Here is a 219,485-nt window from a genome sequence, read left to right as displayed (position 1 = left end):
ACCTCGGCAACTTCGGCTTCCAGGAGCCGTGCAAGGAGTGCCGCGGCCGGGGCCTCGTCGTCGACGACCCGTGTCCGACCTGCCACGGCAGCGGACGGGCGACCGGCACCCGCACGATCCAGGCCCGCATCCCGGCGGGCGTCGCCGACGGCCAGAAGATCCGGCTGAAGGGCAAGGGCGCGCCCGGCGAGAACGGCGGCCCCGCCGGCGACCTGTACGTGAACATCAAGGTGAACCCGCACAAGGTCTTCGGCCGCAACGGCGACAACCTGACGCTGACCGTCCCGGTGACGTTCCCGGAGGCGGCGCTCGGCGGCGAGATCAGGGTCCCGACGTTCCAGGGCCAGCCCGTCACGCTGAAGCTGCCGGAGGGCACCCCGAACGGCCGCAAGTTCCGCGTGAAGGGCCGCGGCGCCGCGCGGCGCGACGGGACGAAGGGCGACCTGCTCGTCACCGTCGACGTGCACGTCCCGCAGAAGCTCGACGAACAGTCGCGCGAGGCCCTGGTCCGGCTGCGCACCGCCGGCGCCGGCGACGACCTGCGCGCCGACCTCCTCCAGCAGGCCAGACAGGAGTGATGGTCATGGATCCCTTCGGCGATGACACTCCGGTCTACGTGATCTCCGTGGCGGCGCAGCTGTCCGGGCTGCACCCGCAGACGCTGCGCACGTATGACCGGATGGGCCTGGTGTCCCCCGGCCGCACGGCCGGACGGGGCCGCCGCTACTCGATGCGCGACATCGTGATGCTCCGCGAGATCCAGCGGCTCTCGCAGGAGGAGGGCATCAACCTGTCCGGCATCAAGCACATCCTGGAGCTCCAGCGCGACAACGTGCGGCTCCGCGACGAGCTCGGCAAGGCGCACGCGGCGCTTGAGGATCTCGCTAACGAACTCGAATCGACCCGTTCCGTCGCGGCGCGGCTGGCGCAGCAGCGGCGGCACGGGGAACCGGGCGGCACTCCCGGCGCCGACCTCGTGCCCATCAGGCATACGAGCGTCGTGGTCTGGCACGAGCGCAACTCGGACTGATCTTCTCTCACGGGGACGGTATGGACTACAAGCTGACGCAGAAGAGCCAGGAGGCGGTGTCGGTCGCGGTCCGCAGGGCGGCGGCCGAGGGACATCCCGAGGTCGAGCCGCAGCACCTGCTGGTGACCCTGATCGGGCTGCCCGAGGGGACGGCGGTGCCGCTGCTGGAGGCGATCGGCGCCGACTGGCAGGTGGTCAGGCGGCGGGCCGAGGAGCAGCTCGCCGCGATGCCGAAGGCGCAGGGCTCCACAGTGGCGACGCCGCGGATCTCCGGGCAGTTGCAGCGGTCGATCAACACGGCCGCGAACCGGGCGCAGCAGCTGGAGGACGAGTACGTCTCGACCGAGCATCTGCTGGTCGGCCTGGCCGCGGACGGCGGCCCGGCGGCGAGCCTGCTGAAGGAGTTCGGCGCGACGCCGCAGGCGCTGCTGGACGCGTTCGAGAAGGTGCGCGGCCACGCCCGCGTCACCAGCGAGAACCCCGAGGGCACCTACCAGGCGCTGGAGAAGTACGGCGTCGACCTGACGGCACTGGCCCGGTCGAACCGGCTCGACCCCGTCATCGGCCGCGACTCGGAGATCCGGCGCGTCGTGCAGGTGCTGTCGCGCCGCACGAAGAACAACCCGGTCCTCATCGGCGAGCCGGGCGTGGGCAAGACGGCGATCGTGGAGGGGCTGGCCCGGCGGATCGTCGCCGGGGACGTGCCCGAGTCGCTGAAGAACAAGCGCGTGATCTCGCTGGACCTCGGCTCGATGGTGGCGGGCGCCAAGTACCGGGGCGAGTTCGAGGAGCGGCTCAAGTCCGTCCTGAACGAGATCAAGGAGAGCGACGGCCAGATCGTCACGTTCATCGACGAGCTGCACACGGTGGTCGGCGCGGGCGCGGCCGAGGGCGCGATGGACGCGGGCAACATGCTCAAGCCGATGCTGGCGCGCGGCGAGCTGCGCATGATCGGTGCGACCACGCTGGACGAGTACCGGGAGCGGATCGAGAAGGACCCGGCGCTGGAGCGCCGGTTCCAGCAGGTCTTCGTCGGCGAGCCGTCGGTCGAGGACACGATCGGCATCCTGCGCGGCCTGAAGGGCCGGTACGAGGCGCACCACGGGGTGCAGATCACCGACGCGGCGCTGGTCGCGGCCGCGACGCTGTCCGACCGCTACATCACCGGCCGGTTCATGCCGGACAAGGCGATCGACCTGGTGGACGAGGCGGCGGCCCGGCTCAACATGGAGATCGACTCCCAGCCCGTCGAGATCGACGAGCTGCAGCGCCGGGTGGAGCGGCTCAAGCTGGACGCGCGCGGCATCGCCGGCGACCGGACCCAGCAGGAGCGGTACGCCGAGCTGGAGCGGACGATCGCCGACCGCGAGGAGCGGCTCCGCGAGCTGCAGGGCCGGTGGACGCGCGAGAAGGACAGCCTCAAGGCGATCGGGCGCCTGAAGAAGGAGCTCGACGAGGCCCGCGGCCGGGCCGAGCAGGCCGAACGCGACCGGCACATGGACGACGCGGCCGGACTCCGGATCCAGGAGATCCCGCGGCTGGAGCGGGCACTGGAGGACGAGCAGCTCAAACTGCAGTCGCTGGCCATCCAGGAGCTGCGGGGCGTGGTGGAGCACCTGCGCGGCGAGGAGAGCGAGCTCGCCGCCTCCGGAGCCGACCCGGACCGGCTCGCGGCATTGACCGTCGAGATCGAGGCCAAGGCCGCCGAGCTCGCCGCGCTGGAGGAACGGCAGCAGCGGGCCCAGGAGCGCCGTGAGCGCATCCGCGAGCTGACGCAGAAGATCGACTCCGCGAACGCCCGTGCCGAGGAACTGCAGATCGACGCGGCCATGCCCGGGATCACCGGGCCGGAACGCGACCAGAAGTACGAGCAGCTGGCCACGGTGCGGACCCAGATCCTGCAGTGGCAGAAGGAGCTGGCCCCGCTGCGGGACGAGGCCGACGCCGACGCGGGCCACGAGCAGACCATGGTCAAGCCCGAGGTCAGCGCGGACGACATCGCCGAGGTCGTGTCGAGCTGGACCGGCGTCCCGGTGGGACGGCTGCTGGAGAGCGAGACGGGCAAGCTGCTCCGGATGGAGGACGAGCTCGGGCACCGGCTGATCGGCCAGGCCGCGGCCGTCAAGACCGTGTCGGACGCGGTGCGCCGCGCCCGCGCGGGCATCTCGGACCCGGACCGTCCGACCGGCTCGTTCCTGTTCCTCGGCCCGACCGGCGTCGGCAAGACCGAGCTGGCGAAGGCGCTCGCGGAGTTCCTGTTCGACGACGAGCGGGCGATGACCCGCATCGACATGAGCGAGTACTCCGAGAAGCACTCGGTCGCCCGCCTGGTCGGCGCGCCGCCCGGATACGTCGGCTACGAGGAGGGCGGGCAGCTCACCGAGGCCGTCCGGCGCCGCCCGTACTCGGCGGTGCTGCTGGACGAGGTGGAGAAGGCGCACCCGGAGGTCTTCGACATCCTCCTGCAGGTCCTGGACGACGGCCGGCTGACCGACGGCCAGGGGCGCACGGTCGACTTCCGCAACACGATCCTGATCCTCACGTCCAACATCGGGTCGCAGTTCCTCGTCGACCCGAAGCTGGAGAACGGGATGAAGCGGGAGGCGGTCTGGAACGCCGTCCGGAACTCGTTCAAGCCGGAGTTCCTCAACCGGCTCGACGACGTGATCCTGTTCGACGCGCTGTCGACCGACGAGCTGACCCGCATCGTCGACCTGCAGATCGACAGGCTGGCCGAGCGCCTCGCTGGCCGGCAGCTCACGCTCCAGGTCACCCCGGCCGCCCGCGAGTGGCTGGCGCTGACCGGCTACGACCCGCTGTACGGGGCGCGGCCACTGCGCCGCCTGGTGCAGACGGCGATCGGCGACCAGCTGGCCCGCGAGCTGCTGTCCGGCGACGTCCGCGACGGCGACGCGGTGATCGTCGACCTGGACGAGGCCGCCGACCGGCTCACCGTGGAGCCGTCCCGCGGCCTGACCCTGACCAAGTGAGGGACGCGGACCTGGCCCGCCATATCGACGGGCCAGTCCGCGGCGTCCCTTGTGTACCAAGATCTGTGGTTCGGGTCGCTTCGGGGAGTGCTTGCGCTATGGTGCGCGGGTAACCACTTGATCATCTGGAGTAGGCACCCCCATGCCGGAAGTCGAGCAGCTTCGTCCCGAGGATCCGACCGAGGTGGGGACCTACCGGCTGGTCGGAAGGCTCGGCATGGGCGGCCAGGGGGTCGTCTACCTCGGCGCCTCCAAGGACGGCGGGCCGCACGTCGCGGTGAAGCTGCTGCGCGAGGAGTTCGCCGCCGACCCGCGGGTCAGGGACCGGTTCGTCAAGGAGATCGCCGCCGCGCGGCGGGTCGATCCGTTCTGCATCGCCCAGGTCCTGGACGCCTCCGTCGAGGGGTCCCGGCCGTACGTGGTGACCGAGTACGTCGAGGGGCCCTCCCTGCAGCAGGCGGGGCCGCGGGACGGCTGGGCGGCCCTCCAGCGGCTCGCCGTCGCCACCGCCACGGCCCTCGCCGCCATCCATGACGCGGGCATCGTCCACCGCGACTTCAAGCCGTCCAACGTGCTGCTCGGCCCGGACGGGCCGCGGGTCATCGACTTCGGGATCGCCCGGGACACGGCGGGCCCGCTCACCCTCACCAGCAGCATCATCGGCACCCCGGCGTACATGGCCCCCGAGCAGTTCGAGGGGCAGGTCGTCGGCGCGCCGGGCGACGTGTTCGCCTGGGGTTCGGTCATGGCGTTCGCGGCGACGGGACGTCCGCCGTTCGGCGCGGACACCTTCCCCGCGATCATGAACCGGGTCATCCGCGGCGAGCCCGACCTCGGCGACCTGCCCGAGCCGCTGCGTTCGATCGTGGTGTCCTGCCTGGCCAAGGACCCCGCGCAGCGGCCCCTCATGCGGGACGTCATGCTGCGCCTGGTCAGCGGACGCTCGTCGGCGACCGACGCGCAGTCGCCCGTCGCCGTCCCGCCGGTGCCCTCCGGCCCGCTCCCGGCCGCGACCTCGCCCCAGCCTCCCATGGGCCCGCCTCATCCGGCCGCGGCCCCGCTCCAGACGACCGCGGACTCCCCGCAACCACCGACGGGCCCGATTCCGCCGGGTGCGGGACCGGTTCTGCCGACCGAAGGCGCCCAGGGGGCGCGGCGGCCGGATCCCAAGCGGCGCCGGCTCCTGCTGGTGGCCGGGGCCGGTGGGGTCGCGGCGGTGACGGCGGTCATCGTCGCTGCGGCCATCCTCTGGCCGGGCGCCGCGGACGCCGGCGACTCCGCCAAGGGCTCCGGCAACGGATCGAAGGGGTCCGGTCTCGGCTCCCCCCAGGAGTCGATCGACCCGAACACGGCGGGGAAACGTGCGCTCGGCAGCAACGGGCGGTCACCGGCCCCCTCCTCGTCACCGGACCCGGCCAAGTCGGGCCCCGGTTCGCGGCCCTCGTCCAGGACGAGTCCCGGATCACCCGGCGGCGACGCGCCGCGGCAGAGCCCGACCTCGCCCGGCGCAGGCAACGGCGACGGCGGGGACAACGGCGACGGAGGCGGCGCCTCCGACAAACCGCCGCTGGTGATCAACATAGTCGGCACCAAGAAGGGGAGCTGCTACACCAAGGGCGGCTACCTGTGGGAGATCAACTCTGTCGTCACCAAGCATTGGATCTACGTCGACGGCAGCGAGGTCGACGCGGGCAGCGAGCGCTCGGGCGGCACGGGTCCGCAGACCTTCTGGGGAAGCGGATCGCACACGGTGAAGATCTACCTGGAACAGCCCAACATCGTGCGGTCCGCCTCGTGGACCATGTGCTGACGGCGAGCGGGTGAACGGCGCCGCCCGATCGGTGCGGCGGTTTTTCTCCGGCCGTTGATCTGTTTCAGGCACGGCTGCGTATCTCATTCCCGGGCGGGGGTCTGCCGACCTGGCGTCACCGTCAGGTCTCGGGAAGGAGAGTGGCCGCATGCGGCATGTTCAACGTTGGAGACCGAGTCCGAAGGTGTGGGCCGCGGCGGGGGCGGTCACCGCCGGGCTCGCCGTCACCGGGGCGCTGGTGGCTCAGGGGGCGGGGCAGGGGACGGAGCAGGGCCGCTCGGTCACCCTGTCGTCGGGCAACGGAGCCGGCGTGAAGGCGAGCAGCGCCCAGATCGTCTGCCCGGACGTGGCGAGCCGGCTGCCGGCCGTGCCCGCGTCGGCCAAGGCCGAAGTCGACCGCAACCTCGCCCTGCTCCAGACCCAGATCAACGAAGCCAACCGCCGCCTGGCCACCAGCGCAGGACAAGGCGGACCCAACTTCGTCCAGAACGCCATCCTCGGCCCCCTCACCGGCAAACGCACCGCAGCCATCGACCGCATCAGCATCTCCATCGGACGCACCGCCGCCCGACCCACCGGACTCGAATCACTGGCCACCTGCCAACTCGGCAACTCGGCGGGCGGAGGAGGAGGCGCTGCGGGAGGCGGCGGCGCAGCAGGCGGAGGCGGCGCAGCAGGCGGAGGCGGCGCAGCGGGCGGCGCGACGGGAGGTGGCGCGGCGGGAGGGGCTTCCGCGTCGCCCGCCCCGCAGGCGAGCACACCGCAAGGAGGCGGAGCGGCGGGCACAGGTCAGATCGTCTGCCCGGACGTGGCGAGCCGATTGCCGGCCGTGCCCGCGTCGGCCAAGGCCGAAGTCGACCGCAACCTCGCGCTACTCCAGACCCAGATCAACGAAGCCAACCGCCGCCTGGCCACCAGCGCAGGACAAGGCGGACCCAACTTCGTCCAGAACGCCATCCTCGGCCCCCTCACCGGCAAACGCACCGCAGCCATCGACCGCATCAGCATCTCCATCGGACGCACCGCCGCCCGACCCACCGGACTGGAGTCACTGGCCACCTGCCAGCTCAGGAAATGACCCGACCGGGGAGTGACTCCCCCTGAAACGTACGGCGCCGCGGAACGCCCCAACCGTCCGCGGCGCCGTACCTCGTTCAGAGCTCGCGCAGGCTGAGCGCGTCGTCGAGGGGGCCACCCCCCGGGGCGAACACGCCTCAGACTTCGAGGTTCTGCTCGATTTCGCGGAGGCGGTGGCGGGCCAGGGCGAGGTTGGCGCGGCCTCGGTCGAGCGCCGCGTAGATGAACAGGCCCTTGCCCTTGCGCCCGGTCAGCGGGCGGATGATGTGGTACTGCGTGGAGATGGTGATGAGGATGTCCTCGATCTCCTCCTTGATGCCGAGCTGCTCCATCGTGCGGAACTTGGCGCGCACCACCTCGGTGTTGCCGGCGGAGGCGACCTGCAGGTCGAGGGCCTTGGAGCCGCCGATGTGGCCGAGGGCCATGCCGCTGTCGTAGTCGACGACGGCGGCGCCGACGGCCCCGTCGATCGACATCATGTCCTTCAGGGCGAGGTCCAGGTTGGACATGCGTTGTTCCCCTTTCCTAGTCATTACGTATGGCGCGCGCCTGTGAGGTGCGCGGCGATGGCACGGGCTGCGGGGCGCGACTCCAGGTGGAGCCGCCCCACATTGACCGACGGGCCCGCGAGGACGGTCAGGGACGCGGTCGGCCCGGCCGTGTAGATGACGACGTAGCCGTCCACGCCGCGGATCACCACCTCGTGGAAGGCGCCGCCGTGCGCGGTCTGCGCGATCCGGTGCGCGAGGGACAAGCCGGTCGCCGTCACGGCCGCCATCCCGGACGGTTCGACGGACCCGGGCAGGTCCTGCGCGATGAGCAGCCCGTCCGCCGACGCGACCAGGCTGCCGGTGAGCTGCGGGACGCGCGCCCGCAGCCCGCGTAGTTCCGCCGCCACCTGGGTCTCGGGGCGCCGTGCCGCCGTCCCCGTCCCCGCTCGTTTCGCCACCTTCTTCAGCCTTTCGATCACTCGTCTCACCGGTCGGCCGGCCCCTTCGGCCCGTCGGTCCTTCGCACGGTCAGCCGAGCTCCACCAGCGCCGCCCGGAGCCGTCCGAGCAGGTCGTGGTCGGCCGGCGCCCAGTCGGCCGGGATCTCGGTCCGGGGCGGTGGCGGGGGGCCGGGGACGGCGGGCGGCTCCGCCCGGATCAGGGAGGCGGCGGCGAGGCCGCGAACCGCGAGCAGGCAGCCGAACGCCGTGCGGCCGAGTTCGCGGGCCAGCCGGGCCGGTGTGCGCCGGCCGTCGGCGTTGAGCAGGATTTCCGCCTGGACGCCGGTCAGGATGACGCGCTGCCGGCGGACGCGCCGGACCGGCACGACGGGAGCGGCGTCCACGGCGCCGTCCGGCCACGCGGCGTCGAGCAGGGCGCGGCGCCGGCGCCGCTCGTGCACGAGCGTCGCCACGGTGATCCGCCGGGGCCGACCGCTCGGCGGCCCCTCGGTGAACACCGGCTCGACCGTGGAGCCGAGGAGGAAGTAGGCGGCGTCGAACATCGCGAGCAGCGCCGTCAGTTCGGGGTCGGGCCCTTCCGGCAGGCGGCCGCGGCCCGGCGCGTGCCGGCTCTCGGCGTCGACGACGGCGCCGCGGTCGAAGCGGACCGCGCCGTCGGTCCCGACGCGCAGCAGTCCGGTGCGCCTTTCCCGCTCCAGCGAGCCGAGCACGTCCGGAATGCGCTCGATGTTCACTTCGACCATGTCACCCGCCCGTCATTTCGCCGACGAGGGCGCGCATCCGGATCCGGGCGAGGGCGAGATTGCCGCTCTCCCTGTCCAACAGCAAATGGACGAACAGATGGCCGTCGAGATTCGCGTCCGTGAGGGCCAGCAAGTGATATCCGTGGGTGCCGCAAACGATGATCTCCTCGACATCGTCCCCGGCCGCGGTCGCGCTGAGCGCCGGTGTCGTCAGCACCGCGCGCACCACGTCGGTCGCCCCCGCCGCGTCCTCGTGCTGGTCGAGGAGGTCCTCCCGGCCGGCCGCGGCGACGGCCAGCCCGCTGGCGCCGTCGACCAGGGTGACCCGCCGCGCCCCCGGAATCGTCATCATCCGCGCCATGCAGTCGTCAATGCGCAAGCCCATTCCCCCACCGAATGAGAGTTGCAGAAACTCGACCATATCCAGAAGTTCGCCGCTCGCAACATAAAACAGTTGAACCATAACGAAATCGATCGACCGGGATATAAGTACCACTCAGTATGCGAACCGGTCAGGACGGATATGACCTCATCGTCCGTGAAATCGGCCCGCCGCCGCTGGCTGTTCCGGCGTGCCTCCAAACCGCGGCCGGAGACCCCGTCACGGGCGGGATGCCGCTTCCCGCAGGCGGCGGGTGAGGAAGCGGCGGTCGGGCTCGGTCCGGGCCAGGCCGAGCGCCTCCCGGTAGGCCGCCGCGGCCTCCTCGTTCCGGCCGAGACGGCGCAGCAGGTCGGCGCGCGCGGCCGGGAACAGGTGATAGCCGTCCAGACCCTCGATGGCGTCGAGGAGCGCCAGGCCCGCCCGCGGCCCGTCCGCCATCGCCACCGCCACGGCCCGGTTGAGCCGGACGACCGGGCCCGGGTTCATCGCCTCGAGCCGCCCGTACAGCGCGGCGATCTGCGGCCAGTCGGTCTCCGCGGCCGTCCGCGCGTTCGCGTGGCAGGCCGCGATGGCGGCCTGCACCTGGTAGGGGCCGGGTGTGCCGCGGCGGAGCGCGCCGTCCAGCAGCTCGACGCCCTCGGCGATCGCCCCGCGGTCCCAGCGTTCGCGGTCCTGCTCGTCCAGCGGGACCAGGTCGCCCGCCTCGTCCTGCCGGGCGGCCCGCCGGGAGTCCTGGAGCAGGAGCAGTGCGAGCAGGCCGGCGGTCTCAGGGTCTCCGGGCATCAGGCCGTGCAGGACGCGGGCGAGCCGGATCGCTTCGGCGCACAGGTCGACCCGCACGGGATCGGCGCCCTCGGACGCCGCGTATCCCTCGTTGAACAGCAGGTACACGACGCCGAGGACGGACGTCGTCCGCTCCGGCAGCAGGTGCGCGGCCGGCACCCGGTACGGGATCCCCGCCTGCCGGATCTTGCGCTTGGCCCGGACGAGCCGCTGCGCCATCGCCGGTTCGGCCACCAGGAACGCCCGCGCGATCTCGCCGGTCGTCAGGCCGAGCAGGGCGCGCAGCGTGAGCGCCACCCGCGCCTCGATCGGCAGCGCCGGATGGCAGCAGGTGAAGATCAGCCTGAGGCGGTCGTCGGGGACGCCGCCCGGGCCGGGCGGCTCCTGCGGGCCGGTCATCGTCGCGAGTTCCCTGAGCTTCTCGGTTTCGGTCGCGCCCCGCCGGATCCGGTTGAGCGCGTGGTTGCGGGCGGTCGTGGTCAGCCAGGCGCCGGGACGCCGCGGCACCCCGTCGTCCGGCCACCGTTCGAGGGCCCGCGCGAACGCCTCCTGGGCGCACTCCTCGGCGAGGTCCCAGTCGCCGGTCATCCGGATGAGGGTCGCGACGACCCGCCCCCACTCCTCGCGGAAGGCCGCCGCGACCGCCCGCTCGACGCCGTCCGTCAGTCCTCCCCGAGCGGCCAGAGCGGCCGCACCTCGATCGTTCCGGACCGGGCCGCCGGGTGCTTGGACGCGATCTCCAGCGCCTCCTCCAGATCGGCGCAGTCGATCAGGTCGAAGCCGAGGATCTGCTCCTTGGTCTCGGCGAACGGGCCGTCCGACAGCAGCGTCTCGCCGTCCCGGACCCGGACCGTCGTCGCGGCGTCGGTGTGCCGCAGCCGGTCCCCGAACCTGCGGACGCCCCGGCCGTCCATCTCCTTGACCCACGCTTCGGTGTCGGCCATCATCGCCGCCTGCTCGTCCGGGGGCAGCACCCCTCCTTCGACTCCGCAGATCAGCATCATGTACTGCATGGTTCCTCCTCCTATCGGACTTTGACCTTCCCCGGCTCCGGAACTCGTCGCCGGGCCGGCTCGGCGAGCAGCACGCCCGCCACGAGAGCGCCGGCGAGGGCGATGCCCGCCGACGCGTCGAAAGCCGCGCGGAAGCCGGCGGCGGGGCCGGTCCCGTCCGTCCAGGACAGGACGGCGGTGGACGCGACGGCCACGCCGAACGCGCCGCCGAGCTGGAACGCGGCCGTGTTGATCCCGGACGCCAGCCCCGCGTCACCGCCGGTGGCCCCGGCGAGCGCGGCGACCGATCCGGCCACCCCGCACGCGCCGAGCCCGAACCCGAGCAGGACCAGCCCGGGCAGCAGTCCCGTCGCGTAGCCGCCGGAGGCCGTCAGGCGGCCCAGCGCCAGGCAGCCCGCCGCCATGAACGCCAGCCCCGCGACGGCGACCGGCCGGACGGCGAACCGCCGCAGCGCCGCCTGCGCCGCATACGACCCGGCGACCGCCATGATCGGCAGTACCGCGGTCGCGAACCCGAACGCCAGGGGCGAGTACTCCAGCACTCCCTGCGCGTACTGCGTCACGCCGAACGACGTGCCGAACACCGCCATCGCGGCCGCCAGCGTCACCGCGTTCCCGCCGGTCAGCCGCCTGGACCGGAACGTCCGCAGCGGGACGAGCGGAGCCGCCGACCGCGACTCCGTCCACGCGAACAGCACCCCCGCGACGACCGCCACCGCGAACGCCGCCGCCGTCCACGCGCTCGCCCAGCCCACCTCGGGCACCCGGACGACCCCGTACACCGCCGCCGACACCGCCAGCGTCACGGTCAGCGCGCCCACCGGATCGTAGGCACGGGCCCCAGCCCGGCTCTCGCCGAGCAGCACCGGCCCGAACACCAGCAGGACCAGCGCGACCGGCACGTTGAGGAAGAAGATCGCCCGCCAGCCCAGCACGTCCGTCAGCGGCCCGCCGACCAGCAGCGCCGCCGTCGCGCCGAACCCGCCGACGCTCCCCCATACGGCGATCGCCCGGTTCCGCTCCGGCCCGGCGGCGAACGTCGCGGTCACGATCGACAGCGCGCTCGGCGCCATCAGCGCGGCCGAGACGCCCTGCACCACCCGCGCGCCGATCAGCGTCCCGCCCGTCCAGGCGAGGCCGCACAGCAGCGACGACACGAGGAACAGGACCGTGCCGGCGAGGAACGTCCGGCGCCTGCCCGCGAGGTCGGCCACCCGCCCGCCGAGCAGCAGCAGCCCCCCGAACCCGAGCAGGTAGGCGCTCAGGACCCACTGCGCCCCGCCACCTGCGAATCCCAGGTCCCGCTCGACCGACGGCAGCGCGAGCAGCACGATCTGCGAATCCAGGATCACCATGAAGTTGGCCGCACAGAGCAACGTGAGCCCCTGCCACCGACGCACACCCATGACATCCCTCCCGCGTTCGACCTCTCCCCCTGTCGACACGCGGGCCTGCCCGATTTCGACACCCCCCGCGAAAAAGATTCCGCGGGACTCCCGTCAGCCGTTCAGCCAGTCGGCGGGGACGTCGGCGCGGAAGCGGTCGAGGGTCTCCTCGTCCCGGGCGCGGACCGAGAGCCATCCGCCTCCGCCGTCGCAGAGGAGGAGGCCGGAGCCCGCGTAGAAGGCCGGCCCCTGCTCGCCCTCGGGGTAGTCGGGGAAGGGCAGGCGGGTGAAGCGGCGGGCCAGTTCGTCGCCGTCGTCGTAGTCGCCGTGGTCGCAGACGGGCTCCTCCGCCTGCAGCGACTCGGACAGGACGATCTCAATGCAGGAGACCGCGAAGCCGCTCAGCCAGCCCTCCCAGCGCTCGGCCTCCTTGTCGGCGAGGTCGCTGCGCATGCGGACGGGCGGGTCGGGCCGGCCGAGATCGGTGAGCAGGACGCCCCAGGAGGCGGCGCCCTGGTTCTCCTCCCGGAAGACCAGGGCCTCCTTGCGGTCGTCGATATAGAACTCGCCCGGGCTCAGCAGATGCTGCATGTTGCTGTGCAGATCGAAGCGCCTGCCGAACAGCGCGTAGGCCTCGCGGACGGCCGCGGGCAGGCGTATCCCCAGTGCCTCCTCGGCCGCCGTCAGCTCGGCCTCGGGCGTGCCGTCCTCGGACGTCAGCGGAGTGCACCAGGTCGCGGCGAAGCCTCGGATGTACGTCCAGGCGAGCTCCCGGCCGGTGAGGGCGGCCGGGAGGTCTCGGACGAGGTCGAAAGAGGTCACGGACGCGAACCTACTCCGGCCGCCGGACACCGTCAGGCGGTCTTGATGGCCCCTCCGTCGATGACGTGGTCGGCGCCCACGGTGCTGCCCGCCAAGGGCGAGGCCAGGTAGGCGATGAGCGCGCCGACCTCGGCGGGTTCCACAAGGCGTCCGGTGAGCATTCCCATGGCGTCCGGAAGGCCCGCCACGAGCTGGTCGTGTGGAATGCCCATCGATGCCGCGAGCTCGGCGCCGTAGCCGTTGGGGTCCTCCCACATCGCGGTGCGAACGGGACCCGGCGACACGGTGTTGACTCGGACGCCCTGGGGCCCGAACTCCTCGGCGAGGGCCTTGCCGAACGCCGTCAGCGCGGCCTTGGCCGCCGTGTACGGGACGGGCCCGGCATGCGGAACACGCGCCCCGTTGGACGACACGTTGACGATGGTCCCCGACCGCTCGATCAGGCTGGGCAGCGCCGCGCGGACGGCGCGGACGGCGGCGAACAGGTTCAGTTCGAAGACCGCCTGCCAGATGTCGTCCTCGAAGGAGAGGAATCCGCCCACGGCGCCACCGTCGCCACCGCCGACGTTGTTGACCAGGATGTCCAGGCCGCCCAGCTCGCGCAACGCGGTCTCGATCAGGTGCCGCGGTCCTTCCGCGTCCGACAGGTCGACCGGGACGGGGATCGCGCCGGTCGCCTTCAGCGCGGGCGTCACCGTGCGGGACGCGGCCACGACCCGCACGCCTTCGGCGGTGAGGGCCTCGACCGCGGCAAGGCCGATTCCCTTGCCGGCACCGGTCACCACGGCGGTCTTGTCATTCAGGCGCAGGTCCATCGAACTCCCCTTCCTGCAGCATGTCTGATGCCATCACGCTAGTAGCTGCAACAAGGATGATGCAAGTTGTCACCTAGCAGCGACTTGGCTGTAACTGGACGATGAGTTCCGTTCCGCTGTGAGCGTGCAGGCGTTCCGTACAGAACGTACAGAAGGCAAAGTTCTCCCCATGAAGCTCTTGATGCTCGGCGGAACGGAATTCGTGGGACGCGCCGTCACCGAGGACGCGCTCGCACGCGGCTGGGACGTGACCGTCTTCCACCGGGGACGGCATGAGCCACCACAGGGCGTGGGGTCGCTGCACGGCGACCGCACCGCCGAGGACGGTCTCAAGGCTCTCGCGGACGGGGAATGGGACGCCGTCGTCGACACCTGGTCGGGCGCACCGTCCGCCGTGCGCGACACCGCTCGCCTGTTGGAGGGGCGCGTCGAACGGTACGTCTACATTTCCAGCCGTTCGGTCTACCGGTTCCCCACCCCGCTCGGGCTGGGCGAAAAGGCCGATGTCGTGGACGGCTCCTCCGACGCCGGCGACGTCGACTACGCGGAGGCCAAGCGCGGCGGCGAACTGGCGGCGCAAGAGGTGTTCGACGAGAAATCGCTGCTGGTGCGGGCCGGGCTCATCCTCGGCCCGTACGAGAACATCGGACGGCTGCCCTGGTGGCTGACCCGGATCGCACGAGGCGGAAGGGTTCTGGCACCCGGACCACGCGATGCCGGTGTGCAGTACATCGACGTCAGGGACCTCGCCACATGGACCCTGGACGCGACCGAGCAAGGTCTCGACGGCCCGTACAACGTGGTCAGCCCACCTGGCCACACAACGATGGGTGAACTGCTCGACACCTGCATACAGGTGACCGGGTCGGAGGCGGATCTGGCATGGACGGCCCCAGAGGCCATCCTCGAAGCGGACATCCAGCCGTGGACGGACCTGCCCGTCTGGCTCCCGCCTGGGGACACCTACGACACCATGCATCAGGCCAACGTGACCAAGGCTCTCTCCACAGGACTGCATTGCAGGCCCGTCCGGGAGACAGTGGCGGACACGTGGGACTGGCTTCAGTCGATAGGCGGACGAGCGCCCCAACGTCCCGACCGTCCGGTGGTGGGATTGGACCCGGAAACCGAGGAGAGGATGCTGCGCCGCTAAGGCGAGTGGACGTGACAGGCCTCGGTCCGCTAGAGAGACGTGGTATGACCGCATTGGTACTCGGGCCCCACCTCCGGCACGTGAGTCATAACACCGCGACGATCTGGGTGGAGACCGATCGGCCGTGCGACGTCCGGGTCGTCAACCAGGAGCACGGCCTGGACGCGGCCGGGCGCACGTTCACGGCGCATGGCCACCACTACGCGATCGTCGAGGTCGAAGGGCTCGCGCCTGGGGCGCGCATCCCCTACGAGGTCCTCGCCGACGGCGAGAGCGTCTGGCCGGAGGGCGACACCGGGTTCCCGCCGTCCCAGATCAGGACGCTCGACCCCGACGGCGGGCTACGGATCTCGTTCGGGTCGTGCCGCCGCTCACCGGGCACCGTGCAGCAGTTCGGGTACGACGCGCTCGCCTCCTTCGCCGACCGGCTGCGGACGGGCGGAGAAGCGGTCACCTGGCCCGACATGCTTCTGATGGTCGGCGACCAGGTGTACGCCGACGAGCTGAGCACGGAGATGAGCGCGTACATCGAGGGCCGCCGCGAACCCGGTGAACTACCGGACGGCGAGGTCGCCGACTTCGAGGACTACACGCACCTGTACAAGCTGGCCTGGCACGACGACCCGGCGGTCCGGTGGCTGCTGTCCACCGTCCCCACGTTCACGATCTTCGACGACCACGACATCAGGGACGACTGGAACACCTCGTACACCTGGCGCCAGGAGATGTGGTCCCAGCCCTGGTGGAAGCCCCGCATCACCGGCGGGATCGGGTCGTACTGGATCTACCAGCACCTGGGGAACATGTCGCCGCAGGACCGTGCGGCCGACCCCGTCCTCAAGGCGGTACGAACGGCGTCGGACACCACGGGCGACGCGGGCGCCGTCCTGGACGAGTTCGCCGAGAAGGCCGACAAGCAGCCCGACAGCACCCGCTGGAGCTACGCCCACGACTGGGGCGGCACCCGCCTGATCGTCGTCGACAGCCGGTGCTCCAGGCTGCTGACCAAAGACCGCCGCGGAATGCTCGACGACGACGAGTTCGAGTGGCTGGACGCCCAATGCCAGGGCGGCATGGACCATCTGCTCATCGCGAGCTCTCTGCCCTACCTGCTCCCCATGGCGATCCACCACGCGGAGTCGTGGAACGAGGCCGTCGCAGGGGGCGCCTGGGGAAAGCGCGGCGCCGGGCTCGGCGAGAAGGTCCGCCAGGCGGCCGACCTGGAGCACTGGGCCGCCTTCGAGCGGTCGTTCCGGGATGTGGCGTCCGACATCGTCGCCGTCGGACGCGGGGAACGCGGAGCGGCGCCGGCGAGCATCTCGTTCCTGTCCGGCGACATCCACTACTCGTACCTGGCGCGGGTCACCGAACCCGCCACGCAATCGAAGGTCTCCCAGATCGTCTGCTCGCCGTTGCGGAACCCTCTGATGGGGAAGTTCCGGTGGGCGAACCGCCTCGCGTACTCGCGGGCGGCGGGCGGGCCGTTCCGGGCGCTGGCGAAGCTGGCGAAGGTGCCCGTCCCGCCGATCCGGTGGCGGATGACGAACGGCCCGTGGTTCGACAACGCCATCGCCACCGTCGAACTCTCCGGACGCGACTGCACGGTGCGCTGGGAGACGCCGAAGGACGGCGGGAAGCTGACCGAGATGGGCCACGCCGACATCACGTGATTCAAGGGGTGCGTTCGTTCCACCCCCTCGACGGAACGAACGCACCCCGCGCGAACGGCCCGCCCTGGTACCGCCCACGCCCCTCCAACGGCGCTGCGCCCCGCCTATGACGCGATTCGCTCAGGCCATCTGCGACCAAATTGCGCGACAACAGGTGGTCAATCAGTCACAATGAGCAAGCATGGAGCGAGGAGACGACGTGACCGGGCCCGGCCTGGCCGAGTCCAGCGACGCCGCGCTCATCTCCCGGATCCGTGCCGGAGACGTCGCCGCCTACGAGACCCTCTACGAGCGGCATCTGGCGGCCGCGCGCCGCCTCGCCTGCCACCTTGCCGGGCGTGACGCCGCCGAGGACGCCGTCCAGGACGCCTTCGCCAAGGTCCTCGCCGTGCTGAAAAGCGGCGGCGGGCCCGATTCCGGGTTCCGCCCCTACCTGCTCACGGCCGTGCGCCGCACGGTCTACGACCGGCGGCGCGCGGACCGGCGCGTCCACCACACCGACGAGATCGAGGCGTTCGACCCCGGGACGCCCTTCGAGGATCCCGCGATCGAGGCACTCGAACGCTCGATGATCGCGCGCGCGTTCGGGTCGCTGCCCGGACGGTGGCGGACGGTGCTCTGGCACACCGAGGTCGAGGGCGCCCGACCGGCGGACGTCGCCTCGCTCCTCGGCCTCACCCCGAACGCCGCCGCCGCGCTCGCCTACCGGGCCCGGGAAGGGCTGCGCCAGGCGTACCTGCAGATGCATCTCGACGGTGTCGATGCGGGTGACGAATGCCGTCCCGTCCTGGAGAAGCTCGGCTCGTACGTGCGGGGCGCCCTCGCCAAGCGCGACTCCCGCCAGGTGAAGCGGCATCTGGACGGCTGTGCGCGCTGCAAGGGCCTCCACGCCGAACTGGCCGAGGTGAACACGACGCTGCGGGACGTTCTCGGCCCGCTCGTCCTGGGGGCGGCGTCCACCGGCTACTTGGCGTCCAAGGGCGGCGGGGTGTTCCTGTGGTTCCGTCACCTGCCCAAGCGGCAGGCGCTCGGGAGCGGCGTGGTGGCCGTCGCGGGGGCGGTGGCGCTGATTCTGATGCTCGTGTCCCACGAGGATCCCGTCCATGCGCCGCGCACACCGCCGGCCGTCGCGGAGCCGATCGCCCCGCCCGCGGCGAATCCGCCGCCACGTCCACCGAGGGCGAAGTCCGCCCTCGCATCTGAGCCGTCTCGTCCGGTGGCGAAGCCATGTCCGAAGAACGACACGCCGCGGCCCGCGCCGCCCAGGCAAAAACCCCGCAAGCCGCCCCCTGCCCCACCCGAGATCCCCATCGAACACCCTGGAGGACCGCTGGTCGACATCCAACTGCACGTGACGCCGCCCGGCCTGAGGCTGTACGTCCAGCTCAGGGTCGACACGCCGCGCGGCGGACCACGCGACATACGACACCGGGCCACGCCCGGTCACGGCCGCCATGGGCTGTTGAAGCGAGGGTCGCGGGCACACCGGGACTGAACCCGCGACCTGATTCTTCCCGTAAAGATCATGCGGAAGCACAGGGCGGGACCGAAACGGCTGGTAGCGTCCGCCGCGGCTCCCATTTCGTTGTTACCCGGGAGTCGCCAACCGGCGGGTTGCCATGAAAGAGTGGCGAATCGCCGTATTGGCCTACCGGGCAGACGGGCTTCACTACGCTATAAGCGGTCCGGGGTCGCTACACCGAAGTGGGCACGCTGTGAGCTCCCGTGTTGAGGAAGGACGGTGTCGCATGGATCGCTGCGCGCTGTTCGTAGACGCCGGCTACCTGCTGGCGGACGGCGCCATGGCGGTGCACGGCACCCGCCATCGCGACACCGTCTCGTGGGACTTCGGCGGTCTCCTGCAGCTCCTCGGCAACCTCGCCAGAGAACGCACCGGGATGCCCCTGCTGCGCTGCTACTGGTACGAGGCCACGGTGGAGGGGCGCCGCTCACCCGAACACGACGCGCTCGCCGACCTGCCCGGCCTCAAGCTGCGGCTCGGCCGGATCCGTCCCGGCCGCCGCGAGGGCGTCGACACCGAGATCCACCGCGACCTGATGACGCTGGCCCGCAACGCCGCGCTCACCGACGCCGTCCTGGTGAGCGGCGACGAGGACCTCGCCCAGGTCGTCGCGGACGCCCAGGACTTCGGCGTCCGCATCACGGTCGTGCACGTCGCCGTCGACGGCAACTGGACGATCTCGCGGGTGCTGCGGCAGGAGTGCGACGACCTCATCGAGATCGGCTCCGGCCACCTGCGCCCGTACGTCAACCTGCTCACCGGCATGGACGGGGTCTCCTCCCTCGGCACGAGCCCGCTGTCCAACGGGCACGGCAGCACCAACGGGCACGCCGGCTCGCTCGGCCCGCTCCAGACGACCTCGCAGAACGGGCCGCCGCCCGCGTCCCCGCTGACCGGGCCGCCGGCCACGTCCAGCCCGCCCGTCCGCGACCTCGGCCCGGCCATGACCGGCGGGCTGGGCGGCACTCCCGGGCCCCCCGGCCTCGGCACCGGCCCGATGCCGCTGCCCGGCGGCAACGGCGGCGCCCTCGCCGGATCGGCCTACGGCACCGGCGGGCAGCAGCTGCCGCTACAGCCCGCCCCGGCGGCCGGGCCGTCCTCGACGCAGGCCCCGTCTCCGGCACCGTCCGCGCCCGCGCCGCCGCCGCCGCCGAGCCCGGGGTACACCACGTCGCCCGTCCCGTCGCCGTCCCCGCCGCCGCCACCCCAGACGCTGCAGTCGCAGACGATGCAGTCGGGCGCCCAGCCGCACGGCCCCTACACCGGCCCGCAGCAGATGCCCGTCCCGGTGCAGCAGACCCCGACCCTGTCGGACGCCGTCAAGGCCGCCCACCAGGAGGGCCAGGACTTCGGCGAGTCCGTCGCCCGGGACGCGCCCGCGCTGTGGCTGGAGGCCGTTCTCGCCCGCAAGCCGCGCATGCCGTCGGACCTGGAGGCCCGGTTGCTGCAGGGCTCCTCGCTGCCGATCGACTTCCTCCTGCACGACGAGGTGCGGCACGCGCTGCGCCGCGGCTTCTGGGACGCGCTAGAACGTTCCCGCAGGTGACCTGACACCTACGCACCGGTATTCCACGATCATCGTCGATTCGCCCGCTTCGGCCGCGCGGCGGCGGGTAGCGTTGAACCGTGACGCATGTGACGGAAGACGATCTCGACGACCTGGAGTTCGACACCCTGCGCACCGGCGATCACATCTCGGCGGCGCGCCGGCTGTCCGAGCTGGCCGAGTCGGTGTCCGGCGGGGTGTCACGCGCCAACGTCCTGCTGCGCGCGGGCGAACAGTGGCAGCACGCCGGCGACCACGCCAAGGCCGCCGAGTTGTACCGCAGTGCAATGGAGGACGGCGGCGAGACCTACGGCGACCCGCGCGCCTACCTCGCCGACGCGCTGTTCGAGCTGGGCGAGGCCGACGAGGCCCGCAAGCTCGTCGAGCAGATCCGCGCCGACAAGCCGCGCGACCCCGAGGTGTACCGGGCCGTGGCCGAGGTCCTCTACGCCCAGGGTGACGCGACCGGTGCCCACGAGTGGGCCACCAGCGGCGCCGACGTCGTGCTCGCCCTCCGCGACCGCGCGGTCGGCACCGGCATGGGCGGCGGCCCCGACGAGGCCCCGTCCCCCGACGCCGACTCCCTCACCCCAGGCGCCGACGACGTCGCCCTGGCCGAAGACAGCCTTGAGGCCCTCCTCCGCCTCCGCTACCGCGCCCGCATAGACCTGGGCCGCAGCGAAGACGACTACGACGCCCTCCTGGACGACCTCCTGAAAAACGCGTGATCTCCCAGGGGGCGCCCCCCTGGAACCCCCGTCACGAGCCGGTCGATCCTCACGCCACGGCTCGGATCGCTGTGACCGTGCGGGTCAGTGGCGTGTCGCTGCGGTCGCCCGGCTCGACGGGCACGCGCCCTCCGCTCGCTGCACTCGCTCCACGCGCCTGCCCGTGCCCCGGCTGAGCTGTGTGCCCCGGGGGAACCCCTGGCCCCCGGTCACGAGCCGGTCGATCCTCACGCACGGCTCGGGTCGCTGTGACCGTGCGGGGGTTGTGGCGTGGCCCTGCGGTCGCCCGGCTTGGTGGGCACTCGCGCTCCGCTCGCTGCGCTCGCTCCATGCGTCTGTGCGTGCCTCGGCTGAGGTTCAGGTTCCTGAGGGTCTACTACAAGACGGCGATCAGTTCGCTTAGGGATTGGGCTACGGCTGTGGGTGGGTCGTGTTCGGCGGTGGGCCAGGCTCGTAGGCGGGCTTCTCTGAGCGCCTGGGCGTGCTCGGGGGAGGCGAGGCGGTCCGCATGGGTCCAGAGGTAGCCGCAGGGCGCCTCAGGCCAATCTGGGGGCATGGGGACGTCGTTCTGCGGCTCGTCGTGGTCGTGCCGGAGCGGGCGCGGCAGGTCGGCGTCGACGAACACGTAGCCGCCGACGGGACGGTGGGCGGCGCGCTGGGCGAGGGCGACGCCCGGCACCAGGGGGCCGGCCGCACCATGGGCCACGAGGACGAGCGGGGCCGCCGGGTCCGTCGCGGTGATGGTCAGCGAGACGCGGGCGATGTAGCGGGTGCCGGTGTCGTCCGGGACGTCCGGCGCCACCACGTCCAGACCGTAGGAGCGGAGCATCTCGGGCATGTCGCCCCAGGAGGCCGCGGTGGCGTTCGGGGCGTGCAGCAGGACGACGGTTCCGGGTGTCACCCCGCGAAAGTACACGGCGGTGCCGGGTGAATAGGGTCTGAGCGTGAGCGATCGCGAAGAGCTGCTGCAGAAGATCAAGGACAAGGCCGTGGTGCACGGGGACTTCGTGCTGTCCTCGGGCAAGCGGGCGTCCTGGTACGTGGACCTGCGCCGGGTCACGCTGGACGGGGCGGTGGCGCCGCTGGTGGGGCGGGTCATGCTGGACGAGACCGCCGACCTCGGCTACGAGGCCGTCGGCGGGCTCACCCTCGGAGCCGACCCGGTGGCGACCGCGATGCTGCACGCGGCGGCGGCGCGCGGCCAGGCGCTGGACGCGTTCGTCGTCCGGAAGGCGGGCAAGGCCCACGGGCTGCAGCGCCGCATCGAGGGGCCGGACGTGGCGGGCCGCCGCGTCCTCGCCGTGGAGGACACGTCGACGACGGGCGGGTCCGTCCTGACGGCCGTGGAGGCGCTGAGGGAGGCGGGGGCGGAGGTCGTGGCGGTCGCGACGATCCTGGAGCGGGGGGCGGCCGAGCGGATCGCCGCGGAGGGGCTCACCTACCGGCACCCGTACGACGTCGCCGACCTGGGCCTGGGGTGAATCGCTAGCCGCGGGCCCGCACGAACCACTGGGCGCGCTGCCCGTTGGGCTCGCGCGGCTGCACCTTGCCGTAGATGACGACCTGCAGCGAGCCGCCGTTGGTGGCGACGACCTGGAGGGGTGCGTCCTCGTACTGGAGCGTGTCCCCGGTGTTGAGCGTGCCGTTGGTGAGCACCTTGCCGCCGGCGTCGGCGACACGGACGACCACGGTGGTGGGCTGGCCGGTCACGCGGATGACCAGGGGAAGAGCGGCCCTCGGCGAGGTCGTGGTGCCGTTGCTGCTCGGGGTCGTTTTGCCGACGGACGGCGAGGCCGCCGTCGACGGGCCCGTCTTGTCGGGTTCGCTGATGATCGCGTTGACCAGGGCCATGCCGCCGACGATGAGCAGGGCCAAGGCGGCCACCACGGCCAATGCCGCGATCAGTATGCGCGCAAGACCCCTAGGGTCCGACCGATGACGTCCCACATGGGGAGGTTAGCGATAACTGTCACCGCTGAGCGACGGACGTGACTCTTCGGGGCCATTCTTATTCGGACCGCGGTCCGATTTACGCCCCTTCAGGACCTCCCGAATGATCGGGATGACCGACAGGACCAGGATGACCGCGACGCCCGGCAGGATGTACTTCTCCACGTCCGGGACCTCGGACCCGAGGAAATGACCGAGCAGGAACAGCGCGTCCGTCCAGACGATGCCGCCGATGGCGTTCCAGACGAAGAACTTCTTGCCTTCCATGCCGAGCATCCCGGCGAGCGGGTTGAGGAACGTCCGCACGATCGGGATGAACCGGGCGAGGACGACCGCCCGCGCCGGGCCGAACCGGTTGAAGTAGTGCTCGGCCTTCTCCACCCACTCCTGCTTGAAGATGCGCGAGTCGGGCCGGTCGAAGAGCCTTCGCCCGTACCGGGCGCCCAGGAAGTGCCCGAGCTGGGCGCCGGCGATCGCCGCGACCGGGCCGCCGATCAGCAGCCAGGGCAGCGACAGCGGCTGGAACTCCTGCCCGTTGACGGTCGAGACCGCCGTGAGGATCCCCGCCGTGAAGAGCAGCGAGTCGCCCGGCAGGATGCAGCCGAACAGCAGTCCGGTCTCCGCGAAGATGATGGCGAGCACGCCGATCGTCGCGAACGTGCCGAAAAGCTGCAGCCACGCGGTCGGGTGCAGCCACTCGGTGATGTCAAGGGGAAGGGTCGTGAGATCCACACGGCGAGCGTACCTTTCCCCACGCTCCGATTAGGCGGGATACTGAGCGCGGACGGCAAGCTCGACCCGGAATCCGTGTGACCTGGACGCTCCCTTGGGGTACTCGGACGACCGGGGCTACGCCCGGCGGGATGCCCGGCGGCACCCTGCGTATGAAAGGACGCTGACAAATGCCCATCGCAACGCCCGAGGTCTACGCGGAGATGCTCGACCGTGCGAAGCAGGACGGCTTCGCCTTCCCCGCGATCAACGTGACGTCCAGCCAGACGCTGAACGCCGCGCTGCGCGGGTTCGCGGAAGCCGAGAGCGACGGGATCGTGCAGGTGTCCACCGGCGGGGCCGACTACCTGTCCGGCTCCACGGTGAAGGACATGGTCGTCGGCGCGAGCGCGCTCGCCGAGTACGCCCGTGTCGTGGCCGACAAGTACCCGGTGAACATCGCCCTGCACACCGACCACTGCCCGAAGGACAAGCTGGACGGCTTCATGCGTCCGCTGATCAAGATTTCGCAGGAACGGGTGGCGCGCGGCGAGGAGCCGCTGTTCCAGTCGCACATGTGGGACGGGTCGGCGGTCGAGCTGCACGAGAACCTCGACATCGCGGCCGGCCTCCTTGAGGAGTGCGCCAAGGCCCGCATCATCATGGAAATGGAGATCGGCGTCGTCGGCGGCGAGGAGGACGGCGTCGCCAACGAGATCAACGAGAAGCTGTACACGACGCCCGGCGACGCGATCGCGACCGCCGAGGCCGTCGGCGTGGGCGAGCGGGGCCGCTACATCCTCGCGGCGACGTTCGGGAACGTGCACGGCGTCTACAAGCCGGGCTCGGTCAAGCTGCGTCCCGAGGTGCTCAAGGACATCCAGGACGCGGTCGGCGCCAAGTACGGCAAGGACAGGCCGTTCGACCTGGTGTTCCACGGCGGTTCCGGCTCGACGCTGGAGGAGATCCGGGAGGCGGTGTCGTACGGCGTCGTGAAGATGAACATCGACACCGACACCCAGTACGCGTTCACCCGCCCGGTCGCCGAGCACATGTTCCGCAACTACGACGGCGTGCTGAAGATCGACGGCGAGGTCGGCAACAAGAAGCAGTACGACCCGCGCTCCTGGGGCAAGGCCGCGGAGGCCGCGATGGCCGCCCGCATCGTCGAGGCAGCCGAGAACCTCCAGTCCGCCGGCAAGAAGCTGAAGTAGCGGGCGAGGCCGGGGGCCGCGCGCCCCCGGCCATACCCGTTGTTTGACGAAACTCAGGTAGGGTCGGGTTTGTGGCACTACCCCGCACGTACGAGTCACAGAACTGCTCGATCGCCCGCTCGCTGGAGGTCGTCGGCGACCGGTGGACGCTGCTGGTGATCCGCAGCGCCTTCGAGGGCGTCCGGCGCTTCGACGACTTCCAGGACGTTCTGGGCGTCGCCCGCAACGTCCTCACCGACCGGCTCAACCGGCTCTGCGTCGAGGGCATCATGCGCCGGGTCCCGTACCAGGACCGGCCGGAGCGGCACGAGTACCGGCTCACGCGCAAGGGCGTCGAACTGTGGCCGGCGATGATGACCCTGCTGATGTGGGGCGACCGCCACTACGCCCCCGGCGGCGCGCCCGTGATCATCGGCCACCGCGGCTGTGAGGGCACTCTGAACCGGCACTTCGCCTGCACCTCATGCGGCGTCCACCTGGAGCCGACCGACGTGGAACCCCGCCCCGGCCCCGGCGCCTGACCGCGTTCACGCGATGTGCACGCGGACTTTGCCGACCAATGAGTTGCTTCAGGCAACCATCCGCGATCCAATGGGTTTCATGAAGCAACTCGGTGTGCGCAGCGTCGCCTACATTGACCCCGCGCCGGCCGGCGTCCGGATCCGCCCGTACGGCATCACCGACCACGACCGGGTACGGCGGATGTCGGACCGGCTGTCCGACGCGAGCCTCTACACGCGCTTCTTCTCGGGCACGCCCCGCATCCCCGAGCACTACCTCGGGCTCCTGGAGAACCTCGACCACTGGGACCGCGAGGCCCTGGTCGCGCTGGACGGCGACGAGATCCTCGGCATCGCCGAATACGTCCGCGGCAAGGACCGGCCCTGGCGCGCCGACCTCGCCGTCCTCGTCACCGACCCCTGGCAGCGTCGCGGCATCGGCAGCGTCCTGATCGGCTGCCTGTCCGAACTCGCCGCACGGCGCGGCATCACCGAGTTCGACGCCGACATCGTCCTCACCAACCGGCCGGCGCTCCTCTTCGTCCGGCACGGCTGGCCGTCCGCCCGCTCCACGCTGGACGGCGGCGCGGCCCACTTCACCCTCCCCCTGCCGATCCCCATCCCCGCCGGGGCGTGAACGGCGCGGCCAGGGTCAGGCGTCCTCGCGCGCCTGGAAACCGACCCGGACCTCCAGTCCGCCCCTCGGGAGCGGTTCGGCGCGCAGTTCGGCGCCATGGGCGGTGGCGATGGCCGCCACGATCGACAGGCCGATCCCGTGTCCCGGGTGTCCGTTGAGCCGGGTCTCACGGAGCCGCTGGAACGGCTGGAAGATCAGTTCCATCTGCCCGGGTGTGACCTGCGGCCCGGTGTTGAGCACCACCAGGGTGGGCCGTCCCGCCTGAACGCCGGTGCGAACCGTGACGGTCCCGGCCGGGGCGTTGTGGCGTATCGCGTTGTCCAGCAGGTTGCCGATCAGCCGCTCGACCAGCGGCGGGTCGCCCATCATGGTGGCGCAGTCCAGCTCGGCCTCGATCCGCGGCCCGGACTCGCAGCGGGCTTCTTGGTCGTGGCCGCCACGGCCGCGGCCGTGGCCGTGGCCGTGCAGGCGAACTCGGCAGGCGCCCACCACACCGACGGCACGGCCTACAGCACCCCTATCGCCTACAGCGTGACCGGCAAAGCGACGACCAGCACCGCAGGGGCGGACGCGGCCGAGGCGTTCACCGGCTGCATGCGCGAGAACGGCGTCCCCGGCTTCCCCGGAATCACCATCACCGGCGACCGGCAGATCCGGCTCAAGGGCGGCGGCACCGTCGATCCGCTGTCCGAGACCTACAGGACCGCCGCCGCGAAATGCGCGTATCCGCTGCCCAAGGGCACGTCCCTGCCCGCCGGACCGCGGCCGCCGCCCCCGTCGGCTCCCGCGCTCCACTTCACCTGCAAGGGCGACTGCCCGGCACCGCCCAAGGCACCGAGCGGTCCGCGGTAGTCCGGCTTGGCGTGATCACCGCCCGCCCCGGGTTGAATCGGGGCGGGCGAGCCCACTTACGATGAGCCGCATGACCCAGAACCTGCTCGGCGGCCCCGCTCCGACCGAACTGCCGGACAACATCGAGGCCCGGACGGCCCTGGAGAACGACGTCGACCCGTTCGAGGTCGCCGCGCGTCACCCGGACTACCCGGGCGCCTGGGCCGAGCTGGCCGACCGTGCCTTCGCCAAGGGCAGCGTCATCGACTCCTACGCGTTCTCGCGCACCGGCTACCACCGCGGCCTGGACCAGCTCCGCCGGGCCGGGTGGAAGGGCCACGGCCCCATCCCGTGGGAGCACGAGCCGAACCGCGGGTTCCTGCGCGCCCTGCACGCGCTCGGCCGGGCCGCAGCGGCCATCGGGGAGGACGCCGAGGCCGAGCGCTGCAAGACCTTCCTGCGCGACAGCAGCCCCACCGCCGCCGACACCCTCAACGCCTCCTAGCACCACGCCGGTCGGCGTCGCCCGCCCCTGACCGAGCTCACGGCCGAGCGCTCGTGGCCGCCCAGGACTTCTGGGCGGCCACGAGGGCCGCTGAGCAGGGCGCCGGTTCACCTTCGGTTTCCTTGCGGGCCGCGTGCGGGTACGATTTGATCGCAAGAGGCCCCTTCGCGCGCTTGCGGCGACCGGGGCCTTCGTCGTGGGAAGGAAGAACGGCATGCCTGCCATCGTTCTTGTCGGTGCCCAGTGGGGAGATGAGGGCAAGGGCAAGGCAACAGACCTGCTCGGTGGGGACGTCGACTACGTCGTCCGCTACCAGGGCGGCAACAACGCCGGCCACACGGTGGTCATCGGCGACAAGAGCTACGCGCTCCACCTGCTGCCGTCCGGGGTGCTGTCGCCCGACGTCGTCCCGGTGATCGGCAACGGCGTGGTGATCGACCCGGCCGTGCTGCTGCAGGAGATCGACGGGCTGCGGGACCGGGGCATCGGCTGCGAACGGCTGCTGATCTCGGCGAACGCGCACCTGATCATGCCCCACCACCGCGCCCTCGACAAGGTCACCGAGCGGTACCTCGGCAAGGCCCGGATCGGCACCACCGGGCGCGGCATCGGCCCGACCTACGCCGACAAGATCAACCGGATGGGCATCCGGGTCCAGGACCTGTTCGACCCGAACATCCTCACCCAGAAGCTGGATCTGGCGCTGCGCGAGAAGAACCAGGTCCTGACGAAGGTCTACAACCGGCGCCGTATCGAGACAGGGCCGATCGTCCAGGAGTACGTCGCCTACGGCGAGCGCCTCAAGCCGTTCGTCGCCGACACCACGCTCGTGCTGAACAAGGCCCTGGACGACGGGAAGGTCGTCCTTCTGGAGGGCGCCCAGGGCACGCTGCTCGACATCGACCACGGCACGTACCCGTTCGTGACGTCGTCCAGCCCGACGGCGGGCGGCGCGTGCGCGGGCTCCGGCGTCGGCCCCACGAAGATCACCCGGGTGATCGGCATCCTCAAGGCGTACACGACCCGCGTCGGGTCTGGACCGTTCCCCACCGAACTGCTCGACGAGCAGGGCGAATACCTGCGCACGACCGGCGGCGAGTACGGCGTGACGACGGGACGCGACCGCCGCTGCGGCTGGTTCGACGCCGTCATCGCCCGCTACGCCACCCGGGTCAACGGCATCACCGACTACTTCCTGACGAAGCTGGACGTCCTGTCCGGGCTGGACCGGATCCCGGTGTGCGTCGCCTACGAGGTCGACGGTGTCCGGGTGGACGAGCTCCCGACGACGCAGACCGAGTTCCACCACGCCAAGCCCGTCCTGGAGTACCTGGACGGCTGGCAGGAGGACATCACGGGCGCGAAGACGTTCGAGGACCTGCCGGCGAACGCGCAGGCGTACGTCCGGTCCCTGGAGGAGATGTCCGGCGCGCAGATCTCCGCCATCGGCGTCGGTCCGGGCCGCGACCAGACGCTGTCACTCCGGTCCCTCGTCTGACCTTCCGTTTCCCCTGATCTCACCCGTTCTCTACCGCCCGTTCGGTCACGGACTGTAACGTGCGTTCGGTGATCTCCACGGTCGAGGTGCACGGACACCGGGGCGCACGCGGCCTCCGCCCGGAGAACACCCTGCCCGGCTTCGCCCACGCCCTGGACCTGGGCGTCGACGTGATCGAGCTGGACGTGGGCCTGTCGGCGGACGGCGTGGTCGTCCTCGGCCACGACCAGGTCCTCTCCCCGGAGACCCTCGCCGACACGTCCCCCGCCTGGCCGGACGATCCCGCCTACCCCTACCTGGGCACGCCGGTTCGTGAACTGTCCCTCGCCCAGTTGCGGACGATCGACGCGGGCGTCCGCTGCGAGGCCGCCCCGATGCCCGGCATCCGGATCCCGACGCTCGCCGAAGCGTGCGCCCTGCTGGCCCCTTCGGACGTGAAGCTCTCCGTAGAGCTCAAGACCGACCCGGCCTGGACAGATGAGGAAGTAGAGCTCTTCACCGCGGCCGTGGCGGCCGTTCTGCGGACCTTCGGCCGCACCGAACGGTCCCAGCTCCTGGCCTTCGACTGGCGCGTGCTGGCCGAGGCACGCCGCCACTACCCGGACCTGGGCCGCGTCGCCCTGATGGAACGCAAGACCCTTGCGCCGGACACCGGCTGGCTGGCGGGCCTGTCCCCCGTCGATCCAGTGGCCGCGGCCCTGGGGATAGGCGCAACGGCCATCTCCCCAGAGCACGTAATGACAACGCCCGACCTGGTGGAGGACGCCCACACCGCCGCCCTCCCGGTCATCGTCTGGACGGTGAACACCACCGAAGACATGACCCGCTTCATCAAGTACGGCGTGGACGCGATCGTCACCGACTACCCGGACCGCCTCCAGGAGGTCCTGGCCGCGGTCTAGGGCCTTCTACAGCCAGCCGTTGCGGCGGAAGCCGCGGTAGAGGGAGAGACAGGCCAGGGTGATGACGCCGAGGATCATCGGGTAGCCGTAGTGCCACTGGGTTTCGGGCATGTGCTTGAAGTTCATGCCGTAGACCCCGGCTATGGCCGTGGGGACCATGAAGATGGCGCCCCAGGCGGAGATCTTCCGCATGTCCTTGTTGTCGGCGACGGTGACCTGGGTCATGTGCGCCTGGAGGATGGGGTTGAGGAGCTCGTCGTAGGACTCGACCTGCTCGCGGACGCGGGTGAGGTGGTCCTCGACGTCGCGGAGGTACTCCTTGATCTCGGCCGGGACGAAGCGGCGCCCGGAGAGGTTGCGCAGCGGGCCGGCGAGCGGGCCCACGGCGCGCTTGAGCTGGATGACCTCGCGCTTGAGCCGGTAGATGCGGCGGGACTCGTCGGTGCGCTCGGGGGAGAAGACGGCCTCCTCGACCTCGTCGATGTCCTCCATGACGGCGTCGGCGACGCCGACGTAGCCGTCCACGACGCGGTCGGCGACGGCGTGCAGGACCGCGGCGGGGCCGAGCGCGAGGCGGGCCGGGTCCTTCTCCATGTCGGTGCGGACGGGGCCGAGCGCGCCGTGGGTGCCGTGCCGGACGGTGACGACGAAGTCGGGCCCGCAGAAGATCATGATCTCGCCGGTCTCGACGACCTCGGCGCCGCCGGGGCCGCTGGAGACGTAGCCGACGGTCTTCATGACGACGAAGTGGACGTCGTCGTAGCGCTCCAGCTTGGGGCGCTGGTGGGCGTGGATGGCGTCCTCGACGGCGAGCGGGTGCAGGCCGAAGACCTCGGCGAGGTCGGTGAGCTCGGCGGCGGACGGCTCGTGCAGGCCGACCCAGACGAAGCCGGCGCTGTCCCCTTCGGAGGTGAGCCGGCCGTCGCGGATGAGGCGGACGGCGTCGGCGACGGTGTCGGTGCAGACGCGGTGCCCGTCGATGTAGGCGGCCCAGTCGATGACGGCGGAATCGCGGCCCGGGGCCTGTACGCCGGAGGGGCGGCCGCGCGTCTTGAACAGGGCGCGGCCCGGGCGGACTCGTGTCATGGCCATGAGGTGCTCCTAACCCGCCGGCCACGCACGTCAGTGCGCGCTCAACCCAGGCCGGTCAGCGAAGGGAGCGCGCGGGAGCGTTGGCCGGACGCCAGAGGGAGGCGGACGGTCGGACAGTCGCGCACGGACTGTGAGGGTTCTCCGGCGAACTGCAAGTATCACCAGGACTCATCCCGACCACCTCCTTTCACGCACCTCGACACCGGGCGGTCAAGCCCATCGCAGCTTACCAGCCGACATTTAGGACGCCGCCCGCATCGGCAAGGTTCACCCGTCCCGGTGTGACACCGGCCTCACCCCCGTCCAACGCCCGTCCCTGCGGGGGATATGCCCGTCCGGGCGGCCGCCAGACCAGTAAGCTCGCGTGACGTGCGAGTACTCGTCCTTGGATCGGGTGGCCGCGAGCATGCGCTCGCCCGCGCCCTGCACCGCGACCCTGCCGTCACCGCCCTCCACTGCGCCCCGGGCAACCCGGGCACGGCAGAGATCGCGGACAACCACCAGCTCGACCCGGCGGATCCGACCGCGGTGACGGAGCTGGCCGGGCGGCTGCGCGCCGACCTCGTCGTCGTGGGGCCGGAGGCTCCCCTGGTGGCGGGGGTGGGCGACGCCCTGCGCAAGGCCGGGATCCCGTGCTTCGGGCCGGACCGGGCCGCCGCCAGGATCGAGGCGTCCAAGGCGTTCGCGAAGGAGGTCATGGCGGAGGCCGGGGTGCCGACCGCCGAAGCGCGGGTCTGCGACACGACCGCGCAGGTGGAGGCGGCGCTGGACGCGTTCGGGCCGCCGTACGTGGTGAAGGACGACGGTCTGGCGGCCGGCAAGGGCGTCGTCGTGACCGTGGACCGCGCGGTCGCGTCCGCGCACGCGGCGGCTTGCGAGCGCGTCGTGATCGAGGAGTTCCTCGACGGTCCCGAGGTCTCCCTGTTCGCGCTGTGCGACGGCGAGCACGCCGTCCCCCTACTGCCCGCACAGGACTTCAAGCGCGCCTACGACGACGATGAGGGGCCCAACACGGGCGGAATGGGCGCCTACACACCGCTCCCGTGGGCCCCGCCGGACCTGGTGGACGAGGTCATGTCCACGGTCGTCCAGCCCGCCGTGGACGAGTTGCGCCGCCGCGAGACGCCGTACGTCGGCGTCCTGTACGCGGGGCTGGCCCTGACCTCCAAGGGTGTGCGGGTGGTCGAGTTCAACGCGCGGTTCGGCGACCCTGAGACGCAGGTCGTCCTGGACCGGCTGGCCACCCCGATCGCCACGCTCCTCCAGGCCTGCGCGATCGGCGGGCTCGACCCGGACCTCCGTCCCGAGTGGCACCCGGGCGCGGCCGTGACGGTGGTCGTGGCCGCCGAGGGCTACCCGTCCGCCCCGGCCAAGGGCGACGAGATCACCGGCCTGGAGGAAGCGGCCGAGGTCGAGGGCGCGTACGTCCTGCACGCGGGCACCAAGCTCGGCGGGGAGGGGCGGCTGGTCGCGAACGGCGGACGGGTCCTCAACGTGGTCGGCACGGGGCCCGACCTGGCCGCCGCCCGCGAAACCGCCTATGACGCCCTCGCGAAGATCGGCCTGCGCGGCTCCCACCACCGGGCGGACATCGCGCTGAAGGCGGCATCCATGCCATGATTACTTGATTACACCGATATAAGCGAGGTCGGCATGGCTTCCTCCCCCGTGGCCGCAGGCGAGGAGGTCTACCGCGTCACGACGCTGGAGCTCTTCTTCGACCTGGTGTTCGTGTTCGCGGTGACGCAGCTCAGCCACGTCCTGGTCAAGGAGCTGAATCCGCTCGGGCTCCTCCAGGTCGTGCTGATGTTCGGCGTCCTGTGGTGGATGTACGCCGGCTACGCGTGGCTGACGAACACCCTCGCGCCCACGACGGCGGGACGGCGCCTGCTGATCCTCGTCGGAATGGGCGGATTCTTCATGGTCGCGCTGGCGACCCCGACGGCGTTCAAGGGCGGCGGCGTCCTGTGGGGCATCGGGTACCTGGTCCTGGTGCTCGCCCACGTGACGCTGTACATGCAGGGCAACCCGAACATCCTGCGCGTCCTGCCGGCGAACCTGCTCGCGGCGGCGCTCATCATCAGCGCCGGCGTCCTCGACCACGGGGCGCCGGTGTACGTGCTGTGGACGCTCGCCCTCGTCGTGCCGATCGTGCAGCCCTACATCGTCCCGGCGGGCGGGCTGTTCACCATCCAGCCCGCGCACATCGTCGAACGGCACGGGCTGCTCGTCATGATCACGATCGGCGAGTCGGTGATCGCGGTCGGCGCGGGCGCCGAGCACGCGCACCTGGACGCGGGCCTGGTCGTCGCCGTGCTGCTCGGCCTGGCGCTCGCGGCGGCCGTCTGGTGGAGCTACTTCGCCAGGGACGACGAGCGCGCCGAGGAGTCGCTGACCGCCGCCGACGACGTGCGCCGCACCCAGATGACCATGTTCGGGTACTTCTACGCGCACATCCCGCTGATCGTCGGGATCATCGTCGCGGCGGCCGGCATGGGGCAGGCCGTTGGGCACGCCTGGGACCATCTGCATCTCGGTCCGGCGCTGGCCCTGGCCGGCGGCATCGCGCTCTACCTGGCGGGCGACGTCGCGTTCCGCCGGACCATGCGCATCGGCGCGTCCCGCATCCGGCTGGCCGCCGCCGTGGTCGCCCTGGCCCTCACCCCGCTGGGCCTCTGGTCCGCCGCCGCCGAGATCGCCGCCCTCGTCCTCCTGCTCACCGCCGCCCTCGCTCTCGAACACGTGACGACCCGGCCGGACGCTCCCGTCCCCGGCCTGGGACAATCGTCGGGTGATTGATCGGTACACCCTTCCGGAGATGGGGCGCGTCTGGAGTGACGCGCACAAGTACGAGCTGTGGTGCCAGGTGGAGGTCCTCGTCGTCGAGGCCCACGCCGAGGCCGGCACGATCCCGCCGGAGGTGGTGGAGCCGGTGCGCAAGGCGCCGCCGCCGACGCCGGAGGCGGTGCACGCGATCGAGGCGGTCACGCAGCACGACGTGATCGCGTTCCTGTCGGCGTGGGCGGACAACACCGAGCCCCGCGAGGCGGCCCGGTACGTCCACTTCGGCATGACGTCGTCCGACCTGCTCGACACGGCCCTCGCGCTGCAGCTCGTCGAGGCCACCGACATCCTGCTGGACAAGGCCGACACGCTCGTCGCGACGCTGCGCGACCACGCGCTGGCCCACAAGGGCACGCTGCGGGTCGGGCGGACGCACGGCATCCACGGCGAGCCCGACGTGTGGGGGCACCGCGTCGCCGACTTCGCCTTCGCGATGGCGCGCTCCCGCGACCGGCTGCGGCGCGCCCGCGAGGCGGTGGGCGTGATGGCGATCTCCGGCGCGGTCGGGACGTACTCCAACATCGACCCGGCGATCGAGCTGCACGTCGCCCGGCGGCTCGGGCTGACGCCGGCCGACGTGTCCACCCAGGTCGTCATCCGGGACGGGATCAGCGAGTGGGTGTCGTCTCTCGCGATCATGGCGACGGTGTGCGAGGCGATCGCGCTGGAGGTGCGGCACGGGCAGCGCACCGAGGTCCGGGAGCTGTGGGAGCCGTTCGGCAAGGGCCAGAAGGGCTCGTCGGCGATGCCGCACAAGAAGAACCCGATCATCTCCGAGCGGCTGGCCGGGATGGCGCGGATCGTGCGGGCCCAGATCGTCCCGGTGCTGGAGGGCATCCCGCTGTGGCACGAGCGCGACATCTCGCACTCGTCCACCGAGCGGATCGCACTGCCGGACGCGTCCATCGCGCTCGACTACATGCTGAACCTGACGAATCGCCTTATGTCCGGACTTGTTGTGGACGAGGCGCGGATGAAGGCCAATCTGGAGTCGACCGGCGGCCTCATCTACACCTCGACCGTGCTGCTGGAACTGGTCGAGGCGGGTATGTCACGCGACGACGAGGCATATCCGCTCGTCCAGAAGGCCGCCATGGAGACGTGGGAGACCGGCGTGCCGTTCCGCGAGACGCTGCGCAAGCACGCCGCGGAAGCCGGGCTCGCACTCGACGAGAAGCGCCTTGACGAGGTGTGCCGTCCCGAGCGTTTCGTCGTGCGCCTTGGGCCCGTGTTCGACCGACTGGCCGATCTCAGATAGGAGGGGCCTTGGACGGGACCCTTACCGAACTGAACGCCTATCCACTCAAAAGCGGCGGCGGAACCGCCCTGCGCAGTGCCGAACTGACCGAGCGCGGTCTGCCGTTCGACCGCGAGTTCATGCTCGTCACCCCCGAGGGCCGCTTCCTGTCGCAGCGGGACTTCGGGCGGATGGCGCTGATGCGCCCGTCCTATGACGGCGAGATCCTCACGGTGGACGCTCCTGGTGCCTTGTCGCTCGTCCACAAGGCCGTGGACGACGGCGAGGTAAGGGACGTGACCGTCCAGCGCAAGGAATGCCAGGGCGTCGACCAGGGCGACGAGGCCGCCGCGTGGTTCTCCGACCTGCTCGGCCATGGCTGCCGCCTGATGCGCTTCACCGGTCACCGGCCCACGTCCCGGGGCGGCGGCGAGGTCATGTTCGCCGACGGTTACCCGCTGCTGGTCATCTCCGCCGAGTCCCTGGCCGACCTCAACGCCCGGCTGGACGAGCCGCTGCCGATGAACCGGTTTCGTCCCAGCCTCGTCATCGAGGGCCTCGGCCCCTACGGCGAGGACGGCGTGCGCCTGCTCCGCATCGGCGAGGCCGTCATCGAGATGGTCAAGCCGTGCAGCCGCTGCGTCGTCACCACCACCGACCAGCGGACCGGCGAGCGCGGCCGTGAGCCGCTGCGGACGCTCGCCTCCTACCGCACCTGGGACCGGGGCATCCAGTTCGGCCAGAACTGCGTTCCGCGCGCCCTCGGGACGCTCACGGTCGGCGACCCGGTGGAGATCGTGGCGCCCCGCCCAAGTGGATGATCTTCGAAACACCGGCGGCGGAGTCACGCCGCCCCTAGGCTCACCATGGGAATTTTCAGGGAACGCGAACCTATGGCGTGTCACGGAAGTCTCAACGAGCAGACCGGCGCCCACGGGGCGCGGGCCGGACACCACATCTCCGGCCCGATGGTTTACTGGGGTCGCGTCGGCAGACGGGGGGACACCGTTCGGCACGCTCGGCCCTCGTGCTCCCACTGGATGGCAGGCACTTCACCCGCACCCGAGAGGAAGTAAGGCGGCATGAGCATGGGCCACGAGGTTCGCTACCGCGTGCGCGGCGGCCGGCAGCTGCACGGCACCGTTTTCATCCAGGGCGCGAAGAACGCCGTCCTGCCGATGATCGGCGCTTCGCTGATGGCCGCCAAGGGACGGACCGTGCTGCGCAACGTCCCGATCATCGAGGACGTACGGCGCGCCGTGGAGCTCGCCCGGGCGGTGGGCGCGAAGGCCGAACTGCACGAGACCGAGCGCACCCTGGTGATCGACGCGTCGTCGCTGAACAGCCCCGTGCTGCCCGCCGCCATCGCGTCCCGGTTCCGCGGCTCGTTCCTGTTCGTCCCGGCGCTGCTGCACCGGCTCGGCGAGGCGGTCATCGAGGGCGTCGGCGGCTGCAACCTCGGCAGCCGCAACCTGGACTTCCACTACAACGGCTTCAAGCGGATGGGCGCCACGGTCACCGAGCACGTGGCCGACAACGGCGACGGCATCATCCACATCAAGGCCGGCGACCTGCGCGGCGGGACGCTCTACTGCGACACCCCGTCGCACACCGGCACCGAGAACCTGATCATGGCCGCGGCGCTGGCGCACGGCACCACGCTGATCAAGAACGCGGCGCTGGAGCCCGAGGTGCTCGACAACATCGCGATCCTGCAGGCGATGGGCGCCAAGATCACCGGTGGCGGCACCGGATTCATCACGGTCGAGGGCGTGGACGAGCTGACCGCCGTCGAGCACACCGTGATGCCCGACCGGATCGACACCGGCGTGTTCGTGATGGCCGCCGCGATCACCGGCGGCGATCTGAGCCTCGTCGGCGCCACGCTGGAGCACCTCGGCGTCGCCGCCGACAAGCTGGAGCAGATGGGCGTCGAGTTCCACCAGCAGGGCGCCGTCCTGCAGGTGCGCCGCGACCGGACGCTCCGCCCGATCAACGTCATCACCGACGAGTACCCAGGCTTCGCCACCGACCTGCAGTCGCCGCTCATGGCGCTGTCCTGCCTCGCCGAGGGCCCGTCCTACGTCTACGAGCGGATCTTCGACGGCCGGTTCAAACTGGCCGGCGAGCTCGCCAAGATGGGCGCCGACATCGAGGTGGACGGCAACCGGGCGAAGGTGAACGGCCCGCGCGCCCTGCGCGGCGCCGAGGTCGAGGCGCACGACCTGCGCTGCGGCAGCGCCCTCGTGCTCGCGGGCCTCGCCGCCGAGGGCGAGACGACGATCACCTCGGCCTACTACCTCGACCGCGGGCACGCGCACACGGCCGAGCGGCTGTCCCAGCTCGGCGCCGAGATCGTCCGAGAGGTCGGCTAGGCCTCCCCGGCGCGGCCGCCCCCGGCGGCCGCGTCCGGCCGAATGTGGCCTCGGATCTGACCAACTCGGGGATGATCCCTGACGGAACATGTCACGCCCGGCCGCAAACCGTTCGGTCCGTGCGTCACCATCCGGTCACGCAGCGTTTTGACCGAGCGTCCTGACTAGCCCAGCGCGGCCTCACTGACCTGCGAAGTAATCAGTGGAACGCTCCCGTTCGGCCGGACCGTAACGCGGTAAAAAATCACCGTCGCCGGACCCGGGCCCCGCCCCGGACGTATCGCTCGTCTTTCCGAACCGGCTGACAGCGGGTCGAACGGATTTCGGCCGGCGCGTAAACCAAACGGACTCCACAGGGGTCCCTCCAGTACGTGACAGCGTCAGGAGGGGCCCTTCGGCATGTTTTCGGGTCTTGTTTTTCAACTTCGGACGTCCGAAGATGCAGGATCAAGGCTGGCCGAATGGTGACAAATTACTGACCGAGGGGTCGCGTAGGTTACTTTTTCGCAGCACTCTTGATTCGATTTCGCGTCTGGGTGTCACATCTCGTCGCCCTGACCCGATCTGCCAGCAGAAGGCGCTCTCCTCCGCCTCACGGAGGCGGGCGGGGGACGGTGGCAAGAAGGCAAGAAGGCTCTCTTCCGCTTCAGGGCGGCGGGGGGCTGCGGGAAGAAGGCCCTCTTCCGCTTTCAGGGTGAGGGCCGCGGGAAGGCGAATCGCACGAGAACTGCGGTGCTGGGTCAGAAGGCAGGGGCGACGAAGCCATGAGTCAACCGTTGGGCGGAACGTGCGCGTGCAGGTGGCCGGGGCGGCGACCCCGCCGAGAGGACGGACCGGAAGCGAGCGATCATCGATGACGGCGGCGCGAACGGGGTCGGTCACCCCCGACCTCACGATCGGGGTCGTGGGCCCGCACGACCTGGTGGAGCGGGTCATGCTGATGGGCCATGGCCCCACACCCGTACCGAGCCGGCTGGTGGCCGCCGCATACCGGGACGAGCAGGAGGCGGCCGACAAGGTCGTACGGCTGGGGTCGGGCGTCGACGTGTGCCTGTTCGCCAGTCCCGTCCCCTATGACTTCGCGCGCAAGGCGGGCGTGCTCTCCATGCCCGCCACGTACGTGCCCCTGAACGGCGCCGCGCTCCAGGGCGCGCTGCTGCGGGCGTCCCTCGACGAGCGCTTCGACCCGTCCCGGGTCAGCATCGACGTGCTCGGCCGCGCCGAGGTCGAGGAGGCGTACTCCGAGATCAGCCTCGGCACCGAGCAGGTGCATCTGCGCGAGGAGGCCGCCGGCCCCGGTACGCTCGCCGCGTTCCACGAGCGGCTCTGGCGGCGCGGCGCCACGACCGTCGCGATGACCTGCGTGCACGCCACGGCGGAACGCATGGAGATGGCCGGCGTGCCGACCATCCGGGTGCGTCCGACCGGCGCGGCGATCCGCAGCTCCCTGCAGACGGCGGCCCTGCTCGGCGCCCACCACCGGCTTGAGGAGTCGCAGCTCGTCGTCGTCCTGGTGGACGTCCCCACCCTCCGCGAGACGCCACGCCGCGTCACCCCGCGCTACTGGCGGGACGAGCTGAAGCTCGCGCTGCACCGCGTCCTGCTCCAGGAGGCGCACCGGATGAACGCGTCCGTGTGGCCTCTGGACGACCACAGCTACCTCGTCATCGCGACGCGCGGCTCCGTCACCGCGTCCACCGAAGGCTTCCGGACGCCGCCGTTCGTGGAGCGCGTCCGCGAGGAACTGGGCCTCGCCATCGAGGTCGGCATCGGCATGGGGCGCACCGCGCACGAGGCGGAGAACCATGCCCGCGCCGCCCTGGCGCGCTCCCAGAGTTCCCAGCGCGCACAGGGCTTCGCCTTGGACCGCGACGGCCGCGCCCTCGTCCCCGCGCCGCGCACCCCGCCACGGGCACAGCCGCAGGCCAAGCCGAAGGGCCTGGAGATCCTCGCCCGCCTCGCCGACAAGCTCGGCGACCGGGAGCAACCGCTGATCGTGGACGCGGAGAACGCCGGCAAGATGCTCGGCGTCACGCCGCGCACCGCCCGCCGCCTCCTGCGCACCCTGGTGGAGGAGGGCCTGGCCTGGCCGCTGCCCCCGAACCGCACTCCCCAACCCGGCCGCCCCCGGCAGCTCTACCGCCTGATCGTCGAGAAGCTCGGCCCGGCCACCAAGACCAGCTGACGCTGAGTTCGGCCGTTCCGTCGGAACGGCCGAACTCAGCGGCGCCGCCTCAGCCATTCAGCCGGTAGAGCGTGCCCGAGCCGGACGTCCCGCCGTACGCCGACGCGCTGACGACGGTGCCGTGCGCCTTGATCCACGCGGTGACGGCGCTGTTCGCGGTTCCCCGGCCGTCGCTTCCGAGGAGGACGTACTTCAGCTCGCCCTGTTGGACGTACTGCTGGAGCTTGGCGACCGTCATGGCGGGATCGTCTCCGGTGAAGCCGCCCATGGCGATCACCGGCCGGCCCGTCTCCAGGATGATCGACGAGGCGCTCTGCGCGCTGGAGACGGCGACCAGCCAGGCGGCGTCGCCCTGGTTCTTCAGCAGGTAGGAGACGAGCTGGGTGCTCACCTGGCCCCCGGGTCCCCGGGACGCGTTCTGACCGGACGAGGGACGCCCCGACGGAGCCTGCCCAGCGGACGGGGGCGAGCCACCGGGGCCGTTCGCCATACGCCCTCCGGGGCCGCCTCCCATGCCGGACGAGACGGCCGGACCGGCGGTCGGGTTGGTCCCGTTGCCCGCGCCACCGACCGCGGTCGACGCCGCGTACGCGGCGGGTCCGGTCAGGGCCGCGACCAGTCCGATCGCCGCCGCGGCGACGGCCAGCCGGCGCGAGCGGGCGAGCAGCCCGATCACGGCCACCGCGGTGAGCGTCGCGACCGTCCAGGCCAGCCACGGATGCCAGGACGGGGTCCGGCGCAGCAGGACGAACGCCCACGCTCCGGTGACCGCGAGCGCGGCCGGCAGGGTCCAGGAGATGCGGCGCGGCGCGTTGCGCATCGCCACGATCCCGGCCCCGGTCAGTGCCGCGATCGCGGGAGCCATCGCGGTCGCGTAGTAGGGGTGGAAGGTGCCCTCACTCAGGCTGAACACCAGGAAGTGGACGGCCAGCCAGCCACCCCACAGCAGCAGCGCCGCCCGCGGCAGGTCGGTGCGGGGACGGCGTCCGCGCAGCGCCAGGCCGACGGCCAGGGCGATCGCCGCGGACGGCAGCAGCCACGAGATCTGGCCGCCCATCGTGTCGTTGAACAGGCGCCCGAGACCGGCGGCGCCGCCGAAGTTCGCGCCCTGCCCGGCGCCGTCCGCGCCGAAGATCCGTCCGAGGCCGTTGTAGCCGATGACCAGATCCCACACCGTGTTGTCGGTGCTGCCCCCGATATAGGGACGGCTCGAAGCGGGGACGGCCGCAACGATGAGCATCCACCACGCGGACGCGGTCGCCAGCACGCCGCCGGCCACCGTCAGGTGCCCGAGACGCCGCACCCGGCCGACCGGTGCGCAGACCAGGTACACCAGCGCGAACGCGGGCAGCACGAGGAACGCCTGAAGCATCTTGGTGTTGAACGCGAGACCGATGAAGAGCCCGCACGCCGCCAGCCAGCGGAGCCTTCCCGACTCCACGGCCCGCTGCAGGGCCCAGGCGCCGAGCACGAGCAGCAGCACCAGCAGCGTGTCGGGATTGTCGTCGCGGTTGATGGCCACGGTGATCGGCGTCAGCGCCAGGACCAGCGCGGCGATGAGCGCGGCGGTCCGGCCGAAGGCGCGCCGCACCGTCGCGTACAGGACGGCGACGGCGGCCACGCCCATCACGACCGACGGGCCGACCAGGCTCCACCCGTTCACTCCGACGACCCGCGCCACCAGCTCCTTCACCCACAGGGCCAGCGGAGGCTTGTCGACGGTGATGTAGTTGCCGGCGTCCAGCGAGCCGAAGAAGAACGCCTTCCAGCTCTTGGTCCCCGACAGGACGGCCGCGGCGTAGTACGAGTTGCCCGACTGCGTCCACACGCCCAGGCCGTACAGGACGGCGGCCAGCGCAAGGATCGCGCCGAGCGCCGCCCGTGCCGGCCACGCTCTCGCGCCGCCGGGGGGCTGGGCGGCGGCCGGCGCGGTTCTCGCCTCAGGGGCGACGTTGATGGTGGCGGTTGTCATGATGTCCCCCGTTACGCGGCAAGGCCGACGGACGCGCGGGGCGAGGGGACCACGGCGCTGAACCGGCCCTGCCGGATCCGCCGCCGGACGCGGGCCATGCCCCGGAGGTCGTCCAGCGCGGTCCGGACGATGTCGACGCGGCTGTCGGGGTCGTCGGTCCAGTCGACGGGGACCTCGTGCACCCGCAGGCCGACCCGTTCGGCGAGCAGGAGCAGTTCGGTGTCGAAGAACCATTCCTCGTCCTCGACGGCGGGCAGCAGCGCTTGGACGATCTCCGTCCGCGCCGCCTTGAAGCCGCACTGGGCGTCGGAGAACCGGGCGCGCATGGCGGTGCGCAGCAGCAGGTTGTAGCACCGCGAGATGATCTCCCGCTTGGGTCCGCGGACGATGCGCGCGCCGCGCGCCAGCCGCGACCCGATGGCCAGGTCGCTGTGCCCCGACAGCAGCGGCATCACCAGCGGCAGGAACCCCCTGAGGTCGGTGGACAGGTCCACGTCCATGTACGCGACCACGTCCGCGGCACTGGCCGACCAGACGCGCCGCAGTGCCCGGCCTCGCCCCTTCTCGTCGAGGTGGACGGCCCGGACTCCCGGCAGGGCGAGCCGCGTCGCGACGTCCCAGGTCCGGTCGGTGCTGGCGTTGTCGGCGATCGTGATGACGAAGTCGTAGGGAAGCTCGGCCTGGAGATAGGCGTGGAGTCGGCGGATGCTGCGCTCCAGCACGCGCTCCTCGTTGTAGACCGGCACCACCACTTCGACGAGGCGCCGGCTGGGAACTCGCGGGAAACGCCGCTCTCGCGGGAACAGGATCGGTTCGCTCATGCCCCCAACGCTCGACGTCCCGCATTCGCGAGCCGTGAAGCGCCGCTGAGACGAGCCTCAATTCATCGGCCGCCGCCCCCACCCGCCCTTAACCCGGCTCTCACCCCGCTCTCATAGGCCCCGCTCCGCGACCATGCCTCAACGCCGGCGTGAGACCGGCCCCGGTCACACGGATTCCGCGACATGTGGCTCGGGTCCTCGCTCGCCGCGATCGGCCGGCAGATCGCCGTCGTTCACTGCGCGACCACCGGATCCCGGCCGAGCAGAGCCGGTGAGGTGGTCGTACGGGCGGTATCAGCCGATCGGCTGATGGCGGGACGAGCGCTTCAGGCGATGTGGGCGGGCACCTCCCGAGGCGATCCTCGAACCATGCCGATCATCGAAGTCAACGGCCTGCGCAAGACCTACGGCGGCCGTTCCGTAGTGGACGACGTCGCGTTCGACGTCGAGGAAGGGGAGATCTTCGGAATCCTCGGCCCGAACGGGGCGGGCAAGACCACGACCGTCGAGTGCCTGGAGGGCCTGCGCGAGCCCGACGCCGGCACCGTCCGCGTCGCCGGCCTCGACCCGCCGCGAAACTGGACGTCAAAGACCGAGCCGCAGCGGTGGCCACCGCTTACGAAAGGCACCTGCTCCCCTGACCAGGTGCGGCAACCGAACGTCAGTTGCGGTGGGGGAAGGTCTTCGCGACCGCCAGGAAGGCGTCGTTCTCCTCGGGGGAGCCGATGGAGACCCGGGCGCCCTCGCCGGGGAAGGGGCGGACGCTCACGCCTTGGGCGTCGCAGGCGGCGGAGAAGTCCATGGTGTGGTCGCCCAGGCGGAGCCACACGAAGTTGGCCTCGGTCGGCGGGACCGTCCAGCCGTCGGCGAGGAGGGTGTCGCGGACGCGGTCGCGTTCCTTCACCGTGCCCTCGACGCGCTCCAGCAGTTCCTCGGTGGCCTCCAGGGACGCGATGCCCGCGGCCTGGGCGACGGAGTTCACGCTGAACGGCAGGAACGTCTTGCGGATCGCGCCGGCGACCAGGGGGTGCGCCACCAGGAAGCCGATGCGGAGGCCGGCGAGGCCGTACGCCTTCGAGAACGTGCGGAGGACGGCGAGGTTCGGACGGTCGCCGTACAGGGTGAGGCCGTCCGGGACCTCGTCGTCGCGGACGTACTCGCGGTACGCCTCGTCCAAGACGACCAGGCAGTCCGCAGGGACGCGGTCGAGGAACGCCTCGATCTCCGCACGCCGGACGATCGTGCCCGTCGGGTTGTTCGGGTTGCAGAGGAAGACCAGCCGCGTGCGGTCGGTGATCGCGTCCGCCATCGCGGGCAGGTCGTGGGTCTCGTCCCGCAGCGCGACCTGGACGCCCGTGGCGCCCGACAGCGACACGAGCAGCGGGTACGCCTCGAACGACCGCCACGCGTAGACGACCTCGGCGCCCGGCTCGGCGAGGGCCTCCAGCAGCATCTGGGTCATCCCGACCGAACCGCAGCCGACCGCGACGTGGTCGGCGGGGACGCCGCAGAACGACGCGATCGCCTCGGTCAGCGCGGTCGCGTTGTTGTCCGGGTAGCGGTTGACGTTCCGCGCCGCCTCGCCGATCGCGTCCACGACCGACGGGAGCGGGCCGTGCGGCGACTCGTTGGACGACAGCTTGAACGAGCGGCCCTCGGGTGACACCACGACCTTGCCGGGCTTGTAGGCCACGAACCGGTCGAGGACGGAGCGGAAGCGCGGAGTGGTTGCCTCGGACACCGTTGTCCTCCAGATCGCACAGGGGTGGTGATTCCTCAGCCTACGCAGCGTTCCTCATCATCCAGCAAACAGCCACGATCCGGACGAACTCCCAGTCGCGGGTGTCGTCCGGCCACCAGCCCCGGTTGAACGCGTCCTCGGCGAAACCGTGCAGATAGCCCATGAGGTCGTCCGCGCCGGGCGGCTCACCGGGAGCGCCGAGTTCGTCGCGGAGGCTGGCCACATGCTGGTCGACGGCCGCCGCCAGTCCCGGGGAGCCGGCCATCTCCGCGACGCCGGCCTCCCCGATGTCCCGGACGAGCAGACCGAGCACTTCGGGCGAGTCACCGTTCATAGGGGGTGAAACTAGCAACCGTCAGGCACCGTTCGCGACATCACCCCAGGTAAAAGCTCAGACGCGGGGCCGGAGCATCGGCGGGCGGAGCTGCTCGGCATCGCCCCTGCGGTACAGCCTGGCGGGGCGTCCGCCGTCCCGCGTCGTGGTCCGATCCGTCGGGATGAGGAACCGGTCGGCGCCGGTCACCTTCCGGTGGAAGTTGCGGGGGTCGAGGCTGGTTCCCCACACGATCTCGTAGACCCTGCGCAGCTCCGCGACCGTGAACTCGGGCGGGCAGAACGCGGCGGCCAGCGACGTGTACTCCAGCTTCGCCCGCGCCCGCTCCATCCCGTCGCACAGGATCCGCCGGTGGTCGAACGCGGCCCGGTCCTGGTGGACGAGATCGTCCACCGCCGTCCACAGCACCTGGGCCCGGCTGGACGCGGGCAGGTCCGGCGCCAGCCCCAGGTACGCGACGCTCACCACCCGCTGCCGGGGATCGCGGTCCGGATACCCGTAGGTCTGGAGCTGCTCCAGGTGGATCCGGACGTCCGCGAGGCCGGCCCGCTCCGCCATCAGCCGGGACGCGGCGACCGGCAGGTCCTCGTCCAGCTGGATGAACCCGCCCGGCAGCGACCACGCCCCCTCGTACGGGTCCCGGTCACGCCGCCACCGCAGTGCGCACAGGCGCTGCTCCCGCACGGTGAGCACGACCAGGTCGACGGAAACGGCAAGCCGCGGCACGGACATGCAACGAACTTAGCCGGAGTGACCGACCGGCAAGGCCAAGAAGGCCCGGCCGGTCCGGTTCCTGGAGCGGAGGGAGCCGGACCGGCCTTCTCGACGGTCCGGTCAGTCCTCCTTGGGGACCTCCACGGGGACCGTGGCGGCCGGGACGCCGTTGTGACCGTTGGCGCCGTTCTGGTTGTTCAGCCCCGCGAGGAGCTGGCGGGCGACGCCGAGGCCGGTGCCGCCGAGCGTGAGGGCCTTGGCGAGCATGTCCTCGACGCCCTGGGCGCCGTTGAGCACCACCATGTTGTCGACGTTGCCGAACACGCCCGCGCCCGCCTCGACGATCTGCGGCCACTGCTCGGCGAGCTGCTGGGCGATCACGGCGTCGGTGTTCTCGGCCAGCGCCTCCGCGCGGGCCTTGATCGCCTCGGCCTCGGCGAGCCCCTTCTGGCGGATGGCGCCGGCGTGGGCCTCACCGAGGATCCGGGTCGCCTCGGCCTCGCGCTGCGCCTTGAGCTGGACCTCGGTCGCGGCGGCCTGGGCGTAGGAGATGCGCTCCTCGCGCTCGGCCTCGGCCAGCTTGACCTGCTCGTACGCGCGGGCGTCCGCGGGCTTGCGGACCTCGCTCTCCAGCCGCTTCTCGGTGCGCTCGGCCTCCAGCTCGGCGTTGCGGGTCTCCTTGAGGATGACCTCCTGCCGGGCCTGCTGCGCGGCCTGCTGCACCTGGCCCTCGTACTCGGCCTTCTTGATCTCGGTGTCCCGGATGACCGCGGCGTTCTCCCGCATGGCCTCCTGCTCGCGCTGGGTGGCCTCCTGGTCCCGCTCGGCCTCGGCGATACGGGCGGCGGAGGCGACCTTGGCGGCGTGCGGACGGCCCAGGTTGGTGATGTAGCCGGCGTCGTCGTGGATCTCCTGTATCTGCAGGGAGTCCACGATCAGGCCGAGCTTGCTCATCTCGTCGGCGGCGGAGCCGCGGGTCTCGGACGTGAGGCGCTCGCGGTTGAGGATCAGGTCCTCGACGGTGAGGTTGCCGATGATGGAGCGCAGGTGGCCGGTGAACAGCTCGTGGATCGCCCCGTCCATCGACTTCTGCTGCTCCAGGAAGCGGCGGGCGGCGTTGGCGATCGACACGAAGTCGTCCCCGACCTTGTAGATGACCACGCCGCGGACCTTGACCGGGATTCCCTGCTGCGTCACGCAGCTCACTTCGAGGTTGGCCGCCCGGCTGTCCAGCCGCAGCCGGCGGGACGTCTGGAACCCGGGCAGGACGGACGTACCCTTACCCGTCACGATCTTGAATCCGAGGCTGTCCACGCCGTCGATCGGCTTCGACCTGGCGCCCAGCCCGGAGATGATCAGAGCCTCGTTCGGCTCGGCGACCCGCCAGACCATCTTGAACAGAACGATCAACACGATGAGGGCGACGACGGCGCCGATCGCCACCACGATCACGGGCATGCGGCCTCCTCTTCAGATGTCACGGCGGCCCAGGGGGTTCGGGCCCGTCCGCGTTTTCCAGTAGACGCGGAGGCGGTGCGTTCGGTTCTGTCGCGGGACCGTGTATTCACGTCCTCATCAGGACAACTTCACTGGGGCAGGGCGACCGCCACGTAGACCGTCCGGGGCGGGTGGTACTCGACGACCACGATGATCGTGCCGACGCCGATCTCGTCGCGTGGGTCGACGGGGTGGGCGTAGAACGCCTCGACCCCGCCGCGGATCGGGATCATGACCTCCCCGACCAGCCCGGGACCGATCCGGCCGGTCACCCGCCCCTCCCTACCGACCACGACCACCCCCGCGAACGACACGCCCCGAACCGCGCCCTGCGGCCCGTGTAAGCCGAACCGTATCCGCTGCACCCCCCATCCCGCACCGCCTCTCGGGTCAGGTCCCGGGCGGGGGGTCAGGGCAGGACGCGATGGGCTTGGGTGAGGGCGTCGCGGGCGAGGCGTTCGGCGTCGGCGCGGGTGGCGTTGGGGCCGAAGACCGTGACGGTGGCGAGGTAGTGGCGGCCCTTGAACACGACGTACCAGGTGCGGGTGCGGGCGCTGCCGCTGATCGTGGTGACGCCGACGGTGCGGGAGCCCTCGCCGATGTCGCCCTTGGGCGCCTCGCTCACCTGGTGCTCGGCCCACTTGGTGCCGACCTTGGTGCGGAACTTCAGGCAGCCGGTCGGGACGCGGGCGTTGACCTGCTTCTCGGCGTCCGCGGCGGACATGCCCATCAGCGTCTCGGTCGCGGTCTGGCCGGTGCCGTTCACGAACGACACGAGGGCCGCGGGGACGTCGCCGGCCACATCGCCGCCCGGGCGGCCGCTCCCGCAGCGAGGTTTGTCCAGGGTCGTCCCCCGCTGGAGCCTTGCCGCGTTCTGGATGGCCTTCAGCGAGCCGTACTCGCCCGAATCGGGCTCTCCGGCGCGCCGGTAGCCGGGCGGTTCCTGCAGCAGCGCCTGGGCCAGCTGGTCGGAGGTGTAGCCGATGCCCGCCACCTCGGCGCGGGCGGTGCCGCGCACCTGGCCGGCGCGTTCGGCGTCGCCGCCGCACGCGGTGGCGGCGACGGCCGTGGACAGCAGGACGAGCGGGAGGATCCTGTGGGCCATGGCGGCGACACTACGGCGCGCGGCGGGCGGGCCGCCCCGGACGACACGCCCGGTCGGCCTTTCTCCACCCGGTCAGCCTTTCTCGGCCCGCTCGTTGTACTCCGCCGCGTACTCCTGGCCGGACATCTTCTGGATCGTCTCGACGATCTCGTCGGTGATGGCGCGCCGGGCCTTCGCGGGCGGCAGGTCACGGTAGTGGGAGAAGTCCATCGGCGGGCCGATCCGCACGGTGGGACGCGGGCCGAACACGCGCGGGAAGCCGGCCCCGATCGGCTGGATCTTCTCGGTGCCCTCCAGCGCGACCGGCAGGACGCGGGCCCCGGACTCCAGGACGAGCCAGCCCACGCCCGTCCGGCCGCGGTAGAGGCGTCCGTCCGGGGAGCGGGTGCCCTCGGGGTAGACCGCGAACGCTCCGGCGTTGTCGAGGACGTCGGCGGCCTGCTCCAGCGCGCCCATCGCGGCGCGCTGGGCGCCGCGCCGCACCGGGACGTGGCCGAGGTTGGTGAGGAACCAGCGGACGAACCGGTTCTTGAGCCCGCCGCCCTCGAAGTAGGCGGCCTTGGCGATGTAGGTGACCGGGCGCGGGACCGCCAGCGGGATGATGAAGCTGTCGATGAACGACAGGTGGTTGCTCGCCACGATCAGCGGCCCGTAGCTCGGCACGTTCTCGCCGCCCACCACCCGGGGGCGGAAGAGCAGCCAGAGGATCGGACGCACCACGCGCGTCATGAACGTGTAGAACACCCAGCCTCCTGAATTTCGCCAACGCCACTGTAACCTCTGCGCTGGTCCGGGCCTCGGTCAGTGCCCTCCTTTCCGGCCCGAGGACCGGTCAGGAATGGTTCAAGCGCAGGTCAAAGCTCGGCCCGGCGGTATTGGCCGCCATTCTTACCCTCAAGTAAGTTTCTGTTCGGTAAGTTATTGCGACGTTTCCCGGAGGTCCCGGGAGCCATCCGGACGCCCCGGACGCATCGTCAGGTAGAGTCGTCCCGAGGACCAGACGGGCGTCCGAGCCGGCGTTACGGTCCGAGCCACGGGGCGGCCGACCTGGTCCTTTTCCCGGGAAGCGCTTGGATTGCGGGCACGGGTGCGCAATCCTGAGGAGTCACCTGAGATGGCCGTGTGCCACCGGAGTGGGGCGTGAGGTGACGATGGATTTCGACATCAGTCTGATGCGCGACGACCGCTGCACACTCGTCCGCGTGAAGGGCGACATCGACGTGGTGTCCCGCACGCGCTTCGAGCAGACGCTCTTCGAGGTCGTGGACTCGGGCGAGCCGATGGTCGTGGACATGCGCGAGGTCACGTTCTGCGACTCGACGGGCCTGAACGCGATCGTCGCGGCCAACCGCCGCGCCGGCGAGCGCGGCACCCACATCGCGCTGGTGGCGCTGCCGCCGCGCGTCCAGCGGGTCTTCCGCATCACCGGAATCGACAAGTTCATCCCGATCCACGACACACTGCGGGAGGCGATCGTCGCCTTCCCGTCCACCACCCCGTAGGGCTCAGGTACAGCCCTCGAACTGGGGCACGCTGGTGGTCAGCTTCAGCCCCGACTTGCCGAACCACTTGGTCAGCAGCTTCTGGGCGGTGCCGTCCTGGTACATGTCGGTGATGGCGCGGTTGACCTTCTCGCAGCCCTTCAGGTCGCCCTTCTTCAGGCCGACGCCGTACTTCTCGTCGGTGAACGGCGCGTTGATCATCCGCCCGGGACGGCCGGTGGCGAACCCGGCGAGGATCAGGTCGTCGGTCGACACGGCGTCGAGCCGCCCGGCCGCCAGGGCGTCCATGCAGGCGCCGTAGGTGTTCACGGTGACCGGCTTCGCGGCGACCTTGCGCTCCTCGATGACGCGCCGCCAGGAGTTGGAGCCGGTCACCTCGCAGATCCGCTTGCCCTTCAGGTCCCGGACGTCTCTGATCGCGGTGGCGTCGGCGCGGACGAACGTGTCCTGGTGGGCGACGTAGTAGGGCCCGCCGAAGGTGACCTTCATCTTCCGCTTCGCGGTGATCGAGTACGTCGCGAGGATCATGTCGACGGTGCCCTTGGCCAGTGCCTCCTCACGCACCGACGAGTTCGTGGTCTTGAACGTGAGGCGGCTCTTCGGGACGCCCAGCTTCCCGGCGATGTAGGTGGCGACGTCGACGTCGAAGCCCTCGTAGGTCCCGTCCGGGCGCTTCACGCCGAGCGCGGGCTGGTCCTCCTTCACGCCGATGACCAGGGACTTCTTGTCGGCGACGGACTGCTTCTCGGGGGCGCCGAGGCCACAGGCCGACAGCAGCGCCGCCGCGGTCAGCACGGCCCCCGAGGCGGCGATGGCACGGATCGCGCGCATGGCTTGATCTCCTCCGGTCAGCGGAACTCGGCCAGCCGGGGACGGACCCCCGCGATGATCAGAAGGGCGATGACGGCGGCGCCGACCGGCGGGACGGCGTTCCAGCCGCGCAGCCCGCCGTCCGCGTCCTTGATCGCCTTGTCGAAGGCGTCCTGGTGGACGGCGGTCAGCGAGCTGAGCGCCGCGTCGTAGTCGTCGAAGTCGCGGATCGCGTTGGACGTGCGTCCCATCCGCAGGTCGACCGCCGCCGTCCGGTTGCCCGCCTCCGCGAGCTGCCGCATCCGCGCGTCGTTCTGCTGGACTTTCCGGTACGCCGCGAGCGTCTTCGCCAGGGCGTCCGCCTCCCGGCCCTTGTCGACCGTGCGCGCCTCGTCCCCGAAGAAGCCGAGGAACGGGACCGCGCCCTCGCCGGGCTTGTACGGGCCGGCCTTCTGCTCCAGGCCCGCGTAGTAGTTCTCCAGGTTCACCGGTTTGTCGCCCAGATCCGGGTAGATCACCGACAGCGACTTGTCGAGGTAGGTCTGCTCGTAGGTGTCGGCGCGGCCCGGGTCGAGGAGGTAGCGGCTCTCGTCCCCGAACGCGCTGTGGCTGATCGCGCGGGCCCGCGACAGCTGCAGGATCGAGTCGAACCCGTCCTGCTTGGCCGTCTTGATATGCCCGGCATGGGCCGTCAGCAGGCCCGCCCCGACGGCGGTGAGGACGAGCGTGGCCAGCGTCGCCAGCACGAGGGCCGGGTTGAGGACGCGGCGGAACGTCCGCATCAGGTACAGCTGGGTGGCGATCAGGAGCAGCAGGGCCAGCAGGCCGGTGAGCAGGACCCAGGCGCGTCCCGTCAGCACCGCGGACCGCTTCGTCTCGTACGACTGCCGGACGTTCGCGCCCGTGTCGAGCGTGATGTTGTACGCCTTCGGCAGGAGCTGCAGCTTCATCAGGTCGGTGGCCTGCCGGTAGGCGTCCACGACCTGCGGCGGCGTCTGGCCGGGCGCGTGGTCGGACTGCGCGTCGAGCTGCATGGCCTGGCCGACGAGCCGCTCGTACTTGCCGAGCCCGTCAAGCACCTCCTGGACGGTCCGCCGCAGCGCCGGGTCGCGTCCCGCGAGCTGCGCGGCCTGCACCGCCGCGGCGTCCGCCTCCGCGCGCCGCTTCTCGTACACCCGCAGGGTCTCGTCGTAGCCGATGCCGAGGTCGTGCTCGCGCCCGATCAGCAGGATGTTGGACACCTGCGCGTCCATGTCGCTGAGCGCGAAGTACAGCGTGCCGGTCGCGACGACCTGCGGGCCCGCGTCGTGCCCGATCGTCTCGACGGAGTCGCGCGCGTTCCCGATCGCGACGGTGAGGACGATCAGCAGCGCCACGAGCGCGGCCAGGCACAGCACGACGTGCGCGCGGATGCGGCCCGGGATCGTCTTGAGCCAGCGTCCGCGCACGAACGTCCGCAGCCGTCCGGTGCGCTCGGTGTCCACCGGCGGGTTCTGCTCCGGAGGCGCCTGCGGCGGCTGGGGCCGCGGCTGGGTTGCGGGAGCCGCCGGCGGTGCGGGACTCATCGTCATGGCGTGCCCTCCTGCAGGGACAGCGTGATGGTCGTCCAGGCGCCCACATGGATGCGGTCGCCGTCACCGACCGGCACCGGCACGTTCACCGGGATCGGCTCCGTCCCGCCGTTCACGGTGGTGCCGTTGGTCGAACCGGGGTCGATCAGGTTCCAGGTGCCGTCCGGCTGCGCGAGCAGGACGGCGTGCAGATGCGAGACACCGGGGTCCTCGGGCGGCGCGCTCAGGTCGATCTCCGGCAGGAGCGCCCGCGTGGTGCTGCGCCGCCCGATCCGGATCTGGTCGCCGAGCAGCGGGACGCGTCGTTCCGGGCAGTACGGCGGGAACGCGAGGGCCCCGGCGTCCTGCCCCATCTCCGCGATCACCGAGTCGAAGTACGCACGGTCGGCCTTGACCAGCGCGCAGGGCCCGGCCGGGGCGGGCGGCGGCGCGACGACCGGCGTGCTGCTCGGCCGCTGCTGCGGCACCAGCGGCACCGCCTGTGCGGTGCCGGCCGCGGTCAGCTGGACGGTGTACACGGTGCCGGTCTCGAAGTCGTACCCGTCGACCTCGCAGAACCGGCCGGAGCGGGGCGTGCCGCAGTGCGGGCAGTCCGCCGTCTCCGCCGGTTCGGGCTTCGCGGGCTGGGACGCGGGGGCCGGCGCGGGCTCGGGTTCGGCGAACTCGGCGCGCTGCGCACCCTCCATCAGGTCACCGCACACGTCGCAGTAGTCGGTGGCCTGGGAGGTGTGCCCGCTCGGGCAGACCGGCATGGGCCTCAGCCCCCTGCCTCGTCGCCGTGCCGGGTCCGCACGGTCCGGACGGAACGGGTGTCGAGCGACATCTCATCCGCCTTCGCCACGTCCCGCTTCAGTCGCACCGTGCCCCGCGCCGGGTCGACCACGTCGACGACCTTGTCGAGCAGGCCGGAGATCTGCTCGTTGCCGACCGTGCGGGCCAGCACCACGGCGCGCCCGAGCCGGGCGGTCGCGGTGTCCTCGTCGCCCTCCCGCCGCGCCTCCAGCCCCTGCTGGATGGCCTCCGCGAGCTCCGACTGGCCGGTGTGGTGCGCGACCCGGCCGTTGATGCGCGTCGACCTGGCCTCGTCGTCGGTCCACTCGGCGAGGACGTTCCCGGACGCGAGAACCTGGTCGCCTGCGACGAGCTTCACCCACGCGGCCCGCATCTGCCGTCCGACGTCGCCGGGCTCCACCTCGACGCACACGTGGTACTCGCGGTTCTCGCTGCCCCACGCGCCGAGCGGGTAGTCGCCCGTCTGCGTCCCGGACTCGACCCGGCGGCCGGTCAGGTCCTCCACGGCCGGGATCATCTGCTTGACGAACCGGAGCCGCGCCTGCTGCGGCGTCCACACGCGCAGCGCGACGTCCGCGACCTCCTTGCTCATCGCGGCGTGCGTCATCGCCAGGAAGTCGGCCTCCAGGTCGGCCGGGTCGGGGACGTCCAGGAACCCGCCCAGCAGCGCCGAGGTGATCTTGCGGAGCTCGGCGACGTCCCAGTCGGTGCCGACGCCCCGGGCGTCGCAGAGGAAGTGCCCGGTGCACACCCGCAGCGCCGCGTCCAGCTCCTCGTCCGACTCGTGCTGGTTCTTGCCGTCCGTCAGCAGGATGGCGTGCTTGACCGCGTTGTCGGCGACGGTGGCGTCGTGCGCGGTGAACAGCCGGTCGGCGAGCCGCAGCCACGACCCGATCGCCGTTCCGCCGGCCGCCTCCAGCCGTCCCACCGCGTTCACCGCGCTGCGCCGGGACGTCTCGTCCGCCACGACGAGCCGCTCCCCCTGCGGGTAGATCATCCGCGGCCGGTTCGCGCCGGCGACCACTGCGAAGTGGACGCCGTCGCGCAGCACGTTCACCGCGGCCCGCGCCGCCCGCTTCGCCGCTGCCATCTTCCCCCGGTACGACATCGACCCGGAGGTGTCGATGATGATGATCTCCGCGGCCGGGGCCCGTCCGCCGCCCCCCGCCGGACCCGCACCGCCGGACGAGCGCGCCTCCACGGACACGATCGCGTGCATCTCCCGTCCGCCGGCCGGAAGGTACGGGTTCTGGTCCACCCGGACGGTGAACTCCGGAAAATCGCTCATCTGCCCCGCTCCCTGCTCGGTTCTGGCGGCGGACAGGGGATCACCGCCACCGTGACGTTGTCGTGCCCGCCCGCGTCCAGCGCCGCCCGCAGCAGCCGCCGCGCCGCGCCGAGCGGGCCGTCCGCGCCGTCCAGCGCCACCGCCGCGAGGGCGGCCGGCTCCGGCAGGTCGTTCCACAGCCCGTCGCTGCACAGCACCACCAGCCCCGGCGCCGTCGGACGGAACGCCGCCACATGCGGATCGACCGGCCCCGCGTCCGCGCCCAGCCACGCGGTCAGCACGTGCGCCCGCTTGTCGGCCCACGCGTCCTCGGCGGTCAGCGCGCCCTGCCGGATCATGCTCGCGGCCCACGAGTCGTCCGTCGTGAGCCGGTACGAGCCCGCCTCCGACAACCAGTATGCGCGGCTGTCGCCGACCCATCCGACGGTGACGCCCGCCGCGTCCACGACGGCCGACACGAACGTGCACGCGGGCGACGACTCCGGGTCGTCGGACAGCCCCGCCACGACCTCGGCCGCCCGCGCCGCCGCCGCGCGCATCGCGCCGCGCGGGTCCATGCCGGCGGACACGCGCCCGGTGAGCACGGCCACGGCAGAGTCGGCGGCCAGCCTCGACGCCTCCTCGGATCCGGGCGCGGTCGCGACCCCGTCGCAGACCACGGCGCACGCCCCCGCGGGCAGCGTGGCCAGCGCGAACGCGTCCTCGTTCCGGCTGCGCCGCAGCCCGACGTCGCTCACCGCCGCGCCGAACCGGCCGGCCTCCTCCTCGACGTGCTCCCGCCCGCTGGGCTGCCGGAACCCGCACTGCCCGCAGTACCCGTCCGCTCCGATGGCCGCCGCTCCGCAGTCCCCGCACCGCGTCCCCGCACCGGCGGCATCACCCGCGCCCGGCGCGGTTTCGACGCCCCGTGCGGTTTCGACGCCCCGTGCGGTTTCGGCGCCTGGCGTGGTCTCGGCGCGCGGTGCGGTCTCGCCGCCCCGTGCGGTCTCGGCGCCCCGTGCGGTTCCGGCGCTCGGCGCGGTTTCGGCGCTCGGTGCGGGGGCGCGGCGCCGGTCCGGGCGGGTTCTCGTCGCCAGGTCGGACGACGATTCGGCGTTCGGGGCGGGGTGGGGGATCGACGCGAGGGGCGTGTCGTGGGAGGTGGCCCTGCGGGGGGACGGAGGCTTGCCGGGGAGCGCGGTCCCCAGCGGCGGGGTCCGGGGGGTGGTGGGATCCGGCCGTCCGCATTCCTCGCAGAAACGGTCGCGCTCGGTGACGGGCTCGCCGCAGGTGCGGCAGAGCTCGACGGGCGTGTGCTGGTCCGCGTTCATGGTCAGAAGAGCGTCCTCGGGCGGACGGCGTTGGCGCGTTTGACCATGGCGTGGCGATGCCCGGAGCTGTCGGCGAGCTTGGCGAGCACGCGGTAGGTGTCCTCCAGCCGCTTGCGGAGGGGCTGCTCGTCCAGCTCGGTCTCCAGGACCTGCTGCCGGACACCTGACGGGGCGGGGCCCCGGTCGGCGCGGACCCAGGTGAGCGCCGCCTCCAGGACCTCGGCGGCGAACGCGGCGGCCCGCTCTGTGTCGAGCCGCAGGGACGCCAGGCGTCGGCCCGCCTCGATGAGCACGGGCGCGTTCAGCTCGCCCGGGCGCCGCCCCCGCACGGTGACGGCGACGGCGGCGAGCTGCGCGGCGAGGTAGTGGCTGGAGATGCGGGGGACCGAGTCGAGAACGCGTTCGGCGGACCCGCGGTCGTCGGCAGCGAGGCGGGTGCGCGCCAGCCCGAACGCGGCGCTGACGTGCGTGGGGTCGGTGCGCCAGACCGTCTCGTAGAAGTAGCCGGCGCTCGTCATGTCGCCCAGGGTCTCGTGGCAGAAGGCGAGCGCCAGCTTGGGCGCCTGCTCGCCGGGCGCGAGGTCGTACAGGTCGTTGAAGACGGCGACGGCCTCGGTGCCGCGCCCGCCGGCGAGCGCGCGGACGCCGCGGTACCAGTCGACGCGCCAGTCGTCCGGGGCCTCGGCGGCGATGTCCTCCAGGAGCCGGGCGGCGCCGTCGAGGTCGCCCAGCTCGATGCGGACGCGCACCAGCGCGAGCCGCACCTCGCGGGACGCCACCGGAGCGGAGGCGAGCGCGGCGGCCAGGTCGGCCGGGTCGCGGGCGGTGAGCCCGGCGAGGAACGCGGCGGCCGGGTCGGAGGCGTACACGAGCGGGACGGGCAGCGCGGCGGCCGCCGCGGCCGGCTCCAGCCGCGCCAGGATCGGCGGGGACGAGCCGTTCGCCCGCCCGGTGTCGAGGCCGCCGACGACCTCGGTGCCGGCCGTCTGCTGCTCGGGCCCGAACAGGGGGGACGGCGCGGGCCGCGGGCGTCCGTCCTCGGCGGACAGGACCTCGCGCAGGACGCCGGTGAGCTGCTCGGCCATCTCGGCGGCGCTCTGGAACCGGCGGGCGGGGTCGGGGTGGGTGGCGCGCCGCAGCAGCCGGTGGTACGACTCGTGCCGCTCGAAGAGCGGCACCTCCTCGCGGGGCGGCAGGCTGCGCAGATGCCGTCCGGTGTAGCCGCGGAACGGGAAGCTCAGCACGGCGAGGGTGCGTCCGACGGTGTAGAGGTCGGACGTGATCGACGGACCCTGCGAGCCGATCTCCGGGGCCTGGTAGCCGGGCGTCCCGAAGATCGGGCTGTCCGCGTCGAAGGCCCGCCGGACGCCGCCGAGGTCGATCAGCTTCAGCTGCTCCTCGGACTGGATGGCGTTGTCCGGCTTGAAGTCGCAGTACAGCAGCCCGACGCCGTGCAGGTAGCCGAGGGCGCTCAGCACCTCCAGCCCGTACGCGATGACCTGGCCGAGGGGCAGCGCCGCCTGGTCGCCCTGCTCCTGGCGGGTGCTGAGCAGGATGTCCTTCAGCGAGCGGCCGCCGACGTACTCCATGACGATGTAGCCGGACTCGCCGTGCCGCACGAAGTTGTAGATCTTGACGATGTTGGGGTGCTCGACCTCGGCGAGGAACGCGCGCTCGGCGGTCGCGGCCGCCAGCGAGTCGGCGTCCCCGGTGTCGAGCAGGCCCTTGAGGACGACCCACCGCTCGCTGACGTTGTGGTCGCGGGCCAGGTACACCCAGCCGAGCCCGCCGTGCGCGAGGCAGCCGAGCACCTCGTACTGGCCGCCGATCATCTCGCCAGGGTGCAGCTTCGGGGTGAACGAGAACGGGTGCCCGCAGTTGCGGCAGAAGCCCTCGGTCCGTCCGGGGCGGCCGTTGCGGCTGCGCCCGACCTTCTCGTCGCACTTGCTGCAGAAGCGCCGGTTCTCCGGCACCTCCGCCTTCTCCATGATCGCCGAAGCCGGGTCACGGGCCGGGACGGGCGGCACCTCGACCAGGCCGGCGCCGAGCATCCCGCGCCGGGCGGAGCCGGTGGAGCCCGTCCCGCGGGTGCCGCCGCGCGACGCCGTCCGCCCGGACCCCATGCTGCCGGACCCGCTGGTCGGCGAGCTGCCGGACGAACCCGGCACGCTGCGCCCGCTCGGGCCGGACGTTCCGGACGTCCCGCCGGCCGGAGGCGCCGGGGTCGCCGGGGTCGTCACGGGGGTCTGGCCGGGTGGACCGACCGGGGCGGGGCCGGGAGGCGGCCCGTACGTGCCCGGATAGCCGGGCGCCGCGGGGGCCACGGGCCGCACCGGGGCGGCCGTCCGCGCCGGGGCCGGGTTTCCGGGGGCCGGGCTCGCGGACGCCGGATATGGCGGCGGCGGGCCCGGGGTCGCCGGGTTCGGGGGTGCGGCCGGCCGGGACGCCGGAGGGGCGGCGGCCTGGTCGGCGGCCGGGGCCATGCCGCAGACGTTGCAGAAGCCGTCCGCCTCCACCTCGCCCGTGCAGCCGGGCTGGGTGCATCGGTTCATCGCCGGTTCCCCGTCTCGCTCTCGCACGCCCTGATCGCTCGCTGGTACTCCGCCAGTACCGTGGTCGCCCGGCGCAGGTCGCAGGGCGCCGTCCACAGCACCTCGCGGGCCTCCCCGTACAATGCCGTGAGCTGCTCGTCCTCGACCAGACCGAGCCGCCCCGCCTTGGCCCGGTACGCCTCCAGCCTGCCCCGGAGCTCGCCCCGCCGGTCGAGCAGCCCGGCACTGAGACGCAGATCACCGCTCGCCCGTTCCAGCGCGTCGTCGGCGGCGCGTTCGAGCTCGGCGAAGCGTCCCGCCATCTCCACCCACCGGCCGGCCTCGCGCAGCCGTTCCAGGGCGGCGAGCCGGTCCCGCAGCGCGGTGCCGAGGCCCCGCGACGGTTCCGGAAGGTTGGGCGACTGAATCTTGGCGAGCGCGGTCGCGTGGGCGTCGTGGGCCCGCCGCTCCGTCTCCTCGACCTCCTCGATGGAGGCCGTGACCCGCATGACGAGTTCCTCGTAGTCCTCGCGCATCCGGGCGACGCCGGCGAGTTCGTCGCCGAGCGAGGTAAGTATGGCGCAGACACGGTCAAGGCGGGCGGTGTCCGGGCGGCCGTCCTTCACCAGCGACAGCGGATCGGTCCGGACGATCCGGCCGAGCGCGGTCAGCTCGCGTCCGACCCGGTCGAGCTCCGGATGCCGGGTGCCGTCCAGCGAGTGCGCCAGCCGCGCCGTCTCCCGCCAGCCCTCCTCGGCCCGCTCCAGCGGCTGCAGCAGCGCCGTCCACGCGGCGTCGGCGGCGGCGATCTCCCCCGCGACGAACTCGTAGGCGTCCGACATCATCGCGACGGCCTCGTCCAGCGTGATGCGGCGCTCCTGCGGGCCGAGCAGCGTGCGGTGCTCCAGCGGGATCTCGCCGTCGGGCAGCTCGACCGAGAACCCCGACAGCATCCCCGACAGCTCCGTCAGCGTGGCCGCGTCCGGGCGCGACGCCCGGTCGCGCAGCTCTCCGGCGGCGTCCAGAACGCGCTGGTAGGCGTCGAACAGCCGCCACAGGGTCGCCAGCCGGGCCTGCGCGCCGTCCCAGCGGCGCCACGTCTCACCGGTCAGCCGGGCGCCCTCCAGAAGGCGGCTGCCCTGGTGGCGGTCCAGTTCGAGGAGGGACGCGGAGATGCGGTCGCGCTCGTCCCGGAGCTTCTTCAGGGCATGGTCGACGCCTTCACGGCTCATGGGCGCGGCGGCCCCTGCCCCGCTCTGGTCCAACGTCTGCCCCACGGTCGCGTTCTCGGTTCCCCCTGAGCATGCCCTCAATGCCGGTCTGGGAGCACGGACCGGTCCACTATCGGACGTACGCTCTCATACAAGTGTGATCCGTGACACTAACCGAGACAAGGTTGTTTCCGTCCCGGAAGCCCGGCGTCACGTGACCGCCGCTCTCCACCGATCGTTACCGACCCGTACCCTGTGCACGGGGAACCTCGTTGTCCCTGGTGACGTTACGACAAATAGGTCGTTTACGAGAGGAGTGGTGAGTCCGCGGTGTCGGACCCCAGTCATAGACCCGGTGCCGCATGGTGACGGCGGCACTGGGTGTGCTCGCGGTGATCCTTCTCACCGCCGCCACCGGATACTTCGTCGCCCAGGAGTTCGCCTACGTCGCCGCGGACCGCGCGACCCTGGAACAGGCCGCCGAGCGCGGCGACACCTCCGCCCGGAGAGCCCTCAAGGTCATCAGCCGGTTGTCGTTCATGCTGTCGGGCGCACAGCTCGGCATCACGATGACCACCCTGGTCGTCGGATTCATCGCGAAGCCCGCCCTCGCCGAGCTGATCCAGCCGCTGCTGGGCCTGGTCGGCATTCCGGAGGGCGCGACGGGCGCGATCGCCCTCGCCACCGGCTTCGTCCTGGCGACGCTCATACAGATGCTTCTGGGCGAGCTGTTCCCGAAGAACCTCGCTCTGGCGCGGGCCGAGTCGCTCGCGCGCGCATTGGCCTCGTCCACGCTCGTGTACCTGACGGTCGCGGGGCCGCTGATCCGGCTGTTCGACCGCGCGGCGGAGCGCCTGCTGCGCGCCGTGGGCGTCGAGCCCGTCGAGGAACTGCACAGCGGCGCGACGCTGGAGGAGCTCGGCGACATCATCGGCAAGTCGCACAGCGCCGGGCATCTGCCCGCCGACCTGTCCGGCCTGCTGGACCGCGCCCTGTCGTTCGGCGACCTCACCGCGGACGAGGTCATGGTGCCCCGCCCCCAGGTGCGGACGCTGCCGGCGACCGCTCCCGTCGCCGACCTGGTCGCGCTGATCCGCGAGACGGGGCACAGCGTGTACCCCGTCTACGGGCAGGAGGTCGACGACGTGGTCGGCGTCGCGGGCGTCCGCGAGGTCGCCGACGACACGCTCGACCCGTCCACCCCGGTCGGCTCGGTCGCCAGGCCCGCGCTGCTGGTGCCCGGCAGCCAGCCGCTGTACGGGGTGATCGAGCACATGCGCGACTCCGGCGAGGAGTTCGCCTGCGTCGTGGACGAGTACGGCGGCCTCGCCGGCATCCTCACCTTCGAGGACGTCGCCGAGGAGCTCGTCGGTGAGATCGCCGACGAGACCGACGGCCCGGAGGACGCCCCGACGTCCGGCCCGGACGGCTCGTGGCTCGTCGACGCCGGCATGCGCATCGACGAGGTCGGCCGGCTCACCGGGCTCGACCTGCCCGAGGGCGACGCCTACGACACCCTCGGCGGTCTCGTCATGGCGGAGCTGCGCCGGCTGCCCTGCCCGGGCGACCGGCTCACCGTCGAGCTGGACGGCGGCGCCGTCGAGCTGGAGGTCGTGAGCGTGGCCCGCCGGGTCGCCGAGAAGATCCTGATCCGCGCGGCCACGGCGGAGGCCGCGCGGGCGGAGGCTCCGGAGCTCTCCGACCCGCCGTGCGAGGTGCCCGCGTCCGCGGAGGCGTCATGGACCCGCTGACCTCGCTGCTCATCACCGTCCTGCTGCTGCTCGGGAACGGGTTCTTCGTCGCGGCCGAGTTCGCGCTCGTCGCGGCCAACCGCCCGCAGCTGGAACGCGCCGCCGCGAAGGGCGGCCGCCCGGCCGCGGCCGCGGTCGCGGGCGTCCGCGAGCTGTCGCTGATGCTCGCCGGCGCGCAGTTCGGCATCACGATGTGCTCGCTGGGCCTCGCGATCGTCACCGAGCCCGCGTTCGAGCACTTCCTGGAGCCGCCGCTGCACGCGATCGGCGTGCCCGAGGCGGCGTCGAAGGCGGTCGCGCTCGGCTGCGCGCTCGCCGTGATCACGTTCCTGCACATGGTCGTCGGCGAGATGGCCCCGAAGTCGTGGGCGATCGCGCACCCCGAGCGGTCGGCGCTGATCCTGGCCCTGCCGTTCCGCGCGTTCGCGAAGGTGTCCCGCCCGATCCTGTCGGCGCTGAACGCGACGACGAACGCGCTCCTGCGGCTCATCCGGGTCACACCGAAGGACGAGCTGGACAGCCACGCCGACCCGGCGCGGCTCAGCCACCTGGTCGGCGAGTCCCGCCGCCTCGGCCTCATCGGGCGGCACGACCACGAGCTGCTGCGCCGGGCGATCTCGGCGCGGGAGGCCACGGTCGGGCCCCTCGTCGTGCCCGCCACGTCCGTCACCACGATCGACGCGGACGCGAACGCCGCGCAGATCCGCCGGACCGCGACGGCCAGCGGCCACAGCCGGCTGCTGGTCCGCGGCGAGGACGGTGCGATGACGGGGATCGTCCACGTCCGGGCGGCCATCACCGAACCGGACGGCGAACGCCGCGCCGACGAGCTGGCGCACCCGGCACCCGTCCTGACGGCGGAGACGACCGTCCTGGACGCGGTCAGCCGCATGCGCCGGGGCCGCGCCCAGCTCGCCGTGGTGAACGACGCCCGGAACGAGTTCGCCGGCATCGTCACCCTGGACGACCTCCTCGCGGAGCTACTGGCCACCAACCCGCACTAGCCGTGTACCTGCGACAACACTGCAGTTGTCGAGGTGCTGCAACGGGCTTTCTGGTCCATCGTTAGGGGATGGGACACGGGCACGGGCATGGACACGGACACCGGCGTGGACGGCTCACCCGGGCCGTCCACGCCGTGCGGCCGCACTCGCACGAGACGGCCGACAAGGTGGACTCGGCGATGGAGGCGAGCGCCCAGGGCATGCGCGCCCTGTGGATCTCCTTGGCGGGGCTCGGCGCGACGACGCTGGCGCAGGCCGTCGTGGTCTCGTTCACCGGCTCGGTGGCCCTGCTGGGCGACACGCTCCACAACGCCGCCGACGCCCTGACGGCCGTTCCGCTGGGCATCGCGTTCGTCCTCGGGCGGCGCCCGCCTTCCCGCCGCTACACCTACGGGTACGGCCGCGCCGAAGACCTCGCCGGCGTCTTCATCGTGCTGGCCATCGCGGCGTCGTGCGTCGCCGCCGGGTACGCCGCCGTCCAGCGCCTGGCCCATCCACAGCCTGTGGACCACGTGGCCGCCGTGGCGGGCGCCGCCCTGGCCGGTTTCCTCGGCAACGAACTGGTGGCCCGCTACCGTATCCGCGTGGGCCGCCGCATCGGCTCCGCAGCCCTGGTCGCCGACGGCCTCCACGCCCGCACGGACGGTTTCGCATCCCTGGCCGTCCTCTTTGGCGCCGCGGGCATCGCCCTGGGCGCTCCCTGGGCCGACCCGGTCGTCGGCCTGCTCATCACTTTGGCGATCCTGGTCGTCCTTTGGCAGACGGCCCGCGAGGTCTGGCGCCGCCTCATGGACGCCGTGGACCCCGCCTTGGTCGACCGCGCCGAAGCCGCCCTGTCATCGACTCCCGGCGTCCTGGCCGTGGGCGACGTCCGCCTCCGCTGGATCGGGCACAACCTGCGCGCCGAATGCGACGTGGTCGTCGATCCGGCCTCGACCGTCGTCCGAGCCCACGAGATCGCCGTGGACGCCGAGCACAGCCTGCTGCACGCGCTGCCCCGCCTCTCCGGCGCCCTCGTCCACCCCGACCCGGAGCCCCGCCACGGTGAAGATCATCACGCGGCCCTCGCCGGGCACCGCTGACCCGCCGCGTATGAGACGTTAGTCCCGGGCACAAGGGGAACATATATGCCTCTGGGACGGGACAAAACGGTGAAGCAGCCTCCGGAAACCAACGGTCCTGACGAAGACGACGCCAGGCCTCACTACGTCCCTGACTCCGAACTCCCGACGATGGCCGTCCCCCTCCCCGACACCGGCCCGGACACAGGCGAGACGCCCGTCCCGTCCACCGACGCGGACCTCACCGACGATCCACCGGCCGACGACGACCCGGAGGACACGTCACCGGAAGAGACGAGTGGCGAAGCACCCACAGCCGCCCTCGTCACGCCAGCCGTCGAACCATCGCCCGACGCCCCAGAGCACATTTCGCCACAAGAGACGACAAGCAGCGAGGTACCTGCGGCCGACCTCGAAACGCCCGCTGACGAGCCACCGGCCGACGACGCCGCGACCAGCGACACCGTGTCGACCGGCGAGATGGCGGCCAGCGGGACTGCGGAGGGCGAGTCGGCGGTCTCTGGGGAGGGCGTGCCCGCGCTGGGCGACGCCGGTGCGAGCCGTGCGGTCACCGGTGGTGAGGAGGACGAAGAGCCTGCGGGCGAGGAGATCGATGCCCGGGCCGGGCTGGAGACCGTGCCGATCGAGGCGAGCGACCCCACGCCGCCGTTGGGGACGGACTCGGGCGAAGAAGGCCGGCGTGAGCTGGTCGAAAGCGTTTACGGGCCGCTGAGCGAGTTCTACGAGCGGATCGACGCGCGGCTTCGGGAGGTGCCCGAGGACGTCCCGCCGGTCGGGTGGGCGCCGCACATCGCGGCCCTGCGGGCGCTGCGGGACGGCCGGGTCGTCGGGGACCGGGACGTGCTGGCCCGGTTCCTGGTCGCGCCCGGGGCGCTGAAAGGCACCGACCCGCTGCGGCTGGTCGAGGTGCCGGAGGGGGACGAGGCCGATGTCGTCCGGGAGGCGGTCAGGGAGCTGACGGCGGCGGACGGCCGGGCCCTGCTGGTCGCGCCCACCCGGGAGAAGGCCGCCGAACTGCTGCGGACCATGGAGGGCGATCCCGAGATCTTCTCCCTGCTGATCGAGACGCTCCCGGAGACGGCGGAGTCGGGGTCGGTGGCGACGCGGGCGATGCCGCCCGTCGAGGAGGAGCCGGCGCCGCCGGCGCGGGAGCCGGGGTCGAACGGGACGATCGAGTTCAAGCCCGTGGCCGACGTCCCCGCGGCGGACGCGAGCCCGTCCGGGGCGACGAGGGCCGAGCCGCTGCCCACGCCGCCCGCGATGGAGCCGGCGGCTCCGGAGGAGGGACCGTCGGCGCCGGAGACGCGGGTGCGGTCGGCGGCGCTCCGGCCGGTCGGGGAGGCGTGGCGGCTGTCGTGGCAGACGGAGGTGCGGCTGCTGCGGCGCGGGCTGATGTGGCTGGAGCAGTGGCCCCGGGACGCGGCGGCGCTCCAGGCCGTCCAGTCGGAGAACCTGCGGCGGGGCGAGCGGCTGGAGGTCGAGAAGGCCGGCCTGTCCGCCGCGATCGGGGAGGCGCGGGACGCGGCGGGCGCCGCGGAGGAGGCGGCGGCCGCCGCCGAGGCCGAGGCGGAGCGGCTCACCGGCGTCCAGGAGGAGGCCGAGGCGGAGCTGGTGGAGCCGCGGGCGGAGGCCCAGCGGCTGAAACAGGCGGCGGACGAGGCGGGCGCCGAGGCGAACACGCTGACGCGGACCGCCGACGCCGCCTATGCGCGGTGCGTCCAGATGGACGAGCGGGCCAAGACGGCGCAGGCGGAGTTGCAGGGCGCGCGGCAGGCGGAGGCGTCCCTCACCGACGAGCTGACGCGGGCGCGGGAGGCGCTGCCCGGCGCGGCGGAGGAGGCGCACCGGCTGACCGCGGCGGACGCCGACGCCGCCGCGGAGGGGCATGCCGCCTACTACCGGCTGGTCTCGGCGGAGTCCGCGCTGGCGGCGCTGCGCCGGAAGATGTCGCTCGGGCAGCGGCTGCACGTGGCGTCGCCGCCGTCCGAGCTGCGCAGCCTGCGCGCGGAGGTCAAGGCCCGGACGCGGGAGGCGGACGAGGCGGCGTCGCGGGCGCGGGAGGCCAAGGAGGCGGCGGAGCAGGCGGAGCGGCTGCGGCGCGGGCTGGCGTCGTTCGTGTCCGAGGGCGGGGCGCGGCTGAAGGCGGCACAGGAGGCGCAGGAGCGCCTCGGCACGGAGCTGGCCTGGCTGGCGGCGGAGCGGGAGAAGGCGGGCGCCGAGCACCGGGAGCAGGCGCGGCTGGCGTCGGAGTCGGTGGAGCGGGCCACCGAGGCGGGCCTGCGGGCGCGGGCGGCGCACCAGGCCGCGCAGGCGATCGAGGAGCGGGTGAACACCGCGCGGACGTCCCGTGAGGAGGCGCTCGCGGCGGCGGCGCGGGCCCGGGCGGACGCGGAGACCGCCGCGGCGAACGCGGCCGAGTCCGCGGCCGCGCTGGAGCGTCTCACCGAGGAGGGCGCGCAGGAGATGACCTCCCGGGAGGCCGAGCTGGAGACGATCGCGCAGACCGAGGCCCGTACGCGGGAGAACGTCCGGGAGATCTGCGGGGCGGATCCCGCAGACGACGCGGAGGCCGTCCCCACGCATCAGCGGCGGGCGATAGCCCGGATCGAGGAGCTCACCGGTTACATGGAGGGCGGGCGGGCCGTGGGCAGCGAGGTCCTGCTGCGCACCGCCGACCTGGTCGTCGGGACCCCGGCGGGCGCCGGCCTGACCGTGGGCGACGAGGAGTTCGACGCGTTGATCGTCGCGGATGCCGGGGCGGTGACGGACGGCGAGTTCCTCATCGGGGCCGTCCGGGCGCGCCGCTGGATCCTCGTGGGGACGGCCGGCGCGCGTCCGCCGGGCTACCGGGAGTACGCCGGCGAACCGTCCGGCCGCCTGGAGGAGAGCCCGTTCGAACGCGCGCTGACCGCCACCCAGGGCGGCTAGTCCCGGTCCTTGTCCTTGTCGTCCTCGGGGATGAAGAGGTGGAGCAGCCAGCCGACGACGCCGACCACGATCGCGCCCCAGAAGGCCGGCCAGAAACCGGACACGTGGAACGGCAGGTCCAGCCGCTGCGCCAGCTCGCTCGTCAGCCAGAGCAGCAGCGCGTTCACCACGAGCCCGATCAGCCCGAGCGTGACGACGTAGAAGGCGCAGCCGAGGGTCTTGATGATCGGCTTGATGACGGCGTTGACCAGGCCGAAGATGACCGCGACGGCGACCAGGGTGAGGACCCGCCGGCCGGTCGTCTGGTCGCCGAGCGCGATGCCGTCGATCACCACCGTGGCGACCCACAGGGCCACCGCGGTGATGCCGACCTTGATAAGTATTCGCACGGCACGATCATGCTGGTCCGGGACCGTCCGCGTCATCCCCCTGCGCGGCGATTGGGCGGACGGTCCCGTCAGCACCGCGTACTACTCCGCGCGGTCGAAGAACGGCGAGGTGGCCGCGACCTGCGAACGGTTCCCGGCCGGTGCCGGGCCGGCCGCGGGGACGCCCTGCGCGGCGGGCTCGCGCGGCGCGGCCTGCGGCCGGCCGCCCTGCCGCCGGGAGCTCTGCCGGGCGTGGGCGAGCTCACGCTGCAGGCGCCGCTTCTCCATCTCCAGCGTGGTCAGCGACTCCTCGCGCTCCTCGCGGAGGTCGCGCAGGTCACGGCGTGTACGGATGCGGCGGGCGGCGCCCGAGTAGATGAGCATCATGCCGCTCACGAGGACGATGGCCACGCCCGCCCCGGCGAGGAACACCTGCCATTCGTTCTCCAGTACTGGAACGGCTTGGCCGAAAACGACGAGGTTCGCCGGGTCGGTGTTGTCCAGGACGACGCCGGCTCCGACCGCGAGGGCGGCGGCGACCAGGAGAAAACCGAGGAACACCATGGGCAGATCTCCTCTGCAGTGACTCCGGAGGGGGTTCGGAGGCTCTCCACCATGCCAGACTCGAACCGGATCATGTCCAATTCGCCGGATAAATACGGTTCGTCCGAACTGGCTGCGCAAGGTTCCGGTCCGACCGCACCGGGTAGTGACGCGACGTCGCGCAGAGAATCATGGAGGGCCTCATGTCCGTGCAGGCTGTCGTTTTCGACCTGGACGGCGTCCTGATCGACTCCGAGCCGGTGTGGGAGGCGGTGCGGCGCGGCTACGTCGCGGACCGCGGCGGACGCTGGCTCCCCGACACCCAGGACCGGCTCATGGGGATGAGCACCGAGGAGTGGGCGAGCTACATCGCCACCGATCTCGTCGAGGGCGTCACGGCGGAGGAGGTCGCCTACGAGGTGGTCGACCAGATGTCGCAGCGCTACATGGACGGGTTGCCGCTGCTGCCGGGGGCCGAGGACGCCGTCCGCCGGATGGCCGGGTACCGCCCGCTGGGCCTTGCCAGCTCGTCCCCGCGGGCGCTGATCGACCTGGTGCTCGGCCAGCTCGGGGTGGAGGGCCTGTTCCACGCGACCGTGTCGACCGAAGAGGTCGACAGGGGCAAGCCGGCGCCGGACGGGTATCTCGCCGTCGCCGCCCGGCTGGAGGTCGCGGGCCGTGACTGCGTGGCGGTCGAGGACTCCAGCAACGGGCTGCGGTCCGCTCACGCGGCGGAGATGACGGTGGTCGCGATCCCCCGCCCGGCGCACCCGCCGGCGTCCGACGCGCTGGCGCTGGCCGCGCACGTCGCGCACGGCCTGGACGAGCTGACGCCCGAACTGGTGGAGGTTGTCCACAGGTGAACGTTCGCGGGACGGGTGTCCGCGGCGGTTCATAGTATGAGCCGATGACTTCCACCGAGGCGCTCGACACCCTGCGGCGCGTGTTCGGCTACGACACCTTCCGGGACGGCCAGCGGGAGATCATCGAGCATGTCGCCGGCGGCGGGGACGCCCTCGTCCTGATGCCGACCGGCGGCGGGAAGTCGCTGTGCTACCAGATCCCGGCGCTGGTCCGGAAGGGCACCGGCATCGTCATCTCCCCGCTCATCGCCCTCATGCAAGACCAGGTGGACGCGCTGCGCGCCCTCGGCGTCCAGGCCGGCTTCCTCAACTCCACGCAGGACATCGACGAGCGGCGGGTCGTGGAGGCGCAGTTCGTCGCGGGCGAGCTCGACCTGCTGTACCTGGCGCCGGAGCGCCTGCGGCTCGGCACGACGGTCGAGCTGCTCGACCGCGGGAACGTCTCCCTCTTCGCGATCGACGAGGCGCACTGCGTGTCGCAGTGGGGGCACGACTTCCGCCCCGACTACCTGATGCTGTCCGGGCTGCACGAACGCTGGCCGGACGTCCCGCGCATCGCCCTCACCGCGACCGCCACCGAGGCGACCCGCGCGGAGATCGCCTCCCGGCTCCGCCTGGAGGACGCCAGGCACTTCGTCGCGAGCTTCGACCGTCCCAACATCCAGTACCGGATCGAGCCGAAGACCGACGCCAAACGCCAGCTGCTGCGCCTGCTCCAGGACGAGCACAAGGGCGACGCAGGCATCGTGTACTGCCTGTCGCGCAACTCGGTGGAGAAGCACTCCGCGTTCCTCACGGAGAACGGCATCGAAGCCCTCCCGTATCACGCGGGCCTGGACGCCGGGACACGCGCGGCGAACCAGGCGCGCTTCCTCCGGGAGGACGGCCTCGTCATCGTCGCGACCATCGCGTTCGGCATGGGCATCGACAAACCCGACGTCCGCTTCGTCGCCCACCTCGACCTGCCCAAGTCCGTCGAGGGCTACTACCAGGAGACGGGACGCGCCGGACGTGACGGCCTCCCGTCCACCGCCTGGCTCGCCTACGGCTTGCAGGACGTCGTCAACCTGCGCAAGATGATCGACGGCGGCGAGGGCGACGCCGCCCACCGGCGCCGCCAGAGCACGCACCTCGACTCCATGCTCGCCCTCTGCGAGACGGTCGAATGCCGCCGCGTCCAGCTGCTGAACTACTTCGGCCAGTCGGGCGAACCGTGCGGCAACTGCGACACGTGCCTGACGCCGCCCGAAACGTGGGACGCGACCGTTGCCGCGCAGAAGGTGCTGTCGGTGATCGTCCGACTCCAGCGGGAACGCCGCCAGAAGTTCGGCGCCGGCCACATCATCGACATCCTGCTCGGCAAGAAGAACGCCAAGGTCATCCAGTTCGACCACGACGCACTGAAGTCCTTCGGCGTCGGCACCGAACTACGCGAGGCCGAATGGCGCGGCGTCGTCCGGCAGCTCCTCGCGCAGGGCCTGATCGCCGTCGAGAGCAATCACGGCACCCTCCTGCAGACCGACACGAGCGGCGATGTCCTGCGCGGCGAGCGCAAGGTGATGATGCGCCGCGAACCGGAACGTCCCGCCACGAAGGCGGCGAAGACCGCCAAGGCGTCCAAAGCCCCGGTCGACCTCCCCGCCGAGGCGATGCCGATCTTCGAGCGCCTGCGCACCTGGCGCGCCGCGACCGCCAAGGAGCAGGGCGTCCCCGCCTACGTCATCTTCCACGACGCGACCCTCCGCGAGATAGCCACCGCCCTCCCCACCACCCTCGCCGAACTGGGCCGCGTCAACGGCGTGGGCGAGAACAAGCTCGCCAAGTACGGCGACCAGGTCCTGGACACCCTCACGCCCGAGCCCTGACCCGCGGCCTTCGGCGAACTCTCAGGGTTCTCCCAGGATTCCGCGTGGACTTCTGCCAGACGCGACCGGTTACCTGATCGGCATGCGAACCAACCGCAAGACGATCGCGGCCGGTGTCGGCGCCGCCGGGCTCCTCGGGCTCGGCCTCTACCTCGCCGTCCCCGCCTCGGCCGCCAATCCCACGCCGTCCCCGTCCCGCACGGCGCACGCGGGCAAGGGGGATCCGGGCAGGGGGCATCCGTTCCGCCGGGCCCGCGCGCTCCGCGGAGTCCACGGCGAGGCCACCGTCAGGCGCAAGGACGGCTTCCACCTCGCCACCTGGCAGCGCGGCAAGATCACAGCCGTCTCGTCGACCGGGCTGACCGTCCGCAGCGACGACGGCGTCTCCTGGACGTGGACGGCCGGCGACAAGACCCGCGTCCGCAAGAACGGCGAGAAGTCCGCCATCAAGGCCCTGGCGAACGGCGACCAGGTCCTCGTCGCGGGCGAACGCTCCGGAACCACCCGGACCGCCCGCCTGGTCCGCGTCCCCAAGCCCCGCTGACCACCCGCCCGGACCGGCCCGTCTTGGCGGTACCTTCGGCGGGAGGGCTTGAGGGAGTGGACTGCGGGAGCCGATGAGTGAGAGCCGGCGGGTACTCGTCGTGGACGACGAGGCCAACATCCGTGACCTCATCGATGTCGCGTTGCGGTTCCACGGCTTCGTGACCGTCACCGCGGGCACCGGCGAGGACGCGTTGCGAGCGGCGCGGGAGGCACGGCCCGACCTTGTGCTGCTGGACGTCATGCTGCCCGACGTGGACGGCTTCGAGGTGTGCCGGCGGCTGCGGGCGGACGGCGACCAGGTACCGGTGATCTTCCTGACCGCGCGGGACACGCCGTCCGACACCGTCACGGGGCTCACGCTCGGCGGGGACGACTACGTCACCAAGCCGTTCTCGATCGAGGCGCTGATCGCCAGGGTGCGGGCCGTCCTGCGCCGGGCGGCCCCGGCGGCGGCCCCCGAGGACGCCGTCCTGCGGGTCGCCGATCTCGAACTGGACGAGGCGCACTGGACGGTGCGGCGCGGCGGCGTCGGCGTCGACCTGTCGCCGACCGAGTTCCGGCTGCTCGCCTACCTGATGCGGAACGAGGGCATGGTCCTCTCCCGCGCCCAGATCCTCGACGGCGTGTGGGGCTGGGACCACGGCAACCCCCAGGTCGTCGAGACCTACATCAGTTACCTGCGCCGCAAGCTGGACCCGCTCGGCACCCCGCTCATCCACACCCAGCGCGGGGTGGGTTACGCGCTGCGGCCATGACGCTCAACGCCCGGCTGCTCACCGGCCTCCTCGCCGTCACCACCGCCGGACTGGCGATCATGGGGCTGGTCGGCGCGCTCGTCCTCAACGGGTACCTGATGCACCGGGTGGACGGGCAGCTCCAGGCCACCCGCGACCGCGCGGTGTCGCGGCTGCTGAAACCCGGCCTGCCAGAGCAGGGAGTGGCGCCGGCCCAGTTCGTGGTGCTGGCCGTGGGGCCGGCGGGACGGGTCCGGGTGCTCAGCGGCGACCAGCCGTCCCCCAGCCAGGCCGTCGCCGAGGTGCGCCGGCTCGGGCCGGGCGAACTGGCCGCCCGCGCGCAGAGCCTGGAACCGTTCTCCCTTCCCGGGCTTCGCGCGGTGGCGCGTCCCTGGCGGAACGGTGTCGTGGTCGTGGCGTCGCCCCTCAGCGAGATCCATGCCGCAGTGCGCAACCTCGTGCTGACGGAGATCGCCACGGCCGCGCTCCTGCTCGCCGTGCTGATCGTGCTCGGGCGGTGGCTGATCCGCCGCGGCCTGCTGCCACTGAGCCGGATGGCCGGCACCGCGCACGCGATCACCGCCGGCGGGGACCTGCGCGCCCGCATGCCCGGCCCCGGGCAGCGCACCGAGACGGCCCGGCTCGCCGCCGCCATCAACGTGATGCTGGAGCGGATCGAGCAGGCGTTCTGGGCGCGGAGCCGCTCCGAGGCCCGGGTCCGCGAGTTCGCCGCGGACGCCTCGCACGAGCTGCGCACGCCGCTGACGGCCATCCAGGGCTACGCGGAGCTGTACCGGCACGGCGCGCTCGGGCCCGACGAACTGCCCGACGCGATGCGCCGCATCGAGGACGAGGCGCGCCGGATGAACAGCCTGGTCACCGACCTCCTCGAACTCGCCCGCCTCGACCGTGAGGCGTCCCTGCACCCGGCCACCGCCGACCTGGTCGCCCTCGCCCGGGACGCCATCGCCGACGCGACAGCCGCAGCGCCCGACCGTCCCATCGTGCTGGACGCCCCCGACACTCTGGTCTCGACCGTCGACGAGGCCCGCATCCGCCAGGTCTTCGCGAACCTGCTGGCCAATGTGCGTGCCCACACACCCCCCGGAACGCCCACGACCATCCGTCTTGCCCCCGGTCTGATCGAGGTCGAGGACGAGGGGCCGGGCATGTCCCCGGAGGACGCGGCCCGTGCCTTCGAGCGTTTCCACAGGGGCGACCAAGGCGGCACCGGTCTCGGCCTCCCGATCGTCGCCGCCATAGCGGCCGCCCATGGCGGACGTGCCGAACTGCTCTCCGAACCCGCCAAGGGGACGATCGTCCGCATCACCTTGGGTTCCCACTGAGCGGGACACCTCGGTGTCGGCGCGGACGATGTCCTGCACAGTCCGATGGGTCGGTTTCCCGACCCGGAGGATCCGCAGCATGGCCGGCTGGACTCATCGGTACGCGCGCATCAACGGCCTGGACGTCCACTACGTGGAGCAGGGGAACGGGCCGCTCGTCGTCCTCCTCCACGGTTTCCCGCACCTCTGGTTCAGCTGGCGTCACCAGATCGGGCCGATCGCCGACGCCGGGTTCCGGGTCGTGGCGCCCGACATGCGCGGCATGGGGCAGACCAGCGGCCCCGAGGACCCCCGCGAGTACGACGTCGACCGGATCGTGGGCGACGTCGCCGGCCTCCTCGACCACCTCGGAGCGGAGAAGGCCGTCTTCAGCGGCCTCGATTTCGGGCTGTTCGCCGCCTACGATCTCGCCCATCACCATCCGGACCGCGTCGCCGCGATCATCGGGCTGGAGAATCCCTTCTTCACCCCGAGCGAGGAGTCACCCCTGACGCTCGCCGCCCGGCAGGCCGAGCGGCATTTCAACCACATCCACTACTTCACCGCTCCCGGTGTCGCCGACCGCGATCTCGCCGCGGCGCCCCGCGAGTTCCTCCGCAAGCTGTTCTACGCGCTCTCCAGCGACTACCACTACCTCGATGTCTGGCGGCGGCCGCCGGGGACGCCCTATGTCGACGCCCTTCCGGAGACGCCGCCGCTGCCGTGGGCATGGCTGACCGAGCCGGAACTGGAGTTCTACGTCGACGCCTACAGCCGCAGCGGCTTCACCGGCGGGCTGAACTGGTATCGCGCCATGGACCTCTCCTGGGCGTACCGCAAGTCGTACGGCGGCGGAAAGAATCCCGTCCCGTTCTACTTCATCGGAAGCGAACAGGACACCGACCTTGAGGGCTGGCACGGCCCCGACCCGCTGAACAGGCTGGCGGAACACCACGCTGACGTACGCGGCGTCCGGATGATCGAGAAGGCCGGCCACATGATGCAGATGGAGAAGCCCGGCGAGACCACGGCGGCGATGCTCGAATTTCTTTCCGGGGAGTGACAGGTGAGCCTTACCGACGACCGGGTCGTGGTGGTCACCGGCGCCAGCCGCGGCGCCGGAAAGGGGATCGCGCTGGCGCTCGGCGGCACCGGCGCGACGGTGTACGTGACCGGGCGCACCCGTTCGGAGGGCGACGCGGATCTTCCGGGGACGGTGTTCGCCACCGCCGCGGAGATCGACGCCCGCGGCGGCACCGGCGTCCCGGTGATCTGCGACCATTCCGACGATGCGCAGGTGGAAGCCCTGTTCGAACGTGTGGAGCGGGAACACGGCGCGCTGGACATTCTCGTCAACAACGCGTTCACGATCCCGGACGGCCTCACTGGGAAAGGGCCTTTCTGGGAGAAGCCGCTGGCGCTGCAGAGCATGTTCGACGTGGGAATGCGTTCGGCCTACGTGGCGTGTTACTACGCCGCCCCCCTCCTTATCAGGAACAACGCGGGGCTCATCGTCAACACGTCGTCCTTCGGTGGACGCTGTTACATGCACGGCCCGGCGTACGGCGCGGGAAAGGCCGCCGTCGACAAGATGGCACACGACATGGCGGTGGACTTCCAGCCGTACAACGTGGCCGTCATCTCGCTCTGGATGGGCCTGCTGAAGACCGAGCGGAACAAGGCGCTCTTCGAAGGCGCCCCCGGCCGGTACAAGGCGTTCGCCGCGGGCGCGGAGTCCGCCGAGTTCAGCGGCCGGGTCATCGACGCACTCGCCCGGGACCCGGAGCCGATGAGGTGGACAGGGCAGGTCCATATCGGGGCTGAACTGGGTGAACGTCTCGGGGTCGTCGACATCGACGGGAACGCCCCTGTCTCCCACCGCGCCCGGCTCGGGGATCCGCCGACGTTCGGCACCGCCGTGGTGAAGTAGCCGGCGGCGCCGGTCGCCCCACAAATGGGCAACACCTTTACCAAGGCTTGTCGGCGATTATCACCCGCGAATTAAATGCGGGCGCGCATTCTCAAAGGCGCAGTACATGCGATGCAAAGCACACGGCATATCGAGGTGCCCGGACACCGCCGCGGCCGTCCCCTACCGGACACTTCGATCTTGACGGTTCCGATTAGCAGTTATACGCCGGAAATATCCCATGAACAAGGCACTGACCTGACGCGCAAGCGGAGTTATGATCCGAAACGGGGACGGTCCCCACAGTGCAGGGGACGCCCGGGCGTCCGCTGTCCGCATTCCTTCGTCCATCCCCGCCTGGCCCGCGCGAGACCGAGCGAGACACGGCGATGGGACTCCAACGAGGAGGCACCATGACCCACGTCGAGCAAGCGTCCACTCCGCAGACCCCGCCCGCGGTAGCCGACCCGGCCCCCCTGGGGCTGGCGGCCTTCGCCCTGACCACGTTCCTCCTCTCCGCCAAGAACGCCGCCTGGACCGACGGCACCGACGCCTGGCTGGGCTACGCCCTCGCCTACGGCGGCGTCGTCCAGGTGCTGGCCGGCATGTGGGAGTTCCGGAACCGGAACGTGTTCGGGGCGACGGCCTTCTCGTCCTACGGCGGCTTCTGGATCGGCCTCGGCCTGTACGTCGTGCTGGTCGCCGGGAAGACCACCCCCGTGCAGGAGGCCAACGACCTGGGCTGGATCCTGCTCGCCTTCGCGATCTTCAACACCTACATGATGTTCTGGGCGACCCAGGTCAACCAGGCCATCCTCGCGGTGTTCGTGACCCTGGAGGCAACGGAGATCATCCTGTTCATCGGGAACTTCTCCACCAGCGAGAACACCATCAAGATCGGCGGCTACATCGGGGTCCTGACCGCCATCTGCGCGTGGTACGCGTCCGCCGCCGGCGTCATCAACGGCATGATGAGCCGCCCGTTCCTCGCCGTCGGCAAGCCCCTCTTCAGGCCGCTCGCCCCCGGCCCCGAGCCCCACTGACCCGACCCACCGCGCCCCCGCCACTCCACCTGGCGGGGGCGCCTTCATCTGACCGCGCGACGTCAGCCCCTCGGCCCTGACGGAGACTGGGGTCATGATCGAGATCCGCTCTCCGAGACCTGGCGACGGCACCGGCATAGCAGTGGCGTGGTGCGACTTCGCCGAGTTCTACCGAGAGATCGCCCCGGAGTCGTTCCAGTCCCCCCGCCGCGACGGCCTCGACGTCTGGCTTGAGGACAAGTTGCTGACCAGAGGAGAGGACGGCTTCGTCCGGGTGGCGGATCACGGTGGAGAGGCGATCGGGTTCGTCGATGCGGCCTTCCTGCCACCGCACGCGGACGCCGATCGCCAGTTGGTCCGGGAGGTCGCGATTCCTCGGGTCTTCGTCAATGCGCTCGCCGTCCAGCGGGATCACTGGCGCGCTGGAGCGGGAGCGGCACTGATGACCTCAGTGGAGCAGTGGGCCAATGAACGCGGCGCCCGCATGGTCATGCTCGACACCTACGCCGCCAGCCCCGTGTCGGTCCCGTTCTACGAGCGCCGAATGGGCTACCACCGCCAGGCCATAGTCTTCGCCAAGCACCTTGCCTGACCACGACGGCCGACGCCCTCGCTCAGGCCGTACGCTCCGGACGGCCCGAGCGCGAGGGCCCACGGGTCGGGCGCTCGCAGGACGCACATCCGGCGGCGGGCCAGCAACACCGGCGGCGCGTGTACCTCTTGGCTCTCCAGCATTACAAAGCCGTAGAAATAAAGTGCGGCCCTTCCGTGTCGAAAGGACCGCTGTTGCAGAAGGCCTCCACCGTTAGGTGACAGGCCTGAGGTATGGAGCCAGCCCACTTCCGTGATGGCCGGCTTGGCATTGCAGTCGCCGGTCGGCTGGCCGTCGAACGGCACCACAGGATCCGTCAACCTAGCAGGGGTCGTACACCAAGTAGTTCCGACCGTAGTTCGGGCCGAACTCCCAGATGTAGTCCCAGCCGCCGTCGTCCCCGCGGCGGACGACGGGGTAGTCGTAGTCCCAGCTCCGAACCGCCTTGAGAGCGGCTTCCTTGGCGCACTCGCTCCCGCAGGTAGGGATGGCGAGAGAAAGCGCACTACCGTTCTTGAGCAGCCACGTGATCAGATCGTTCAGATTCTTCATCAGAACTCCACTGACTAGACGGGACGGCGCAGCAACTGGGCAGCACCATCCACTCGGTTTGTATGTTCTTGAGCTGGACCGTCCGAATGAAATCTTCTACGGCAACACCCTGCCGATAGCTCGAACCACTCACCGACCGCCGTGTCGTGGGCTCTGCTCCTGCCGACGCCGGCCCTCCTCACCGCGAATCGCGCCGAGCCAGGACGCTCCGGGCCCGACTCGCTGAGGCCAAGCGGGCGGGTCTCGATCACTGGCATCCGCACGAGCTGCGGAGCGGCGCCCCCCTCGGGCCTGATCCGAGCTCGTGGCTCCCCCGACGCACGCAAAAGCCCTCTTCCACCGATCGGAAGAGGGCTTTGAGCTGGGCGCACCCGAAGGGATTCGAACCCCTAACCTTCTGATCCGTAGATTCCCAAACGATCACCGGACCCGTCCGAATCAGTCCGCACGCTGGTCCGATGACCTGTTGGCTGTCCGGATCCGTTCGCCGCATTCCAAGACCGTCCGCTCGTGTGGCTCCCAGCGTGGCTCCCGTAGGAGCCCTTGGATCTGCTTCGACGTCCTGGTCGGTCTGTTGGTGATCGGACCGAATCTCTACCTGATCGGTTGCTGCCTATACCCCTGGCCGGACAGTAGTGATCAACAGCCTGGGTGTGGGCCGCTCGTACGGACGGTTCCACGGACGAAGGCGCAGGCTGAGGGCCAGGGCCGGTCCTCACTGAGGCGAACTGCTGCGAGTTCTTCACCGAAGGGAAACAACTTTGCGGATTCACATCGGTCGCGTCGTCGCGGGAGCAGTGGCTCTTGCTTCAGCGGCTGTCATGACGACCGCCGCCAACGCCTCCGCTGCCCCCGTGGAACAGGAGTGGTCCGCAAAGGGCTCGGTGCCGTACGACCACGTGTGGGAGAGGAATGGCGTAGTGGTCTCCGTCTTGGAGCACGGTGACGTCGTCAGGCTGAAGGACACCAAGGCGAACGGGCACGCGGCATACGTCATCGTTCAGGCAGGCAGCAAGGGTTACACCCTTCGCGCCGCTAAGAATGGGGATATCGCTTTCGTCAGGGCCTCCTATGGCGAAAAGTACGACCTGCCAGAGAACGTTTCTGTACGCCTCACCATCTGGGGCGATGGGGTCAAGCCTCAATACCCGAACAAGTCCTTCGTCAACGACCACTGAGCTCTTCAATCCCGATGAACGCCCCCATCTGTGATCTGGTGGGGGCGTTCGCGCTGGTAGAGCCTTAGGCGACCGGCTCCTTACTTAAAGAGCAACGGCACAGTTTCGGCAACCCGAGTACATGGCCTCGGCTCGGAAGTACCTTTCGCCCTCATCGTATGGCCGTGGTTGGTTCCCGGCCGTCGCCCTCCGCACGACACGCCGCGCTCCGGGGTGCTCGTTCGCGCGAACGGCGAGGAACCCCGTGACAGTCCGTTTCGCGCGAATGAGTGCCCCGGTTCCAGGAGGGGTCTGGGGAACCACGGGGTTCCCCAGTAGCGCACGCTCAACCGATCTTCCAGTAATCCCTGAGGACTCCAACAGCGCTCAACCACAGTCACGCCCTGGCCCTCGTCGCCGAAGGGGCCGACCAGATTCACGCCCTGGTGCTCATCGCCGAACGGGCTCAGAGGCTCCGGCGTCGAATCGTCAGGGCGGCGGCGCCCCTGCGGTGAGCGGTCGGGGCGGGCCAGCGGGGCGTGGCACGATGCGCGGTCCGGCGCGGCCGTCCGGTGACCGGCGCCCACGCCGCACGCTCCGGGCGGCCTGGCGCGGGGCCGCGCAGCGGCCTGAGCGCCGCCGCCCCTTGATGTCGACAAGCTGTGGCAGGCCAAGCGGGAAGCGGGCTACAGCGCCAACAGCATCAGGATCATGCGCACGGTCCTCCGCAAAGCGCTCGGTCAGGCTGAGCGTGAAGGCATCATCGCTCGCAACGTCGGCGCTCTTTCGGCAGCACCTCACGTAGTGGCCAAGGAGGGGCGAACACTCACGATTGACCAGGCGAAAGTGCTGCTCGACACGGTGACCGGTCACCGCTTCGAGATAGCGATCATGATCGCCTTGGCCTACGGACTTCGACGCGGCGAGGTTCTCGGTCTCCACTGGTCGGGGCTCGATTGGGACGCAGGCACGGTCCGGCTCACGCACGCCGTGAAGCGAATCAAGAACCGCGACAAGGCGAGGAAGCGCAAGACGTGCCTGGTGATCAGCGAACTCAAGACGCCCAAGTCACGCCGGACGTTGGTTCTCACACCGCAGATCGTGGCCAAGCTCCGGACGCTCCGTGCTCGGCAGTCTGAGGCCAAGATCGCGGCCGGTGAGCTGTGGACGGACCACGGGCTGATCTTCGCGAGCGAGGTCGGTACTCCCATGGATCCCGACAACTTCTCGCACACCTTCTCCAAACTGGCCAAGCGCGCGGGCCTGGGTCACTGGCATCCGCACGAGCTGCGGCACTCGGGCGCTTCGCTGATGCTGGCGCAAGGGACGCCGTTGCACGTCGTGTCCGAGATCCTCGGGCACACGAGCATCTCCATCACGAAGGACGTCTACGGTCATCTGCTCGTCGACGACAAGCGGGCGGCGGCTGAGGCCATGAGCGGTGCCCTCTTCGGGGCCTGACCTGAGCTCGTGGCTCCCAACGTGGCTCCCATGGCGCACGCAAAAGCCCCCTTGCGTGATCGCGAGGGGGCTTTGAGCTGGGCGCACCCGAAGGGATTCGAACCCCTAACCTTCTGATCCGTAGTCTCAGGCAGGAGGGATCTGGAGAGATCTCGGCGCACCGAAGCGCCGACTACCAGCGTCCAGAGCCACCCAGAGCTATCGAGATCTCTTCGTCTGCTGCTACACGCGTTGCTACATCTGCACGCGTCCGGGGGGTGTGGCCAACCCTCATTTGCTGAAAATGCAGCGGGCCCGCCCGGTGGTCCTACGCACCGGAGCGAGCCCTTGATCCGGAACCTTCCTCAGAAAGGAACCAGACCCGTGGCCAATCCTGTCACGATCCCGTGCACCGTCGACTGGTGCGCGTCCGACTCCCACCCCAACCGGGATCGCCTCGTGCACCGCGCCCTGTTCGGCGCGTTCGCCGGCGGCGCCGTCCACATCGTCCTCACGTGGGCCGAGTTCGTCGACGGCCGCCCCACCATGGGGCCCGCGCTGCGACTGTCCCGCGCGGACGCCTCCACCCTCGACGACTCCGTCGACCTGGTCCCCGGCGAGGCGAGGCTCTTCGCTGAGCTGTTCGGTCTCCTGGACGCCTCCGAGGTGCTGCAGTTCGCGTCGGCGTTCCGGCGTGGCGCCGAGACGTTGGAGCGGGCGCTCCTCGTCGCCGAAAAGCGGGAGGTCGACTGATGGCCGCCTCCAACAAGTGCCCGGTCTGGTGCGACCAGCGTCACCCGGACGGCGCCGTGCACCGCGGCGAGGTCGGCGAGACGACCGTGTCCGGGCTCCGCATCCCGGTGGTCATCCTTCAGGTTCCCGGGGGTCCGGCGGACGTCGCGATCTCCGGGCCGGTGTACGTCGAGATCCACGCCGACGACCGCGACGACATGGCGGAGTTGCTGGGCCTCGCCGGTCAGCACGCGCTGGCCGGGCTGGTCCGGCAGGCTGACGCGCTCGCACGGGGAGGTGCCCAGTGACCGCCTTCAGCCCCGAGGTCCGCGAGTTGCTCACGGTGATTCGTGACGCGCTCGACCTGCCGTACGCGGCAACCCCCGACGGCAGCCGCGAGCGGCAGGAGCTCCGCAACGACAACGCGATCCGCGTCATGAGCACCGTGTCCTACCTGCTCGACGCGAGCCACCCTGACATCGCGTCGGCAGCGACTGTGCTGCGCGAGATGCTCGACAAGAACCCCGTCACCTACGCCACGAAGGCGGGTGAGGGGCAGTGACCGCGCGGATCATTGCGTTCCCGGCCGAGCCGGACCCGATGGCCGACGTGCACGAGGCGCTCGCCCTGTTCGAGCGGGACGCCTACGAGACGAGCACCCCGACGCGCGTGCAGAACGCGCTGCGGTCCCCGGACGCGAGCACGGTCGAGATCACCGTCAACGGGCTGCCGGTGACGCTGTCGACCGGCCCTGAAGCCATGACCCGCCTGGAGGCGCTGGACACGTGGCGGGCCACGCTCGCGGCGCGTCCGCCGGCCGGGTCCCACATCCACATCGCGGGCGGCCGGGTGCTGGTCGACTGCCCGCTCGACACCATCGGAGGTGCCGCGTGAACACCGCGAAGATCTGGGCGACCGGCGCGTTCCTGCTCGGCGTAGGCGTGTCGATCTCGGCGAACGTCGCCCACACCTACTACCCGGCCGCTGAGGTCCTCAGGGGCGCGCACAAGACCGCGGAGGAGTGGTCTCCGCCGGTCGGGGCGCAGCTTGCGGCGGCGTTCTACCCGCTGGCGCTGCTGCTTGTGGTGGAGCTGCTCAGCCGCGTCGAGTGGCCGGCCACGTGGGGGTGGCAGGCGTCCCGGTACGGCGGTACCGCGCTCGTCGCCGGCGTCGCCGCTGTGGTGTCGTACCGGCACATGTCGGCGCTGCTGGACGCGTACGGCGAGGACGACCTCACGGCGATGATCGGGCCGCTCGCGGTTGACGGGCTCATGGTCGTGGCGTCGTTCGCGCTGCTGGCGCTCGGCCGCGAGACCGTCACGGAGAGCAGTGCGACTGTGGCAGATCTGCCACAGTCCGAGCCGTGGGCGGATGACCGGCCGGTCGGCATGGAGCACTGGGACGACGTCGAGCCCGACCCGCAGACGCTCTCATGGTGGCCGCTCCCCGCGATCGACGGCCCGCAGCCGGACGAAACGGACACGACTTTGCGGGATCCCGCAAAGTCGCCGGAGCTCGATCCCGAGACGGAGACGGCCGGAGAGTACGCCGTACCCGACGTACCCGCCGAGGTACTCGCGCGGGCCCGTGAGACGTTCGCCGGCGACCTCGACGAGGGCCGCGTACCCGGCGTTCGCCCCATCCGCAAGGCCCTCAACTGCGGTCAGCCGCGCGCCCAGGAGATACGGGCGTACCTGGCCGTACTCGCCAACCAGTAGCAGGGAGACCCCCGGACATGGACACCACGAAGAACACGCCGGTGATGCGGTTCCTGACGCTCGGCGGCGCGCACGTCGCCGTCATGAACGCCCCCGGCGCGACATCGACGGCGACGCACACCTGGCAGTGCCTGGGCTGCGACCAGGGCAACGACTACGCCCAGCCGCGGACCCACGCGCGGCAGGAGGCCAACCGGCACGCGGCCGGGTGCCGCTCGATCCCCAAGACCACCGACTAGATACCCCCGTACCCGGTCCCGGGTTCAGCTTCCAACGGCACGCACCCGGGACCGGGCCCTCTAGAGAGGAACTCTCATCATGTCCCAGACCAGGCGCACACGGCGAGGTACGCGTACGCGTACCCGGCGGCGCCGGTACACGCTGCTCGATCACCTGATGCTTGCCGGGATCTCCGGCGGTGGCGTGTACGTGATCCTGCACCTGTTGGTCATGCCCGTACCCGTCGCCGTACTTGCTGCGGTGCTCGCGGCCGGGTTCTACCTCGGCGCGGCGGTTCGGGTCCCGCGGTTCCGGTCGCCGATCGTGTGGAGGCGGGGCCGGTGACGCTCGCGACGACTCCCCGCCCGGTCGACCCTGACCCCCGTGTGTGGGTCCGCCTGGTCGCCGTCCTGCGCGGCCTGCGGGCCGTCCTGGTCGCGTTCACCCGCATTGCCGTGACCGCGCCGGCGGCGCTGCTGTCGGCCCGGCTCGGCACCCCGCCCGGGTGGCTGCGCAGGACCGGCCGCCGCATCGCCGGCCGCTACAGGCTCGGCTACCACAACGCCTGTGAGGGCGAAGTCATCGACGACCAGGACGACCACGAGGAGGAGCGCCGGTGAGCGGCAAGAGCAGGATCCCCGAACTCGCTGAGATCCCGTTCACGGGCTCCAAGTCCATCACCGAGTACTCGCAGGCCGGGCGGCGGATCTGCCGTGACCTGGCGATCGAGTTCGACCTGTCCGCCGAGGAGGTCTACAAGGCGCTCGTGGCGACGGCGAAGGGCAACCCGCTGCTGTTCGGCGTCGATGTGCGGATGCGTGCGCGGCGGGTGTCCAAGCGGCTCAAGCGCGCCAGCGAGCACGAAGCGGCGGCCGGCGCCGAGCTGGTGGCGTTCCATGCCTCGTTCCGCAAGGAGTTCGCCGACGTCCTCAACCCGCCTAAGCCCCCCAAGCAGACCTTCAACTTCAAGGACGAGTGACCCATGGCAGACAAGCAGCTCACCGTCTCCTCGGATTCGTCCTGGGAGCGGGTCAAGGCCGCGCAGGCGTCCAAGCTCATGACGATCGCTCCGCCGTGGCTGCTGTGGCCGATCGTCGCCGGCATCGGCACCGCGCTGCACGCCCTGTTCGGGACCGGGCCGGGCGCGCCCTGGTCGGCGATCGGACTGACCCTGGGCGCCGTCGTCCTGACCGGCGTCACGTGGCTGGTCACCCACGAACGCGGCATCCTCGGCCGCGGCTCGGCGGCCGTCACCACGAGCACCGTGTCGATGTGGGTCACGGCCTGCTCGGTCGCCGGGTTCACCCAGCCCGTCATCCTGTGGTTCTGGGTGGCCGGCGGCCTGGTCGCCTGCGCGGGCTGGAACATCCGCACCGTGATCCGGTCCCGGCAGGGCGCACACGGCGTCAACGACACGTTGGCGGCCCTGTTCGACGCCCACAAGGACAAGGCCAACCTCGGCGGGGCCCGCATGGCGACCGTCAACGCAGGTGAACGCAAGATCGAGGGCGTGATGGCGCTCCCCGCCGGTGAGAAGGTCGTCGCCGACATCCAGAAGAAGACCGAGCACATCGAGGGCGCCATGGGCCTGCCGCCCGGCACGATGACCGTGTCGGCGAACATGGACCGCGCCGACCTGGCGCACGTCACCTTCTCGGACCCGCGGATCCTGCGGACGCCGCTGCCGTGGCCGGGACCGTCCCGGCCGGGCACCTCGGTTGCCGAGCTGGTGCGTACCGGGGTGTTCCAGGACGGCGACGACGCCGAACTGTTCATCGTCGGGAACCATCTGCAGATCATGGGCCGGACCGGGTCGGCGAAGTCGCTCGGCGCTGGCTGGAACCTGCTGTCTGAGCTGTTCACCCGCCCGGACGTCGCCGTGCTGGCCGCTGACCTGTCCAAGGGGGAGCAGACCCTTGGGCCGTGCCGCAAGAGCCTGCACCGGTTCGAGACCGACAAGGCGGGTGTGTCGTCCCTGATCCGGGACGTGTACGGCAAGATCAAGCCGCGCACCGACTGGTTGGCGGCGCATGGCTTCACCGAATGGCAGCCCGGCTGCGGGCTGACGTACTGGGTGGTGTGGTTCGAGGAGGCCGCGAAGATCTTCGCCCAGGTCAGCGACAAGGACGAAGAGTCGTTCATGGAGATCGTCAAGGAGATCCGGTCGGCGGGCGGGACCGTGGTCATTTCGCTGCAGCGCGCCGACTGGACGCAGCTGCCGACGCTGGTCCGCGGCCAGTTGTCGAAGATGATTTTCGGGGTTGAGAACAGCGCAGATGCCAGTTTCGGGCTGTCCGAAGCTCAGGGCGACGCCGGATGCCGTCCCGAACTCTGGGGCAAGCGGTACCCCGGCATGGCCTACCTCGACGCGCCCGGCGTCGACGAGGCGCACCTCGCGATGCCGCTCCGCACGTTCCTGTGGGACAAGTCCGGTGAGCAGATGCGGCAGCACTGCGACCAGTTCCCCGCCGCGGGCAAGACGCTGGACGAGTTCACCGAAGCGGTCACGCGTGGCCGGGTCGGTCAGGCGGCGCCGGCGGGAACACCTACCGGTGTGGACATCGACGAGGGCACCGACCCCGACGACATCGAGAACGACGACTGGAAGCCGACCGTCCCGACCGAGGACCCGGACCCGACCATTCAGGCCGGGATCAACGACCCGATCGAGGACGACCCCGACGAGGAGGAGTTCGAGTTCGCCCAGCCCGAGCAGCGCCTCACGGCCGTGGAAACCCGTACGGCGATCCTGAGCCAGTTGGCGACGTGGATCGACGAGGGCCGGGAGGACTTCGCTACCAAGGATCTGGCGCCGATCTGGACGGCGGCCGGCGTCAAGCGGCAGTCGGTACAGCGGATCCTGCGGAAGCTCCGCGACGAGGACGGCGTGATCGGGTACGACGACGAGGCGCAGCGACACACGTTGTTGCGGCGGCCTGAGATGGTGCCCGCGTAGCGCGCACGGCTGCGCGTGGGATGCGCGCCCACGCTTGTTGATCATGCTGCAACAGGGGTGCACGCGCAGGTGCAACGGAGGGGTGCAACGGACGGGTGCAACACCCGCGTTGCACCCCTCCGACCTGTGTATCCCTCCCCCAGCCCCCGCCCGGGTGCAAACCAGGGTGCAACGGACCCACCTCATGACATGGGTAGGCCCTGCGCCTTACCGTTGGCATTGCGGATGCTTGAACGGAAAGGGGCAGGGCCTTGAACGGCGGTACACCGGACCCGGCGGACCCCGGGATGACCGTTGGGGAACGAATCAAGTTCTATCGGCGTCGCCGCGGCATGACCCGGGAAGTGCTCGGCGGCCTCGTCGGCAAAACCGGCCGGTGGGTCAAGGCCGTGGAGTCCGGGCAGATCCAACAGCCCAAACTGCCGGCGCTGCTCGCCCTCGCCGAAGCACTCAAAGTCCGGGACATCGCACAACTCACCGGCGGGCAGTCGATCCCGACGAGCACGTTCCGCGGCCCCGGGCATCCCGCCCTTCCGGCCGTCCGCGACGCCGTCAACGCCGTCACGGTCCCGCTCACCGGTCCGCCCGCACGCCTGGACTACCTCCAGGCCCGCCTAGATGCCGCGTGGCGGGCCCGGCACGCCGCACCCGATCACCGCACCGTGCTCGGAACGCTGCTCCCGGAGTTGATCCGCGACGCCAAACACGCCGTCCGCAGCTACGACGGCACCGACCGGCGCCGGGCCCTGGCGATCCTCGCCGGCGTCTACAACTTGAGCCAATTCTTCTGCGCATATCAACCCGATAGCGGGCTGCTGTGGAGGGTCGCCGAACGGTCCATCATGGCGGCCGAGGAGAGCGAAGACCCCTACGCGTTCGGTGGCGCCGTGTGGCTCCTCGCCCAGGCGCACCGTGACGCCGGCGACTTCGACGCAGCCGAGTCCGTCAACCGGGAGGGCCTGGACGTCCTCCGCCCGCACATGGACGGCGCCGGCGACGACCTGACCGGCATGTGGGGCGCCCTGCACTTCGAGGCCGGATACACCGCGGCCCGGTCCGGGCAGCGCGGCACCGCGTGGCGGTGGTGGGAGGACGCCGACCGCATCGCCCGGACCCTGCCCGCCGCGCACTATGACCCGATGACGTCGTTCTCGCGGGTCATCATGGGCGCGCACGCCGTCACCCTGGCTGTGGAGCTCCGGCAGGGCGGCGAAAGCGTGAAGCAGGCCAAGCGTTCCGCCGCGGCGGCGATCCCGTCCCAGCCACGCAAAGGCCGGCACCTGATCGAGACGGCACGCGCGTGGCAACTCGGCGGCGACCAGGCGGCCGAGCTCGGCACCCTCAAAGACGCCTACGTGACCGCACCCGAGACGATCCGGTTCAACTCGTATGCGCGGCGCATGGTGCTGGAGCTCACCGACGGGCCCGCCGCGCTCCGCAGGGACGCCCACGACCTCGCCGACCGCATCGGGATCCTGGTGTAGGGGACATGAACCATGTCCCTTCCCCGCGGCGTTCGGGGCGAGTCTGTGGCACATGACACAGACGGGATCGCTGACCGGCACCGATGACGAGATCAAGGACGCGCTCCGCGATGAGTTCCCGGCCTGGTCGATCATCCGAAGTGATCGGGGCCGATGGTGGGCAAACCGGGGCCCGCTCGTGTCGGAGACGCTGTCGGAGCAGGCGTGCGTGGACGCCGATTCCGCCGAGGAACTCCGCGACAAGATCCGCGAAGTGGAGTCCCAATGAGCGGGGGGAGGGACGGCAGCGAACACCTGACAGGTGTGCCAACCCGTAGCGCTGCCGTCCCAAACTCCCCCGTCGACGGGTGGACCGTCTACCGGTCCGGCGAAGGGTTCCGCGCCGTCTGCGACGACGACCAGGCCCTCACCGTCGAACACCCCGCCCTCTCCGTCCTCGCCGACGCGTGCCAACGAATCAGCGACCCGACCGCGCAGCCGAAGATCACGCCCGTGAGTGGACCGGGCGGCGGCATCAATGTCTGACAGCCCGTATGAGGTGATCGGGCACTTCGGTGCCTGGATCCTCGTCCGGTCCGGGACGCAGGAGATCGTGGGCTGCTTCTACGCCAAGGACGGTGAGCCGGGCTGGTACCGCGGCCACACCCGCGGCGTCGTCAAAGAGGTGTTCCTGCCGGGCGACGTTGACCCCGTGGACGTCGCCCGCAGGTTCCTCGACTGAACTCCGCGGCCCCGGGTCAGCGCAGGCACGCACCCGGGGCCGCGGCATGTCAGCACTGATGCGCCCAATGCCCCTCACGACCACGCGCACACCGCCCCGCCCCGTGATACAGCCCCACCTCGGCCGCCCACTCATCCAACGCCTCCCGCGGATCGGGACTGTCCGCCACACCCACCGGCGCCGGCAAACCCAACTCCGCTGCCAGCCGCTTAAGCTCACCGAGCGAACCCCCACCCTCCCGCGGCAACCCAAGCATCAGGCCGTACCCGGCGATGATGACCAGCCCCACCGCGCGCTCAACCCCGTCCGGGGCCGCCTCCTTACGCCTCACGCGGCACCCTCCCCGCAGCCACCTCAGCGACCGACACCCCAGGCAGCCACCCATGAGGCGCCGCCCGCGGCGGACGGAACCGCGGCCACCGCTCCGACCGGTGCCGCTCCAACTCCGTGAGCTCCCCACACTGCTGCAGCACCGCCCCCGCCACATCCCGCCGGAACCGCACCACCGCGAACCGGTCCGCCTGCGTACTCGCGATCCCCGGACTATCCAGCCGATACCCCGGACGCATCACCAGCCGCGCCACCCGCAACGCCTCACCGTCATCCCACATGAACGACGGCGCACCCATCGCCTGCCACACCTCCGCAGGCCGCTCAAACGCCCCGTACCCGCGCGTCGGCTCCCGGCGCTTCACACCGCACCCCGCACGCCGTACACGCCCCGCACACCCACCCGCCGCTGCCGGGCGCCCCGCCTCTCGTCGCCCTCCTCACCCGCCGGCAACCGCAGCACGGCCGCCAACCGGGCAAGCGCGATCCGCTGCTGCCTCGCCTCAATCGCCGCCGGATGCACCCGCCTCGCAGCACCGGGCACGATCAGCCCATCCCGCTTCACCTGCTCGGCGAGATCGTCCAGCATGTCCACCGTCCGGACCATCTCCCGGAACAACGCCATCTCATGCTCATCGAGCTCGAACACCGACAGGACTTCAGTCCACAGACGGCGCCCGGACGGGCCCGCATCCTCGGGCACGCTCCGTAGTTGAGAATCGGACATATCGGGCCCTCCATTCGTTTCAGAGGTCAGCCAGGGGGAGCCGCTATATGGGACAGGGTGCCGGTGAGGGGGCCGGGAGGGTCCGGCCCCACTCTCCGTAGTCATCGGTTGGGGTTGATCAGGCCTGGGTGCGGTTCGGGGTCCCGCTTGCGCTTGGGTCGCTTGGCCTGTGATGCTCGGCCCGCATCGCTGGCGGTCTTGTGCCGGTGGTGAGGCCCGCACAGCAACCGCAGGTTGCTGTCCCGTTCGAGTAGCTCAAGCTCAGCTTCGGTCTTGGCCATGAACACGGGAACGATGTGGTCGACGTCGGTTCCTGGTGCGCCGCATCGGGCGGTGCCTTGCGCGTCGGTGGGCCATTGGCAGACGCCGGCGTCACGGGCGATGATCCGCTGACGGGTCCGCTTCCAGTCCTTGGCGCGAGGCTGTGACCTCCATGAGGAGTCGTCTCGCTGCCAGTAGCCGTCAGGCATGTGGTCTCCTCCTCTAGGCCACGTCGGAGAATCGGGGGTCGTCGGCGACCTGGGCGATGCGGTGGTCCTGGTACTTGCCGAGCTCGGTGGGCGCGGACACGAGGTAGGCCGCTTCGCGGGCGAACCGTCCAGAGAGGGACTTGTCTTCGCGGACGTGGTCGACGAGTTCCTTGTAGTCGTCTGCGAGTTCGGGTCGAACCTGGTTGACGTAGGCGACCAGGACGCCGGGCAGGTTGCCGGTGTCGGTGGTCATGGCGATGTCGTGGGCCCGCTCGAACAGAGCCTTCTGCAGGAGCGAGTCGTCGGCCCGGATCGCGGATCGGAGCTCGTCGGCGATGGCGTGCTCGTCGGAGAGCTTGGCTGCGCGTTCCCGGGCGTCGCGGAACGCCGCGGCGCGGGTGGCGGGGTCGTTGCCGTCCTTGCCGGTGGGGGCGAAGAAGCGGCGTTCGAGGGCCTGGCGGCGGGTGGCGCGTTCGGTCTTCTCGGTGTCGCGGAGCTGGGTGAGGCGCTCGCGGGTGTCGACGACGTTCCGGGACATGAGGGTGTCGCGGAGTTCGGCGGTGATCTCGTGGCGGTCGAAGCGTCCGCGGATCTTCTCGATGGTGCGGTCGTGGGCGGCGCGGATCTGTTCGGCCCGGTCGGCGTAGTTCGTGGTCATCGGTGTTCTCTCCTGTGTGTTCGGCGGTGGTCAGGTGTTGCGGTTCCGCTTGCGGCGGTCGGTGACCTTCCAGCCGCCGGCGCGGCCCTCGACCGTGACGGTCTGGTCGAGCATGTCGATGGTGGCCGTGACGTCGCCGGGGAGGTTGATCGTCAGGACGTCGTCGGGGGCGAGGCTGGTCTGCCTGCGGTTCGCGGTGCGGTGGCGGGTCTCGTTGGGGGTGGCCATGTGGTGGATCCCTTCTGTGTGGTTATGCGGCGGTCTGCCAGTAGCGGCAGTTGGCGCAGACGCCGGCGGCGTGGATGAGGACGCCGCAGGCGACGGTGAACGGGTAGATGGGGTCTGTGTCGTCGCCGGCGACGATGTGGCCGCAGGCGTCGCAGGTGCGGTCGGCTTCGGAGTCGGTGCCGATGCCGAGGAGGCGTGTGCAGTGCCCGCAGACGATGAGGCCGGGTTTCCACGCCGCGGATGCGACGGGTTGGGGCCGGGACGGGTGCGGGTTGTGGAGGCAGGTGTCTGCGGTGCCGGCGAACCAGCGGACGAGGGTGTCCAGGACGGACAGCCGGATCCATCCGGGGTGTTCGCGGGCGGGCATGTCCTCGGCGTGGTCGACTCGTCCGCGGGCGGCTGCGTTCTGGAGGCCGGTGCGGATCTGGGTAGCGGCGGCTTGGGCTTGGTCGCGGTACCAGGCGGGGAACCGGTCGCCGACTGCGGTGAGGGTTTCGGGGGTGAGGTCGCACAGGATGTCGTCGAGGGCGAGGACGGCGCGGCCGTGGTCGGTGGTCACTGTGGCTTCTCCTGGGTGCGGGTGGCCTTGTTGCGGTGCCGCGCGGCAAGTCCGTAGCGGCGGCGCTCGGACATCTCTTGCAGTCGCCGGCGGCGGCCGTCACGGCGGACCCTGTTCTCCTCCAGCCGGGCGGCGAGGCGGGCTTCTACGGCGTCGCGTAGATCGCGCTCCATGTCCGTCATGTCGCGGCGCCTTCCTCGATCCCGAGAGCTTCCCAACGGGTGCGAGGCGCCATCTTCCGGGCGTGCGTCAGGCAGTAGACCCCGTGCTCGTACCGGAGTGCGGACTCGCGACACCCGGTCATCTCACAGACGTCGACCTCAGGTTGGCCCGACAATAGAGAGGACCGCGACTCAAGCGACTCAAGCGGCTCGCTGAGGGGCTCTTGGGCCTCGCTGAGACGCGCTGAGTCGCTTGAGTCGCGGTCTTTCTTACTGTCGGTCTCGTTTTCCTCGCCGGGGTCCTTGAGCGTGATCCCGGCATAGGTCCGGACCTGCTTGCCGTCGATCCGGGGCCGGATCATCCGTACCTGCGGCGCGACCGCTTGCAGGTTGCGTCCGAAGATCTGCTTGGACCCGGCACTTCCGCGGCCGTTGTCCTCGCACCAGACCTTCCACGATGCCCAGATCAGATCAACGGTGACCTGATGGCCCGCACCGGTAAGGCAGCAGTCCCGGACGAACGCGCTCGTCGGCGAGGCGATGTCCTTCATAGCGGTCACGGCCTCAACCGACGACCCCGGCTCGCTCAGCCGCCCTTGCTCGTTCAGCCGGTCGAGTCCGTCCAATGCCCAGTTCAGGATCCCGCCGAGCTCAGCAGACAGCTTCCCTTCAAGCCCGGTGTCTTCTCTACCGAGCCACGATTGGGTCATGGTGAGGACGATGAACCGGTGCGCGATCACCCCGGACGCGTCACCGAATTGCGGCATCACGTTGGACAGGATCAGGAAGCGTGTCGGGAGGCGCCCGGTCCACGCGGGCTTGTACTTACGGTCGACCTCGACGCGGTCCTCACCACTGATAGTGAGCAGGCGTTCTACTACCTGGTTGCCGGTGTTCCCGGTGAGCCGGGCGTCGGAGATGATCGCGAAAGGCTTCCCGATCAGCGACGCCATGCCGAAGTTCGTCGCCAGGCTGGCCATGGTCGGTCCAGCGACGTTGCCGGCGCCGAGAAGGGCCGTGAGGGTCCGGCCGATCGTGCCCTTCCCCGATCGGGACGGCCCGAGCACCATGAGGATCTTGTGCAGGTGCGTCCGGCCGGACAGCACGTATCCGAAGTACTCCTGCACAGTCCGGATCGAGGCAATCGCGTCGGCGTCCTCGGCCTTGCCCTGCTCATCCTCGCGGCCTGTCGTGGGCCACAGTTCCGCCAGGAACTCCAGCCATTGCGTGGGCCTGGTCGCCGCGGCGTCGTAGTCGAACGGGACGCTGACCAGGTTGAAGTACGCCGGGGTGAGGTCGAGAAGCTGGCGGTCCGACAGCCTCAGCAGGCCATTACGGCACGCCACCAGCGGACTCCGCCCCTCCCCACCAGAGCGCCCGATCCATGCCGGCGCCTGTACCGCTTCGGGGAGGTGGCAGATAGCTGCCATGGCCTCCATGAGGTCGGAGATCTTCCGCTTGTTCGGCGCCCACGCTCGTAGCTCGACCGTGTCGCACCTGTTCTCGCCCTTGCCCTTGGTGACGATCTGGGCGTACTTCGCGTGCTCCAACCGGCGGTACAGCGTCGAGCGGATCTCACGGTCCTCGATCTCAGACCAGTGCGTCCGTTCCCACCGCATCCACGCTCCGCACCAATGCCGCAACGTCGAGACGCCATCGTGCTGCCAGGACTTCAAGATCTGGCGAGCGACCGCCATCGGGTTGGACGGCGCGGGCAGCGTCTCGGGATCAGGCTCAGTGTCCGGTGACGGCTCAGCCGGCGGCGGGGGCGTGTCGCACTGGCAGTAGTCCGGAGCGACCTCCCCGCACGTCGGGCACTTCGGAGGCTCCTCGAAGACGAGCTTCAAAGGGTTGGTCACGGGGCCTCCCTGGGCTTACTTGGCAGCCCGAACTGCTCGCGGGCACGGCCGCGGAGCTCGGCGAGGCGCTCGGGGGTGTATCCGGGGTAGCGGCGGGCCTGCAGCGTCATGAGCCGCGGGATGTTGCGGACGCTCTCGGCGACCGGGCGCCAGGCGCGGGCCATGTCTTCCTCGGCCTGGGCGTATCCGACGTCGACGCCGTGGGCGAAGAACAGCGCGGCAGCCTCCCGGTAGCCGGCGTTCCACGACTCCCGGTCACGTTCGGCCTGGTCGCCGATCTCAGCGACGAGCACGGCGGCCTTCTCGACGAGGCCCCGGAATGTGTCTGGCGTGTCGGTTACGCTGACGGTGGTCCTGGTGGGGGCCGAATCATGTGGGCGGCGCGCAACCTTGGCGGGGGGCGCGCCGTTCGGCATTTCGCTCACGCAGCCTCGCCCCCGCGCTGCTCAGTACGCAGACGCTCGACATGCTCTTTGAGCGACTCGACGACGACCAGTCGCTTGCGGCCGTGCTTGACCGACTCCAGTTGTCCGCTCGCGATCAGTCGCTTGATCGTTTCCCGGCCGACGCCGAGGATCTCGGCGGCGGTCGGGCCCTCCCAGTTCTTCTGCGGGGAGAGTGGCACTAGCAGGGGTTCCATCCCGAATCTCACCTCAGGACATGGAGACATGGGCACGTGGAGAAGTTGAAAATCCACGATCCTGACGCCCCCACGATAGGACCACTCAGAGCCGTCTGCAACCGTCCAGATCTTGAAAGAGCCAAGAAATCCCGTACCGTAGGGAGGCGTGACAGCACCCACTCCGATGAAGATCGAGCATCTGATCGGCCGCAACCTCGCCGAGTTGAGGCGAGAACGAGGCTGGAAGCAGTCGGATCTGGCCTGGCGGATGCAGACGATGGGCTTCAAGTGGACGCCCAACCACGTGACGCAGATCGAGACGCATCGCCGGGCCGTGTCGCTCCTTGAGGTGACTGCCCTCTCGTGGGTCTTCGAGGTGCCGATCCTGCGGTTCCTGTCTGGCACTGAAGACATAGAGATGCCGGACGAGAAGACCGTCGTGCCGCTGACTCACGTCCGTGCGGCACTCTCTGGCGATGTGTCTGTACAGCAGCAGGCGCGTGCAGACAGCGACGTCGAACGGTCGAATCTTGAGGAGGTCCGCAAGATCGCTAGGACGCTCGAAATCGAGCCCCGCATGCTTGATTGGCTGGCGCGGGAGATGTTCGATCGGCCGTTCAGCGAGGAACGTGACGCAAGGGCCGGCGACCTGTCGTATCTCCCAGAGCGGTCCGCGCGGTCCAAGCGTGGCCACATGAGCCGGACGATGACCGCCGAGGTGAGGGACTTCATCGACCAGCACGGGCTAGAGAAGCTGACCTCAAAGTATCGGCAGTACCAGCGGGACAAGCACGAGGAAACGGTCTCCCGCCTCAAGGCGATGCAGAGAGAGCGCGACGTTGACTGACCCGCAGCGGCCGAAGCGGAAGCCGCGAAAGAGGCGCAACCGGGACGCTCGGGCTTACCGCCGGCGCTCTGATGGCAAGTGGGTTGCGGTTGCCTATCTGCCCAACGGGAAGCGGCGGCCGTGCTACGGCGACACGGCCGAAGAGGCTGAGGACAAGCGGAAGCAGCTCTACCGCGAGCTAGAAGAGAATCAGCCGATCACCGTGGGGCGAACTGACACGTTAGGCCAGTTCCTCACTGGCCCATGGCTCAAGGTCATCCTTCCGCAGCGAGTTGAGGCCGGTCGACTGGCACAGAGCACGCTCGACAGCTACATGGACATGGCGGAGCGGCACATCGTGCCCGAGCTCGGCAAGGTGAAGCTCGTAGAGCTCAGCACGTTGCACGTTCAGGCGTGGATGCTGACCCTGTCGCAGAAGAAAAGCGGCCGGGCCCGGCGAAAGCTGCGACCTGGGGAGGACAAGCTCCCCGAGCCTGAGAGGCTCTCGGCGCGGACTATCGCCTACTGCCATGCGATCCTGCGAAAGGCTCTCAACGACGCCATGAAGGCGAAGCTGATCAGCGGAAACGTGTGCGCTGACGTTGAGCCACCACGCGTCGAGAAGAAGGAAGCCCGAGCACTCACGAAGGATGAGGCGCGGAAGCTTCTCGCCGCCGCGGCCGATCACCGGCTCTCGGCGTATTGGCTGGTCGTGCTGGCGTTGGGTTTGCGCCGCGGCGAGGGGCTCGGCCTGCATTGGATGGATTTCGACCTTGAGGCCGGCACGGTCAGGTTGCGGCTGAGCGTTCAGCGGCTCCGCGGCGAGAGGAACCCGGAGACAGGAAAGCACCGCGGGAAGCTGGTGGCGAAGGGGCTCAAGACCGACGCGTCAAAGGCCACGATCAAACTTCCCGCCTACGTGGTCGAGGCGGTCAAGCTGCACCGCAAGCAGCAGAGCGCTGAGCGCCTCGCCGCCCGCGTGTGGGCGAATGACGATCTGGTGTTCACGACGACGATCGGGACCGCCCTTGAGCCGAGGAACGTCAACCGCATGTGGCACGAGCTCTGTGACAAGGCCGGCGTCGAGCGGTGCCGGATTCACGATCTGCGGCACGCGTGCGGGTCGTTCCTGTTCGCCGATGGCGTCGACCTCAAGGTGATCCAGGGAGTGCTTCGGCACACCCGCCTTGCCACCACCAGTGAGGTGTACGTCCACCTGCTCGACGAGGTGCGAGACAAGGCAGCGGACACGATGCACGGGCTCCTGGTCGACCTCACGCGGAGGGACGACGAGACAGGATGAACCCCCTTGCTATTCGTAGTCGGCCGTCATACGGTGTATGACATGAGCGAACGGCGACCTACCTCCATCCGACTCACAGCGGCGCAAGAGCAGGCGCTCGACGAGATCGGCAAGCAGGAGGACCGGGACCGCTCATGGCTGATCCGGAAGGCCGTCGACGAGTTCATCGAGCGGCACCGCGAGGCCGAAAAATGAGCGCGCTGCTACACGGATTGCTACAGAAACGATCAGGGCGCCCCCTGAGATCAAGGGACGCCCTGGTCAGACAATGCGCACCCGAAGGGATTCGAACCCCTAACCTTCTGATCCGTAGTCAGATGCTCTATCCGTTGAGCTACGGGTGCCTGCCGGAGCTACTGTACCGGCTCTACGGGGTGTCGGCGAATCGGTTCTCGGGACGGGCACGGAGACGCCAGGGGTGTGACTTGAGTCACGGAACCCTTTGTGGCGGTGTTGCGCCAAAGGGGTGATTGAGACGGGAGTGACCTGCGAGTCTTGAGCCCGTCCATGCCCAACCCCCTGAAGGAGAATCCCCATGCGCATGTCCGCCACCAAGCTGGTCGGCGTCCTCGCCGTCGGTGGCCTGATGCTCGGTTCCACGGGCTGCGGCGCGGTCGACGCTATCGCGGGCGGGAAGAAGAAGACCGCCTGCAAGAACATCGAGACGGAGCTGCGTAGCTTCTCCACCAGCGGCATGTCGATGACGACGCCGAGCGGCGCCTCGGCGACCGCGCAGAAGTTCTCGGACACGGCGTCCAAGGTCCGGTCCGAGGGGCAGAACGCCGGCGGGGACGTCGAGACCGCGGCGACCGCGTTCGCGGGCGACCTCGACGAAACGGCGTCGATGCTGCGGCAGGTGCAGTCCGGCAGCACGTCCCCGCGCCAGCCCGACCTGGCGGGTATGCGGCAGCACGGGAACGACCTGGCCAAGGCCTGCGGGTTCACCGGCTTCTCGCTGGGCGGCTGACGACCCCGATCCGCTCCCGCGGCCCCGGGAGCGGGACGCCCGACGGCGTTTCCGACTATGCTGTCCAGGCCGCAGGTCAGACTTTGCCGGGTGACTCACCGAACCGGTAACCTGTCCTGAGCCTGATGGCTACTGGAGGATTCGCCTAGTCCGGTCTATGGCGCCGCACTGCTAATGCGGTTTGGGTGCAAGCCCATCCGGGGTTCAAATCCCCGATCCTCCGCCACTAACCAGCGGTTTCCTCGATCTCGTGCGGGTCGAGGAGGCCGCTGGTTTCGCGTTGGGGGCCGACGCGACGGGGGACCACGGCCGCGGCCGCCTCGGCGGCTTCCTCGAAGACCTGTAGGACCACGGCCGCGTAGACATCGTCCCGTCATACAGGTGGTCGATCTTGTGACCAGCCAGACGGGCAAGGGCTGCGTTCAGGACAATTACCGCCTGCCGCCCGTCCAGACGCGTGCGTGCGACTTCCAGCTTGAGCGGCCTGGGCACCAAACCGCGCACATCGAAGAAGTTCAGGCAGCCCTCATACCGCTCATCGGTTTCGGACGAAGCGCTGATCACGCGCGGGTTGAGCAGCACAAGCCGTTCAGCGTCCGGGGGCCGGGTGGGGCGATGAAGGCGGCGGTGCGGTCGAGCCTGACCTGCGTCGCACGGAAGGTCTTGACGGGACCTAAACCGTGATCGATGATCAAGGTCACTTCGCGGCGGCGGCTTCTACAACCGGTCCCGCCCATAAGCGGTTCGGGGGCGAAGGAGGCATGACATGCCCGCACTCAAAATGGCGGCCGCACTCATGACGGCGGCCCTGGCCACGACCGGCACAGTGGCCCTCAGCCCCGGGACGGCCTCGGCGGCGGACTGCGACGATTTCGAGACGCCGATCTGGCTCAAGACCTACAACAAGGCCCCGATCAGAAAAGGTCCCGCCAAGCACTGGGAGGTCGTCGCCTGGGTCCGCGCCGGCACGCGGCTGGCCTCCGACGGCGCCTGCATCAACAGCTCCGGCAACAAGTGGTTCCGCATCTACTACCCGCACACCGGCTGGATCTACTCCGGAAGCGTGTATCAGATCTGAACTCTCCCCATCGCCACAGGTGTAACAGTGTGGGTCGCTCTCCCGCCTCGACAATCCGCAGGGGAAGACCGTCCTCGCCATCGCGACAGGCCACCTGAGTGACGAGAGTTTCACCGAGTCCGTCGAAATGCCCGGTCTGGCGCGCCTGCACCAGGAAGCGTGAGAGTGGAAGTCCTTGCTGGCAGTGCGCGGCAGCGTCCGGCGACAGATCAAGTGCCGGTGGGCGGGCAGCGTGTAGTGCTCGGCAGACAGGGAAGGTGACGGCCAGATCCGAAGTGACCAAGGGGTGTGTTCATACCTCAGGCCTCCCCGTGAGGGGAGGGCTCGGATATCACGCACTCAGCGAACTGCTGTGGCAGGTCGCCGTTTGCTGCGCAGCACCAGGTGGACATTGAATGCGGTGATCACAGCGAGTGCGGCCAGCCCCAGCCAGAATCCGAGACTGACCTCTACCCTGATTCCGAGGTTGTCGAAGAATTTCGCAACTTCGGCTGGCGGCATAGTCGACGGCATTGGCAGAAACTCATGCCCTAGTACGTCCAGCGACTTCGAGGCCCACAGCCCGGTCGCTGCCAGGAGTCCACCGGAGACCGTCGCTGTAACGGCGGCGACGAAGCCCTGCTTCTGCGGACTGCGTGCCAGGACGGTACCCGCACCTACCACAAGCATGACGAGCAGGGCGACTGGGAGAACGCGGACCGACGCGGGAAACGTGTTCGCTTCAGTGGCGATGTTCCAACCGGTGAACCCTTCATCGACTATCCGTTTCAATTTCGGATGTCCTGACCCCGCGCTAGTGGCAATGCACGGCACGAACAGGAAGATCAGCAGAACAAGCACGAAACCAATCGGATTGACCAGCCGTGTCACCACCCGCTCAAGGGGAACCGATGCATGTTTCTGTATGTCGGTCATCTGCTGGACTATAGCCAGGTTAGCCGGGACCGGTCCCTGAATCGCCAGTACCGGCGCACCACGTGACGGGGGTTCCTACAGGGACCAGGGGGAGCCAGACACGCACGATGGGTTGATCATTCCGGAGTCGGCAGGCGATCCCGGCGGCTTTTATGCGGTCCACTGGCAGTGCCCAACGCTCCCTGCCACACCTATCGTCATCAATTAAGACTGATCAGTGGGCTGGAGTTGTCCGGACACCCTCTCCGTGGCACGTGGGCCTTGACGCGATGCTGTCGCGCCCCGGCGACGGGTTTCCGGGCGCTTGTCGGCCGGAAGTACTCAGGAAGCTGGTTGTGGGTCGGCTTTCCTTGCCCTGCTGGTACTGGCACTGGTCACCCACCTGAGGCGATCGGGGACCAGGCGATGCGGCGGACGGTGACGATTTGCCGCAACCGCGCCCGGAGGCCCGGCTGGCTTCGATCATGCGGTGACGGCCCGGCGTGGGGTGTCTCGGTGGTCGGGTCGGTGCGTCCTCTACCGGGGGCGTAGGCCGTCGAGGATTAGCTGGGCTATGTGTGCTGCGCGGTCGCGGCTGGTTTCTGCGCCGGCGTGGCGGATCGCGGCGAAGGCGCCGGCTACCAGCGCCATCACCTCGTCGACGGTGACGTCGGTGCGCACGGCGCCGGCCGCGTGGGCGCGATCGAGCAGGTCGGCGACGTGGCGGGTGAGATCCGCCGCGACATCCGGGGCGGCCGTGCGCAAGTCGAACTCGGCGGCCACCAGCGCGCTTTTCACCGCCACGTTCTCCGCGCCGTTGGCCATCATCCGTGACAGCAGCGTGAACAGGGCCGCGGGGTCATCGGTGGCGACCAGTGTTTCCGCCTCTGCCGCCAGTTGCTTGATCTGATCGATCGCGACGGCGAGATACAGCGCTTCCTTGGCCGGGAAGTGCCGGTGGACGGTGCCGGGGCCGACGCCAGCGCGCCGGGCGATCTCATCGAGGGAGACGCCGAGACCGTCCGTCGCGAACAGCTGCTGCGCGGTTTGAAGGACACGCTCGCGGTTGCGGCGGGCGTCTGCGCGCAACTCGCGGTCGCCGCGCGTCGCGGGTGCGGGGTCACGTGGCTGGCTGGTCATGTCGGACTCAGCATAACCGGGGCGCAGCACCGTATAGTGTGACTTGTAAGCGGGGCGCCGCACCGGTTATGAGGGGCGACGCACGAACCCGTCCACCGGCCACGAGGAGAGCACGTCGATGACCACACGCGAGGACGCCGGCGCCCTGGTGCGGCGGATGCAGGAGTGCTTCAACAGCCGGCGGTTCGACCAGGCCGCCGACCTGCACACTCCCGGCTTCTTCAGCCATCCGCTCGGCACCGCCGGATTCGAGGCCGGGAAGGACGCCTGGCGCACGCTCACCACCCGGTTCCCCGGCATCCGCGTCGTCGCCCAGGACATCCTGGTCGACGGCGACAGGGCCGCCGTCCGCTCGACCGTCGAGGGGATCGCCACCTCGGACGGCGACGCGCAGCCGATGCTGTTCGAGATCTTCCGCATCGAGGACGGCCGGTTCGCGGAGATGTGGGGGGCCAGTGCGGGATTCCCGTCCTCAGCCAGCCCCGAAGACTTGCTCAGCTAACTCCGAGAATGAAGGCGCGGCGGGGCGCGGCCGGGCATGACAGGACGTGTCCCTTCACGGCGGGCACCCTCCGGAAACGCGGGGCATGGAGCTGCCGGCCGTCCTGGCCTCGATCGCCGGTGTGCTCGGGCTGGTCGTTGGGGTGGGGCAGTTGCGGGTCGCGGTGCCGGCCCGCCGCGACGTCGGGCGCACCCGGCGTCGGCATGTCGACCGTCGCCCTGTGCGCCGCCGCCGAGGCGCGCAGGCGCGGCCGGCCGGTGTGGTTGGTGAACGCCTCGGACGCGGAGTCCTTGCGCGGCGGGGTTCTGGAGATCCTGCACCAGATCGATGCACCGGAAGCGGTGGCCCGGGCGGTCCGCGAGGGGACGGCCACCGCACCGGATCGGGTCTGGGAGGTGCTGTCAGGGCGACGAGGGCTGCTGGTGCTGGACAACGCGGACGATCCTGGCGTGCCGGCTGCCGGCGACGCTTCGGCACCGGCCGACGGCACCGGGTGGATCCGGCCCGGCGGCGGGCTCATGGTCCTGGTGACGACACGTCACACCGATGCGAGCACCTGGGGAGCGTGGGTCCGGATGCGGGCCTTGGGAACCCTTGACGACGCCAGCGCGGCGGCAGTGCTCCGCCGGGCCGCCTCTCAGGTGGACGATCCCGGCGGCGAGGCATTGGCGTTGGCGAGGCGGCTCGGGGGCCCGCCCTTGGCGCTGCACCTGGCGGGCGCTTACCTGGCGGCCCCGTTCGCCCGGTGGCGCAGCTTCGCCGGCCCGTGCCGGCCTGTCGGCGGCCGCTCGTCTCGGCGCCGAGCATCCTCTGACGTTGCGCACCGGTGCCACCATGGCGCGCGCGATCGCCGCACAAGGTCGCCACAGCGAGGCCACGGCGATGTTCGGTGACCTCCTAGACGTCATGCAGCGCGTCCTCGGCGACTCCCACAGCCTCACCACCGAGACACGCGAGGAACTCACCAGGCTGAGAAGTCGATCGTGACCCTGCCACCGGCCGTGCAGGCGCTTCCTAGACTCGGCCCCATGCTCAGACTCGGATTCCCGGTGATTGGTGTGACCGACGTTCCCCGTGCCGTGGCGTTCTGGACATCCGCGCTGGACCTGGTGCCCACGTCAGAGTGGGAGAGTGCGACCTGGAGAACACTGGAGCACGCGAATGGGTCGGGACGTGCACTTGGACTGATGCGCAGCGAGTCGCCTGCGCAGACGCATCCGCGAATCCATCTCGACCTGCTGGTGGACACGACGGCCGAGCAGGAAGCCGAGGTTGAGCGTCTGATCGGGCTTGGTGCCAGCAGGCTCGCCTGGGACATGTACCCACCGGATCCTGACTTCGTGGTGCTCGCCGACCCGGACGGCAACGCTTTTTGCGTCGTGGATCTGGGCCGAGCACCGTCCGGCACCGCCTGACGCCCGGCGGGCGCTCCGCGGAACGGCACCCGAGTGTCGGGAGGCTGCTCTACCGTGAGGGCGCATGGTTGATCATGCCCCCGCGCTCCGCGACGAGAACGTTCTGGTCATCCCCGACCCGTGGCTGGAGGATCTGATCCCCCGGCGCGGGGGCCTGGTCCCGGTGCCCGAGACCGAGCCGCGTGCGGAGGCGCACGCCACGGTGCGCGAGAGCCTGGAGGCCGCCCGGACGGTCGTCCGCAGCGTGCTGGAACACCGGGGCACCGTCGCCGAGCTGGCCGAGGTGGGCCTCGCCTACCTGAAGGGCGAGGCGACCCCGCTGGGGGCGGCGGTGGTCGCGCGGGTGGAGACGATGGCGCGGCTGAAATCGCGCTATGCCCAAGACGCCGACTGGACCGACTTTCTGGTGGCCGAGCACGGGCTCACCTTCGCCGCCTGCACGTTCGCCGAGATCGAGGGGATCTGGGTCTGGGGCGACGGCGGGATGACCGTCCTCGATGAGGAGCCGGGCTACGTCCTGCGCGGGACGGACGATCTGGACCACGCCCACTGGGTGCCGCGCGGCGCTGGCTTGCGGATGCGGGCGCTGCTGGCCGCGGCGGAGGACGATGCCCGCGCCGCGGCCGTCGAGGCGCTGGCCGGGCTCCGCACGGATCCGGTGAAGCGGCTGATCACGTCGTTCCTGGTGCCGGACGGCACGGAGTGGGTGGACGAGTGCTGCGAGGAACCACCGAAGCGGCAGTCCTACACGACTTCGGCCGGAGCCAAGCTGCTGTGGTGGTCGCTGGGTACGGCCGAGCAGGTCGAACGGCTCGGTGACTGGGCCGTCCTCGGAAGCGGCGAGTGGTCTCCCGATGTGCTGTACACCGTGATCGACGGGCTGGGTGAGGCCGCGGCGCCGGTGCTGGCGCGGTCGCTCGACGGGGACGCGGAGCCGAAGGACCGGCGGCGCATCGTGGACGCGCTGGCGCGGATCCCGGGCGACGAGGCGTTCCAGATCATGGGCGGCTGCCTCGACAAGGTGAACGTCCTCCCCGCGATGGAGGCGATGATCGAGCGGTTCCCCGTCCGGGCGCTGCGGATCCTGCCGGAGCTGAGCACCGGTACCTCCAAGCGGTCGGCGCTGGCGGCCGGGCTGCTGAACGCGCATCTTGAGGCGCACCCCGGCCTGGTCGAGACGGTGGAACTGAGCGCGCGGACCCGGGCCGCGCTCGACGCCGTCCAGGCGAAGCGCGTGGCCGAGGCGCCCGAAGACCAGGTCCCGAAAGCCCTGCGGAAGGGCGGAAAGAAGGGGGCACCCGGGTGGGCGCCTCCGGCGGCGATGCCGCAGATCCTGCTGCGGGGCCGGGAACACGCGCTGCCCGCGGCCGCGACCGGTCACCTGGTCGAGGAGCTGGGCAAGGCGAGCCCGCGACGCGCGCCGACGCAACGCCTGAGTGATGCGCTGGACGCACTCGACTCCGGGTCGCTGGCCGAGTTCGGCTGGAGCCTGTTCGAACGTTGGCGCGTGTCCGGTGAGGCGACGCGGATCGGCTGGGCGCTGGCGCAGCTGAGCTGGACCGGCGACGACGAGATCGCGCGGCGGCTGGGCGGGATGGCCCGTTTCTGGCCCGGCCAGGACGGGATCCAGCTGCCGCTGAAGGCACTGGACGTGCTGTCCGGGATCGGCACCGACGTCGCGGTCATGCAGCTGCACCTGGTCGCGGAGAAGGCCCGGCCCAAGCGGCTCAAGAAGAAGGCGGGGCAGCTGCTGACCGAGGTGGCCGACGACCGCGGCCTCACGATGGACCAGCTCGGCGACCGGATCGTCCCCGACTTCGGCCTGGACGCCGACAGCGGCATGACGCTCGACTACGGGCCCCGGTCGTTCACGGTGGGCTTCGACGAGCAGCTGAAGCCGGTCGTGTTCGACGGCAAGGGCACGCTCCGCAAGACGCTGCCCAAGCCGGGCGCGAAGGACGACCCGGAGGCGGCGCCCGCCGCGCACCGGACGTTCACCGGCCTGAAGAAGGACGTCCGGACGGTCGCCACCGACCAGATCCTCCGGATGGAGCGGGCCATGGCCGAGCAGCGGCGATGGACGACCGAGGACTTCCGGCGGCTCTTCGTCCGCCACCCGCTGCTGTGGCACCTCGTCAGGCGCATGGTCTGGCTGCACGACGGGGACGGGACCACGGCGTTCCGGATCGCCGAGGACCGCACGTTCGCCGACGTGAACGACAAGGCCCTGGCGCTGCCCGAGTCCGGCGAGGTCCGGATCGCCCACCCGGTGCACCTGGGGGATGGCGTGGCGGCCTGGTCCGAGGTCTTCGCCGACTACGAGATCCTGCAGCCGTTCCCCCAGCTCGGCCGTCCCGTCCACGCGTTCACGGACGAAGAAAGCGCCGGCAACCGGCTCGACCGGGTCGTGGACGTCGTGGTCGGCGTCGGGAAGGCGCTGGGCCTGGAACGCCATGGCTGGACGCGCGGCACACCCGAGGACGCGGGCGTCCAGCACTGCCTGACCCGGTACGTGGCGGGCCGCACGGTCGTGCTGGACGTGAGCCCGGGCTTCCCGGTCATGTCCCCTGCCGAATGGCCCGAGCAGACCCTCGGCCTCGTCTGGATCGCCGAATCCGAGGCGTCGGATTTCCGCACCTCAAAGGCGACGTTCGGTGAACTGGACGACGTCGACGCCTCCGAGCTGCTCCTGACGCTGCAGACGCTGGCCGACTCGGCGGACAGCACATGAGCGGGTGACCCGCCGAACCACTCAGGGCGTCTTCTGGCGCTCCTCGTCCAGCCGCCGCGCGATGTCCGCCCGCAGCGCCTTCTTGTCGATCTTTCCGAGCTTGGTGGCGGGCAGCGCGTCCACCGTGACCACGCGGTCGGGGAACTTGAAGCGCGCGACCTCCGCCCGCTCCATGGCGTCGTGCACATCGTCCAGCGCGATGTCGCGGTCCGGTTCGGGAACGACGTACAGGCAGACGCGTTCGCCCAGGTCGGCATCCGGCATCGCGACGGCGGCGGCCTGCGTCACGCCGGGCACCCGGTAGGCGAGGTTCTCGATCTCCTCGGCGGAGATGTTCTCCCCCGCCCGGTTGATCATGTCCTTGTCGCGGCCCTCGACGACGAGGTTGCCGTCGGGACGCAGCCGGACGATGTCGCCGGTGCGGTACCAGCCGTCCGGGGTGAAGGCGCGGGCGTTGTGCTCCTCAGCCCGGTAGTAGCCGCGCGGGGTGTAAGGGCCGCGTGTGAGCAGCAGGCCGGGTGTGTCGCCGGGCACGGGCCGGCCCGAGTCGTCGACCACCAGGATCTCGTCGGCGGGGCACATCGGACGTCCCTGCGTGGTGCAGATGACGTCGTCGGGATCGTCGAGCCGGGTGTAGTTGAGCAGCCCTTCCGCCATGCCGAAGACCTGCTGGAGGGTGCAGCCGAGCGTCGGCCGGACGCGGAAGGCGACCTCGTCGGCGAGACGCGCGCCTCCGACCTGCAGCACGCGCAGCGAGCCGAGGTCGCGGCCCGGGTCGGCGTGCCGGTGGTCGAGCCAGCGCTGGGCGATGGCCGGGACCGCGGCCGTGGCGGTCACCCCCTCGCGCTCGATCGCGGCGAACGCGTCCGCGGGGCGAGGCGACCCCATCACGACCCGGCCACCGCACAGGAGCGTGCCGAGCAGACCCGGGCAGGCCAGCGCGAAGTTGTGGGCGAGCGGCAGTGCCGCGTAGTAGACCGTGTCCGGCCCGAAACCCGACACCTCGGCACTGCGCCTGGCGTTGTAGACGTAGTCGTCGTGGGTGCGGGCGATGAGTTTGGGCAGTCCGGTGGTGCCGCCCGACAGCAGGAACAGGGCCACCGACCGGCTGCCGGGACGGTACGCGTCCACGGTCGCCCGCGCCGCGGAACCTTCCGGCGGAGAGCACAGCGCGTGCAGGTCCACCGCGCCGGGAGCCGTCGGCTTGCCCAGCACCAGCAGATGTCTCAGAACCGGATTGTCCCGCTGGATCTCGGTGGCCATCGCCTGGTGGTCGAAGTCTCGGAGCACGTCCGGAACCGCGATCGCGACCGCCTCGGCGTGCTCGGCGAGATAGGCGATCTCATGCCTTCGGTGGCCGGGCAGTGCCATCACGGGGATCACCCCGAGGCGCAGGCAGGCGAACGTCAGGACGGTGAACTCGATGCTGTTGGGCAGTTGCAGGACGATCCGGTCGTCCAGCCGCAGCCCGAGTTCGGCCAGCCGCACGGCGGCGGCGTCGGCGCTTTCGGCGAGTTCCCGGTAGGTCAGCCTGCGCCCGTCCTCGACGAGGGCCACCGCGTCGGGACGGGTGTCGGCGACCGGGAGCAGTTCGTCGCCGATGGGCCGGCCCTGCCAGTAGCCCTCCTCGACGTAACGCCGGGCGTCGTCCTCCGGCCACGGGACGGCGTGCTCACGTGTCGGACTCGGCCGTGCTGGTTCAGGCCGTGCTGATTCAGGCCGTGCGAGTTCAGGCATTGTCGTTCTCCTCTCGGCGGACGACGACGGCGTCGAGGGCGACGAGGCCGTCGGAGGTGAGCCGCAGCGGATTGATCTCGATCTCGGCGACGCCGGGACTCGCGACCAGCGCGCCGGACAGGGCCGCCACCAGCGCTCCGAACTCCCGCCGGTCCAGGACCGGGCCGCCGCGCCAGCCGTCCAGCAGCGGGCCGGCCGCCAGGTCGTCCGGCATGGCGGCCGCGTGCGCGGGGGCCACCGGCGCGAGCCTGATCGCGACGTCCGCGAGCGCCTCGGCCGCGGTGCCGCCGAGGCCGGCGAGCACGACGGGGCCGAACACCGGGTCCCGGCGGACGCCCACCACCAGATCGACGCCCGCCGGCGCCATGGCCTCGACGAGGACGCGGTCGGCGCCGATGGCGTCCAAGGCGGTGTCGAGGGCGGCCGGGGTCCGGACGTCCAGGTGGACTCCGCCCGCTTCCGTCTTGTGCAGGATCTCGGCGTCGAGCACCTTCACCGCCACCGGTGCACCGAGGTCGGCGAGCGCCTGGTGCGCCTCCTGCCGCGAACCGCAGGCGCGGCGTCGCGGAGTGCGGATGCCCAGCGTCTCCAGGAAGGTCTTGGCGGCGTGCTCGTCGAGCGGGCCGGGCGGCAGCGGGCGTCCGGGCGACGGCTCCGTGTCGTGCCGGGCGCGCAGCCGGGCGTCGGCCACCAGCGCCCGGACGGCGTTCGCCGCTGCCGTGGGGGTCGTGACCGCGGGAACGCCGAGCTTGTGCAGCCGGGCCCGCTCCTCGCGCACCTCCTCGTCCGGCCCGCCGACGGCGATCACGGCGGGGATCGCGGACGGCAGATCCGCCGCCTGCGCCGCCGCGACCAGGTCCACACTGCCCGGCTCCATCAGCGCGTACACCGCGAGCAGGTCGATCTCCGGATCGGCGGCGACCGTCTTCAGCAGAGCGGGGAACGTCTCGCCGGGACGGCCGGTGTCCACGGGGTTGCGCTGGAACGTCAGCGGTGGCAGCAGCCCTCCCAGCTCGGTCCGCGTGCCGGAGGAGAGCTCGGGGACGCGGACACCGGCGGCGCCGACCCGGTCGGCCAGAATCAGTCCGGGCCCGGCCTGGGCGGTGACGATGCCGACGCCGGGGTCGGCTGCCGGGCGCAGCCGCACCCTCGACAGCACTGTGACCGCGTCGACGAGTTCGCGTTCGTCGTCGACCACGACGGCTCCGGCGTCCCGGACGGCGGCGCGGGTGGTCCGCCACGAGGTGGCGAGGGCGCCGGTGTGGGAGCGGGCGAAGTCCCCGACGTCCGTCCGGCCGACCACCAGGGCCGCGACCGGTTTCACCGCCGCCAGCCGCCGCAGCGCGGCGACCAGGCGCGGCCCGTCCGGAACGGACTCCAGGTGAAGCGCGACCGCCGTGGTCTCCGGGTCGTCCGCGAGATGGTCGAGGACGTCGGCGGCGGTGACGTCCAGGCCCGCGCCGATCCCGACCCCGAGGCTGATCCCGCTGCCGGCGCCCGCGAACTCGAACGACAGGGCATGGTTGACCCCGCCGCTGGCCGCGACGACGGCGACGCCGCCGGGCGGCACCAGGGCGGCACCGGGCACGAAGCTCGCCGTCAGGCCACGGCCGGGTGCGAGGAAACCGGAGGTGTTGGGCCCGAGGAGCCGGACGCCGGTCTCCTCGGCGACCCGCCGCAGCGCACGCTCGGCCTCCTCCCCGGCCGGGCCGATCTCGCCGAAGCCGCCCGCGCAGACCAGGGCGGCGCGGCAGCCGGCCGCCGCGGCCTCGGCGAGCGCGTCCGCACAGGCCGCCGCCGGAACGCAGAGCACGGCCAGGTCCAGGTCGGCGCCGGTGTGCGCGCGGGCCTGCGCTACGGACGCGAAGACGCCCGCCGCCAGGTCGGGGTTACGGGAGTTGACCAGCGCGCGGGTGCCGGGGAAGGCCGCCAGCGAGCGCGCCATCGCCGCGCCGAGTTTGGCTCCCCGGCGGGAGGCGCCGATCACGGCGATCCCGGACGGGGCGAACAGGGGGGTCAGGTCACCGTTCACGCGGCCCGCCCCCCGGCCGGCGAGCCGACGAGGTCGGCCCGGCCGGACAGCAGCAGCGTCTCGGCACGGTCGTCGTCCAGGGAATCCTCCATGATCAGGGCCGGGATGCCGTGTCCCAGCCGGGCCTGCTCGGCGACCAGCACGCGGGTGAGGGGCGTCCCGCCGTGCACGGCCGCCAGCGGGGGCGGCCCGACGTCCACGGCGGCGGCGAGGCGCGCGAACGTGCCGGGCAGATCGGACTCGGTGTCCGGCGCGGCGAGCCACAACCCGTGGCCGGCCGCCGCCGCGCCGTCCCGCAGGGGCACCTGTGCACCGCCTGGCAGGGTCGCGACGGCGCCGTCCGATGTGGCGTCGATCGTCACCCGGCGTCCGGTGGACGTGTGCGCGCCGACCGTCAGCAGCGAGTGGAGCGGCGTCACGCCGTGCCGCTTCCGCCAGTCGGCCTCGACCTCGGCGACGAAGCCGGGGTCGCGCTGGGCGAGCTTGGACTTCCCGATGCTGCGGGACAGGAAGTGGAAGGCGAACTGGAGCGGATCGAAGGCGTCGTGATACCGGCCGAAGTGCTCCCACCAGGCCAGGCTCGGGCGCGCCGAGTTCTGGATCTTCTCCACCGGCGGCTTGCGGGCCGCCTCGTAGGCCGCCAGCGCGGATTCGAGGTCGCCGGGGTGCTCGGTGAGGCCGGCGGCCAGCGCGATCGCGTCCTCCATCGCCATCTTCGTGCCCGAGCCCACCGAGAAGTGGGCGGTGTGCACGGCGTCGCCGAGCAGGACGACGTTGCCCGAATGCCAGCGGTGCGCCCGCCGGGTACGGAAGTTGGCCCAGCGCGAGTTGTTCACCAGCAGCCGGCGCCCGCCGATCTGCTCGGCGAACAGGTCCTCCAGGTAGCGCCTGGTCTTCTCGTCGCTCGGGCCGGGCGGGCTCGCGACGTCGAACTCGTCCAGCCCGGCCGCCCGCCAGGTCTCCTCGTCGGTCTCCACGATGAACGTGCTGACGTCCTCGCTGATCGGGTACCCGTGGACGGCGAACACCCCGTGGGGACCGCGCTCGTGGACGAAGGTCAGCCCGTCGAACATGTAGTCGGTGCCGAACCAGATGAACTTCGCGGACGCGACATCGACGCGGGGGCGCAGTTCGGCGGCCAGGCTCTCCCGGAAGCGCGAGTTGGCGCCGTCCGCCGCCACGATCAGGTCGTGGCCGGGCAGGTCCTCCGGGCCGGAGATCTCCGTGCCGTAGCGCAGGTCGACGCCGACCTCGGTGGCCCGGGCCCGCATGAGGGCGAGCAGCGTCCGGCGGTGGATCGCCGCCATGCCGTTGCCGCCGCAGGTGATCCGCTCGCCCTTCAGGCGCACCTCGATGGGATCCCAGTGCCGCCCGTGGCCTGCCAGGGCCTCTCGCAGCACCGGGTCGGCCCGGTGGATGTTGGCGAGGGTCGCGTCCGAGAACACCACGCCGAACCCGAAGACGTCGTCCGGCCGGTTGCGCTCGAAGACCGTCACCTCCGCCGACGGGTGGGCCTGCTTGATCAACGTGGCGAAGAAGAGCCCGCCGGGGCCGCCTCCCACGCACGCGATCCTGGAGTCCATGGGGTACCTGCCTCCTGTTGACGATCCCCGTACTGTCATGCCGGCAACCGGCTGCTTCGCCGGACTTTGCCGGGCTTTGGGACGGCCGCCCGGTGCCGGGCGGCCGTCCGCGCGCGTCAGGCGGGCTGCCGGGCGCCCGCCCTGGACGGCACCGCGCCCGCCGCCTTCTCCTTCGCAGGCAGGAACAGCACCAGGGCGACCCCCAGCGTGGCCGGGATCGCGAAAGCGTAGAAGTTCCAGGAGACGTCGATGTCCGCCGCCAGCAGGTAGCCGCCGAAGGTCGGCCCCAGGATGGCGCCGAGGCGTCCGATCCCCAGGGTCCAGCCGAGCGCGGTCGCCCTGATCTCCGCCGGGAAGTGCATGGCCACATAGGCGTTGATCATGATCTGCGTGCCGACCGTGCCGAAGCCCGCGACCGCGACGAGCACGTACATCAGCGGTTCGGCCGTCGCGAAACTGAGCAGCGTGATGGAGACGGCGGCGGTGAGGAACGCGGACGCGGTCACGGGCTTCATGCCCAGCCGGTCCCCGAGAGGCGCGACGAGGACGGTGCCGACCACGGCGCCCGCGTTCATCACGACGAGGAACAGCAGCGAGCTGGACAGCGGGAAGCCCGCGGACTTCATGATCTGGGGCAGCCAGGTATTGAGGCCGTAGACCAGCAGCAGTCCGAGGAAGCTGGTGAGCGCGAACAGCAGGGTGGGCATCAGGTGGCGGCGTTCGAACAGCGCGGTCACGCCGAGCCGCCGTGGCGGGACGGCAGGGCCCTCGGACCCGGCCAGCTCTTCCGGGGGGTGTGGGGGGTCGTCCCCCCACCCGAGATCGGCTCGCTTCGGCTTCTCGTGGCGGCCCCGCGCGGCCAGGAAGCTCTCCGACTCCGGCAGCAGCCGCCAGAGCACGGGCACGAGCAGCAGCGGGGCGGCGGCCGTCCAGTACATGACGCGGAAGCCGTACTCGGGCATGAGGTTCATGGTCAGCACGGCGGCCAGCACGCCGCCCACCGAGTATCCGGAGAACATGATCGCGTTGTTGAGGCTCCGCCGGTCGGCCCGCGAGTGCTCGGCGGTGAGCGCGACGGCGGTCGGCATGACACCGCCGAGCCCGAGCCCGGCGATCATCCGGAACAGGCCGAACCAGGTGGGGCTCGGGGCCAGCGCGCAGCCGATCATGGCGAGGGAGAACCAGGCGACGCCGATCATCATGACCTTGCGCCGTCCGATGAGGTCGGTGACGGTGCCCGCGACCAGCGCGCCGACGAGCATTCCGATCAGCGCGTAGCTGCCGATCGCGCCCGCCTCCGTCTTGGTCAGGCCCCAGTCGCGGTACTCCAGCAGGCCGGGGAGGGTGGCGCCGTAGATGATCAGGTCGTAGCCGTCGAAGACGATCACCGCGAAGCACAGTGCCGTGACGGTCAGCTCGGTGCGCCGGGTCGTTCGCGCAGGTGGTGGGCTCATGCCGGCTCAGTCCTCCGGGGCCGGGGATGGGATGCCACGGAGTATGTGTCACTATCAAGACGTCCGTCAAGAGAATGAAATTAATAAGGTGAGGATCGACTTTGGATCCTGTCCGTCATCGATCACTTCGGAGACGGCCGCCGATGATGGGATAGTCGTGGCGAACGCGCGTCTACAGGAGGAGTCAGCCCGGTGAAGCCCCGGTCCATCGTCTTCGACCTCTTCGGCGACTATGTGCGGTACCGCGGCGGCGCCGCCCGGTTGCGCACGCTCAGCACGCTGATGGGGTGCTTCGACATCGGAGAGAGCACCGTCCGGGTGGTGCTGTCCCGGTTGCGCAAGGAGGGCTGGTTCGACGCGCGGCGTGAGGGCCGGGAGAGCGTCTACGCGCTGAACCCGCGCAGCCTGCGCCTCCTGGACGAGGGCCGCTCGCGGATCTTCGACCGGGTGCGCGACGACTGGGACGGCGACTGGCACATGGTCATCTACTCGGTGCCGGAGACCGACCGCGGCATCCGCGAACGGATCCGCAAGGAGCTGGCCTGGCTCGGGTTCGGCCCACTGGCCCCCTCGACGTACATCTGCCCGCACGACCGCGTCCAGCAGGTCAGGGAGAAGTTCGCCGACGAGCCGGTCGTGCGGCTCGACACCCTGCGCTGCCGGTCCCGCGGCCTTCCGGTCGACCGGGACATGGCCGCGCGCTGCTGGGACCTGGACGCGCTCAACGAGGACTACCGGGAGCTGATGCGGACCTACCACGGCCGGCTGCCGTCGTACCGCGCCGGCTACCTGAGCCCGAAGGAGGCACTGATCGAGCGGATGCGGCTGACGTACGACTACCGGAAGTTCCCCTTCCGGGATCCCGACCTGCCGGTCGAGCTGCTTCCCGCGGGCTGGGCCGGACGCGACGCGCACGAGATGTTCCTGGAGGCCCACTCCCTGCTCGGCCCTCCGGCGGAGCGCTTCTTCGACGAGGTCGCGGGGTCGTCCGCTCCGGCCGCCTGACCGCCCGCCAGGCCCCATATGTGCAAGACTCTTGACGGCCGTCCTAGAATTGACACAACTTAGGGTCGAACGCCAAGGGGGCCGACACCCATGACATCCACTCATCCGAACCCGGTCACGCTCGTCGCGGCCGACGGCGCGGACCAGCCCGTGCGGACGCCGGAGCTGGAGGCGCTTTACCGCGGGTTCGAGTCCGAGCTGCTGACCCCGCTGTGGACCGAGATCGGCGATCTCATGCCGCCACACCCGCGCTCGAAGGCGCTGCCGCACCTGTGGCGGTGGGACCGGCTGCTCCCGATGGCCGAACGCGCCGGCGAGCTGGTCCCGGTCGGGCGCGGCGGCGAACGCCGGGCGATCGCGCTCGCCAACCCCGGGCTCGGCGGGCAGCCGTTCGCCACCCCGACGCTGTGGGCCGCGATCCAGTACCTCAACCCCGGTGAGGACGCGCCGGTGCACCGGCACACCCAGAACGCCTTCCGGTTCGTGGTGGAGGGCGAGGGCGTGTGGACGGTCGTGGACGGCGACCCCGTCGCCATGCGGCGCGGCGACTTCCTGCCGCAGGCCGGCTGGCACTGGCACGGCCACCACAACGTCACCGACCGGCCGATGGCCTGGATCGACGGCCTGGACATCCCGTTCCAGTACTTCGCCGGCTCCACGTTCTTCGAGTTCGGCCCGGACGAGGTCGAGACGCGGGACGCGCCCGAACGCTCCCGGTCCGAGCGGCTCTGGGGCCACCCCGGACTGCGCCCGCTCACCCATCTGGAGCCGGCGCCGGCCACGCCGCTGCTCGCCTACCGGTGGGAGCACACCGACCGGGCGCTGTCGGAGCAGCTGGCCCTGGAGGCCGAGGGGCACCGGGTCACGGTCGAGCCCGGTCACGCCGCCGTCCGCTACACGAACCCGACGACCGGCGGCGACGTGATGCCGACCGTGCGGGCGGAGTTCCACCGGCTCGCGCCCGGCACGCGGACCGGCCCGGCCCGCGAGGTCGGCTCCTCGGTGTACCAGGTGTTCGAGGGCACCGGCGAGGTGAGCGTGGGCGAGCGCACCTGGACCGCCACGCGCGGCGACCTGTTCGTCGTGCCGTCCTGGCAGCCGCTGACGCTCACCACCGAGCACGGCCTCGACCTGTTCCGCTTCAGCGACACCCCCATCTTCGAGCGGCTGCACCAGCACCGCGTCCAGACCAGCGCCACCACCCCGGAGAGCACCCCGTGAAGATCGCCACCGTCCGCACCCCCGAGGGAAGCCGCGCCGCCCGGCTCGATGACGACGGGTACGTCCTGCTGGACGCCCCCGACGCGGGCGCGCTGCTCGAACGCGAGGACTGGGCCGACGCGGCGGCGTCCGCCAAGGGCGCGCCGCTGAGCCCGGACGCCACCGCCCTCGCACCGGTCGTGCCGCGACCAGGCAAGATCTTTTGCGTCGGGCTCAACTACCGCAAGCACATCCTGGAGATGGGGCGCGCCCTGCCCGAGCACCCCACCCTGTTCGCCAAGTTCTCCGACGCCCTGATCGGCCCCGCGGACGACATCCGGCTCGCGCCCGAATCGTCGGCCGTCGACTGGGAGGCCGAGCTCACCGTGGTGATCGGGCGGACCGTCCGGCGCGCGTCCGAGCGGGAGGCCGAGGCCGCGATCGCCGGCTTCACCGTGATGAACGACGTCACCATGCGCGACTGGCAGTTCCGAACCAAGGAGTGGCTGCAGGGGAAGACCTTCGAGGGCACGACGCCGCTCGGCCCGGTCCTGGTCACCCCGGACGAACTGCCGGGCGGTGTCCGTCCGGCGCTCGACCTCACCTGCCGGGTCAACGGCGAGGTGATGCAGCAGGCGGACACCTCGGAGCTGGTCTTCGACCCGGTCCAGCTCATTCGCTACGCGTCCACGGTCATCACCCTGCGGCCCGGGGACGTCATCGCCACCGGCACCCCGGGCGGGGTCGGCCACGCCCGCAAGCCGCCGCGCCACCTCGCCGACCGCGACGTCGTGATCACCGAGATCGAGGGCATCGGCCGCCTGGAGAACACCGCGAGGACGGCATGACCGCCCGCGCCTGGATGGACCGGGGCACCGAGCTTTTTCTCGGCGCGCTGGACCGGCTGACCGACGACGAACTCACTGCGCCGACCCCCCTGCCCGGGTGGACGCGCCGGCATGTCGTCGCCCACGTGCACGGCAACGCCGAGGCACTGCGACGCCTGCTGAGCTGGGCGGCCACCGGCGTCGAGAACCGCATGTACGCCGGGCCGGACCAGCGCGCGGAGGAGATCGAGAGGCTGTCGGCGCTGCCCGCGGGCGAACTGCGCACCCTCGTCCACCGGTCGGCCGGCCTGCTCGCCGCGGACATGGACGCACTTCCGGAAGACGCCTGGGACAACCCGGTGGTCACCGCGCAGGGCCGTACCGTCCCGGCAGCGGAGATTCAGTGGATGCGGTCGAGGGAGGTCTGCGTCCACACCGTCGACCTCGACGCCGGCGTGACCTTCGCCGACCTGCCCGACGACTTCAACGCCGCCCTCGTCACCGAGGTCGCCGCCAAGCACGCGAGCACGGGCAACGCCGCCCGGCTCGCCGAGTGGCTGACAGGACGCACCGCCACCGCCCCCGCCCTCAAGCCCTGGCTCTGACCGTCACCACGGACCGAACCGCACGCCCGGGATGCGACGCCTCATGGGCGTACCGCTCGGCTGGAACGGGGCTGTGCGGGCGTCCGCACAGCCCCGCTCAACCTGCCCGGGCTACTTGAACGCGGGCATCAGGTGTTCGTGGATGAGGCGGAGCTGGCCGTCCACGTCGGGAACGCCGGCGAGGTCGCGGCCGGTGAAGCTCTTCACCAGACCGGGGTCGGTGATCGCGCAGATCATGTGGTTGACGCCGGTCGGGGCGATGTCCTTCTCGATCTTGGCGCGGACCTCCTCGGGGGTGCCCGCGAGGGACAGCTTCTCGGTGATCTCAGGGGTGGTCAGCTCGATGCCCTTGGCCAGGTCGCCGGCGCCGATGGCCTCGATGATCGGGGCCATGTCCGCCGGGTCGACGCCGTTGCGCTCCAGTTGCTCGGGCGGCATCGCCGAGGCGTACAGGCCGACCATGCTGCGGGCCGCCTCCTTGGCCGCGGCCGAGTCGGGGCCGACCGCGAAGACCACCCAGGCGCCGATGTCCAGCGACCGCCAGTCCTTGCCCGCGCGCTCGGCGCCCGCCCTGACGTGCTCGACCGCGTACTCGTATGCGTCGCGCGAGTAGCTGAGCGCGTGGTGCACGCCGTCGGACAGCTCACCGGCCGCCTCGAACGACTTCGGCCCGCGCATCGCGCCGATCTTGACCGGCAGCCGCTCCTGGACGGGACGGGCGAAGGTGAACAGGCCGTCGTAGGAGTAGAACTCGCCGTCGCGGGTGATGGTGCCCTCGTCCAGCAGGGTCCGGACGACCGCGACGGCCTCCTTCACCCGGGTGAGCGGCTTGGTCTTCGCCCAGTCGATCTTGTACTGGGCCAGCACGCCGAAGTTGCCGCTGCCCAGGACGACCTCGGCGCGGCCGCCGGTGAGCTCGTCCAGCGTCGCGGCGGCCTGTGCGATCAGGGACGGCTCGCGCAGCGTCACCGCCGACACCGACGGGCCGAGGCGGATCTGCGAGGTGTTCGCCGCGGCGGCGGCGAACAGCAGCCACAGGTCCTTGTGCCACGGTTCGTCGGCCGCGTACACGGCGTAGAACCCGAGCTCGTCGGCGAGCTCGATCGAGGCCAGCGACTCCGAGAGAGGGTAGTCGGGGAGCATGGCGTAGCTGAACTTCACAGGAAAACGTCTCCTTGCGGTGCGCGCCTTCACGCACGCTTCGGGGATGTGGGAGAGCGTAGGTCCTGCAAAGTGGCCGACGAGTCACCATCAGCTACTTTTCCCCGTATTTCAGGATTTTGAGGTCTCTCTCGGAGTGATCAGGAAGCGCCTGCGCGTGCCAGGATGCGACGGCGCACCCGGTGGGTGCGCTTCTCGGCCTCTCCCTCCGGGACGCCCTTCGGGGCGGCGCGCACCTCGATGCGTCCGTCCTGGATCCGCGTCTCGTAGCAGGGCTGCGGCGCGCTGGCCGGGCCGCGCACGATGCCGCCGTCGGTGAACCGGAACGTGCTGCCGTGCCACGGGCACACGACGCAGCCGTCTTCGAACGTCCCTTCGCCCAGCGGGCCGCCCATGTGACTGCAGGTCGCGGCCAGCGCGTACACCTTGCCGGACATCCGGTGGAGCAGGATCTGGACGCCGCCCGCTTCGACCGTGCGGTGGTCGCCGTCGGCCAGATCGCCCTCCGCCAGCGTCGGCGTCCACTCCTCCGGCCCTTGTTCCCAGGCGGTGCGGTTCACGTTGACGCCCCGGACGAACGACAGGTGACCGCCGAGGTAGGCGCTCGCCGCCAGCACGCCGAACCCGACGAACCCCAGCACCTTGCCCCTCCGGCGGTTGCCCCTGATGCGTTCGACGAGCGACGCCGCGTACAGGCCCAGCGCCGTGGTGTTGCCCGCGGCGTGGACCAGCCCGACCCGGCTCTCCGCCCCCATCGTGTCGGACCAGTCGTTCAGCCCGGTGACGGCGGTGGGCACGGCGGCGGCGACGCCGGCCGTCACCAGCAGATCGGCCGCCTGCTCGGACTCGGATCCCCCCACGGCGTCCAGCAGCGCGGCCATGGTCCACGCGCCGATCGGCACGTCGGTGAGCGCAGGGTGCAGCGGATGCCCCTGAAAGGTCCCGCTCAGCAGATTGCGGACGAGACGCGGCCGTACCGTCCGCTGGACCACCTTGCTCACCGGCTCGGCGGCCCTGTCGAGCGCCTCCGCCCTCTCCAGCCGACGAACCGTCTTCTGCGGCATGCTCATCCCGGCCTCCCCAAGGCACGACTTCACTAGTCCGCTCCCTATCCCCCGCGCATCCCCCAAAACACCCGCCCCCTTCACCACCGGGCTCGGGAGTTCACTTTCCGGGTTCCGCGCGGGGCACCGATGAGTGCTCGGCTCTACCTGGGTCAGTACAGGCGACACCCCGACCCGACACAGAGGACGACATGGCACTCGACCTTTTCGCCGGCATCCCCGTCACCGACTACTCAGCGGCGCTGCCGTGGTACGAGCGATTCTTCGGTGGGCCGCCATCGTTCCTGCCGAACGACATCGAGGCGGTGTGGGAGGTCGCCGAACACCGGTACGTCTACATCGTCCAGGACCCGGAACGGGCGGGGAACGCACTGATGCTCTCGTTCGTCGACGATCTCGGCGACCGGGTCGCCGAGATCTCCCGCCGGGGCATCGAGCCCGCGAAGCGCGAAACGTACGCCAACGGCGTGGCCAAGGTGACCTATCGCGACGCGGAGGGCAACGAGATCAGCTTCGGCGGGAGTTCATGACCTCCATGATCCGCATGAACCCGGACGTGCCGTGTCCCCGCTCGACGACGCGCCGCGCCATGTCCTCGACCGCGCGCATCACGCGCACGTCGATGCCATGGGCTTCGGAAGTGTCGATGATGTGATCGATGGTCGACAGGGCGGAGGTGATCGGGTTGGCCTCGCCGGAGAACCCGCCGCCGTCCACGTCCGCCGCGAACTGCTCGAAGATCGGCGGAAGGACGGCACCGATGCCCTTGGCGAACGGCGCCAGCTCGGCCGCGCTGATCCCCTCGGCGCCGGCCACGGCCAGCGCGTGCGCATAGCCCGCCATCGCGGTCCAGAAGATGTCGAGCAACGCGATGTCGTAGGCGGCCGCCCGGCCGACGTCCTCGCCGAGGTGGATGTGGCCGCCCCCGAGGGCGTCCAGCACCGGCCGGTGCTCCCGGTACAGCTCCTCCGGGCCGCTGTAGAGGAACACCGCGTCCGGCGTTCCGATGGTGGTGGTCGGTGTCATGATCGCGCCGTCCAGGTACCCGACACCGTGCCCGTCCGCCCAGGCCGCGGTGGTCCGGGCCCGGTCGGGGACGTCGGCGCTCAGATTCACGACCGTGCGCCCCTTGAGCGCGTCGGTGACCGCGCCGCTCCGCACGACGGCGTCCACCGCATCGGAGTTCACGACGCAGACCACGGTCAACGCGCTCGCGGCGACCGCCTCTTCCGGCGATCGGGCCTCGGCCGCGCCCCGCGCGACCAGGTCGCCACCCTTGCCCCGCGTCCGGTTCCAGACCGTGGTCCGCACTCCGGCGTCCAGGAAGGCTCCGGCCAGGGCCCGGCCCATCGGTCCCAGGCCGAGCACAGTGACGGCAGACTGTTCGGTGTGTGAGGACATGACTCAACTCCTGCGTGAATGTCGGCACATGTAATGAATGGGGATGGAAGATGACGCGCAGCCGCGCTCAGGATCCGAATGTCTGCGGAGTGACCGCCGCCGTCGCCGTGATCGACGGCAAGTGGAAGACGATCCTGCTGTGGCTGCTGGAATCGCGTCCGCACCGTCCCGGTGAACTGCGCCGGCGACTGCCCGGCCTCACCGAGAAGGTGCTGACTCAGACCCTCAGGGAGATGGAGGGCGACGGACTCGTCCATCGTGAGGTGCACGAGGAACGTCCGCTGAAGACCGTGTATTCGCTGACCGCGTTCGGTCGCGACCTGTCCGAGGCATTGGCGCCGCTCTCCGAATGGGGCCACCGCCGCCTGGAGAGACTGGCCGAATCCGAACCGGCCTCCTGATACACCGCCACGCCTCCGTCTCGCCTGCGTCTGGGAGTCGTCCGACCGCCCATGACCAAGCTTCAGGCCAGCACTTCCCGCCCACAAGTACCCACAAAAATGTGGCTATCGCTCGCAGGAGTGTCGGTCGCCGGCGTTAGTTTGCGGTGCCATGGTCGAGACGGTGAACGTTCCGGGCGAGTGGCGTGAGCAGATCCATCCTAGGCGCGGCGGCACGGCCGGGCCTCGGGCCGTCCTGGACGAGGACGCGGCGCTGAAGGCTCGCGAATGGGAGCGCGCGGCGTGGCCGATCGTCGAGGAGATGCTGGAGCACGAGCGCACCGTCCCCGAGATCGGCCGGGCCGTGCGGGCATGGGCGGACGGTGAGCCCGACCCGGCGGGCGCGGCGGCCGTCGCCGCGGTCGTGCTGGAGCACCTTGAGGGCACCGACGGTGCGGCCTTCCTGGACGCCTGGGTGCTGGACCGCGGGCTCGCCTTCGCCGCCTGCGCGGTCACCGAGGCGTCCTCGATCGCGCTCGGGCCGGTGCTGCGGCAGGTGACACCCGACCCCGACGGCGTCATCCGGCTCATCGCCTACTCCGATCCGTCCGAAGGGTGGCGCGGCGAGATCCGGCGCTCCACCTCCACAGACCACTTCGGCGTGAACCGGTGGATCGCCGGGGACGCGGTGGTCAAGCGGCTCCGCACGCTGCTGGCGGCGGCCCCGGAGGCCGAGTACCGCGACGCCGTCGCGCGCCTGTCGGCACACCGGGGTGACGCCCTCGGGCGCCGCACGGCGTCCTACCTCGTCCCGACCGAGACGGCCTGGATGGACGAGTCGGTCGGCGACTCCTTCGGTGACAGAGTCCTCGACCTTGAACACGTGCTCTGCTCGCTGTCCAGCGCCGCGCACGTCGCCAGGGTCGGCTGGACGCCCGAGGTCACCCCGGCCGTGATCGGAACGCTGCTCGACGGGCTGGGGGCGGACGCTCTCCCGCTGCTCAACCGGGCGCTCAGGTTCGCCTCCGACGATGCCGCCGAGGCGCGCACGATCGTGAAGGCCCTCCTGGAGATCGCCGACGAGGGGGTCTTCCTCTTCCTGCTCGACCACATGGGTGAATCGGGGATGCCGGCCGCCCTGCAGCAGGCGGCCGAGCGGCATCCGGCACATGCGCTCCGAGCGTTGGTGCCGCTGGCCGGCGACGACACCACCCGGGGTCTGCAGACGGCCGGAGTTCTGCGGGGGCTGCTGCACAGGGACCTTGGCCTGGCCGAGGCGCTGCCACCGGGGGCCGTCGAGGCGCTGCTGCCGCGACCGGCCGTCCCGGACGGCGACGACCTGCCCGATGTTCTCGCCGGCAAGCCCGCCCGCAGTGCGAAGGTCGACTGGGCCGACCCGGCGCTGCTTCCGCAGATCCGCACGCGTGGCGGCGACAGGGCCCTGCCCGCGAACGCGACGAAGCGCCTGCTGACCCTGCTCGCCACGAAGGCGCCCGAGGTCGCGGACGTCCACGAGTTCTGCGACCGGCACTCGCTGGCCGAGTTCTCCTGGGCGCTGTTCCAGCGCTGGCACGCGCTCGGCGCGCCCAGCCGGCACAACTGGGCGCTGGCGCAGCTCGGCCTGATCGGCGACGACACCACCGTGCGCCGGCTCAGCCCGCTGATCAGGCTGTGGCCGGGCGAGGGCCGTACCGGCCGCGCCGCCGCCGCGCTCGACGTCCTCGCCCGGATCGGCTCCGACGTCGCCCTCACTCACCTGTTCGAGCTGACCCGGCGGGGCAGGTACAAGGGGCTCAAGGCCAGGGCGGCCCGCAAGATCGACGAGATCGCCGCCGCGCGCGGCATCACCCCGGACGCCCTCGCCGACCGCGCCGTCCCGGACTTCGGCCTGGACGAAGAGGGCACCCTCGTCCTCGACTACGGCCCGCGCCGGTTCACCGTGACCTTCGACGAGCAGCTTGTTCCGCTGGTCGTGGAGCCGAACGGCAAGATTCGCAAGAGCGCGCCCAAGCCGGGCCCCAAGGACGATCCCGCCCTCGCTCCGGCCGCGCACGCCCTGTTCACCGGCCTCAAGAAGGACCTGCGGACGATCGCCGACCAGGAGATCAAGCGCCTCGAACTGGCCATGACCACCCGGCGCGGCTGGACGCCGGACGACTTCCGCGCCCTGTTCGTCACCCATCCACTGCTGGGGCACATCGCCCGCAGGCTGGTATGGATCACCGACACCGGTACGGCCTTCCGCGTCGCGGAGGACCGTACTTACGCCGACATCAACGACGACGCGTTCGTTCCGGCGCCCGGCGCTCGCGTCAGCATCGCCCACCCGATCCTGCTGGACGACGACCTCGACGCCTGGGCGGAACTGTTCGCCGACTACGAGATCCTGCAGCCGTTCGAGCAGCTCGGGCGGCCCGTCTACCGGCTCACCGGCGACGAGCGCGCCGCGCACCGGCTCGCCCGGGTCGAAGGACTCGTGCTGTCCTACGGCAAGGCAAAGGGCCATTCCCAGGGGCGCTGGGAGTCCCTGGACGCCAACGGCGATTTCGCAGGCGGCTGGCTTGCCCGGCGCGACCCCGCCGGCCTGTACGTCGTCGCCGACCTGAGCCCCGGCCTCTACTACTACATGTACGGCGAGGGCGAGGACCAGAAGATCAACACTCTGTGGGCCGGCGCGGTTCCGGCCAACGCGCCGCAGGACACGGTGCCGCTCGGCCAGGTGGATCCGGTCACGCTGAGCGAGGCCGTTCACGACCTCGTCCGAAGCGCCTCCTAGCTGCTGAAACAGGCGTAGAGGCCAGTCGTTCGGTAAGGAAGGGAGGTGGACCCGACCGGAGTTCCACAGTTCCAGGGAGAAGACATGTCCTCTCGAATGAACCCGTATCTCACGTTCAACGGCGACGCCCGCCAGGCGATGGAGTTCTACGCGGACGTGTTCGGCGGCACCCCGGCCTTCAACACCTTCGCCGAGTTCGGCGGCTCGGACTCGGCGGACGCCGATCGGATCATGCACGGGATGCTGGAGACCGACGCCGGCTACACCATCATGGCCGGAGACGTCACCGCCGACATGCAGTTCGAGCCCATGGCGGGCGCGTCGATCAGCCTCAGCGGCGACGACGCCGATGTCCTGCGCGGCTACTGGGAGAAGCTGTCCGCGGAGGGGACCGTCAGGATGCCCTTGGAGAAGCAGGTCTGGGGCGACGAGTTCGGCATGTGCGTCGACAGGTTCGGCGTACCGTGGATGGTCAACATCAGCAGCCGACAGGGCTAGGACGGGCAGGTGGACGGGTGACGGCGGCCGGCTCGTGGCGCAACCGGGTGATCGCGGAGTGCACGGCCAAGCCGGGTGCGATCGAGGACTACCCGTTCGGCGACGAGGTGGCCGTGTTCAAGGTGGCCGGGCGGATGTTCGCGCTGGTACCGCTGGGCGCGTCGCCGGGGAGTGTCAGCCTCAAGTGCGATCCCGACCTGGCCGACGACTTGCGTGCCCGCTATGCCGCGATAACTCCGGGCTATCACCTCAACAAGCGGCACTGGAACACCGTCGTCCTCGACGGCTCGGTGCCGGACGATGAGGTTCTGGAGCTGATCGCCCACTCCTACGAACTGGTGGTGGCACGGCTGACCAAGGCCCAGCGGAAAGAACTCGCCCCAGAGCGATGAATCCGCGGGGCGCGGACGGTACACATCCCGACCGGTGAGGGTCGGCCCCTACAGGAGCCGACCCGGTTCGAGGAGGGATGTTCACGATGAACAGCAATGAGACGGCCGTCCGCGAAGTGCTCGGACAGCTCTACGAGGCGTGGGCCGACGGCGACGCCGACGCGTTCGCCGACCTCTACGTCGAGGACGCGACCGTGGTGATGCCCGGCGTGTTCCACCAGGGGCGCACGGCGGTGCGCGACTTCATGGCCGCGGCGTTCGCCGGCCCGCTGAAGGGCTCCCGGGGCTTGGACGAGCCGCAGAGCATCCGCGTGGACGGCGACACCGCCGTCATCGTCAGCAAGGCGGGCATCATCATGGCCGGGGAGCAGGATCTTCCTGCCGAACGCGAGCGAGTCGCCACCTGGGTGCTGTCGCGGCGGGACGGCCGGTGGCTCGTCTCCGCCTACGCCAACGCACCCGCCGCCTGACCGGAGGTTCCCCTGAGATGGACGAGGACTTCGATTCCCACCGCCGCGAGCTTCTGGTGCACTGCTATCGGATGGTCGGCTCGGTGCACGAGGCGGAGGATCTCGTCCAGGAGACGATGCTGCGCGCCTGGCGGGCCCGGGACCGCTACGACGAGCGGCTGGCGTCCGTCCGCACCTGGCTTTACAGGATCGCGACGAACGTGTGCCTGACGGCGCTGCGGGGGCGGGCCAGGCGTCCGCTCCCGTCCGGGCTCGGCGGGCCGAGCGACGACCCGGACGCGCCGCTCGCCCCGGCGTTCGACGTGCCGTGGCTGCAGCCGTTCCCGGACGCGCTGCTGGACGACCCGGCGTCGCGGGTCGTCCGGCGCGGCAGCATGCGCCTCGCGCTGGTCGCGGCGATGCAGGCGCTGCCGCCCCGGCAGCGGGCCGTGCTCATCCTGCGGGACGTCCTGGAGTTCAGCGCCGCCGAGGTCGCGGAACTGCTGGAGACGTCCCCGGCCGCGGTGAACAGCGCCCTTCAGCGCGCGCGGGCCGGGCTGTCCGGCGTCGCCCCGGAGGAGGAGATCGCCGAGCCGGACGACGCCGCCGTCACCGCCGTCCTGGACCGCTACATCGCCTCCTTCGAGGCCGGCGACGTCGACGGCCTGGTGGACCTCCTGACCGACGACGCCGTCCTGGAGATGCCGCCCGTCCCGCTCTGGTACCTCGGCCGGCGCGACTACGGGCGGTTCATGGCACGCATCTTCGCGGCGCGCGGCACCGGCTGGCGCGCGGTCCCGACGTCCGCCAACCGGCAGCCGGCCCTCGCCGCTTACCACCTGTCCGACGGCGCGTACCGCCTCCACACCCTGCAGATCCTGACCGTGACCCCGAAGGGCGTCGCGCGCAATGTCGTCTTCCAGGACGCACGGGTGTTCGCCGCGTTCGACCTGCCGGAGACCCTCGGCTGATGTCGAAGGCGGCTTTCGGTTGTGGGCAATTGAATCGGAGGCGAACGTAGACTGGACGGCATGACGGGCACGGCCGACGACCTTCTGAAGCTGGACGCGCAGGTCTGCTTCGCACTGCACGCGACCTCGCGGGCGTTCGACGCGCTCTACCGCACCGAGTTGCGGGCCCTAGGGCTGACCTATCCGCAATATCTGGCCATGCTCGTGCTCTGGGAGACGGACGGCCTCACCGTCAAGCGTCTCGGCGAGCGTCTCCGCCTCGACTCCGGAACCCTGTCCCCCCTGCTCAAGCGCATGGAGGCCGGCGGCCTTGTGGAGCGCCACCGGAGCCGGGAGGACGAGCGGTCCGTCTCGGTCCACCTGACCGAACAGGGTGCCGCGCTCCGGATGCGGGCGCTGGACGTCCCCCGGCACATGCTCGCCTCGACCGGCCTCAGCCCCCACGAGCTGGCCGACCTGCGCCGAACCCTGCAGCGCGTGACCGAGCACCTGGACGCGGCCACCGACTCCGCCGCCTAGCGTCCGCGCGGTCGACCCTGGTCAGTGGTGGCCCAGTGGCGAAGGATGTGCGGAGCGAGGTCGGCTGCGCGCTCGTGCGGGAAGAAGAGCTTGCCGCCCGCGATCTCGACCGGGTCTCCTGCGCCAGGGATGGTGTCGTGCAGCCAGTGCGCCCACTTCAGGTCGAAGAAGTCGTCGTCGGTCGCCCAGGTGATCAGCGTGGGGACGGACAGGGCGCGCAGAGCCGGCTCCGCGGCGAGCAGGTCGTCCGGTCCGAGTCCGGCGATCAGTTGCTGGAATCGCGCGGCTGCGGCCGGGGTGCCCATGACCGGCTGGAGGAACGCGTCGACCAGTTCCGCGCTCAGGAACTGAGGGTCCTGATAGCCCGTAGTGAAGATCGCCCGGGCGGCGGCAGGGTCGGCGAGAACCGCCGGAGCGGCCGGTGCCAGCTGACCCGCGCGGGCCGCCTCGACGGTGGCGGCCATCGCGGCCGGCGGGATGTTGTCGCGTGTCTCGCAGTTGGTCAGGGTCAGCGTGCGGAGCAGTTCGGGGTGGCGGGCGGCGAACACCTGGGCGATCGCACCTCCGGTGTCGTGAGCGACCAGGTCGACCTGGTCAAGGTGCAGGCTCTCGCACACCTCGGCGAGGGTGCCGGCGAACGCACCCACCGTGAGCCGGTGTTCGGACGGGGCCGGGCTCTGCCCGTGGAGCGGCAGGTCGATGGCGACACAGCGCCGCGTGTCGGCGAGCAACGGAATCAGGTTGTGCCACAGATAGGCGCTGGTGGCGACCCCATGCACGAACAGGGCCGCCGGCCCGGTGCCGATCTCGACATAGCTCACCTCGCCGGCCTGGGTGCGGACGGTGTGGCGGTGGTCGTCGAACCCGGTCAGGAACATGGCTGCCTCCGTGATCGTAGAGTGAACGCGGGAACATCAAGAAACCGACTGTCGGTCTAGAAATTAGAGACCGACTGTCGGTTTGTCAATGGAGGTGCGTGTGGATCGACGCGTTGGACGAGGGCAGGCGACCCGGCGGCACTTGGTCGAGGTGGCGACGGAACTGTTCGCCGAGCGCGGCTACGAGGGCACCTCGATCGAAGCCGTCCTGGAGCAGGCCGGGGTGAGTCGCGGATCTCTCTATCACCACTTCCCGGGCAAGGACCGCCTGTTCGAGGCGGTGGTGGAGGCGGTCCATGCGCAGGTCGGTGAAGCCACGCTCGCGGCCGCCAACGCAAGCGGGGCGACCGAGGCCCACGATCTTCTCAAGGCGGCCGAGCTGGCCTGGATCCGACTCGCCGGCGACGCGGTCGTGCGCCGGATCCTGCTGATCGACGCCCCGACCGTGCTGGGCTGGCGTCGCTGGCGCGACATCGAGGAGCAGTACAGCCTGGGCATGCTCAAGGCCGTCCTCCAAGAGGCCGCCACCGCCGGTCGCGTGCCGGCGCGACTCGTCGAACCGTTCGCGCACATCCTGCTGGCCGTCGGCAACGAGATGGCGCTGGTCATCGCCTTGGCCGACGACGTACCGGCCGCCCAGGCCGCTGCCGAGGCCGCCGTCGAGGAGTTCCTCACCCGCCTGTTGCGACCGGCCGATTCAGAGAACACCGGCCCGGCCACCGAAACCGACGGCGGCGTTCAGCAGCGCTGAGTGAACGCGGGCGACGCACGTGGCGTGGACGTCTGCGCGGCCTGGGCCGCGCAGACCTGACCACATCCGACCTGCTGGCCGTGGCATCCAGTGGCATCCACGCCGTGGTCACGCGCCACGGCGCCGACCGGCTCCGCCTAGCGTCCGCGCGCGGCGCGCTCCGCGGCCGCGTGCCACCAGCCCGGAGGCGACGGGCCGACGACCTTCGAGGTGGGCTGGTCCGGATGCAGCCCGAGGCGGCGAAGCGCATCGTCCCGGACGTTGATGCTGTACCAGCCGTGCCAGCGCCCGTCGGGGCCCGGCCCGCAGGCCAGTCCTATGGTGACGTCGTCGTTTTCGAACGGCATCCAGTCGATGCCGCGATCACGCAGTCAACCGCGCAGGGCGGCCGTGGGCCGCAGGCTGCCCGGAACGTTCTCATACGCCACGACGGTCGTCCACCGATCCATACGACCATGATGCCGCAGGCGTGGGGCCGCGGGCGAGTGCCGGGAGTGGGGTAAGGCCGTGCCACAACCGCCCCCCGTCTCCGTCCACCCTGCCGAACAGGGCGCCCCCTCCGGCCGCGGGCACTGGACGTCCCCCAGCACATGCCGGTGGCGGTGTGCGAGCCCCTGGGGCGAGGGTGTCGCCAGGCCGCCGTCTGGTGTCTCGGAGGTTTGACCCGGATGGTCGGCGAGGGTTCGCGCAGTGTCGACATTCAGCGCCCGGCATGGACGGTTCCTACGAGCCGACGTCGAACCGGCTCTACTGCCTCAACCAAAACCCGAGAGCGTCACTCAGAGTTACGCTCTCTGAACAGCGGAGGAGAAACAATGCCGCAGCAGTACTCCGATCTGGACGAGGGCGACGCCGCCCAGGTCCAAGGCGAACTGGAAGACGGTCACCAGGCGGCAGGCAGGGTTCCGGTCACGGAAACCGTGCCCGAGTCCGACGGGACCGTTACCGTCATCGACCACACCTGACTGTGGGTGAGGACTGATTCGATCGTGCCCTCCTGAACTCAGGGGGCAGGATTCACCCGCACCCCAGGGGTCTCTCCCTGGGGTGCGTCTCGTCGGGGATCCGGGTCATCACTGCGGCTTCCCTCGGTGACCGGGCAGCGACGCAAGCTGCGTATGCCGGTCGAGGACGCCGGCATACGGGGCACGGCGGCAACGCGTACTCGCAGGGGTCGATCGGTTCTGGACGAAGACGTCCCGGTGGAGGCGGCGGCAAGGCCGCCTCCACCGGGACATTAGTAGGCCCCAGCTCAGGGCCCGTCAGTCGCCGCCCTGGTCGACAGCCTTCTGGGCCCTCTCGACCATGGCATCGGCCGCCAGAGCGGTGTTGGTTGCGGACTGCAAGGCGGTAGTTGCCGGCAGCGGGTCGCTGCGCACCGCGTCAAGCTTTGCGGCCGCGTCCGTCTGGGCGGCCTTGGCCACCGCGAGTTGTTCTTGCGGCGTGAGCTCGAAGCTCATGCTTCCTCCTGGGCTCTTGATTGGGTTTGGGTGTGCATGTTGCATCGATGACTCTTGCCGTGATCAGGCGTTTGTCAAGTCATCCCACCGCCGACTTCAATGATTCAAGCTGCCTGTCCTCGATCGCTGTTTATGCCAGCGTCTTCCGCGTCGTTTAGGCGGTGCCGGCAAGCGAAGAACGCCTCCTTCCATGGCCGGTCCGGGCTGATTTTGAGGATGCGTTTGCGGGGTGGCGGGCGGGGAGGTGCCAGATTCGGTGGCGGAGCGTGTCCGGCTCGGCGTCCTTGAGGTCTTCCTGGTCGTGGAGACCGAGGAGGCGGGCCCAGGAGGTGAGGTCGGCGGCGATGTTCGCGGCCAATCAGCCCGGTCCGCAGGCCAGTCCTATGGTGACCTTGTCGTTTTCGACGGGTGCCGCGCCCGCCGAGGCGGGCGCGGCACCCGGTGTCAGGGGCGGTCGCCTGGTTCGTTGACGATGCCTACGGCCACGCGGACCTCCATGAACTGGAGGGTTCCGCTCTTCACCACGTTCTTCTTGCCGTCGTCTCCCTCGTGGGCGTGGTCCTGGACTGTGATGGAGCGCTCGCCGAGGTAGCTGTACGTCTTCGGGTCGAGGAGCACCTCGTCCCGCAGCCAGCCCTCCTTGCCGATCAGGCCGAGGGTGATCGCCGGGCGCCCGGCCGCGTCGACGGCTCCGCCGGTCGCTGTCACACCGGGGATCAGCTTGATCGCCTGGAAGATCGCCGCCTCCGTCCTCGGCGGGTGGACGCTGCCGGCGAGGATCGTCACCAACGTGTGGAACGCCAGCTCGTAGCCGGACTCGGGCGTGCCGCCGACCTCGCGCAGGAGTGCTTGCGGGTCGGCGGGGAGCGGGTCGAATCTGGCCACGCGGGGGGCGGTCTCGTTCCCGGGTGACTTGGTCAGCTTGCCGTCCTCGTAGGCGGCGTACTCGTTCTTGCCGTCCAGGCGCCGCCACAACTCCCAGCTGCGCGTCTTGTAGGGGCCCCGGTGGCGATCCCGGACGGCACCGCCGGGGCAGTGGTCCTGAACTCGGTGTAGAGCCACTGCTGGGGGCCGGGCGCGGTGTAGGGCCGGGACTTCGCCGCGGCGGCGGCCCGGTCGAGCACCACGGCCGCCTGGGCGACCGAACCCACATGGGGGATCACCTGGCGAGGACGTCCGTGGTCGTCGTCGCCCACGAGCGTCACCCCGGCGGCGGACGCGATCGCGGCCACCGTGCCGACCGCCGCGATACGGACGGCCAGCCGAGGCGACCTGCGCCGGGGACGCGCGGCCTCTTGATGCGGTGCCGCCGTGATGTCGTCCATCAGCCGCCGTGCCGCGGGCCTGCCGGCCTGTCCGGCGAGTGCGTCGTCATGGACGCGGGCCAGCGAACGGACCAGGTTGTCGGTGGATCGGCTCGTACGTCGCCATGTAGAGGGCCTCGAATCTGGCCGTTCGGTCACCCATCGATGGCCTGGTCTTCCAGTTGCCGCATGGAGCTCTCCTTCCGAGGGATCACCCCATACGTGCCGGAAAGACCGCGGACGTTACACCGAAGCCCGCCCGCCTGGAAGTGGATGCTCCAGATGCGGAATGCGGGCGAGGACCGGGAGTGGGGTCAGCCCGTAGGCGTAGTAGTCGACGGTGTCTGCGCCGTTCTTGCGGGCCGCGGTGACCTTGGCCGCGAGGTGGTCGGCTGAAGTGGTGTCGGGGTGGCCTGGGCGCAGGACGGCTCGGAGGACCGGTTCGGAGCCGAGAGCCTTCCGGTAGGCGGCCACGTCTTCGGCCACGCGCATGGTGTCGTGGGCGTAGCAGAGGATCGCGTAGGACGGGACGACCGAGGCCAGCGCGGTCGGGTCGACACCGATCCGCCAGGCGGAGGCGGCGGCCGGGGCGCCCGCGGGACGTCCGTCGGCGTAGCCCAGGACGGCGCCCGTCAGGTCCACGAACGTCAACCGGGAGCCCTCGGCCGACACTGCTTCGGCGACCTCGGCGGTCAGGGAGGTGACGATCGGCGCACGGGCCTGGGCGTAGGCGGTGAGGACGTGTGGGAGGTCCTTGGTGGGCGGGCCTCCGTCCAGGACGGTGGTCGTCAAGCGGGACGCCTCGGCGCGGGCCTCCTCCGCGTGGGGGATGCAGGCGACGCAGTGCGGGCAGAAGCACAGGCCCAGGGCGAATTCGGCGGCCGGGCCCAGCTCCACGAAGGAGCGCTCGTGGTGGTAGCCGTGGCCGAACGTCCCGAAATGGAGGGATTCGGCGACGACCGAGTCGACGCCTTGGCGGGCCATGGCACGGCCGAGGGCAACCGCATAGGCACGGACGTCCGGGTTGGACGGGCACAGGTCGGCGGGCGCGGCACGGTCGCCGAAGCAGTTCTCCTGGGTGACGTCCGGGAAGGCCAGGCCAAGGGTGGTGTTGTGCAGGAAGACGCCCCAGCCGTGCAACGCAACGCCAAGGGCGCGGGTCTCCTCTCGGAGGCTGCGTATGGGCTCCTGGTCGGCGTCCCTCTGAACGGGTGGTCTCAGTCGGAGCCCGTCGAAGAGGTCGCCAGGAGGGAAGTGGATGCCGTCGTAGCGGAAGGTGACGCGGGTACGGCCGTGCGGGGTCACGTCTCTGGCGCGGTGGTAGGCGGCACCGATGGTGATGGACGAGACGCCATGGGAGAGGATCTGCGCCGCGTCCGCGCGGCGCAGATCCTCCACCAGGACATAGAGGGACGAGTCCATCAACTCTTCTTGTGAGCGACGAAGTCGATCTCGACCAGGATGTTCATCAGGTCGGAGCCGACGGTGGTGCGCACCGGGTACGGCTCGCTGAAGTGCGCCCGGTACACCTCGTCGTAGGCGGCGAAGTCGCGGTGCAGGTCCTGCAGATGGACGGTCGACTTCACCACGTCGTCCAGGGTCAGGCCGTGCTCGGCGAGGATCGCGGTCAGGTTGGCGAGGACCTGCCGGGTCTGCGTGGCGACGTCCGTGCCGACGGTCTCGCCGGTCTTCGGATCGATCGGTCCCATTCCGGACGTGTACACGAAATCGGCGACCACGAGCCCCTGCGAGTAGGTGCCGAGGGGCGCGGGCGCGTCCGGGCTGCGGAGTTCACGCTTGCTCATATCCGTCTCCTTCAACGGGTGACGTTGTCTTCGGCGGCTTTCAGAAGGTCCAGGTCGGCGCGGCTCGGCAGGCCCTCCCAGTCACCGCGGACGGTGACGGCGTACGCGCCGGCGGCCGTGGCGGTGGCCAGCCGGGCGGCGATGGGAAGGCCGCGGACGAACTCGGCCAGGTACCCGGCGGCGAACGCGTCCCCCGCGCCGACCGGGTCGACGACCGGAACGCGGTGGGCGGGCTGGACGTGCAGGCGCCCGTCGCAGAACGCCACGGCCCCGGCGGCTCCCCGCTTGACCAGGACCTCGCGCGGGCCGAGCGCGGCCAGGCCGGTGGCGAGCCCGGTGGGGTCTTCGCCGGGAACGACCAGCCGCGCCTCCTGCTCGGTCGCGAACACCAGGTCGGCGCGCTTGACCAGGTTGTGCAGGCATTCCCCGGCCTCCGCGGGCGTCCACAGCGCAGCGCGGTAGTTGAGGTCGAGCGAAACCGGCACGCCCGCGTCCCGTGCCGTCTCGATGGCGTCGTCCAAGGCCTTACGGGCCGTGTCGCCGATCGCGGCGGTGATGCCGGTGACGTGCAGGACGCGGGCGGAACGGATCAGGTCGTGCGGGACGTCGGCGGGGCTCAGCCGGGAGCCGGCGCTGCCCGTCCGGTAGTACTGGACGCGGGTCAGCGTCCCCGACCGGTGCTCCTTGAATAGCAACGCGGTCGGCGCTGTCTCGTCCACCACCGTGTGGCCGAGGCGGACGCCCTCCCCGGCGAGCGCGGTGGTGATCAGCCTGCCGAACTCGTCGTCGCCGACGCGGCCGAACCAGGCCGCGGACCCGCCGAGGCGGCAGAGGCCGATCGCCGTGTTCGACTCGGCGCCGGCGATGCCGAGGTCGAGCGAGCGGGCATGCCGCATCGGCCCGGTGACCGGGTTCTCCAGCCGCGCCATGGTCTCGCCGAACGTGACGAGGTCGACCGTCATCGGGCGGCCTCCACGGCGGTGAGGAGCAGGCCTGCACGGTCGGCCAGGGCGTCGAGGGAGCCGCCGTCGAGGGCGTCGCCGATCAGGGAGCCGCCCGCGCCGACGGCCCGCGCGCCCGACGCGATGTAGTCGGCGGCGTTGCCGGGGCCGATGCCGCCCGTCGGCAGCAGCAGGACGTCCCGGAACGGATCCCTGAGAGCACGCAGGTAGCGCGGGCCGAACACGCTCGCCGGGAAGATCTTGACGGCGGTCGCGCCGAGATCCCAGGCGCGGGCGACCTCGTTCGGCGTGAGCGCGCCCGGGTAGTAGGCGACGCCATGGTCGCGGGCCACGGCGGCGACCTCCTCGCTCGTGTCGGGGGCGACGAGGAAGGACGCGCCCGCGGCGAGGGCGGCCTTCGCGTCCGCCGCGGTCCGGACCGTCCCGGCGCCGAGTTCGACGTCACCGGAAAGCCGGTCCCGGGCCGCACCCAGGGCGTCCAGGGCGCCCGGGGTGTTCAGGGTGATCTCCAGGCACCGGACGCCGGCGGCGACCAGGGTGTCCAGGACGTCGGCGACGTGGTCGGCGCGGGTGCCGCGCACGACCGCGACCACTCCGGTCGCCGTCAGCGCGGCGCCCGGAGCCATGCGGGGGGTCATCGGGCGTCCTCTCAGAAGTAGGTGCGGATCAGGTCGGTGACCGTGTGGTCGTCGTCCACGACGGGGATGACCTGCCACTTGTCGAAGGCCGTGCACGGGTGGGAGATGCCGAAGCAGATCAGGTCGCCGGGACGCGGTGACGGGTCGCCGAAGGCCACGTAGGCGTGGTGGTCGTTGGTGTCGGTGACGCGCATGCCGTCCGCGGGGAGGATCGTGCCGTCCGTCCTCCGCAGCCGGAGCGGGACGGGCAGGCCCGCGTCGTAGGGCGCCTCCCGCTTGCCCATCCCGACGATCGCCAGGCCGGGCTCCGGGACGGACGTGACCTGCGCCCAGATCTCCAGCGCCGCGTCCAGCGACCCCGGCACGCGGTTGAACGGCGTCTTCCTCGTGTAGAGACCGTCGTCGTGGGACACGTAGGCGCCGCTGCGCAGGATGACGGTGAGGTCGTGGCCGGGCAGCCAGTCGCCCGCGAGCCGCTCGGCGACCTGGTCGAAGTAGGCACTGCCGCCCGCCGTGACGACGACGTCGCGGGGGAGCAGCGGGGCCAGCTCGATCGTCGCGTCGCGGAGCGCCTGGAGGTAGGCGGCGGCGGACGCGACGTCCGGCAGCCCGCCCTCGTATCCGGCGACCCCGGCGAGCTCGGTGCCGGGCGCGGCGGCGACGGCGCGGGCGACCCCGGCCAGTTCCTCGACGGTGCGGCAGCCGGTGCGCCCATCGCGGTGGCCGAGCTCGACCAGCACCTGGAACGGACGTTCCCCGGCCACGGCGGAGATCGCGGCGACGCCCTCCGGCGAGTCCGCGTACAGCAGGAACTCCATGCCGCGGTCGATCTCGCCGCCGAGCCAGCGGAGCGCGGTCGGGTCGAGCAGCTCGTTGGCCAGCAGGATCCGGGGGACGCCGAACGTCCGGTAGGCGAGGACCTGGTTCGCGGTCGCGGCGGTGATGCCCCACGCGCCCGCGTCCAGCTGGGCCTGGAAGAGCGAGGGGGCCATGGACGTCTTGCCGTGCGGCGCGAACGCCAGCCCGTGCTCGCCGCAGAAGGCCGCGAGCGCGGCGACGTTGTGCTCCAGCGCCGACCGCCGCGCCACCATGACCGGCCAGGTGAACGGGCCGCCGAACAGCGGATGCCGGGCGGCGGCGAACTCGTCCAGCGGGACGGGCCGCGGCTGCCACAGGCCCTTCGTCCGCCAGTCGACGTGCTCGCTGGGAATGGTGAGGCTCACGGCTGGTTCCCTTCTTCGCTTCGGCGGCGCGGCCGGGACGAGCCGAGCACCCGGGACACCTCCAGCGCCGCCCGCTCGACCATCGGCCCGACCTCCCGGACCCGCGCCGGCGTCATCCGGGACGTCAGCCCGGACACGCTCAGCGCCCCCGCGGCCCGGTCGGTGTGGTCGAAGATCGGCGCGGCGACGCAGCGCACCTCCGGCTCGTTCTCCCGGTCGTCGACGGCGTACCCGGACAGGCGTACCCGTTCCAGCTCGGCGGCCAGCCGCGCCGGGTCGGTGATCGTGCGCTCGGTGCGCCGCGGCATGCCGGCCGCGACGACGGTCTGGAAGTCGTCCTCGCCGAGCCAGGCGAGGATGGCCTTGCCGACGGCCGTCCGGTAGGCGGGAATCCGCATCCCGACACGCGACGCCATCCGGACGTTGTGCTCGTTCTCCACCTTGTCGATGTAGACGACGTCGGGGGCGTCGTAGACGACGAGGTGGCAGGTCTCCCCCACGACGTGCTGGAGGCGGCGCAGCGGGTCGGCGGCGACCGACCGCATGTCCAGCGACGACAGGTACGCCTGCCCCAGCCGCAGCGCGCCGTGCCCGAGCCGGAACCAGCCGGTCTCGCGGTCCCGGGTGAGCAGGTCGCCGTCGATGAGCGGCTGCGCGAGCCGCAGCACGGTGCTCTTGCTGATGCCGAGGTCGTCGGCGACGCGGGTCAGCGAGACGCCCCGGGTGTCGGCGTTGTCGCGGACGTGGTCGAGCACCGCGAGCGCGCGGCGCAGCGACGACGACTGGTTGCGGGGCTTGGCGTCTTCGGTGGTCATGTCGTGCTCCCCGGAAGCAGGCCGCGGCTCAGGACGTCCCGCGCGGCTCTCAGATGACGTCCCGCACGGGCGAGTGAGATCTCATGATGGCCTGGCAGCAGCATGCCGATCTCCAGCGCGGCGAGCCGCTCCAGGCTCGCCGCGTATTCGGGGACGCGCGAATCGTGGAGGTTCTGCAGGGAGATGCGCCCGCCGGTGAACACGCAGTCGCCGGAGAACAGCGCCGTCCCTTCGGGCGCCTCCAGCAGGTAACAGGTGTGCCCGTCCGCGTGCCCGGGCGTGGCGACCGCCCGCAGAACGACGCCTCCGCCGAGGTCGATCCGCTCCCCATCCGCGATGGGGCGAACGGACGGGCATGCCGCGAACTCGTACGCCTCGGGGTAGACCCCGGCCGCCTTGCCGCGATCGACGCTGAGCATCTCCTCGGCACCGGACGCGATCCATTCATCCGCGGGTGCCCCCGCCCGGACGGCGAGCCCCTCGACGTGCCGCGCGATCTCGGCGGCCCCGCCCGCATGGTCGGCGTGCCCGTGGGTGAGCAGCAGATGCCGCTCTCCGGCGGGCCCGGCCGCCGCGAGCAACAGCCGCGCGAACGGTCCGGCGGAGACTCCGGCCCCCGCGTCGATCAGCGCCGCACCCCGCGACCCGCGCACGAGGTACACGTGGCAGTCCAGCGGATCGGTCAGATCGAACCCCGCCGAGCCACTGCCGATGAGCTCGACATGCCGCGTCAGCCTCATGCAGTCCCCCCGTCGAGGGAGCGGACGGTGTCGGCGACCAGGCGGGCGGCGAGGTCCACGTCGGCGAGCGCGACCGACTCGTCGGCGGAGTGGGCGTCCGCGATCGAGCCGGGGCCGAAGACGACCGAGGGGATGCCGGCGCGGGCGAGTTTGCTGGCGTCGGTGCCGAACGGCATGCCGTGGACGGTCGCCGGCCGTCTCGCCGCCGACAGTGCCGCGCACAGGGCGGCGGGCACCGGACTGGTGGCGGGGGTGTCGAGGGCGTGGTCGACGGTGAACGGCTCGTCCACCTCGATACGGCCGAGCGCGCCGAGTTCGGCACGGTCGCGGCGCCACACGTCCAAGGGGTCCTCGCCGGGGAGGGTGCGGCGGTCGATGTCGATCTCGCAGCGGCCGGGGACGGTGTTCGGGCCTTCGCCGCCCCGCACCCGGGTGACGCAGCGGGTCGCGGGCCCCAGCAGCGGATGTGGCGGGACGTCCGGCGAAGTGCGGTCGATGTGGTCGATCACGCGGGCCATGAGGGTGACGGCGTTGACGGCCTCGTCCGGGCGGGAGCTGTGCCCGGCCCTTCCCAGCGTCCGGACGGTGTAGCGGACGCAGCCCTTGTGCGCCGTGGCCGGAACCAGCCCGGTCGGCTCGCCCACGATGGCGCCCGCGACCGGGAGGCCGGCGAGATCGGAGATCAGGCCGAGGACACCCTGGTAGGCGTGCTCCTCGTCCACCACCCCGGCGAGGACGACCCCGGTGTCCGGCGGGTCGGCCGCGAGCTCGGCCGCCGCCAGCATGAACGCCGCGAGAGGCCCTTTGGCGTCGCATGCGCCGCGCCCGTACAGGCGGCCGTCCCGGATCGTCCCGGCGAACGGGTCGACCGTCATGCCGGTGGTCTCGACCGTGTCCAGGTGCGATTCGAGGAGCACCATGCGCGGGCCGCGGCCCGGCACGGTCGCGATCACGTTGGGACGTCCCGGCAGCACCTCCCGCAGCTCGGCCCGCACACCGTGGTCGGCGAGCCAGCCCCGCACGTGTTCGGCGATCGCCGCCTCGCCGAACCCCGGGCCGGAACCGGCGCGCGGGTTGACGCTGGCGATGCCGACCATCGCCCGCAGCAGTTCCCCCGACGCCGCCATCAGGACCGCCGTTCCCGCGCGTAGGCGAGCAGCAGCGCGATGATGAGCAGCCCGAGCATGATCTGCCGGACGCCCTCGGACATGTTCCATGCGGCCAGCAGCGCGGTCAGCAGGGTCAGCAGCAGCGCGCCGGCGACGGTCCCGAGCACGTGCCCGCGCCCGCCGAGGATGGACGTCCCGCCCAGCACCACCGACGCGATCGACAGCAGTTGGTACGGATTGCCCATCGTCAGCGAACTGGTGGACGTGAACCCGAGCAGCACCAGCCCGGACACCCCGGCGAGCAGCGCGCACGTCCCGTAGGCGACGAACGTGGTGCGCGCGAGAGGCACACCGGACGCACGCGAAGCCCGCTCACCGTTGCCGAGCGCGAACACGTACCGTCCGACCCGGGAGGCGTGCAGCAGCCAGGCGGCGACCGTGGTGATGGCGATCCACAGGACGAACGCGAGCGGCACGCCCATGGCGCGGTCGTTGGCCAGCGACGCCAGCAGCGGCACCTTCGCCGACTTCGGCGACCCGTCGGTGTAGACGAGCAGCGCGCCGGCGACGATCGTGCCGGTGGCCAGCGTCATCACCATCGGCGGCACCCGCAGCCAGGTCACCCCGGCGGCGTTGGCGACCCCGACCAGGACGCTCGCCGCGAGCGCGGCGGCGACCCCCGCGGGCCCGCCCGAGCCGGACGCCACCTGCGCGCACACCACCGCCGACAGCGCGACGACCCCGGACACCGACAGGTCGATCCCGCTCATCATGATCACGAGGGTCTGGCCGACGGCCACGATGCCCAGGAAGGCGGCGGTCTGCACGATGTAGCGGACGCTGGAGACGCTGTCGAACCCCTTGGCGAACAGGATCGCGGCGATCCAGGTCACGATCAGCACGCCGAACGCCCAGGCGGCGCGGTCGCCGCGCAGCGTCCCTGCCAGCCGGTGGCGCAGGGCGCCCGCGGCATGCGGTAGCGCGGTCATTCAGTCCGTCCTCTCCCGGGTCGCGAAGGTCTTGACGGCGATCGCCACGATCAGCACCGCGCCCTGCATGATCAGCTGGTAGAACGGCGACAGGCCGGTGAACAGCAGCAGGTTGGTCAGCAGGCCGATCAGCAGCGCCGCCAGGACGGTCGCGCGCATCTGCCCGACGCCGCCGAAGAAGCTGACCCCGGCGAGCACCGACGCGGCGATCGAGTTCAGCGTGTACGGGGCGCCGATCGTGGCGTCCCCCGATCCGGTCTGGACGGCGAGGCCGATGCCCGCGAGGCCGACGAAGACGCCGGCCAGCGCGTAGGCGGAGATCTTCACCCTGCGGGTGGCGATGCCGCTGGCGTAGGCGCCGTGCTCGTTGCCGCCGACCGCGTACAGGGACAGCCCGAACCGGGTCGTCCGCACGATCTTCCAGAGCACCAGGACCAGGACGACCGCCACGAACGGCAGCGCGACGCCGTTCCAGCCGTTGTTGTACGCCTTGACCAGGGCGGACGGGACACTGCCGCCCGGCTTCGGCAGCACCACGAGCGTGACGCCGCCCCACAGGAAGGACGCCGCCAGCGTCACGATGATCGGCGGCAGCCCGGCGTGAGCGACGAGCACGCCGTTCGCGGCCCCGGTCGCGGCGGCGGCCGCCAGCGCGAGGACGGCGGCGAGCGCGACGCCGTGCTCGGCGCGGACGGCGAACACCGCCATCGCGAGCGCCAGCACCGAGCCGAGCGACAGGTCGATGCCGCCGGCCAGCATGACCGTGCTCTGCGCCATCGCGGCGAGGATCAGCGGCAGGAACTGCGCCGACAGGATCGTGATGGACGCCGGGGTGAACAGCCCGGAGTCGTAGTGGCTGTAGGCGGCCAGCAGGACGATCAGCAGCGCGCCGAGGCCGGCCACGTCCAGATTGCCGCGCAGGACGCCGGCGAGGCGGTCAGGCATGCGCCACCGTCCCGGTGACGGAGGCGCGGACCAGCCGCTCCTCGGTGAGGTCGCCGCCCGACAGCCGGTCCACGACCGCGCCCTCGTACATGACGGCGACCTCGTCGCACAGGCCGACCAGTTCCATGGTGTCTCCCGAGGTGACCAGCACCGCCACGCCGCCGTCGGCCAGCCGGCGGAGCAGGTGGTAGATCTCGCGCTTGGTGCCGACGTCGATGCCCCGGGTGGGCTCGGCCAGCAGCAGGATCCGAGGCTCGGACGGCAGCCAGCGGGCCAGCGCGACCTTCTGCTGGTTGCCGCCGGACAGCCGGCGCGCCTCCTGGTCCGGCCCGGCCGCCTTGATCCGCATCCGCTCGACCAGGTCGGCGACCAGCGTCGCCTCGGCGCGGCGGTCGACGGTGGTGAGCCGCCGGGCGGGCGCCACGACGCCGAGGTTGGTGAGGGACAGGTTGGCCCGGACGGTCTGCGCCACGTGCAGTCCCTCCACCTTGCGGTCCTCCGGGACGTAGGCGATGCGGCCGCGGATCGCCTCGCGCGGGGACGCCAGCCGCGCGGGACGCCCGTCCAGCTCGATCCGCCCGGTGTGCCGGACGAGCCCGAACAGCGCGCGCAGCACCGCCCGCTGCCCCTGGCCCTGGAGCCCGCCGAGGCCGAGGATCCGCCCGGGGAGCAGATCGAGGTCGACGCCGGCGCAGGCACCGGGAACGGTCAGCCCCCGCGCGCTCAGCACCGGCTCGCCCGCCGTCCCGGCCACCCGCTTGCCCGCCGTCCCGGCCTTCGGCGGGAACAGATCGGACAGCTCCCGTCCGATCATCAGACGCACGATGTCGTCGTGATCGGTCTCCGCCCGCTCCCGGGTCGCCATGACCTCGCCGTCCTTGAGGACTGTCAGCCGGTCGGCGACGGCGAACAGCTCGCTCATCCGGTGGCTGACGATGACGACGGACGACCCCGCCTCGCGCAGCTCGTCCACGACCTTGAAGACGCCGTCGACCTGGTCGTCGTCCAGGGCGGACGTGGCCTCGTCCAGGATCAGCAGCCGCGGGCCGGAGGCGAGCGCCTTGGCCAGCTCGACGAGCTGCTGCTGCCCGAGCGGGAGGCGTCCCGCCCGGGTCAGCGGGTCGACGCGCAGGCCGACGCGTTCCAGCAGCGGCCGGGCGCGCCGGGCGAGGTCGCGGCGCAGGACCAGGCCGCGCCGCGCCGGCCACTGGCCGAGGAACACGTTCTCGGCGACGGTCTGGTGCGGGTTGAGGCTGAGCTCCTGGTGCACCGAGCCGATCCCGGCGGCCCGTGCGCGGTGCGGAGACCAGGCCGGGTCCGCGTTCCCCGCGGAGGGACGGCCCCCCGCACCTCCCGGGAACCGCACGGGGCGGCCGCCGTAGACCACCCGCCCGGCGTCGGGCGCCAGCAGTCCCGTGATGAGCGACAGGACGGTGCTCTTGCCCGCGCCGTTCTCGCCCACGAGGGCGAGCACCTCACCGGCGCGGACGTCGAAGCTCACCTCGTGCAGCACCCGGTTGCCCGCGAAGGACTTCGAGACCCGCTCGACGGCCAGGAGCGTCATCGCTACTTGCCGATCAGCTTGTCGATCTCGGACTGCGGAAGCGCCGGGATCGGATAGGAGTCGTCGGGCTGGTCCGGCTTGACGTACTGGTCCAGGTTCTCGTCGGTGATCTTGGGCAGCGGGACGGTGATCTGGTTCGGCACCGACGCGCCGCCGGCCTTCGCGACCGCCGCGCGGAGCGCGATCACGCCGAGGTAGTTCGGCTGCGCGGTCGACAGCGAGGAGAACCCGCCGGACTCGTGCTCCTTCCACAGCTTGAGGAACCCGTTGTAGTTCTCACCGGTGATCGGGACGAGCTTCTTCTTCTGCTTGACGAGCGTCTGCAGCGCGGCCGCCGAGAGCGCTCCGCCCTGGGAGAAGACGCCGTCGATGCCGGGGTTCGCGGAGTACGCCGAGGCGAACGCCTGCGCGGCCGGCGCCAGGTTGTACTCGCTGTGCACGTTGGCGACGATCTTGATGCCGGGGTACTTCTTCAGCGCCTCCTCGGCGCCCTGCCAGCGCTCCTCGCTGACCGCGACCCCGGCCGGGCCGTTGAACGCGATGATCTTGCCCTTGCCGGCCAGCCGGTCGCCGAGCCACTGGCCCATCATCCGGCCCCACTCCTTCTGGTCGGTGCCGACCCGCACGACCTTTCCGGAGGTGACCAGGCTGTCGAAGTTCACGACCGTGATGCCCGCGTCGACGGCCTGCTCCAGCGCGGGGTTCAGCGCCGTGGACGACCCCGCGTCCACGATGATCACGTCGTACTTCTGCTGGATCATCGCCCGGATCTGCGCGATCTGCTGGGAGGTGTCGCCGTTGGCGTTGAACACCTGGTAGTCGGCGATCTCGCCGTCCTGCTTCAGCTTCGCGACGTCGTCCTTCATCATCTTGTCGGTCTGCTGCATCCACGACGGGGTCAGGTAGATCGTGGACCAGCCCACCTTGAGGGCCTTGGACTTACCGGCGCCGCCGGACGAGGCTTCGGTGCCGGAGTCGACACCGCACGCGGCGGTGGCGGCCAGCGTGCCGAGCGCCGTGACGGCCACGACGGCGCGCGTGAACCTACCGATCATGGGGGACTCCTTGTGCTGGTCCGGAACCCGGGGCGGGCTCCGGCGAACGGGGCGGGGGGGTGATCAGGCGGGTCTCAGGACCCGTCCCGGCGGCTCTCCGGGCTTCGTGAGGACGCCGCCGACGAGGACGGGAACGCCATTGACGACGACGTGCTCGACGCCATCGGCGGGCACCCTGGGTCCCTCATAGGTGGCTCGGTCGGTGACGGTGGCGGGGTCCACCACGACGAGGTCGGCGGCGTACCCGGCCTCGACGCGGCCCCGGCCGGTGAGCCGGAACCGGCCGGCGGCGCGTCCGGCGAGGTGCACGGCGGCCTGCTCCCACGTCCAGTCGCCGAGGTCGCGGACGTGCCGGCCCAGCAGCCGCGCGAACGCGCCCCAGCCCCGCGGATGCGGGTGCCCGCCCTGGTAGATGGCGTCGGAGCCGGACATCTGGGCGGGATGCCGCAGCAGCGCCCGCACCGAGTCCTCGCTGTTGGTCGGCGGCTGCCCGAACACGCAGCCCGCCTCCAGGCGGGTGGCCACGAGCAGGTCGCAGCAGAACTCGCCGGGCCCCTTCCCGGCCCGCTCCGCCGCGTCCGGCAGGCTCATCCCCTCGGCCCACCGGAACTCGGCGGCGGGGACGTGCGACAGCGTGATGCGCGGCCACACCTCGGCGCGGTGCGCGAACCAGTCGCGCTCCAGCCTTTCCCGGACGGACGGGTCGGCGAGCTCCTCCAGCGTGGCGTCAAGGTCGGCGACCGGCAGCCAGCCGGGCAGCGTGACGAGGGTCAGCGTGCTGGATCCCCGCAGGTAGGGGTAGTTGTCGAAGGTCAGGTCGATGCCTTCGGCGTGCGCGTTGTCCACAAGTGCCAGCAGGTCGTGCTTGGGCCCGTGGTAGTGCGAGACATGCGGGGCGACGCGTCCGGCCCGGGCGATCTCCAGCACCTCGGCCATCGCCGTGACGGCCGCCGACTCGTACCCGCGCATGTGCGTGACGTAGGGCAGCCCGGCCGCCCCGACCGGCGTGCACAGCGCCGCGATCTCGGTGGCGTCGGCGTAGGCGCCCGGCACGTACTCAAGGCCGGTGGACAGCCCGGCCGCGCCCTCCGACAGCCCCTGCTCGACCTGCGCGCGCATCGCCGCCAGCTCACCGGGCTCGGGCGCGCGCCGCGCCGTCCCCATGACGCCGTGCCGGATCGTTCCGTGGGGGAGCAGGTAGACGGTGTTGAGCGGTGTCTTCCGGTCATATCCGGCGAGCAGTTCGGCGACCGAGACGGGTCCGTCGCCGAGAGCCGGATGGGTGCCGTTGACCGGTGCGAAGTACCGGCTGACGTACCGGAGCGTCTCCGCGCTCGCCGGCGCGTAGGACAGGCCGTCCTGCCCGAGAACGAACGTGGTGACGCCCTGCCGCAGAGCGGCGAGCTGCACGTCCGGGTCGAACACGGCCGCGTCGCCGTGCACGTGGGTGTCGATGAAGCCCGGCATGACGTAACGGGCGGTGGCGTCGATCTCCATGGCCGCCTGCGCGCCGTCCATGGGGTCCACCGCCGAGATCCGGCCCGCGGTGACGGCCACGTCCGCGCGGCGCCCGGGGGCACCGGTGCCGTCCAGCACCGTCCCCCCGCGAACCAGCAGATCGTACATCGGACCTCATTCGCCTCAACGAGCACGTAACCGGACTTCTGCGCCGGTAGTCGTGGAGGCTATGGTGCGAACCGAGCACGGCACCAGATTTGCAACACATGATTTTGCATTGCAGAACGTGCCCATGACCTGCGTCGTTACCGAAGAGCCGACGGGAGGGGCGCCCCGGTCAGACGGCCGCCCGCGGACTCCTCCGGGGACGCCGCAGCACGTACGGCCGTACGCGGCCCAGACCTTGGAGGGGGCGCGGACGCAGGGCGGAGACGTCGTAAATGTCCTTGGGGAGGACGGTGGCAAGGTCGGGGCCGGCGAGAACCGTTCCGGGATGGGCGGTGGCGGTCAGGCGGGCGGCCATGTTGACCGGCGTGCCGAAGACGTCGCCCAGGCGCTGGATGACGTCCCCGTAGGCGAGGCCGACCCGGACCTCGGGGACGTCGGGGGCCTCGTTGAAGTGGTTCGCGATGCGCAGGCCGATCTCGGCGGCGGCGTCCGGGGTCGATGCGACGAAGAGGACCTCGTCCCCGAGGGTCTTGACGACGCGGCCGCCGCACTCCGCGACGATCTCCGTGGTGGCCGACTCGAAGCGTTCGACGAAGCCGGCGAGGGCGTCGCCGTCGAGGCCTCGGCTCAGCCGGGTGAACGACACGACGTCGGCGAAGCCGACCGCGAGGAGGGCGACGCCGGCGACGGGGTCGGCCTGTGCGGCGGCGGTCGACGCGGTGGCCCGCATGCCCGCGGCGGCGAGCTGGCGTCGCCAGCCGTGCAGGAGGAGCCGCTCGAACGCCGGCCGCAGCTCCTCGGTGGCGGCGAGGGCGGCGGTGACGAGGTCGGTGCTGGTGGGCTCGTCGAGCGGAAGGTCGCCGAGGCGGCGCAGCCAGACGTCGCCGAGCCAGCTGGCGAGCCGCCCCATCGTCTGGCCGACGGCGCGGACGAGCTGGAGGACGGTCTCCTCGTCCACCAGATCGTGGGAGAGGACCTCGCGGATCTCCCTGAGGGCGGCCACGTCACCGTCGGTGAAGGCGACCTCGTCGTCCGGCGGGACGGGGAAGCCGAGCGCCCGCCAGATGCGGCGCGCGTAGTCGTCCGAGACGCCCGAGAGGGCCTCGACCTCCCCGCGCGTGTAGCGCAGAGGGCCGCCGAGGAGGGTCTCTTCGATGTCGTCCGCCACGCGCCAACCCTATGCTCGCCGGGCCGTCAGAGGATCGACGCGCCCCAGACCACGGTCACCTGGTGCGCGGCGCCCTCGGAGTCGGTGAAGGTGAGCGTCCCCTGCCCCGGCAGGCCGATGAGCGCCGTGCGCAGGGTCAGCGTCAGCCGGGTCGTGCCGTCCTCCGCGATGCCGCCCTGCGTCTCCGAAAGGATCAGCTGGTTGGACGACGTCATCGCCGTCCACGCCACGGGGCCGCTCTTGGCCGCGAGGCTGACCTGGGCGGTCTTCGTCCCGTAGAGCTCGACCTTCGCGGGGCTCACCACGAGGTCACCGGGCTGCTCGGGCCGCTCGGTCGGGGGCGGCGGCGACTGCGCCGGGTTCTTCGGCTGCTTCGGATCCTTGTCCTGCGTCTGCGGGTTGGGGGCCGGCTGGACGGGACCGCCCTGCGGGGCGCCGCCGGAACCCTCCGGCGCCTTCTTGCCGTGGCCGTGGCTCTCCGGCTTCTCATGCGTGATCGCGGGCTGCGGATGCGTCCGGAACGGCGGCCAGGAGAGCGTGTTGGCGCCGAGGCCGGGGCCCATCATGAACACGGCGACCAGCGCGGCGACCAGCGCGCCCGCCATGCCGCCCCCGGTGAAGAGCCATCGGCGGGTGAACGGCGACGGCACGTCCGGCTGGCTCGGCAGGCCGGACGGGGTCAGCGCCCCGCCGCGAGCAGCGATGTCGGCGCGGTATCCCGCCAGCTCGGGATCCGTCGCGGTGTGCATGACGCGGTGCCGCAGCGCCGCCGGCAGCACCGGCGCGGGCGCCCGCCTGAGCAGCGCGTCCGCCGTCACCCGGCTCCGGCGCCGGCAGTCGGGACACTCGGCGGCGTGCATTTCGGCCGCCGGGTCGGTCTCCTGCTGAGGGACCCCCCGGAAGCGCAGGCGGCGCGCCTTGGCCGGAGCGGCGGACTCCTCCTCCCTGCGCTCCGGGGCCCGGGCGGCGAGGACGGGGACCGCCGTGGACGGGGACTCCTCGTCCGGCTCCCCGCCGGCCGCGCAGGCCCGCCCGGCACGGTCGATCTCCTTGCGGAGCGCGGCCTCCAGCTCGGCGTGCCCCTTCCGCACCCGCATCGCGGCCCGCCGCGGCGACAGGCCGAGCGTCGCGCCGAGGCGGGCGGGACGCAGCCCGTGCCGGTACGCCAGGAGCAGCACCTCCTGGTCGACGGGCTCCAGCCGGGCGAGGGCGGCGCGGAGCAGGTCGTGCAGCTCGTCCGTGGGCGGCCAGCCGGGCAGCGGGTCGTCCGGTTCGGCACGGTCCAGGAACGGGGTTTCGGAGAACTCGGCGTCCCGGTCCCAGAACAGCACCTTCGCCCGGCCGCGGCGGACGCAGCGGCGCCGGGCCGCCCCGTACAGCCAGGCGCTCAGGTGCAGGTGGTCGCGCATCCGGGGGGCGCGGCGGCAGGCGTCGATGAACGTGTCGTGCACGATGTCGGCGGCGACTTTCCCGTCGCCCGACATTGACAGCGCGTAGTCATAAAGGCGCTCACCGTACTCGTCATAGAGTGCGGCGATCGCGGCCTCGTCGCCTTCATTCAGCCCGTTGACCAGTTTTCGGTCGGCCGAGTGTGCGGAGGTGGACAACCTGGGCATTCACGCTCCCGGCACCGGCGGTGGGTCCGCCCCCACGGGGGCCATCCGGACATTCAGCCCACCTTGCATACACCCACCGACCCCATTCGCACCACATCATTCACCGAATTCGCCGGTAAGGTGACGCCCAGGTGAGATATCGCGTCTCTCCGTGACCACCCGGCCAATGACCGGGCGTCAGAATCGAGTCAGCCGGACCGGTTCAGTCGGCGCGCCGGACCTCCAGGTCACCGTCCGCGTAACGGCGCCGCAGCACCTTTTTGTCGAACTTGCCGACTCAGATCTTCTGTTAAACAAGGTGCCTCCTACCTGCTGAAACTCTGTCGGTCACGCGCTGACGGGGATCTCCTGGCAGCGTCGGCAGCCGCATGGCTCCCACACCGGCGCCACGTCGACACGGATCTCACCGCGCTTCCCGTCCTCCACGCGGGACACCTTCACATGGCGGATCAGCCGGCCGAGCATCTCCCGCCGTTTCGCTCCGGGGATGATGTCCCACCCGTCGACGAGCTCGACCATGAGCGGCGCGGCGTCGGCGAGGTTGACCTCGGCGAGCACTTCGACGCTGCCGAGGTCCTTTTCGATCCGCTCGCGTTCGGCGAGCAACTCGTCCCGGGTCTCCTCGTACACGGCATCGGGCATCTTGTCGCCGTCGAGCGCCTTGCGCTTCATCAGTCGCCGGAGCGCGGCGTCGGTCTCGGCAAGCTGGGCGGACAGCCGTTGCCGGTCGGTCTCGGCGTTGGTCGCCGCGCGGCGCCGGGCGGCCTTGACTGCGGCGCGCTGCTCGACGTCACCCGCCCACTCGGCCAGCTGCGCGAGGACCTCCCGCTCGACGACCAGGCGGCGCGGGAACGGCCCGTCGCAATCTCTGTAGTGGTGCCAGCGGGAGCAGCGGTAGGCGTACCCGGCCCGGTAGGGGTGCCCGCCGCCCTGGATCTTCATGGAGCCGTCGCAGTGACCGCACAGGATGTGCCCGGACAGCGGGTAGGGAGAGGCCTTGGTTCTCGGCGGAATCTTGGCTCTAGCTGCGCGTTCTTTCCGGTACCTCTCCCATGTCTCGGCATCGAGGATCGCCTCGTGGGCGCCCTCGACGTAGACGCGGCGAACGCAGCTGGACGGTTTCCGGCACGGGCATTCGGGGTCGTGGATGCGCAGCAGGCCGGCCGCGAACCCGGAGTCCATGACGTTGCGGACGGTCACGTCCGACCAGGTGCTGCCGCGTGTGTTCTTGATGCCGCGGCTGTTGAGCCATTCGGCAACTTCCATGAACGAGCGATGGTCGTCAAGCCACCGGTCGTACATGGCGACATGGACGTCGCCGAGGCCGGACGCATAGTCGGGTTCGTACCGCTCCCCCGCGTCGTCGTCGGGATCGCGCCGGTAGCGGCGGATGTATTGCTCGGAGGTGAACGGGTCCGGGACGCGGCCGCGTCGCACGTACCCGAAGCGGGCGGACCCGGACGTGGTGAGGCCGCGCCCGACCCGGTTTTCGAGCGCGGCCTTCCAGTTCTCGCTGATCAGGTCGGACTGCATTTCCGCGATCGCGAACGCGTTGGTCCGGCTGTACTTCCCGATCGTCGTTTCGACGTCGAACGGCTCCGTCGCGGACTGGAGCTGCCCGCCAACCATTTCGACGCGTTTGACGTTGGCGAGGGACTCGACCGCGTTCCTCCCCCATCGGTCGTACCGGTAGACGCCGATCTCCCGGGCCTCACGCGCCTCGATCCGCTCGATCGCTTGCATGACCTTCCGGCGGAAGTTCCGGCCGGAGTTATCGAGGTCCTCGACCCAGCCGACGATGCGGCGGCCGGTGCGGGCCGCCCACGCAGTGATCGCGGCCCGCTGAATGCCCGGGGAGATCATTTCCTCGCGGGCGAGGGATACGCGGATGTAGCCGATGACGGGGATGAGGTCGGCGGGTTTGGGGGGCATGGGTGTTCTTTCGCGGGTGGGGTTCAGATGCAGAGTAGGCGGACGTCCAGGGCGTTGAGGGTGGACAGGTGGATTAGGCACCGGTCCCGCGCCGGCGGCGGTGTGGCGGGTGGGTTGCTGCTTGCCGGTGGCGGTGTGGTGGGTGGCGGCTCATCCTGGCCGTCCGGGGGGGTCGTCGACGGGCGTACCCGTGTGGGCCGGGCCTCCATGGGGGCGACGGTCGGGTCCGGACCGTCCCCGCGAGCGGGATCCAGGGACGGCCCGGAGCTTGGTGCCTCCGTGCGGGTGGGCGGGGGCGTCGGGGTGGTGGTGGACGGCCCGGGGGTGGGGGCTGGCCCGGCGACCGCGGGCGGCCTGCGCCGCGGGCGCGGCTCGTCGGACGGGAGCATGGGCCCCGGGAGCCCTCCAGCCACGAGGGCGCCAGCGACGAGGCCGGCGATAGCAGCCACGGGCGTCGGGTTGTTCTTGACGGTTTCGCGTAGCCGCGGCGGGATCAGCGGGAAGGGCAGGAACCGGCGGCGGCTGACGCCGTAGGCGATGCGGGCTTCGCGGATGATCCGGTGGGCTTCGAGGTCGGTCAGGTCGCGGCCGAGCTGGACGAACACGACGTCGTCTTCGCGCCAGAAGCGGGCCTGCTTGTCGGGGAGCGCGTCCCGTAGGACGGTCAGTTGTGCCACGCCACCACCCCGGCGTGGCGGGTGATGGTGGCGCACATGTCGTCCCAGATCTGGGCGGGGTCGTCGCCGGGCTGCACGTACTGCGTCACGGCGCGGCCGTAGACGTCGACCTCGACCTTTTGGGGGTGGCCGGCGCTGGCGGCCTTGCATGCGTCGTCGAGCGCCTCGGGGCGGGGAAGGGACGCGCCGGGGGTTGGCGGGCCGGTGGCGACGTCGGCGAGGCCGGCAACCATGTCGGTGACGGTGGCGGCGGCGACGCGGACGGTGGAGGTGAGTTCGTCCAGGCGCCGGTCTTGCTTGCCGAGCAGGGTGTGCACGTCGGCGAAATCTTTGTCGATCTTGGCGCTGAGGTGCGCGGTCACTTCGGTGATGACTCGTTCCGTCATTCGGACGGCGAGTTCCTCTATTTCTTCGATGGCCGCCGCGCGCGACTCTGGCACTGTGAACCCCCTTGTTCTGTGCCACTGCTGATGCGCTGTCCCCTTTGACTGGAGGACGTGCCCAGGTCAGCGAGGGTTGTCACGTGCCAATACGTTGCGGCGGAAACCGTTGCACAGGTGAAAGGTCACGGCGGGGGTGCGGGAACACTGTGACCAGCGGTGTTGCAGGGTTTTGCCGAGCGGGCCTTAAACCGAACACGACGTGACCGAATCCGGCCACGCTCGGATTGGTTCGATCTTCGATGCCCTATTTGGCCTGGTCGATGGTCCTGACCTTCGACAGGGCCTCGGCCTCGCGGCCGGCAAGGATCTGCGCCAGGCGCACTTGCCACGGCTCATCGACCATGGCCCAGATGATCCGCTCGGCCTGCGACCGCAGGCCGCCGGGCGGGTAGTCGGGTTCGGGTTCTTCGGGGTTCACGATCACCGTGAGGCGCACTGCGCCTTCGGCGTCGGGGGCCGGTGGGGGCTCGGCAGTGTCGGTGCCGTAGCCGGCCGCTCGGAGGAGGTCGCTGGCGAGATCGACGATCTCGGTGGGGTAGCCCTCTTCGGTGAGGTTCTCGACGAGGGAGCGTAGGCCGTCGTAGTTCGGTTGGTTCTCGGCCCTGGACCAGCGGTTCACCTGGGAGCGGCTTTTACCGGCGAGGCGGGCTAGGTCCGCGTCGCTGAGTCCGGCTTGCTCGCGTAGCTGTTTGAGCACTGCGCGGAACTGGTGGGGAAGCCAGGTGTGCACGCGTGCACGTTACCAGGTGGTCATAACCGTGCATACGCGCACCGACTAAAGGTCAGAGGCTTGTTGCCCTCAGGTGATACGCGCTGCTCGCAAACCCCTTTCCGGTTCCTAGATCACTGCTTGTGTCCTGTGCATGCGCGCGCTACAGTGCATGCATGCACACACGGGACGGCGCGGTCCCCCGCATCGCGCTCAGGGTTGACGAGTTCAGCCAGGCCTGCCGAGCGGCTGGCCTGGACAATTCCACGGCCCGCGCCAAGCGGCTTGGTATCCGGCACACCACGGTCAGCCGGGCGGAACGGGGTCGCACAGACCCGGGCGTCCGGTTCATCGCCGCTGCGCTCACCGCGTTCCCCGATCGGAAGTTCGAGGACCTGTTCGAGGTCATCGGCTCGGACGGCCAGCGCACGCATGCGCGCGACAACGAGAGGGGTGACGGCAGCACGAGCGGGTGGCTTTGCCCGGAGTGCGGCCACCTGAATGCCCCCGAACTCGTGGTCTGCGCGAAGACCGCGGAGCACGACTGATGGCCGCCGTGACCTACGAGCAGGCCATCGACGCCACGGCGCAGATCCTCGCCGACGTCCGGCACCGCATCGCCACCCTCACCCCCCGGCAGGCAGCCGAGGAGGCGTACGTGCCGGGCGGCCCCTCGATCGAGGAGCTGGAGACCAAGATCCGCCGCCTCCGCGCGCAGTCCCGCGCGGCGGCCTGACCCACAACGAAATCGGGGCCGCCGCCCGGCACGGCAACGACCCCCGCGGAGGAATCCGCGAGCCGATTCTACGGAGGAAGACGTGTTTCTGGTCCTGTCCCTGCTGATCGCGGCCGGTGTCGCGATGTTCGTCGCGGTCGCCCAGGTGCGGCGCCCGCTGGTCTCCATCCCCGCCGCGGGGGTTGCGTCTGGGGTCCTGCTCGTCCTGGCGGGCGAGTTCGCGGTGGCCGGCTACCTGCTGTGGTCGGTGGCGGCGGTCCTGCCCGGGGTCTTGGCGTTCGGGTTCGGGGCGTTCGTGGCGCTGGCGGAGAGGGACCGGCGCCAGGGCGAGGAGTTCGAGCGGGAGCGGTGCGAGCGGCTGGACCGCTACGTGCGGCACGAGGTGTTCGCCGAGAACGTCGCGGCGGACGAGGTCGAGCTGTTCGGCGGCGCCCGATGAGCGCGTTGACGGTGACGGAGGAGCGGGACGAGCTCGTGAGGCTCGCGCGGGTCGCGGACTCGTTCCCGGACGCGTCGTTCTCCCCGGTCCTGGAGCTGTCGGCGCTGCCGCTGGTGGAGACGGCCGAGGTGTTCGACCGGCTCCGTGCCGCGCTGCGCGGCGGGGACCCGACGGAAGTTCGGCGGGCGCTGGACGAGCTGACGGGCGGCACGAGGTGACCGCCGCGACCCTCGCCCCGGCCGCGTCGCTGGTGACCCGCGGGGTTCTCGCGCAGCAGTGGGAGCGGCTCGCCCTGTGGTACCTGAACGGCCCGGTCGACGACGCGCCCGTGTGGGCGGCCGTTGACGGCCTCGCCCGGCATCTCCCGGAGGAGCAGCGGACCAACTGGTTCGAGCAGCTGTTCTCCGCGCTGCCCGTCCGAGACGGGGACGTGGACATGTCCGCGCTGCCGCTGGACGAGCGGGACCCGGACCTGATCGAGCAGACCGCGATCGAGGCGGTCGACGAGGCCCTCGACCACCTGATCACCACCCAGAACCTTTCCCGGGAGCAGGCATGACCATCCAGCCCACCAACGAGAACCAGCCTGCCGCCCCCGCGAGGCCGTCGGTGGCGCTCGCCCGCCCGGTCGCCGACCTCGACCAGGCGTGGCGGCTCGCGCAGGCACTCGCCGGGTCCTCGATCCTGCCGAACGACCTGCGCGGCAAGGCCGGGAACGTCCTGGTCATCCTCATGTACGGGCAGGAGCTCGGCCTGTCCCCGATGCAGTCCATCCAGGGCATCTACGTCGTGAACGGTCGCCCGCAGATGTCCGGGCAGCTCTGGCTGGCGAAGGTCCGCGAGGCCGGCCACTCGGTGAAGGTGTCGGACCACACCGAGAAGTCGTGCACGGTCACGATCACGCGGGGGGACACCGGCGAGGAGCACTCCGAGACGTTCACGTGGGCGGACGCGGAGCGGGCGAAGCTCGCGAAGAAGGACATCTGGCTGTCGTATCCGAAGCGGATGCTGATGTGGCGGGCGGTTTCGCACTGCGCCACGACGATCTGCCCCGAGGTCGCGATGGGGTTCGGCGCGGAGGTTCCGGAGGCCGAGGCGCCCGCGCCAGAGGTTGCCCTTGCGCACGCGGTCGACGCCCGCACAGCCGAGCCCGCCCCGGCGGACGACGGGGAAGTTCATGACGCCGAGGTGATCGGCGAGCCGTCGGGCGAGGACCTCGCGAAGGCGGACGAGGAGGCCCGGCAGGAGGTCCTGGGGATCGCCGCCGAGCACGAGGGCCAGGGCGACCCGCTGGCCTACTCCGCCGATGAGATCGCGGAGATGTCGTGACCTCGCCCACCGTCGAGCGTCGCACCACGGCGGACCTGCTCCTCGAATGGGACCGGCGGCGGCCCCGCTCCCTCCAGACCGAGTTCGGCATGTCCGAGCTCGGTGGGTGCCGTCGCCGAGCTGGGTACCGGTTCGCGGGCGTTGCGCCGACCGATGCCGCCGGGTCCGTCCAGGCCGTGATGGGCACCGTGCTGCACGAGGCCGTCGCGGACGTGCTCAGGCAGATGCAAGCCGAGGGCCTTATCCCCACCGACGCGCTGATCGAGCACGAGGTCACGTTCGCGGGGCTCCTCGGTCACCTGGACCTGTTCATCGAACCGGAGGTTACCGACACCAAGAGCACATCCCAGCGGAACCTGGACAAGCTCCGTGTGAACGGGCCGTACCGGTCGCACCTGTGGCAGACGCACGCCTACGCCGCCGCGCTCATCGCGGAGGGCCGGACGGTCCGGCGGATCAACATCGACTACGTCGCGCGAGACACCGGCAAGGAGTGGCGCTGGTCCGGGCCGTTCGAGGCCCGGCACGTGAAGGACGCGCTGACGTGGGTGACGGAGGTCCGGCAGACCGAACTGGAGTTCCTGCCCCGCGACTACGACCCGACGGGCCCGTTCTGTAAGGGCTGCCCGTTCTTCACGGTCTGCTGGGACGGCCACGTGATCGACCGTGATGAGCGGTCGGTGCTGTTCGTGGAGGACCCGGACGCCGCCGAGTGGGTCGACAAGCTCACCGACGCGCGGGCGCGGAAGCGGCAGGCCGAGGCAGACGAGAAGACCGCGAAGGGCGCGCTGGACGCGCTCCGCCCGAACGACGAGGGGTCGGCGGATGTGGTGCTGCCGAGCGTGGAGCACGCGCTGCGGTTCACGGTCACCAACCCGGAGCGGATCGATGCCGACCAGATTCGGCAGGACTACAAGGCGGCAGGCCGGAAGGCGCCGCTGAAGCCCCAAGCGAAGCCGACGGTTCGGCTCGACCTGGTCGCGCCGGAGGACTCCCAATGACGTTGTCAACTGACGATCTGGGCTCATGCCGCCTTGAGCGTGGGTGGGGTGGCCTGGAAGGTGCGGTTGTCGCGCAGGAGGGCCCACAGGACGTTGACACGGCGTCTGGCCAGGGCGAGGACGGCTTGGGTGTGCCGTTTGCCCTCGCGCCTCTTCCGGTCGTAGAAGGCGCGCGATTCTGGATGTCGCTGGATGCTGATCAGCGCGGAGGTGTAGAAGACCCGCTGGAGTCCGCGGTGGTAGCGCTGCGGGCGGTGCAGGTTGCCGTGGATGCGTCCGGAGTCACGTGCGGCGGGAGCCAGGCCGGCAAAGCCGGCCAAGCGGTCGGGGCTTCCGAAGACGTCCATGTCGCCGCCGGTGGCGGCCAGGAACTCGGCACCGAGGATGACTCCGATGCCGGGCAGGCTGGTGATCACTTCGGCTTTCTCGTGTCGGCGAAACCGGTCCTCGATGAGCTGCTCGACGTCCTTGATGTGCTCGTTGAGGGTCATCACCTCCCTGGCGAGAGCCTCGATGAGCTGGGCGGTCAGGGTCTCGCCGGGCAGCGTGGTGTGCTGGCGGCCGGCCGCGTCGGCAGCGGCCTGAGCGAGCTGGGCCGCGCCGCGGACCCGGCGGGCCTTCAACCACGCCTCCAGCCGGGTGCGGCCGAGGCGGCGCAGCCCGGCGGGGGTCTGGTAGCCGGTCAGCAGGATCAGCGGCCCCGCATTGGTAACGTCCAAAGCCCGCTCCAGGGCTGGGAAGATGCTGGTCAGTGCGGCGCGCAGCCGGTTGATGGCGCGGGTTCGGTCGTGGACCAGGTCGGTGCGGCGGGCGGTGAGCAGCTTCAGCTCCACGCTGATCTCGTCGGCGCCGCGCAGTGGAAGCAGGTCCCGGCGGATGCGGGCCTGGTCGGCGATGACGGCGGCGTCGCGCGCGTCGGTTTTGCCTTCGCCCCGGTAGCCGTCGGCAGCCCGGTTGACCTTGCGGCCGGAGATGTAGAGCAGCGGCTGGTCGTGGGCGGCCAGGATCGCGATCAGCAGGCCCGCTCCGCCGTCGGCCAGGTCCACCGCCCAGGTCGCCTCACCCAGATCCAGGACGTCGCTCATCAGCTTCAGCAGCTCGGGTTCGTCGTTGGCGACGGGCCTCGACAGCAACCGCTTGCCGTCGCCGTCGATGACCACGCAGTGATGGTGGATCTTCCCTGCATCGACACCAGCCCAGATCTGGCCCATCACGCTCCCATACGACGACGTCACCTATCCCGCAGACGGCCACGCTGGCATGTCCCTACACGGCGATCAGTTCGCAGCTCCCAATCAGCAGCCGTGCCGTCAGGGGGTGCCGGGCGGCCAGTCCTCCGGAGCCATATCGGCGGCAGAGCCGTGAAAGCCACACCCGGCACCCCTGGGCGCCAGAACCCTACGACGGTCCGGGCCACCCATGAGCTGAAAGGTAGGGAGTCGTGATCGACCGCGAGGGCGAACTGCTGCGGGCGGAGCTGATCCGGGTGGCGGACACCGTCCATCCGGCCTTCGACGGGCTGGCGCTGATCCGCGCCCGCATCGCGGAGCCGCTTCGCCCGTGGTGGCGGCGCCTGCTCGCCCTCATTCCCCGCACAAGCAGGACCGCCGCCCCGGAGGCACCCGGGACGGCGGACCGAAAGGCCGTCTCTCAGAAAGGAATCACGGCCATGACCATTATCCGCCGCCCGGCGCGCGACGTGCGCGCCGGCGACATCATCACCGCCGACCCCGACCACAACAACCGGCCTGTCCGGTGGCGGGTCCAGGCGCCGCCGAAGGTGACCGCGGACGGGATCGCGATCGTCGACTTCGCCGACCTGACCGGCGTGAAGCCAGGCGTGGCCTGGTTCGACTCCCACAAGGAGCTGTCCGTCGAGCCCACGGGGGGTGCCCGGTGAACGACGTCCTCACTGACCTCATCACCCGCGCCACCAGCCTGGAGAACGCCGCGGCCAACAACCGGGGCGAGGTCGAGCAGCTCCAGGCCGACGCCCAGAAAGCCGCCCAGGTCGCCGACGAGCAGGAGCGGGACGCGCGCCTCACCCGGTCGCTGATCGCGATCGTCAACGGCGGGACGGCGCTCCTCACCCCGGGGGACATCACCTCCGACGAGGAGGCGCTGACGCTGAAGGTTGGCGCGCTCCGGATCGGGTTGCCCGCGGGCGCGCCAGTCGCGGATCTGCGTCTGCTGCTGGGGACGCTGCGGGAGATCTCCTCGCAGGCTCACCACCTCGGGGTGTTGTGCCTGGATGAGATCCAGCGGCGCGAGGGGCAGGCGACGCTGACCACGGCCACGATCCCGGACGAGGTGACCCAGCAGGCCACCGGCAAGGAGCCCGCGTCACCGCCTTGGGAGAGCTTCCAGGGCGAAACCGCCGTCCCGCCTGCGGAGCTGATCGGCGTGCGGGTGGCCGTCCACCTGAAGGACGGCAAGACCCACACCGGTGTCCTCACCGGCGCGGCCCCGCACGTCGTCTCGGTCCGCGTCGACCACATCCTCAACCACGTCCCGATCCGCGACTTCCGCACGGAGGAGATCGCCCGCGTCGAGCGGCTGCACGACCCGGCCCGGGACACCGGCGTTCACCCGGTCGTGCAGGCGGATCCGGAGGAGCCGCGGTCGGCGTACCCGGCCGAGCCCGCCACTGCGCCGCTGCCGCCCCTCCCGCGTCGCGGGACCGACGGCACGTACAGCCCGCCCGTCCCGGACTCGGAGAAGGCCGCGCTGGCGGAGTGGGCCCGGGAGGGCCTGGAGCAGCTCGACCGGCCCGCCGACGAGCAGGACGGGGGCGACGCCTGATGCCGAAGATCGCCTACACCCCCAAGAACTTCACCCCCGCTCACCAGGACGTCATTCAGCGCGCCGACCGGATCTGCCAGGACTACCAGAGGCAGGGCTTCGACCTCACGTTGCGGCAGCTGTACTACCAGTTCGTTGCGCGCGGCTGGCTGGCGAACAAGCAGACCGAGTACAAGCGCTTGGGCGCGATCGTCAACGATGCGCGCCTGGCGGGCCTGCTCGATTGGAACTACATCGTCGACCGGACGCGGAACCTACGCGGTCTGTCGCACTGGGACAGCCCAGACGAGATCGTGCGGTCGACGGCGTACGGATACCAGACCGAGCGGTGGGCCAATCAGCCCAACCGAGTTGAGGTGTGGATCGAGAAGGACGCCCTGGTCGGCGTGATCGCCGGGGTGTGCCGGAGGCACGACGTCGACTACTTCTCGTGCCGCGGCTACACCTCACAGTCCGAGCTGTGGGGCGCCGCGCGCCGGATGCTCCGCTACGAGGAGGCCGGGCAGCGCCCGATCGTCATCCACCTCGGCGACCATGACCCGTCCGGGATCGACATGACCCGCGACATCGAGGACCGGTTCGCGCTGTTCGATGCCGACGTCAAGGTCATCCGGATCGCGCTGAACATGGACCAGGTCGAGCAGTACGACCCGCCGCCGAACCCGGCCAAGACCACCGACAGTCGCTCGGGTGGCTACATCAGCACCTACGGCACCTCGTCGTGGGAGCTGGACGCCCTCGACCCCACGACCCTCGATGCCCTGATCGACGCGGAGATCAGCCGGTGGCGAGACGACACCCAGTGGCAGGCGGACACGGCCGTCATGGAGCGCGAGCGGGGCCTGTTGGAGGCCGTCTCCCAGCGGTGGGACGAGGTCCGTCACTTCATCGAGACGACCGGGGGCGCTTGATGACCCCCGAGCAGCTCGCCGAGATCCGCCAGCGTGTGGACGGCGCCACCGCAGGCCCGTGGAAGGCAGAGGACCTCTTCGTCGTGGCCGGTGAGCAGCACGTCGCCGACCTGGAATGGCTGGCGGACACCGACGAGGAGTGGGCGGAGTTCGGGCGGAACGCGGTGTTCGTGGCCGCCGCTCGGCAGGACGTGCCCGCGTTGCTGGACGAGGTGGAGCGGCTCCGCGCCGAGCGGGACAACGCGTGGAACGTGGTGCGGGAGGGCGCCGCCAACATGCGCGCTCAGCTGGCCACGGTCCGCGACGAGCGGGACGAGGCCCGGACGCTGGCCGGTGTGCGGGGTGAGGCCGAGCGGGACCGGCTCGCCGAGCAGGCAGCGGGCTGGGAGCAGAAGGCCGCCGCGCTCACCGAGCAGCGGGACGAGGCGACGAAGGCCCGGGACGCCGCCTGCGCCCAGGCGAAACGTGCCGATGAACTGCTGGTCACCGCCTACAACGACCTCTGCGAGGCCGTCGGTAAGCGACGCACCACCCTGCGCGGAGCGATCAAGCATGCCGCAGCCGTCCGCACCGAGCGAGACCGCCTCGTCGAGCAGCTCACCGGCATCGAGGCCCGCGTCTTCCGCGCCTTCGTCGACTCCGACATCGAGGGCGACGACCTCAACGCCATGACCGTCCAGGAGCTGACCGCGTTCGTGATGACCGCGATCCGCAACGGCCAAGGCCCGGACCCGCGCACCGTCGCCCTGGAGCAGCTCGCTGACCGGTACCCCACCGCGTTCGCCTACCTCCTCGCCGACGCGCAGGCCCGCGCCACCCGCAAGGAGCCCACCCCGTGACCGCCGTCTACGCCGCCCCCGCCGCCCTCCTCGCCACCGCCGTCATCGCGATCGCGGTGCGGGAGGGCCAGGCCGTCCTCGCCCACCTCCTCGACGACGCCACCACCCCGGCCGGCTACGACCCCGACGGCGACGCCCCGGCCCCCGGCATCCGCGTCAACCCCGGAAGGGAGCCCTGGTGATGGACGGCCTCTTCGACCTGCCCCACGTCAAGCAGCCACCCGAAGCGACCGAGACCCCGTCGCCCGACCAGAAACGCACCCGCCGCCAGCGGGACATGCTCGCCGCCGGCTACCACCCGCTGACCCTGGTCATGTCCCGGCCGCTCCGCCTCCACGACGACGCGGCACCCGCCGACGACTCGAAGGCCGACGGCGCACGGTGCGGAGGCTGCCGATTCCGGGAGCTGAAGCACTACGGGCCCCGCTCGTGGCCGAAGTGCACGATCGGCGGCCGCGAAAGCCACGGCGGCGGCACGGACGTCCGCAAATGGTGGCCGGCGTGCACGGACTTCCAGCCGAAAGCGGACGGCCAGTGACCGCCACCCAGGACCGGGCGCCCGCCGCCGTCGCGCTGTGCGAGGGCACGGCCGCGGGCGCCCACCAGGACGGCCCCGCTGAGGTGCGTGGGGAAGCGCATCTCAGCGGGGCCCCGCCTCTCACCGACGACCGCGCCGCCTGGATCCGGGCGAACGCGTGGACCGGCGGCATGCGCAAGACCTACCGCGAGGTCCCGCAGTCCTTCCACCGGTGCGCATGCCAGTCCGGCCTGACCCACTGGTGCCAGATCGGCCAGCACGACCGGTGCCACCGCGCCGCCCCACAGCGCACCGAGGCCACCGTCATCTGCACGCCCGGCGGCAGCCACCCCGCGCACTTCCCCGCCGACTACGAGCACAAGACCGACACGTCCGCGACCGGCCCCCGCTTCGAGTCGATCGCGATGGTGTGGCACGCCGACCGCGTCTGCCGCTGGATCTGCCCGTGCGGCTGCCACGACGTCCTCTTCACGATCGGAACCTCCGCATGACCGCCATGGCGACCGTCCTGAACTTGGACCCGTCCCGCCCCACCGTCAAGATCACCGCCATCGGGACCCCCGCCCCGCAGGGCTCCAAACGGCACGTCGGCCGCGGCGTCATGGTCGAGTCCTCCAAGAAGGTCAAGCCGTGGCGCGAAGCCGTGAAGTCCGCCGCCCTCGACTTCATCAGCGACGCCGACCAGTACGGCCGCCAGATCGGCCGCCTCACCGACGGGTTCCCCCTCGACGGGCCCCTCTTCGCGCACATGGCCTTCACCCTCGCCCGCCCCAAGTCCGCCCCGAAGTCCCGGCTCTACCCCGACCGGATGCCGGACCTGTCCAAGCTCGTCCGCGCCACCGAGGACGCCCTCACCGACGCCGGCGTGTGGGCCGACGACGCCCGCGTGGTTTCCACCCTCGCCCGGAAGCTCTACCCGCACCCCTTCTCCAGCGACCCGGACGCGCTCGCGATGCCGGGTGCGGTGATCCGCATCTGGACGATCCAGTGACCACCGAACCTCGGCACCCGAGGAAGCGACGCGTCACCCCCGCGGTGACCGCGAACGCCCTCCGCGCCGGCGTCCTCGGCCGCGCCTCCTACGCCGCGGCCGCCGCCGAACGCCGCGAACGATTCGCCCAGCTCCGCCGCGGCGGCTACACGATCCAGCAAGCCGCATGGGAACTCGGCGTCACTCGCCGCACCGCCGACCGGTACGCCGCGCAGCTCCGCAAGCAGGCCGCGTGATGTGGCCCGTCGTCGTCGAGCACCACCAGGTGTGGACCGCCTACTGCCGCCACCGCGCGTGCGAGAAGCCGCACATCCTCGCCCTCACCCTTTCCCTCCGCGACGCCGAAAAGGCCGCCGCCCTCCACCTGAAAGAGATCAACGGGCCCCTCGCCCCCAACACCCCGAAAGGAACCTGATGCCCGACATCAAGATCGAAGGCAAGATCGGCGGGAACGCTGCCGACGCGATCGAACCCCACGCCAAGGCCCTCTACGACCGGCCCGGCGTCCGCGTCGTCGCCGTTGTCGAACTCGCCCACTCCGAACGCACCCAGCCCGCCCCCGACTCGGAGAAGAACGCGAGCGTCAAGCTCCGCATCTCCGGACTGGAGCTGCCCTCCAAGGAGCAGGCCGAAACGGTCCGCGAGGTCATGCAGGCCCTCCACTTCCAACGCACCGCCGCCGGGACGCTGGAGGAGGACGGCTCCATCACGCTGACGCAGCCGACCCTGGACATGGCCGTCACGATGCTGTCCGGGCAGGAGGTCGCCCGCCTCCGCGCCGGCCTGGGGCACTGGGAGCGGTACGCGAGCAAGGCCGCCCGCGACCCGAACCTGTCCCAGACACAGCTGGCGAAGGAACTGCGGATCGTCGCGCAGGGCCTGTCCTCGGTGCTGTCCCGCGTCCCCGTGGACGGCGACTGACGGTGAAGTGCTCCGCCGTGCCCTGCCCCAACTCCGCCGTCGTCATCCTGACCGGCCGGGGCGGGGCCGGCGGCGTCCACCGCGCAGCCACGACCTGCGACGAGCACCGGCGCGAAACCCGCCGATGGGTCGCAGGCGCCGGGCCAGCCATCACCGAAACCCCGATCGACCCGGGCACAGAGCCCGCAACGCTGTTCTGAAAGGCGGCACAGCCTTGACCTGGTTCAAGGTCGACGACTCGTTCTACGACCACCCCAAGGTCTTCGACCTCCCCGACTCCGCCGTGGCGCTATGGACCCGCGCCGGCTGCTGGTCGGCGCGTAACGGCACCGGCGGCACCGTCCCGGCCCGGCTGCCCGCACGGCTGTGCGAGAACCCCGAGGAGGCCGCCCGCGCCCTCGTCGACGCCGGACTGTGGGAACGCGTCAGGGGCGGCGGCTACCGCTTCCACGACTGGGACACATACCAGCCCACCCGAGACGAGGCCGTCGCCGCGCGGTCCAAGAAGTCGTCCGGCGGGCGCCTCGGGAACCACCGCCGGTGGCACCTCGAACGCGGCGTGATCGACCCCCGATGCCACTACTGCACGACCCCCGCGGCGAATCGGACCGATGCGGGTACCGACGGGGGGTCCGATGCCGAACCGATGCCGAAGCGACCCGCCGAGAACGACAATCCACAGGCGATATCCACAGGCGGGGGCGACACCCAATCGGACGCGGAAGACCAGGTAAACGGGGGTACCGGATCGGATAACCGATCGGAGTCCGATCGCATGAACCGATCGGGTACCGAATCGGGTCCGAATCCACCCGTCCCGACCCGTCCCGACCCGTCCCGAAGGGACGGGGGTTCTGTAGGTGAATCGTCATCAGGTAGCAGACGCGCGAGCGAAACCGACGACGACGAACCGACCACCCACGAACAGACCATCGACCGGCTCATCGTCGACGTCCTCACCGACCTCACCGGCCGCACCGTCGACGACCCCCACGCCGCGAAGGTCCGCCGGCAGCTGCTCGACGGCCGCCAGGTCGCCAACCCCATGGCCTACGTGTCCAAGGCCCTGCGCGAACGCCCGAACGACTTCCTGCCCGCCGACACACCCGCCGACCGGCCGCCGCCCCCGCGCCCCCAGCTCGACCCCGAGCGCGCCCAGGCCGGCGCGGCCGAGGCCCGGCGGCTCCTGGCCGAGCGCAGGAAGGCCGACGCATGACCGACCTCGCCTCGTCCTGGACGGCCGCCGGCCGCATCCTCACCGACATCCGCGCCCAGCCACCCGCACAACGCCGCCGAGAGCGCGCCCGCGTCCTGGCCCGCCGCTACGCCAACGTCACGCCCTGGACGCCACCACCCGCCCCGCGCCGCAAGCCGAAGCCCACGCCCGCCCCGGCCGGGCCCGAACAACTGGAGCTGCTGTGACCGACCCGCGCCCCTGTCCCTCCTGCAAGACACCCCGCAAGAACTCCCGCCACTACCTGTGCGAAGGCTGCTGGTGGACCCTCCCCAAGGCCGCCCGCGGCCCCCTCCTGCGCCGCGACGACCAGGCCGCCGCCCGGCTCCGCCAGCTGTACCGGCAGATCGAGGACGGCGTCCCCCTCCACAAGATCGAGATCACGATCCGATGAGCACCGACACGAAGCCCACCGCGCTCTCCGCCGTCCAGGAACTCCTGGACCTCGCCGCCAAGACCCGGGCCCCGACATCGACACCCGCGACCTCCAAGGCGCCATCTCCGACGCCGTCACCCGCCGCAGCTGGCCGTGGGCCCTCGCCTACACCGCCCGCATGCTGGCCAATGGCGAAGAGGTCCGCGACCTCCGCAACGCCATCGGCCCCGTCGGCGTGAAGGGAATCCGATGACCGACCGCGCCGAGCTCGGCCGCCGGTACACCGCCCTCGAAGCGCAGCTCCACACCGAACGCCGCGGCCGCCTCGCCGCCGAAGCCGCAGTACGCCGAGCCCTCCAGCACCTCGACCAGTTCATTCACTTCGACCTCGTCGGCGACCTCGCCCCCGGACTCCGCGAAGCCCTCACCATCGAACAGCCGAAGGAGACCCGTTGACCCACACCATCGCACGACCGGTCACCAGCCACGCGCGCGCACACGGGCTGCCTGCCATCGACCGTGCGATCGGCGACCTGAGACTTCTGGGCGCGTACTGGCCCGGCCTCGTCGCCACCCGCTTGCCCGACGTCGTGCGGCCCTACCAGCCGCCCACCATCACGCCCGAACAGCGCGCCGAACTCGACTACGAGGCGCGACTGGAGCGCGCCGAGCGGGTAGGTGAGGCGCCCGGCGAGCACATCGACGCCGCCCGCCCCGACGTGCTGGACCTGCTGTTCGAGCTGATCGACACGGCCGAAGACCTCGCCGCCCATGTTTCCCGCGCCGCGTGGCTGCCCGTCCTCCCGCCGCCCGCCGGCGTGCTCGCGGACGCGCGCCCGTTCCTGGAGCGGACCGCTCGCTACCTGCCAGCGGCCGCGGTCGGATGGGCGAACGGGGACGAGTTGGTGTGGTGGGTCGCGCGGACGGCGCGGCAGATGCTGGTGCAGGCTGGGCGGGCGCTCGCGCTGACCCACGACGGGCAGCGCCTAGACGCGGTGTGCCCGTGGTGCCAGGGCCGCACCGAGACGGCGCCGGTCGGTGGCGCGAAGACCTGGCGGGTGCGGGACCTGCTCGCGGCGCAGCGGTGCGAGCACGACCAGATCGAGCGGCTCACGTGCGTGCGGTGCCCGCAGCTCATCGCGATCGTGTGTGAGTCGGGGACATGCGAGCCGCCGTCGAAGGACGTGGGGACGTGGTGGCGGGGGCGGCCAGCCTGGCCGATCGAGGAGTGGGACTGGCTGGCGCGGCGGCTCGTCGCAGCCGAGGCCCATACGACAAGATCGGTGACGTGGACAAGCTCCAGTTCATCGACGCCATGACTGGTCACCTGGTATGGCCGATCGTCGTCGTGGTCCTCGCGATGGTATTCCGCAGTCCCCTTGGGAGGGCGATCGATCGCCTCAAGAAGCTCTCATGGGGCGATCGCGTGGTTGAGTTGAGCGAGTCTGTCGACAGCCTCCAAGAGGCAGCGGCGGCAGGACAATGGGACCTGAGCCAACAGGATGCGGTCGAAAAAACCATCCAGAAGGCGGTGAACCTTGGCTACATCAGCGGACGCGACAAGGTCTTGGGCGTTCCTCGCGTCCGGGTGGAGTGGCCCGATGGGCAGCCCCGCCTGACGGTCGAGGTCTCCGAGGAGATGCCGATGCCGATCAAGGCGAAGAAGACCAAAATCGTTGGTACCGCCCGAGACACTGTGAGGAACGATACGGGTGACCAGGGTGACCTTGCTTGACATCCTGCCTGTGGATAACTCATGATCTGAGTGCTTCAGGCATGCCCTGAAACAGCCCGGCCACCGCGCCGGGCTTTCGTGTGAACCGGCCTGATTCGTGCCGCGTCCAACAGGTCCAACCTCCGATCGAACCGGACGGACCTCCCGTAGTGGCGACCCAAGCACTCTGGATCCCGGCGCTCTCTGGCCTTGCCGGCGCACTCATTGGCGGCGGCGCGACGGTCGTGTCCCAGATGGTCACACACCGTGGGACCGCCCGGCGAGAACGCGAGGCCAGGGAACACGCGTTCATGATCAAGCGGCACGAGATCGAACGCGACACCCTCCTGGCGCTCCAGGAGGCTCTGATCGAGCACTACGGCCTCACCATCCGCTTCAAGCGCCACCGCCTCCGCGCGCACCTTGGGCAGGACGTTGACGAAGCCAAGGCGGCAGAGGCGGCACGCGAATACCATGCGGCAGGCAGAACCTTGGAGAAGCTTGCAGCCAGAGCGTTGGACCGTAACCCTGCTGAGGCTGTTCTGGCTTACATGCGCGCCGCTGCCCGAGCGTTGGCTGCTCCAAGCAACGGTGAGATCGGCATACACGCCGACGCTGCGCACCACAGGGCGCAGGAACTGTTGGGCGAGGCAATTCGCCGACCTCCAGAGTTGACAAGCTAGGGACACCCGGGGGTGAGCCATGGCCGGCGCCCCGCTCACCCCCGAAGAACGCGACCGCATCGCGCAACTGCACGCCGAAGGCAAGACCCGCAACGACATCGCCCGCGAGCTCGGCCGCTCCCAGTCCACGATCACGAAGGTCGCCCGCGAGCTCGGCCTCACCTTCGACCGCACCGCGACGGCCGCGGCGACGAAGGCCAAACAGCTTGATGCCAAGGCGCGCCGCGCTCAGCTGAAACTCGACCTCCTCGACGACGCCGAGCGGCTCCGCCTCCGCCTGTGGGAACCGACGACCGTCGTCCTGTCGACGCCGAAGGGCCCGGCCGAAGTCCGGCTGCCGCTCCCGCCGGCCCGCGACGCCCGCGACATCATGGGCGCCGTCCAGGCCGCCGTACGCTCCCACGTCGACCTTGACCGCCTCGACGTCTCCGACGGCGCCGACAACGCCAAGTCGATGCTCGGACAGCTCGGCGAGGCCCTCCAGATCGCGGCCGACCAGCTCGGCCAGGCCGACCCCGAGGGCTGATGTTCGACCTCGCGCGGGTCACCGCGGTCCTGTCCCCGAAACAGATCACGTCCATCGTCGAGTCGTCCCGCGCCCGCATCTCGATCTGGGCCGGCGCAGTCCGCTCCGGGAAGACCATCGCGTCCCTGCTCGCGTTCCTGATCGCCGTCGCGGCCGCGCCCGACCACGGGCTGATCGTGATCTGCGGGCGGACCCGAGAGACGATCGAGCGGAACATCATCGAGCCCCTCCAGGACGGCTCCCTGTTCGGTCCGCTCGCCACGCAGGTGCACCACACCCGCGGCTCGAACACCGCCGTCATCCTCGGCCGCACCGTGCACCTGATCGGCGCGTACGACGTCCGCTCCGAAGGCCGCCTCCGCGGGCTCACCGCGTGCCTGGCCTATGTCGACGAGGCGACCCTGGTTCCCGAAGCGTTCTGGACGCAGCTGCTCGCACGCCTGTCCGTACCCGGCGCGCGGCTCCTCGCCACCACGAACCCCGACGGGCCTGCGCACTGGCTACGGCAGCAGTTCCTCCTCCGCGCCCCGCAGCTGAACCTCGCGTCCTGGCACTTCACCCTCGACGACAACCCGGCCCTCCCGGCGGACTACGTGCGGTCGCTGAAGGCCGAATTCGTCGGGCTCTGGTTCCGCCGGATGATCCTGGGCGAGTGGTGCCTGGCCGAGGGCGCCGTGTTCGACATGTGGGACACCGAACGCCACATCGTGCGGGAGCTCCCGGCCATCCGCCGGTGGATCGCGGTCGGCATCGACTACGGCACCACGAACCCGTTCGCCGCCCTCGCGCTCGGCCTGGGCGTCGACAACGTCCTGTACCTCGGCCACGAGTGGCGCTGGGACTCCAAGCAGCAGCGCGGGCAGCTGACGGACGCGCAGTACTCCGAGCGGCTCCGGGCCTGGCTCAAGGGCATCGGCGTGCATCCGCAGTGGACGATCGTGGACCCGTCTGCCGCGTCGTTCGTGACGCAGCTCCACCAGGACGGGCTGACGCCGGCCGCCGGCGACAACGCGGTGTTAAACGGCATCCGGACGGTGGCGAGTCTCCTCGGCCGTGGCCGGCTGAAGGTGCACGCCTCCTGCCACGGGTTCATCAACGAGATCCCCGGCTACAGCTGGGACCCCGACAAGGCCGCGAAGGGCGAGGACGCCCCGATCAAAGCCGACGACCACTCCTTGGACGCCGCGCGGTACGCGGTGCACACGACACAGAGCGCTTGGCGTTCCGACCTGAAAGAGGCCGTCTGATACACGTCAGGCACCCGCTGAGTTCGATTTTCCATCCACGTTGCTATCCGCAGCCGAAGACTGCACCTCTGGCGGTCCTACTTGCCCTACAAATCCTTGAATCAAATCACCCACGATTTTCCCTCGCAGTTCGTCACTCACCCCGTTCAGGCTTTCAAGTAGCCGCTCAGCAGCGAGGTAGCGGGAGAATTCCAGGGGCTGATTGAAATAGGCGCGAAGGTGACTCGCAGCGCTCTCTTGTGACCGTACGAAAGTTCTGCTGATGTAACCCGCAAATCCTGCCGCCGCCGCACCAAGGCCGCCGCTGACGATACTCGCCGTGGTCGTCTCAGCGTTGAGCGCCAATGCCGCGAACCCGATCAGCAGGGCGAACCCTATTCCCATTGCGATTTGAGAATTGCGAAAGCTCTGGCGGGCGTGAGTTGTGGCGATCTTATGGTAATAGTCCAGCCGCTTGTGCGTAACGTCCCACAATGCAGGAAGGGCGAGGTTAACCTGGGTGCCCTCGCGGACTTTCTCTAGAGGGACCCTGCCCTCCATGACGATATCGCCAGTATTTACGCTCTCCACTTTGAGGTTTGCGGCCTCAGTTGGTTTTTCGTGTGCGAGCGACAAATGCCAGGCTTGCTCTGCGCGATCCAGCGCCTCACGCGCTTTGGTCTCTTCGCGCTGGGCACGACGTGAAAGTTTAGACGACACCAGGGTAGCGATGAACGTTACGCCAGTTGCAGCCCCTCCCAGAGCTGCACCGAGCACACCAACCCATTGACCTGAAGAGCTTAGATCCATGAGGCGACCTCCTGCACGGCCGAAGGCTTCACTTTCGGCCACAGCCCAGTGGCATTACGTGACCTATCCCCGGAATGAGGAGGCCATATGCCACTCCCCGAAGGCTCCGGCCCATGGCCGCCCCGCAACCTCGACCTCGTCACCGCGCGCCTCGACGTCTGGTCGACGTGGTACTCCGGTGACCCCGACCGCCTCTCCTTCCTGTACGGCGGGTCCCTGGCCGGCGACCCCGGCCACCCCATCGGCTACCCCGAACCCGCCGTCCGCGGCCTCCGCGGCTGGCTCGGCCGCCTCGCCTCCCGCTGGTTCTGGGGCATCCAAACCCCCGACAACGAAAAGCGCACCAAGCTCCACCTCCCACTCGCCGGCGACATCGCCGCCACCTCCGCGGACCTGCTGTTCTCCGAACCGCCCACCCTGAAGGCCGCCGACGAGGACGAGGCGACACAGAAGGCCCTCGACGACCTGATCGAGGACGGCCTGCACTCCGACCTCCTCGAAGCCGGCGAAGTCTGCGCCGGCCTGGGCGGCGTCTACCTGCGGAACTGCTGGGACGACTCCGACGACTCGCCCCGCAAACGGCCGTGGATCTCCGCCGTGCACGCCGACTGCGCCGTCCCCACCTGGCGGTACGGCCGCCTCGTCGCCGTCACGTTCTGGCGGGTCGTGCACCGCGAGGGCAACGACGTGTGGCGCCACCTGGAGCGCCACGAGAAGGGCGTCATCCTCCACGGCCTCTACAAGGGCGGGGAGACCGACCTCGGCCGGAAGGTACCGCTCGCCGCGTCCGAGGCGACCAAGCACCTCCGCGACACGGTGGACACCGGCATCAGGGACGGGCTGACGGCCGGATACGTCCCGAACATGCGCCCGGCGCGGGTGTGGCGGGACGTTCCCGAAGGCGCCCACCTCGGCCGCGCCGACTACGCCGGCCTTGAGAGCGAGATGGACGCCCTCGACGAGGTGTGGTCTTCCCTGATGCGGGACATCCGCCTCGCCAAGGGACGGCTGATCATCCCCGAGTCCATGCTGCAGTCGCAGGGCAAGGGGCAGGGCGCCACGTTCGACGCCGAGCAGGAGTTCCTGTACCCGGTCGACGCGCTCATGAGCACGAACCCGCAGGGCGGCCTCCCGGTGGTCCCGCAGCAGTTCGCGATCCGCGTGACCGAGCATCTGCAGTCGGCACAGGCGCTGCAGGACCAGATCGTCCGGTCCGCCGGCTACTCGACGCAGAGCTTCGGGTCGGTCGGCGACGGTGAGGGCCAGGTGCAGAAGACGGCGACGGAGGTCGACTCGCGGACGCGCCGCTCGGAAATCACCCGCGACCGGAAGATCACCTACTGGGTCCCGGAGCTCGCCGAGCGGGTCCGGGTCCACCTGGAGCTGTGCGCGACCAAGTTCAACGACAAGGTCACGCCGGACCGTCCGACCGTCGAGTTCGGCGACCGCGTGTCGGAGACCCCCGCGAGCCTGGCGCAGACGGCGCAGCTGCTCCGCGCGGCCGAGGCCGCCTCCACCGAGACGATCGTCCGGATGGTCAACCCTGACCAGGACGAGCCATGGATCCAGGCCGAGCTGCAGCGCATGAAGGACGAGCAGCCGGCCGAGCTGACGGCACCCGGTCCGGTGGGCATGGACGCCGGACCGGGTGCGCCAGACGAGGCAGCGCCGGACGCTGGCGGGCAGGACAAGATGGACGCCGCGTTCGACGCACTGGAGGGCGCGTAGGCCATGGCCGAGGCCATCCCGCCCTCGGCATCACCGGCGCTTGCTGACGGCCTCGCGCACGTCGAGCTCGTCGTCGAGATGCACGCCCAGTGGGAGAGCACGACCCTCAAGTTCATGGCCGGGCGGATCGCCGTCGGGATCGATCACCCCGACTGGCCACAACAGCAGGCCGCCCGGCTCGCCGGGATCCGCCGGGACCTCGACCGGACCGTTCGCCGTCTCGTCGACCTGGCGGGCCCGGAGATCGAGGGGATGATCGAGGAGGCGTACCGGCGCGGCCACGGCGCCCCGCCCGCTCCCGAGCGCCGTCCGGGCCTGGTCCGCCGCGTCCTGGACGCCATGCGGGGCCTGTGGAATCGGCTCACCGGCAACGCCACCCGCGCCTACCAGCGCGCCGTGACCGCCGGCACGCACGCACCCGCCGGTGAGCGCCGCCAGGCCGTCCAGCGTGAACTGAACCGCACCGCGGACCGTGGCCTCACCGTCGACCGCGACGCCCGCGGCCGCGCCCAGGCGCTCGTCCCCCGCGTGCAAACCGCCCTCCAGACCGCGGCCGGGAACGCGGCAATGGACGGCTACCTCGACCGGCTCACCGCCGAGGGCGAGGACCTCGTCCGCGTCACCCGCTCTCCGCACCCGTGCCCGGTGTGCAGGCCGTGGGAAGACCGCATCCTGTCCGTCATCGTGTCGACCCGGTACCCGTCCATCGGCACGGCGCGCGCCGCGGGCCTGTGGCACCCGCGGTGCCGGCACACGATCGAGCATTACCGGCCCGGCATGCCCCGCCACCCGCACGCGGTCGAGCACAAGCCGGGGACGTACGACCAGGAGCAGCGGCAGCGCGCGATCGAGCGGCACATCCGGACGTGGAAGCGCCGCGAGGCGGCCGCCCTGGACGACGTTGAGCGGGCGCTGGCCCGCCGGAAGGTCCGGCAGTGGGAGGCCGCGCTCCGCGCCCACCTGGCCGCGACGGGGCTGCAGCGGTCCCGGATGCGGGAGCGGATCGAATTCGGGCACTCGCGGCCCCTGAAGCACGCGCTAGGAGGCTGACGTGGCCGGATCGTGGAAGCACGGGTGGATCCCCCTGACGCCGGGTGCGGTCCTGTCGAAGAACCATGGCCGCAAGCCGGGCGGGAAGTCCAAGCTCGGCCAGAAGCTCGCTGGGATGAAGAAGTCCAGCAGCAGTGGCTCCGGGCCCCGGTCCAGGCAGTTCCGGCCTGCTGGAGGGCCCCGGCCGGATAGCGGCGCCTCGAAGTCTGGCGCCGCTGCCTCAACAGGACGAAAGCCGCACAGCAAGGCGGCATTGGCCGGCAAGCCGGGCACGCCACCAGGCTTGCGGCAGCCTGCGCGCAATCACAAGCCAGCACCATCGAGCCTGGCGGAGGAGAACTACCGGCTGGCCAACATGACCGCAAAGGAACGCATCGCCGAGCGGAAGCGGCAAGACCGAGAGGCCACCCAGGAGGCCGAGCACAAACAGCTTGAGAACGCCCGCCGTGCCCAAGCCGCCGAGGACGCCGAACGGCAGAAGAAGCTCGACGCGTTCGAAGCGGCGCAGGGCCGCCGCGATGAGACTCACCGGGCGGCCGAGGCCCGCAGGGCAGCCGAGAAGGTCGAGGCCGAGAAGAAGCGGAAGGCAGAGGAAGCCGAGGAGCAGGAACGCGCGCGTCGGGCGGAAGGTGCGCAGCTCGCGCGGCGCGGCGCGTGGTTGTACCGCCGGGGCGAATACGACGAAGCGATCGAGCACATGAAGCGCGCGGCCGCTACAGATCCGGGACGGCGGGACAAATACGAAGACCTCATCCGGCAGATCAAGGAGCGCAGGCGCAAGGAACCCCAGGGCACCTCGAAGACTCACCGTAAGACCGCGCTGACGGGCGGGCGCTGATGCCGTTCGATGAGGCCGCGCACCCTCGCGGCGAAGCCGGGTCCGCGGAAGGCGGGCAGTTCGTCGCCGCGCAGTCCAGCAGCAAGACCACCACGGTGAGCAAGAGCGGCAAGGGCGGCGGGAAGAGCGGAGGGAAGGGCCTCGCCTACAACGCCAAGACCGGCGTCGGCGCGGGCTATGGCAGCAAGAACGGCGACCCCCGCGTCCGCAAACTCCAGCAGTTACTGACCAAGCTCGGCATCAAGGACGCCCGGGGCAAGCCACTCGTCATCGACGGGAAGCTCGGCCCCCGCACCACTGAGGCGATCAAGGCCGCACAGCGCAAGCTGGGCCTCAAGCCGGACGGCGTCCTGACGGCCGGGCTGGTGCGCAGGCTCGCCAAGCCCCGCATGGCCAAGGCGCACCTGACCCGCGAGAAGACGCGCACGTTCAAGCGCGCCGGGGACGGCCGCGCCCGCGCCAAGAAGAAGGAGGCCGAGCAGTCGCGTTTCGCGCCGGGCGTCCCGGTCGGGAGTGGCAGGTGACCGCAAGGCCCGGATCCGGCGCCCGTTTCAAGGCGCTGACCAACAAGCTCGCGGCCAAGGGCGCGAAGGACCCCAAGGGCCTCGCCGCGTCCATCGGCCGCAAGAAGTTCGGCAAGGCCGCCTTCCAGCAGATGGCGGCCGCCGGACACCGCAAGAGGAAGTAGTCCGCTACCCACCTGGAGTGCACGATGACGACCCCGGCACAGCCCGACACGGGCAACGCCGGTGCCGCGCCCGACACGGGCACCGCACCCGAAACCGACCCGACCAGCGAGCAGACCGCACCCGGCACGGGTGACGTCGACTGGCAGGCCGAGGCCGAGAAGTACAAGGCCCTCGCCCGCAAGCACGAGCAGCGCGCGAAGGACAACAAGAAGGCCCTCGACGAGGCCCAGGCCAAGGCGCAACCCGCCGAGGGTGAGCCGGACTGGCAGGCCAAGGCCGAGGAGGCCGACGCCCGCGCCGACGCCGCCGAGGTCCGCGCCGTGGAACTCGCCTACGAGGCCACAGTCAACCGCGTCGCCCGCGACGTCGGAGCCGACGCCGAGGCGCTTCTGGACTCGCAGGCGTTCCGGGACGCCGTCGCCGAGGAGTTGGACGACGACTTCGACGACGACGACCTCCGCGAGGCCGTGAACACCGTCGCGAAGAGGTTCGTCAAGAAGTCTCGCTTCGCCGCCCAGCGGCCCGCCGGCGGGGCGTCTGGAGGCGACTTCACCGGCTCCCCGGGAGCGGCCGCATCCATCGACCAGCAGATCGCCGACGCGGAGAAGCGCCGCGACTTCACCACGGCGATCGCCCTGAAGCGGCAGAGAGCCGCGCTCAAGTAGAGGAGAAGCCACATGGCCGGCATCACCGGTATGGGCACGACCTACAACCTGCCCAACTACGTGGGTGAGCTGTTCGCGCTCACCCCCGACGACACGCCGCTGCTGTCGGCCATCGGTGGCCTGACCGGCGGCGGGGAGACCTCCGCCACCGAGTTCGAGTGGCAGACCTACGACCTGCGCGACCCGGGGCAGTCCCGGGTCCGGACCGAGGGCGCGACCGCGCCCACGGCCGAGGAGCGGGTCCGCGCAAACGTGCGGAACGTGTGCCAGATCCACCAGGAGAAGGTCAGCGTCTCCTACACCAAGCAGTCCGCGACCGGGCAGGTCACCACGCCCTCGTCGGCGCCGTACACCGGCGTCGCCGGGAGCAACCCGGTCGGGAACGAGCTGACCTGGCAGGTCCAGCAGGCGCTCAAGTCCGTCGCCCTGGACGTGAACTGGAGCTTCATCAACGGCCAGTACGTGCTGCCGACCACGAACGCCACCGCCCGGCAGACCCGGGGGCTGCTCGCCGCGATCACCACCAACAAGATCGCCAAGGGCACCACCGTCACCGGCGCGAGCTCGGCGACCGACACGATCACCTCCACCGCCCACGGCCTCGTGGACGGCGACAAGATCGTGTTCACCAACACGAGCACCGCAACCGGCATCGTCGCCGGCCGCGCCTACTTCGTCGACCAGCAGGACGTGAACTCCTTCAAGGTGTCCTCCTCGTCCGGCGGCGCGGCGATCACGCTGGGCACCGCGACCGGGATCTCGTTCACGAAGGTGTGGTCGACGACCCTGACCAGCGACCACGTCAACGACCTGCTGCAGCTGGCGTTCGACAACGGCGGCATCTCCGAGCAGGAGACCGCGACGCTGCTGGTCAACTCGATCCAGAAGCGGGCCGTGACCAAGGCCTACATGACCGCGTTCGGGCAGTACACCGAGACGTCCCGCAACGTCGGCGGCGTCAACGTCACCACGGTCACCACCGACTTCGGGACGCTGAACGTGATGATGGACCGGCACATGCCGCAGGACTCCATCGCGGTCGTGTCGCTGGAGGACCTGATGCCGGTGTTCCTCAACGTCCCCGGCAAGGGCCACTTCTTCGAGGAGGAGCTCGCCAAGACCGGAGCGTCCAGCGACGTGCAGCTGTACGGCGAGATCGGCCTGAAGTACGGGGCCGAGAAGCACCACGCGCTGATGACGGGTCTGAAGCTGTCGTGAGCGTCTACGTGAGGGGCGCCGGGGACCACCAGGCCGAGCGGATCCAGCCCGAGCCGGGCAGCGACGAGGAGGCGCGGCTGGAGGCCCTGGCCGCGGACCCGGCGTCGGGGTGGCGGCGTCTCGACGAGCTGAAGCCGGCCGAGAAGTCTGAGCCGTCCCGGCCGGCGAAGTCCGCGCTCAAGCCGGCGTGGGTCGACTGGGCTGTCGCCCAGGGCGCCGACCGGGCCGAGGCGGAGAAGGCGAGCAAGGACGACCTGATCGCCGCTTACGGTGGCGAGCCGGACGGCGGCCAGGGCGACGATCCGGCGCAGGGCGACCCAGGCGCCGGCGGCGAGGGCTGACCGGTGGCGTACGCGACGGCCGAGGAGCTGACCGCGTTCCTGGGCGGCTACGAGCCGCCCAGCGCGGACCGGCTCCTCGACCGCGCGACGCGCGACATCGACCGGCTACTCCTGTGCGCCGTCTACGACGCCACGAACGAGGACATCGTCGCGGCGCTGAAGACGGCCACCATGGAGCAGGTCGCCTACCAGCTGGAGCAGGGCAACGTGTCGGGCATCCGGCACGGGATGCAGCCCGGCGTGCCGACCGGTTCATCCGCGGGGGCGGTGGACCTGTCGCGCGGCCAGTCTGTAGGCGGCTCGACCGGCGGCCTGCCGCTGGTCGGCGACCAGGCGTTCGCGACACTCCAGGCCGCGCAGATCAGCTTCCAGGGGCCGATGCCGACATGACCACACGGCAGGAGATCCGGACCGGCGTCGCCCAGTTCTTTGGCGGCAGCACCTACGACGAGACGGCCAGGATCTACCGGCCAACACCGCTCGTCGCGTCGGGGCTGGCCGGCGTGCGGCCGTACTGGGTGAACCGGTTCGAGGACCGCGACTTCCTCGCCACCCTCGCGGCGGACCGTGGGATGGGCGCGGTCATGTCGATCCACATCGCTGGGGACTCGGAGCGCCGCATCGCGCTCGGCGGGCCCACGTCCGGGTTCAAAGCGCGGCCCGTGCAGCTGGAGCTGTGGGTGTTCCACATGGCCCGCACCAGCGTGTCCGAGACCGCGCAGGCCGACCTGGACGACCTCCTCGACGCGATCGTCGACCGGATCCACTCGGATCGGACGCTCGGCGGCACGGTCGTGGAGGCCGGCGAATCGCCGCGCGGCATCACCCGCAACACCGGCGCCGTCCCGCAGGTCGAGCCGGGGACGCCGCCGACGATCCGCCAGGAGGCAGTCATCAGCCTCGACGCCACGATCTACCCACAAGCGTGAGGACGAGCAGGTGAAGGCCACCTTCCACGGCGACGCCACCACGACGTACGCCGAGTACATCGACGTCGAGCACAGCCGCACCCTCGTGGCCGAGCCCGGCGAAACCTACGACATCGCCCCGGCGAGCGGCCACGTCCGCGAGCTGCCCATGCCGCCGGACGACCGCTGGACGCCCGTCAAGGCGCCGGCCGCGAAGAAGGGACAAGACTGATGCCGGTCATGCCGGGATCCCGGTCAGCGTTCGGGATCGGGAAGGAGACCACGCCGGGCACGCCCGTCGCGGCCACCTACTTCCCGCCGTTCACCAAGTTCGACCCGGTCGACAAGCCGGAACTCCTCATCGACGAGGGGTACCGGGGGTCGATGACGTCGCAGTACGGCGCCGTCCTCGGCCCGGCCGTGTCGGAGCTGGAGTTCGAGGGGCCGGGGTTCCTCGACGCGCTCGGCGCGCTGCTGAACAACGTCCTCGGGGACTACGCCGTGGGCGCCGCCGTATCTGGGGTGTTCCCGCACACGTTCGGGCTGCTCAACAGCGGCAACGGGCAGCCCCCCAGCCACACGTTCATCGACTCGCAGCAGCTCACCGCGACCGTGGGCGCGCGCGTGTACCCGGGCGCGGCGATCTCCGAACTCACCCTGTCCGGCAACGCCGAGGGCCTGTTCGAGGTGTCCGGGAAGGCGACCGCCTACCCGTCCGCGGCGGCCGGCGCCGCGATGACGAACACCCCCACCTCGGAGAAGATCATCCCGGCGTGGCGGTCCACCATGTCCATCGCCGGGGCGGCGACCCCGAACATGTCCGAGTGGTCCGTCAGCCTGGAGCGGGAGCTGGCGGTGACGCACACCGCCGACGGCACCCAGGGCCCCTACGTCATCGGCCGCGGCCCGCTGAAGGTGTCCGGAAAGCTCACGCTGGTGGCGCTGGATGAGTCGCCGCTGATCACGGGCCTGCTGACGAACCAGCAGCCCGCCCTGGTCATCACGGTCGACAGCGGCGGCGTGGCCGCGAACGTCCGATCCCTGGCGCTGACGATGACCAAGGCCGCCTACAGCGAGGCCCCGCAGAAGCGGGACACCCTCCTCGGCTACGACGTCGCCTTCGAGGCGATGGCCAACTCCACCGACGCCGCCTCGTCCGGGGGCCTGTCGCCGATCAAGGCCGTGCTGAACAACGCGGTCACCACCTACGCCTAACACGACGAGAGAGGTCTTCCATGCAGACCTACCGCATCACCCTGCCCGAGTGGGACGAACACCCCGGCGTCGAGCAGTGGGCAGAGCTCCGCGCCGCGTCCACCATGCGCGCCGGGGACGCCAAGGCGCTACGCCGAGCTGTCCGGCTCGGCGTGAACACCGGCGGAGGCTGGGACCGCACGTTCTCCATGGGCGACGCCGACGCCCGCACCGACGCGCTCCTGACCCGCGTCATCGTGAGCTGGTCGTACGAGGCGCACGGGATCGCGCTCCCGGTCGCTGACCCGGCGTCGCTGGACGAGATCCCGATCGACGCGTGGGAGGCGCTCCGCGAGGCCATCGGCCCGCACGAGGAGGCCCTGGATTTCAGGAACCGGGCGACGACGAAGTCACCGCCCGGCGACTCCTCCGCCTCAAGAACCATCTCCGGGGCCGTGGAGTCCCCGGACACGAGCCAGACGACCAGCTCCTAGACGTCGCCCGGTACGCCGGGTTCGCCGACGCCTACGGGTGGACGCCGGACCAGGTGGACGCGCTGCCGGTCGACGTCGAGCCGTGGCTCATCCCCGTGCACAACCTGATCAGGGAGGTACAGGATGAGTCCGAGCGGCGACAGGCTCCGCGAGATGGCCCGCCGGGCTGACCGGGGCGGCGCGGCGGCGGCCGGCGCGATGGCCCGCGAGGCCAAGGACGGCATCCAGGAGACCCTCGCGAGGCGCTCGCACGCGCGCGGCACGCCTACGCCGTCTCCGCCCGGGCAGCCCCCGGCGAAGATCTCTGGGCGCCTCCGTGACCACGTGGTCGTGGTCCGGGCGCGGCAGGAGGGCGCGCACAGGTGGGTCTCGGCGGCCGGCCCCAAGGACGTGGATTACGCGCGGATCCAGGAGAAGGGCGGCGTCGCCGGCCGGAACCACGCCTCGACGCTGCCGCCGCGCCCGTACGTGCTGCCGACGGTGATGGATCTGCGCGCGTCCGGCCGCCTCCGCGAGGTGTCCGTCAGGGCGTTTGAGGCGGTCGTGCATGGCCGGTGACATGCCCGATGTGGTCGAGCGGTTCGTCGCCGACGTCGGCGAGTACGTCCGGAACCTGGAGCGGGCCGCGCGGGAGGCCGACCAGTTCGGCGACCAGAACGAGACCGCGCGCGAGCGGGTCACGCGGTTCGGGCACAGCGCGGAGGAGGCCGCCGAGCGCGCCGCCCGCGCCCAGGCCGCGGCCGCCCGCGAGGCCGAGCGGCTCGCCGAAGGCACCGGCGACGTCGAGCGCGCCGCCCGCGCGGCCGCACGCGCGCAGCGGGAGCTGGAGCGCGCGGAGATGGCACAGTCCCGCGCCGCACGCGCAGCCGCCCGGCAGGCCGACAACGAAGCCGAGCAGTACCGCGAGCTCGCCCGGGAGGCGACCCGCGCCGCCGCCGCCGAACAGCTCGCGCAGATGCGTGCGTCCGGGCAGATCCGCGAGCACAACGAGCTGATCAGACGGCTACGCGAGCAGTACGGCGACCTCGGCGGCGACAGCGACCACACCTTCCGGGAGATCGAGTCCCGAGCCCGGCAGATGACGGGCCAGGTGTCCGGGCTGCTCGGCAAGATCCCCTTCAAATTCCAGGCGGCACTGCTCGCCCTGCCGCTCATCGCCGCGGTGGCCGGCGCCGGGATCACCCTCGCGATCGGCGGCGCCCTGTCCGCCGTGGCGATCATGGCCGCGTCGAAGTCCAAGGAAGTCCAGGGCGCCTTCTCCGACCTGAAGAAGCACGTCGTCAGCGACCTGCGATCCTGGGCGAAACCCTGGGAAGACACCCTCATCCACATCTCCGGGTTCGCGCGGGACGCCTTCGACGCCCTCGGCCCGACCTTGAAGAACGTGTTCGCGCAGCTGGCGCCGAGCGTGGAGGCGTTTGCGCGACAGTTCGCTGGCGCGCTGGTCCGCTTCGCCCCGATGATCCAGAAGTTCAGCGACGCGTTCCGGGCCGTGCTGTCCAACCTCGGTCCCAGGATGGACGAGATCCTCGGGAAGCTGTCGGACGGGCTGTCCGAGGTCGCCGACGCCGTGGAGGACAACCCGGAAGCCTTCGCCGAGTTCGCCACAAACCTGGCGACCGTCGCCCAGGCCGCGGCGTACCTCATCGGGATCTTGACCCGGCTGGAGGCAATCAACCGGGTGCTGCCGAGTGGCCTGTCGATCTGGAACAAATTGGGCGACCAGTTCGATCGGCTGACCTCCTCGTCGCGCTCGTCGGCGGCCGCGCAGCAGCAGGCGGCTCAGCAGGCCGCTGCCGCGCAGCAGCAGGTCGCCATGAGCACCGGCCGGGCGAACGATGCGCAGACCCGGTCCGGGATCCTGATGAAGCTCGCCTCACAGAGCGCCAAGCAGCTGAAGGCGTCACTCGACGAGCTGTCCGGCAAGGAGCTGTCGAGCCGGGAGGCGGCGGCGCAGTACGGCACGGCCGTGATCGCGCTGAACAAGAGCCTGAAGGAGAACGGCAAGAACCACGGGTTCGCCACGGCGAAGGGCATCGCCAACGAGCAGGCCCTGGACTCCCTCGCGCAGTCCGCGCAGCAGACCGCCGTTGCGATGCGCGACAACGGCGCCTCCGCCAAGGAGGTCGCCAAGTTCATGGAACGCTCGCGCGCCAAGTTCGTGGAGTCCGCGAAGGCCGCCGGCTACACCAGCTCGGAGGCCAACAAGCTGGCCGACAAGCTGTACGGGGTGCGGAACGCGGCGAACAAGATCCCCGCGAAGAAGCACACCAAGGTCACGGCGGACACCAAGCAGGCCACCGGGACCGTGCAGAGCTTTATCAACTGGGTGGGCCGTCAGGTCGCCCGGATCAACATCAAGTCCGTGTGGCCCTTCGCGAACGGCGGCCTGGTCGGCGGGCTGGCGAACGGCGGCCCGGCGGAGACCGCGCAGCGCATCTCCGGGAGCGTCGTCCGCGGCGCCGGGACGGGCACCTCGGACAGCATCCTCGCCCGCCTCTCCAACGGCGAGTTCGTCAACACCGCCAAGGCCACCAGGATGTTCGGGCCGGTGCTGGCGATGATGAACCGCGTCGCCGGCGGCGCCAGCGGCAAGGCCGCGCAGGACGTCTCGTCGATATCGGAGACCCGCAAGGGCGCCATGTCGGTGGTGAGCCAATCCCAGGCCGTCCGCGCGCCCATGCCGACGTTCGCCCCGCTGCGGAAGGCACCGGCGCCCGCCCAGGTGTTCGTGACCAACAACCACTACACGGTTCAGGGCAGCGTCTGGGCGGAGCAGGAGCTGTTCAGCGTGCTACAGCGGCAGGCCGCACGGAACAATGTCCGTAACCCGGGCCTGGCCCAGTTCGGGGGCCGGTGATGGCGCTCAGCGTCCCGCAGGACTGGACAGGGTCCGGTGCCCGCGACGATGTGCGGGTCGGTGTGCAGCCGACGGCCGGGAACTGGATCATCGCGACGATCGCCTACCGGGCGACGGACGGGTCCGCGCCGCTCGCCAGCGTGGCGGACCTGGCGCGGAACTGGTGGGTCCTGCTCGGCTCCGCCAGCAGCGCGACGACGGGCATGCGGGTGGAGGTGTGGGCGTGCCCCGCCGTCGACTACGCCGCGTTCCCGCTGGACATCGTCTACACGGCGGTCAGCCACATCCACGCCGATGACGTCGGCTCGGTCTGCGTCAACGTGTGCGAGGTGGCGGGGTTCGCCAACAACTTCCCCACCCTCGTGTCGGTGACACCGCTCACCGCGACCGCTGCGACCTCCCTGGCCATCCCGATGCCGGCGCCCGGCAAGAACGTGTTCGTCCTCGCCGCGGCCGCCACCGACAACGCGGCGGTCGCCGTCACGGCGCCCGGTGTCGGGTGGGGAACCCTCACCGCCGTGCAGCGCACCGGCCCGGACGTCAAGCTTGTCCCGGCATGGACGGCCGTCAGCACCACGATCACGCCGTCCTGGTCAACACCGTCCGCCGTCAACTGGACCGGGGTCGTGGTCGCGGTCGCCGAGACCGGCACCGTGTGGCCGCAGCCGAACCCGAACTGGCCCGCCACGCGGCTCCAGCTCGGCGCGGTGGTGGGGCAGGAGACGCCGCTGCCGCGCGTGCCCTGGACCGACGTCACCAGCCGGTTCGACGGCCTGGTCGGCGCCGAGCGCGGCATCCAGTACGAGCTCGGCCGCCCCCAGGCCGGCCGCGCCACGTTGCAGCTCCGCAACTTCGACGACGCCATCACCCCGGCCGCGGCGGGGACGTACGACCTGTACACGCCGTATCAGCTGCTCATGGCCTGGGGCAGCCCAGCCAAGGTGTACCCCGTCTCGTCCGGCTACGTCGAGCAGTATCAACGCCGGTGGGAGGACCCGCACCACGGCTACGTGGACGGGTCGTGCGTGGACGCGATCGCCACCCTCGTGCAGGACGTCCCCACCCCGCTGCGGGGCGAGATCCTCCGCCACACCCCATCGCACTACTGGCCCCTGGCCGACCCGCAGGGCTCCACCAACGCGATCAACATTTCCGGCCGGTCGTACACGCTGCTGAACCTCGCCCGCTCCAAGTACGGCGCCGCGGACGCGTCCGCCGACTTCGGCGCGCAGACCACGATCGACGGGGACGCCGGGTCCGGGTGGGAGCAGCAGGGCCTGGTGGCCGCCGATTCGAAGGTCGGATACGCGCTGGTCGGGTCGGACTACGGCGGCGGATTCCCCGCCATCAGCGGCGGCGTCACGATCTTCGGGCTGGTGTTCGTCCCGCTCGACCTGAACGCCCAGCCCGACACCGGGATCACGTTGTGCATCCTGCGGTCCCAGGACGCCCGCAACGGCAGCGTGATCAAGTTCGGCATAGAGACCGGGCTGGGGCGCCCGCAGATCACCGTGTGGGACAAGGACACCGCCGCGTCCACCACCACGACCGGCGTGAACAACATGGCGCAGGGCTTCTTCATGCCGTGGGTGCTGCGGTTCAACCGCACCTCCTGGCGCGCCGCGCACACCGTCCTGTCCGGGGAGATGTCCGGATCCTGCGACCTGCCGGACGAGTTCGTGATCCTCAGCGTCGGCGGGGAGGCCGACCAGTACTACAACGGCAACTCCGGGAACCTCACCCACGCGCACATCGCCGTGTGGGACCGGCAGCTGACCGACGGCGAAGTCAACCAGCTTCTGAACCAGGCCGTGTACGGCTGGCCCGGCACCGAGTTCACCCACCAGCGCATCCAACGGTTCATGGCCACCTCGCAGGCCCTCACCCCCCGCGCCCTGGACTCCTCAGCGACGCTCGGGTCCGCGGACGCCACCACCGGCACCCTCGCCGAACGCGCCGCCGACTACGCCGACCAGGACACCGGGCTGCTGTTCGGTGACGGCACCGGCTACCTGCGATTCCGGTCCAACTCGCGCACCAACCGGCAGGCCGTCCGATGGACCCTCGGCTCCAACACCGGCGCGGGGGAGATCCCCTTCGCCCCGGACGCCTCCCCGGGCATGGGCCCGACCTACCTGTTCAACCGGATCCAGGTCGAGAACCACAAGGAGCACACCTTCTCCGGGACCGGGCAGGCGATCTCCCAGTCCTACCCGGACGTTGTCCACTCGGCCGTGGATGTGGAGGCGGCGCAGCGGTACGGGTGGCGGCCCATGGACCGGCAGACGTTCCTGTACGACCCTGCGTCGGCGTTCGGGCTCGGCGAGTGGCTGCTGGCCCAGTACAAGACCCCCAGGTTCCGGTTCGAGACGGTCACCGTGGACGCCAAGGCGTATCCAGCCGCGTGGCCGCTCGTCCTGAGCGTGGAGGTCGGGGACCTGGTCACCGTGGTGCGGCGCCCGGTCGGGCAGGCGGCCGTGTCGGTGGCGTGCCGCGTCATGTCCGTCAAGCACGACATCAGGTTCGGCCGCGGCCAGGTGTCCGCACAGGTCACCCTCAGCTTGGCGGCGGCGTTCCCGCCCGTGCTGCTCCTCGGCTCGGCGACCAAGGGCCGTCTCGGCTCCAACACCATCGGATGGGGATGACGTGCTGCTGACCATGCCGTCCGGGCGAACCATGGGCGCCCCCATCGCGACCCCGACCACCTTCACCGACCTCGCCCCCGCGGCGGCCGGGTCGGCGGTCACCGCCAACGACCTGGAATACAACGTCGGCGCCGCAGTCGCCCTCCACCGGCGGACCGCGTTCTTCCAAGGGCTCGCCGGCGCCCAGAACATCGCGACCTCGACGTGGACGCCGATCAGCGTCGGGGAGATCGTCGACTATCACGCCGGGCACTCCGACAGCTCGAACCCGTCCCGCGTCGCCGCCGACAGCACCCCCGCGGGCGACGACTGGTACCTGTGCGTCGGCATGGTGCCGCTCGGGTCGGCCGCCTCCGGTGCCGGCATCGCGGGGTTCCGCCTGAACGGCGGCACCATCTACGAGGGCGCGAAGCTGCCGCTCGGGTCCGGGCACGCGGCGACGATGATGGCGTGCGAGTTGCTCCGCGTCCAAACCGGGTCGTCGCAGTACGTCGAGATGATGGCCTACCAGAACTCTGGCGGCACCATCGCGACGCAGTCGAGCACCACGAAGGTGCCGCAGTTCGCGATGCGGTGGGCGTGCTCGAATACCGGCGACCTCGTGGCAGCCCCGTCCTTCCCGCGGACGTGGACGGCCGATGACCTGCTGACCGCGAGCCTGGCCGGCGCCGGGCAGGTGCCGCTGAACACCCACATCCGGGACGTGGTCCGGTGGCTCCGGTTTCCGCCGGCGGCGCGGGTCGACTCCCGGACCACGACGCAGACGCTCACCTCCGGGGCGTGGACGTCGATCCAGATGCCCGCCGGGTCGTTCGACAACTACGACGGCCACTCCACCGTCACGAACAACACCCGCTACACCGCGCCCCGGCCCGGCCTGTACTTCGTGTACGGGCTCGCCGCCGTCAACGAACCAGTCGGCGCCACCGGGTACAGGGCGTCCCGCCTGGCGGTGAACGGGACGACTTTCTACGCGGGCACCTCCTGCGAGCCGGGCCCCTCGTCGCTGGGTACAGCGCTGCCCGCGTGCGCGCAGATCCGCCTGAACGCGGGCGACTATGTGGAGATCCAGATGCGGCCGCAGGGCAACAACGTCACCGTCAAGTCCGGGACCGGGGACAGTTCGCGGCTGATCGTCGTGTGGCGGGGCCTGTAGATGGCGCCCTACACCTTCAGCGACGACTTCGAGACCGGGCCGCCGCTCGGGGCGACCTGGAGCAACGAGACGGCCGCCGTGGTCGTCACCCCGGCCGCGGCGTTCACCGGGACCTACGGGGTTCGGCAGACCGCCACCGTGTCCACCGCCGGCGTCATGAGCCTGTCGGACACGACCCTGCCGGACGGCTACCCGTACGCGATGGTGGAGTGCGACGTCCGGCAGATCGCCCACACCTCGGGGAACTCGCCCTGGGTCACGATCCAGAACCGGACCGGCGTGGATCATGCGGACCTGTTCGTGAACTACACCGCCGACGGCCGCCTGTGGTGGGACATCAACAACGCCAACAACGCCCAGGCGGCCATCACGCCGGGGCAGTACTACCACCTGCGCGCCGTCGTCTACTTCGGCGGCACCACGTGGTGGCTGAAGGTGTGGCTGGACGGGTCGGAGATGCCGCCCGTGATGACCACGGGCAAGACGGCCAGCGACGTTCGCGCCATCCATTTCGGGGGCTTCGGGCCAGAGGAGAACACGAGAGATTTCGACAACGTCAAGGTCACGCTGTCGATGTTCGACCCGTCGTTGCCGCTCGCCCCCAAGGTCCCGGTGTTCCTGCCCGGCGTCCCGGTCGGCCAAGACGTGGTGGACGTGTTCAATACCCAGGTCCGTGACCCGCTCGCCGCGATCCTGAAGCCGCCGAACTTCCGGGCGCGCCGCACCACCGCCCTGACCGTGGCCGAGGGCACCACCCAGGCCCTGACGTGGAATCAGGTCGACGAGGACCCGTACGGCGGCTGGGCGGGAAACAACAGCCCGGCCGAGCCGACGAAGTGGATCGTCCCGCCGGGTTGGTACGGGTGGTGGCAAATCACAGCCGCCGTGTCGCTGTTCGGGACCGGCGCGGCCGGCCTCGTGGTCATCCCGAGCATCGCCGTCAACGCGGGCGCGGTCGACATCGGCGTCATCTACGAGGGCCAGGAGGTGTTCGTCCCGACGAGCACGTCGAGCGCCCCGAAGCTCGCCGCATCGTCGTGGTGGGTGTACGCGGGCGAGGGCGACTTCATCGAGCTCCAGCTGTGGTACTCGACCGAGTCCGCGATCACCGCGGTGGACACAACAGCCGGCTTCGAATGCCGACTCGAACTCATCTGGGACGGGGTCTGATGACCGACGACACGTCATCGGGAACCGAGCTGGCGATGCTACGCGGGGAGGTCATGACGGCGCTCGCGCGGATCGAGGGCGACATCCGCCTCGTGCTCCAGGAGCAGCAGCAGGCCGCCCGGCGCACCGACGACCTTCAGGCCGACGTCCGCCGCCTGGACGATCGGGTCGACGAGATCGACCGGACCAGGGTGACGCGGGACGAGCTGGACGCCCGGGATGCGCGGCTGCGCGCGGAGGCGGCCGAGCAGCGGGCGGCGGACCAGAAGCGCGCCGATCGGAAGATCAACATCACGGCCATCGTCGTCACGGTCGTGCTCGGCGTCATCAGCGGCGCAATCGGCGTCGTCGCGATCATCGTCAACTGAGGAGGGTCATGGGTCAGGAAATCGAGCCGATGCCGCCGGCGCCGCACGACCGCGCGCAGGCGACGGAGGCCGACGAGGAGACCGTCCTGGAGGGCCTGTACGGGCCGCCGGACGGCTACGGCATCTTCCGGGAGGTGGCCGGCTGATGGGCACCGCTGCCGGGATGCTCGCCGAGGCGCGCAAGTGCCTGGGCATGACGGGCCGCCCCAACAAGATCACCCGCGAATACGCGTCCCGGCACGGGGACGAGTACCTGCGCGCGGCGTGGTGCGACATGGGCGTGACCTACTGGGCGCGGCACAGCGACAACGCTGACGCTGTCCTGCCGGCCGGGGACCGCGCCTACACGGTGAGCCACGCGCAGGACTTCAAGAACGCCGGGCGCTGGCACGCCGGGACGACCGCGAACGTCAACGAGGCCAAGCCTGGCGACGTCGTGTTCTTCGACTGGGGCGCCACCAACGTCATCGGCGCGATCGATCACGTGGGCCTCGTCGAGAAGGTGCTCGGCGGCGGGCGACTCCAGACCATCGAGGCAAACACGAGCGACGGGGTGCGCCGCCGCGTGCGCTCGGCCGACGTGATCGCCGGTCTGGGACGACCGGACTACAGCGGCAGCGGATCGTCCGCCGCCGGGGAGGAGGACCCGTTGATCGGGTTGAAGAAGGGCGACGAGGGCCAGGCCGTGAAGGCCCTCCAGGAGCTGATCCGCGCGGCCGGGCAGGGCGCCACGCTCGGCAAGACGGACGGCGAGTACGGGCCGAAGACGGCCGAGGCACTGCGCCTCGTGCGCAAGTCGGTCGGGTCGGAGGCCGGGCCGAAGTACGGGGATCAGGTGGACGGGTGGGCCTTCGCGCAGCTGCACGCCGCAGTCGCCCGTGTGCAGGGCAAGCTCACCCTGAAGGCGGTGTGATCGTGCTGCGGATCAGCAAGTACTGGAAGGGCGTCATCGCCGGGTGCGGCCCGGTGCTCCTCGCCGTCCAGGCCGCCGCCGATGACGGGTACGTGGACGCCGGCGAGGGCATCGTGATCGGTATCGCCGTGCTCGTCGCGCTCGGCGTCATCGCCACCCCCAACAAGACCACCGACGCTGACACGCTGCCCGGCTACCGGCAGCCCTGATCGTGGGGCGGCGGCCCCCGAGGTCGCCCCACGTGAACGGCCCCGTCTCCTTCGGGAGGCGGGGCCGTTTCGTCATGTCCGGAGCACCTCGACCAGGTCGGCGGTCGTGAGTCCGGCGCGGGTGAGCACGAGCTCCAGCGCGGGAACGCTCGCGCAGTAGTCCACCAGGCACCGATGCTGCCGGGCGCGGAGCACGGGCCGCCCGTCGAGCCGGATCAGCTCGACGTCCCAGCCACGAGGCCCTACCCACCGCATGAAGACAGGCTACGACCTGCGGAAACATGCGGGCCCCCCTGGTGACCTGCGCGGATTCCTGACCTATCGTGAACGCATGTTCGACGACTGCCCGGTCTGCCTCCGCAAGCTGGAGCCGGGCCAGGTGATTCGCGGGTGGGCGCCGTGCACGTGCTCGGGGGCGTGGGGCGAACACAAGGGACACCGCACGCTGCAATGCTCGTTCTGCTTGGCCAACAAGGTCGAGACCGTCCGATACGCGCCGTACCACCCGCACCTCGGCGGGCATCCGAACCGGCGGTAGACGGGCTTGGAGAGGGCGGTGCGGCCTGCCTACATAGCGAAGCGCCCCCGCTCTCCTTGAAGAGGGCGGGGGCGTTCCTCGTCGTGCTCAGTGGCAGTTCCGGTCCGTGCCGACGACGGACATGAGCACGATCGTCCCGCCGGCAAGCCACTGGCTGTAGGACGGCCAGCAGCCCGTTTCGATCGCGCGCAGCGCACGGTCCCCGCGGTCTTCGCGGCTCACCCAGTCGGGGACCGGGTTGAGCGCCTTCTCGCACGCCTGGTCCCATTCGCCGAGCAGCCAGTCCCGGGCGTCCTTCGGCTCGCCGTGGGTGGCGGCGATGAGCCGCGCCGACTTGTTCAGCCATTCGACCGTCCGGACGGGCGGCCGGTCCGGGGAGTTCAGGTCGAGCGTGTCCGTCCGCATGATCCGGTCCCATTCCTGCCCGCTGCCCGACCACCGGTAGCAGTGGAAGTGCGTCGGCTGGACGGTCGACGGCTTGGTCGTGTCGGGCGCGATCTGGTGCATCTAGCGCGTCACTTCCCGCCCATGTCGTTGCACTCCGGCGGGCAGCACGGGGACCGCTCGCCGTGCCAGAACGCGACGTCCACCCGGTACCCGGTCGCCTCCAGCTGCGGGATGGTCGCTTCCAGGGCCGACCCGTCGAGCATGGCCTCGTCCTGGTAGGGGACGTGGTGGATGTACTCGCCCGCGTGCGCCTGGCAGAAGTCACCGTACGCCTGTGACCTGAGGATGAACGCGTGCCATGCCGGGTCGACGGGGGATGTCGGGACGATCCGCGTCCACGGGCGCTGCTCGCGGCGGGCCTTGACGATCTCGGCCTGGGCCTTCAGGAAGACGAGGGCCTGGCCCATCATCCGCTCGGCGTACTCGCGGGTGACGTGGTGGTACCTGCGCAGGTCCTCGACGAGGAAGTCCCACACGTCCGGCGGAACGAGCTCGCGCGGGTCCTTGGCGGCTACTTCCGCCCGTTCGGTGGTGATGGTCATCCTTGACCTCCCGTGGCGCGCCTCATGGTTGGAACCGCGGCCAGGGCGTGCGCGCGTGCTGCCCGGGCCGCGGGGTCGTAGGGGGCGGCGGGTCGACTGGAGTGCCGTTCCGCGAGCCGCCGCCCCGGCTCACCGCTGCATGAACCGCTCGGCGACCTTCAGCGGCTCAGCGGCTGGCAGGAACAGCCTCCGCACCCGCCCGTAGGCGTGGCCGCGCCACCAGCCTGGCTCCCCTTCGAGGGCGTAGAACGCGCCGATGACGTCCCCGGACGGCTCCTCAGCGACGATGAACACGCCGTTCTTCCCGTACACCTTCCGCCCGCCGTCAGTCATCGCAGCTCCCGGGCGCGCCGGCCGCGTTTCGTGGCTGTTTAGGGGACAGCGCATCCACGCGACCGGCACGCGTCGAGTCGCACGGCCCCCGCCAATCGGTTCCCGGGGTGTCCGGGCGGGCGGCCGCACGACGATCAAGGGGTGCGGTGACGAACATGTCACCGCCCGTCTCCACTTGTCTACCCTCATGAGGGGACGGGGAGCTACGTAGCGACACGTCTACGTTGCGAAGGTGACCAGCGTGGACCTGTACGGGCCCGATCCGATCTACCAGCAGATCGCCGCCGTCATCCGGGGACGCATCGAGGCCGGCGTCTACTCGCCGAACCGGCCGATCCCTTCCGAGACGGCGCTGTGCGAGGAGTTCGACGTCTCCCGGAAGACGGCGCGTGAAGCCGTCCGGGCCCTGCGGGAGGCCGGGCTTGTGCAAACCGTGCGCGGGAAGGGCTCGTACGTCCTGGGCGATTGAGCTCATGCCGCCAACCTCCGCCGCGCCGCCATGATGGCCTGGCCGAGCCGGTCCGGGGTCGCGCCCTGGACGAGGGCATGCTGGTCGACCAAGGCCCACCAGCGGCGGGTGAAGTATCCGAACCACACCACGGCTCCGTACTGGTCGCAGATCCGGCGGGCCTCGACAGCCCGGATCGGCTCGGGGTCGATGACGGCAGTGTTCTCCAGCGGGCCGAGCGTCATCGCTGCCTCGCCTGCTCAGACATTGATCCCGCTCCCCGGGCCCGCGAGCAGCGTCCGGCCGTCCTCGCGTGCGCACAGACGCCGCTCAGTCAGTTCATCGGTGGCCTGCTGAAGCTGGTGGCGCACCCGGATGCCGGCGCAGACCATGAACAGCTCTTCCCAATCGTCGTGCTCGACGGCCAGGGAGCGGTCGGTTTTGTGGACGGCGCGCCAGCGGCCGCCGTCCAGCATGTACACGTCGAACCCGGTTATGGCCCGGTTCGAGGTGGCCACCGGATCTGGGGGCTGAAGATCGGATGCGCTGTCACCCATGACCGTGACGCTAAGCAGCAGTCATGTGACGGGTCTACGAGTGTGCAGATGTGTGCAGCACTACAGCGCCGCGAGCGCGTCCCGGATGAGCGCGCGCGCCTGGTCGCCGTTCACTGCCATCCCGGCGAGGACGTCGAACGCCTCGCCGTACTGCCGCACCTCGCCCGGCGCCGTGACCCGCAGCGCCCCGGACACGAACTCGGCAGACACGAGCTCGTCGTCGAACATGAAGAACATCTCGACGGGGCGGAGCAGCGTCCGGTCCGCGTCGAGCGGGACGATCCCGAGCGACACGGCCGGGAGGTCCATCACGGCCAGCAGATGTTCGAGCTGGGCGCGGAGGACGTCCGGGCCGCCGATCCGGTACCGCAGCACGGCCTCCTCCAGGAGGACGGCGAACCGCCGGCCCGCCCTATGGATCACGTCCTGCTTGGCGACACGGACGGCCGTGGCGGCGTCCACGTCGTCGACCAGGCCGCGGCGCCGCTGCACACCGGTGAGGAGTGCCCGGATGTACGGCTCGGCCTGCACGGGCCCTGGGACGAGCCACGGGGAGTAGATCCGGAAACGGCTGGTCCGGTCCCAGAGGGGCAGGACGGACTCCTGCGCCTGGCGGAGCCCGGCGCGCTCCATCCGCCGCCACTCGGTCCACATGGAGTCGGAGGCGACGAGCGCCGCAACGAGCTCCTCGGCCTCATCGTCGGCGCCGCATGCTCGGCACCACTGCCGGATGTCGCCGGCGGACGGGGCGGTGACCGCGTGTTCGAGCTTGCTCACCTTCGTACGATCCCAGCCCGTTGCGTGCGCGAGGGCAACTCCGGTCAAACCGGCACCGACGCGGATCTCCCGTAGCCGGTCCGCGAGGCCCTGCCGGGCGGCCTGCGCACTGGATGACGAGGGCACGAGTTACACCTGGTAGTCCTGATGGTCGATGCCACGGTGCCATGCCGCCTCGAACGCTGAGCCGCACAGCTTCACCACGTCGGGGTCAGTGACCAACTCCCGGCCAGCCACCTCGCCGTCGCCGGTGTAGTGGCTGAACAGCACAGCCTTGCTGTCCACGATCCAGCAGTCGGTGCCCGGCAACGCGAGCGTGGCCGCACGCGGGCGCGGCAGCCACCGCACCTGTTCGCCGGCTGCGATGTTGCCCGCGGTGGTGGCGTGCTCGAACCGGATGTAGTCAGAGACGGGCTCGGACACGATCCGGGCCCGCCAGACCAGCACGCCGCGGCCGGTGACCTCCCGAATCAGGTCCAGCCACGGCCGCGGCGCGTCGTATTCGGCGAACCGGCCCTCCTGCCACGCCTGATACCAGGGGTCGGAGGTCATGTAGCCGTCCCGCATCTCCAGGCGCCGCGCGCTGCGTTCTGCGCTGGCGACGAAATCGACGGGGGTAGGTACGGTCACCGGCCGTCCTGGAAGAACTCGGCCATGTCCGCGGGGAACCGGATCACCAGCTCGCCGGGCGGCACGGCGTCCTTCCCGGCCTTGGGGAGCAGCTGCTCACGGACGAGGGCCTCGTCGACGGCGTACCCCTGCATGAAGTATTCGCCCGTGCTTCGGCTGCGCCAGACGGTGGGGCTGTCGCCGTCCGGGCTGCCGCCCCACTTGCCGAGGTACTCGATGTCATCCATGGTCGTCCTCCCTGATGGTGTGCATGGGTGTCCGAGCGTCGCCCGACCGTGCACGCAGGGTCAAGCCGTTCAGCCCATCCCGTGATCGATACACCACGTGCCGATCTTCGTCGCACCCGTCTGCGTGGTGACCATGTCCAGGCGTGACCCGGTCGGTGCGTACTTCTCCGCGAGCTCTCGCAGCGCGGTGACATCGCTTGTCGACGCCACGGACACCGCGTCCGCCGCCGCTTTGTCCGAGGCATCATCTGCGCCGGCGAGCGCCTTCTTCGCGTACCCGCACGCCCGCACGGTCGCCTTGTCGAAGGACACGGACGGCGGCGGGGTGGGCGAGCTGGCGGCCGCCGGCGCGCCGCTCTCACCGCATCCGGATGCCAGGAGCGCCGCCGCGGCGACGGCGAGCAGAACTCGAGACCTGCGTACCTGATTCATGCGGATGCGACGCCCGCGGGGCCGGGCCGGTGTGCCGTCCGTCCGGGTCCGGTCAGCCGGCCTACATGTAGCCGATCACGCCGGCCAGGTAGATCAGCGTCGCGCACCACGCCGCCAACGCCGTCCAGCCGAGCGCCCGGCGAAGGCACCGCCGCCAGATCTCCGCAACCGCCGAACGGCGCGCGGGCTCGTCGTCGTAGAAGAGGAATCTCGGCCGGTCAGGTGACGGTCTCGACCGTAAGCTCGCCGTCCGCGTACTGACGCCGCAGAGTTGTTTTGGAGAACTTGCCGACGCTCGTCTTCGGCACTTCGGCGATGAACGCCCAGCGCTCCGGAACCTGCCACTTCGCGATCCTTCCGGCGAGGAACTCCTTCAGCCGCGCCGCTGAGACGTCGGCCCCGTCCCGGAGGACCACGGACGCGAGCGGCCGCTCCTGCCAGCGGTCGTCGGGGACGCCGACCACGGCCGCCTCGACGACGTCCGGGTGCGCCATCAGATGGTTCTCCAGCTCCACCGACGAGATCCACTCGCCGCCCGACTTGATGACGTCCTTCGCCCGGTCGGTGAGGACGAGGAAGCCGTCCGGCGACATCGTCCCCACGTCTCCGGTGCGCAGCCACCCGTCGTGGAACTTCCCGGGGTCCTCGTCGAGATGGTAGGCGCCGGTGATCCACGGCCCGCGGATCTCGACCTCCCCGACGGCCTCGCCGTCGTTCGCGAGCACGACGTCGCCGTCGCCCACGATGCGCATCTCCAGCCCGGCGAGGACGCGGCCCTGGCTGACCCGCGCCCGCCAGACCTCTTCACCCGTCGCCTTGACAGGCGGGTGCGCGACGGAGGCGACCGGTGACGTCTCCGTCATCCCCCACGCCTGGACGATCCGGACCCCGATCTCGTCGAACCCGCGCATCAGCGACTCGGGCACCGCGGACCCGCCGCACGGCACGAGCCGCAGCGAGCTCAGATCGGATCCGTGCTCCCTGGTGTACCGCAGCACGTCCGACCAGATCGTCGGCACCGCGCCCGCGACCGTCGGACGCTCGGCCTCGATGAGCCGGACGAGCGGCTCCGCCTGCAGGAACCGGTCCGGCATGATCAGCGGCGCGCCCGCCATCAGCGCCGCATAGGGCAGCCCCCACGCGTTGGCGTGGAACATCGGCACCACCGGCAGGACGATGTCGGACGCGCTCAACCCGATCGCGTTGCCCGTGCACGTCGCCATGGAGTGCAGGTACGCGGACCGGTGCGAGTACACGACGCCCTTCGGGTTCCCGGTCGTCCCGCTCGTGTAGCACATCGCCGCCGCCGACCGCTCGTCGATCTCCGGCCAGTCGAAGTCCGCGGGCGCCGCCGCGAGCAGGTCCTCGTAGTGGTGCAGCTCCTTGCCGGCGCCCTCCAGCGGCGCGGTGTCGCCCGCCCCGACCACGATCACGTGCCGGACGGTCTTGAGCTCCGACAGCACCGGCGCCAGCAGCGGGATCAGCGACCCGTCCGCGATGACGACACGGTCCTCGGCGTGGTTCGCGATGTAGACGAGCTGGTCCGGGAAGAGCCGCAGGTTCAGCGTGTGCAGGACGGCCCCCATCGACGGGACCGCCAGGTACGCCTCCAGATGCTCGGTGTTGTTCCACATGAACGTGGCGACGCGATGGTCGCCGTCCACCCCGAGCGCGCGCAGCGCACCCGCCAGCCGGGCGGCGCGCTCACCGACCTCCGCGTAGCTCCGCCGCCGGGCCCCGTCCCCCGTCCACGTCGAGACCTCGGCGTCCCCGAACACCCCGGCCCCGAACCGCATGATCGTCGTAATCGTCAACGGAAAGTCCTGCATGGTGCTCCACACAGCGCACCTCCAGCTCGCAGCGGTTCCAGACAGTTTCCCCCAGGGACACGACCCCCGGAAGCCCCGTCACGAGCCACGTCGAACAAAGGGCCCTCTGGGCTAATACAGCTCGCGGAGTCGGGTCATGGCTCGGGAGACGGTGGATTTCACGGTGCCCACGCTCACGCCCAGGACTTCGGCGATCTCGCGCTCGGACATGTCCTCGTAATAGCGGAGCATGACCGCGAGGCGCTGGCGTTCGGGGAGGCGGCGGAGGGCGCGGCCGAGGGCGTCGCGCATCTCGCTGCGGTCGGTGTGGTCGTCCACCGGGCGGTCAGGCAGCTGGTCGGTGGGGTAGACGTCCAGTTTGCGGCGGCGCCACCAGGAGATCTGGGTGTTGACCATGGCCCGGCGGACGTAGCCGTCGACGGCGGAGCGGTCCTCGATGCGGTCCCAGGCGACGTAGGTCTTGGCGAGGGCGGCCTGGAGGAGGTCCTCGGCCTCGGTACGGTCACTGGTCAGCTGGGTGGCGGCGCGCAGCAGCACCGCGCCGCGTTCCGCCACGTACTCGCGGAACTCCTCGTGCCGTGTTCCGCTCACTCCATCACCGGACCAGGGGTTGTGGAGCCGCCGCCGACTCCCGGTACGGTCGACGATCGCATGGCGACCGTAATTTCGGGTCTACAGAAAATACATATCCGGGTCAACCAGTGCATAATCTTCAACCGAGGTAGATCAGACGTCCTCCACTGGCTGACTTATCGCGACAAATCCGTCGACAGCGGGGTCACCGGCCGTGACTCTTGACTCACTGTCTTAACAGCAGTCGCCCAGCGTGACGATGATCGATGCCGGAGAGCCGCGATGCCGCCTTCCCAACGCCGTGAAGTGCGCCGCCGCCACCGCGAGGCGGTGTTCGGGGCCGCTCAGCGTCCGGCCGCCGGCGGCCGGAGCGCGGTCGGCGGGATCGTCCTCGACGCGAGCCCGCACCTGCTGGTCCTCGCCGCGGGCGGCACGGAGGTGCGCCTCGCGATGAGCGAGGACACCGTGGTCTGGCACGGCGGGCGCGGGGGCCTCGCCGCGCTCCGCCCGGGCCGCCCCGTGGTCGTCCGGCACAGAACCCCCGGCATCGGCTTCGCCGAGCGGATCTGGGTCGGCATCGGCCGGGTCAGCGGCACCATCGTGGCGTGCGGACGGGACACCGTGGAGGTGGACATGGGACCCCACCGCGGGCGCGCCCATGTGGTGATCCCCCCGCACGCCCTCGGACGAGTGCTGGTCCGGCATCCGCGCCTGGAACCCGGATACCTGATCGACGTGATCTGCGTCCGGTCCCCGGGCGGGCCGCAGGCGGTGCGTCCCGGCACGTCGCAGCCCGGGTACCGGGTGGAGGACCTCGCCGCGCCGGAGTCCGCCGCGCCCGTGCCGGAGGTCCTGCGCGGGACGGCGACCTGGTTCGGGGGCGTCGAGGGGGAGGAGCGGGACGGGGCGTCCTACCCGGCGGTCGATTCCGAGGGGGACGCCGGGGGATGCGCGGACGCCCCGTCCGGCTGTGTGCCCTTCCCCTGCCTGTCGCTCGGCAGCGAGGTCACCGTGCGCAACGAGTGCGCGGGACGCTCCGCGCCGCTGCCGGTGATCGAGTGCGGCTGCACCGCGGCCCGGTTCTGCGACCGGTGCGTGGAGTGCGGCGCGTCCCCGCGTGGGCGGATCGTGGAGCTGACACCGACCGCGTTCGCGGGGCTCGGCGGCGAACTGGAGGCCGGCTGCTTCAACGCGGCCGTGACGGGGCCATGGTGACGGCGATCCAGAACACGCAGGTGCTGCTGCTGGCGGCGGTGCTGCTCACGGCGTGCGTGGCGAAACTGGCCCTGCGCGAACTGCCGGCGGACGCGCCCGACCACGTGCACGGCGTGCCGGTGCCGGCCGGGCTCGCGCGGCTGACGGCGCTGCGCGGCAGCCGGGGGATGACGGTCGGGCTCGGCATCGGCGAGGGCGGCCTGGGCCTGGCGCTGCTGATGACCTCCCATCTGTCGGTGCGGCTCGCGACGACGGTGGCGTTCGCCGCCGCGACCTGGGTGGTCGGTGAGCTGCGGGTGCGGAGGCCGGACGCCGGATGCGGCTGCTTCGGCGCGCTCAGCGGCAAGAAGGTGGACCGCAGGAGCGTGCTGCGGGCGGTGCTGTTCACCTGCGCGGCGGTCGCCTCGCTCGGCGCGCCGCACGCGGGCGTGGACGTGCTCCGGAACGTCCAGGCGCTGGTCGGGCTGGTGTTCGCGATCGAGCTCGCGCTGTTCGCGGCGTTGTCCCCGGAGCTGGCGGAGCTGGCCGGGCGACGCCGGACGCCGCGCGACGCCGTCCCGTGCGAGCGGCGGCGCAGCCCGATGTCCGAGACGTACGCGACGCTCCACGACAGCCGCGCGTGGGTCGCGCACGAGAACGTGATCGCGAGCGCCGTGCCGCTGGACGTGTGGCGGGAGGGCTGCTGGCGTTTCGTGGTCTTTCCGGCCCGGCTTCCGGGCGGCCGGGACGTGGAGATCGTGTTCGCGGTGTCGACCGCCGCCCGCGACCGGACGGTCCGGTCGGCGATCGTGGCGCCGGAGGCCCCCGCCATCGAGCGCCTTCTCGGACACGTCCACTAGCCGGCCGGCGATTCCCGGCGGGCCGGCTCGGCTCAGAAGAACGGCTGCGTGCCGTTCCCCCGCGCCTGCCGGGCGAGGAGCCGCCGCGTCCGGGCGCGCAGCATTCCCCGCAACCGGATCATGTGCCGGTTCTCCGAGGCGAGGACCGTCGGGCGGCCGCCCTGATCCTGCCGCATCGCGGACTCGTCGTAGCCGACCACCAGGGCGCGGATCTCGTTCTCGCCGAGAAGTCCGTCGTCCGCCTCGTGGCCGCCGAGCCGGCCTCGCACTGCCATGTGTCCCCCGACATCGCCAGATGCCCGCCGCGGGTCGCCAGTGGTCTCGTACCCGGATGACCGTGGACGGCAACGCGCAGGGCGTCGTCAATTCACCAGTCGGTTCCGGCGTCGTCCTCTTCCGTGTCGGACGAGTAGTCGCCGTCGTCCGGCATGAACGCGCCCTCCGGCTGCTCTGCCCGGCCGCCCTGTTCCTGCTGCATCGCCGATTCGTCGTGCATGGAGAACGACGGTTCGTCGTGCATGGAGGAGGACATCTGGTCGCGGCTGCCGTACTCGTCCTCGCTGGAGAATTCGTTGTCCGGGTCCTGGCCACGGAATCGGTCTGTCATGTTTCCCTCGGCTTCTGCGTCCGCGCCCACCTATGGGCGCACGGCGTGGGTCTTACCCACTTGACCTCGGGAACACCCAGGCCGCTCAGCCTCGCTCTGCGAGAATCTAGGGCTTTATACAATGAATTCTAGAAAGCCTTAGAGAAGCCCAGAGGGCAGGCGAGCGGAATCTACGGCTTTCTACGGCTATCGCTAGAGAGCCGAATATTCGCCGGACGACAGTACTCACTGCGGCTTTCTATCGTTCTCTAGCGTTTTCGCTAGAGAACGCGATAGCGCGGTAGGTCAGGTGGGCTGGGAGCGGAGGAACTTGCCGAAGTGCGGGACGGTGAAAGCGACCATGCCGCGCTCGGCGCTGTAGATGAGGCCCTTCTTGATGAGCCCGTCGCGGGCGGGCGACAGGCTGGACGGTTTGCGGCCCAGTTCGTCGGCGACGGACGCGGTGGGCACCGGGTCGTCGCCGAGCAGGGCCATGGCGCGCATGTAGTCGCGCTCTGCCGGCGTCGCGCGTTCGTAGCGGCTGCCGAAGAAGCCGACGGCGAGTTCGCTCTCCGCCTCCGGCGCGGCGACCTTGATGTCGTCCGCGGTGATCGGGGTGTCGGGTGCGACGTCCCAGACGACCTTGGCGTACGCCTGGACGAAGTAGGGGTAGCCGTCGGCCGCGCCGTACAGCGCGTCGAGGGCGTCCTCGGTGAAGGTGACCTCCTCGCGCTCGGCCGGGGCGAGCAGCGCGAAGTCGGCCGACTCGCGGTCGAGCCGGTCGATCCGCGCGTACCGGAAGAGCCGCTCGGAGTACGACTTGCTCGCCGACAGGACGGCGGGCAGGTGCGGCAACCCGGCACCGACCACGATCAGCGGGCCGCCGACCTGGGACAGCTCGTGGCACGCGGCGCACAGCGCGGACACGTCGTCGGCCGGGATGTCCTGCATCTCGTCCACGAACAGGGCGATGCCGACGCCCACGTCCGTCGCGACGGACGCGGCGTCCACGAACAGTTCGGTGAGGTCGATCTCCAGGTCGCCGGAGTCGGCGCGTCCCCGCGCGGCGGGCACGTCGATGCCGGGCTGCCAGCGGTGCACCCGCGCCCTGCCCTTGCCGGACGGCTCGGGCTCCGCCTGCGCGAAGGCCTTGAGCACGCCGAGGAAGTCCTCGATGCGGTCGGGCGCGCGGTGCCGGGGCGCCAGCTCCCGGACGGCCCGGTGCAGCGCGGACGCGACCGGCCGCCGGATCGACTGGTCCGGACGGGCCTCGATCTTCCCCGTCCCCCACAGCCGCTGGATCGCCATCGACCGGAAGGCGTTGAGCAGCACGGTCTTGCCCACCCCGCGCAGCCCGGTGACGATCATGCTGCGCTCGGGACGGCCGCGGGCCACGCGTTCGAGCACCACCTCGAACTGCTTGAGCTCGCGGTCGCGGCCGGCCAGCTCCGGAGGGCGCTGCCCGGCGCCCGGGGCATAGGGGTTGCGCACGGGGTCCACGCTCTCGGACTCTATGAGGCGATATAGCTGCGGCCGTAGATTTGCGTAGAAAACACTGCGGCGTGTCGCGCGCGCCCGCCGCCGCCCGCAGTGCGCGGGAGCTTCGGCCCCTCTCATGGCCGTGGCCACCATGTCGCCTCCCCGGGCGAGCGCGTTCGAACAAACCCGTCGAACCTCTGTTCGACTATTCGAACACACTAGCGCATGCGGTCTCCCCCGTCACGCGAACCCGGATGACGATGAGACGGCGGAGCCGGGCCGAATCTCGCTCGCCATGATCGTTGAAGGGCCTGTATACCTTCCGGGTGCCGAACGACGCCGCCCCGTCCTTCTCCGTGCCCCCGTTCGCCGTCCCCGTCCCCGTCACCGCCGTCGCCGTCTCGCCGGACGGGCGGTACGGCGCGAGCGGCGACCGATCCGGCGAGGTCGGCATCTGGGACCTGCGCCACGGGAACCTGATCGCCTCGGTTCGGGGCCCTCACCATGGCCGCGTCACCGGTGCGGCGTTCACCACCGACACGGTGCGCCCGGGACTGCTCACCCAGGGACCCGATCCGATCCTGTGGACGATCGCCGCGGAGGCCATGGAATGGCGCCATCTGCCCTACGACGGCGGCCGCCTCTTCGACCACGACGAGCGGGCCTCGCTCCTGGCGCAACTGGGCGCGGGCGGCTGGATCGGCCTGTTCGGCCCGCTCGGCGGAATGATCCGGACCCGCGAGGTCGAGGCGACGGCGCTGACCGCGGCCGGCCTGATCATCACCGGTGACGCCGGCGGCGAGGTGGGCTGCTGGCGGCAGGCGTCCGCCACCCGGCACGCCGACGCCGAACTGCTGTGGGCCTCGCGCGATCCGGACGGGCCGGTCCGGCAAGGGCTGATGCGAGGTTGCGACGGGGGGCGGCTCGTGGTGTGCCCGCGGCGCGGGGACATGGTGGTGCGGGACGCGGCGACCGGCGCGCGGATCGCCGCGCTCGTCCCGCCCGCGCGGCCGACGGCGATCGCGGCGGACCCCGGCCGGCCGCTGGTGGTCCTCGGCGGCCGGGACGGCGCGCTGACCTGGTGGGACGCGAGCACGGGGCACTGCCTGGGTCTCGTCCGGGACGCCCACTCCGCCCGCGTGTCCGCCCTGGCGCTCGCCCCGGACGCCGGCCTGGCGATGTCCGTCTCGCACGACGGGACGGCCGCGCTGTGGCGGGTGCACGACCGCCGCCCCGTCGCCCGCTTCACCCCGGCGGACGCCTCCGAACTGACCGTCGCGGCCGGCTCCCGGGACGGGACCCGGTGGCTGGTGGGCGGGCGGGCCGGCCAGGTGCACCTCCTCCGGTGGTCGGAGCACGAGGGGCTGACGCGGCACTGGGGCGGCCGGCCCGCCGGAGCCGCGAACCCCCTCGACATCGACACGCTCGTAGACGACCTCCGCCACCACTGGGACCATCTTCCGGCGGTGGACGCGGCGCTACGTGTGCTCGCCGGGGTCGAGATTCCGGACGACGACCGCACCGGCCTGGTGGACGCGCTGGCCGACCTGGTCATCTCCGGCACCGTCCAGGAGATGCGGGAACGGGCGGTGATCGAGCTGGAGCGGCTCGAACGGGACAGGGCCACCACCGCCGTCTACCAGATGTTCGACCGCCACCCCGGCGAACCGGGATCGGGCGCACGCCTGCTCGCGCACTTCACCGGCGAGACCGCCCCGACGATCGACGACCTCATCGCGAGCCTTCCCGGCATCGGCAACTTCCTGGGCGCGCTGACGCAGCGTGCCCTGGCGGAACACGGCGCCGCCGCCGTCCCCGCACTGCACGGCGCGCTCCGCGCCTTTCCCGTCCCGGCCAAGGAAACGGACTGGTGGACGAACGAGTCGGTCAAGGGACGGCTGATGACGGCGCTGGCCGGGATCGGACCGGACGCCGCGCCCGCGACACCGACGCTTCTGGAACATCTGGAGGACGGCGAGGCGTACCGCGACACTCGCCATGCCGCGGAGGTCGCTCTCACGGCGATCGGACTGCCCGAGACGGCGGACGTGATGGCGCGGGAGATCCTCCGGCGTCTCCAGACCGCCCCGCCCGCCGACGACGACGAGGACGAGGACGAGGACGACGCGGGCCTCGGGATCAGCCGGATGCTCGACTCGCTCGCGGGCCTGCCGGGTCCGGCGCTGGCGGCGTCCGGCGAGGTCGCGCCCATGATCGCGGCGATCCGGGCGCGGCTCCGGGCACCCGCGCCGGGTGAGTTCGCCCCGTACGAGCTGCGGCTGGTCGAGCTGATCGAGGAGAAGATCGAGGAGCCGGGCGCGGGGGACGTCCGCTAGCCGCCGCGGGCCGGAGCCGTTCCGGACCCGGGCCTTTCACGGCCCTGGTCCGGGAGCGGGGTCAGGCGAGCGGTTCGTCGGCCTCGGTCTGGTGCGGGACCTTCTCGGCGGGGATGGTGCCCATGCGTCCGGCCTGGTAGTCCTCGAACGCCTGGACGATCTCCTCGCGGGTGTTCATGACGAACGGGCCGTAGCGCGCGATCGGCTCCCGGATCGGGAGGCCGCCGAGGATGAGGATCTCCCATCCGCCGGCGCTGGCCACCGGCTGGCTGTCGGCGGCCCGGACGACGAGCCCGTCACCGTCGCCCTTGTGGTGGGAGCCGGCGAAGACGGCGAGCTGCCCTTCGTCCAGCGCGGCCTCTTCGGTGCCGGCCGTCCCGCGGCCGGAGAGGACGTACACCAGCGCGTTGAAGTCGCGCGGCCAGGGCAGCGTGAGCCTGGCTCCGGGCGCGACTGTCGCGTGCAGGTAGTTGATCGGCGTGTAGGTGGCGCCCGGTCCGTCGTATCCGGCGACGGAGCCCGCGATGACGCGGACGAGGGACGACCCGTCGGCGGCGGACAGCAGCTTGACGTCGCGGGCCTCGATGTCCTGGTAGCGCGGCGGGACCCACTTCTGGGCGCGCGGCAGGTTGACCCACAGCTGGATGCCGTGGAACAGGCCGCCCTTGGTGACGAGCTCGGGCGGCGGCTGCTCGATGTGCTGGATCCCGGACGCGGCCGTCATCCACTGGGTGGCGCCGTCGGCGATGAGGCCACCGCCGCCGGTCGTGTCCTGGTGCTGGAACGCCCCGTCGATGATGTAGGTGACGGTCTCGAACCCCCGGTGCGGATGCCACGGGGTGCCCTTCGCCTCGCCGGGCGCGTACTCGACGGCGCCCATGTGGTCGAGGAGGAGGAACGGGTCGGCCAGCGACAGGTCGATGCCCGGGAACGGGCGCCTGACCTGGAAGCCCTCGCCCTCCAGGTGGCGCTTCGCGGTCACGACCTTGGCGACGCGGCGCCAGTCGGTGCCGTCCTCCGGCAGCAGCGGCAGGCGGGGCAGGGTCAGCGGGTCGGCCATCACGGCAGGCATTGGGTTCTCCCCTCGTCCGGGTGCCCGTCCGGGCCGGGCGGTGCACTGCCACCGGTAACGTAGTTGATGGTTCAACTATTTCCGCGGACGGATTCCGCACCGTCCTGCTACCGTGAAGATAGCGTGCATTAGTTGAAACTTCAACATGTGTCTATACTTCCGGTATGAGCGAACCTCGCTGGCTCGATGCCACCCAGCAGCGTGATTGGCGGGCATACGTGGACGGCAGCGTCCGGCTCACCGAGATCATGGACCGGGACCTCAAGACCAAGCACGGCCTCTCGGTGTCGGAGTACGAGATCCTCGTCCGGCTGTCCGAGGCCCCCGGCCGGCGGCTGCGCATGGCGGAACTCGCCGAGAACGCCAGCCAGTCCCGCAGCCGGCTGTCGCACACCTGCTCCCGCCTGGAGACCAAGGGCCTGGTCAAGCGGGACAGCTGCGCCAACGACAAACGCGGCGTCTTCGCGCAGCTGACCGACGACGGCTTCGCCGCGCTGGAACGCGCCGCCCGCGACCACGTCGAGACCGTCCGGACGTTCTTCATCGACGTGATCGAACCGCAGGACCTTGAGGCGATCGGACGCGCCTTCGGCATCGTCCTCAAACGCCTCGGCCCGACGTAGCCGGCGTCCCGTCCTACAGCGGGACGGTCACCCCGGTCAGGAAGCCGACGGACACCAGGGTCAGGAAACCCCAGGCGAGCATCATGCCGATGCCGAATGTCCGCCACCGTCCGCCGACCTTCCAGACGAGCAGGCCGCCGAGCCCGAACGCCAGCATCAGCAGCGTGATGAACTGCGGCAGCAGGCTCGGGCGGCGGCTCATCATCAGTGGCGCGTACATCATCACGGCGTCGACGAACACGAACATCGCGAAGCCCGCCGAGAGCGCCTTGATGTCTTTGCCGAGAAATGCCCGCGCGCGCTCTGCGAGGACCTCCGCCTTGTCCGTCTGCAGCTTCGGCTGGGCGTGCGCCGCCTGCTCGACCTCCACGCTGTGCGCCACCCCGAAGATCTCGTCTTCGAGGCTTGGGAGGTCCCTCTCCTGAGGTTCCGCCATCCCGGCTCCCTGGGGCCAGAGGCCACCGGGCGACCTGCCCGGCGGATGGATGAGGATCACGGCCCGTCCGTCCCGGCCCCTATCCGGCGGGCGCGCCTTCAAACGGCACGGTAGCGAATCACCGGCCCGGCACGAGCAGCCCGCGTCCTGCGTATGCTGCAAAGATGCCAGGTAGAGGGGCTCATCGAACCGCGACCTTCCTCGCCATGCTGGTGGCCGTGCCCATCGTGGCGGCCGGATGTGGCCGCGGCTCCGACGACACCGGCGAGTCGCCGCCGCCGGCGACACCGCCGACTGCGCCGAGCGCATCGCCCACTCCCAGCAAGCCCTCGGCGACACCGACGAAGCAGGGGTTCGAGTCCGACATCAAGAAGGTGACCGCCGGGGACCTGAAGCATTCCTGGCGGAGCGGCTGCCCCGTCGCGCCGTCCGGGCTCCGGATGATCGAGATGACCTACTGGGGGATGGACGACAAGCCGCACACCGGCGGGCGGCTCGTCGTCAACGCGAGGGCGGCGGGCGACCTCGTCAAGGTGTTCAGGAAGCTGTACGCGATGCGCTACCCGATCGAGCGCATGGAGCCGGTCGACAAGTACAAGGGCAGCGACTTCGACTCCATCGAGGCGAACAACACCTCGGCGTTCAACTGCCGCAACGCCACCGGGTCGAGCTCGTTCTCCCAGCACGCGTTCGGCTTCGCGGTCGACATCAACCCGTGCCAGAACCCGTACGTCTACGCGGACGGGCACGTGGCCCACAAGAGCTGCGCGAAGTACCGGAACCGCAAGAACGACGACCCCGGCGTGATCCACGCCGACGACAAGGTCGTCAAGGCGTTCGCCTCGATCGGCTGGGGCTGGGGCGGCACGTGGAGCGGTGCCCGTGACTATCAGCACTTCTCCGCGTCGGGCCGCTGAGCGTCACATCATCATCGCGAGCGCGACCACCAGGATCGCGACGACGGCCACCACGGCGACGATGCCGACGATCATGCCGACGTTCGGCCCGGACTTCTCCGGCCGCGCCTGGTTGGCGAAGTTCTGGAACTGGTGCGTCGTGCCTGCCGGGTCCTGCGGTGTCTGCGGTGTCTGCGACATGCCGAAGAGGGTAACGGATGCCTTCTGCCCGAGTCGGACGCTTAACCGGGGGTTCCAGGGGGTCGTCCCCCTGGGCGGCATGGCGAAGGAGTGACGGGCCGCGCTTTCCGCGGTCACACCTCTGGCAACTCCGGAGCGGAGAGTGTGGGATTCGAACCCACGAGGACTGTCCCCAGCCCTGGGCGCTTTCAAGGCGCCTGCACTAGTCCACTATGCGAACTCTCCAGGTGACCTGCCGAAGTGGCGGCCATCGCCAACGATAGCGGTCGCGCCCCACTGCCCTCGACCGCATATCGCGTCTTCACCCCAGCGCGACGTCGGCGTGCGCGTGATCGCACGCGCAGGGCCCCTTGTCGTCGGTGAACCTCATGGTCCCCGACCCTCGCAGCACGTCCCGTCCGCCCTTCTTGGATGCGGTGACTCGCACGGGCTGTTCCGCCAGCGAATGAGCGTCCCTCTCGTTGAGCGTGATCTGCAGTGTGCCGGAGCCGTTCAGGGAGCACGACAACGTCCCGCAAGAAGGCGGCGCAGTCGTGGCATCGCTCGGCGGGACGCGCAAGTCGGTGCAGGGCTGGTCGCCGACGCAGACCCGCATGTGCCGGCCGTCCCCGATGAGCCGGTCGACGCCCGTGACCGAGACGGTCGCCGGAGACGGGCACGGTGCACAGAGGATCTGCCCGCTGGAGGAGGACGAGCAGCCGGCGCACAGCGCCAGCAACACCGCGGCCGGTGCCATCCGAGATCTTCCGATCATGGCTGCTGGGACGCGACCGGCCCGCGGGTGGTTCCTAGGGGACGCGGTAGCCGGGGATGGACGGCCAGCGGACGGTCATGACGACCGACTCCTCCTCGGCCTCCCACGAGTGGTCGACCCCGCGTCCCCACACGACGTAGTCGCCCTGCTCGCTGAGGACGACGTCCCGGCCGGGGAACTCCATGCGGAAACGGCCGCTGATGAGCACCAGGAGGGCGGTGCGCTTCTCCCCGCTCGTCCACTCGGCGCGGCGCTCGCCCTTCGGGTGCACGCCCCACTTGATCTCGACCTCGTCGCTCTGCCGCAGGTCGCCGTCCGGTTTGAAGTGGCCGAGCAGCCATCCGCGATCGCCGGCGGCATCGGGCCCGGCCTTTCCCACGTACACACCGTCGTCGTCGGTCACAGGTCGCAACGCTAGCGGCAGATCAGGACTGGGGACGCTGGAAGGCGAAGCCGTCGCCGACCACGGCGGCGAGATTCAGGTACGCCTCGCGGGTCCCGGGGGCGAGTTGCTCCAGCTCGACTTCGGCGCCCTCTTCCAGGTGGTCGTCGTAGGGGATGCGGACGACGGCGCGGCAGCGGCTCTCGAAGTGGGACTGGAGTTTGTCCAGGTCGACCTGGCTGCGGGTGCGGTTGCGGACCATCGACAGGACCACGACGCCGTTGCGGACGAGGTGGCCGTGGTCGTGCGCCTCCAGCCAGTCGAGGGTCGCGCTCGCGGAACGGGCACCGTCCACCGACGGGGAGCTGACCAGGACGAGCTGGTCGGCCAGGCTGAGCACGCCCGCCATCGCCGAGTGCAGAAGGCCGGTGCCGCAGTCGGTGATGCAGACCGAGTAGTACTGCTCCAACACGACGGCGACGGCGGCGTAGTCGTCGGCGCTGAACGCTTCGCTGACCGCCGGGTCGCGGTCGGACGCGAGGATCTCCAGGCGCGCCTCGTTCTGCGAGGTGAACGCGCGGACGTCGGCGTACCGATGGATCTGCTCGCGGTTGTTGAGCAGGTCCCGGACGGTCGCGGCGGTCTCCAGCCGGACCTTGTCCGACAGCGTCCCCCGGTCGGGGTTCGCGTCCACCGCGATGACCCGGTCGCCGCGCAGCGAACCGAGCATCGCGCCGAGGCCGGTGGTCGTGGTCGTCTTGCCGACGCCGCCCTTCAGCGACATCACGGCCACGCGGTGATGCCCGCCCGACACGATGGTCCGCGCCCGCGCGATCAGGTCCTTGCGGCGCACGTCGGTCTGCGACTCACCCGGATGGATGTTCCCGGCGGTCGCCTTGTAGACAGCCCGCCGCCACCCGGAGGACGGCGCGATACGTCGCTCGCCGAGGAGGTTCTCGGAGCTGAGGTTGTCGGTGCTCTGCGGCTGCTGATGCTGATGCGGTGGTTGCTGCGGCCGGCCCGGATGGTCGGGCCGCATCATCTGATTGAGCGCCTGCGGGTACTGCCCCGAGTCCTGCGGCGGACCGGCCGGGTACCCGTACCCAGGCTGCTGGTAGGGCTGCCCGGTGTTCGGATCGACGGGCGGATGGGGCTGCCCGCCCGCGTTCGGGTCGGCCGCGTAGGGCAGGCCGGTGTTCGGGTCGAACGGCGGGTACGGCTGCCCACCCATGTTCGGATCCTGCGCGAACGGCTGACCCGTACCTGGATCCGCTGGCGGGAACTGCTGGCCGCCGATGTTCGGGTCGGCCGCGAACGGCTGGCCGGTGTTCGGGTCCATCGGCGGGAACTGCTGACCACCCGCACTCGGATCCGGCGCCAACGGCTGGCCCGTGTTCGGGTCCACAGGCGGATACGGCTGACCGCCCGCATTCGGGTCATGCCCGAACGGCTGACCTGTGGACGGGCCCATCGGCGGGAACTGCTGGCCACCCGCATTCGGGTCCGGCGCGAACGGCTGGCCCGCGTTCGGGTCGGCCGCGTAGGGCAGGCCGGTGTTCGGGTCGAACGGCGGGTACGGCTGCCCACCCATGTTCGGATCCTGCGCATACGACTGGCCGGTGTTCGGGTCGAGCGGCGGGAACTGCTGGCCGCCCGCGCTCGGGTCCGGCGCGAACGGCCGGCCGGTATTCGGGTCAACGGGCGGGTACTGCTGGCCGCCCGCGCTCGGGTCCGGCGCGAACGGCTGGCCCGTGTTCGGGTCAACGGGCGGGAACTGCTGACCGCCCGCATTCGGGTCGTGCGCGAACGGCTGGCCGGTATTCGGGTCGAACGGCGGGAACTGCTGGCCGCCCATGTTCGGGTCCGGCGTGAACGGCTGACCTGTGTTCGGATCGACGGGCGGGAGCTGCTGGCCGCCGCCGCTCGGGTCCGGGGGGAGGGGGCGGCCCGTGTTCGGGTCGACCGGGACGTAGGGCTGGCCCGAGGCGTCGGTGTCCTGCGGGTAGGGCAGGCCCGTGGCGGGGTCGATCGGCTGGTACGACTGGCCGAGCGCGTTCTCCTGGCTGAACTGGTCGCCGGGGTAGGGCGGCAGCTGGTCGAAGGGAGGGGTCGCGTTGCCGTTGGCGTCGTACGGCGACGACTGCGGCGGCTGCGGCTGTTCGAAACCCTGGTAGCCGCCCGTGCCCGCGTACGGCGGCGGGAGCATTCCGCCGTCGAACGACTGCGGCATGGGGCCGCCGTCGTAGGGCGAGGGCGAGGGCTGCGGCGGCTGCGAAGGCTGCGGCGGGGTGACGGCCTCCGGGTTGCCCTGGAAGGCGGTGGGTGCGGCGAACCAGGAGTCGTCGTCCGGGTCGTCCGGCGTGTTCTGCCCGGCCGGCGGCTCGGCCGCGGGCGGCGCGTTCTCCTGCTCGGCGGGCTCCTGCTCCGGGGCCTGTTCCCCTTCGGGGGCGGGGGACGGCCCTGACGTGTCGCCGCTCATCGCGTCCAGAGAGGCCAGCCGCTCCTCCAGGGAGCGCCCGTCGTGCTCGTTCCTCGCCACCGTACTTCCCCCTCGGGCACGCCTCTGATGATCACCACGGTGCAGGCGGGCAAAATGGCCCCCAGGCAGGATACCGGTGTGCCAATACCACGCATCCCAAGCGTAGATCGGCCTTGCCCGAGCCCGAGGCGCGTTGCCCGGGGCCGGTAGCGTGATCGGTATGCATGCGATCGTGATCCGTGAGCCGGGAGGCGCCGACGTCCTGGAGTGGGCGCGAGTCCCGGATCCGGCGCCGAAGCCCGGTGAGGTGCTGATAGAGGTCGCGGCGAGCGCCGTGAACCGCGCCGACGTCATGCAGCGGATGGGCTTCTACGATCCGCCGCCGGGCGCTCCCCCGTACCCGGGCCTGGAGGTGTCCGGGCGGATCGCGGAGGTCGGCGCGGACGTGACCGGCCTGAACGCCGGGGACGAGGTGTGCGCGCTGCTCAGCGGCGGAGGCTACGCCGAACGCGTCGCGGCCCCCGCGGGACAGGTGCTCCCGGTGCCGCGCGGGGTGGACGTCGTGGAGGCGGCCGGGCTCCCCGAGGTCGCGTGCACGGTGTGGTCGAACGTCTTCGCGCTCGGCGGCCTGCGCGAGGGCGAGACGCTGCTCGTGCACGGCGGCGGCAGCGGCATCGGGACGTTCGCCATCCAGCTGGCCAAGGCGCGCGGCGCTCGGGTGGTGACGACGGTGGGCAGCGCGGAGAAGGCCGAGAGGTGCCGGGAGCTCGGCGCGGACGTCGCCGTGAACTACCGCGAGGACGACTTCGCCGAGAGCGGCCCCTACGACGTGATCCTCGACCTGATCGGCGCCAAGTACCTGAAGCGGAACGTGGACGCGCTCGCCGTCGGCGGCCGGCTGATGGTGATCGGGCTCCAGGGCGGCGCGAAGGCGGAGCTGGACATCGGCGCGCTGCTGCGCAAGCGGGCGCTGGTGCACGCGACGACGCTGCGGGCCCGTCCGCCGGAGGAGAAGGCGGAGATCGTGGCCGGCGTCCGGGAGCACGTGTGGCCGCTGCTGGAGTCGGGCGAGGTCCGGCCGGTCATCGACCGGCGGATCCCCATGCCGGAGGCGGCGCGCGCGCACGAGGTGCTCGAAGAAAGCGGTCACGTCGGCAAGATCCTGCTGACCGTGTGAGTATGGGGGAATTATGAGCGAGCCTTCGAAGAACCAGTCTGAACAGGAACCTCAGGTGCTCGTGCTCGGCCCGAACGGCATCGCCGTCGAGGGCGGCGGTGAGGGCGAGTCCGAGGGCAAGTCGGTGACCGACATGGTCGAGCAGCCGGCGAAGGTCATGCGGATCGGCGGGATGATCCGGCAGCTGCTGGAGGAGGTCAAGGCCGCCCCGCTGGACGAGGCGAGCCGGGCCCGGCTGCGGGAGATCCACAAGTCGTCCATCAAGGAGCTCGAGGACGGCCTCGCGCCCGAGCTCGTCGAGGAGCTGGAACGGCTGTCGCTGCCCTTTACCGAGGGCGTCGTGCCGAGCGAGTCGGAGCTGCGGATCGCGCAGGCGCAGCTCGTCGGATGGCTGGAGGGCCTGTTCCACGGCATCCAGACGACGCTGTTCGCCCAGCAGATGGCGGCCCGCGCGCAGCTTGAGCAGATGCGCCGCGCCCTGCCCGCCGGGATGATGCCGGAGGAAGAGCAGCCCGGACACCGCTCGTCCGGCCCCTACCTGTAAAGACGCGACACGGCCGCATCCCGCAGCAGGGGGTGCGGCCGTCGCTATGGGTAAAGGCGTTCCAGGACCTCGGCCACGCCGTCGTCGTCGTTGCGGGACGTCTTGTGCGTCACGGCGGCCAGCACCAGCGGGTGGGCGTTCGCGACCCCGTACGAGGTGCCGGCCCAGGTCAGCATCGGCAGGTCGTTGGGCATGTCGCCGAAGGCGGTGACGTCGTCGGACGCGATGCCCTTCCCGGTGCACAGGGCGGCGAGGGCGCTGGCCTTCGTGACGCCGAGCGCGCTCATCTCCAGCAGCCCCCGCCCGGACGAGTGGGTCACGGTCACGAGGTCGCCGACGGCCTGGACCGCCTTCTCCGACAGCGTGTCGGGATCGGCGTCCGGGTGGAAGGCGAGCAGCTTGGCGCCGCCGCGGGCGACCAGTTCCGCCTCGTCGACGGGACGGCCGCCGAGCGCCGTCGCGTCCCAGCGGCCGAGGTGGTAGCTGGCCTCGAACACGAACTCGGTCGGGTACTCCACCGCGAACCGCAGCTCCGGCGCGATGCCGCGCAGCCGCCCGATCGTCTCCACGAGCACGTCCGGCGGGATCTCGTTGACCTGCAGGACGGTCTCGGTGTGCAGGTCGTAGAGCACGGCGCCGTTGGCGCAGATCGCGACGCCGCGGTGGTCGGCGGCCGCGGCGATGTCCGTCATCCAGCGCGGCGGCCGCCCGGTGACCATGACGAGCATCGCCCCGGCCCGCTCGACCCGGGCGAGGGCGGCGACGGTCCGGGCGGAGATCGTCCCGTCGGAGCGTACGATCGTCCCGTCGAGGTCAGTGGCGATCACGCGCGGCGAAGACTTGGACATGTCACCTTCCTGGGCAGATGGGACACACCCTAGGACAGGCGTGTGACACGTCGTCCGCCGACCAGGCCCCTCGGCCCCTGGAAGCGAAAGGGCCCGCCCTGGGCAGGACGGGCCCCGTGCAGCGAATCCTCAGCGTTTGACGGGCTCCAGGACCTCCTGCCCCAGGAACTTCTGCAGCGCCTCCGGGACGCGTACCGAACCGTCGGCCTGCTGGTGGTTCTCCAGGATCGCGACCATCCAGCGGGTCGTCGCCAGCGTCCCGTTCAGCGTCGCTACCGGCTGGTTCCTGCCGTCCGCGTCGCGGTGCCGCACCGCCAGGCGGCGCGCCTGGAACTCGGTGCAGTTCGACGTCGAAGTGACCTCGCGGTAGGTGTTCTGCGTCGGCACCCACGCCTCGCAGTCGTACTTGCGGGCCGCGCTGGAGCCGAGGTCGCCCGCCGCCACGTCGATCACCCGGTACGGGATCTCGACCTTGGCGAGCATCTCCTTCTCCCACTCCAGCAGCCGCAGGTGCTCGGCGTGCGAGTCGGCCGGGTCGCAGTAGGAGAACATCTCCACCTTGTCGAACTGGTGGACGCGGATGATGCCGCGGGTGTCCTTGCCGTAGGAGCCGGCCTCGCGGCGGAAGCACGACGACCACGCCACGTACCGCCGCGGCAGCTCGTCGATGATCTCGTTCATGTGGTACGCCGCGAGCGGCACCTCCGACGTGCCCACCAGGTACAGCTCGTCCTGCGGAAGCTGGTACACCTCGGCGGCGTGGGCGCCGAGGAACCCGGTGCCCTCCATCGCCTCCGGCTTCACCAGCACGGGCGGGTACATCGGGACGAACCCGCTCGCGACGGCCTGCTCCATGGCGAGGTTCAGCAGCGCGTACTGGAGCCGCGCGCCGACGCCCGTCAGGTAGTAGAACCGGGCGCCCGACACCTTCGCGCCGCGCTCCATGTCGATGGCGCCGAGGCGCTCGCCAAGCTCCAGGTGGTCCTTCGGCTCGAAGTCGAACGCGGTCGGCTCGCCGACGTGCTCCAGGACGACGAAGTCCTGCTCACCGCCGGGCGGGGCGCCCTCCTCGATCAGGTTCGGGACGCCCTTCAGCACCGCGTCGAGTTCCTCGCCGAGGCGGTCCGCCTCCGCCTCGCGCTCCTTCACCTGCTGCGCCAGCTCCTTGGCGCGGACGAGCAGCGCGTCGCGCTCCTCGCCCTTCGCCTTGGACACGGACTTGCCGAAACTCTTCTGCTCCGCCCTCAGCTGCTCGAACGAGGTCAGCGCCGAGCGGCGCCTCCCGTCCAGGTCCAGCAGCCTGTCGACGACGGCGTCATCCTCACCGCGGGCGCGCTGCGAGGCGCGCAGCCGCTCGGGATCCTCTCGAAGAGCTCGCAGGTCAATCACAGACCCGAGGCTACCGGCCCGGCCCGGCCTACGCGCGCGGATATCGCCGGTGTCAGCGGACACCGCTCGCCAGCAGCGCGTGCGCGGGCAGCGCGACCTTGCCGCCCCGCACCGCGTACCCGGAGATGATCCGGTCGTACTCGGTCTTGATGCGGGCGACGGTCGGAGCGTCCTGCCGTCCGACGATGACGCCGTTCGTGCCGACCCTGGACAGCGCGCCCGTCTCCCACCACTCCTCGGGGTCGACGACGTGCTCCCAGGTCACCTCCTCGACCGCCACCTCGGTGAACCCGGCCTCCACGACCAGCCGCCGGAACTCCACCTGCTCGCCGTACTCCATGAACGGCGTCGCGGGAATGTCGTCCGGCCAGGGCACCCCGGCCGCCTCGATCGCCTCCCGGACGATCGCGAGCGCCCCGCGGCCCGGCATCACCCAGCAGGTCAGCGCCAGCCGCGCGCCGGGCCGCAGCACCCGCCGAAGGGAGCCGAGCGCCACGTCCGGCTCGCCCACGTGGTTGATGACGAAGTTGCCGGCGACCGCGTCGAACGTCCCGTCCTCGAACGGCAGGCCAGGCAGGACGGCGACCCGCACGTCCAGCCCGGGGACGTTGCGGCGCGCCGTCTCCGCCATGCCCGGTTCGGCGTCGACGGCCGACACCCGCGCGCCCCGCCGGACCGCCTCCAGCGAGACGACCCCGGGCCCCGTGCCGACGTCGAGGAACCGCGTCCCGTCCGTCACCCCGGCCGCGTCCAGCAGCGGCTCGACCATGTACCGGGTGACATGGGCGAACCCCCGCTCGTAGGCGGACGCCCGCCCTGTCCACAACTCCCGCTCGTAAAGATCGAAGTCCATCACCACGATCGCAGCCTACGTCAGCGCACGTCCACGTAGTCGCCCGGCGACTCGGCCCTCAGGTAGCCGGAGGTCTCCTTGTAGACGGCCATCCAGGTGCCGTCCACGGACGCTTTGAAGGTCTTCTCGAACCAGCCGTTGCTGTCGGTCTTGGTGGCGGCGACCTGCGAGTACGTCGTCGTTCCGGCGCGCTTGAAGTAGACGTGGACGGGCGCGTTCGGGCCCGGGCCCGACACGCTGCGGAAGCGGTAGAGCCGCCCCTTGACCGTGATGGTCGCGCCCTTCTTCACGGGCTCCGACGAGGCGTTGAAGTTGGACCACTGCGTCCGGTACTTGACGTCGACGTGGTCGGTCTGGCTGACGGCCGGCGCGTTCAGCTCGCTGCCCGGGTACCGGACGCGCCAGTACGCGTCCTTCGTGACCGGCTTGTCGCCGGTGAAGTAGACGATCCCCGGCCGCGCAAGGGTCCGGGTCTCCCAGACCTTCCAGGTCTTGGCGTCCGTGGAGTACTCCAGGTACACCGGCAGGTTCGCGACGTTGGTGAAGTCGGGCCGGACGTCCAGCCGCCCCTCCGCGATGATCGGATCGCCGTACGCGAGCGGTTCGGGGTGGGCGTTGAAGCCGGTGATCTCGGTGATGTTGCGGATGTTCAGCGATCCCAGGCCGACCTGGCTGCCAGTGAGGAAGCCGGTGTCCTGGACGTGCGCCGTCACGGTGCCCGACTTCCCGGCGTCGCGCGCGGCCGTGAAGAAGGCGTGGAAGGTGCCGTCCGCCGAGGTCTGGACGGACGTGCTGCCTCCGGTGTCTTTGAGATCGGCCGGAACGTCGACCTGGACCTGGGCGCCGGCGACGGGGACGGGGCCGGTGGAGCCCTGCCGGACGACCCTGCCGTTCACGGCCACGATCGTGTACGGAGCCACGGTCGGTGCCGGCGTCATCTGGGCGGTGATCCGAGTGGCCTGCTTGTCCACGGTGAGGGAGGCGGCCTCGGTCGCGCCGCAGAACCGCCCCTGCCGGACGACCTCGGCGTGGGGGGACGAGAAGCCGCTGGTCTTCAGCGTGAAGGAGCCGTCCGCACTCGCCGTCGTCTCGGCGGCCGTCCCGAACCTGACCGCCGCGCCCGCCGCCGGTTCGAGCGGGGCCTCGCGGTACTTCTGGATCATCGCCCGGCCGGTCATCGTCACGTCGGAGTGCTCTATGTCGATGACGCCGGGCGAGTTCGAGAAGCCGGTGATGACCGTCGTGTAGCAGTCGGAGAACCCGCTGTTGCGCGTGTACGTGGCGCCGTCGGCCGTGGTGATCAGCACCTCGACGCGCGTCACTCCCGGGCGGACCTCGACGTCCGGGCGGAATTCGGCCTGCCACACGCCGTCGTTGTCCGTCCCGCTGGTCCGCGTTAACTCGACGGTGGCGTAGGGCTCCGCGTCGGCGGTCTGGTAGCGCATGTTCGCGCGGACATCGGTGACCCCGCTCGCGGACTTGGCGCCCAGCGTCAGCTTGGCGACGCGGTCCTTGGCGAGCGTGTCGAAGTCGACGGTGAGGCTGACGCCCGTCGCATCGGCGCCGGCGGTGCCGGGGACGAGGAAAAGGGACGCCGTGACGGCGGCGGTGGCGAGCAAGGCTGAAGATCGGCGCATTCGGGGACCTCTCCACCAATTACTGGCATGGAGATGACGCCCAAGATCCAATACCGGTTGACCGCCGGCGGTCACGCTTGGGTCACGGCGGTTCTCAGTTCGCGGCCTCCGCCCATGCCTGGTCGAGGACCTGCGCGAACGTCTCGGTGGGCTGGGCGCCCGAGACGCCGTAGCGGCGGTCGATGACGAAGAAGGGCACGCCCGTCGCTCCGATGTCCCGCGCCGCACGGTGCTCGGCGTCCACTTCCCCGGCGAACTTCCCGGACGTGAGCACGTCGCGCGCCTCCGCCGCGTCCAGGCCCGCCTCCGTTACGACCTCCACCAGGGAGTCGTGGTCGAACACCGAACGGCCGTCGGTGAAGTGGGCCTTGAAAAGGGCTTCCACGACCGCGTCCTGCACCCCGCGCTCGCCGGCGAGGTAGATCAGCCGATGCGCGTCGGCGGTGTTGCCCGCACGGCCGCCTTCCAGGTGGTACTCCAGGCCGACCGCGGCGGCGCGCTGCTCCATCTCCCGGTTCATCTCGACGGCGCGGTCACGCGACATCCCGTACTTCTCCGCGAGCATGTCGGCCACGTCCACGGTCTCGCCCCTAGGGAACGACGGGTCGAGCTGGAAGGCCCGGTGGACCACCTCGACCCGGTCGCGGTGTTCGAACCCGTCCAGCGCCTGCTCGAACTGCCGCTTCCCGAGGTAACACCATGGGCAGACGACATCGGTCCAGATCTCAACGCGCACGGGGACACCTCTCTCGGGACGGTCCATCGTGCAACAAGCCGTAGTGCCGTTTGATTTCCGTCAGCGGGCTCAGGCGTGGCCGGTGCGGATGGCGTTCACCCAGGCGGCGGCTTCGGTGAAGTCGTTGTCGTGGGTGCCGCGGCGGATCTCGGGGCGGACCTGGTCGGCACGGCTGTAGGAGCCGACGAAACGGACGTCGGAGCAGACCCTGCGCAGGCCCATCAGGGCCTCGCCGACGCGGGCGTCGGCGACGTGGCCCTCGAAGTCCATCCAGAAAAGGTAGGAGCCGAGACCGGCGCCGGTGGGGCGCGACTGGATCAGCGTGAGGTTGATGCCGCGGACGGAGAACTCGGTGAGGATCTCCAGCAGGGCGCCCGGGTGGTCCTCGCCGATGAACGCCACGACGGTCGTCTTGTCCATGCCGGTGGGCGGCGGCGGCGTGCAGGGGCGGTGCAGGACGACGAAGCGGGTGACGGCGTCGGCGACGTCGTGGATGTCCTCGGCGAGGATCGACAGGCCGTAGCGGGGCGCCGCGAACGAGCCGGCGAGGGCGGCGTCGTAGTGGCCGTCGGCGACGTGCTGGGCGGCCTCGGCGTTGGACGTCGCGGCGCGCCATTCGGCGTCCGGGACGTTCTCCAGGAGCCAGCGGCGGCACTGCGGCTGCGCGATCGGGTGGGACGCGACGGTCTTGATGTCGTCCAGCGTCGTGCCGGGACGGACGAGGAGGGCGAACGAGACCGGCAGGTGGATCTCGCCGACGATCTGGAGGGGTTCGCCGGTGGCCAGTTCGTCCAGCGTGGTCGGGACGGAGCCCTCGACGGAGTTCTCCAGGGCGACGACGGCGGTGTCGGCCTCTCCGCCGCGGAGCGCTTCGAGGACGGCCGGGACGGTCGCGCACGGGAGGTGCTCGGCGCTCGCGGCGCCGGGGAGGGTGAGCAGCGCGGCCTCGGTGAAGGTGCCCCGCGGACCCAGGTAGGCGTAGCGCGCTGGCCTGTCGTCTGCGGTCACGGGGTCCCCCGGGTGCGTCTGTTTCGGGTGTGCGGAAAACGCCTAGAGGCAAGGCGAGAAACCCGAGTTTACTTCCCGGCGGGTAAAGCCGGGGCTTCAGGACACCGGCGGCGCCCGGTCAGGCGCGGGCCGTGTGGGTGCGTTCGCCGTTGCCGAAGTCGGGGAGGGGGTCGTCCATCGAGATGACGGGGCCCTTGCCGAGCCGCGCCGCGCGCAGGACCTGGTTCTCCTCGGGGGAGAGCGTCTCGACGGCGTGCCCGCCGTGCACCGCCTTGGCGTAGGTGCGCGTCTCGGTCCGTCCGTTGATGGAGCTGACGACGACGCCGTCCCCCACCGCGTTGATCAGGGCGAGCGAGAAGGACCGGTGTCCCGACATCTCCTTGAGCGCGTCGTAGTGGACGATGGCGAGGTCGCGCAGCGCGCGCTCGTCCACCGAGCCGCTCGCGACCTGGAGTTGGCGCCTGAGCATTTCCCCGCACTCGTCGACGACCTGGTTCACCCGGTTGTGCGCGACAACTGCGATGGACAGCCCCGCGACCCCGGCGACCAAACCCGCGACGGCCACCGCGACAAGCATCACGGGTGGAGCGTACCCACCCCGACCTGCGGTTGCGAAGGATCTGCCGGGCGGTTGTCCGGATCGAGCCGTTTCACGAGCCAGGTTCCGAGGACCAGGATCGACAGGAGGGCGGCGATCCCGAACGAATCGCGGAGGACCTGGCCCGCGAAAACCGTGCCCAGGGAGTGGTTCGGGCCGATCAGGGACCGCGCCCACCAGGGCAACGGGAACAGGAACAACAGCCAGAGCCCGACCGCGAAAAGACATCTTCGCGTGTCCCGTCCATCACCGGCCAAAGCACCGACTACCGCGATCATCCACACAAGGTGGTGAATCCATCCCACTGGGGACAGGACGACGGACAGCAGCCCGACGATCGCGACCCCGGCGAGGAGGAGGCTGTAGGAGTCGGCGCCGGCCGCGGCGTCCGCGGCGAGGGTCGCGCGGCGCGCCCATGCGAACCCGGCGCATGCGACGACCACGGCGAGGGCGAGCCACACCAGCGTCCGGGCGGGCCCGTCGTCCAGCACGCGGGCGACGATCCCGTGGATCGCCTGGTTGGTGGTGCCGTCGACCGCGCCCGTACGGTCGCCGCCCTGCAGCAGCGCTCCGAACCAGTAGCCGGACGAGTCGGACGGCAGCAGCGCGAACCCGCCGAGCGTGGCCACGACGGCGGTGAGCAGCGCGTTGACCAGCGCGTCCCGCCGCCCGGTGATCAGGAAGTAGATGAGGAAGACGCCCGGCACCAGCTTGATCGCGAGGGCCAGGCCGACGAGCATGCCGCGCGGCCAGCGGGCCGTGCGGGCGCAGCAGTCGGCCAGGCACATGGCGAGCAGGAACAGCCCGACCTGCCCGAACCGGACCTGGTCGCGGACGGGGTCGAGCCAGGCCGTCGCCGCGACGAGGACGCCGGTGGTGAGCGGCGCCCAGCGTCCCGTCCGGCGGATGAGGTCGCGGAAGGCGTAGCAGACCACGATCACCAGCGAGACGTAGATCAGCCCCGTCCACACCCATTGGGCGGCGCGCCATGGCAGCAGCGTGAAGGGGACGGCGAGGACGGCGGCGATCGGCGGGTAGGTGAACGGCAGCAGCTGCGGCGGCTGGGTGAGGAAGTCGTACAGCGGGGCGCCGCGCAGGACCGCCAGCCCGCCTTCTCGGTAAACCTCAAGGTCGACGAGCCGCTGGTCGGGCTGATTTCCGAGCCACTGCCGGACGATCGGTGTGACGGCGGCCACGGCCACGGCGGTCCCGGCGAGCAGGATCAGGAGGTCGCGGAAGCCCCGCCGCGGGGCGGCGGGTGCGGCCCCGGCACGGGCTTCACCGACATCTTGCGCCATGAGACCGTCCACAGCCGCAGGATATGGCCCCTACCCGATGGTGGGGCTCTTGTAACCTGAACGCCATGACTCCCCGGGGAACGAAGATCACCATGTTCCTCGCGACCCTCGTCACGGTGCTGACCGCCGTCCTCGGGCCGTCCGCCGCCCATGCCGGGACCCCGGCCGGGTCCGCGCCCACCGGGCGCGTGGTGATCATCGGTGTTCCGGGGCTGATGTGGAGCGACATCACCCGGAAGGACACCCCCGCCCTGTGGGGGCTGACCTCGCAGGGCTCCGCCGCCGGCCTCAGCGTCCGCACGACGCGGGTCAACACTTGCCCGACCGACGGCTGGCTGACGCTGTCGGCGGGGCAGCGCTCCCGGCTGCCGCACGGCGACTGCGCGCTGCCGTCCGCGCCGATCCTGCCAGGGCAGGACTCCCCCACCGGCCCGCCGCCCACGGGCGGCGCCGTCGCCGCCGGCTGGCCGGCGATCAAGAGCGACAACGCGGGCACCAATTACCACGCGCAGATCGGGTTGCTGGGCGACGCCGTCCACGAGACGGGCGGCTGCACGATGGCGGTCGGGCCCGGCGCGGTGTTCGGCGTCGGCAACGGCGGCGGACGGGTCGACCGCTATGTCGAGTCCCCCGACAAGGTCACCGCGGCCGACTGGGCGCGCTGCCGGCTCGCCGCGGTCGACGTTGACGACCTGTTCCGCGGCTACATCGACGCGGGCGTCGACCCGCACGGCGACCAGGTCCCGCTGACGGAGGAGAAGCGCGCCGCCGCGGCGGCCGCCGCGGACCGCCGGGTCGGCCAGGTCGTCACCGGCCTCCCCGAGGGGACGACCGTCCTGGTCGCGGGGCTGTCCGACACCGGTGTGAACCCCCACCTGCGCGTCGCGGTCGCGAAGGGCGGCCCGTACGAGCCCGGCTACATGACGTCGAGCGCCACCCGGCAGGACGGCCTGGTCACGCTGACCGACCTCACGGCGACGACACTGAAGCTGCTCGGGCTGAAGCAGCCGAAGCAGGCCGTCGGATCGGTGTGGCGCGCGCAGCCGTCGACCGCCTCCGCGCACGACCGGGTCGACGCGCTCATGGACGAGGACGTCGCGGCCCAGGCGATCCGGAACGTCCAGACGTCGTTCTACTGGGTGCTGTTCGCGACGCAGCTCGTCCTGTACGGGGTCGCGGTGCTCGCGCTGCGGCGCCTCGGCGGCGACCGCCGCTCGCGGGCCCGGATACTGGGCGGAACCCGCGTGATCGCGCTGCTGGGCGGGGCGGCTCCGGGCGCGTCGTTCCTCGCCGGGCTGCTGCCGTGGTGGCGGGCCGAGCATCCGACGGCCGTCCTGATCTGCACCGTGCTCGGCTTCGGCGGGCTGCTGACGGGCGTGGCGCTCGCCGGGCCATGGCGCCGCTCCACGGTCGTCCCCGGCCTCGTGATCACCGGGGTGACCGCGCTCGTCCTCGCGGTGGACGTGATGACGGGCTCGTCCCTCCAGCTCAACACGCTGATGGGCTACACCGCCCTCGTCGCCGGGCGGTTCTACGGCTTCGGCAACCAGGCGTTCTCGCTGTTCGCCGTCGCCGCGATCCTGACGGCGGCGTGGCTGACGGAGTACCCGCTGCGCCGGGAGCGCAAGGCCGTCGCGGTCGGGATCGTCGCGGCGATCGGCGCGTTCACGGTCGCGGTGGACGGGCTCCCGGCGTTCGGCAGCGACTTCGGCGGGGTGCTGGCGATCGTCCCCGCGTTCGCGATGCTCGGGCTGATGGTCGCCGGGAAGCGCGTGTCGGCGCCGAAGCTCGGCGTGTTCTTCCTCGCGGGCGTCGTGCTCGTGCTGTTCATCTCGTACCTGAACGCGCAGTCCGCCAACCCGACGCACCTCGGCCGGTTCTGGCAGGACCTCATGGACGGGGACGCCTGGGGCGTCGTCACCCGCAAGTTCGACGCGATGCTGAACAGCCTCGGGTACTGGCCGTACACGCTCGCGCTGGCGGCCGCAGTCGTGTTCCTGTTCTTCGTCCTGGCGCGGCCGACGCGGTGGCGGGTGTCGCTGCTGCAGGGCGCCTACGAGCACAGCCTGACAATGCGCCCGGCGCTGATCTGCGCGCTCGCCGTCGGGGTCATCGGCACGCTGGTGAACGACTCGGGTGTGGTGATCCTGTCGGTGGCGTTCAGCCTGGCGACCCCGCTGATGCTCGCCGCGGGGCTCCGGTCGCTGGAGATCGATCTGAGGAACGCAGACACGCCGCCACCAGAGCCGTCAGAATCGCCAGGAGCGTCCACGGGATCACCGTCGGCCGAACGACGGTGAACAGCCACTCCAGGTCGTCCGGGAGCCGGATCCGGGCGGGTGCGCGGGCCGGTAGGTAGGCGAAGCTGAGCGCGGTGGTGTGGGCGAGCAGGATCCAGTCGATCCGCGTCCACGGGAGCAGCGCCAGCAGCGCCCAGCCGAACCCGTCGTACCAGGGGAGGGCGTAGGGGGCGGCGAGGAGCCACGCGAGGACGATCGCGACCGCGACGCGGCGGTTCTCCGCGTCCTGCGCGTCCCGCCCGCCCGGCGGGTCCTCCTTCGGCAGGGCGCGCATCAGCAGCAGGAACAGCACCAGCCCGAGGAGCATCGAGCCCGTCTTGATGATGTTCCGCTGCGAGCCGCGGCCGAGCGACTCGTCGAGCAGGTGCCAGGGGGTCGCGAACGACACCATGTTGCTCGCCTCGCGGACCTGGTCGAGCGCGTGCGGACCGGCGAGCCGGTACGACAGCGCCGTGACGGCCAGGCCGCCGCCGAGCAGCGCGAGCAGAGCGCCGATGGGCCGCAGGCTGCGCTCGGTCCACGTCCGGCGGAGCAGCGCCCAGGCGGGTCCGCCGGCGACGAGCGCGGCGGGCAGCTTGATCGCGGTCCCGAGCCCGGCGAGCGCCCCGGCGGCGAGGCCGCGCAGCCAGCCCGTCCGGCCGGCGACCGTGCCGCCGAGCACCGTGAGCGCCGCCACCATCGGCGCGATCGCGAGGACGTCGTTGTGCGCGCCCGCGATCAGGTGGAACAGCACGAGCGGGTTGCACGTCCACAGCAGCGCCGTGCGGAGCCGCCGTTCCTCGCTCTTGGCCGTCCGGTAGAGGATCAGCGAGGTCACCGCGAACGCGAGCGTGTTCAGCACCGACAGGACGAACACGGTCAGCCGGACCGAGCCGCTGCCGATCCACGCGGCGAACGCCTGCCCGCCGGTGGCGACGGGCCCGTACACCGACGGTGTCGTCCGCCACTCCTCGGGCGCCCCGGCGACCGGATCCTTCGGCAGGTCGTCGGCGCTCGTCCGGTACGGGTCGTGGCCCGTCGCCGCCATCCGCCCGTAGGACGCGTAGTTCAGGTGGTCGGTGGACCCGACCGGCGGCATGAACATGAACGCGACCGCGGCCAGCAGGCCCGCGGCCACCAGCGGCAGGGCCCGCATCCGCCAGCCCTTCCGGACGGCCGCCAGGCACAGGCCGAGCCCGAGCGCGCTCGCGACGACGCCGGTGACGACCAGGCCGATCACCAGGTACGGCGACGGGTGGGCGTTCAGCGCGTACGGCGGCTCACCGCGCGGGCCCTCCAGCCCGGGTTCGAACACCGACGGGCCGAGCAGGGCGGTCGCGGCGAAGCACGCGACGCCGGCCCCGATCCCCCACAGCCCGCCCGTCCCGAGACGGGTCACGGGCGGCTGCCGCGCAGGCGGTCCAGCCCCCTGGCCACCGCCGGCTCGCGCGCGGCGAGCGCTCTGGCCACGTCCCGGAACTGGCGGGCGCGGTGCAGCTGGGCGCGCCAGTCGGTGCCGGTGGCGCGGTGCGCGAGCGGCACCTCCACCTCCGTGACCCGGAAACCCGCGCGCAGCAGGTCGATGGTGAGCGCGGTCTCGACGCCGAACCCGGCGGCGAGCGGCAGCGCGGCGTCGAACGCGGCCCGGGTCAGGCAGCGCTGCCCGTTCAGCGGCGCGGTGGCCTCCCAGCCGGTGGCGCGGCGGATCCCGTCGCGGGACAGCCGCACGACGAACCCGTGCCCGCCGAGCTTCACCGTCGTGGTGAACACCGCGATCGTCATGTCGGCGTCGCCGGCCCGGACGGGTTCGACGAGGGGGGCCGCCTCGCTCGCGGTGTCGGCGAGGTCGGCGTCCAGGAACAGCAGGTGGCGGGGCTGGTCGTGGCCCTCGTCCAGGAGCCGGACGGCCTCGGCGCCGCTCTCCATCGCGGCGCCCTTGCCCCGGTTGCGGCTGTGCCGCACGACCCGCGCGCCGGCGTCGCGGGCCACCCGCCCGGTGCCGTCGGACGAGCCGTCGTCGACCACCACGACGAGTCCGGCGCCGGGCAGCTGCTGCGCGGCCTTGACGGTGGCCGCGATGCGATCGGCTTCGTCCTTGGCCGGGATGATCACCGCTACGTCCTGCATATCCGCGATCGTAGTCGGCGAAGGGCGGGCGATGCCGCATGGCGCCGGGAACGGCTCAACCCGTTACCGGCGAGACCGCGCGGCGACCCCGGGAGTTCACCCGCGGGGCCGCGGCCCGGTCGGATCGTTCGTCGCAGGGGTCAGCCGGCGTCCAGGACCGGTGCGGCGTCGGTCACGGTGAACACGGTGTCGAGCCCGGTGACCTGCAGGATCCGCTTCACGGCCGGGCGCGGGGCGGCGAGTTCCAGCGCGCCGCCCTGCTCCTTGAGCCGCTTCATGGCCGCAAGCAGCACGTTCATGCCCGTCGAGTCGCAGAACTCGACGCCGCTCAGATCGACCACGATGCGGTCGACCTGGTCGCGCAGCAGTCCCGCGAGGGCCGCCTGCAGCCTGGGCGCGGTGTACAGGTCGAGCTCACCGGTCGCCGTGACGACGGCGTGACCTCCCTGCGACGTGGTCGAGACGTTTAGCTCCACGAGCGGCACACTATCTCGGGAACGGCCCGCGGGCCAGGCGGTTCGCCAACTCCCCTGCGCCTTGGGTGTTTCCGGGGCGTGTCGCCGCCTTGCCAGTCCCGCACGCTTTGAGTACTACTCACCGTAATGTCGCGATTCCAGGTCTGCGGCCGCCCGCCGTTCTGGCGAGTTCGCACCGCACGGGCGTCCCGAGTAGGAGAGGCTGAGCAGGTGCAACAGCGGCATGGTCGACTGCGCGAGCGGCTGGAGACGATCCGGACGCGCTCGGCGAAGTCCAGCTCGTGGCGGACCTCCACCCAGGTGCTGTCCCGCCTGGTGAACAAGAACGGTTTCGTCCCCATCAGAACGCGCCTGTCCCGCGAGGACCTCGCCTTCCTCGCCGGTGCCCGGGAAGAGGTCATCGCGTTCGCCGACCTCGGCCTCCGCCTCATCGACCTGCACCGCCCGCAGGAGTCCGGCGGCATCACCAGCGACCCCGACCGCCCCATCCGCCGGTGCCGCGCCTGCATGTCCCGCTGGCCCTGCCCCACCTACCGCGCCATCTCCGACGCCCTCGACCGCTGATCGGCCGCCCGTCAGACGGTGAGGGGGAGGCGGACCTCGAAGCGGCAGCCGGGGCCGTCATTGGCGACGCCGATCCTGCCGGCGTGGGCCTCCACGATCCCCCGCGCGATCGCGAGACCGAGGCCGGCGCCGCCGCCCGGGGTGCGCGCCGCCTCGCCGCGGAACGCGACGTCGAACACGCGCGGCAGGTCGTCCTCCGGGATGCCGCCGCACGCGTCCGCCACCGTCACCCGGGCCTCGCCGCCGCGGATCTCGCCGATGACCTCCACCGCGCCGTCGCTCGGCGTGTGCCGGATCGCGTTGACGACGAGGTTGCGGAGCGCGCGGCCCAGCTCGCCCGCGTCCACCTGGACGGGCATGCCCGCGCGGACGTCCCCGCGCAGCCGGACGCCCTTCGCGCGGGCCAGCGCCTCGGCGCCCGCGACCGCCTCCGCGACCAGGTCGGCGAGGCCGACGCGCTCCCGGGACAGGCGCAGGGCTCCCGCATGGATGCGGGACAGCTCGAACAGGTCGTCCACCATCTCGGTCAGCCGCTCCACCTCGACCCGGATGCGGCCGTGGTAGCGGTTGATCGTCTTCTCGTCCGCGACGACCTCGTCCTCCAGGGCCTCGGCCATCGCGCGGAGGCCGGCCAGCGGGGTGCGCAGGTCGTGGCTCACCCAGGCGACCAGCTCGCGGCGGCTCGCTTCGAGGGTCTGCTCGCGTTCGTGCGCGGCGGCCAGCCGGTCGTAGGCGGCCTCCAGCTCGCGGGAGAGCTCGGCCAGCTCGGCCGGGAGGTGCGCGGACGGGGGACGGAACCGGTCCGCGCGGACCGCCTCGACCAGGGTCCGGTTCGCGGCCACCAGCCGGCGGCCGAGCAGGTACGACACCGCCATCGCGACCAGGCCGGCCGATGTCACGACGGCGAGCACGACCGACCGGTCATGCTCGTTCAGCAGCATCATGAACGAGATGACGAGGATGCCGGAGATCGTCGCCAGCACCGTCGCCGCGCCGACGACGGTGAGCTGCGTGGCGACCGAGCGTCCGCGCAGCACGTGCAGGACGCCGAGGGTCACGGCCGCGACGGCGAACGCGGCGAGGGCCGCGTAGAAGACGACCCAGAGCAGGTCTTCGAAGGGGATCATCGCGGGTCCCCGGCGGGCTCGTAGCGGTAGCCGACGCCCCAGACGGTGACGATGCGGCGCGGCGCGGCCGGGTCGTCCTCGATCTTCTCGCGGAGCCGCCGGACGT

At 71.1% G+C, this 219,485-nt stretch carries 248 protein-coding genes, 3 tRNA genes and 2 pseudogenes (2 of these 253 cut by a window edge); 139 read left to right on the top strand and 114 right to left on the bottom strand.

The window, feature by feature from the left end; translation table 11 throughout:
• The 5 genes from dnaJ to ACQPXG_RS02105 all read left to right on the top strand — a co-directional run.
• Window positions 1-578 carry the 3' end of a molecular chaperone DnaJ gene (gene dnaJ, locus ACQPXG_RS02125; protein WP_433465891.1) on the top strand. 595 nt of this gene lie to the left of the window's left edge, so 578 of the gene's 1,173 nt are visible here — the last part of the coding sequence; the start codon falls outside the window, past its left edge; its stop codon occupies window positions 576-578.
• Entirely contained in the window at window positions 578-1,030 is a 453-nt protein-coding gene (locus ACQPXG_RS02120; protein WP_433465890.1) for a heat shock protein transcriptional repressor HspR, read from the top strand. Before dnaJ ends, ACQPXG_RS02120 begins: the two co-directional genes overlap by 1 nt.
• A gap of 20 nt (window positions 1,031-1,050) precedes the next feature.
• Window positions 1,051-4,020, top strand: a complete 2,970-nt coding sequence (locus ACQPXG_RS02115) for an AAA family ATPase (protein WP_433465889.1) — start codon at window positions 1,051-1,053, stop codon at window positions 4,018-4,020.
• Window positions 4,021-4,162: 142 nt separating this feature from the next.
• Window positions 4,163-5,830 carry a serine/threonine protein kinase gene (locus ACQPXG_RS02110; RefSeq protein WP_433465888.1) on the top strand — a complete coding sequence of 556 codons (1,668 nt, stop codon included), beginning with the start codon at window positions 4,163-4,165 and terminating at the stop codon, window positions 5,828-5,830.
• A 184-nt stretch (window positions 5,831-6,014) separates the two neighbouring features.
• The gene (locus ACQPXG_RS02105; RefSeq protein ID WP_433465887.1) at window positions 6,015-6,908 is read left to right on the top strand and encodes a hypothetical protein; all 894 of its coding nucleotides are present in this window, start codon (window positions 6,015-6,017) and stop codon (window positions 6,906-6,908) included.
• 136 nt (window positions 6,909-7,044) lie between these two features.
• Here ACQPXG_RS02105 and ACQPXG_RS02100 read toward each other — a convergent pair whose 3' ends face one another.
• The 9 genes from ACQPXG_RS02100 to ACQPXG_RS02060 all read right to left on the bottom strand — a co-directional run bounded on the left by ACQPXG_RS02100 (window position 7,045) and on the right by ACQPXG_RS02060 (window position 13,801).
• Window positions 7,045-7,416 (bottom strand): hypothetical protein, encoded by a 372-nt coding sequence (locus ACQPXG_RS02100; RefSeq protein WP_433465886.1) that lies wholly within the window; start codon window positions 7,414-7,416, stop codon window positions 7,045-7,047.
• Between the two features lie 23 nt (window positions 7,417-7,439).
• Entirely contained in the window at window positions 7,440-7,877 is a 438-nt protein-coding gene (locus ACQPXG_RS02095) for a roadblock/LC7 domain-containing protein (protein WP_433465885.1), read from the bottom strand.
• 49 nt (window positions 7,878-7,926) lie between these two features.
• Window positions 7,927-8,601 carry a hypothetical protein gene (locus tag ACQPXG_RS02090; RefSeq protein ID WP_433465884.1) on the bottom strand — a complete coding sequence of 225 codons (675 nt, stop codon included), beginning with the start codon at window positions 8,599-8,601 and terminating at the stop codon, window positions 7,927-7,929.
• Window position 8,602: 1 nt separating this feature from the next.
• On the bottom strand, window positions 8,603-9,022 hold the full coding sequence (locus ACQPXG_RS02085; RefSeq protein ID WP_433465883.1) for a hypothetical protein: 420 nt from the start codon (window positions 9,020-9,022) through the stop codon (window positions 8,603-8,605).
• Window positions 9,023-9,202: 180 nt separating this feature from the next.
• Window positions 9,203-10,432, bottom strand: coding sequence for an RNA polymerase sigma factor (locus tag ACQPXG_RS02080; protein WP_433469885.1), 1,230 nt, complete (start codon window positions 10,430-10,432; stop codon window positions 9,203-9,205).
• On the bottom strand, window positions 10,429-10,779 hold the full coding sequence (locus ACQPXG_RS02075) for a YciI family protein (protein WP_433465882.1): 351 nt from the start codon (window positions 10,777-10,779) through the stop codon (window positions 10,429-10,431). The genes ACQPXG_RS02080 and ACQPXG_RS02075 overlap by 4 nt, the downstream gene beginning before the upstream one ends.
• 11 nt (window positions 10,780-10,790) lie before the next feature.
• Window positions 10,791-12,185, bottom strand: coding sequence for an MFS transporter (locus ACQPXG_RS02070; RefSeq protein ID WP_433465881.1), 1,395 nt, complete (start codon window positions 12,183-12,185; stop codon window positions 10,791-10,793).
• Between the two features lie 93 nt (window positions 12,186-12,278).
• Window positions 12,279-12,986, bottom strand: a complete 708-nt coding sequence (locus ACQPXG_RS02065; protein WP_433465880.1) for a hypothetical protein — start codon at window positions 12,984-12,986, stop codon at window positions 12,279-12,281.
• A 32-nt stretch (window positions 12,987-13,018) separates the two neighbouring features.
• A complete protein-coding gene (locus ACQPXG_RS02060; protein ID WP_433465879.1) occupies window positions 13,019-13,801 on the bottom strand; it encodes an SDR family NAD(P)-dependent oxidoreductase in 783 nt (260 codons plus the stop codon).
• A 169-nt stretch (window positions 13,802-13,970) separates the two neighbouring features.
• On the opposite strand from ACQPXG_RS02060, the gene ACQPXG_RS02055 reads away from it, so the two are divergent.
• The 5 genes from ACQPXG_RS02055 to ACQPXG_RS02035 all read left to right on the top strand — a co-directional run bounded on the left by ACQPXG_RS02055 (window position 13,971) and on the right by ACQPXG_RS02035 (window position 20,420).
• Complete coding sequence (locus tag ACQPXG_RS02055; RefSeq protein ID WP_433465878.1) at window positions 13,971-14,954, top strand: NAD-dependent epimerase/dehydratase family protein; 984 nt, start codon at window positions 13,971-13,973, stop codon at window positions 14,952-14,954.
• Window positions 14,955-15,034: 80 nt separating this feature from the next.
• A complete protein-coding gene (locus tag ACQPXG_RS02050; RefSeq protein ID WP_433465877.1) occupies window positions 15,035-16,624 on the top strand; it encodes an alkaline phosphatase D family protein in 1,590 nt (529 codons plus the stop codon).
• A 181-nt stretch (window positions 16,625-16,805) separates the two neighbouring features.
• Window positions 16,806-18,119, top strand: a complete 1,314-nt coding sequence (locus ACQPXG_RS02045) for a sigma-70 family RNA polymerase sigma factor (RefSeq protein WP_433465876.1) — start codon at window positions 16,806-16,808, stop codon at window positions 18,117-18,119.
• A 253-nt stretch (window positions 18,120-18,372) separates the two neighbouring features.
• A complete protein-coding gene (locus ACQPXG_RS02040) occupies window positions 18,373-19,692 on the top strand; it encodes an NYN domain-containing protein (RefSeq protein WP_433465875.1) in 1,320 nt (439 codons plus the stop codon).
• Between the two features lie 80 nt (window positions 19,693-19,772).
• Complete coding sequence (locus ACQPXG_RS02035; protein ID WP_433465874.1) at window positions 19,773-20,420, top strand: tetratricopeptide repeat protein; 648 nt, start codon at window positions 19,773-19,775, stop codon at window positions 20,418-20,420.
• A gap of 376 nt (window positions 20,421-20,796) precedes the next feature.
• Here ACQPXG_RS02035 and ACQPXG_RS02030 read toward each other — a convergent pair whose 3' ends face one another.
• Window positions 20,797-21,321 (bottom strand): esterase/lipase family protein, encoded by a 525-nt coding sequence (locus ACQPXG_RS02030; RefSeq protein ID WP_433465873.1) that lies wholly within the window; start codon window positions 21,319-21,321, stop codon window positions 20,797-20,799.
• A 43-nt stretch (window positions 21,322-21,364) separates the two neighbouring features.
• Here ACQPXG_RS02030 and pyrE point away from each other — a divergent pair, with 43 nt between their 5' ends.
• Window positions 21,365-21,901 carry an orotate phosphoribosyltransferase gene (gene pyrE / locus ACQPXG_RS02025; protein WP_433465872.1) on the top strand — a complete coding sequence of 179 codons (537 nt, stop codon included), beginning with the start codon at window positions 21,365-21,367 and terminating at the stop codon, window positions 21,899-21,901.
• 4 nt (window positions 21,902-21,905) lie between these two features.
• Here the strand turns inward: pyrE and ACQPXG_RS02020 are convergent, their stop codons facing one another.
• Together ACQPXG_RS02020 and ACQPXG_RS02015 are read right to left on the bottom strand one after the other, a co-directional pair.
• A complete protein-coding gene (locus ACQPXG_RS02020) occupies window positions 21,906-22,304 on the bottom strand; it encodes a RodZ domain-containing protein (RefSeq protein WP_433465871.1) in 399 nt (132 codons plus the stop codon).
• A gap of 72 nt (window positions 22,305-22,376) precedes the next feature.
• Complete coding sequence (locus tag ACQPXG_RS02015; protein ID WP_433465870.1) at window positions 22,377-23,102, bottom strand: DedA family protein; 726 nt, start codon at window positions 23,100-23,102, stop codon at window positions 22,377-22,379.
• Window positions 23,103-23,272: 170 nt separating this feature from the next.
• On the opposite strand from ACQPXG_RS02015, the gene fbaA reads away from it, so the two are divergent.
• From fbaA to ACQPXG_RS02000, 3 genes are all read left to right on the top strand, one after another.
• A complete protein-coding gene (fbaA, locus tag ACQPXG_RS02010; protein ID WP_433465869.1) occupies window positions 23,273-24,295 on the top strand; it encodes a class II fructose-bisphosphate aldolase in 1,023 nt (340 codons plus the stop codon).
• A gap of 71 nt (window positions 24,296-24,366) precedes the next feature.
• Window positions 24,367-24,816 carry a winged helix-turn-helix transcriptional regulator gene (locus ACQPXG_RS02005; RefSeq protein WP_433465868.1) on the top strand — a complete coding sequence of 150 codons (450 nt, stop codon included), beginning with the start codon at window positions 24,367-24,369 and terminating at the stop codon, window positions 24,814-24,816.
• Window positions 24,817-24,895: 79 nt separating this feature from the next.
• Entirely contained in the window at window positions 24,896-25,432 is a 537-nt protein-coding gene (locus ACQPXG_RS02000; protein WP_433465867.1) for an N-acetyltransferase family protein, read from the top strand.
• Window positions 25,433-25,447: 15 nt separating this feature from the next.
• On the opposite strand, the gene ACQPXG_RS01995 is transcribed toward ACQPXG_RS02000, so the two are convergent.
• On the bottom strand, window positions 25,448-25,921 hold the full coding sequence (locus tag ACQPXG_RS01995) for a sensor histidine kinase (RefSeq protein WP_433465866.1): 474 nt from the start codon (window positions 25,919-25,921) through the stop codon (window positions 25,448-25,450).
• A gap of 42 nt (window positions 25,922-25,963) precedes the next feature.
• Between ACQPXG_RS01995 and ACQPXG_RS01990 the strand changes: the two genes are divergently transcribed.
• From ACQPXG_RS01990 to ACQPXG_RS01975, 4 genes are all read left to right on the top strand, one after another.
• Window positions 25,964-26,284, top strand: coding sequence for a hypothetical protein (locus ACQPXG_RS01990; protein WP_433465865.1), 321 nt, complete (start codon window positions 25,964-25,966; stop codon window positions 26,282-26,284).
• A 61-nt stretch (window positions 26,285-26,345) separates the two neighbouring features.
• On the top strand, window positions 26,346-26,768 hold the full coding sequence (locus ACQPXG_RS01985) for a DUF3151 domain-containing protein (RefSeq protein WP_433465864.1): 423 nt from the start codon (window positions 26,346-26,348) through the stop codon (window positions 26,766-26,768).
• A gap of 214 nt (window positions 26,769-26,982) precedes the next feature.
• Window positions 26,983-28,266, top strand: a complete 1,284-nt coding sequence (locus ACQPXG_RS01980) for an adenylosuccinate synthase (RefSeq protein WP_433465863.1) — start codon at window positions 26,983-26,985, stop codon at window positions 28,264-28,266.
• Window positions 28,267-28,334: 68 nt separating this feature from the next.
• Window positions 28,335-29,168: a glycerophosphodiester phosphodiesterase family protein gene (locus ACQPXG_RS01975; RefSeq protein WP_433465862.1), complete on the top strand. Its 834-nt coding sequence runs from the start codon at window positions 28,335-28,337 to the stop codon at window positions 29,166-29,168.
• A gap of 6 nt (window positions 29,169-29,174) precedes the next feature.
• Here the strand turns inward: ACQPXG_RS01975 and ACQPXG_RS01970 are convergent, their stop codons facing one another.
• Window positions 29,175-30,260 (bottom strand): magnesium and cobalt transport protein CorA, encoded by a 1,086-nt coding sequence (locus ACQPXG_RS01970; protein ID WP_433465861.1) that lies wholly within the window; start codon window positions 30,258-30,260, stop codon window positions 29,175-29,177.
• Between the two features lie 369 nt (window positions 30,261-30,629).
• Between ACQPXG_RS01970 and purD the strand changes: the two genes are divergently transcribed.
• The 6 genes from purD (at window position 30,630) to ACQPXG_RS01940 (ending at window position 38,901) form a co-directional block, all read left to right on the top strand.
• A complete protein-coding gene (gene purD / locus ACQPXG_RS01965) occupies window positions 30,630-31,880 on the top strand; it encodes a phosphoribosylamine--glycine ligase (RefSeq protein WP_433465860.1) in 1,251 nt (416 codons plus the stop codon).
• A 33-nt stretch (window positions 31,881-31,913) separates the two neighbouring features.
• Window positions 31,914-33,059 (top strand): low temperature requirement protein A, encoded by a 1,146-nt coding sequence (locus tag ACQPXG_RS01960; protein WP_433465859.1) that lies wholly within the window; start codon window positions 31,914-31,916, stop codon window positions 33,057-33,059.
• Window positions 33,052-34,362 carry an adenylosuccinate lyase gene (gene purB, locus ACQPXG_RS01955; protein ID WP_433465858.1) on the top strand — a complete coding sequence of 437 codons (1,311 nt, stop codon included), beginning with the start codon at window positions 33,052-33,054 and terminating at the stop codon, window positions 34,360-34,362. Before ACQPXG_RS01960 ends, purB begins: the two co-directional genes overlap by 8 nt.
• Before the next feature lie 8 nt (window positions 34,363-34,370).
• Window positions 34,371-35,162 (top strand): MOSC domain-containing protein, encoded by a 792-nt coding sequence (locus tag ACQPXG_RS01950; protein WP_433465857.1) that lies wholly within the window; start codon window positions 34,371-34,373, stop codon window positions 35,160-35,162.
• Window positions 35,163-35,429: 267 nt separating this feature from the next.
• Entirely contained in the window at window positions 35,430-36,716 is a 1,287-nt protein-coding gene (gene murA, locus ACQPXG_RS01945; protein ID WP_433469884.1) for a UDP-N-acetylglucosamine 1-carboxyvinyltransferase, read from the top strand.
• A gap of 853 nt (window positions 36,717-37,569) precedes the next feature.
• Complete coding sequence (locus ACQPXG_RS01940; protein WP_433465856.1) at window positions 37,570-38,901, top strand: transcriptional regulator; 1,332 nt, start codon at window positions 37,570-37,572, stop codon at window positions 38,899-38,901.
• 49 nt (window positions 38,902-38,950) lie between these two features.
• Here ACQPXG_RS01940 and ACQPXG_RS01935 read toward each other — a convergent pair whose 3' ends face one another.
• Window positions 38,951-40,873: a glycosyltransferase family 39 protein gene (locus ACQPXG_RS01935; RefSeq protein ID WP_433465855.1), complete on the bottom strand. Its 1,923-nt coding sequence runs from the start codon at window positions 40,871-40,873 to the stop codon at window positions 38,951-38,953.
• Window positions 40,874-40,884: 11 nt separating this feature from the next.
• Entirely contained in the window at window positions 40,885-41,694 is an 810-nt protein-coding gene (locus ACQPXG_RS01930; RefSeq protein ID WP_433465854.1) for a dolichyl-phosphate beta-glucosyltransferase, read from the bottom strand.
• Between the two features lie 369 nt (window positions 41,695-42,063).
• On the opposite strand from ACQPXG_RS01930, the pseudogene ACQPXG_RS01925 reads away from it, so the two are divergent.
• Window positions 42,064-42,270, top strand: a pseudogene (locus ACQPXG_RS01925) (ATP-binding cassette domain-containing protein); the annotation flags it as partial.
• An 85-nt stretch (window positions 42,271-42,355) separates the two neighbouring features.
• Here the strand turns inward: ACQPXG_RS01925 and hisC are convergent.
• The 7 genes from hisC to ACQPXG_RS01890 form a co-directional block, all read right to left on the bottom strand.
• Window positions 42,356-43,435, bottom strand: coding sequence for a histidinol-phosphate transaminase (gene hisC / locus ACQPXG_RS01920; protein WP_433465853.1), 1,080 nt, complete (start codon window positions 43,433-43,435; stop codon window positions 42,356-42,358).
• 40 nt (window positions 43,436-43,475) lie between these two features.
• Window positions 43,476-43,769 carry a DUF6401 family natural product biosynthesis protein gene (locus ACQPXG_RS01915; protein ID WP_433465852.1) on the bottom strand — a complete coding sequence of 98 codons (294 nt, stop codon included), beginning with the start codon at window positions 43,767-43,769 and terminating at the stop codon, window positions 43,476-43,478.
• A gap of 57 nt (window positions 43,770-43,826) precedes the next feature.
• Entirely contained in the window at window positions 43,827-44,501 is a 675-nt protein-coding gene (locus ACQPXG_RS01910; protein WP_433465851.1) for an NUDIX hydrolase, read from the bottom strand.
• 102 nt (window positions 44,502-44,603) lie between these two features.
• On the bottom strand, window positions 44,604-45,941 hold the full coding sequence (locus tag ACQPXG_RS01905; protein ID WP_433465850.1) for a flotillin family protein: 1,338 nt from the start codon (window positions 45,939-45,941) through the stop codon (window positions 44,604-44,606).
• 128 nt (window positions 45,942-46,069) lie between these two features.
• On the bottom strand, window positions 46,070-46,252 hold the full coding sequence (locus tag ACQPXG_RS01900; protein WP_433465849.1) for a hypothetical protein: 183 nt from the start codon (window positions 46,250-46,252) through the stop codon (window positions 46,070-46,072).
• A gap of 137 nt (window positions 46,253-46,389) precedes the next feature.
• Window positions 46,390-47,085, bottom strand: a complete 696-nt coding sequence (locus ACQPXG_RS01895; RefSeq protein ID WP_433465848.1) for a hypothetical protein — start codon at window positions 47,083-47,085, stop codon at window positions 46,390-46,392.
• Between the two features lie 72 nt (window positions 47,086-47,157).
• Window positions 47,158-47,829, bottom strand: a complete 672-nt coding sequence (locus tag ACQPXG_RS01890) for a lysophospholipid acyltransferase family protein (protein WP_433465847.1) — start codon at window positions 47,827-47,829, stop codon at window positions 47,158-47,160.
• 407 nt (window positions 47,830-48,236) lie between these two features.
• Here ACQPXG_RS01890 and ACQPXG_RS01885 point away from each other — a divergent pair, with 407 nt between their 5' ends.
• On the top strand, window positions 48,237-48,587 hold the full coding sequence (locus ACQPXG_RS01885) for an STAS domain-containing protein (protein ID WP_433465846.1): 351 nt from the start codon (window positions 48,237-48,239) through the stop codon (window positions 48,585-48,587).
• 3 nt (window positions 48,588-48,590) lie between these two features.
• Here ACQPXG_RS01885 and ACQPXG_RS01880 read toward each other — a convergent pair whose 3' ends face one another.
• From ACQPXG_RS01880 to ACQPXG_RS01850, 7 genes are read right to left on the bottom strand one after another with little or no spacing between them, the layout of a single operon-like run.
• Window positions 48,591-49,418 carry a glutamate ABC transporter substrate-binding protein gene (locus ACQPXG_RS01880; RefSeq protein WP_433465845.1) on the bottom strand — a complete coding sequence of 276 codons (828 nt, stop codon included), beginning with the start codon at window positions 49,416-49,418 and terminating at the stop codon, window positions 48,591-48,593.
• Between the two features lie 17 nt (window positions 49,419-49,435).
• The gene (locus tag ACQPXG_RS01875) at window positions 49,436-50,968 is read right to left on the bottom strand and encodes a hypothetical protein (protein ID WP_433465844.1); all 1,533 of its coding nucleotides are present in this window, start codon (window positions 50,966-50,968) and stop codon (window positions 49,436-49,438) included.
• The gene (locus ACQPXG_RS01870) at window positions 50,965-51,720 is read right to left on the bottom strand and encodes an FHA domain-containing protein (protein WP_433465843.1); all 756 of its coding nucleotides are present in this window, start codon (window positions 51,718-51,720) and stop codon (window positions 50,965-50,967) included. Before ACQPXG_RS01870 ends, ACQPXG_RS01875 begins: the two co-directional genes overlap by 4 nt.
• Before the next feature lie 5 nt (window positions 51,721-51,725).
• Window positions 51,726-53,048 carry a VWA domain-containing protein gene (locus ACQPXG_RS01865; RefSeq protein ID WP_433465842.1) on the bottom strand — a complete coding sequence of 441 codons (1,323 nt, stop codon included), beginning with the start codon at window positions 53,046-53,048 and terminating at the stop codon, window positions 51,726-51,728.
• Window positions 53,045-54,358: a protein phosphatase 2C domain-containing protein gene (locus tag ACQPXG_RS01860; RefSeq protein ID WP_433465841.1), complete on the bottom strand. Its 1,314-nt coding sequence runs from the start codon at window positions 54,356-54,358 to the stop codon at window positions 53,045-53,047. The genes ACQPXG_RS01865 and ACQPXG_RS01860 overlap by 4 nt, the downstream gene beginning before the upstream one ends.
• 2 nt (window positions 54,359-54,360) lie before the next feature.
• Window positions 54,361-56,910 carry a tetratricopeptide repeat protein gene (locus ACQPXG_RS01855; RefSeq protein WP_433465840.1) on the bottom strand — a complete coding sequence of 850 codons (2,550 nt, stop codon included), beginning with the start codon at window positions 56,908-56,910 and terminating at the stop codon, window positions 54,361-54,363.
• Window positions 56,907-58,121: a hypothetical protein gene (locus ACQPXG_RS01850; RefSeq protein ID WP_433465839.1), complete on the bottom strand. Its 1,215-nt coding sequence runs from the start codon at window positions 58,119-58,121 to the stop codon at window positions 56,907-56,909. Before ACQPXG_RS01850 ends, ACQPXG_RS01855 begins: the two co-directional genes overlap by 4 nt.
• A 341-nt stretch (window positions 58,122-58,462) precedes the next feature.
• Here ACQPXG_RS01850 and ACQPXG_RS01845 point away from each other — a divergent pair, with 341 nt between their 5' ends.
• From ACQPXG_RS01845 to ACQPXG_RS01830, 4 genes are all read left to right on the top strand, one after another.
• The gene (locus ACQPXG_RS01845) at window positions 58,463-59,851 is read left to right on the top strand and encodes a hemolysin family protein (RefSeq protein ID WP_433465838.1); all 1,389 of its coding nucleotides are present in this window, start codon (window positions 58,463-58,465) and stop codon (window positions 59,849-59,851) included.
• On the top strand, window positions 59,839-60,855 hold the full coding sequence (locus tag ACQPXG_RS01840) for a hemolysin family protein (protein ID WP_433465837.1): 1,017 nt from the start codon (window positions 59,839-59,841) through the stop codon (window positions 60,853-60,855). Before ACQPXG_RS01845 ends, ACQPXG_RS01840 begins: the two co-directional genes overlap by 13 nt.
• Window positions 60,856-60,923: 68 nt before the next feature.
• The gene (locus tag ACQPXG_RS01835; protein ID WP_433465836.1) at window positions 60,924-61,937 is read left to right on the top strand and encodes a cation diffusion facilitator family transporter; all 1,014 of its coding nucleotides are present in this window, start codon (window positions 60,924-60,926) and stop codon (window positions 61,935-61,937) included.
• A gap of 150 nt (window positions 61,938-62,087) precedes the next feature.
• Window positions 62,088-64,865, top strand: coding sequence for a hypothetical protein (locus ACQPXG_RS01830; protein WP_433465835.1), 2,778 nt, complete (start codon window positions 62,088-62,090; stop codon window positions 64,863-64,865).
• On the opposite strand, the gene ACQPXG_RS01825 is transcribed toward ACQPXG_RS01830, so the two are convergent.
• Both ACQPXG_RS01825 and ACQPXG_RS01820 read right to left on the bottom strand, forming a co-directional pair.
• Window positions 64,862-65,254: a phage holin family protein gene (locus ACQPXG_RS01825; protein ID WP_433465834.1), complete on the bottom strand. Its 393-nt coding sequence runs from the start codon at window positions 65,252-65,254 to the stop codon at window positions 64,862-64,864. The genes ACQPXG_RS01830 and ACQPXG_RS01825 overlap by 4 nt on opposite strands.
• 81 nt (window positions 65,255-65,335) lie before the next feature.
• Window positions 65,336-65,797 carry a hypothetical protein gene (locus ACQPXG_RS01820; RefSeq protein WP_433465833.1) on the bottom strand — a complete coding sequence of 154 codons (462 nt, stop codon included), beginning with the start codon at window positions 65,795-65,797 and terminating at the stop codon, window positions 65,336-65,338.
• Between the two features lie 182 nt (window positions 65,798-65,979).
• Here ACQPXG_RS01820 and ACQPXG_RS01815 point away from each other — a divergent pair, with 182 nt between their 5' ends.
• The 9 genes from ACQPXG_RS01815 to ACQPXG_RS01775 all read left to right on the top strand — a co-directional run bounded on the left by ACQPXG_RS01815 (window position 65,980) and on the right by ACQPXG_RS01775 (window position 74,653).
• Window positions 65,980-66,639, top strand: a complete 660-nt coding sequence (locus ACQPXG_RS01815; RefSeq protein ID WP_433465832.1) for an HAD family hydrolase — start codon at window positions 65,980-65,982, stop codon at window positions 66,637-66,639.
• A gap of 44 nt (window positions 66,640-66,683) precedes the next feature.
• Window positions 66,684-68,504 carry a DNA helicase RecQ gene (recQ, locus tag ACQPXG_RS01810; RefSeq protein WP_433465831.1) on the top strand — a complete coding sequence of 607 codons (1,821 nt, stop codon included), beginning with the start codon at window positions 66,684-66,686 and terminating at the stop codon, window positions 68,502-68,504.
• A gap of 82 nt (window positions 68,505-68,586) precedes the next feature.
• Window positions 68,587-69,048: a hypothetical protein gene (locus tag ACQPXG_RS01805; RefSeq protein WP_433465830.1), complete on the top strand. Its 462-nt coding sequence runs from the start codon at window positions 68,587-68,589 to the stop codon at window positions 69,046-69,048.
• A 73-nt stretch (window positions 69,049-69,121) separates the two neighbouring features.
• A complete protein-coding gene (locus ACQPXG_RS01800) occupies window positions 69,122-69,805 on the top strand; it encodes a response regulator transcription factor (protein WP_433465829.1) in 684 nt (227 codons plus the stop codon).
• Window positions 69,802-71,130, top strand: a complete 1,329-nt coding sequence (locus ACQPXG_RS01795) for an ATP-binding protein (RefSeq protein ID WP_433465828.1) — start codon at window positions 69,802-69,804, stop codon at window positions 71,128-71,130. The genes ACQPXG_RS01800 and ACQPXG_RS01795 overlap by 4 nt, the downstream gene beginning before the upstream one ends.
• A gap of 79 nt (window positions 71,131-71,209) precedes the next feature.
• A complete protein-coding gene (locus tag ACQPXG_RS01790; protein ID WP_433465827.1) occupies window positions 71,210-72,172 on the top strand; it encodes an alpha/beta fold hydrolase in 963 nt (320 codons plus the stop codon).
• Window positions 72,173-72,175: 3 nt separating this feature from the next.
• The gene (locus tag ACQPXG_RS01785) at window positions 72,176-73,039 is read left to right on the top strand and encodes an SDR family NAD(P)-dependent oxidoreductase (protein WP_433465826.1); all 864 of its coding nucleotides are present in this window, start codon (window positions 72,176-72,178) and stop codon (window positions 73,037-73,039) included.
• Window positions 73,040-73,431: 392 nt separating this feature from the next.
• A complete protein-coding gene (locus ACQPXG_RS01780; RefSeq protein WP_433465825.1) occupies window positions 73,432-74,061 on the top strand; it encodes an acetate uptake transporter in 630 nt (209 codons plus the stop codon).
• A gap of 94 nt (window positions 74,062-74,155) precedes the next feature.
• A complete protein-coding gene (locus ACQPXG_RS01775) occupies window positions 74,156-74,653 on the top strand; it encodes a GNAT family N-acetyltransferase (RefSeq protein WP_433465824.1) in 498 nt (165 codons plus the stop codon).
• Window positions 74,654-74,974: 321 nt separating this feature from the next.
• Here ACQPXG_RS01775 and ACQPXG_RS01770 read toward each other — a convergent pair whose 3' ends face one another.
• Window positions 74,975-75,205, bottom strand: a complete 231-nt coding sequence (locus tag ACQPXG_RS01770) for a hypothetical protein (protein WP_433465823.1) — start codon at window positions 75,203-75,205, stop codon at window positions 74,975-74,977.
• Window positions 75,206-75,966: 761 nt separating this feature from the next.
• Between ACQPXG_RS01770 and ACQPXG_RS01765 the strand changes: the two genes are divergently transcribed.
• From ACQPXG_RS01765 to ACQPXG_RS01690, 16 genes are all read left to right on the top strand, one after another.
• Complete coding sequence (locus tag ACQPXG_RS01765) at window positions 75,967-76,383, top strand: hypothetical protein (protein ID WP_433465822.1); 417 nt, start codon at window positions 75,967-75,969, stop codon at window positions 76,381-76,383.
• Window positions 76,384-77,073: 690 nt separating this feature from the next.
• Window positions 77,074-77,823, top strand: a complete 750-nt coding sequence (locus tag ACQPXG_RS01760; RefSeq protein WP_433465821.1) for a site-specific integrase — start codon at window positions 77,074-77,076, stop codon at window positions 77,821-77,823.
• A 363-nt stretch (window positions 77,824-78,186) separates the two neighbouring features.
• Window positions 78,187-78,555: a hypothetical protein gene (locus tag ACQPXG_RS01755; protein ID WP_433465820.1), complete on the top strand. Its 369-nt coding sequence runs from the start codon at window positions 78,187-78,189 to the stop codon at window positions 78,553-78,555.
• Complete coding sequence (locus ACQPXG_RS01750; protein ID WP_433465819.1) at window positions 78,555-78,842, top strand: hypothetical protein; 288 nt, start codon at window positions 78,555-78,557, stop codon at window positions 78,840-78,842. The genes ACQPXG_RS01755 and ACQPXG_RS01750 overlap by 1 nt, the downstream gene beginning before the upstream one ends.
• On the top strand, window positions 78,839-79,096 hold the full coding sequence (locus ACQPXG_RS01745; RefSeq protein WP_433465818.1) for a hypothetical protein: 258 nt from the start codon (window positions 78,839-78,841) through the stop codon (window positions 79,094-79,096). Before ACQPXG_RS01750 ends, ACQPXG_RS01745 begins: the two co-directional genes overlap by 4 nt.
• Window positions 79,093-79,428 (top strand): hypothetical protein, encoded by a 336-nt coding sequence (locus ACQPXG_RS01740; RefSeq protein ID WP_433465817.1) that lies wholly within the window; start codon window positions 79,093-79,095, stop codon window positions 79,426-79,428. The genes ACQPXG_RS01745 and ACQPXG_RS01740 overlap by 4 nt, the downstream gene beginning before the upstream one ends.
• Complete coding sequence (locus tag ACQPXG_RS01735; RefSeq protein WP_433465816.1) at window positions 79,425-80,252, top strand: DUF2637 domain-containing protein; 828 nt, start codon at window positions 79,425-79,427, stop codon at window positions 80,250-80,252. Before ACQPXG_RS01740 ends, ACQPXG_RS01735 begins: the two co-directional genes overlap by 4 nt.
• Before the next feature lie 17 nt (window positions 80,253-80,269).
• A complete protein-coding gene (locus tag ACQPXG_RS01730; protein WP_433465815.1) occupies window positions 80,270-80,491 on the top strand; it encodes a hypothetical protein in 222 nt (73 codons plus the stop codon).
• Window positions 80,492-80,570: 79 nt separating this feature from the next.
• The gene (locus tag ACQPXG_RS01725) at window positions 80,571-80,816 is read left to right on the top strand and encodes a hypothetical protein (RefSeq protein ID WP_433465814.1); all 246 of its coding nucleotides are present in this window, start codon (window positions 80,571-80,573) and stop codon (window positions 80,814-80,816) included.
• Window positions 80,813-81,091 (top strand): hypothetical protein, encoded by a 279-nt coding sequence (locus tag ACQPXG_RS01720; RefSeq protein ID WP_433465813.1) that lies wholly within the window; start codon window positions 80,813-80,815, stop codon window positions 81,089-81,091. Before ACQPXG_RS01725 ends, ACQPXG_RS01720 begins: the two co-directional genes overlap by 4 nt.
• On the top strand, window positions 81,088-81,450 hold the full coding sequence (locus ACQPXG_RS01715) for a hypothetical protein (RefSeq protein ID WP_433465812.1): 363 nt from the start codon (window positions 81,088-81,090) through the stop codon (window positions 81,448-81,450). Before ACQPXG_RS01720 ends, ACQPXG_RS01715 begins: the two co-directional genes overlap by 4 nt.
• Window positions 81,451-81,453: 3 nt before the next feature.
• On the top strand, window positions 81,454-83,427 hold the full coding sequence (locus ACQPXG_RS01710; RefSeq protein ID WP_433465811.1) for a hypothetical protein: 1,974 nt from the start codon (window positions 81,454-81,456) through the stop codon (window positions 83,425-83,427).
• 287 nt (window positions 83,428-83,714) lie between these two features.
• Window positions 83,715-84,911: a helix-turn-helix domain-containing protein gene (locus ACQPXG_RS01705; protein WP_433465810.1), complete on the top strand. Its 1,197-nt coding sequence runs from the start codon at window positions 83,715-83,717 to the stop codon at window positions 84,909-84,911.
• A gap of 52 nt (window positions 84,912-84,963) precedes the next feature.
• Window positions 84,964-85,179, top strand: coding sequence for a hypothetical protein (locus tag ACQPXG_RS01700; RefSeq protein WP_433465809.1), 216 nt, complete (start codon window positions 84,964-84,966; stop codon window positions 85,177-85,179).
• A gap of 35 nt (window positions 85,180-85,214) precedes the next feature.
• Window positions 85,215-85,436 carry a hypothetical protein gene (locus ACQPXG_RS01695; RefSeq protein WP_433465808.1) on the top strand — a complete coding sequence of 74 codons (222 nt, stop codon included), beginning with the start codon at window positions 85,215-85,217 and terminating at the stop codon, window positions 85,434-85,436.
• Complete coding sequence (locus ACQPXG_RS01690) at window positions 85,429-85,632, top strand: hypothetical protein (RefSeq protein WP_433465807.1); 204 nt, start codon at window positions 85,429-85,431, stop codon at window positions 85,630-85,632. The genes ACQPXG_RS01695 and ACQPXG_RS01690 overlap by 8 nt, the downstream gene beginning before the upstream one ends.
• Window positions 85,633-86,323: 691 nt before the next feature.
• Here the strand turns inward: ACQPXG_RS01690 and ACQPXG_RS01685 are convergent.
• From ACQPXG_RS01685 to ACQPXG_RS01645, 9 genes are all read right to left on the bottom strand, one after another.
• Window positions 86,324-86,665: a hypothetical protein gene (locus ACQPXG_RS01685; RefSeq protein WP_433465806.1), complete on the bottom strand. Its 342-nt coding sequence runs from the start codon at window positions 86,663-86,665 to the stop codon at window positions 86,324-86,326.
• A 125-nt stretch (window positions 86,666-86,790) separates the two neighbouring features.
• Complete coding sequence (locus tag ACQPXG_RS01680; RefSeq protein ID WP_433465805.1) at window positions 86,791-87,159, bottom strand: HNH endonuclease; 369 nt, start codon at window positions 87,157-87,159, stop codon at window positions 86,791-86,793.
• A 13-nt stretch (window positions 87,160-87,172) separates the two neighbouring features.
• Window positions 87,173-87,817, bottom strand: coding sequence for a hypothetical protein (locus tag ACQPXG_RS01675; protein ID WP_433465804.1), 645 nt, complete (start codon window positions 87,815-87,817; stop codon window positions 87,173-87,175).
• Between the two features lie 30 nt (window positions 87,818-87,847).
• The gene (locus ACQPXG_RS01670; protein ID WP_433465803.1) at window positions 87,848-88,045 is read right to left on the bottom strand and encodes a hypothetical protein; all 198 of its coding nucleotides are present in this window, start codon (window positions 88,043-88,045) and stop codon (window positions 87,848-87,850) included.
• 22 nt (window positions 88,046-88,067) lie between these two features.
• Window positions 88,068-88,604: a hypothetical protein gene (locus tag ACQPXG_RS01665; protein WP_433465802.1), complete on the bottom strand. Its 537-nt coding sequence runs from the start codon at window positions 88,602-88,604 to the stop codon at window positions 88,068-88,070.
• Window positions 88,601-88,786: a hypothetical protein gene (locus ACQPXG_RS01660; protein WP_433465801.1), complete on the bottom strand. Its 186-nt coding sequence runs from the start codon at window positions 88,784-88,786 to the stop codon at window positions 88,601-88,603. Before ACQPXG_RS01660 ends, ACQPXG_RS01665 begins: the two co-directional genes overlap by 4 nt.
• A complete protein-coding gene (locus tag ACQPXG_RS01655) occupies window positions 88,783-90,462 on the bottom strand; it encodes a DNA primase family protein (RefSeq protein WP_433465800.1) in 1,680 nt (559 codons plus the stop codon). The genes ACQPXG_RS01660 and ACQPXG_RS01655 overlap by 4 nt, the downstream gene beginning before the upstream one ends.
• A gap of 158 nt (window positions 90,463-90,620) precedes the next feature.
• Complete coding sequence (locus ACQPXG_RS01650; protein WP_433465799.1) at window positions 90,621-90,917, bottom strand: hypothetical protein; 297 nt, start codon at window positions 90,915-90,917, stop codon at window positions 90,621-90,623.
• 128 nt (window positions 90,918-91,045) lie between these two features.
• Window positions 91,046-91,264, bottom strand: coding sequence for a helix-turn-helix domain-containing protein (locus ACQPXG_RS01645; RefSeq protein WP_433465798.1), 219 nt, complete (start codon window positions 91,262-91,264; stop codon window positions 91,046-91,048).
• Window positions 91,265-91,412: 148 nt separating this feature from the next.
• Between ACQPXG_RS01645 and ACQPXG_RS01640 the strand changes: the two genes are divergently transcribed.
• Genes ACQPXG_RS01640 through ACQPXG_RS01630 form a run of 3 tightly spaced genes read left to right on the top strand, consistent with a single transcriptional unit; the run spans window position 91,413 to window position 93,570 of the window.
• Window positions 91,413-92,093, top strand: coding sequence for a helix-turn-helix domain-containing protein (locus ACQPXG_RS01640; protein ID WP_433465797.1), 681 nt, complete (start codon window positions 91,413-91,415; stop codon window positions 92,091-92,093).
• Window positions 92,086-93,375 carry a tyrosine-type recombinase/integrase gene (locus ACQPXG_RS01635; protein ID WP_433465796.1) on the top strand — a complete coding sequence of 430 codons (1,290 nt, stop codon included), beginning with the start codon at window positions 92,086-92,088 and terminating at the stop codon, window positions 93,373-93,375. Before ACQPXG_RS01640 ends, ACQPXG_RS01635 begins: the two co-directional genes overlap by 8 nt.
• Before the next feature lie 42 nt (window positions 93,376-93,417).
• Window positions 93,418-93,570 (top strand): ribbon-helix-helix protein, CopG family, encoded by a 153-nt coding sequence (locus ACQPXG_RS01630; RefSeq protein WP_433465795.1) that lies wholly within the window; start codon window positions 93,418-93,420, stop codon window positions 93,568-93,570.
• 76 nt (window positions 93,571-93,646) lie between these two features.
• Here the strand turns inward: ACQPXG_RS01630 and ACQPXG_RS01625 are convergent.
• Window positions 93,647-93,719, bottom strand: a tRNA-Arg gene (locus ACQPXG_RS01625).
• Between the two features lie 191 nt (window positions 93,720-93,910).
• Between ACQPXG_RS01625 and ACQPXG_RS01620 the strand changes: the two genes are divergently transcribed.
• Together ACQPXG_RS01620 and ACQPXG_RS01615 are read left to right on the top strand one after the other, a co-directional pair.
• Window positions 93,911-94,342: a hypothetical protein gene (locus tag ACQPXG_RS01620; RefSeq protein ID WP_433465794.1), complete on the top strand. Its 432-nt coding sequence runs from the start codon at window positions 93,911-93,913 to the stop codon at window positions 94,340-94,342.
• Between the two features lie 134 nt (window positions 94,343-94,476).
• Window positions 94,477-94,568: transfer RNA gene (locus tag ACQPXG_RS01615), tRNA-Ser, on the top strand.
• On the opposite strand, the gene ACQPXG_RS01610 is transcribed toward ACQPXG_RS01615, so the two are convergent.
• Entirely contained in the window at window positions 94,547-94,906 is a 360-nt protein-coding gene (locus ACQPXG_RS01610) for a peptide deformylase (RefSeq protein ID WP_433469883.1), read from the bottom strand. The two genes, ACQPXG_RS01615 and ACQPXG_RS01610, sit on opposite strands and share 22 nt — an antisense overlap.
• Window positions 94,907-95,108: 202 nt before the next feature.
• On the opposite strand from ACQPXG_RS01610, the gene ACQPXG_RS01605 reads away from it, so the two are divergent.
• On the top strand, window positions 95,109-95,420 hold the full coding sequence (locus ACQPXG_RS01605; protein WP_433465793.1) for a hypothetical protein: 312 nt from the start codon (window positions 95,109-95,111) through the stop codon (window positions 95,418-95,420).
• A gap of 339 nt (window positions 95,421-95,759) precedes the next feature.
• Here the strand turns inward: ACQPXG_RS01605 and ACQPXG_RS01600 are convergent, their stop codons facing one another.
• Complete coding sequence (locus ACQPXG_RS01600) at window positions 95,760-96,335, bottom strand: hypothetical protein (RefSeq protein WP_433465792.1); 576 nt, start codon at window positions 96,333-96,335, stop codon at window positions 95,760-95,762.
• 516 nt (window positions 96,336-96,851) lie between these two features.
• Entirely contained in the window at window positions 96,852-97,454 is a 603-nt protein-coding gene (locus ACQPXG_RS01595) for a TetR/AcrR family transcriptional regulator (RefSeq protein WP_433465791.1), read from the bottom strand.
• 118 nt (window positions 97,455-97,572) lie between these two features.
• Between ACQPXG_RS01595 and ACQPXG_RS01590 the strand changes: the two genes are divergently transcribed.
• The 4 genes from ACQPXG_RS01590 (at window position 97,573) to ACQPXG_RS01575 (ending at window position 102,102) form a co-directional block, all read left to right on the top strand.
• Window positions 97,573-97,956: an ester cyclase gene (locus tag ACQPXG_RS01590; protein ID WP_433465790.1), complete on the top strand. Its 384-nt coding sequence runs from the start codon at window positions 97,573-97,575 to the stop codon at window positions 97,954-97,956.
• A 203-nt stretch (window positions 97,957-98,159) separates the two neighbouring features.
• Entirely contained in the window at window positions 98,160-98,849 is a 690-nt protein-coding gene (locus ACQPXG_RS01585) for a hypothetical protein (protein ID WP_433465789.1), read from the top strand.
• Between the two features lie 135 nt (window positions 98,850-98,984).
• Window positions 98,985-99,371 (top strand): VOC family protein, encoded by a 387-nt coding sequence (locus ACQPXG_RS01580; protein ID WP_433465788.1) that lies wholly within the window; start codon window positions 98,985-98,987, stop codon window positions 99,369-99,371.
• 64 nt (window positions 99,372-99,435) lie between these two features.
• Window positions 99,436-102,102 (top strand): DUF4132 domain-containing protein, encoded by a 2,667-nt coding sequence (locus ACQPXG_RS01575; protein WP_433465787.1) that lies wholly within the window; start codon window positions 99,436-99,438, stop codon window positions 102,100-102,102.
• 21 nt (window positions 102,103-102,123) lie between these two features.
• Here ACQPXG_RS01575 and ACQPXG_RS01570 read toward each other — a convergent pair whose 3' ends face one another.
• From ACQPXG_RS01570 to ACQPXG_RS01555, 4 genes are all read right to left on the bottom strand, one after another.
• Entirely contained in the window at window positions 102,124-103,839 is a 1,716-nt protein-coding gene (locus ACQPXG_RS01570) for a (2,3-dihydroxybenzoyl)adenylate synthase (RefSeq protein ID WP_433465786.1), read from the bottom strand.
• On the bottom strand, window positions 103,832-105,871 hold the full coding sequence (locus ACQPXG_RS01565; RefSeq protein ID WP_433465785.1) for an acetate--CoA ligase family protein: 2,040 nt from the start codon (window positions 105,869-105,871) through the stop codon (window positions 103,832-103,834). The genes ACQPXG_RS01570 and ACQPXG_RS01565 overlap by 8 nt, the downstream gene beginning before the upstream one ends.
• The gene (locus ACQPXG_RS01560; protein ID WP_433465784.1) at window positions 105,868-107,454 is read right to left on the bottom strand and encodes an FAD-dependent monooxygenase; all 1,587 of its coding nucleotides are present in this window, start codon (window positions 107,452-107,454) and stop codon (window positions 105,868-105,870) included. Before ACQPXG_RS01560 ends, ACQPXG_RS01565 begins: the two co-directional genes overlap by 4 nt.
• A gap of 116 nt (window positions 107,455-107,570) precedes the next feature.
• Complete coding sequence (locus ACQPXG_RS01555) at window positions 107,571-108,908, bottom strand: MFS transporter (protein WP_433465783.1); 1,338 nt, start codon at window positions 108,906-108,908, stop codon at window positions 107,571-107,573.
• Window positions 108,909-109,100: 192 nt separating this feature from the next.
• On the opposite strand from ACQPXG_RS01555, the gene ACQPXG_RS01550 reads away from it, so the two are divergent.
• The 4 genes from ACQPXG_RS01550 to ACQPXG_RS01535 all read left to right on the top strand — a co-directional run bounded on the left by ACQPXG_RS01550 (window position 109,101) and on the right by ACQPXG_RS01535 (window position 112,545).
• Window positions 109,101-109,913, top strand: coding sequence for a PaaX family transcriptional regulator (locus ACQPXG_RS01550; protein ID WP_433465782.1), 813 nt, complete (start codon window positions 109,101-109,103; stop codon window positions 109,911-109,913).
• Between the two features lie 90 nt (window positions 109,914-110,003).
• Window positions 110,004-111,134: a cupin domain-containing protein gene (locus tag ACQPXG_RS01545; RefSeq protein ID WP_433465781.1), complete on the top strand. Its 1,131-nt coding sequence runs from the start codon at window positions 110,004-110,006 to the stop codon at window positions 111,132-111,134.
• Window positions 111,131-111,961: a fumarylacetoacetate hydrolase family protein gene (locus ACQPXG_RS01540; protein ID WP_433465780.1), complete on the top strand. Its 831-nt coding sequence runs from the start codon at window positions 111,131-111,133 to the stop codon at window positions 111,959-111,961. Before ACQPXG_RS01545 ends, ACQPXG_RS01540 begins: the two co-directional genes overlap by 4 nt.
• The gene (locus ACQPXG_RS01535) at window positions 111,958-112,545 is read left to right on the top strand and encodes a maleylpyruvate isomerase family mycothiol-dependent enzyme (RefSeq protein WP_433465779.1); all 588 of its coding nucleotides are present in this window, start codon (window positions 111,958-111,960) and stop codon (window positions 112,543-112,545) included. The genes ACQPXG_RS01540 and ACQPXG_RS01535 overlap by 4 nt, the downstream gene beginning before the upstream one ends.
• A gap of 111 nt (window positions 112,546-112,656) precedes the next feature.
• Here the strand turns inward: ACQPXG_RS01535 and ACQPXG_RS01530 are convergent, their stop codons facing one another.
• A complete protein-coding gene (locus ACQPXG_RS01530) occupies window positions 112,657-113,706 on the bottom strand; it encodes an LLM class flavin-dependent oxidoreductase (RefSeq protein ID WP_433465778.1) in 1,050 nt (349 codons plus the stop codon).
• A gap of 140 nt (window positions 113,707-113,846) precedes the next feature.
• Window positions 113,847-114,776 (bottom strand): Rieske 2Fe-2S domain-containing protein, encoded by a 930-nt coding sequence (locus ACQPXG_RS01525; protein ID WP_433465777.1) that lies wholly within the window; start codon window positions 114,774-114,776, stop codon window positions 113,847-113,849.
• 185 nt (window positions 114,777-114,961) lie between these two features.
• On the opposite strand from ACQPXG_RS01525, the gene ACQPXG_RS01520 reads away from it, so the two are divergent.
• Entirely contained in the window at window positions 114,962-115,300 is a 339-nt protein-coding gene (locus ACQPXG_RS01520; RefSeq protein ID WP_433465776.1) for a VOC family protein, read from the top strand.
• Here ACQPXG_RS01520 and ACQPXG_RS01515 read toward each other — a convergent pair.
• Window positions 115,278-116,171: an NAD(P)-dependent oxidoreductase gene (locus tag ACQPXG_RS01515; protein WP_433465775.1), complete on the bottom strand. Its 894-nt coding sequence runs from the start codon at window positions 116,169-116,171 to the stop codon at window positions 115,278-115,280. The two genes, ACQPXG_RS01520 and ACQPXG_RS01515, sit on opposite strands and share 23 nt — an antisense overlap.
• Before the next feature lie 50 nt (window positions 116,172-116,221).
• Between ACQPXG_RS01515 and ACQPXG_RS01510 the strand changes: the two genes are divergently transcribed.
• The 7 genes from ACQPXG_RS01510 to ACQPXG_RS01480 all read left to right on the top strand — a co-directional run bounded on the left by ACQPXG_RS01510 (window position 116,222) and on the right by ACQPXG_RS01480 (window position 122,156).
• A complete protein-coding gene (locus ACQPXG_RS01510) occupies window positions 116,222-116,572 on the top strand; it encodes a winged helix-turn-helix transcriptional regulator (RefSeq protein WP_433465774.1) in 351 nt (116 codons plus the stop codon).
• A 151-nt stretch (window positions 116,573-116,723) separates the two neighbouring features.
• A complete protein-coding gene (locus ACQPXG_RS01505) occupies window positions 116,724-119,327 on the top strand; it encodes a DUF4132 domain-containing protein (protein ID WP_433465773.1) in 2,604 nt (867 codons plus the stop codon).
• Between the two features lie 84 nt (window positions 119,328-119,411).
• Window positions 119,412-119,825 (top strand): VOC family protein, encoded by a 414-nt coding sequence (locus ACQPXG_RS01500; RefSeq protein ID WP_433465772.1) that lies wholly within the window; start codon window positions 119,412-119,414, stop codon window positions 119,823-119,825.
• A 17-nt stretch (window positions 119,826-119,842) separates the two neighbouring features.
• Window positions 119,843-120,217: an MmcQ/YjbR family DNA-binding protein gene (locus ACQPXG_RS01495; RefSeq protein ID WP_433465771.1), complete on the top strand. Its 375-nt coding sequence runs from the start codon at window positions 119,843-119,845 to the stop codon at window positions 120,215-120,217.
• An 86-nt stretch (window positions 120,218-120,303) separates the two neighbouring features.
• The gene (locus ACQPXG_RS01490; protein ID WP_433465770.1) at window positions 120,304-120,687 is read left to right on the top strand and encodes an SgcJ/EcaC family oxidoreductase; all 384 of its coding nucleotides are present in this window, start codon (window positions 120,304-120,306) and stop codon (window positions 120,685-120,687) included.
• A 17-nt stretch (window positions 120,688-120,704) separates the two neighbouring features.
• Window positions 120,705-121,637, top strand: a complete 933-nt coding sequence (locus ACQPXG_RS01485; protein ID WP_433465769.1) for a sigma-70 family RNA polymerase sigma factor — start codon at window positions 120,705-120,707, stop codon at window positions 121,635-121,637.
• 60 nt (window positions 121,638-121,697) lie between these two features.
• Window positions 121,698-122,156, top strand: a complete 459-nt coding sequence (locus ACQPXG_RS01480; RefSeq protein ID WP_433465768.1) for a MarR family winged helix-turn-helix transcriptional regulator — start codon at window positions 121,698-121,700, stop codon at window positions 122,154-122,156.
• Here the strand turns inward: ACQPXG_RS01480 and ACQPXG_RS01475 are convergent.
• Entirely contained in the window at window positions 122,153-123,034 is an 882-nt protein-coding gene (locus ACQPXG_RS01475; RefSeq protein ID WP_433465767.1) for an alpha/beta fold hydrolase, read from the bottom strand. The genes ACQPXG_RS01480 and ACQPXG_RS01475 overlap by 4 nt on opposite strands.
• 151 nt (window positions 123,035-123,185) lie before the next feature.
• On the opposite strand from ACQPXG_RS01475, the gene ACQPXG_RS01470 reads away from it, so the two are divergent.
• The gene (locus ACQPXG_RS01470; protein ID WP_433469882.1) at window positions 123,186-123,785 is read left to right on the top strand and encodes a TetR/AcrR family transcriptional regulator; all 600 of its coding nucleotides are present in this window, start codon (window positions 123,186-123,188) and stop codon (window positions 123,783-123,785) included.
• Window positions 123,786-123,922: 137 nt separating this feature from the next.
• Here the strand turns inward: ACQPXG_RS01470 and ACQPXG_RS01465 are convergent, their stop codons facing one another.
• Window positions 123,923-124,132 carry a hypothetical protein gene (locus ACQPXG_RS01465; RefSeq protein ID WP_433465766.1) on the bottom strand — a complete coding sequence of 70 codons (210 nt, stop codon included), beginning with the start codon at window positions 124,130-124,132 and terminating at the stop codon, window positions 123,923-123,925.
• 468 nt (window positions 124,133-124,600) lie between these two features.
• Between ACQPXG_RS01465 and ACQPXG_RS01460 the strand changes: the two genes are divergently transcribed.
• Window positions 124,601-124,750 carry a hypothetical protein gene (locus ACQPXG_RS01460; RefSeq protein ID WP_433465765.1) on the top strand — a complete coding sequence of 50 codons (150 nt, stop codon included), beginning with the start codon at window positions 124,601-124,603 and terminating at the stop codon, window positions 124,748-124,750.
• A gap of 297 nt (window positions 124,751-125,047) precedes the next feature.
• Here ACQPXG_RS01460 and ACQPXG_RS01455 read toward each other — a convergent pair whose 3' ends face one another.
• From ACQPXG_RS01455 to ACQPXG_RS01350, 22 genes are all read right to left on the bottom strand, one after another.
• On the bottom strand, window positions 125,048-125,245 hold the full coding sequence (locus ACQPXG_RS01455) for a hypothetical protein (protein ID WP_433465764.1): 198 nt from the start codon (window positions 125,243-125,245) through the stop codon (window positions 125,048-125,050).
• Window positions 125,246-125,689: 444 nt separating this feature from the next.
• On the bottom strand, window positions 125,690-126,220 hold the full coding sequence (locus ACQPXG_RS01450; RefSeq protein WP_433465763.1) for a hypothetical protein: 531 nt from the start codon (window positions 126,218-126,220) through the stop codon (window positions 125,690-125,692).
• Window positions 126,163-126,708 (bottom strand): hypothetical protein, encoded by a 546-nt coding sequence (locus ACQPXG_RS01445; RefSeq protein WP_433465762.1) that lies wholly within the window; start codon window positions 126,706-126,708, stop codon window positions 126,163-126,165. The genes ACQPXG_RS01450 and ACQPXG_RS01445 overlap by 58 nt, the downstream gene beginning before the upstream one ends.
• Before the next feature lie 84 nt (window positions 126,709-126,792).
• Window positions 126,793-127,971, bottom strand: a complete 1,179-nt coding sequence (locus tag ACQPXG_RS01440; protein WP_433465761.1) for a hypothetical protein — start codon at window positions 127,969-127,971, stop codon at window positions 126,793-126,795.
• Entirely contained in the window at window positions 127,971-128,354 is a 384-nt protein-coding gene (locus ACQPXG_RS01435; protein ID WP_433465760.1) for a RidA family protein, read from the bottom strand. Before ACQPXG_RS01435 ends, ACQPXG_RS01440 begins: the two co-directional genes overlap by 1 nt.
• 11 nt (window positions 128,355-128,365) lie before the next feature.
• Complete coding sequence (locus tag ACQPXG_RS01430; protein ID WP_433465759.1) at window positions 128,366-129,316, bottom strand: sugar kinase; 951 nt, start codon at window positions 129,314-129,316, stop codon at window positions 128,366-128,368.
• Window positions 129,313-129,954, bottom strand: coding sequence for a bifunctional 4-hydroxy-2-oxoglutarate aldolase/2-dehydro-3-deoxy-phosphogluconate aldolase (locus ACQPXG_RS01425; RefSeq protein ID WP_433465758.1), 642 nt, complete (start codon window positions 129,952-129,954; stop codon window positions 129,313-129,315). Before ACQPXG_RS01425 ends, ACQPXG_RS01430 begins: the two co-directional genes overlap by 4 nt.
• An 11-nt stretch (window positions 129,955-129,965) precedes the next feature.
• Entirely contained in the window at window positions 129,966-131,177 is a 1,212-nt protein-coding gene (locus ACQPXG_RS01420; RefSeq protein ID WP_433465757.1) for an alanine racemase, read from the bottom strand.
• Window positions 131,174-131,992, bottom strand: a complete 819-nt coding sequence (locus tag ACQPXG_RS01415) for an IclR family transcriptional regulator (protein ID WP_433465756.1) — start codon at window positions 131,990-131,992, stop codon at window positions 131,174-131,176. The genes ACQPXG_RS01420 and ACQPXG_RS01415 overlap by 4 nt, the downstream gene beginning before the upstream one ends.
• Window positions 131,989-132,732, bottom strand: a complete 744-nt coding sequence (locus ACQPXG_RS01410; protein ID WP_433465755.1) for an MBL fold metallo-hydrolase — start codon at window positions 132,730-132,732, stop codon at window positions 131,989-131,991. The genes ACQPXG_RS01415 and ACQPXG_RS01410 overlap by 4 nt, the downstream gene beginning before the upstream one ends.
• On the bottom strand, window positions 132,729-133,859 hold the full coding sequence (locus ACQPXG_RS01405; protein WP_433465754.1) for a M20 family metallopeptidase: 1,131 nt from the start codon (window positions 133,857-133,859) through the stop codon (window positions 132,729-132,731). Before ACQPXG_RS01405 ends, ACQPXG_RS01410 begins: the two co-directional genes overlap by 4 nt.
• On the bottom strand, window positions 133,859-134,830 hold the full coding sequence (locus ACQPXG_RS01400; RefSeq protein WP_433465753.1) for an ABC transporter permease: 972 nt from the start codon (window positions 134,828-134,830) through the stop codon (window positions 133,859-133,861). Before ACQPXG_RS01400 ends, ACQPXG_RS01405 begins: the two co-directional genes overlap by 1 nt.
• Window positions 134,831-135,775, bottom strand: a complete 945-nt coding sequence (locus ACQPXG_RS01395; protein WP_433465752.1) for an ABC transporter permease — start codon at window positions 135,773-135,775, stop codon at window positions 134,831-134,833.
• Window positions 135,768-137,339, bottom strand: a complete 1,572-nt coding sequence (locus ACQPXG_RS01390) for a sugar ABC transporter ATP-binding protein (protein WP_433465751.1) — start codon at window positions 137,337-137,339, stop codon at window positions 135,768-135,770. The genes ACQPXG_RS01395 and ACQPXG_RS01390 overlap by 8 nt, the downstream gene beginning before the upstream one ends.
• Before the next feature lie 2 nt (window positions 137,340-137,341).
• Window positions 137,342-138,394, bottom strand: coding sequence for an ABC transporter substrate-binding protein (locus ACQPXG_RS01385; protein ID WP_433465750.1), 1,053 nt, complete (start codon window positions 138,392-138,394; stop codon window positions 137,342-137,344).
• 63 nt (window positions 138,395-138,457) lie between these two features.
• Window positions 138,458-140,020, bottom strand: coding sequence for an N-acyl-D-amino-acid deacylase family protein (locus ACQPXG_RS01380; RefSeq protein WP_433465749.1), 1,563 nt, complete (start codon window positions 140,018-140,020; stop codon window positions 138,458-138,460).
• 169 nt (window positions 140,021-140,189) lie between these two features.
• Entirely contained in the window at window positions 140,190-141,188 is a 999-nt protein-coding gene (locus tag ACQPXG_RS01375) for an adenylate/guanylate cyclase domain-containing protein (protein ID WP_433465748.1), read from the bottom strand.
• Between the two features lie 26 nt (window positions 141,189-141,214).
• Window positions 141,215-142,804, bottom strand: coding sequence for a sigma-70 family RNA polymerase sigma factor (locus ACQPXG_RS01370; RefSeq protein ID WP_433465747.1), 1,590 nt, complete (start codon window positions 142,802-142,804; stop codon window positions 141,215-141,217).
• A gap of 327 nt (window positions 142,805-143,131) precedes the next feature.
• A complete protein-coding gene (locus ACQPXG_RS01365) occupies window positions 143,132-144,736 on the bottom strand; it encodes a recombinase family protein (RefSeq protein WP_433465746.1) in 1,605 nt (534 codons plus the stop codon).
• A 23-nt stretch (window positions 144,737-144,759) separates the two neighbouring features.
• Entirely contained in the window at window positions 144,760-145,413 is a 654-nt protein-coding gene (locus tag ACQPXG_RS01360) for a hypothetical protein (protein WP_433465745.1), read from the bottom strand.
• The gene (locus ACQPXG_RS01355; protein ID WP_433465744.1) at window positions 145,401-145,799 is read right to left on the bottom strand and encodes a hypothetical protein; all 399 of its coding nucleotides are present in this window, start codon (window positions 145,797-145,799) and stop codon (window positions 145,401-145,403) included. The genes ACQPXG_RS01360 and ACQPXG_RS01355 overlap by 13 nt, the downstream gene beginning before the upstream one ends.
• A 301-nt stretch (window positions 145,800-146,100) precedes the next feature.
• The gene (locus tag ACQPXG_RS01350; RefSeq protein WP_433465743.1) at window positions 146,101-146,586 is read right to left on the bottom strand and encodes a helix-turn-helix domain-containing protein; all 486 of its coding nucleotides are present in this window, start codon (window positions 146,584-146,586) and stop codon (window positions 146,101-146,103) included.
• A 155-nt stretch (window positions 146,587-146,741) separates the two neighbouring features.
• On the opposite strand from ACQPXG_RS01350, the gene ACQPXG_RS01345 reads away from it, so the two are divergent.
• The 7 genes from ACQPXG_RS01345 (at window position 146,742) to ACQPXG_RS01315 (ending at window position 150,070) form a co-directional block, all read left to right on the top strand.
• The gene (locus ACQPXG_RS01345; protein WP_433465742.1) at window positions 146,742-147,113 is read left to right on the top strand and encodes a hypothetical protein; all 372 of its coding nucleotides are present in this window, start codon (window positions 146,742-146,744) and stop codon (window positions 147,111-147,113) included.
• Window positions 147,113-147,301, top strand: a complete 189-nt coding sequence (locus ACQPXG_RS01340; protein WP_433465741.1) for a hypothetical protein — start codon at window positions 147,113-147,115, stop codon at window positions 147,299-147,301. Before ACQPXG_RS01345 ends, ACQPXG_RS01340 begins: the two co-directional genes overlap by 1 nt.
• A gap of 82 nt (window positions 147,302-147,383) precedes the next feature.
• Window positions 147,384-147,740: a hypothetical protein gene (locus ACQPXG_RS01335; protein ID WP_433465740.1), complete on the top strand. Its 357-nt coding sequence runs from the start codon at window positions 147,384-147,386 to the stop codon at window positions 147,738-147,740.
• Window positions 147,737-147,958, top strand: a complete 222-nt coding sequence (locus tag ACQPXG_RS01330) for a hypothetical protein (RefSeq protein WP_433465739.1) — start codon at window positions 147,737-147,739, stop codon at window positions 147,956-147,958. The genes ACQPXG_RS01335 and ACQPXG_RS01330 overlap by 4 nt, the downstream gene beginning before the upstream one ends.
• Window positions 147,955-148,299: a hypothetical protein gene (locus ACQPXG_RS01325; protein WP_433465738.1), complete on the top strand. Its 345-nt coding sequence runs from the start codon at window positions 147,955-147,957 to the stop codon at window positions 148,297-148,299. The genes ACQPXG_RS01330 and ACQPXG_RS01325 overlap by 4 nt, the downstream gene beginning before the upstream one ends.
• On the top strand, window positions 148,296-149,069 hold the full coding sequence (locus ACQPXG_RS01320; protein WP_433465737.1) for a hypothetical protein: 774 nt from the start codon (window positions 148,296-148,298) through the stop codon (window positions 149,067-149,069). Before ACQPXG_RS01325 ends, ACQPXG_RS01320 begins: the two co-directional genes overlap by 4 nt.
• The gene (locus tag ACQPXG_RS01315; RefSeq protein WP_433465736.1) at window positions 149,066-150,070 is read left to right on the top strand and encodes a CRISPR-associated protein Cas4; all 1,005 of its coding nucleotides are present in this window, start codon (window positions 149,066-149,068) and stop codon (window positions 150,068-150,070) included. The genes ACQPXG_RS01320 and ACQPXG_RS01315 overlap by 4 nt, the downstream gene beginning before the upstream one ends.
• Window positions 150,071-150,093: 23 nt before the next feature.
• Here the strand turns inward: ACQPXG_RS01315 and ACQPXG_RS01310 are convergent, their stop codons facing one another.
• Window positions 150,094-151,281 carry an IS110 family transposase gene (locus ACQPXG_RS01310; RefSeq protein ID WP_433461706.1) on the bottom strand — a complete coding sequence of 396 codons (1,188 nt, stop codon included), beginning with the start codon at window positions 151,279-151,281 and terminating at the stop codon, window positions 150,094-150,096.
• Between the two features lie 230 nt (window positions 151,282-151,511).
• Between ACQPXG_RS01310 and ACQPXG_RS01305 the strand changes: the two genes are divergently transcribed.
• The 20 genes from ACQPXG_RS01305 (at window position 151,512) to ACQPXG_RS01210 (ending at window position 162,852) form a co-directional block, all read left to right on the top strand.
• Window positions 151,512-151,970 (top strand): hypothetical protein, encoded by a 459-nt coding sequence (locus ACQPXG_RS01305; RefSeq protein ID WP_433465735.1) that lies wholly within the window; start codon window positions 151,512-151,514, stop codon window positions 151,968-151,970.
• Window positions 151,967-152,872, top strand: coding sequence for a hypothetical protein (locus ACQPXG_RS01300; RefSeq protein WP_433465734.1), 906 nt, complete (start codon window positions 151,967-151,969; stop codon window positions 152,870-152,872). Before ACQPXG_RS01305 ends, ACQPXG_RS01300 begins: the two co-directional genes overlap by 4 nt.
• Window positions 152,872-153,783, top strand: a complete 912-nt coding sequence (locus ACQPXG_RS01295; protein ID WP_433465733.1) for a hypothetical protein — start codon at window positions 152,872-152,874, stop codon at window positions 153,781-153,783. The genes ACQPXG_RS01300 and ACQPXG_RS01295 overlap by 1 nt, the downstream gene beginning before the upstream one ends.
• A complete protein-coding gene (locus tag ACQPXG_RS01290) occupies window positions 153,783-154,622 on the top strand; it encodes a hypothetical protein (RefSeq protein WP_433465732.1) in 840 nt (279 codons plus the stop codon). The genes ACQPXG_RS01295 and ACQPXG_RS01290 overlap by 1 nt, the downstream gene beginning before the upstream one ends.
• Window positions 154,619-154,804, top strand: a complete 186-nt coding sequence (locus ACQPXG_RS01285) for a hypothetical protein (RefSeq protein ID WP_433465731.1) — start codon at window positions 154,619-154,621, stop codon at window positions 154,802-154,804. Before ACQPXG_RS01290 ends, ACQPXG_RS01285 begins: the two co-directional genes overlap by 4 nt.
• On the top strand, window positions 154,804-155,160 hold the full coding sequence (locus tag ACQPXG_RS01280; RefSeq protein ID WP_433465730.1) for a hypothetical protein: 357 nt from the start codon (window positions 154,804-154,806) through the stop codon (window positions 155,158-155,160). Before ACQPXG_RS01285 ends, ACQPXG_RS01280 begins: the two co-directional genes overlap by 1 nt.
• Window positions 155,157-155,651, top strand: coding sequence for a DUF6248 family natural product biosynthesis protein (locus ACQPXG_RS01275; RefSeq protein ID WP_433465729.1), 495 nt, complete (start codon window positions 155,157-155,159; stop codon window positions 155,649-155,651). Before ACQPXG_RS01280 ends, ACQPXG_RS01275 begins: the two co-directional genes overlap by 4 nt.
• Window positions 155,648-156,151, top strand: a complete 504-nt coding sequence (locus ACQPXG_RS01270; protein WP_433465728.1) for a RusA family crossover junction endodeoxyribonuclease — start codon at window positions 155,648-155,650, stop codon at window positions 156,149-156,151. The genes ACQPXG_RS01275 and ACQPXG_RS01270 overlap by 4 nt, the downstream gene beginning before the upstream one ends.
• Complete coding sequence (locus ACQPXG_RS01265; protein WP_433465727.1) at window positions 156,148-156,387, top strand: hypothetical protein; 240 nt, start codon at window positions 156,148-156,150, stop codon at window positions 156,385-156,387. Before ACQPXG_RS01270 ends, ACQPXG_RS01265 begins: the two co-directional genes overlap by 4 nt.
• Window positions 156,384-156,566, top strand: coding sequence for a hypothetical protein (locus tag ACQPXG_RS01260; protein WP_433465726.1), 183 nt, complete (start codon window positions 156,384-156,386; stop codon window positions 156,564-156,566). The genes ACQPXG_RS01265 and ACQPXG_RS01260 overlap by 4 nt, the downstream gene beginning before the upstream one ends.
• Entirely contained in the window at window positions 156,566-157,072 is a 507-nt protein-coding gene (locus tag ACQPXG_RS01255; RefSeq protein WP_433465725.1) for a hypothetical protein, read from the top strand. Before ACQPXG_RS01260 ends, ACQPXG_RS01255 begins: the two co-directional genes overlap by 1 nt.
• 214 nt (window positions 157,073-157,286) lie before the next feature.
• Entirely contained in the window at window positions 157,287-158,288 is a 1,002-nt protein-coding gene (locus tag ACQPXG_RS01250; protein ID WP_433465724.1) for a hypothetical protein, read from the top strand.
• Window positions 158,285-158,494 carry a hypothetical protein gene (locus tag ACQPXG_RS01245; protein ID WP_433465723.1) on the top strand — a complete coding sequence of 70 codons (210 nt, stop codon included), beginning with the start codon at window positions 158,285-158,287 and terminating at the stop codon, window positions 158,492-158,494. The genes ACQPXG_RS01250 and ACQPXG_RS01245 overlap by 4 nt, the downstream gene beginning before the upstream one ends.
• Complete coding sequence (locus ACQPXG_RS01240; RefSeq protein WP_433465722.1) at window positions 158,491-158,700, top strand: hypothetical protein; 210 nt, start codon at window positions 158,491-158,493, stop codon at window positions 158,698-158,700. The genes ACQPXG_RS01245 and ACQPXG_RS01240 overlap by 4 nt, the downstream gene beginning before the upstream one ends.
• Window positions 158,701-158,931: 231 nt before the next feature.
• A complete protein-coding gene (locus ACQPXG_RS01235; protein WP_433465721.1) occupies window positions 158,932-159,138 on the top strand; it encodes a hypothetical protein in 207 nt (68 codons plus the stop codon).
• Window positions 159,135-160,001 (top strand): hypothetical protein, encoded by an 867-nt coding sequence (locus ACQPXG_RS01230; RefSeq protein WP_433465720.1) that lies wholly within the window; start codon window positions 159,135-159,137, stop codon window positions 159,999-160,001. The genes ACQPXG_RS01235 and ACQPXG_RS01230 overlap by 4 nt, the downstream gene beginning before the upstream one ends.
• Window positions 159,971-160,417: a hypothetical protein gene (locus ACQPXG_RS01225; RefSeq protein WP_433465719.1), complete on the top strand. Its 447-nt coding sequence runs from the start codon at window positions 159,971-159,973 to the stop codon at window positions 160,415-160,417. The genes ACQPXG_RS01230 and ACQPXG_RS01225 overlap by 31 nt, the downstream gene beginning before the upstream one ends.
• A 290-nt stretch (window positions 160,418-160,707) precedes the next feature.
• Window positions 160,708-161,079, top strand: coding sequence for a hypothetical protein (locus tag ACQPXG_RS01220; RefSeq protein WP_433465718.1), 372 nt, complete (start codon window positions 160,708-160,710; stop codon window positions 161,077-161,079).
• A gap of 19 nt (window positions 161,080-161,098) precedes the next feature.
• Entirely contained in the window at window positions 161,099-161,605 is a 507-nt protein-coding gene (locus tag ACQPXG_RS01215) for a helix-turn-helix domain-containing protein (RefSeq protein ID WP_433465717.1), read from the top strand.
• Entirely contained in the window at window positions 161,605-162,852 is a 1,248-nt protein-coding gene (locus tag ACQPXG_RS01210; protein WP_433465716.1) for a PBSX family phage terminase large subunit, read from the top strand. Before ACQPXG_RS01215 ends, ACQPXG_RS01210 begins: the two co-directional genes overlap by 1 nt.
• Window positions 162,853-162,858: 6 nt before the next feature.
• Here the strand turns inward: ACQPXG_RS01210 and ACQPXG_RS01205 are convergent, their stop codons facing one another.
• Window positions 162,859-163,641, bottom strand: coding sequence for a TRADD-N-associated membrane domain-containing protein (locus ACQPXG_RS01205; protein ID WP_433465715.1), 783 nt, complete (start codon window positions 163,639-163,641; stop codon window positions 162,859-162,861).
• Window positions 163,642-163,728: 87 nt separating this feature from the next.
• Between ACQPXG_RS01205 and ACQPXG_RS01200 the strand changes: the two genes are divergently transcribed.
• From ACQPXG_RS01200 to ACQPXG_RS01095, 22 genes are all read left to right on the top strand, one after another.
• Entirely contained in the window at window positions 163,729-165,369 is a 1,641-nt protein-coding gene (locus tag ACQPXG_RS01200) for a phage portal protein (RefSeq protein WP_433465714.1), read from the top strand.
• Between the two features lie 3 nt (window positions 165,370-165,372).
• Window positions 165,373-166,419, top strand: coding sequence for a phage minor capsid protein (locus ACQPXG_RS01195; protein ID WP_433465713.1), 1,047 nt, complete (start codon window positions 165,373-165,375; stop codon window positions 166,417-166,419).
• Between the two features lies 1 nt (window position 166,420).
• Window positions 166,421-167,257, top strand: coding sequence for a hypothetical protein (locus ACQPXG_RS01190; RefSeq protein ID WP_433465712.1), 837 nt, complete (start codon window positions 166,421-166,423; stop codon window positions 167,255-167,257).
• Complete coding sequence (locus ACQPXG_RS01185) at window positions 167,257-167,781, top strand: peptidoglycan-binding domain-containing protein (RefSeq protein WP_433465711.1); 525 nt, start codon at window positions 167,257-167,259, stop codon at window positions 167,779-167,781. The genes ACQPXG_RS01190 and ACQPXG_RS01185 overlap by 1 nt, the downstream gene beginning before the upstream one ends.
• Complete coding sequence (locus ACQPXG_RS01180) at window positions 167,778-167,945, top strand: hypothetical protein (RefSeq protein WP_433465710.1); 168 nt, start codon at window positions 167,778-167,780, stop codon at window positions 167,943-167,945. Before ACQPXG_RS01185 ends, ACQPXG_RS01180 begins: the two co-directional genes overlap by 4 nt.
• A gap of 24 nt (window positions 167,946-167,969) precedes the next feature.
• On the top strand, window positions 167,970-168,611 hold the full coding sequence (locus tag ACQPXG_RS01175) for a hypothetical protein (RefSeq protein WP_433465709.1): 642 nt from the start codon (window positions 167,970-167,972) through the stop codon (window positions 168,609-168,611).
• Between the two features lie 12 nt (window positions 168,612-168,623).
• Window positions 168,624-169,829 carry an SU10 major capsid protein gene (locus ACQPXG_RS01170; protein ID WP_433465708.1) on the top strand — a complete coding sequence of 402 codons (1,206 nt, stop codon included), beginning with the start codon at window positions 168,624-168,626 and terminating at the stop codon, window positions 169,827-169,829.
• A complete protein-coding gene (locus tag ACQPXG_RS01165) occupies window positions 169,826-170,170 on the top strand; it encodes a hypothetical protein (protein ID WP_433465707.1) in 345 nt (114 codons plus the stop codon). The genes ACQPXG_RS01170 and ACQPXG_RS01165 overlap by 4 nt, the downstream gene beginning before the upstream one ends.
• Before the next feature lie 3 nt (window positions 170,171-170,173).
• Window positions 170,174-170,560 (top strand): hypothetical protein, encoded by a 387-nt coding sequence (locus ACQPXG_RS01160; protein WP_433465706.1) that lies wholly within the window; start codon window positions 170,174-170,176, stop codon window positions 170,558-170,560.
• Complete coding sequence (locus ACQPXG_RS01155; RefSeq protein ID WP_433465705.1) at window positions 170,557-171,099, top strand: hypothetical protein; 543 nt, start codon at window positions 170,557-170,559, stop codon at window positions 171,097-171,099. The genes ACQPXG_RS01160 and ACQPXG_RS01155 overlap by 4 nt, the downstream gene beginning before the upstream one ends.
• A gap of 10 nt (window positions 171,100-171,109) precedes the next feature.
• On the top strand, window positions 171,110-171,310 hold the full coding sequence (locus ACQPXG_RS01150) for a hypothetical protein (protein ID WP_433465704.1): 201 nt from the start codon (window positions 171,110-171,112) through the stop codon (window positions 171,308-171,310).
• Window positions 171,310-172,293: a phage tail tube protein gene (locus ACQPXG_RS01145; protein ID WP_433465703.1), complete on the top strand. Its 984-nt coding sequence runs from the start codon at window positions 171,310-171,312 to the stop codon at window positions 172,291-172,293. The genes ACQPXG_RS01150 and ACQPXG_RS01145 overlap by 1 nt, the downstream gene beginning before the upstream one ends.
• A gap of 20 nt (window positions 172,294-172,313) precedes the next feature.
• Window positions 172,314-172,766, top strand: coding sequence for a hypothetical protein (locus tag ACQPXG_RS01140; protein ID WP_433465702.1), 453 nt, complete (start codon window positions 172,314-172,316; stop codon window positions 172,764-172,766).
• A gap of 123 nt (window positions 172,767-172,889) precedes the next feature.
• Entirely contained in the window at window positions 172,890-173,324 is a 435-nt protein-coding gene (locus tag ACQPXG_RS01135; protein ID WP_433465701.1) for a hypothetical protein, read from the top strand.
• Window positions 173,314-175,626: a hypothetical protein gene (locus tag ACQPXG_RS01130; protein ID WP_433465700.1), complete on the top strand. Its 2,313-nt coding sequence runs from the start codon at window positions 173,314-173,316 to the stop codon at window positions 175,624-175,626. Before ACQPXG_RS01135 ends, ACQPXG_RS01130 begins: the two co-directional genes overlap by 11 nt.
• Window positions 175,626-178,271: a hypothetical protein gene (locus ACQPXG_RS01125; protein ID WP_433465699.1), complete on the top strand. Its 2,646-nt coding sequence runs from the start codon at window positions 175,626-175,628 to the stop codon at window positions 178,269-178,271. Before ACQPXG_RS01130 ends, ACQPXG_RS01125 begins: the two co-directional genes overlap by 1 nt.
• A 1-nt stretch (window position 178,272) precedes the next feature.
• A complete protein-coding gene (locus ACQPXG_RS01120) occupies window positions 178,273-179,427 on the top strand; it encodes a hypothetical protein (protein WP_433465698.1) in 1,155 nt (384 codons plus the stop codon).
• Window positions 179,428-180,597: a hypothetical protein gene (locus ACQPXG_RS01115; RefSeq protein ID WP_433465697.1), complete on the top strand. Its 1,170-nt coding sequence runs from the start codon at window positions 179,428-179,430 to the stop codon at window positions 180,595-180,597.
• Window positions 180,597-180,965, top strand: coding sequence for a hypothetical protein (locus tag ACQPXG_RS01110; protein WP_433465696.1), 369 nt, complete (start codon window positions 180,597-180,599; stop codon window positions 180,963-180,965). Before ACQPXG_RS01115 ends, ACQPXG_RS01110 begins: the two co-directional genes overlap by 1 nt.
• Window positions 180,966-180,973: 8 nt before the next feature.
• Window positions 180,974-181,111 carry a hypothetical protein gene (locus ACQPXG_RS01105; RefSeq protein ID WP_433465695.1) on the top strand — a complete coding sequence of 46 codons (138 nt, stop codon included), beginning with the start codon at window positions 180,974-180,976 and terminating at the stop codon, window positions 181,109-181,111.
• Window positions 181,111-181,878: a CHAP domain-containing protein gene (locus ACQPXG_RS01100; protein WP_433465694.1), complete on the top strand. Its 768-nt coding sequence runs from the start codon at window positions 181,111-181,113 to the stop codon at window positions 181,876-181,878. Before ACQPXG_RS01105 ends, ACQPXG_RS01100 begins: the two co-directional genes overlap by 1 nt.
• Window positions 181,875-182,087: a hypothetical protein gene (locus ACQPXG_RS01095; RefSeq protein WP_433465693.1), complete on the top strand. Its 213-nt coding sequence runs from the start codon at window positions 181,875-181,877 to the stop codon at window positions 182,085-182,087. Before ACQPXG_RS01100 ends, ACQPXG_RS01095 begins: the two co-directional genes overlap by 4 nt.
• Window positions 182,088-182,159: 72 nt before the next feature.
• On the opposite strand, the gene ACQPXG_RS01090 is transcribed toward ACQPXG_RS01095, so the two are convergent.
• On the bottom strand, window positions 182,160-182,342 hold the full coding sequence (locus tag ACQPXG_RS01090) for a hypothetical protein (RefSeq protein WP_433465692.1): 183 nt from the start codon (window positions 182,340-182,342) through the stop codon (window positions 182,160-182,162).
• Window positions 182,343-182,418: 76 nt separating this feature from the next.
• Between ACQPXG_RS01090 and ACQPXG_RS01085 the strand changes: the two genes are divergently transcribed.
• Entirely contained in the window at window positions 182,419-182,625 is a 207-nt protein-coding gene (locus tag ACQPXG_RS01085; RefSeq protein ID WP_433465691.1) for a hypothetical protein, read from the top strand.
• A gap of 87 nt (window positions 182,626-182,712) precedes the next feature.
• On the opposite strand, the gene ACQPXG_RS01080 is transcribed toward ACQPXG_RS01085, so the two are convergent.
• From ACQPXG_RS01080 to ACQPXG_RS01070, 3 genes are all read right to left on the bottom strand, one after another.
• Window positions 182,713-183,132, bottom strand: a complete 420-nt coding sequence (locus ACQPXG_RS01080; RefSeq protein WP_433465690.1) for a hypothetical protein — start codon at window positions 183,130-183,132, stop codon at window positions 182,713-182,715.
• An 8-nt stretch (window positions 183,133-183,140) separates the two neighbouring features.
• Complete coding sequence (locus ACQPXG_RS01075; RefSeq protein WP_433465689.1) at window positions 183,141-183,614, bottom strand: hypothetical protein; 474 nt, start codon at window positions 183,612-183,614, stop codon at window positions 183,141-183,143.
• Between the two features lie 129 nt (window positions 183,615-183,743).
• Window positions 183,744-183,947, bottom strand: coding sequence for a hypothetical protein (locus ACQPXG_RS01070; RefSeq protein WP_433465688.1), 204 nt, complete (start codon window positions 183,945-183,947; stop codon window positions 183,744-183,746).
• A gap of 232 nt (window positions 183,948-184,179) precedes the next feature.
• Here ACQPXG_RS01070 and ACQPXG_RS01065 point away from each other — a divergent pair, with 232 nt between their 5' ends.
• A complete protein-coding gene (locus tag ACQPXG_RS01065) occupies window positions 184,180-184,416 on the top strand; it encodes a GntR family transcriptional regulator (RefSeq protein WP_433465687.1) in 237 nt (78 codons plus the stop codon).
• A gap of 2 nt (window positions 184,417-184,418) precedes the next feature.
• On the opposite strand, the gene ACQPXG_RS01060 is transcribed toward ACQPXG_RS01065, so the two are convergent.
• The 8 genes from ACQPXG_RS01060 to ACQPXG_RS01025 all read right to left on the bottom strand — a co-directional run bounded on the left by ACQPXG_RS01060 (window position 184,419) and on the right by ACQPXG_RS01025 (window position 189,438).
• Window positions 184,419-184,640, bottom strand: a complete 222-nt coding sequence (locus ACQPXG_RS01060; protein WP_433465686.1) for a hypothetical protein — start codon at window positions 184,638-184,640, stop codon at window positions 184,419-184,421.
• A gap of 15 nt (window positions 184,641-184,655) precedes the next feature.
• Window positions 184,656-184,952, bottom strand: coding sequence for a hypothetical protein (locus ACQPXG_RS01055; protein ID WP_433465685.1), 297 nt, complete (start codon window positions 184,950-184,952; stop codon window positions 184,656-184,658).
• 60 nt (window positions 184,953-185,012) lie between these two features.
• Window positions 185,013-185,855, bottom strand: coding sequence for a helix-turn-helix domain-containing protein (locus ACQPXG_RS01050; RefSeq protein ID WP_433465684.1), 843 nt, complete (start codon window positions 185,853-185,855; stop codon window positions 185,013-185,015).
• A 3-nt stretch (window positions 185,856-185,858) separates the two neighbouring features.
• Entirely contained in the window at window positions 185,859-186,359 is a 501-nt protein-coding gene (locus ACQPXG_RS01045) for a DUF6879 family protein (protein WP_433465683.1), read from the bottom strand.
• Complete coding sequence (locus tag ACQPXG_RS01040; RefSeq protein WP_433465682.1) at window positions 186,356-186,586, bottom strand: hypothetical protein; 231 nt, start codon at window positions 186,584-186,586, stop codon at window positions 186,356-186,358. The genes ACQPXG_RS01045 and ACQPXG_RS01040 overlap by 4 nt, the downstream gene beginning before the upstream one ends.
• 69 nt (window positions 186,587-186,655) lie before the next feature.
• The gene (locus ACQPXG_RS01035; protein ID WP_433465681.1) at window positions 186,656-186,898 is read right to left on the bottom strand and encodes a hypothetical protein; all 243 of its coding nucleotides are present in this window, start codon (window positions 186,896-186,898) and stop codon (window positions 186,656-186,658) included.
• Window positions 186,899-187,236: 338 nt separating this feature from the next.
• Window positions 187,237-188,847, bottom strand: coding sequence for a long-chain fatty acid--CoA ligase (locus ACQPXG_RS01030; RefSeq protein ID WP_433469881.1), 1,611 nt, complete (start codon window positions 188,845-188,847; stop codon window positions 187,237-187,239).
• Window positions 188,848-188,958: 111 nt separating this feature from the next.
• Window positions 188,959-189,438 carry a SigE family RNA polymerase sigma factor gene (locus ACQPXG_RS01025; RefSeq protein ID WP_433465680.1) on the bottom strand — a complete coding sequence of 160 codons (480 nt, stop codon included), beginning with the start codon at window positions 189,436-189,438 and terminating at the stop codon, window positions 188,959-188,961.
• A 264-nt stretch (window positions 189,439-189,702) separates the two neighbouring features.
• Here ACQPXG_RS01025 and ACQPXG_RS01020 point away from each other — a divergent pair, with 264 nt between their 5' ends.
• Together ACQPXG_RS01020 and ACQPXG_RS01015 are read left to right on the top strand one after the other, a co-directional pair.
• Window positions 189,703-190,635: a hypothetical protein gene (locus ACQPXG_RS01020; protein WP_433465679.1), complete on the top strand. Its 933-nt coding sequence runs from the start codon at window positions 189,703-189,705 to the stop codon at window positions 190,633-190,635.
• Complete coding sequence (locus ACQPXG_RS01015; RefSeq protein WP_433465678.1) at window positions 190,629-191,474, top strand: MauE/DoxX family redox-associated membrane protein; 846 nt, start codon at window positions 190,629-190,631, stop codon at window positions 191,472-191,474. The genes ACQPXG_RS01020 and ACQPXG_RS01015 overlap by 7 nt, the downstream gene beginning before the upstream one ends.
• Before the next feature lie 32 nt (window positions 191,475-191,506).
• Here the strand turns inward: ACQPXG_RS01015 and ACQPXG_RS01010 are convergent, their stop codons facing one another.
• The 3 genes from ACQPXG_RS01010 to ACQPXG_RS01000 all read right to left on the bottom strand — a co-directional run bounded on the left by ACQPXG_RS01010 (window position 191,507) and on the right by ACQPXG_RS01000 (window position 193,551).
• Window positions 191,507-191,749, bottom strand: coding sequence for a hypothetical protein (locus ACQPXG_RS01010; RefSeq protein ID WP_433465677.1), 243 nt, complete (start codon window positions 191,747-191,749; stop codon window positions 191,507-191,509).
• Window positions 191,750-191,841: 92 nt separating this feature from the next.
• Entirely contained in the window at window positions 191,842-192,081 is a 240-nt protein-coding gene (locus ACQPXG_RS01005) for a hypothetical protein (protein ID WP_433465676.1), read from the bottom strand.
• A gap of 285 nt (window positions 192,082-192,366) precedes the next feature.
• Window positions 192,367-193,551 carry an ATP-binding protein gene (locus ACQPXG_RS01000; protein WP_433469880.1) on the bottom strand — a complete coding sequence of 395 codons (1,185 nt, stop codon included), beginning with the start codon at window positions 193,549-193,551 and terminating at the stop codon, window positions 192,367-192,369.
• A 314-nt stretch (window positions 193,552-193,865) separates the two neighbouring features.
• Between ACQPXG_RS01000 and ACQPXG_RS00995 the strand changes: the two genes are divergently transcribed.
• On the top strand, window positions 193,866-195,875 hold the full coding sequence (locus tag ACQPXG_RS00995) for a hypothetical protein (RefSeq protein WP_433465675.1): 2,010 nt from the start codon (window positions 193,866-193,868) through the stop codon (window positions 195,873-195,875).
• 61 nt (window positions 195,876-195,936) lie between these two features.
• On the opposite strand, the gene ACQPXG_RS00990 is transcribed toward ACQPXG_RS00995, so the two are convergent.
• Window positions 195,937-196,947, bottom strand: coding sequence for a pirin family protein (locus ACQPXG_RS00990; RefSeq protein ID WP_433465674.1), 1,011 nt, complete (start codon window positions 196,945-196,947; stop codon window positions 195,937-195,939).
• A gap of 164 nt (window positions 196,948-197,111) precedes the next feature.
• Between ACQPXG_RS00990 and ACQPXG_RS00985 the strand changes: the two genes are divergently transcribed.
• Window positions 197,112-197,570 (top strand): MarR family winged helix-turn-helix transcriptional regulator, encoded by a 459-nt coding sequence (locus tag ACQPXG_RS00985; RefSeq protein ID WP_433465673.1) that lies wholly within the window; start codon window positions 197,112-197,114, stop codon window positions 197,568-197,570.
• A 13-nt stretch (window positions 197,571-197,583) separates the two neighbouring features.
• Here ACQPXG_RS00985 and ACQPXG_RS00980 read toward each other — a convergent pair whose 3' ends face one another.
• On the bottom strand, window positions 197,584-198,006 hold the full coding sequence (locus tag ACQPXG_RS00980; RefSeq protein ID WP_433465672.1) for a hypothetical protein: 423 nt from the start codon (window positions 198,004-198,006) through the stop codon (window positions 197,584-197,586).
• 164 nt (window positions 198,007-198,170) lie between these two features.
• Here ACQPXG_RS00980 and ACQPXG_RS00975 point away from each other — a divergent pair, with 164 nt between their 5' ends.
• Complete coding sequence (locus ACQPXG_RS00975; protein ID WP_433465671.1) at window positions 198,171-198,923, top strand: M15 family metallopeptidase; 753 nt, start codon at window positions 198,171-198,173, stop codon at window positions 198,921-198,923.
• Window positions 198,924-198,926: 3 nt separating this feature from the next.
• Here ACQPXG_RS00975 and ACQPXG_RS00970 read toward each other — a convergent pair whose 3' ends face one another.
• From ACQPXG_RS00970 to ACQPXG_RS00950, 5 genes are all read right to left on the bottom strand, one after another.
• Complete coding sequence (locus tag ACQPXG_RS00970) at window positions 198,927-199,103, bottom strand: hypothetical protein (protein WP_433465670.1); 177 nt, start codon at window positions 199,101-199,103, stop codon at window positions 198,927-198,929.
• Between the two features lie 136 nt (window positions 199,104-199,239).
• A tRNA-Ser gene (locus ACQPXG_RS00965) sits at window positions 199,240-199,328 on the bottom strand.
• A gap of 76 nt (window positions 199,329-199,404) precedes the next feature.
• Complete coding sequence (locus ACQPXG_RS00960) at window positions 199,405-199,839, bottom strand: hypothetical protein (protein WP_433465669.1); 435 nt, start codon at window positions 199,837-199,839, stop codon at window positions 199,405-199,407.
• A 52-nt stretch (window positions 199,840-199,891) separates the two neighbouring features.
• Window positions 199,892-200,260: a signal peptidase I gene (locus ACQPXG_RS00955; protein ID WP_433465668.1), complete on the bottom strand. Its 369-nt coding sequence runs from the start codon at window positions 200,258-200,260 to the stop codon at window positions 199,892-199,894.
• A gap of 22 nt (window positions 200,261-200,282) precedes the next feature.
• Window positions 200,283-202,778 carry an AAA family ATPase gene (locus tag ACQPXG_RS00950; protein ID WP_433465667.1) on the bottom strand — a complete coding sequence of 832 codons (2,496 nt, stop codon included), beginning with the start codon at window positions 202,776-202,778 and terminating at the stop codon, window positions 200,283-200,285.
• A gap of 160 nt (window positions 202,779-202,938) precedes the next feature.
• Here ACQPXG_RS00950 and ACQPXG_RS00945 point away from each other — a divergent pair, with 160 nt between their 5' ends.
• Window positions 202,939-203,895 (top strand): NAD(P)H-quinone oxidoreductase, encoded by a 957-nt coding sequence (locus tag ACQPXG_RS00945; RefSeq protein ID WP_433465666.1) that lies wholly within the window; start codon window positions 202,939-202,941, stop codon window positions 203,893-203,895.
• A 13-nt stretch (window positions 203,896-203,908) separates the two neighbouring features.
• Entirely contained in the window at window positions 203,909-204,439 is a 531-nt protein-coding gene (locus ACQPXG_RS00940) for a bacterial proteasome activator family protein (RefSeq protein ID WP_433465665.1), read from the top strand.
• 44 nt (window positions 204,440-204,483) lie between these two features.
• Here ACQPXG_RS00940 and ACQPXG_RS00935 read toward each other — a convergent pair whose 3' ends face one another.
• The 8 genes from ACQPXG_RS00935 to ACQPXG_RS00900 all read right to left on the bottom strand — a co-directional run bounded on the left by ACQPXG_RS00935 (window position 204,484) and on the right by ACQPXG_RS00900 (window position 212,806).
• Window positions 204,484-205,287 (bottom strand): Cof-type HAD-IIB family hydrolase, encoded by an 804-nt coding sequence (locus ACQPXG_RS00935; RefSeq protein WP_433465664.1) that lies wholly within the window; start codon window positions 205,285-205,287, stop codon window positions 204,484-204,486.
• Window positions 205,288-205,416: 129 nt separating this feature from the next.
• Window positions 205,417-206,676, bottom strand: coding sequence for a serine--tRNA ligase (gene serS, locus ACQPXG_RS00930; RefSeq protein WP_433465663.1), 1,260 nt, complete (start codon window positions 206,674-206,676; stop codon window positions 205,417-205,419).
• 52 nt (window positions 206,677-206,728) lie between these two features.
• A complete protein-coding gene (locus tag ACQPXG_RS00925; protein WP_433465662.1) occupies window positions 206,729-207,529 on the bottom strand; it encodes a class I SAM-dependent methyltransferase in 801 nt (266 codons plus the stop codon).
• A 20-nt stretch (window positions 207,530-207,549) separates the two neighbouring features.
• Complete coding sequence (locus tag ACQPXG_RS00920; protein WP_433465661.1) at window positions 207,550-209,166, bottom strand: hypothetical protein; 1,617 nt, start codon at window positions 209,164-209,166, stop codon at window positions 207,550-207,552.
• Window positions 209,167-209,260: 94 nt separating this feature from the next.
• Window positions 209,261-209,902 carry a DsbA family oxidoreductase gene (locus tag ACQPXG_RS00915; protein ID WP_433465660.1) on the bottom strand — a complete coding sequence of 214 codons (642 nt, stop codon included), beginning with the start codon at window positions 209,900-209,902 and terminating at the stop codon, window positions 209,261-209,263.
• A gap of 69 nt (window positions 209,903-209,971) precedes the next feature.
• Window positions 209,972-210,910, bottom strand: a complete 939-nt coding sequence (gene pheA, locus ACQPXG_RS00910; RefSeq protein WP_433465659.1) for a prephenate dehydratase — start codon at window positions 210,908-210,910, stop codon at window positions 209,972-209,974.
• Between the two features lie 118 nt (window positions 210,911-211,028).
• Entirely contained in the window at window positions 211,029-211,487 is a 459-nt protein-coding gene (locus ACQPXG_RS00905) for a DUF4446 family protein (RefSeq protein WP_433469879.1), read from the bottom strand.
• Window positions 211,487-212,806: a glycosyltransferase 87 family protein gene (locus ACQPXG_RS00900; protein WP_433465658.1), complete on the bottom strand. Its 1,320-nt coding sequence runs from the start codon at window positions 212,804-212,806 to the stop codon at window positions 211,487-211,489. Before ACQPXG_RS00900 ends, ACQPXG_RS00905 begins: the two co-directional genes overlap by 1 nt.
• A 65-nt stretch (window positions 212,807-212,871) precedes the next feature.
• On the opposite strand from ACQPXG_RS00900, the gene ACQPXG_RS00895 reads away from it, so the two are divergent.
• Entirely contained in the window at window positions 212,872-215,106 is a 2,235-nt protein-coding gene (locus ACQPXG_RS00895; protein WP_433465657.1) for a hypothetical protein, read from the top strand.
• A gap of 481 nt (window positions 215,107-215,587) precedes the next feature.
• Here ACQPXG_RS00895 and mptB read toward each other — a convergent pair.
• The 3 genes and pseudogenes from mptB to ACQPXG_RS00880 all read right to left on the bottom strand — a co-directional run.
• A pseudogene (gene mptB, locus ACQPXG_RS00890) lies at window positions 215,588-216,190 on the bottom strand (polyprenol phosphomannose-dependent alpha 1,6 mannosyltransferase MptB); the annotation flags it as partial.
• A 290-nt stretch (window positions 216,191-216,480) separates the two neighbouring features.
• Window positions 216,481-217,212 carry a glycosyltransferase family 2 protein gene (locus ACQPXG_RS00885; protein WP_433465656.1) on the bottom strand — a complete coding sequence of 244 codons (732 nt, stop codon included), beginning with the start codon at window positions 217,210-217,212 and terminating at the stop codon, window positions 216,481-216,483.
• Between the two features lie 140 nt (window positions 217,213-217,352).
• Window positions 217,353-217,688, bottom strand: a complete 336-nt coding sequence (locus ACQPXG_RS00880) for an STAS domain-containing protein (protein ID WP_433465655.1) — start codon at window positions 217,686-217,688, stop codon at window positions 217,353-217,355.
• Window positions 217,689-217,898: 210 nt separating this feature from the next.
• On the opposite strand from ACQPXG_RS00880, the gene ACQPXG_RS00875 reads away from it, so the two are divergent.
• The gene (locus ACQPXG_RS00875) at window positions 217,899-218,252 is read left to right on the top strand and encodes a hypothetical protein (protein WP_433465654.1); all 354 of its coding nucleotides are present in this window, start codon (window positions 217,899-217,901) and stop codon (window positions 218,250-218,252) included.
• Between the two features lie 11 nt (window positions 218,253-218,263).
• On the opposite strand, the gene ACQPXG_RS00870 is transcribed toward ACQPXG_RS00875, so the two are convergent.
• Both ACQPXG_RS00870 and ACQPXG_RS00865 read right to left on the bottom strand, forming a co-directional pair.
• Complete coding sequence (locus tag ACQPXG_RS00870; protein WP_433465653.1) at window positions 218,264-219,379, bottom strand: sensor histidine kinase; 1,116 nt, start codon at window positions 219,377-219,379, stop codon at window positions 218,264-218,266.
• On the bottom strand, window positions 219,376-219,485 hold the 3' portion of the coding sequence (locus ACQPXG_RS00865) for a response regulator (protein ID WP_433465652.1). It continues 622 nt past the right edge of the window; 110 of the gene's 732 nt are visible here — the last part of the coding sequence; its start codon lies beyond the right edge, outside the window; the stop codon is at window positions 219,376-219,378. The genes ACQPXG_RS00870 and ACQPXG_RS00865 overlap by 4 nt, the downstream gene beginning before the upstream one ends.

Origin of the sequence: Spirillospora sp. CA-128828 (assembly GCF_050945415.1) — a bacterium.
In the GTDB taxonomy this organism is placed as follows: Bacteria; Actinomycetota; Actinomycetes; order Streptosporangiales; family Streptosporangiaceae; genus Spirillospora.
Note: the sequence above shows the minus strand (reverse complement) of the source record. Positions and strands in the feature narration are given on the sequence as shown.

Coding starts and splice junctions, on each gene's coding strand:
- ACQPXG_RS01760 (WP_433465821.1), top strand. CDS start 77,074: ATGCGCACGGTCCTCCGCAAAGCGCTCGGTCAGGCTGAGCGTGAAGGC.
- ACQPXG_RS01560 (WP_433465784.1), bottom strand. CDS start 107,454: ATGGACTCCAGGATCGCGTGCGTGGGAGGCGGCCCCGGCGGGCTCTTC.
- ACQPXG_RS01860 (WP_433465841.1), bottom strand. CDS start 54,358: ATGAACGCGGACCAGCACACGCCCGTCGAGCTCTGCCGCACCTGCGGC.
- ACQPXG_RS00980 (WP_433465672.1), bottom strand. CDS start 198,006: ATGGCGGAACCTCAGGAGAGGGACCTCCCAAGCCTCGAAGACGAGATC.
- ACQPXG_RS02090 (WP_433465884.1), bottom strand. CDS start 8,601: ATGGTCGAAGTGAACATCGAGCGCATTCCGGACGTGCTCGGCTCGCTG.
- ACQPXG_RS01645 (WP_433465798.1), bottom strand. CDS start 91,264: ATGGAACCCCTGCTAGTGCCACTCTCCCCGCAGAAGAACTGGGAGGGC.
- ACQPXG_RS01365 (WP_433465746.1), bottom strand. CDS start 144,736: ATGCCCCCCAAACCCGCCGACCTCATCCCCGTCATCGGCTACATCCGC.
- ACQPXG_RS01820 (WP_433465833.1), bottom strand. CDS start 65,797: ATGGTGTTCCTCGGTTTTCTCCTGGTCGCCGCCGCCCTCGCGGTCGGA.
- ACQPXG_RS01395 (WP_433465752.1), bottom strand. CDS start 135,775: ATGCCTGACCGCCTCGCCGGCGTCCTGCGCGGCAATCTGGACGTGGCC.
- ACQPXG_RS01140 (WP_433465702.1), top strand. CDS start 172,314: ATGCAGACCTACCGCATCACCCTGCCCGAGTGGGACGAACACCCCGGC.
- ACQPXG_RS01600 (WP_433465792.1), bottom strand. CDS start 96,335: ATGACCGACATACAGAAACATGCATCGGTTCCCCTTGAGCGGGTGGTG.
- ACQPXG_RS01385 (WP_433465750.1), bottom strand. CDS start 138,394: ATGATCGGTAGGTTCACGCGCGCCGTCGTGGCCGTCACGGCGCTCGGC.
- ACQPXG_RS01800 (WP_433465829.1), top strand. CDS start 69,122: ATGAGTGAGAGCCGGCGGGTACTCGTCGTGGACGACGAGGCCAACATC.
- ACQPXG_RS00905 (WP_433469879.1), bottom strand. CDS start 211,487: ATGCTTGTCGCGGTGGCCGTCGCGGGTTTGGTCGCCGGGGTCGCGGGG.
- ACQPXG_RS01790 (WP_433465827.1), top strand. CDS start 71,210: ATGGCCGGCTGGACTCATCGGTACGCGCGCATCAACGGCCTGGACGTC.
- ACQPXG_RS01005 (WP_433465676.1), bottom strand. CDS start 192,081: ATGACAGACCGATTCCGTGGCCAGGACCCGGACAACGAATTCTCCAGC.
- ACQPXG_RS00985 (WP_433465673.1), top strand. CDS start 197,112: ATGAGCGAACCTCGCTGGCTCGATGCCACCCAGCAGCGTGATTGGCGG.
- ACQPXG_RS01590 (WP_433465790.1), top strand. CDS start 97,573: ATGACCACACGCGAGGACGCCGGCGCCCTGGTGCGGCGGATGCAGGAG.
- ACQPXG_RS01705 (WP_433465810.1), top strand. CDS start 83,715: ATGACCGTTGGGGAACGAATCAAGTTCTATCGGCGTCGCCGCGGCATG.
- ACQPXG_RS01415 (WP_433465756.1), bottom strand. CDS start 131,992: ATGACCACCGAAGACGCCAAGCCCCGCAACCAGTCGTCGTCGCTGCGC.
- ACQPXG_RS01895 (WP_433465848.1), bottom strand. CDS start 47,085: ATGGCCCACAGGATCCTCCCGCTCGTCCTGCTGTCCACGGCCGTCGCC.
- ACQPXG_RS01015 (WP_433465678.1), top strand. CDS start 190,629: ATGGTGACGGCGATCCAGAACACGCAGGTGCTGCTGCTGGCGGCGGTG.
- ACQPXG_RS01845 (WP_433465838.1), top strand. CDS start 58,463: ATGGTGACGGCGGCACTGGGTGTGCTCGCGGTGATCCTTCTCACCGCC.
- ACQPXG_RS01270 (WP_433465728.1), top strand. CDS start 155,648: ATGACCGCCATGGCGACCGTCCTGAACTTGGACCCGTCCCGCCCCACC.
- ACQPXG_RS01055 (WP_433465685.1), bottom strand. CDS start 184,952: ATGGGTGACAGCGCATCCGATCTTCAGCCCCCAGATCCGGTGGCCACC.
- ACQPXG_RS02045 (WP_433465876.1), top strand. CDS start 16,806: ATGGAGCGAGGAGACGACGTGACCGGGCCCGGCCTGGCCGAGTCCAGC.
- murA (WP_433469884.1), top strand. CDS start 35,430: ATGGGCCACGAGGTTCGCTACCGCGTGCGCGGCGGCCGGCAGCTGCAC.
- ACQPXG_RS01855 (WP_433465840.1), bottom strand. CDS start 56,910: ATGAACCGATGCACCCAGCCCGGCTGCACGGGCGAGGTGGAGGCGGAC.
- ACQPXG_RS01865 (WP_433465842.1), bottom strand. CDS start 53,048: ATGAGCGATTTTCCGGAGTTCACCGTCCGGGTGGACCAGAACCCGTAC.
- ACQPXG_RS01680 (WP_433465805.1), bottom strand. CDS start 87,159: ATGCCTGACGGCTACTGGCAGCGAGACGACTCCTCATGGAGGTCACAG.
- ACQPXG_RS01155 (WP_433465705.1), top strand. CDS start 170,557: ATGACCACACGGCAGGAGATCCGGACCGGCGTCGCCCAGTTCTTTGGC.
- ACQPXG_RS01515 (WP_433465775.1), bottom strand. CDS start 116,171: ATGTCCTCACACACCGAACAGTCTGCCGTCACTGTGCTCGGCCTGGGA.
- ACQPXG_RS01220 (WP_433465718.1), top strand. CDS start 160,708: ATGATCAAGCGGCACGAGATCGAACGCGACACCCTCCTGGCGCTCCAG.
- ACQPXG_RS02075 (WP_433465882.1), bottom strand. CDS start 10,779: ATGCAGTACATGATGCTGATCTGCGGAGTCGAAGGAGGGGTGCTGCCC.
- ACQPXG_RS01815 (WP_433465832.1), top strand. CDS start 65,980: ATGTCCGTGCAGGCTGTCGTTTTCGACCTGGACGGCGTCCTGATCGAC.
- ACQPXG_RS01850 (WP_433465839.1), bottom strand. CDS start 58,121: ATGAGCCGTGAAGGCGTCGACCATGCCCTGAAGAAGCTCCGGGACGAG.
- ACQPXG_RS01630 (WP_433465795.1), top strand. CDS start 93,418: ATGAGCGAACGGCGACCTACCTCCATCCGACTCACAGCGGCGCAAGAG.
- ACQPXG_RS01210 (WP_433465716.1), top strand. CDS start 161,605: ATGTTCGACCTCGCGCGGGTCACCGCGGTCCTGTCCCCGAAACAGATC.
- ACQPXG_RS01380 (WP_433465749.1), bottom strand. CDS start 140,020: ATGTACGATCTGCTGGTTCGCGGGGGGACGGTGCTGGACGGCACCGGT.
- ACQPXG_RS01870 (WP_433465843.1), bottom strand. CDS start 51,720: ATGCCGGTCTGCCCGAGCGGGCACACCTCCCAGGCCACCGACTACTGC.
- ACQPXG_RS01060 (WP_433465686.1), bottom strand. CDS start 184,640: ATGACGCTCGGCCCGCTGGAGAACACTGCCGTCATCGACCCCGAGCCG.
- ACQPXG_RS01185 (WP_433465711.1), top strand. CDS start 167,257: ATGCCGTTCGATGAGGCCGCGCACCCTCGCGGCGAAGCCGGGTCCGCG.
- ACQPXG_RS01780 (WP_433465825.1), top strand. CDS start 73,432: ATGACCCACGTCGAGCAAGCGTCCACTCCGCAGACCCCGCCCGCGGTA.
- ACQPXG_RS02115 (WP_433465889.1), top strand. CDS start 1,051: ATGGACTACAAGCTGACGCAGAAGAGCCAGGAGGCGGTGTCGGTCGCG.
- ACQPXG_RS01170 (WP_433465708.1), top strand. CDS start 168,624: ATGGCCGGCATCACCGGTATGGGCACGACCTACAACCTGCCCAACTAC.
- ACQPXG_RS01370 (WP_433465747.1), bottom strand. CDS start 142,804: ATGCCCAGGTTGTCCACCTCCGCACACTCGGCCGACCGAAAACTGGTC.
- ACQPXG_RS01545 (WP_433465781.1), top strand. CDS start 110,004: ATGACATCCACTCATCCGAACCCGGTCACGCTCGTCGCGGCCGACGGC.
- ACQPXG_RS01935 (WP_433465855.1), bottom strand. CDS start 40,873: ATGACAACCGCCACCATCAACGTCGCCCCTGAGGCGAGAACCGCGCCG.
- ACQPXG_RS01085 (WP_433465691.1), top strand. CDS start 182,419: ATGTTCGACGACTGCCCGGTCTGCCTCCGCAAGCTGGAGCCGGGCCAG.
- ACQPXG_RS01915 (WP_433465852.1), bottom strand. CDS start 43,769: ATGAACGGTGACTCGCCCGAAGTGCTCGGTCTGCTCGTCCGGGACATC.
- fbaA (WP_433465869.1), top strand. CDS start 23,273: ATGCCCATCGCAACGCCCGAGGTCTACGCGGAGATGCTCGACCGTGCG.
- ACQPXG_RS01930 (WP_433465854.1), bottom strand. CDS start 41,694: ATGAGCGAACCGATCCTGTTCCCGCGAGAGCGGCGTTTCCCGCGAGTT.
- ACQPXG_RS00945 (WP_433465666.1), top strand. CDS start 202,939: ATGCATGCGATCGTGATCCGTGAGCCGGGAGGCGCCGACGTCCTGGAG.
- ACQPXG_RS01020 (WP_433465679.1), top strand. CDS start 189,703: ATGCCGCCTTCCCAACGCCGTGAAGTGCGCCGCCGCCACCGCGAGGCG.
- ACQPXG_RS01070 (WP_433465688.1), bottom strand. CDS start 183,947: ATGACTGACGGCGGGCGGAAGGTGTACGGGAAGAACGGCGTGTTCATC.
- ACQPXG_RS01440 (WP_433465761.1), bottom strand. CDS start 127,971: ATGGACTCGTCCCTCTATGTCCTGGTGGAGGATCTGCGCCGCGCGGAC.
- ACQPXG_RS01480 (WP_433465768.1), top strand. CDS start 121,698: ATGACGGGCACGGCCGACGACCTTCTGAAGCTGGACGCGCAGGTCTGC.
- ACQPXG_RS00940 (WP_433465665.1), top strand. CDS start 203,909: ATGAGCGAGCCTTCGAAGAACCAGTCTGAACAGGAACCTCAGGTGCTC.
- ACQPXG_RS01410 (WP_433465755.1), bottom strand. CDS start 132,732: ATGAGGCTGACGCGGCATGTCGAGCTCATCGGCAGTGGCTCGGCGGGG.
- ACQPXG_RS01215 (WP_433465717.1), top strand. CDS start 161,099: ATGGCCGGCGCCCCGCTCACCCCCGAAGAACGCGACCGCATCGCGCAA.
- ACQPXG_RS02000 (WP_433465867.1), top strand. CDS start 24,896: ATGAAGCAACTCGGTGTGCGCAGCGTCGCCTACATTGACCCCGCGCCG.
- ACQPXG_RS02120 (WP_433465890.1), top strand. CDS start 578: ATGGTCATGGATCCCTTCGGCGATGACACTCCGGTCTACGTGATCTCC.
- ACQPXG_RS01620 (WP_433465794.1), top strand. CDS start 93,911: ATGCGCATGTCCGCCACCAAGCTGGTCGGCGTCCTCGCCGTCGGTGGC.
- ACQPXG_RS01345 (WP_433465742.1), top strand. CDS start 146,742: ATGCACACACGGGACGGCGCGGTCCCCCGCATCGCGCTCAGGGTTGAC.
- ACQPXG_RS01255 (WP_433465725.1), top strand. CDS start 156,566: ATGCCCGACATCAAGATCGAAGGCAAGATCGGCGGGAACGCTGCCGAC.
- ACQPXG_RS01340 (WP_433465741.1), top strand. CDS start 147,113: ATGGCCGCCGTGACCTACGAGCAGGCCATCGACGCCACGGCGCAGATC.
- ACQPXG_RS01750 (WP_433465819.1), top strand. CDS start 78,555: ATGGCCGCCTCCAACAAGTGCCCGGTCTGGTGCGACCAGCGTCACCCG.
- ACQPXG_RS01110 (WP_433465696.1), top strand. CDS start 180,597: ATGACCGACGACACGTCATCGGGAACCGAGCTGGCGATGCTACGCGGG.
- ACQPXG_RS00975 (WP_433465671.1), top strand. CDS start 198,171: ATGCCAGGTAGAGGGGCTCATCGAACCGCGACCTTCCTCGCCATGCTG.
- ACQPXG_RS01660 (WP_433465801.1), bottom strand. CDS start 88,786: ATGACGGACATGGAGCGCGATCTACGCGACGCCGTAGAAGCCCGCCTC.
- ACQPXG_RS01980 (WP_433465863.1), top strand. CDS start 26,983: ATGCCTGCCATCGTTCTTGTCGGTGCCCAGTGGGGAGATGAGGGCAAG.
- ACQPXG_RS01905 (WP_433465850.1), bottom strand. CDS start 45,941: ATGCCCGTGATCGTGGTGGCGATCGGCGCCGTCGTCGCCCTCATCGTG.
- ACQPXG_RS01700 (WP_433465809.1), top strand. CDS start 84,964: ATGACACAGACGGGATCGCTGACCGGCACCGATGACGAGATCAAGGAC.
- ACQPXG_RS02070 (WP_433465881.1), bottom strand. CDS start 12,185: ATGGGTGTGCGTCGGTGGCAGGGGCTCACGTTGCTCTGTGCGGCCAAC.
- ACQPXG_RS01710 (WP_433465811.1), top strand. CDS start 81,454: ATGGCAGACAAGCAGCTCACCGTCTCCTCGGATTCGTCCTGGGAGCGG.
- ACQPXG_RS01330 (WP_433465739.1), top strand. CDS start 147,737: ATGAGCGCGTTGACGGTGACGGAGGAGCGGGACGAGCTCGTGAGGCTC.
- ACQPXG_RS01090 (WP_433465692.1), bottom strand. CDS start 182,342: ATGCGGTGGGTAGGGCCTCGTGGCTGGGACGTCGAGCTGATCCGGCTC.
- ACQPXG_RS01880 (WP_433465845.1), bottom strand. CDS start 49,418: ATGCGCGCGATCCGTGCCATCGCCGCCTCGGGGGCCGTGCTGACCGCG.
- ACQPXG_RS00895 (WP_433465657.1), top strand. CDS start 212,872: ATGACTCCCCGGGGAACGAAGATCACCATGTTCCTCGCGACCCTCGTC.
- ACQPXG_RS01580 (WP_433465788.1), top strand. CDS start 98,985: ATGCTCAGACTCGGATTCCCGGTGATTGGTGTGACCGACGTTCCCCGT.
- ACQPXG_RS01885 (WP_433465846.1), top strand. CDS start 48,237: ATGGATTTCGACATCAGTCTGATGCGCGACGACCGCTGCACACTCGTC.
- ACQPXG_RS01455 (WP_433465764.1), bottom strand. CDS start 125,245: ATGAGCTTCGAGCTCACGCCGCAAGAACAACTCGCGGTGGCCAAGGCC.
- ACQPXG_RS01135 (WP_433465701.1), top strand. CDS start 172,890: ATGAGTCCGAGCGGCGACAGGCTCCGCGAGATGGCCCGCCGGGCTGAC.
- ACQPXG_RS00990 (WP_433465674.1), bottom strand. CDS start 196,947: ATGCCTGCCGTGATGGCCGACCCGCTGACCCTGCCCCGCCTGCCGCTG.
- ACQPXG_RS01145 (WP_433465703.1), top strand. CDS start 171,310: ATGCCGGTCATGCCGGGATCCCGGTCAGCGTTCGGGATCGGGAAGGAG.
- ACQPXG_RS01280 (WP_433465730.1), top strand. CDS start 154,804: ATGGACGGCCTCTTCGACCTGCCCCACGTCAAGCAGCCACCCGAAGCG.
- ACQPXG_RS01670 (WP_433465803.1), bottom strand. CDS start 88,045: ATGGCCACCCCCAACGAGACCCGCCACCGCACCGCGAACCGCAGGCAG.
- ACQPXG_RS01465 (WP_433465766.1), bottom strand. CDS start 124,132: ATGCCGTTCGAAAACGACGACGTCACCATAGGACTGGCCTGCGGGCCG.
- ACQPXG_RS01835 (WP_433465836.1), top strand. CDS start 60,924: ATGGGACACGGGCACGGGCATGGACACGGACACCGGCGTGGACGGCTC.
- ACQPXG_RS01235 (WP_433465721.1), top strand. CDS start 158,932: ATGACCGACCGCGCCGAGCTCGGCCGCCGGTACACCGCCCTCGAAGCG.
- ACQPXG_RS01875 (WP_433465844.1), bottom strand. CDS start 50,968: ATGACGATGAGTCCCGCACCGCCGGCGGCTCCCGCAACCCAGCCGCGG.
- ACQPXG_RS01010 (WP_433465677.1), bottom strand. CDS start 191,749: ATGGCAGTGCGAGGCCGGCTCGGCGGCCACGAGGCGGACGACGGACTT.
- ACQPXG_RS01690 (WP_433465807.1), top strand. CDS start 85,429: ATGTCTGACAGCCCGTATGAGGTGATCGGGCACTTCGGTGCCTGGATC.
- ACQPXG_RS00960 (WP_433465669.1), bottom strand. CDS start 199,839: ATGGCACCGGCCGCGGTGTTGCTGGCGCTGTGCGCCGGCTGCTCGTCC.
- ACQPXG_RS01205 (WP_433465715.1), bottom strand. CDS start 163,641: ATGGATCTAAGCTCTTCAGGTCAATGGGTTGGTGTGCTCGGTGCAGCT.
- ACQPXG_RS01115 (WP_433465697.1), top strand. CDS start 179,428: ATGGCGCCCTACACCTTCAGCGACGACTTCGAGACCGGGCCGCCGCTC.
- ACQPXG_RS01030 (WP_433469881.1), bottom strand. CDS start 188,847: ATGCAGGACTTTCCGTTGACGATTACGACGATCATGCGGTTCGGGGCC.
- ACQPXG_RS01910 (WP_433465851.1), bottom strand. CDS start 44,501: ATGTCCGTGCCGCGGCTTGCCGTTTCCGTCGACCTGGTCGTGCTCACC.
- ACQPXG_RS01535 (WP_433465779.1), top strand. CDS start 111,958: ATGACCGCCCGCGCCTGGATGGACCGGGGCACCGAGCTTTTTCTCGGC.
- ACQPXG_RS01475 (WP_433465767.1), bottom strand. CDS start 123,034: ATGTTCCTGACCGGGTTCGACGACCACCGCCACACCGTCCGCACCCAG.
- ACQPXG_RS01245 (WP_433465723.1), top strand. CDS start 158,285: ATGACCGACCTCGCCTCGTCCTGGACGGCCGCCGGCCGCATCCTCACC.
- ACQPXG_RS01775 (WP_433465824.1), top strand. CDS start 74,156: ATGATCGAGATCCGCTCTCCGAGACCTGGCGACGGCACCGGCATAGCA.
- ACQPXG_RS02060 (WP_433465879.1), bottom strand. CDS start 13,801: ATGGACCTGCGCCTGAATGACAAGACCGCCGTGGTGACCGGTGCCGGC.
- ACQPXG_RS01585 (WP_433465789.1), top strand. CDS start 98,160: ATGTCGACCGTCGCCCTGTGCGCCGCCGCCGAGGCGCGCAGGCGCGGC.
- ACQPXG_RS01655 (WP_433465800.1), bottom strand. CDS start 90,462: ATGGCGGTCGCTCGCCAGATCTTGAAGTCCTGGCAGCACGATGGCGTC.
- ACQPXG_RS01940 (WP_433465856.1), top strand. CDS start 37,570: ATGACGGCGGCGCGAACGGGGTCGGTCACCCCCGACCTCACGATCGGG.
- ACQPXG_RS01830 (WP_433465835.1), top strand. CDS start 62,088: ATGGCCGTCCCCCTCCCCGACACCGGCCCGGACACAGGCGAGACGCCC.
- ACQPXG_RS01310 (WP_433461706.1), bottom strand. CDS start 151,281: ATGGGCCAGATCTGGGCTGGTGTCGATGCAGGGAAGATCCACCATCAC.
- ACQPXG_RS01100 (WP_433465694.1), top strand. CDS start 181,111: ATGGGCACCGCTGCCGGGATGCTCGCCGAGGCGCGCAAGTGCCTGGGC.
- ACQPXG_RS01525 (WP_433465777.1), bottom strand. CDS start 114,776: ATGAGCATGCCGCAGAAGACGGTTCGTCGGCTGGAGAGGGCGGAGGCG.
- ACQPXG_RS01485 (WP_433465769.1), top strand. CDS start 120,705: ATGGACGAGGACTTCGATTCCCACCGCCGCGAGCTTCTGGTGCACTGC.
- ACQPXG_RS01040 (WP_433465682.1), bottom strand. CDS start 186,586: ATGGATGACATCGAGTACCTCGGCAAGTGGGGCGGCAGCCCGGACGGC.
- ACQPXG_RS01725 (WP_433465814.1), top strand. CDS start 80,571: ATGTCCCAGACCAGGCGCACACGGCGAGGTACGCGTACGCGTACCCGG.
- ACQPXG_RS01595 (WP_433465791.1), bottom strand. CDS start 97,454: ATGACCAGCCAGCCACGTGACCCCGCACCCGCGACGCGCGGCGACCGC.
- ACQPXG_RS01175 (WP_433465709.1), top strand. CDS start 167,970: ATGACGACCCCGGCACAGCCCGACACGGGCAACGCCGGTGCCGCGCCC.
- ACQPXG_RS01425 (WP_433465758.1), bottom strand. CDS start 129,954: ATGACCCCCCGCATGGCTCCGGGCGCCGCGCTGACGGCGACCGGAGTG.
- ACQPXG_RS01605 (WP_433465793.1), top strand. CDS start 95,109: ATGCCCGCACTCAAAATGGCGGCCGCACTCATGACGGCGGCCCTGGCC.
- ACQPXG_RS01500 (WP_433465772.1), top strand. CDS start 119,412: ATGTCCTCTCGAATGAACCCGTATCTCACGTTCAACGGCGACGCCCGC.
- ACQPXG_RS02085 (WP_433465883.1), bottom strand. CDS start 9,022: ATGGTCGAGTTTCTGCAACTCTCATTCGGTGGGGGAATGGGCTTGCGC.
- ACQPXG_RS01295 (WP_433465733.1), top strand. CDS start 152,872: ATGCCGAAGATCGCCTACACCCCCAAGAACTTCACCCCCGCTCACCAG.
- ACQPXG_RS01770 (WP_433465823.1), bottom strand. CDS start 75,205: ATGAAGAATCTGAACGATCTGATCACGTGGCTGCTCAAGAACGGTAGT.
- ACQPXG_RS01555 (WP_433465783.1), bottom strand. CDS start 108,908: ATGAGCCCACCACCTGCGCGAACGACCCGGCGCACCGAGCTGACCGTC.
- ACQPXG_RS01805 (WP_433465830.1), top strand. CDS start 68,587: ATGCGAACCAACCGCAAGACGATCGCGGCCGGTGTCGGCGCCGCCGGG.
- ACQPXG_RS01405 (WP_433465754.1), bottom strand. CDS start 133,859: ATGGCGGCGTCGGGGGAACTGCTGCGGGCGATGGTCGGCATCGCCAGC.
- ACQPXG_RS01510 (WP_433465774.1), top strand. CDS start 116,222: ATGACGCGCAGCCGCGCTCAGGATCCGAATGTCTGCGGAGTGACCGCC.
- ACQPXG_RS01390 (WP_433465751.1), bottom strand. CDS start 137,339: ATGACGCTCCTGGCCGTCGAGCGGGTCTCGAAGTCCTTCGCGGGCAAC.
- ACQPXG_RS00870 (WP_433465653.1), bottom strand. CDS start 219,379: ATGATCCCCTTCGAAGACCTGCTCTGGGTCGTCTTCTACGCGGCCCTC.
- ACQPXG_RS01730 (WP_433465815.1), top strand. CDS start 80,270: ATGGACACCACGAAGAACACGCCGGTGATGCGGTTCCTGACGCTCGGC.
- ACQPXG_RS02100 (WP_433465886.1), bottom strand. CDS start 7,416: ATGTCCAACCTGGACCTCGCCCTGAAGGACATGATGTCGATCGACGGG.
- ACQPXG_RS02110 (WP_433465888.1), top strand. CDS start 4,163: ATGCCGGAAGTCGAGCAGCTTCGTCCCGAGGATCCGACCGAGGTGGGG.
- recQ (WP_433465831.1), top strand. CDS start 66,684: ATGACTTCCACCGAGGCGCTCGACACCCTGCGGCGCGTGTTCGGCTAC.
- ACQPXG_RS01130 (WP_433465700.1), top strand. CDS start 173,314: ATGGCCGGTGACATGCCCGATGTGGTCGAGCGGTTCGTCGCCGACGTC.
- ACQPXG_RS01400 (WP_433465753.1), bottom strand. CDS start 134,830: ATGACCGCGCTACCGCATGCCGCGGGCGCCCTGCGCCACCGGCTGGCA.
- ACQPXG_RS01795 (WP_433465828.1), top strand. CDS start 69,802: ATGACGCTCAACGCCCGGCTGCTCACCGGCCTCCTCGCCGTCACCACC.
- ACQPXG_RS01200 (WP_433465714.1), top strand. CDS start 163,729: ATGCCACTCCCCGAAGGCTCCGGCCCATGGCCGCCCCGCAACCTCGAC.
- ACQPXG_RS01840 (WP_433465837.1), top strand. CDS start 59,839: ATGGACCCGCTGACCTCGCTGCTCATCACCGTCCTGCTGCTGCTCGGG.
- ACQPXG_RS01075 (WP_433465689.1), bottom strand. CDS start 183,614: ATGACCATCACCACCGAACGGGCGGAAGTAGCCGCCAAGGACCCGCGC.
- ACQPXG_RS01490 (WP_433465770.1), top strand. CDS start 120,304: ATGAACAGCAATGAGACGGCCGTCCGCGAAGTGCTCGGACAGCTCTAC.
- ACQPXG_RS01520 (WP_433465776.1), top strand. CDS start 114,962: ATGGCACTCGACCTTTTCGCCGGCATCCCCGTCACCGACTACTCAGCG.
- ACQPXG_RS00920 (WP_433465661.1), bottom strand. CDS start 209,166: ATGCGCCGATCTTCAGCCTTGCTCGCCACCGCCGCCGTCACGGCGTCC.
- ACQPXG_RS00970 (WP_433465670.1), bottom strand. CDS start 199,103: ATGTCGCAGACACCGCAGACACCGCAGGACCCGGCAGGCACGACGCAC.
- ACQPXG_RS01985 (WP_433465864.1), top strand. CDS start 26,346: ATGAGCCGCATGACCCAGAACCTGCTCGGCGGCCCCGCTCCGACCGAA.
- ACQPXG_RS00900 (WP_433465658.1), bottom strand. CDS start 212,806: ATGGCGCAAGATGTCGGTGAAGCCCGTGCCGGGGCCGCACCCGCCGCC.
- ACQPXG_RS01960 (WP_433465859.1), top strand. CDS start 31,914: ATGGCTTCCTCCCCCGTGGCCGCAGGCGAGGAGGTCTACCGCGTCACG.
- ACQPXG_RS01105 (WP_433465695.1), top strand. CDS start 180,974: ATGGGTCAGGAAATCGAGCCGATGCCGCCGGCGCCGCACGACCGCGCG.
- ACQPXG_RS01460 (WP_433465765.1), top strand. CDS start 124,601: ATGCCGCAGCAGTACTCCGATCTGGACGAGGGCGACGCCGCCCAGGTC.
- ACQPXG_RS01575 (WP_433465787.1), top strand. CDS start 99,436: ATGGTTGATCATGCCCCCGCGCTCCGCGACGAGAACGTTCTGGTCATC.
- ACQPXG_RS02055 (WP_433465878.1), top strand. CDS start 13,971: ATGAAGCTCTTGATGCTCGGCGGAACGGAATTCGTGGGACGCGCCGTC.
- ACQPXG_RS01570 (WP_433465786.1), bottom strand. CDS start 103,839: ATGCCTGAACTCGCACGGCCTGAATCAGCACGGCCTGAACCAGCACGG.
- ACQPXG_RS01430 (WP_433465759.1), bottom strand. CDS start 129,316: ATGACGGTCGACCTCGTCACGTTCGGCGAGACCATGGCGCGGCTGGAG.
- ACQPXG_RS01290 (WP_433465732.1), top strand. CDS start 153,783: ATGACCCCCGAGCAGCTCGCCGAGATCCGCCAGCGTGTGGACGGCGCC.
- ACQPXG_RS01970 (WP_433465861.1), bottom strand. CDS start 30,260: ATGGCCATGACACGAGTCCGCCCGGGCCGCGCCCTGTTCAAGACGCGC.
- ACQPXG_RS02040 (WP_433465875.1), top strand. CDS start 18,373: ATGGATCGCTGCGCGCTGTTCGTAGACGCCGGCTACCTGCTGGCGGAC.
- ACQPXG_RS01355 (WP_433465744.1), bottom strand. CDS start 145,799: ATGACGGAACGAGTCATCACCGAAGTGACCGCGCACCTCAGCGCCAAG.
- ACQPXG_RS00935 (WP_433465664.1), bottom strand. CDS start 205,287: ATGTCCAAGTCTTCGCCGCGCGTGATCGCCACTGACCTCGACGGGACG.
- ACQPXG_RS01675 (WP_433465804.1), bottom strand. CDS start 87,817: ATGACCACGAACTACGCCGACCGGGCCGAACAGATCCGCGCCGCCCAC.
- ACQPXG_RS01505 (WP_433465773.1), top strand. CDS start 116,724: ATGGTCGAGACGGTGAACGTTCCGGGCGAGTGGCGTGAGCAGATCCAT.
- ACQPXG_RS00885 (WP_433465656.1), bottom strand. CDS start 217,212: ATGCAGGACGTAGCGGTGATCATCCCGGCCAAGGACGAAGCCGATCGC.
- ACQPXG_RS01080 (WP_433465690.1), bottom strand. CDS start 183,132: ATGCACCAGATCGCGCCCGACACGACCAAGCCGTCGACCGTCCAGCCG.
- ACQPXG_RS01125 (WP_433465699.1), top strand. CDS start 175,626: ATGGCGCTCAGCGTCCCGCAGGACTGGACAGGGTCCGGTGCCCGCGAC.
- ACQPXG_RS01195 (WP_433465713.1), top strand. CDS start 165,373: ATGGCCGAGGCCATCCCGCCCTCGGCATCACCGGCGCTTGCTGACGGC.
- ACQPXG_RS01435 (WP_433465760.1), bottom strand. CDS start 128,354: ATGAGCAAGCGTGAACTCCGCAGCCCGGACGCGCCCGCGCCCCTCGGC.
- ACQPXG_RS01320 (WP_433465737.1), top strand. CDS start 148,296: ATGACCATCCAGCCCACCAACGAGAACCAGCCTGCCGCCCCCGCGAGG.
- ACQPXG_RS00925 (WP_433465662.1), bottom strand. CDS start 207,529: ATGGACTTCGATCTTTACGAGCGGGAGTTGTGGACAGGGCGGGCGTCC.